Source organism: Mesorhizobium sp. WSM4983 (assembly GCF_029625765.1).
GTDB lineage: Bacteria > Pseudomonadota > Alphaproteobacteria > Rhizobiales > Rhizobiaceae > Mesorhizobium.
The window spans coordinates 1,156,938-1,378,666 of sequence record NZ_JARTVM010000001.1 but is presented as its reverse complement, the minus strand read 5'-3'; the positions used below and the strand labels follow the sequence as shown (position 1 = coordinate 1,378,666).

The window sequence follows — 221,729 nt, the reverse complement described above, 5'->3', positions numbered from 1 at the left end:
CGAATTATCCGCTTTCCTACAAATTGTCGTGGCTGCCGCGTTTTCTGAAGCCGTCGCTAGGCGGCGACAGAAACGGTTTCGCGGCGGCAGCAGCGACGCTGATGGTGCCGGGGCCAACGCAAACTGTGCGGCTTGCCTTCATCGGCGACCTGTCGGCGGTCGCCAATCGCCGGGTGCCGGAATGCGACCCTGCGATCGCGGCGCTGCTCGCTTCGGCCGATCTCGTGGTCGGCAATTGCGAAAGCCCGATCGTCGAGCGGCCGAGCGCGGTGGCGGGCACGCGGCTTGGCACGCATCACGCGATGAGCGAACGCTTCCTGGCGGATGCGCTGGCAGGCGTCGGCATTGCCCGTGACAGGCTCGTGCTGTCGCTCGCCAACAATCATATCCTCGACCAGGGCGTTGCCGGCTTCGACGAGACGGTCGCGGCGCTGAAGCGGCTCGGCATCCGCACCATCGGCACCGCGGCCGGCGGCCCGGTCCAACACCAGGCCGCCGGGCCGCTGACGATCGGCTTCGCCGCGTTCACGCTTTGGCGCAACGCTGACGAGGCCGAATTTCGGGCGCGGATTTCCATGGCGGGCGATCCGGCCGAATGGCCGCTCGGGATCCTCGCGGACGTCGACTTGCTCTGTGCGGTGCCGCATTGGGACTGGGAGTTCCGACATTTTCCGAGACCTGCGACGCGGGCACTGGCGCGACGGCTGGCGGGTCGCGGCGTCCGGCTGATTGCCGGCCACCACGCCCATGTCGTACAGCCGCTCGAGCGCATCGGCGATGCGCTCGTCGCCTACGGTCTTGGCGACTTCCTCGGCACGGCTTTTGCCAGGCAGCCATGGCCCGGCCGCATCGGTTCGATCCTGGTCGTCGACGTCCGCACGGACGCAGCCGCGCGAGGCAAGATTGCCGCTTACAAACTGCATTTCTTCATGCGCCTCGCCAAAGGCAGCCATGAGCGGCTGGTGCCGGTGGAGGCGCTGGAGGAGGGATTGTTGAAGCGGAAGGTTACCGAACGCCTAAGCGCGATCTTTTCCGGCTGACAGCCGACTTCTGACCCGGACCGACTGGCCGCGGCGAGCTTGCCGCAAAGGCAGCTGTAATGCCTTGGATGCAGTTCAGCAGTCGAAGCCGTATTGGGTGCGCATGTAATCCGCTTCTTCCTTGGACATTTTCTTGAACATCACGCAGACGGTGAAGCTGCCGACCTGATGGCCGTCCCTGGTGTATCCCCAGTCGGAGATATCGTCCTTGGAGAATTCGATGTTCTGGCCGAATACCACGTTGCGGACGAGTTTAGGCTCGTTCGCCAATATGCCGACAAAGCCGGTGGCGGTCCGCTTGAAGGGGATGACCCAGAAATGCTCCGTCGCATGTCCGTCGACCACCATGACCTTCAGCTTGAACCTGCTGGTTCCCGGCGGCGGCGCGTCGGACAAAGCCAGGAAGTCGTCCAGGCTGGATCGTGCCTTTGCAATCGCCGCCGCCATTTCGGCATCGTCCGGGGCTACCATCACCGTTTTGTCGTCACCCTGATCGGTGTCCTGCGCTCGAAGAGGCAAGGGCGCGAGTGCCAGTAACAAGCTTAGTGTGGCGCGAACGGCAAAGGTCATGAAGCCCCCCAACTCCAGGTAGGCGCTCATCTTCCCGCATCGTGCCGGCATTATCAATCAGGCACTGCATTGTTCCGACGCGCCAGCGGCGGCCTTCGTCTGCAGCGTTCCGGTACCCCTATGGTTTTTGCCGGGTGGTCAGTCTATCCGTCACGAGCGGATGGTAACGGGAACGGAAGCGCTCTCGGTCGTCAAAGAGTCGAAAGCGCCGAGCGCCGGAGAGGACAGGACATGCGAATGAAACTTGGTGCCACGGCGATGATCCCGGCAAGGATGCAGACGTGACCTTGCCCGGCGGCAAGACGGCCAGGGTGCGGCTCGACCGCAACGACTTCGACACTTTGTCCGGCGGCAGGTTTTCCCTTGTTCATCCGAGCAGCATTTCCGTCACCAAGACGGATCTCGGCGAGAGCATCACCCAATACCTCGCTGCCTCGGCCCTCGGCACCGTCGTCGTGGTGCAGGAATACGGCAAGATGAATCCGGTGTCGCTCAATCAGCTGATGCTGCAGGAGATGACCAAGGAGTCGGTTCAGGCGGGCGGCACGCTGATACAGGAGCCGACGACCCGCAAGCTCGCCGACGGCAAGCAGTTGACCGGCATCAAAGCCACGGTGAAGACGCGTACCGACAAGGCCGATTTCGAGATCGTCGGCTTCGGTCTTGCCGATCAGGGGCTGCTGTTCATCACGCGCATCGGCGATCAGGACACCGCAACCGAGCAACCGATGATCGACAAATTCTGGCAGACGCTGAAGGTCAAACTGTAAGGCGCGCTGATATTCAAGTGCCTGGAATACCGGTTTCGTGCGCTTCCGGTGCTGGATTACAGCCCGCTCGGCACCAGTCCCGCCAGCCAGTTCGCCGATCGCTTTGCCATGTCCACCGTCGCGTTGGCCGCGCGGCCGAGATCGGTCTTGACCACGGCATAACCAGCCTTGGTGCGATAGAGCACGGCGCTGCCGCCGTCGACCGCGGCCTCGAAGGCAACAGGCCGCGCGGCTTCCGTCTCGCTCGCCGTCACCGTCGTGCCGACCGGGACGCTCGGCCGACGGCTGAGCTCGGGCGGCAATGGGGCAATGGGTTCGACGACGCGGTTCGGCGGCCTCAGCTCCGGCCTTGACGCTTTGGCTGCGAGCTCCGAAGTCGATGCCGACCCTTTGGTGCGGCAGATGCCGGAAACCAGCGGATAATTGAAATTGCGCTGATGCAGCATCTGGCTCTTCATCGCCGCTTCGCAGTCGGCAATCGTCGCCCATTTGGCGGGAGTCTCGCCGATATACTCGCAGAGCTTGGCGTCGCAGTCGCAGCCGACAATGGTCATGGCGACAAGGGCGGTCTTGATCACGGTCTTGTCCCTTTGAACTTCGTTCCCAGGCGATCAATCGCCGGGGAACAAGGCGGGATTTGGCCGCGATTGTGAATTGAGAGTGTCGGCGCGTTGCTTGGCTTGCGACTGTGGCGGGGAAGCATCAGTGGCAGATGCTGGGGAGGTGCAGGACGCTGGGAAAAGGGCCGGTGAAAGGGGCAGCCCAAAAAACAGTCGGCGCTGGGATTGCTCCCAGCGCCTCCCTGTCAGATCAGGAACCGGTTACGGCAGCAACTTCCGTAAAGTCGTCGCGCCAGGCCGGCCTTGATTTTGACGGTCCTGCCAGTCGCCACCCGAAGGCAGCGTCCGTTCCAGACCACGCCGATCTCCACCCTTGCGGGCTTTGCCGGCGCACCATCGAAGGTTTCACCCGCCTTCATGGCAGCATCGGTCCGCCGTCGGCGTTCGCACGCTTTCCGCGGCACCCGTAGGTCTCGGCATCCGTCCCTCCAGCAGGCGAACCTGCTCTCGTTCTGGGCCGTACGGGCCTCAGGAAATCCGCCTTGCGCTTCTGCCTTTCGGCCGGGGCGTTCGGTAGCCGCCTGAGATGGGTTCAATGTATGCCGGGTAAGGAATTTGCGGAATAGACGCGGACCTGTGGATAGCGGGATTATCGGGGACCGATGCGACAAGTCTCGGAATTTGCGGGCCGAACGCCTTAGACAGCCTGTCCCCATTTTCCGCGGTCCTTTCGACGATGAGCCTTGCCCCGCCAGTCGGCCCGCGTTTGAATGCCGGCAAAGTGCTGTGGCGCTGCATCAGCCGAGTCGCCTTGCGCTTCCACGCAATATGCCTCGGGGGAGATCAGGTTGAAGGTCGGGGTGGTTCTCAATCCGATAGCGGGAGGGGGCAAGCTCAAGCGGCATTGGTCCGAAGCCGCCGCATCGCTCAAGAGGCATTTCGGCGATTTCGAGCTGCGCGAGACGCAGACCAGCGGCGACGCCGAGCGATTGGCAATCGACCTCGCGGCCAGCGGGTGCGATCTGGTGATCGCGGCCGGCGGCGACGGCACCGCCAGCGAGGTGGCGGACGGGCTGCTGCAGGCAGAGCATGAGACCGGCCGGACCAGCGCGCTCGGCCTTTTGCCCTGCGGCACCGGTATCGATTTCGCCAGAGGGCTCGGCCTGCCCGACGAAATCGAGGAAGCACTGGCGCGTATCGCCGGCGCCGGCGCGCGCAAGGTCGATGCCGGCCGCGTCTGCTACATCGACGACCACGGCGCGCTCGCCAGCCGTCACTTCATCAACATCGCCAGCCTCGGCCTCTCCGGCGCCACCGATCGCGCGGTCAATGCGGACAAGCGCAAGGGCAGGGTCTCGGCCAAAGCGCTTTTCTTCTGGCGCACAGTGCTGGAATTCATCCGCTATCGCTTCCAGGAGGTCAGGATCACCATAGACGACGGCGAGCCGGTCGAGGCGCGCATGGCGCTGGTGGCGGTAGCCAACGGGAAATTCTTCGGTGGCGGCATGATGATTGCGCCGGACGCCGATCTGTCCGACGGCCAGTTCGATGTCGTCATCCTGCGCGCCGCCGGCAAGCTTGGGCTGATCCGCGACATCCGTCTCCTCTATGGCGGGCGCCACCGCAACCATCCGGCGATCACCATCCTGCGCGGTCGCAAGGTGCTGGTCGAACCGCTAGGCGACGTTGAGAAGAACGGAGCGCTAGTCGACATAGACGGCGAGTCGCCAGGTCGGATTCCGGCAACTTTCGAGATATTGCCCGGCGCATTGACGCTCAGGTGTTGAATCGCCTGCCTGAAGGTTTGATTCCGCCGGTGTGATTAGGCGATTGAAATAGCTGGCTAAAGTTTTGGCGGATTACAGTTCGAGCTTGGCCGGGAAGCCTGGCGCGCGAAGCTCCGTGCCGACCGCATCCTCCAGAAGCTTGACGATCTGGGTCGACCAGGCGCCACCGCCATACTTCTGCCTGCCGACCTCGAAAATCTGGTTGACGAGTGGTGCCAGTTGCAGCGGCACGCGAAAATCCCTGGCCATGCCCAACGCGAAACCGAGATCCTTCAAAGCCAGGTCCATGGTGAAGCCGATGTCGTAGGAGCCGTTCAGGATGAGCTGGCTTTCGGTCTCGTGGACGAAGCTGTTGCCGGAAGACGCGACGATGGCGTGATAGGCCTGGGCGAGGTCGAGCCCGCCCTGGTAATGCCTCGCCGGCGGCGATCAGATGGATGAAGGCCAGCATGTTGGTGATGACCTTGATCACCGCCCCCGAGCCGACCGGTCCCATCAGGAACGATTTGGCGCACATTGCCTGAATCGCCGGCCGGTGGCGCTCGTAGAGCGCGGCGTCCCCTCCTACCAGCGCGGTGATCTTTCCTGCCGCCGCCAAGTGCACGCCGCCGGTGACCGGACATTCCAGCGTCTCGACACCTTTCGCCGAAGCAAGTGCGGCCAGCCGCAGGATCTCGTCGCGGCCATTGGTCGACATTTCGATCCAGGTGCCGCCGGCGGCCAGGCCGTCCAGCAATCCGTCAGAACCGGCGAGCACAGCTTCGCTCACTTTCGGCGAGGGCAGGCAGGTGATCGCATTTCCGGCGCGGGTCGCGGCATCCGCCGGGCTCGCCGCCGCCGTAGCGCCGAGCGCGACCAAACGCGCAACCGCCGCTGGGTCACGATCGAAAACGGCAACAGCGAAGCCGTGGCGCAGCAGGCTGGCGGCAAGGTTGCCGCCGAGATGACCAAGGCCGATGAAGGCGTAGGCGAGGCGCGCGGTCACGGCATCAGCGGCGTCTGCATCATCTGCAGATGCAGGTCCTTGCCGCTATAGGGGTGCGCCTCGCAGATTTCCTCGTTGAGCTCGACACCGAGGCCTGGCTCCTTCGACGGGATGACGTGGCCATCCTGCCATTCGATCTTCTTCTTGAGCAGCGTGGCGTGAAAACCGTCCCACTGCTTCAACGATTCCAGGATGAGGAAGTTGGGCAGAGTCACCGCAAGCTGGATGTTGGCGGCGCCGACGATCGGCCCGCAATAGCAATGCGGCGCGACCTGGATGTGGTAGGCCTCGGCCATGGCGGCGATCTTCTTGGTTTCGAGAATGCCGCCGGAGCGGCCGAGATCCGGCTGCAGGATGGTCGCGGCGCGGTTCTCGATGACGCGCGCGAATTCGAATTTTGTCGTCAGCCGCTCGCCGGTGGCGATAGGAATCGAGGTGCCGCGAGCGACCTGCGCCATCACCTCGGGCATGTCCGGCGGCACCGGCTCCTCGAACCACAGCGGATCGTAGGGCTCGATTGCACGGGCCATACGAAGCGCACCGGAGGCGGTGAACTGGCCATGGGTGCCGAACAGGATGTCCGCCCTGGTGCCGACCGCCTCGCGGATCGCCTTGATCATGCGCGCCGAGAGGTCGACGTCGATCAGGCGCGGCTGATGGCCGTCATAGGCCGTGTAGGGCCCGGCCGGGTCGAGCTTGACGGCGTTAAATCCCTGCTCGACATATTCCAGAGCGCAGGCGGCGGCCATGTCGGGATCGTTGTAGACGTTCTGGCCGCGGGCGTCTTCCGAATGGACGCTGCCGGTGTGCGGATAGAGATAGGTGTAGGAGCGCAGCGTCTCGTGCACCTGGCCGCCGAGCAGCTTGTAGACCGGCTTGCCGGCCTCCTTGCCGATGATGTCCCAGCAGGCCATTTCGAGTGCCGAAAAGCAGCCCATCCCGGAAACGTCGGGACGCTGGGTGAAGCCGGAGGAATAGACGCGGCGGAAGAGGTTCTCGACATCGTGCGCATCGCGCCCGATGAGGTAGCGCTCGGCCATATCCTCGATCATCTTGGCAGTGACATGCGCCGAGAAGGTGGCGTTGTAGGCCTCGCCATAGCCGACCACGCCGCCATCGGTGGTGAGCTTGACGAAGATGAAATACTTGCCGCCGATGCCGGGCGGCGGGTTGCCGACAACCCAGGTCTTGACGTCGGTGACTTTCATTTCTGATCCTCCAGAACCCGCTCGGCGCCTTTCCATCCGGTGAGGATTGCGGCGGCGTTGGTGTTGCCCGTGATGTTGTCGGGAAAGATCGATGCGTCGATCACACGCAAGCCCTCGAGCCCATGCACCCGAAGCCGGGGATCGACGACGGCGCGCGAAGCGTCCGGACCCATGCGACAGGTCGAGACGGGATGGTAGACGGTGCCCGAGCGCTTCCTGAAATCCTGAATCAGATCGGCATCGGAAGTAATTGACGGACCAGGCAAAACTTCTTCCTCGATGATCTCGGCCATTGCCGGCATCGAGGCGATCTTGCGCACGAACTTCACCGCCGCCAGCATCTCGTCGACATCGGCGTTGGTCGAATAGGCGTTCGCCGTGATCTTCGGATAGTCGCGCGGATCCTTCGAGCGGATCATGATCTCGCCGCGACTCGACGGCCGGCAATTGGAAAGGCCGATGGAGAAGCCCGGCCACGGATCGGGCGTCAGGATCGGGCGCTCGCCGCTCTTGGGGATGACGGTGGAGAAGGCCTGGAAATAGAGCTGCATGTTCGGCCGCGCCATCGACGGGTCGGTGCGGAAGAAACCGCCGGCATTGTTCATCGACAACGACAGCGGACCGGAACGCAGCAGGATGTACTGCATGCCCACCAGCAGCTTGCCCCACCATGGCCGCAGGATCTGGTTCAGCGTCGGCAGCTTGCCCTTGAAGGTGTAGTTGATGCCGACATGGTCTTGCAGGTTGGCCCCGACATTGTCGTTGGCGTGGACGACCGGGATGCCGAGATCGCCGAGCAGCGCCGACGGGCCCACACCGGAGAGCTGCAGCAGTTGCGGCGAGTTGACCGAGCCGCCGGAGAGGATCACCTCGCGGCCCGCGCGGACCCTCTTGGTTTCGCCGTTTTGCTGGTACTCGACGCCGACGGCGCGCTTGCCCTCGAACAGGATTTTCGTCGCCAGCGCGTTGGTCTCGACGCGCACATTGTTGCGCTTCATCGCCGGGCGCAGGAACGCGCGGGCGGCGGACATGCGGCGGCCGTTCCTGGTGGTGATCTGGTAGACGCCGACGCCCTCCTGGGAGGCGCCGTTAAAATCCGGATTTAACGGCAGTCCGGCCTGCTGGGCGGCCGCCAGATAGCGCTTGGTCAGCGGATGCACCGCATTCGAGCAATCGGTGATGTGCAAGGGGCCGCCGACCCCGCGCCATTGGTCGGCGCCGGCCTCGTTGTCCTCCAACGCTTTGAAAGCGGGGAGCAGGTCGTCAAAGCTCCAGCCCGCATTGCCGGCGGCGGCCCAGGCATCGAAGTCCTCGCGCGCGCCGCGAATGAAGACCATGGCGTTGATCGAGCTCGAGCCGCCGAGCAGCTTGCCGCGCGGCCAGTGGTCGACATTGTTGCCGAGGCCAGGATCGGGATCGGCCTTGTAGTTCCAGTTGACGGCCGGATCGAAGAAGGTCTTCCCGTAGCCGAGCGGCATCTGGACATAGAAACGGCGGTCGGTTCCGCCTGCCTCCAGCACCAGTACCGAAAAGCGGCCGGAAGCCGAGAGCCTTTCCGCGACCACCGAACCGGCCGAGCCGGAGCCGACAATAATGAAATCATAAGTCTGCATGATGCGCGGGCGGGCTCCGAGATCCGGCTTACCCTAGACATTGCCGGCTCACGTCGTCGCCGGGGCTTCCGGCATGGCTTGTGAAAAAAGCGACCGGGCGGCGGCGCCGCTTTCGCCTTCAGCAAAGCTTGCGACATCGTGATGGCGTTGGTACGGCTTCAGGAAGCAGCGGCTGGAGGACCCCTCATGGTGCACTACGCAGACGGAAAGCCGCTCGGCGACCTGACATTGAGGACGCTCGCCATGCCGTCGGATGCCAATGCCGCCGGCGACATTTTTGGCGGCTGGGTGATGGCGCAGATGGACCTAGCCTGCGGCATCCGCGCGGCCGAGCGCGCCAAGGGTCGCGTGGTGACGGCGGCAGTGAAGGAGATGTCCTTCGCCAAGCCGATGAAGATCGGCGACACGCTCTGCATCTACACCCATGTCGAGCGCGTCGGCCGCACCTCGATGACGCTCAAGGTCGAGGCCTGGGCGCAGCGCTATCTCACCGACCTGATGGAGAAGGTCACCCATGCCGATTTCGTCATGGTGGCGCTCGACGGCGACGGCAAGCCGAAACCGATCCCAGCCGAAAGCTGACGGCGAACGCTTTTCCGGCCAGGCAAATTTGTAACAACTCTTGCGCGGGACGTGCGTCCGGCGACATCCGATGGTTGCTTCCGCGCCCGACGGTGCGTGCCGCTGGAGGAAAGACAATGCGTCAACATATGCTGAACGGCTGGCTCGTGGCAGCCCTTCTTGCACTTACCTGCTTGCTCGGCATAACTGCCTATGCAGAAGTGAAAAAAGAGCTCCCGCGCACCGCGTGGGTGCATGGTTTCGGGGCGGACCAGAGTCAGGGAGCGATGTGCGCAGTCTGCTCCTTGGCGCCCCGTGGCAGTACCACGTCAAAAGCCTGAGTGCTCCTCTCAGGCGCGACCAAAGCCGTCAGGGTCGGGCGGGCATCAAGGTTGATGTGCCCTCGAATACGACAAGTCAAAAAGACACAACTGCAGACTCCTTGCTCAGTCAGCGGAGCGATGCTCGCAACACGTTGCGCTTCAAGGCCTTCAGGGATGCTCGCCATCGAATTTCGCGCGCGCCGCGCGTACTCGATTGGTATTCTTTCGTGCCCATTCGCCGAGCGCGCCAACCGGCACCAGCAACTCGTGGCCGAGCTCGGTCAGCTCGTAATCGACGCGCGGCGGAATGGTCGGGAAAACCTTGCGCGTGACAAAGCCGTCGCGCTCCAGACCGCGCAAGGTGATGGTCAGCATCTTTTGTGAGATGCCGCCGACGGCCGTGCGCAATTCATTGAAGCGCATCGGTCCGCCGCCCAGCTTGCCGACCACCAGAACGGTCCATTTGTCGCCGACCCGTTGCAGGATTTCCGATACGGCCCGGCAGTCCTCAGTGTTGTACGGGTGCCTCGGTAACAAAAATGTGCCTCCTTGCGCGCCACTTTGTCAGTATCACATATAGCGCCGGTATCCAAACGATACCGAAATTCCCCGGCAAGGAGAGCCCCCTTATGTCCAAACCCAAAATCGCCATTGTCGTCGGTTCGACGCGCGCCGCCCGCTTCGCCGACGTCCCGACGCAGTGGATCGCCAAGATTGCCAAGACGCATGCCGATATCGACGTCGAAGTCGTTGATTTGCGCGACTGGCCGCTGCCGTTCTTCGATGAGGTCGCATCCTCGGCCTGGGCGCCGTCGCAGAACGAGGTGGCGCAGCGCTGGCAGAAGAAGGTCGCCGAGTTCGACGGCTTCATCTTCACCGCGGCCGAATACAATCACGCGCCGACCGCCGTCTTGAAGAACGCCATCGATTACGCCGCCAATGAATGGAACAAGAAGCCGGCTGGTTTCGTCGGCTATGGCAGCGTCGGCGGCGCGCGCGCCGTCGAGCAGCTTCGCCTGATCGCCGTCGAGCTACAAATGGCGCCGGTCAAGTCGGCAGTGCACATCGCCTGGGGCGATTTCCTTGCGGTCCGCCAGGGCGACAAGAAGCTGGAAGAGATCGAACATCTGAACCAGGCGGCGGCGGCGCTCATCAATGACGTTGCCTGGTGGGCGAAGGTGCTGAAGGCGGCGCGCGCCGCCGACGCGATCGCCAGTGAAGCCCAGGCGGCTTAAGCCGCTTCATCCTCCCAAAATATCATCTAAGGGCGGCGCTTGCGCCGCCCCTTTTATTTGCGGAAGCCTCGGTCGTTCGACAGAGGATCGCTCAAGGATTTCGCTCTGTTGCCGCTTTTATGTCAGACATACTGGAGAAAGTCGGATCTCAATTGGGCATCCTTCGGGCGCAACCTTAGGCGTTCGCGTGAAGTTTGAAACGCCGATCGTCGTAGAAATCCAGATATCCCGAATGGACGGGATCCGCGAGACGGCGGGATTTCATGTAAGCCTGCGCCAGGACATGCGGACCGCCTTCAATGGGCTCAACCTCGATCGGGACGCGCAGGTTGCCGGGCTTGCCAACGGATTCGATCCGGTCAAGCCCGGCCAGGGCGCGGTCGTCGACCGCGTAGAGCTCGCCCCTGACGTGGAAGCCGAGACCCGGTTCATTGAACATCATCGGAGCGAAGCGAGGTCCGGCAATCAGCATCGGGAAACGCTCACGGGTCCTGCAGGCACCGATGCACGCGGCCCCGGACAAACCCGCCTTGTGAAGAGGAAACCCTCTCTTCAAGGTTCCGAACACGAAGAGGTTGACGAGCATTCTCCGGAACGCCGGCCGAAGCTGGAAGTTCATCCGTTTCGCCATGTTCAGGGCAGGTGCAAATCCGCATGACTCAAGAATTCTCAATTATCCTGTCTGCGGACGAAGCCGCGAAAGCGGAGGCCGCCGCGGCGCTCTACCGCTATAACGTCGCCATCACAGGGACGGACGACCGCATTCCCATAGGCGCCGTATTATGTGATGGCTCGGGCAAAGCTTTGGGCGGCCTATGGGGAAGGACCGAACTCGGCCTTCTGTTCTTGGACATGTTTTCGTGCCCGCGCATTTACGCGGTCTGTCTTACGGCGCCCGGTTGCTTGCCGCCGTCGAAGAAGAGGCAAAGGCGCGGGGCTGCAGACGCGCCGTCGTGGAGACAAGCAGCTTTCAGGCGCCTGGATTCTACATCCGCCACGATTATGTGGAATTCGGCCGCGTTCCGTTCGGGTTCGATGGGCAGGCCCGCGTCTTTCTTCGCAAGGAACTGGCCTGAATGGATGTTGGGAAAACCCGGCAGACCCCAGGCTCGCTATCGGCGCGCCATCGGACGGTGGCCGTCGGGCAGGCGGGTGGCGATCAGCTTGTCGATACGCCGGCCGTCGAGGTCGACCACCTCGAAGCGCCAGCCTTGCGCGTCCACGCATTCGCCGGTAGCGGGAAGGTGGTGCAGATGTGACAGCACATAGCCGGCCACCGTCTCGTAGTCGCGGTTCTCCGGCAAGTCGATGCCCAGCACCTCGGCCATCTCGTCGGCCTGCATGTAGCCGGCGAGCAGCCATGAGCCGTCCTCGCGTTTGACCGCGTTCTCTTCCTCGCCCGCATCGAGGTCCGAGCGGAAGACGCCGGTGATCGCTTCCAGGATGTCGGCCGGCGTGACGATGCCTTCGAAATGGCCGTATTCGTCATGGACGAGCGCCATGGGGACGTCCGATTCCCGCAGCCTTTGCAGCACGTCGAGCGCGTCGGCCTGATCATGGACGATTGGCGCGGTGCGCACATGCTGGCGCGGATCCAACACCCTGCCGGCAAGAAGGGCGGCCAGCACGTCGCGCGTCTGGATGACCCCTATCATGGCATCGACATTGCCGTCGCCCGCAGGCAGGCGCGAATGCTGGCTCTCCATCAGAAGCCGCTTGATGGCCGCCTCGTCGGATTGCAGGTTGATCCAGTCGACCTCGGTGCGCGGCGTCATCACGGCGCGCACGGCGCGGTCGCCAAGGCGCATGACGCCGGCGATCATGCGGCGCTCGTCGGATTCGATGGTGCCGTGATGCTCGGCCTCGGCGACCAGCATCTTGATCTCCTCGTCCGTGACCTTCTCTTCCGCCTCGCCGGCCTGGCCGAGCAACCACAAAACCGCGCGGCCGGAAATGTCGAGCAGAAAGACGAGCGGCGCCGATACCTTGGCGAGAATGGTCATCGCCGGCGCGGCGCGGACTGCGACGCGCTCAGGATCCCTGAGCGCGATCTGCTTCGGCACGAGCTCGCCGACGATCAGCGAGGCGTAGGTGATGACCGCGACGACAATGCCGACGCCGATGGGGTCGGCGATGTTCTCGCGGATGCCGGTCGAGGCCAAGTATTGAGCCAGTCGCTCGCCGAGCGTGGCACCGGAAAAGGCGCCGGAAAGGACGCCGACCAGGGTGATTCCGATCTGCACCGAGGACAGAAACTTGCCGGGGTTGGAGCCGAGGGCCAGCGCGCGGCCGGCACCCCTGACATTGCGGTCGATCATCGCCTTGAGGCGGGCCGGGCGCGACGAGACGATAGCCAGCTCCGACATGGCCAAAAGGCCGTTCACCAGGATGAGGGCGGCCACAACGGCGATTTCGAGGTATAGCATGCGGCGTCAATAGCATTGCTGCGGTGCATTCGAAAATAGCGGGTTGGGCGTTTTTCGAATTGCGCCGTTTGCCGCTTCGAGAATGCCGGATGCGCTAGGGCAATTGCTTCAACACGCCAACCACCGCCATACCGTCGGTGAAATAGGGATCGCCGCCGCCGTTCCTGCCGTTTTTCGTCGCGCCGATCCCCGGGATCTCGCTGGTCGATGTCAGCATGCCTGCGGTGCTGAGGTCGCCGATCAGCAAGTTGCGCTCGGCATCGATGTCCGCGCCGATATGGTGAGTGATGGCACCGGTGTCGTGGCTCAAGCCGACGCCGCGGTCGAAGCTGGCGGCACCCAGCCAGAGCGGGCGGCCGTCATCGCCGACGGTATTTGTCTGCCAGAAGCGGACGTGGTGGCGCCGGTCGGCGCTGTCGCCGACGGGCTTTTCGAAAGCGAGGTCCTGGGCGCGGCCTTCAAACAGCAGGCGGCTGATCGGCGCATCGGGATAGGGTCGGGAGAATAAGACGCTCTCGCCGATGTCGACCGCTGTCCTGAGCGTGACGGCGTCGGCCGTGTCCCAGCCGGCCACGGCAAAGGCGTGGACCACCTCCTTCTCGGTGCCGATAAGTCCGGCATTGATCGGGTCGCCGGGAATGCCCTGCGGCGTATGCGTCACCATCTCGAAGCGCTGCGTGCGGAAGCCGCGCTCCCGCCACGTCCAGAATTCCGGCGCAGCAAGGTAGGCAAAGCCAAGATAGAAAGCACAGAAAGCCACCAGCCAGATCGCCGCGCGTCGCCAAAGGCTTCGCTCACCCACGAGAGACCACTCCCAAGCCTGTGCCCGGCCCACTCTATGCGGTGTTGGGCCGGTTGGGCAGTAGGCCGAAGGTCAGCGGCAGGCGCGGTAGCCGTTCCTGCGATTCTTGACGTCGAAGTGAAAGTGGTTGCGGTGGTCGTAATTGTAGCCCGGGCCGAGGACCGTGTTGAAATATTGGCAGCCGTCGGCGCGAACATTGTTGAGGAAGCCGCGGGTGCGGAACGCAAACAGGCCAGGCTTGCGAACGTCGATGTCGTTGCCATTGTTGAGCTCGATGCTCATGACGTCGAGCGCATTGCCCTTGCCGTGCTCCGACAAGACGCCCTCGCCGGCGATCTTGCGGCAGGAATAGCTCGAGCCCTGGTGGATCGCCCTGACGCCGGAGAAATAGCGCCAGCGGGCTGCCGGCACGAGCTCGTTCCTGGTCCAGGCGGCGAAGGTCGCGGCCATGTTGCAGGTCAGTGTCGCTGCCGGTTTCATCTCGACGCTGCCGATGGCTGAAACTTTCACCGGGAAGTCGATGCCGCACTGGCCTTCGTGGATAGGCTGGATGTCCTGGTAAACGACGCCAAGCCGTTTCAATTCATTGCGGCAGTCGATCTCGCCGGCCGGCATCTGCTCGGGCGAAGACAAGGGCTCATCCATGCGCGGATAGGCTGCCTGGGTCAGGTAGGGATCGGACGGAACAAGCCTCTGCATGCCGGAATATTGCGGAGCCTCGGGCATGGCGGAGGTCTGGCTGCCGACGTCGACGGCCGGCTGCAGCGAAAAGACATCGCCGGTGGTGCAGGCCGAGACCGCTGTGATTGCGAGCCCCGTTGTCATTCTGACGGCAACGGAGCGCGCACGAGTGCTTAGTCGCGCCAAGGCGAGGCTGGCGCCAAATATTGCGGCCATCGAAAGGCATCCTGTCCCCGGATGGCACAAGTCTAGTCGGCAAGAGTAAAGGAAAGATCAGCGCCGGCATTCACGCCTGGGGCCGAATTGCGGCATCTGTTCTTCGCACCCACTCATTGGCAGAACGTTCCGCCATTCCGTCTCGGTTCGAGGTCGAAGTGGAAGTGCAGCGCATGGTCCGGATCGCTGCCTGGGCCGAGCACCGTCTTGAACGGCCCGCAGGCGGCCTTGCGGATCGTGTTCAGGAAGTTTGCATCTTTTTCGGGCGGCACCGGGCCGACCTCGATCGTCCTGCCGTCGGAGAGTGTGAAGGACGCAATGTCCAGCGCATTGCCGAAGGCGTGCTCCGAAAGCTTTCCACCACCGTTGCGCGGGCGGCAAACAAAGGCGGAGGCCTGGCCGATCGATTTGAGATCGGCGCCAAATTCGGCCTTCGCGGCGGGTTGGATGACTTCGACGGCAAATCGTGCCGCAGCCTCCGCCATTTGGCAGTTGAGTTCGGCTCCGGCGCCTATACTGATCGATTTTCCTAATGTTTTCATGACGATGGGATAGGGAATGGAGCAGCCGATCTCGGCGTCGTGCTCGGCCTTGTGCTCCTCGAATTCGACGCCGAGCGTCTTGAGGCGCTCACGGCAGGCAACCTCCTCCGCCGGCATCTTGTCGGCTGGCAGCTCAGCGGAGCGCGGATCGGGCAGTATTTTGTTGTCGTGGGTATCAGCCGGCTTTTCAGGTGGCTTCGGTGCGGCAGCGGGCGGCTTCGGTTCCGCGATGTCGGGTCGTTGCGTCGGAATCGGCACCGCAGACGGCGCCTCAGGTTCGCCTTCCGTGTCGGTTGACGGCTCGGTGGCCGAAGGCTCGGGATGCTGCCGCTTTCCCTCACGAGACTTTTCCTGATTGATCGGGTCGGATGCGTCAGCGTCCTTTGGACCGGCAGCCTTCTGCTCTTCCAGCGTTGCGGTGCCGGCCTTTTGCGCTTCCGCGGGCCGTGGTTCTGGCACCGGAGCATCGGCGGGCAAGATCGGCTGGTCCTGCGTTTGCTGTTGCGTCAGCTTTGGCGCGACTTGCTGCTTGCCGCGCGGTCTCACGCGGTGCTTGCTCCTCGGCCGCAGTCGTTGATCCGCCCGCTGCGTCAACGGCTGCTCCATGCGCGGTGTCAGCGGCTGCCTGTGACGATGCTTGGCATCGGCCGGCGTGACCAGCAAAATCCCCGCCGCCAAAGGCAGCGCCAGTCTGCAAAATCCGTAAAAGCTCAGCCTCGCCATCGGCCGGAAACGGGCCCGGCATCGCAAGGTTGCCTTGGACGCTGCGGCGCTGCGATCAAAATCGGTTACCGGTTCGTTACGCGCCGATCGCCTCCAGGCCTTCCTCCAGCCAATCGGCGAGCTGCGGCAGTCCCAGCAGGTACTTTGCGGTGCGCTTGTTGGCGCGCTCGCGCGCGGCCGCCACCGCGTCGACCCATTCGGAAGCTTCGTAGTCGCCGCGGCCCACCCAGGCCAACGCTACGAGCTCGGCCGCTTCATCGACATTGAGGTCGTTGATAAGCTCGCGGAATTCCTCCTCGGTGAGGTCTTCCGATGCCTCCTCGACAAGGCCGTCGTGATGATGATTGTCGTGCCTGTCGCCATCGAACTCGACCTCGTGCTCGGCGCCGTCGTCGTAGTCCTCGTTGACGGCTGCGCTCAGCGCCTTGGCCTTCAGGATGAACAGGCGCACGGTATCCGGGTCGATGGAAAGCTCCCATTCCTTCTCGAGGCGCTGCTGCACTGGCCTTTCTCCTCGTCGTGCGCTGGACTGATGATAGCGGATTTGCGGCCCGCGTCACATCCGTTCGCAGAGGCGATGCGCTCCCCGACCTCCAAATAGTTTGGCTTTTGACAGGTTTTCGGGATGAAACCGCATCGAAGCGGCGTTAATCTGCCGTTGTCACGCTCAAGGAGGCTCCGATGCGCAGACGTTTGCTTGTTCAGGTCTTGGCTGCTGCCGTTAGCCTGCCGCTGTTCGCGGCGCCTGCATTCACCGCCGGCGAGGGCGGCGGTGGCGGTGGCGGTGGCAGCGGCGGCCAGACCACCACCCAATGCAAGAAGGGTCAGGTCTGGGACAAGAAGAAGAAGAAATGCGTCGTGCCGCAGTACGGCATGCTGGATGACGACAGCATCTACGAGGCAGGCCACGATCTGGCAATGGCCGGGCGCTACGACGAGGCGATCTCGGTGCTGACGCTCGCCGCCAACAAGCAGGATCCGCGCATTCTCAACTATCTCGGCTATTCGCATCGCCATTCCGGCCGTGTCACGGTCGGCCTCGGCTATTACGAGGAAGCGCTGCGCATCGACCCCGACTACACGCTGGTGCGCGAATATCTCGGCGAGGCCCATCTGCAAATCGGCGATCTTGCCGGCGCGCAGGAGCAGCTCAAGGAAATCGAGAAGCGGACCGGCAAAGGCTCGCGCGAATACGGCATGTTGTCAGAGCAGATCGAGCGTTTCCTGAGGAGCTGATTCTTCTCAGATGCCTTTCGAGGCCGGCTGCGAGCAATCGCAGCCGGTTTTTTGCTGCCGGCATTGCGGATTTAGCGCCGGATGGCCTTGCGAAAGCGGTGGTGATTTTACTGAACTTCATTTTTGAGCGTGAAAATCGCGCGGAGATCGCTATATTCAGGGAAATTGTGGTGAAACGGTTCCGTTAGCCCGAGGCTGCCGGACCGTTTTCTTTTTGTACCCAACGACAAGGCTATTCCCGAAAAGCGGGGGTAGTGGCAGGAAAGGTCAGGCATCATGATCAAGGTCCCGATGACAGGCGAGGGGTTCGCGTCATTGAAGGAAGAACTGCGCTGGCGCCAGCAGGAAGAGCGTCCACGCATCATCGAGGCGATCTCCGAAGCGCGCTCGCATGGCGACCTGTCCGAAAATGCCGAGTACCACGCGGCTAAAGAGTCGCAGAGCCACAATGAGGGCCGTATCAACGAGCTCGAGGACCTGATCGCGCGCGCCGAGGTGATCGATGTCTCGAAGCTCAGCGGCGACAAGGTGAAGTTCGGCGCCACGGTCGTGCTGGTCGACGAGGACACCGAGGAAAAGAAGACCTATCAAATCGTCGGCGACCAGGAAGCGGACGTGAAGTCCGGCCGTATCTCGATCTCCTCGCCGATCGCGCGCGCGTTGATCGGCAAAGAAGTCGGCGATGCCATCGAGGTCAACGCCCCGGGCGGCGCACGGGGTTACGAGATCGTCCAGGTGCAATTTATTTGAGGGCTAGACTGGCGTTTCCGATCTAAGCACCAGCAGCCGCTCTGCTTCAGCCATAACTTCGGCCGGCGTGACTTTGCCGCCGGCGGGCGCCAGCAGTGTCGATGAAAACGGCCCGCGCGGGCCGGTCAGGCCGGGCTCCGTCGCCAGGAATATGGCGACGGTCGGCAGGCCGAAAGCGCTGGCGAGATGGGTGAGGCCGGTGTCGGCGCCGATGACGAGCGTCGACCGGCCGAGGATCGCAGCGACATCCGCTAGCGGCGATTTCGGAACCAGCACCGTTTCCGGCAAGGCGCCGGCGATCGCCTCGGCAACACGCTTCTCCGCTTCGTTCGACCAGGTGACGATCGGTGTAAATTGCTGCGACATCAGTCGGCGCGCAGTCTCGACCCAGTCTTCGACCGGCCATTTCTTGTCTTCGCGGCTGGTGCCGTGCAGCAGGAAAGCCGTTTTGCCTTCGACGCCGGAAAGTCCGCCTGCCGGCGGCACTATGCCGGAGTTGAGCGTCGAGAGGTCCGCCTGATACCCCAGCGCCAGGCCGAACAGGCGTCTGGTGCGCTCGATGGCGTGCAACTCGCGCCGCACGGCGTATTTGCGCTCGTAGAGCAGCGTCGCCGAGGGCTCGCGGGCGCTGGAGCGGTCGAAGCCGGCGATCGGCGCGCCGGATTGCCTGGCGACCACGGCCGATTTCACCAGCCCCTGTGCATCGATGACCAGGTCATAGCGACCCGAGCGAAGCGCACGTCGCAGGCCCGCCACCTCGCGCCATGTGCCGCGGTCGAACGGCTTCTTGCGCCAGCGCCGGATCGCCACCTTGTGGATGGTTCCGATCGCCGGATGCAAGGCGACGACGGCGGCAAAGGCCTCTTCCACGCACCAGTCGCAGCTTATGTCCGGGCGATTGCGGAGCGCGTCCTCGACGGCCGGGAGGGTGTGGATGACATCGCCCATCGATGATGTCTTGACGATCAGAACCCTCATGCGGTCGCAGGAATTTCAAGCAACCGGTCGGCGGCGGCGGCGACCCGCGCGACATCGAGCGTCTTAAGGCAGTTGAGATGGCCGAGCGGGCAGACCTTCCTGTGGCAGGGCGAGCAGGAGAGGTGCAGCCAGATCAGTTCCGAACGATCGGTCAGCGGCGGCGTGTTTTCGGGCGAGGTCGAGCCATAGACGGCGACGATTGGCGTGTCGACGGCGGCGGCCACATGCATAAGCCCGCTGTCGTTCGAGACGGCTAGCTTCGCCGCGGCGATCAGGTCGATGGCATCCTCCAGCTTCGTCCTGCCGGCAAGGTCGACGGCGCCCGGCGCAAGCCTCGCGATCTCGCCGGTAACCTCAGCGTCGTTCTTCGAGCCGAGCAAGGCGACGCCCAGGCCTTTTGCCATCATCCCGCGGGCTAGCTCGGCATAGTATTCGCTCGGCCAGCGCTTTGCCGGGCCGAACTCGGCGCCCGGCAACAGGGTGACGAATTCTTTTGCGCTGAGCCCGAACCGCGCCAGCAGATCGGCCTGATTGGTGAGATCGACGGTGAGCTTCGGCGGGCGAAAAGTGCCGCCGCGCGCCAGGCCGAAATAGGCCCGTGCCGTGCGCCGCTTCACCGCATCGGGCAGCGGGACGATGTCGGTCAGCAGGCCGTAGCGCATTTCCCTCAGATGGCCGACGCGGCGCGGAATTCGGGCGAAGAACGGGATCAGCGCCGATTTCCAGCTCCCCGGCAGCACATAGGCCATGTCGTAGCGGCCGCGCAGCAGGCGGCCGAAGCGCCTGCGGCTGCGGAATTCGAGCGTGCCGGGCATCAGTGGAAAGTCGATCTGGGAGCGTATTTCGGGCATGCGCTTGACCAGGGGCGCTGCCCAAGCCGGCGCGAGCACGTCGATCGCGGCATTCGGATGCTTTTCCTTCAGCGCCGCGAACAGGCACTGGGCCATGACCATGTCACCCACCCAGCGTGGGCCGATCACGAGGATCGTTGGGCTTTCAGCCATTGGACATAGTCTCTGACGCCGGTTTCGACGGTGCGGAATTGGCCATTGTAGCCGGCCGTGCGTAAGCGGGACATATCCGCCTCGGTAAAACTCTGGTAGCTGCCCTTCAGGTGTTCGGGGAAGGGAATGAACTCGATCTCACCCTTGCCGAGCGTGTCGATTACCGTCTCGGCGATGGCGCGGAACGGCTGGGCGCGGCCGGTGCCGCAGTTGAAGATGCCGCTTGAGCCCCGCTTCCATAGCCACAGATTGACGTCGGCGACGTCGCCGACATGGATGAAGTCGCGGCTCTGCTCGCCGGGGCCGAACCCGCCATAGGCGCCGAACAGCTTCGGGTTCTGGCCCTGCTCGACCTGGTTGAACAAATGGAAGGCGACCGAGGCCATGGCGCCCTTATGCGCCTCGCGCGGCCCGTAGACGTTGAAATAGCGCAGGCCGGCCACCTGCGAGTGATCGGTGTCGAAGACATTGCGGCGGACATAGTCGTCGAACAGCTTCTTCGAATAGGCGTAGACGTTGAGTGGCCGTTCGAATTCGGGCTCTTCGCGAAACTCGCTGCCGCCGCCATAGACCGAAGCCGAGGAGGCATAGAGGAAGGGCACCCGCAGCGCCAGGCAGGCGTGCAGCAGGCGCTTCGAATAAGCGTAGTTCACGTCCATCATGAACTTGCCGTTCCATTCGGTGGTGGTCGAGCAGGCGCCCTGATGGAAGACGGCGTCGATGCGGCCCAGCCCGCCATCCTCGAGCCGGGCCGGAAGCTCGTCCTTGTCGAGATAGTCAGCAATGCGGAGATCGGCCAGATTGGCGATCTTGTGGCCGTCGGTCAGATCGTCGACGACCAAGATATCGTCATGGCCTTCGGCATTCAGCGCGGCGACGATGTTGGAGCCGATCATGCCGGCGCCGCCCGTGACGATGATCATCCTTGTGAGCCTTGTTTCGTTGCCGATTCCGGCCCTTATAGGGGAGGCGCGAGCAGGTGTCGATAAAAGGTCCCCGGCTGTGGAGCATCGGCTACGACGAATGTAGGGATGGATCGGCAGAACGGCTCGCGAGATAAGCTCTGGCGCGCCGAACGGTACGTCTTCGATCGAAGCAAGCTATGGTGCCATTGAGGGCTGTGGCATGAGCCGTCGGTGTGCGTTCTTGCCGTTGGTATCAGCCATGACATCCGATTTAAAGCCAGGCCTTCACCACGTTCAAACCCTGCGGGTCGAGGACTCCCTGACGGTTCCGGCCATGACAACGGCCTTTGCGAGTTTCGCCGACATGCCGCCGGTTTTCGCCACCGCCTTCATGGTGGGCTTCATCGAATGGGCGTGCGTCGAGGCATTGCGTCCGTTCCTGAGCAGCCATGAGAGAACCGTCGGCACCCATGTCGACGTCAGCCATGTCGCCGCGACGCCCGTCGGCATGACCGTCACCGCCGATGTCGAGCTTGTCGCGGTGCAGGGGCGAAAGCTGCGCTTCAAGGTATCGTGCAGCGACGAGAATGGATTGATCGGCGAAGGTTTCCACGAGCGCGCGGTCGTCGACCATGACAAGTTCATGGCGCGTGTTCTTGCCAAATCAGGGCAGACCGGTTCGTCGCCACAGTGAGGCCGCAAAGCTCCCGCTTCAGTCGGCTCCTATCGTGAGGGATCAAGATGCCGTCGACCGAACTGCTTATCGCCTTTTTCGTCACCACGGCTATCTTCGCCTACATTCCCGGACCGGCCATGCTCTATGCCGCCGCGCAGACCATGGCGCGCGGGCGTTGGTCGGGGCTGACGGCGGCGCTCGGCATCCATCTCGGCGGCTATGTCCATGTCCTTGCCGCCGCAACCGGACTGTCGGTGTTGTTCCACGCCGTGCCGCCGCTTTACATGGCGGTCAAACTTGTCGGCGCGCTGTACCTGATCTGGCTCGGTGTTTCGCTGTTCCGCGCCAAGATCCAGGGAAACGGAACGCTTCCTGCCATCGAGCGAAAATCGGCGCGTCGCGCCTTTTTCGAAAGCATCACGGTCGAGGTGCTCAATCCCAAGACAGCAATCTTCTTCATGGCTTTCCTGCCGCAGTTCATCGATGCCTCGGCGACCTTGCCGGTTTGGCTGCAGTTCGTGGTGCTGGGAACCGTCGTCAACCTGATGTTCTCGTCGGCCGACATCGTTTGCGTCTTTCTCGCCGGCGCGATGATTGCGCGCCTGCGGCGCTCCGGTCGCGCGCAGCGCCTTATGCAGCGCGCAGGTGGCGCCGTGCTTGTCGGTCTCGGCGTCCATGTCGCCTTGCAGAAGAGCTGATCCGTCCGGCGCCTTGGCCGTGCGCATACGGCCGCCGTTGCGCTGGCCCCGATTGCGGTATATCGGCATCGCGAAGAATGAAGAGCGCCGGTTTTCCGGCGCTGCAACCCCGATCAAGAACCGTCGTTTTCGGCGCGTGCCAGTGAGATGATCAAGCACCATCTGCCTTCCCCGGAGCCCTTGCATCGCACCATCGCCCACTTCGGCGAGGTCACGGTGCTGGTGGTCGGCGATTTCATCCTCGATCGTTTCGTCAACGGCGTCATCGAGCGGATCTCGCCTGAAGCGCCGATCCCGGTGCTGCATGGGCGGGGCGAGGTGGTGGCCCTGGGCGGCGCCGGCAATGTCGTTTCCAACATCGTTTCACTGGGCGGCGCCGCGATCCCGGTGTCCGTCATCGGCGCCGACCAGGCCGGCGACAATCTCATGCGCATGCTCGGCGATCTTGGCGCCGATACGGACGGCCTTGCACAGCGGCAGGACCGCATGACCTCGTCGAAGAGCCGCTTCAGCGCGCTTAACCAGCAGGTGCTGCGTTTCGACGAGGAGGAAATCAAACCGTTGTCCAGTGGCGAGCGGGCGACGCTTGTCGAGCATTTCCAGGCTGCCCTTGCGCGCGCCGATATCGTCATCCTGTCCGACTACGGCAAGGGCATCCTGCTCGACGGCGTGGCGGCCGAACTGATCGCGATCTGCCGCGATGCCGGAAAACCGGTGCTGATCGACCCGAAGGGCCGCGACTATGCGCGCTATGCCGGGGCGACGGCGGTCACGCCCAACCGCAAGGAACTCGGCGAGGCGGTCGGACGCCCGGTCTTCGGCGATGACGAGATCGTCGCTGCGGCACGCGACCTGATTGCCGCGCATGACTTCGAGTTCATCGTCGCGACGCGCAGCGAAAAGGGCATGAGCGTGGTCACCGCGGAGGATGCCCGCCATATCTCCACGCAGGCGCGCGAAGTGTTCGACGTCTCCGGCGCCGGCGACACGGTCATCGCCACCTTCGCGCTGTCGCTCGCCGCGGGCGCCGACCGGGTGCAGGCTGCTACAATCGCCAATGCCGCCGGCGGCGTGGTCGTTGGCAAGCGCGGCACGGCGCGGCTGACAGTGGAGGAGCTTTCCGGCGCGCTGTTCCGCTCGCATGGACCGGTCGCCCACAAGGACGCCATTCTCGACGCCAATGCGGCGGCCAGGATGGTGGCGGCCTGGAAAGAGGAGGGGCTGTCGGTTGGCTTCACCAATGGCTGCTTCGACATTCTGCATGCCGGCCATGTCAGCCTGCTGCACGCCGCGCGCAGCCGATGCGACCGGCTGGTGCTCGGCTTGAACAGCGACGCCTCGGTGCGCCGGCTGAAAGGGCCCGGACGTCCGGTCAACGACCAGCACGACCGCGCCTGCGTGCTCGCGGCGCTCGCCTCGGTCGATGCCGTTGTCGTCTTCGAGGAAGACACGCCGCTCAAGCTGATCGAGGCGCTTCTGCCCGACATCCTGGTCAAGGGCGCGGATTACACGATCGAGACCGTGGTCGGCGCCGACGTGGTGCAGAACGCGGGCGGGCGTGTGGTGCTGGTCGACCTCGTCGCCGGCAAGAGCACCACCAAAACCATCGGCAAGCTGCGCGCCGGCGGCGCGAATTGAGGGTTTCATGTCCGAGCTGAACGACTATCTGGTCCGCTCCGCGGCGGCGATCTCGGCAATGGTCGAGCGCGATCTCACCGGCGAGATGGAGCGCGCGGTGAGCGCGGTCGTGAAGGCGCTGTCACACGGCAAGGCGCTGCTGATCTGCGGCAATGGCGGCTCGGCGAGCGACGCCATCCACATCGCCGGCGAACTGGTCGGCCGGTTCCTTAAAGAGCGCAAGGCCTACAATGTCATCGCGCTGCCGGCCAATGCGGCGGTGCTGACCGCCTGGGGCAACGACTACGGCTTCGACACCGTCTTCTCACGCCAGGTCGAGGCGCATGGGTCGGAAGGCGCGGTATTGCTCGCCATCTCCACCAGCGGCAATTCGCCGAGCATCCTTGCCGCCGCCGAGCAGGCGCGGGCCATGGGCATGACGGTGATCAGCCTCACCGGCGACACCGGCGGCAAGCTCAAGCCGCTCACGGACATCTTGCTCAATGTGCCGTCGACCTCGACGCCGATCATCCAGCAGGGGCATCTCTGCCTCTATCACCACCTGTGCGAGGCGGTCGAAGCGCGTCTCAGCAATGGCTGACCGCGAAGGGGATTTTCCGCTCGTCGAGCCCGGCCTGTGGATCGAGCGGATTGGCGCCAAGGCGTTTCCGACTGGCCTGCCGGCACTGTTTCTAGACCGTGACGGCACCATCAATATCGATACCGGCTATCCTGACGATCCGGACGCCATGGTGCTGCGCGACGGTATCGCGCCTGCCATAGAAGCCGCGAATCGGCGCGGCATTCCGGTCATCCTCATCACTAATCAGTCCGGTATCGCGCGCGGCTATTTTGGCTGGGATGCCTTCGCCCGGGTCAATCAGCGGGTGCTCGAACTGCTTGCCGAGAAGAACGCAGCCGTCGACATGGTGCTGGCCTGCGCCTACCACGAGGCCGGTTCGGGCCCGCTGGCGATCGCCGATCATCCGATGCGCAAGCCCAATCCGGGCATGCTGCTCGAGGCAGGGCGCCGCCTCGGCCTCGATCTCAAGCGATCGCTGATCGTCGGCGACAAGCCGGCCGACATGGAAGCAGGCCAGCGCGCCGGCCTCGAGCGCGGCTGGCTTGTCGATGGCGAAGCCACACCGATGGGCGGCTTTTCCGTTTTGCCGCTGCTCGATGTGCGAGACCTGGAAGGTCTGCTCACCGCGATACGATCGCAATGATCGCGGATTGATTCAAAATTGAGCGCCAAACCGCTGTTTTTCCAGCGGCTTCATCGGAAGCCGGCGCATTAAGCCGGAAAGGCGACCAGCCCCTCATCCTTGACCCGGCGGATGGTCAGCGCGGTGCGCACCGTGTCGACATTGGGCGCCGAGGCGAGCTCCTCGATGACGAAGGTCTGGAAGGTGCCAAGGTCGCTTGCCACGCAATGCAGCAGGAAATCGGACTCGCCCGACACCATCCAGGCATCGCGAACGATCGGCCAGCCCCTCGTCCGCTCGGCAAAAGCCTTGAGCTCGGCGTCGGCCTGATGGTGCAGGCCGATCAGGCAGAAGGCGACGACATCCATGCCGAGCGCCGGCGCATTGAGGAGCGCACGGTAACCGCGGATGATGCCGGCCTCTTCCAGTCGCCTGACGCGGCGCAGGCAAGGCGGCGCCGAGATGCCGACGCGGCCGGACAACTCGACATTGGTCATACGACCGTCACTCTGCAGCTCTCGCAGGATCTTCCAGTCGATGGCGTCGAGATCGGCTTTGAGCGGCATGATCGGCTTTCGCGCAAGAATCTTTCGCGATTTTGTAATTTGGTTTCGCGCGCGAGGCCATCCCTTTGCGATGATTTTTCTGCAACTGGCTGCGATATGGCCCTGTATACCGCTATGAAGCTTTCCGGGGACGAAGGCCAAGCTGCCTTGCTGGCTTGGCGGGCAGCACTTACATTACCGGCAACAAAACCACGGCCCTCGCGCCGCAGGGGACTTTTTCATGAACACCAAACACGCGCCCGTTCTCATCATCGGCTCCGGGCCGGCCGGCTACACCGCGGCGATCTATGCCGCCCGCGCCATGCTGAAGCCGATGCTTGTCGCCGGCCTGCAGCAGGGCGGTCAGTTGATGATCACCACCGACGTCGAAAACTATCCGGGCTTCGCCGATCCGATCCAGGGCCCCTGGCTGATGGAGCAGATGCTCAAGCAGGCCGAGCATGTCGGCACCGAGATCGTCAACGACATCATCACCGAGGTCGATCTCAATGTGCGGCCGTTTCGCGCCACCGGCGATTCCGGCACCGTCTACACCGCCGACGCTTTGATCATCGCCACCGGCGCGCAAGCCAAGTGGCTGGGTATCCCGTCCGAGCAGACGTTCATGGGCTTCGGCGTCTCGGCCTGCGCCACCTGCGACGGCTTCTTCTATCGCGGCAAGGATGTCGCCGTGGTCGGCGGCGGCAATTCGGCGGTGGAGGAGGCGCTCTACCTCGCCAACCTCGCCAGGAGCGTCACCGTCATTCACCGCCGCAACGATTTCCGCGCCGAGCGTATCCTGCGCGAGCGGCTGTTCAAGAAGGACAATGTCCGCATCATCTGGGATACCGTCGTCGACGAGATCACCGGGCAGCCGGGCAAGGCACCGCTGCCGCCTTCGGTCGACGGCTTGAAGCTGCGCAATGTGGTGACGGGCGAAGTGTCGCGGCTGCAGGTCGATGGCGTCTTTGTCGCGATCGGCCATGCGCCGGCGGTCGAGCTTTTCATCGGCAAGCTGAAGCAGAAGCCGAACGGCTATCTGTGGACGGCGCCCGATTCGACCCGTACCGACGTTCCCGGCGTTTTCGCCGCCGGCGACGTCACCGACGATGTCTACCGGCAAGCGGTTACAGCTGCCGGGCTCGGTTGCATGGCCGCGCTCGAGGCGGAGAAATATCTGGCGGGGATCGAGGTTCACCGCGAAGCGGCGGAATAATCGATCGGCTGAAAAAAGCCGTTTAAAAGCCTGATTTTTCATTCAGACGCCAAAGGCAACACGAGGGGAATCATGGCGCTGGACTGGGACAAGCTACGCGTGTTTCACGCTGCGGCGGAGGCTGGGTCGTTTACCCATGCCGCCGAAACGCTGCATCTGTCGCAGTCGGCGATCTCGCGGCAGGTCAGCGCACTGGAGCACGACGTCGGCGTGGCGCTGTTCCATCGCCACGCGCGTGGCCTCGTGTTGACCGAGCAGGGCGAGATGCTGTTCCGCACGGCACATGACGTGCTGATGAAGCTGGAGACGATCAAGTCGCGGCTGACCGAGACAAAGGATCGCCCGTCCGGCGTGCTGAGGGTCACGACAACGGTGGGGCTCGGGGCCGGCTGGCTGACCGAGCGCGTGCAGGAATTCATCGAGCTCTACCCCGAGATCAGCCTGCAGCTCATCCTCGCCAACGAGGAGCTCGACCTCACCATGCGCCAAGCCGATTGCGCCATCCGCCTGCGCCAGCCGCAGCAGCCGGATCTTATCCAGCGCCGGCTGTTCACGGTGCATTTCCACCTTTATGCGTCGCCTTCCTACGTGGCGAAGTTCGGCAAGCCCGCCTCGATCGCCGAGCTCAGGAACCACCGGATCGTCACCTTCGGCGTGCCGGTGCCTTCGCATCTGTCGGAGCTGAACTGGCTGGAGACGGTCGGCGATTTCGAGGGCGGGCAAAGGGTGCCGACGCTGCAGATCAACGACATCCTGTCGATCAAGCGCGCGGTCCAGGGCGGCGCCGGCATCGCCATGCTGCCCGACTACGTCATCAACAAGGACTCGAACCTCGTCCAGTTGCTGCCCGAAACCGAGGTGCCGTCCTTCGACACCTATTTCGCCTATCCCGACGCGATGAAGAACCAGGCGAAGCTGCACGTGTTCCGCGATTTCATCATCGCCAAGGCGCGCAGTTGGTCCTACTAGCAGGACCTGCCGATATTCGGGTGGTGCCGGCCTGACCTGGCCCACGACAGGGACTTAAGCGCGCCATGGCGTGGGGCAGCCAGCCGGAGACAGCGCGCCCGGGGCGGAGACAAAGAACAAGGCGCTGCCGGCATTTGCCGAAAAAGTTCGCATCGGGCTCTCCTGCCGCAGAAATAAACGCGACCAGCCCAAGTTCGCATCATTGTGAATTTAGCGTATTTCGGCACCGGAATCTGACCCGGTTTGCATATCAGCGATCGCTTTCAGTCCGGAACGGCTCTGGATTCGGCGATTTTTTCTGGTCCTATCGGTTCTCGCGACGGATTAGACCACAGCCTACCTCTTTTTGCATGCGTGTGTTGCAAAATAGATGCTTGTTTCTTGAGCATGATGAGCACATATATAGTTCATCTCCAGGGCGCGTTCTCCTCCCATTAGCGCCCTCGAGTGTTCCCCTCTGGAGGTTAGCCCTAATCGGCACTTCCAATCAAACTCAGCCGGATCTTTATTGATCCGGCTTTTTTGTTGCGCCGAAGTCACGCCGACACCAGAAATGCGTGCGCGCGGCCCGCGTAACAGTGACATGTAACATCGGGTAACATGTCGCAGACGCACTCTATCGATTAGGTAGATCATAGGACGCGGTTGGTCGGTCCGGGAGATGGGGGCATCACTCGGACAGGCCGGGCTCAGGCAGCTACCGCGTCCGATCCATTTCCTGATGCGGCGGGACCTGCCGTTGCCTCCCAAGGAAGACAGTCCGCAATAAGAACGGCGCCCGGACGATCCGGGCGCCGTTTTCGCGTCTTCAACAAGATCCGATCAGGCGGCCTTGCCGTTGGCGTTCATCGCCTCGTCGGCGAGGCGCCCGGTCAGCTCGGCCATATGGTCGAAGACGGCCTTGTAGCTGGCGACGCCTGCCGTCGCCGAGCGCAGCTCGATGATCAGGTCGCCGATCTCGGCCTGGGGCATGGTCGCTTCGACCACGTCCCAGCCCGGCCAGCCGGGCCGCGCGTCATAGCCAAGGATCTGGCCGCGCCGCTGCGGGATCAAAGCGATAATCCTCGAGGTCGCATCTGAAGGCGTGACGATCTCGACCTTCATGATCGGTTCCAGCAGAACCGGCGAACAGGCCGCCATGCCTTCCTTCATCGCCAGCTTGGCCGCCATCTGGAAGGCCATGTCGGACGAGTCGACGGCATGATAGGAGCCGTCCGAAAGGTTGACGGCGACATCGACCACCGGGAAGCCGAGCGGACCGGATTTCAGATAGTCGCGGATGCCGGTCTCCACCGACTGGATGTAGGTTTTTGGCACGACGCCGCCGGTGATGGTGTCGGTGAACTGGAAACCCGTGCCGCGCGGCAGCGGCTTGATCTCGATCACCACGTCGCCGAACTGGCCGTGGCCGCCCGACTGTTTCTTGTGGCGGCCGCGCTGCTGCGCGGATTTGCGGATCGTCTCGCGATAGGGCACCGCCGGCGAATGGCCATCGATCGGGATCTGGTTCTTGCCCTCCAGCCGCTCGCGCACGACGCGCAGGTGCATTTCGCCATGGCCCGACAATACGGTCTCCGCGGAATCCTGGTTGTGGTGCAGGCTGAGCGAGGGGTCTTCCTCGGCTAACCTCTGGATCGCTGCCGACATCTTGACCTCGTCCTTGCGCTCCTTGGGGCGCAGAGCGAATGCGAACACCGGTTGCGGGGGCTCCAGGGCGATCAGCGGCTTGATGCCGCCCTTGGCCGAACTCAGCGTTTGGCCGGTCCTGACATTGTCGAGCTTGCCGAGCGCGACGGTATCGCCAGCCTTGGCCGACGGCAGCTTCAACTGGTCTTTGCCAAGCATCTTGTAGATGCCGGAGACCTTCGTCGTGTCGCCGCTGGAGAGGAAGAGTTCGGCCGCGTCGGCCACCTGGCCGGAAAGCACACGCGAAATAGACAGTTTGCCGCCATGCGCGGTGTGGATGGTCTTCATCACCTGCACGACCGTCTGGCTGCCATCAGGCGCGCCAAGGCGCTTGCGCGTCGCCTCGACGTCAGGCGCGTCGTGGCGGATAGCTTTCAACAGGCGCAGCACACCGTTGCCCTTCTCGGCAGTACCGATCAGCACCGGCGTCACCGAGCCGGCGCGCAGGTCAGCGGCAAGGTCATCGAAGATCGCGTCCTTCGGGGGCTCGATCTCCTCCAGCAACTGCTCCATCAGCTGGTCGTCATGGTCGGCCAGCGTCTCCAGCATCGAGAACCGTGCCTCGAGCTCGCGCGCCTTGTCGTCGTCCGGAATCTCGGCGACCTGGCTTTCGGCATATTCGCGGTAGACATAGGCGCGCTCCAAGGCCAGATCGATCGAGCCGATGACGACACCATCCTTGCGCAATGGAATCTGGCGCAGCAGCAGCGGCGCCGAGCTGGCCGGCTGCAGCATCTTTAGCGTCTCGCGCACGCCGGCGACCGCCTTGTCCACCTTGTTGAGGAACAGGATGCGCGGCACGCCGAGATCGTCGAGCTTGCGCATGATGAGCTGAAGCGCGGGTATCTTCTTTTCGTCCGCTTCGGCCACGACCACGGCGACATCGCAGGCGGCAAGCACCGGCTCCGCCTCGAAGGCGAACTCGATGGAACCGGGGCAATCGACGAAGGTGAACTGCTCGCCCATGAATTCCGTCGTGGCAAAGGTCGCCTCGACGCTCATGGCGTGGGCGCGGGCTTCTGGCGAATGATCGGAAACCGTGTTGCCCGATGAGACGGGATTCTGGCGGGGAATGGCGCCCGTGCGGGCGAGGATAGCTTCGAGAAGTGTCGTCTTACCGCTTGCGAAGGGACCGACTATGGCGATGCATTTCGGTCCCGTGCGTCGTCCTCCGGCGCGATTACCCATGGCTGACCTCCACTCAGGCGTTTCCCTGGGAGCGGCGGCCGGCCTGTTCAGCCGTCGCGGGCGGGGTTGTTGCTCACCACCTGCCAAGGCCATCGTCACACGGGTTAGCGGAGAGGGCAAGGAAAATAGGAAATGCGCCGGCTTTGGTTTTGTGCTCGGTTTCGAACAGCCCGGTGGCTCAAGCGCTCAAAGGCGATTGCGCCGGTCGCCATATAGCAAGAAACTGACCTCCCGCTGCGGCGGACGGTCCCTAACGATTTGAGAGTTTCTACGATGAGGATCATTGCGTGCGGCAGCGTGCCGACGATCATCGCGCCTGAAAAGTATTTCACCGGCAAGGTGCTGCAGACGCCGATCATCGAGAAGGAGGCGCCGGCGCGGCTGAGGGCGACCCTGGTCAGTTTCGAACCGGGCGCCCGCACGCATTGGCACACGCACCCGCTCGGCCAGACGCTCTATGTCACCGCCGGCGCCGGGCTTGCGCAAACGTGGGGCGGGCCGATCGAGGTGATCAGGGCCGGCGACGTCATCTCCTTCGCGCCGGGTGAAAAGCACTGGCACGGCGCCGGGCCGAAGACCACGATGACGCATGTCGCCATGCAGGAAGCGCTGGACGGCGTCCATGCCGAGTGGCTCGAGGCGGTCTCCGACGAGCAGTATGGCGGCTGATTGCCGTCCCAGCAAAAACCCGGCGCGAAGCCACCGGCGCGAAGCCGGGTTTTTGTGGATGGCGGCGTTGCCGATCAGGTCAGCGACGCAGTGAAGCGCTGGATGCGGGTGCAGGCTTCCTCCAGCAGCGCCTCCGATGTTGCGTAGGAGATGCGGAAGTTCGGGCCGAGGCCGAAGGCCGATCCGAACACAACGGCAACGCCTTCGGCTTCGAGCAACTCCGAGCAGAAGGCTTCGTCATTGTCGATGACCTTGCCGGCCTTCGTCTTCTTGCCGATCAGCTCGGCGCAGGATGGATAGACGTAGAAGGCGCCTTCCGGGGACGGGCAAGAGATGCCGCGCGCCTGGTTGAGCATCGACACGACGAGGTCGCGCCGGCCCTGGAAGATCGCCTTGTTCTTGGCGATGAAGTCCTGTGGGCCGTTGAGCGCCTCGACGGACGCCCATTGCGCGATGGTGCAGGCGCCGGAAGTCTGCTGGCCCTGGATCATGTCCATTGCCTTGATCAGCGGCACCGGGCCGGCGGCGTAGCCGATACGCCAGCCGGTCATGGCATAGGCCTTCGACACGCCGTTCATGGTCAGCGTGCGCTCGTAGAGGCTCGGTTCGACCTCGGCGATGGTCTTGAAGACGAAGTCGCCATAGGTCAGGTGCTCATACATGTCGTCGGTCAGCGTCCAGACATGCGGGTGCTTGAGCAGCACGTCGGCCAGGGCCCTGAGTTCACGCTCGGTGTAAGCGGCGCCCGATGGGTTGGACGGCGTGTTCATCAGCAGCCATTTCGTCTTCGGCGTGATCGCCCTTTCCAGCACCTCAGCCGTCAGCTTGAAGCCGTTGTCGATCGAGGTGTCGGCAAAGACGGACGTGCCGCCGCAGATCGCCACCATTTCCGGGTAGCTCACCCAATAGGGGCGCGGGATGATGACCTCGTCGCCGGGGTTCAGCGTCGCCATGAAGGCGTTGAACAGGATCTGCTTGCCGCCGGTGCCGACGATGGTCTGCTCCGGTCGGTAGTCGAGATTGTTCTCGCGCTTGAATTTTTTGGCGATCGCCTCGCGCAGCGGCGCGATGCCGGAGACCGGCGGGTACTTGGTCTCGCCACGGCGGATCGCCTCGATCGCCGCGTTCTTGATGTTATCGGGCGTGTCGAAGTCCGGCTCGCCGGCGCCGAGGCCGATGACGTCACGGCCGGCATTTTTCAGCTCACGCGCTTTCTGCGTCACCGCGATGGTCGCGGAAGGCTTCACGCGGGAAAGGGCGTCGGCAAGAAAGGCCATGACAGAGCGTCTCCAAGAGAAGGGCGCGGCCAGGAGCGGCCGCGGCGCCTCTCATGTCGCATCATCGGGCCAAGCGCAAGCATTGTCGGGTGATCCAGAGGTCAAGGTGGCGTGAGCGGCAACTATAAATTCATCAACGAGCGGTAAACCCTTGGCTGGCAGGATGGCAGATCGAATTCCGCTTTTTCTGCGGAGCGAGGGACCTTTGTCGCGCAGCATCGGGCTTGCCCATATCATCCGTCATGATGACGGCACCTCAAGCGGTGTCTGGGGAATCTACACGCTGCAGAGCGCCTTCCAGCCAATCTTCGCCTTCGATGGAGGCAAGCTTTCGCTCGTCGCCTTCGAGGGGCTTATCCGCCCGTTCCGCGACGGTGAGCCGCAATCGCCGATGAGCTTCTTCGGCACTTGCCCCGCAGGCGACCGGCTGCATATCGAGGCGCTGACCAGGACGCTGCATCTGCTCAACGCCGGCGGCTGTCTGCCGCAAGAGGCGTCGATTTTCGTCAATTTCGATCCGTCGGTGTTCACCGACCGCGCCATCGTCGACAAGGCGCTGCGCGACATGCGGCTGGTGCTGCACGAGGCCGGCATCGACCCGCGCCGTATCGTGTGCGAGGTCACCGAGCAGAAATCGGCTTCGCAGGAAACGCTCTACAGCTTCGTCGAGGCGCTGCGCGCCAACGGGTTCCGCATCGCCGTCGACGATTACGGCGCCGACGAATCCGACATCAACCGCATCAAGGAATTGCGGCCGGACATCGTCAAGTTCGACGCCAACTGGATCACGCAGCTGATGGAGTCCGGAGCCGGATTCGCGCTGCTGACAACGATGGTGACGAGCTTCGAAAGTCAGGGCATCCGCACGGTTTTCGAAGGCATCGAGGAAGGCTGGCAGCTCGAGCTCGCCGAGAAATCCGGGGCGTCGATGGTGCAAGGCTATGTGCTTGCCCGGCCGGAGCTGGCCTCGACCAGTCTTCGCGTCTTCGGCAAGAGCGTGCAGGCGCCCGCGGCCGGGGAGGGCAAAACGATCGCGGCCGCCAGTCCCGCTCCGGTGGCGTCAGCTCGCCCGACCAAGGCGTTTGGGCGCAAGGTGACGCCATGATCGGGCGGCCCGACAGGCAGCGCCCCGAAAGGCGGCGAAGTGTCGCCGAAGCGATCTTCGAAGACGAGATCGGCCTTCAATTCGGCGTCTATGGCGAGTTCCGGCTGTGGAGCGCCTACCAGCCGATCTTCGCGCCGCGTGGCAGATCGCTGCAACCCGTCGCCGTCGAGGCGCTGATCGAGCCGCGGCGCGTCGCGACGCCGGTTGCGCCGCAAGTTTTCTTCGACAGCGTTGCGGCAAAGGACCGTCTGTTCGTCGAGACGATGTGCCGGATGCTGCATCTCGGCAACTACCGCAACATCGGGGTCGATGGCCTTACCCTGTTCTTCAACTACAATCCGATGATCAACGATCATCTCGGACGGGCGCTCGCCGAGATCCGGCTGATGGCCAGGCATCTCGGCGATTTCGGCCTCGAGCCGGCCATGCTGGTCTGCGAGATCACCGAGCAGGCAGCCGACGAGCATGTGCTCGCCCGCCTCGTGCGCGAGATGAGGCGTGGCGGTGTCCGCATCGCCATCGATGACTTCGGCACCGGACATTCGACCGAAGCGCGCATCGGCCTGCTGTCGCCCGACATCGTCAAAATCGACGGCGGCTGGTTCGCCGAGTTCTGCCGCCATGCCGCCGCCGAGCGGTTCTTCCGGCCGCTGGTTTCGACGCTGCACGACCGCGGCGCCAAGGTGCTGGTCGAGGGCATCGAGCATGCCACGCATCTGCGCGTCGCGCTCGATGGCGGCGTCGACCTCCTGCAAGGATATCACCTCGCCCGCCCGGCGCTCGCCGGCACCATCTTCAACGAAGAGCCGCTGGCGATCGATGCGCTGCTCGGCATGGACAACAAGGTAGTGCCTTTGCATCAGCGCCGCTGATGCTTTCACTCAAAAACAAATCACTGGATGAACTCCGCACAGGCGAGTTAGAGGCTGCCGATCGTTCGTCGCGCGCGGAGAGGGGCCATGATCCTTTATGACATGATTGACAGCGGCAATTGCTACAAGCCGCGTCTGTTGATGGCAAAGCTCGGCATTCCCTTCACCCGCATCGAAGTGAGCTCGCACACCGGCGAGACGCGCAAGGCCGACTATGTCGCCAAGAACCCCAACGCGATGGTGCCGCTGCTCGAGCTCGACGACGGCCGACGCATCGCTGAATCCAACGCCATTCTGCTCTATCTCGCCGAAGGCACGCGCTTCCTGCCGGCCGACAGATATGAGCGGGCGCTGGCGTATCAGTGGCTGTTCTTCGAGCAGTACAGCCACGAGCCCTATATCGCGGTGCGCAAGGCGCTGCTCACATTTCCCGAGAGGGCGAAGGATGCGACGCCGGAACGGTTGGCGCTGACCTTGGAGCGCGGCAACAAGGCGCTCGGCGTGATGAACAAGCATCTGGAGCAGAACGCCTTTTTTGCCGGCGCCAGCTACAGCGTCGCCGACATTGCGCTCTATGCCTACACTCACACCGCCGAGATGGGCGGTTTCCAGCTCGACGCCTATCCGGCCGTGGTGGAGTGGCTGAAGCGGGTCGAGACGGACAAGGGGCACGTGCCGATCGAGTGGGTGGGGTAGTCTGTTTCTATGCCGCAGCATTTTGCAGCCGCCGAATGCTGGCTATTTGATGAGACGATCGTATTCGGCATGGGGTGCCGATCCAGATCCAGTCGAAGCATCAGCGCTTTCGAGGGCCAAGGCCCGATAAGTGTCGTCTATCCTCGCCGACCAAAGCTCTCCCACCTTTTGAAATGGAGGGATGGATGTCGCGGATTGGTCTCATCGAAGTGAAGTTCTTGTCGGCCGGTACGGCGAACGGCCTTTGGTCACGCAGTTTGCCGGCAGCAAAGTGGGACCACAAGCGCGGGCGGCGGCTTGCCAATTCAGGCAACAAAAAAGGCGGGACAATGCCCGCCTTCCTATGCCGGTAGCCTGATCGGAAGCGTTGGGGCCGGGCCGGCAGCTATCTGCTGTTCCAGCTTGTCGGGTCCTTTCGCTCCGGCGCGCTTATCGCACGACCGTCAGTACATCCGTGACTTGCCGCCCGCTCCAGGCTCTCGCCCGGTGCGCGTCGCTAACTAGGCGCATTGTGCAATGCCAGGCGATCACGCCCGGCTGCAAAATGCCAGCGCCAAATCAGGCTGCCTTGCTCAGAGACCCAGCAGCGGACTTGCCGGTGCGGCGGTCCTGCTCGATCTCGAAGCTGATCTTCTGGCCTTCAACGAGGGTGGTCATGCCAGCGCGCTCGACGGCGGAGATGTGGACGAAAACGTCCGCGCCGCCATTGTCGGGCTGGATGAAGCCGTAGCCCTTGGTGGCGTTGAACCACTTAACCGTACCAGTTGCCATGTAGAGTCCTTCACATTTGCTTCGTTTGACCGGACCAAAGCCCGGCCGGTGGTATCGAAATTTTGGAGATAGACGTCAGCAAACGCGAAGATCGCGGCCCGATCGATCGGCCAAATTCAATGCGCCGGATATAGTATGGTTCGCGAACGAAAACAAGATGGCGTTACCGGCATGTGCCGCGATAGCGTCCAACGGAGCCCACTGCGCTTGGAAGGTTTGCAGCCGGGGATGCGTTGTGGAGGGAAGATGCGCTTGCTGTTGCGGGAGAAGATCATGAGGACAATTCTGCTTGCCGCCTGCCTGATGTTGGTGGCCGCCGAGGCGCAGGCCGTCTCGCGCTACGACCCGACGCGCATGAGCTGCGACCGCGTGCGGGCGACGATCGCCAGGCAGGGCGCGGTCATCCTGCGCTATCAGTCGACGCGCGTGCCGGGACTGCCGCTTTATGACCGCTATGTGCGGGACGAGCGCTTCTGCAACATGGGCGAGGTGAGGGCGCGGGCCTATGTGCCGAGCGCCGATACTAAATCCTGCCCCGTCTATATCTGCAAACGGCCGGACTTCGACCGGCATTTCCGACGGCGGATCTTTCCGCGCCATTAGAGTCCGGCGTTCGGCAAGCCGTGTCAGAACGCGAATGATGCCTGAGCGGCGGGCGGCGGGCCGACCCGCACGCCTTCCATGGCCAGCATCTTCTCCTTGGTGGCGGAGCCGCCGGTAGCCGAGAAGCCGCCGATCTTGCCGCCGGCGGCAAGGATGCGGTGGCAGGGAATGACCAGCGGCACCGGATTGGCGCCGAGGGCTGCGCCGGTTTCGCGCGCAAGCCCGGCATGGCCGGCCCGCTTGGCCAGTTCGCCATAGGTGGTGGTCTCGCCGAAGCCGAGTTGGCGCGCGGCGTCATAGATGGCGAGGCGGAAATCGTCGACGCCATCGAGATCGACCGGCACGCCGGAGAAATCGACATCCTCCCCGGCTGCATAGGACTTGATCGAAGCGATCAGTTCGACCACCCATTGCGGCTGTTCGCTGGAGGTGGAGACTCCGGCATGGCGAAACAGGCGGCGCTCAACCGCTTCGCGACTGCGCTCGGGCAGGCAGAGCCGGATCAGGCCCTTTTCGCTCCAGGCGACGCCCATGAAGCCGATCACTGTTTCTAACACTGCGTGGCCGGCCGTGATCGGCAATGCGTTTTCCATGGTGCGCTCCTTTCCGCAAACTGCGAAAAACGGGTACATCTCCAGTACAGATGGGGAACAATATCGCAGTTTGCTTCGAGTCTCGCCACCCGAAAGCTGCACACTGGCCCTGATTGCCCGGTTGGAATCGCTGGTGTAAGGACTTTTCAACAACCGACAATCGGACCTGCAGGGCTTGGCAGCGAAAATCATCCTCACCGCGATCGGCGTGCTCGTTGCCGCTGCCGGCCTCAGCGGCTGTACCTCGACCTCACAGATGAAACCCTCGCCGGCGCTTGCGGCGGCATCGACGCCGGCCGCCGAGGACGACACACCGACCATCGCGCTGCCCGAAACCGTTGCTGTGCTGCCGGAGCCTTCCGGCCTCGCTCAGGTGCAAACGGCGGCGCTGACCGACGATGCCGTGGCCCTGGCGACGGCACCTGGGGCGACGGCGCCTGGCGCGACGACGGCTGGCGCGCCGTTGCCGCCGCCCGCGCAGCCCGGCGCCACCCTTCCGCCGCCGGCGCAACCTGCCGCGTTCGCCGGCTCGACACCCGTCGCCGGGCAGTTTCCAACGCCGCCGGTGCTGCTGGCCGGCGCATCGCCGACCGGCCCCGGTGCGCTCAAGCAGGCCGCCGTCTACCGGACTGCCGCTGTTGCCATGCCGGTCACCGGCCAATCTGCGAAGGTGGTTCCCATGCCGGGCGTGCAGCAGGTCGCCTATGTGATGCCGCAGAACCCGGCGCTGCTTGCCCAACCGGGCCAGCCCGAACAGCATGCCACGGGTCCGCGCGCCGAGATCGAGCGGCTGATCGAGAAATATTCGGCGATCTACGAAGTGCCGGTCGATCTGGTGCGCCATGTCGTCAACCGCGAGAGCACCTTCAATCCGAAGGCCTATAATCACGGTCATTGGGGACTGATGCAGATCAAGCACGCGACCGCACGCGGCATGGGCTATGACGGGCCGGCAGCCGGCCTGTTCGACGCCGAGACCAATCTCAAATACGCTGTCAAATACCTGCGCGGCGCCTGGCTGGTCTCGGGCGGTAATGCGAAGCGGGCCGACCAGCTCTATCAGACGGGCTATTATTACGACGCCAAGCGCAAGGGCCTGCTCGATCAAACGGGTCTCGGCGTCGACCGCCGCCGCCTGCAGCCAGGCGCCTGAGCGCCGGCAACGAGGCGCGTCCCATCGGTCTTTGGGGCAGTTGCATGCGTGACACTGACAGCCGCCGGCCGCCGACTCCAGACGATGTCCGCCTTCGCAAGCTTCTCGATGATGCGCTGACCGCGCCGCATTGGCCGGAAGGCTTCGTTATGCGCCCGTTCGAGCACAGGGATGCGCAGGCCCTGCACGCACTGCTGGAAGAGGCATTCGACGACGGCGCCGAAGGTCCGTTCGACGAATGGTGGCCGCGCATCTCTGGCGATGCCGAGTTCGATCCGGACCTCTGTTTCCTGGTCATCGACGGCAAGGGGCTGCTGGCGGGTGCCGCGCTTTGCTGGGCGTCGGGCTTCGTCAAGGATCTGGCGGTTCATCCGGACTCGCGAAGGCACGGCATCGGCGAGGCGCTGATGCGGCACGTGTTCCTGACTTTCCGCGACAGGGGTGCAGCCCATGTCGACCTCAAGACCAACACGGTGAAGAACCTCGCCGCCTTCAGGCTTTACGAGCGGCTCGACATGCTCCCAGTGGCGTGGGAAGGGTAACGCTTCGCGGCATTTGCCTGCGGCGGCACAACCGAATGCGGGGCGCATTGTGAACCGCTTCACACAAGCTGACGTTAGGGCATGCTAATGCGTCGTGGTGCAGGGCGGCCGATCGGCGGATCGACGCTGGCAAGGCGTCGGAGAGGCTGTGCCGGCATGCGTCAGCCACTCCAAGGCGGGCTCCGGGGCGGCGGGTTTCGGAGCCCGCCCGCTTTGGGCGTGCGGCCAATCGCGAGATCTCCCTTAACCGAGTGACTCGGGTCAGTCCCCTCGCGGCCCGTCCCCGATGGCCATGTCTGGAACCCCGAAGCGTCGCTCCGCATTCAATGCGGGCGGAGGGTCATCATCAGCCGACGCGGCAAGGTCCGCGTGGACGGTTCCGAGGCGAGGCCCACCAGCATGAAATTTTACCGCGCGTTCCTCGCACTTGCCGTCGGCGCGATGCTCGCGGTGGCGCCGGCTCGCGCGGTCGAGCTGTCGATCGTCTCGGGCGACACGGGCAACGGCATCAAGGTCTTGCGCGAGATACTCGACCGCTACCAGAAGCAGAGCGGCAACAAGGTCGACATCGTGGTGATACCGCCGTCGGGCACCGACCAGTTCGGTCAGTTCAGATTGTGGCTCGCGGCGGGAAACAGCGACATCGACGTCTACCAGACCGACGTGATCTGGGCGCCGCAGCTTGCCAGCCAACTCGTCGATCTCACCGCGGCGACCAGGGATATCGTGGCCGAGCACTTCCCGTCGATCATCCAGTCGCAGACCGTGAACGGAAAGCTGGTGGCGCTGCCGATCTTCACCGACGCGCCGGCACTCTATTACCGCAAGGATCTGCTCGACAAATACGGCGCCAAGGTGCCGACCACCTGGCAGGAACTGGCCGACACCGCCAAGCTCGTCATGGACAAGGAGCGCACCGCCGGCAACAAGGACCTGTGGGGTTTCGTCTTCCAGGGCAACGCCTATGAGGGGCTGACCTGCGATGCGCTCGAATGGGTGATGTCGAATGGCGGCGGCCAGATCATCGAGCCCAACGGCACGGTCTCCATCAACAACCGACAAGCCGCGGCCGCGCTCGACATGGTCAAGGGCTGGATCGGCACCATTGCGCCGCCGGGCGTGCTCGCCTACCAGGAAGAGGAATCGCGCGGCGTCTGGCAGACCGGCAATGCCGTCTTCATGCGCAACTGGCCCTATGCCTATGCGCTCGGCAACAGCGAGACCTCACCGATCAAGGGCAAGTTCGATGTGGCGCCGCTGCCGGCAGGAACCGGCGAAGACGCCCGGCCGACGGCAACGCTCGGCGGCTGGAATCTCGCGGTTTCCAAATATTCCAAGCACCAGGACGCGGCGATCGATCTGGTGAAGTTCATCGCCTCGCCCGAGATGCAGAAGTATCGGACGCTGAGGACGTCCAACCTGCCCACCATCAAAGCGCTCTATGACGATCCCGATATCGCCAGGGAACAGCCGATCGTCCCGCGCTGGAAGCAGATATTCCTCAACGCGGCGCCGCGCCCTTCGGCGGTCGCCAAAATCAAGTACAACGAAGCCTCGAGCCAGTTCTGGACGGCCGTCCACAACACCATGTCGGGCGACGGCAGCGCCGCCGACAATCTGGCCGATCTCGAAGCCAGGCTGACCAAGCTGAAGGGCAAGGGCTGGTGAGGGCGATGCCTGTGAGCCGCTCGCGCCTGATGCGGCAACGCGTGCGCTCGGCCTGGCTGTTTCTGGCGCCGATGCTTCTGGTCCTTGCCGCCGTCGCCGGCTGGCCGCTCCTGCGCACTTTCTACTACAGCTTCACCGACGCCTCATTGGCCGATCTCGACGCCCGTCAATGGGTCGGCTTCGACAATTATTTCTCGATGCTCAGCATGCCGAGCGGCCGCGTGCTCTATGACGGGCTGCTCGCCGATCCGGTCTGGTGGCGCGCCGTGTGGAACACGCTGCTCTTCGCCGTAGTCTCGGTGGGCTGTGAAACGGTCCTCGGCATGATCGTGGCGCTCGTTCTCAACGCCGACTTCAGAGGCCGCGGCATCGTCAGGGCGGCGATCCTCATTCCATGGGCGATCCCGACCATCGTCTCGGCCAAGATGTGGCAGTGGATGCTCAACGACCAGTTCGGCATCATCAATGCGGTGCTGCTCAATCTCGGCCTGATCGACGCGAAAATCGCCTGGACCGCGAGCGCCGACACGGCGATGATCGCGGTGCTGATCGTCGACATCTGGAAGACGACGCCGTTCATGGCGCTGCTTTTCCTGGCCGCGCTGCAGATGCTGCCGCGCGATGTTATCGAGGTCGCCAGGCTCGACGGCGCCAATCCGTGGCAGATCTTCTGGAAGGTGACCTTGCCGCTCATCCGCCCGGCGGTCATGGTTGCGGTGATCTTCCGCGCGCTCGACGCGCTACGCATCTTCGACCTGATCTACGTGCTGACGCCCAACAACGTGCACACCAAATCGATGTCGGTGTTCGTGCGCGAGAACCTGTTCGAGTTCGACAAGTTCGCCTATGGCTCGGCCGCCTCGACGCTGCTTTTCCTGATCGTCGCCCTGCTCACCATTTGCTACATCCGCATCGGCCGGATAGAGCTGGAAGGAGGCCGCTGAGATGGCGATGTTGAAGCGCCTGGGCTTCTTCCTGCTGGTGGGGGCAATCGTCTTCGTCGCGGTGTTTCCGCTCTATTACGCCATCGTCACCAGCCTGAAATCCGGCACAGAGTTGTTCGAGGCGAGCCTTTGGCCGCAGGCGTTAAGCCTCGCCAACTACAGGAACGTGCTGGTCGAAGGTCCCTTCCTGCGCAATCTCCTGAATTCGCTGGTCGTCTCGGGCGCCGTCGTGCTCATCTCGCTGCTGCTCGGCGTGACCTCCGCCTATGCGCTGGCACGCGTCCAGTTTCGCGGCCGTTCGGCGCTGATGCTTGCCATATTATCGGTGTCGATGTTTCCGCAGGTCGCGGTGCTGGCCGGCCTGTTCGAGATCATCCGCGCCTTTGGCCTCTACAATTCGCTCATCGCACTGATCTTCTCCTACATGATCTTCACTCTGCCGTTCACCGTCTGGGTGCTCACCGCCTTCGTGCGCGACCTGCCGGTCGAAATCGAGGAAGCGGCGATCCTCGACGGCGCGACGCCATGGATCATCGTCACTCGCGTCTTCCTGCCGCTGATGTGGCCCGCATTGGCGACGACAGGGCTGCTCGCCTTCATCGGCGCATGGAACGAGTTCCTGTTTGCGCTGACCTTCACCTCCAACAACGCGCAGCGCACGGTGCCGGTGGCGATCGCGCTGCTTTCCGGCAACTCGCAGTTCGAGATCCCCTGGGGCAACATCATGGCCGCTTCGGTGATCGTCACGGTGCCGCTGGTGGTGCTGGTGCTGATCTTCCAACGCAAGATCGTTTCCGGCCTAACCACCGGCGGCGTGAAGGGATAGGCCGTGCTGATGTTCAGGTGATGCCGGGCTGCGAATGGCGGTGTCCTGCGCTTCGGTGTTCACGTACTTCAAGCACGCTCCGGTTCTCGGTACGACCATCCTCGGCTCGGCCTGACCCTGACTCAACACGGCCTCCTTCACGCCCTCAACGCAACCGGCAGCGCCATTTCGCGTTGGAAGTGCAAGGGGCTGATCGGAGATTCCAGATGAAAACACTTCTGACCGCGGCCGCCATGGCGCTCGTTGCCGGCGCGCCGGCCACCCTTGCTCAGTCGAGCGACAGCAAGGATGTCGCGCCAATGGCGGCAGACAACAAGGTCGACACGCAGACTTTCGTCACCACCGTACCCAATGCCAACGAGTTCGAAATCCAGGCGAGCAGGCTGGCCGAGGAGAAGTCGCAGTCGGACGAAGTCAAGGCTTTTGCCAACGAGATGGTCAGGGACCACACCAAGGCAGGGGAGGATTTCAAGGCGGCGATGAGCCAGGGCCAGACGACGGCTTCTATCAAGTCGGCCGGCCCCGCTCTGGGGCCTAAGGAACAGCAGATGCTAGGCGAGCTGAAGCAGGCGAGCGGCACGGAGTTCGACCGGAAGTATATCAAGATGCAGATGGATGCGCACAGGGACGCGGTCGCGCTGTTCAGCACCTATGCCAATTCCGGCGACGACCCGGCGCTGAAGGAATTCGCCAAGAAGACTCTGCCGGTGCTGAAAATGCACGAGAAGCATGTGAAGGAACTGGCGGTGGCGCATCACGGGTGAGGGCGTGGTTTCTGCCCCCCGCAGCGGGTCCTCAGCTCGCCTTGATCTGCTCGACCGCCGTTGCCAGCAACTCGTCCATGGCCTGGCGAATCTGGGCATCCGACTGGACGACGCCCGCCGCGTCGAAGTCGGCACGGACCTTGCGGAACACGTCGTTGTCGCCCGCTTCCTCGAAATCCGCGCGCACCACCTCTTTCGCATAGCCGTCGGCATCCACGCCGGATTTGCCGAGCTTTTCGGCGGCCCACAGGCCGAGCAGCTTGTTCCGGCGCGCCACGGCCTTGAACTTCGTCTCCTCGTCCATTGCGAATTTCTTTTCGAAGCCTTCCTGACGGTCCCTCATGCTGCTCATGGTTTGCCTCGCTCAGACGTGAGTTCGACCGCCTCCGATGCATGCGAAGAGCGGCCAGGAGAAGCGAAAATGGGGAGCATGAAGGCCTGTAGCAAGGCCTGATCGTGGTGTGGACGCCGCGGACCCGAAATTCGTGCCATGCCGGGCCGAAGCTCCGATGTGATTTGACCTGGCCGGGCCGTAGCCTACTTTCGACCTGGCAGGAGGAGTGGAGGAGACGGGCGATGAAGTCACCGTTGAACCATATGCAGGGCGTCGTGCTGACGGCGGCGTCGATGTTTGCTGCCGGCACTGCCGCCTATGCCCATCACGGCTGGTCGTGGACGCAGGACGACTTCTTCGAGCTCAAGGGCAAGATCGCGGCGATCTATATCGGCAATCCGCATGCGACGCTGGACGTCGATGCGAAGGGGGAGGTGTGGCGGGTGGAGATGGCGCCGCCGGCCCGCACCATCGCCGCCGGCTTCACCGAGGAGGTCGCCAAGGTCGGCGACGCGGTGACCGCGATTGGCCATCGCTCGCGCGAGGAGGCGGAAAAGCGCATGAAGGCGGTGCGCATCATCGTCGGCGGCAAGCGCTACGACGTCTATCCCGACCGACTGCCGCCGGCCTAGATGGCGGAGTTTCTGGCCGGCATCGAGCAGCTTGCCTTGGTGCGCGGGCTGAAAGCCTCCTTCGTCGCCTATCCGATCGTCAATGCGCTGCACATCATGGCGGTCGGCGCGCTGCTCACCAGCGTCGGCCTCATGGATTTCAGCGTCCTTGGCGCCTTCCGCTCGCTGCCCCACGCGCCGTTCGTCGCGCTGCTGCGCCGCGTAGCCCTTGGGGCGTTTGGCGGCGCGATCATCACCGGGGCGCTGCTGTTTTCGGTAAAGGCGGGCACCTATGCGGCGATGCCGATCTTCGTTGCCAAGATAACACTGATCCTGCTGGCGGGGGCCAATTTCCTCGCCTTCACGCGCTTGACCCGCACGAGCGGGGTGGCCGAGTCGGCCGGGGGCATCGCGGCCGTCCTGGCCGTGATTTCGCTCGGCCTGTGGACCTGCGTGCTTTTCGCCGGGCGGTTCATAGGGTTTTTGTGAAGCAGTTCCACGAAGAGCCGGCTGCTGCTCAGATGTCCGGCGCGTTGCCGACTTTCTTCTTCATCTCCAGCGCCCAGGCGCGGCCTTCGTCGCCGCCCCACAGCAGCCAGGCGATGTAGCCGGCAGAGGGATTTTCCTCGTTGCCGTAGTTCTTGCCGCGCTTGTCGACCTCATGGCGGGCGAAATAGCTGACCATGCGGCGGATGGTCGAGGGTGAAAGGTTCTTGCGGTTCTTCAACTCCGTCGCCCTCGCGACGCCGATCTCGGTGCCGCCGCGGCCAAACTGCTTGCGCAGACGCAGCCCCTTGGCGGCGTTGTCGGCGACCACCTGCGGGCAGCACAGGTCGATTTCGTCTTCGGACATGTCATTCATCGCAGATTTTTAGTCTACGAGCAGAATGCGGGGAAGCAGAGTTCCGAAGTTGCTAATCGGTGCCGGTACCAATGCCCTGAGATGAAAGGGCACGAAGGCGCGCTCTACGGCGCAATCCTAAGCAGGCGAAACGGGCGCTCAGTCGATAGGCCAGCGGTTGCGGCAACGGTTCATTAATAGTCAGCCAATCGCTGGAATGGGCCGCCCGAATGAGCGTTGCCTTGTCGCCTGCCGCCGAAGATTGGCAAGACGGTTCATTAGACAGAGATTGCACCGTGGCTGGTGCGCTTCGTAGCGCCAATAGCCTTACCCAAAATATTCCTGCAGCGGCCGGACCTCGAGGTTCCCCGCCCTTAGCGCCGCGATCGCCTCGGCCACGGCCGCAGCACCCGACAGCGTGGTGTAATACGGCACCTTCTGCATCAGCGTCGCGCGGCGGAGCGACTTCGAGTCCGACACGGCTTTCTGGCCGTCGGTGGTGTTGAAGACGATCTGGACCTGGCGATTGCGGATGGCGTCCTCGATGTGGGGGCGGCCTTCGAGTACCTTGTTGATCTTTTCCGCCGTCACGCCGTTCTCGGCGAGGAAGCGGGCGGTGCCGGAAGTGGCAAGCACCTTGAAGCCCTGCTCGGCGAGGCGTTTTACGGCGGGCAGAATTCCCTTCTTGTCTTCGTCGCGCACCGAGACGAACAGCGTGCCCGCGCGGGGGAGATCAACACCCGCCCCTAGCTGGCTCTTGGCGAAGGCCAGCGCAAAGTCGCGGTCGAGGCCCATCACCTCGCCGGTCGAGCGCATTTCCGGCCCGAGCAATATGTCGACGCCGGGGAAGCGGGCGAAGGGGAAGACGGCTTCCTTGACCGCGATATGGCCGGGATTGCGCGCGTCAGGCATGGCGCCGTAATGCGCGAAGGCGTTTTCCAGCGTCTCGCCGGCCATGATGCGGGCGGCGATTTTCGCAATGGGACGGCCGATGGTCTTGGCGACGAAGGGCACGGTGCGCGAGGCGCGGGGATTCACCTCAAGCACATAGACCGTGCCGTCCTTGATGGCGTATTGCACGTTCATCAGGCCGCCGACATTGAGCGCCCGGGCAAGTGCGGCGGTCTGGCGTTCCAGCTCGTCGACGAGTTCCGGCTGCAGCGAATACACCGGCAGCGAGCAGGCGCTGTCGCCCGAATGGATGCCGGCCTCCTCGATGTGCTCCAGGATGCCGGAGACGAAGGTTTCCTTGCCGTCGCAGAGGCAGTCGACATCGACCTCGGTGGCGCCGGTCAGATAAGTGTCGAACAAAAGCGGGTTCTTGCCGAGCAGCGTGTTGATCTGGCCGGTCTTGTCGGCCGGGTATTTCTGCTTAATGTCCTCCGGCACCAGGCCGGGCACGGTGTCGAGCAGATAGGTCTGCAGCATGCCTTCGTTGTAGATGATCTGCATGGCGCGGCCGCCGAGCACATAGGACGGGCGCACCACCAGCGGAAAGCCGAGCTCGGCAGCGACGAGGCGCGCCTGCTCGACCGAATAGGCGATGCCGTTCTTCGGCTGGGTGAGCCCGAGCTTGTGCAACAGCTTCTGGAAACGGTCGCGGTCTTCCGCAAGGTCGATCATGTCGGGCGAAGTGCCGAGGATCGGGATGCCGGCCTTCTCCAGCGCGTCGGCCAATTTCAGCGGCGTCTGGCCGCCGAACTGGACGATGACGCCGACCAGCTCGCCGGAGGCCTGCTCGGCGCGCAGGATCTCCAGCACGTCCTCCGGCGTCAGCGGATCGAAATAGAGCCGGTCGGATGTGTCGTAGTCGGTCGACACGGTCTCCGGGTTGCAGTTGACCATGATCGCCTCGAAGCCGGCGTCGCGCAGCGCAAAGGCGGCATGGCAGCAGCAATAGTCGAACTCGATGCCCTGGCCGATGCGGTTGGGGCCGCCGCCGAGGATGACGACCTTCCTGCGCGACGAGACGCGCGCCTCGTTGGCGAGCTCGCCGGCGAAGGGCGTCTCATAGGTCGAGTACATATAGGCGGTCGGCGAGGCGAACTCGGCGGCGCAGGTGTCGATGCGCTTATAGACCGGATGAACGCCGAGCTTTTGCCTGGTCTTCTGAATGACTTCCGCGTCGGTTCTGGTCAGCGACGCCAGGCGTGCGTCGGAGAAGCCCATCGCCTTCAGCATGCGCAGGTTCGGCGCATCCTGCGGCAGGCCGTGCTCGCGGATGCGCTCTTCCATGGCGATGATGCCGGCGATCTGCTCGAGGAACCACGGGTCGATCTTGCACATGGCGTGCACGTCTTCGAGCGAGGTGCCCATGCGGATCGCCTGCGCCACCATGCGCAGCCGATCGGGGGTCGGCGTGCCGAGCGCGGCGCGGATGGCGTTGCGGTCGTCGACGTGGTCTGCCGAGCCAAGGCCGGGGATCTCGATCTCGTCGAGGCCGGTGAGGCCGGTTTCCAGTCCGCGCAGCGCCTTTTGCAGCGATTCCTGGAAGCTGCGGCCGATGGCCATCACCTCGCCCACCGACTTCATGGCGGTGGTCAGCACCGGCTCGGCGCCCGGGAATTTCTCGAAGGCGAAGCGCGGGATCTTGGTCACCACATAGTCGATCGACGGCTCGAACGAGGCCGGCGTCGCGCCGCCGGTGATGTCGTTCTCCAGCTCGTCCAGCGTGTAGCCGACGGCAAGCTTTGCCGCGACCTTGGCAATCGGGAAGCCGGTCGCCTTCGAGGCGAGCGCGGACGAGCGCGAGACGCGCGGGTTCATCTCGATGACCACGAGGCGGCCGTCGGCCGGGTTGACGGCGAACTGGACGTTGGAGCCGCCCGTCTCGACGCCGATCTCGCGCAGCACCGCGATCGAGGCGTTGCGCATCATCTGATACTCTTTGTCGGTCAAGGTCAGGGCCGGCGCGACGGTGATGCTGTCGCCGGTGTGCACGCCCATCGGGTCGAGGTTCTCGATCGAGCAGATGATGATGCAGTTGTCCGCCTTGTCGCGGACCACTTCCATCTCATACTCCTTCCAGCCGAGCACGCTCTCCTCGATCAGCACCTCCGTGGTGGGCGAGGCGTCGAGGCCGGACTGAACGATGTCGTAGAATTCGGCGCGGTTGTAGGCGATGCCGCCGCCGGTGCCGCCCATGGTGAAGGAGGGGCGGATAATCGCCGGCAGGCCGACATGGTCGAGCGCTTGCGCCGCGATCGCCATGGCGTGGCTGATATAGCGCTGCTTGCGGTCGCCTTCGCCGAGATTCCAGCGCGTCTCCAAAGCATCGAGCGCGGCATCGAGGTTTTCGGGGTTCTCGGCTTTGAGCGCGGCGCGCTCGGCCTCGTGGATCTTGCGGTCGGCGTCCTTGACTTCTGTGGCGTTGGCCAGCATCGAGCGCGGCGTCTCCAGCCCGATCTTGCTCATCGCCTGGCGGAACAGCGCGCGGTCCTCGGCCTTGTCGATGGCATGCGCATCGGCGCCGATCATCTCGACATTGTAGCGGTCGAGCACGCCCATGCGGCGCAGCGACAGCGCGGTGTTGAGCGCCGTCTGGCCGCCCATGGTGGGCAGCAGCGCGTCGGGGCGCTCCTTGGCGATGATCTTCGCCACCACTTCCGGCGTGATCGGTTCGATATAGGTGGCGTCTGCCAGCTCCGGATCGGTCATGATCGTGGCCGGGTTGGAGTTGACCAGGATGACGCGGAAACCCTCTTCCTTCAGCGCCTTGCAGGCCTGGGTGCCGGAATAGTCGAACTCGCATGCCTGGCCGATGACGATGGGGCCGGCCCCGATGATCAGGATCGACTTGATGTCGGTGCGTCTTGGCATGGTCTATGGATTCCGTTCGGCGAGCGGCTTGCACGAAAAACCGGGCGGGGAGGACCCGGCCGGTTGTGCTTGCGATTCTGGTATCAGGCTAGGAGGGCCTTATAGGGAAGAGTTTTGGCGGATGTAACCCCGAAAATGAGGGTTTGGGGGTTGGCGTGACGGAACAAACCAGGCGTCTCATTCCTTCGCGCCCCCCTCTGCCCTGCCGGGCATCTCCCCCACGAGAGGGGAGATTGGACGTCACGACTACTTTCGCCAATTTTCGACGGTGAAGAAAAAGCGAGGCGCCAAAACAGCCGATCTCCCCCCAAGTGGGGGAGATGTCCGGCAGGACAGAGGGGGGCGCTGTCCCGCCGGCGTCTTCAGCCTATCAATTCCCCAGGGCCAGCTGATCCGTGATCTCAAAGCGCTCCGAAACGCCGATGCGGATCATGTTCAAGCTGCCTTCGCGGGTGAAGCGGAATTCGTCGGAGGAGTCCGAGCCGGCCGGCTTGCCGTCATGGAAGTGGATGATGCGCGTGCCGCCGTCCGGCCAGGTCACGGTCACGACGCTGTCGCCGGCCTCATGTGCGACGCTGATCAGGCAGCGGGTCATCGGCTGGCCGATCCGGCGCGCGCAGGGGATGCCGTCGGCGGCGTCTGGGGCAGGGGTGTCGGACTCCGTGATTGCCGAGGCGGCGAAGGCGAGGGCGTAGGCATCCTGCATGGCGACGGCGCTGATATCGGCCGCGGATGGCGGATCGGCCGGCTCGCTGCGACCCAGGCGCGCGGCGATGTCCGGCTGCGGTTCTTCAGAGGGCTCGGGCGCGTTCGCTTCCTGTGGCGGGCCGGCGTCAGTTGCCGGCACGGCTGCATCCTCGGGCGCCGGGGCCGGGTTGTTCGGGCTGAGATAGCGGGCCGGCGCCCATCCGACGATATGCGCGTCCTGCGTGTCCTCGACCTTGCACCAGGGATAGTTGTTGACGGTCTTGCAGCCGTAGTTCTTCACGGCCGCGCCGTTGGGCAGGCGCGCCGCGATCTTTCCATCCGGTGAAGCGGTGTCACGGATGTTGAGGAGGTCGTCCGGCGCGAGGCCGCCGATGATCGAAATGATCAAGCCTGGCGCGTCCTGGGCCAAAGCTGGCACGGCGGCCAGCAGCAAAGGAGCGGCGATCAGCAATGTCGATCGGAGCGTGACTTTGCGCTTCATCCTTGATGCACTGCAATCCTGGCGTTTCCGCTCAATCAGATATGAGCTGCGCTCAATCATGGATCTGAGCTGGGCTAAATCCTGAATATGAGCTTCGCTCAATCTAGATATGAGCTGCGCTCAATCTTTGTAAATCCGGTCCGCGGCGCGTGCGCCCATTCCGGCCGTCCCGCTGCTTCTGCCTGCTTTGCGGCAGCTTCATGGTCGTAGGCGATGGCGATCGCCTCGGAGCGGCCGGAGGCATCCAGCTCGACGATGCCGTAGCGCGCATGCCGGCTGTCCTGCTCAGAGACATGCGCCGGCGGGAATGCGGATGAGCTCGCTGCGATGGCTATTGCCGCACAACGCGATCCGGCAGGCTGGAGGGCCAGCACGTTGCCATGGATATCGGCCAGAACGGCAATGCGCATCAGGCGTCGATCTCCGCATCGGCGGTGCCGACCGCTGGAAGCGCCTTGTCCTCGCCGGCGGCCGCGATCACGCTGTCGAGCAGGCCGGGAAAGCGCCTGTCGAGGTCGTCGCGGCGCAGGGTGATCAGCCGGCTGGTACCGACCGCTTCGGTGCGCGTGACGCCCGCCTCGCGCAGCTTGGCGAGGTGGTAGCTGAGATTGGTCTTGGAGGCGAGGTCGAGGAACTTGCCGCAGTTCATCGGCACGCCTTCCTTGCTGGCGAGAAAGCGCACGATGGCCAGCCGGGTCGGGTCGCCAAGCACGGCAAGCAAGATCGGCAGGCTGATCTGATCGGCGGTCGGATGAGGCAAGGTCATCGCTGAGAATTAAGCGCAAACGGAACCGACTTCAACGCGTCTCCTCTTCTTGCTTGGTTACACAGCTTCCCGGTTTCTACGCCGTCCTGACACAGGGCTGTCAGCAGGGTTCGGCTAATTTGCCCAAGCGCCGTTGACATCATGCACCTTCAGGTCCAATTGTTCAATAACTTTTGAACCAAGGACATATCCCATGGACAAGCGGATCTTCTGGCTTGCGCTCGGATCGTTTGCGATCTCGACCGAAGGCTTCGTCATCTCCAGCCTTCTTCCCGATATCGCCGCGGATGCCGGCATCTCCGTTCCGCTCGCCGGCTCGCTGATCACCGCTTTCGCGCTCGCCTATGCGATCGGCGCGCCGATCCTGGCGACGCTGACCGGCGAGTGGGACCGGCGGCGCGTCATCCTGTGGACGCTGGTGTTCTTCGTCATCGGCAATATTGTCGCGGCGCTAAGCTCGTCATTCGAATTGCTGCTCCTAGCACGCATCGTCATGGCGCTATCGTCCGGCCTGTTCGCGGCAACCGCGCAAGGCACCGCCGTGGCGCTGGTCGACGACCATCACAGGGCCCGCGCCATCGCGGTCGTGGTCGGCGGCACCACGGTGGCGGTCGCGGTCGGCGCGCCGCTCGGCGCGCTGGTGGCGGCGATTGCCGGCTGGCGCGGCACCTTCTTCGCCATTGCCGGCCTCGGCGCGCTTGCCGGGGCGATCCTGTGGTGGCGGCTGCCGCGCGGCATTGTCGGCACCAGGCTGCCGCTCAAGGCGCGGCTCGCGGCGGCCGTCCGTCCCGGCGTGTTGCCGATCCTGGTCACGACCGTGCTGGCGCTGGTCGGCGCCTTCACCGTCTTTGCCTTCATCGCGCCTCTGGCGATCGAGGGCGGCGGCCTCAGTCCGTTGGCGCTTCCCGGCATGCTGCTCGCATTCGGTGTTGGCGCCGTCATCGGCAACATCGCCGGCGGCCAGGCGGCGGACCGTTTCGGCGCGGCGCGCACGGTTTGCTGGTCGCTGGGGCTGAGCGCAGCGATGCTCGTTACCCTCTCGCTGATCCCGACCTTCCTGCCGCATTCGATCGCCGGGCCGGCGCTGATGGGCATGATGGTGCCGTGGGGCATCGTCGGCTGGGCCTTCCCGCCGGCCCAGGCGAGCCGGATCATCAAAATAGCGCCCGATGCCGCCCCGATCGTGCTCTCGCTCAACGCCTCGGCGCTCTATTTCGGCGTCGCCCTTGGCGCGGTGGTCGGGGGCGCGGTGCTGCGCTTCGGCGCGCCGGCCGATCTCGGTCTGGTCGCGGCTGTATTCCCGATCGTCGGGTTGGGTGTGGTGCTCGCGGGTCGCGCGCTCGCCCGCCCGGTCGCCATGCCGGCGGAATAGACTTCGCAAACCTGAAGGACTTGCCGGCCTCAGGCTGGCCGCCACATCTGCAGGATGGAGGCGGCCAGCAGCAGGCCAAGCACGATGTTGAGCGCGCGCCATTGCCGCTCGGTTCGGAGCAAACGTGCCAGCAGCGTGCCGGCTACGCACCAGAGCGACAGCGAGACGGCCGCGGCAAGGCCGAACACGGCGCCGAGCAGCAATGCCAACTGCAAGGGGCCGTCGGCAAGCGCCGCGAAGGAAGCGGCCGCACCCAGGCCCATTGCCCAACCCTTGGGATTCATCCACTGAATCCCGGCGCCGCCGAAGAAGCTGTTCGGCCTAGCCATGCTCACGTGGAGCTTGGGCGGGCCGCTGCGGCCGATCCTGATCGCCAGCCAGATCAGATAGAGCGAGCCGGCGATCTTCATCGCAAGCTGGAGCGAGGGGACGGCGGCGATCAGCCCGGCCAGGCCGGCAGCACCCGCCGCCGCTACTGACGCCAGTCCCGCGGCGCTGCCGGCCATCAGCGGCACCGATCGGCGAAAGCCGAACTGCGCCCCGGATGCCGTCGACAGCGTCGTGGCGATGCCGGGCGTCGAGGTCGAGATCAACGCGAACAGGACAAGGGGGATGATGGTTTCGGACATCCAAAGCCTCCACGGTGGAAGGAGCCTGCATGTTAGGCGCTGGGCGCTATCAGTAAATGCAATGTTGGATATGGTCTGCATTAGTGATTATAATGCAGCGATGTTCCGCGATCTCGACACCACACTTGTCCGCACCTTCGTGACGACGGCCGACAAAGCCAGCATGACGGCCGCGGCCAACGCCCTCAATCTGACCCAGGGCGCCGTCAGCCAGCAGATCAAGCGGCTGGAGGAGATCCTTGGCCAGATGTTGTTCGAGCGCGACCGCCGCGGCTTGAGACTGACGCGTTCGGGCGAACGGCTGCTCGACAAGGGCCGGCGTCTCTTGCGGCTCAATGACGAGATCCTGGCGGAGATAAGCGGCAAGGCGGTCGCCGGCGGGGTGCGGATCGGCGTGCCCTACGATCTTGTCGGCACATTGCTGCAACCTGTTTTGAAAACCTACGCTGAAGCCTATCCGCAGGTGGAGATTTCGCTGGTCTGCGCCTCTTCGCCGGAACTCGCGGCGGCGCTGGCGGCAGGGACGATCGACCTTGCCGTCATCGAGGAGCGGGCCGGTCCGACGGCCGGCGAGTGCCTACTGGTCGACCGGCTGGTCTGGGTCGGTGCCAGAGGCGGCTCGGCGCGCTTGAAGCGGCCTTTGCCGGTCTCCATGGTCGCGGATAGCTGCGCCTTCCGTCCCGCGGTGCTGGCGGCGCTCGGCACGCACGGGCTCGATTGGCGCACCGTGTTCGAGAACGGCAACATCGACGCAACGACCGCAACGGTACGGTCGGACCTTGCGGTGACCACCTGGCTCGCCTCGACGGTTCCGGCCGACCTCGACATCCTGTCCGACGCCGACTTACCGGCGCTGCCGAATTTTTCCGTCAACCTGCACCTGCCGAAGCATGCAGTGACGCGGACGGCAGAGGCATTCGCCACTCATATCCGCGAGGGTCTGGCGCGGCATCGCCGGGCAGCGTGAGCGACACTTTTCGTTCCTCGCCCCCGCTTTGGGGGCGACGAACCTTGGCGCTACTTCCAGTTCTTGCGCCGTTCGAGCTCGGCTTCGGAAGGCTGCTCTGTCGCAAAAGATCCGGTCTTGACGTCGCCGCCACGTTCATAGGTCGCCATGATGACACCCGTGCTGGTGGTTTGCGACTTGATGAGCTTGAAGGCGGCGGGCATCGCGTCATCGCCGAACAGGCGCTTTCCCTTGCCCAGCAACAGCGGGAAGATCATCAACCGGATCTCGTCGATCAGCCCATTGGCGAGCAGCGTCTGGATCAGATTGCCCGAACCCTGGATGAGCAGATCGGGTCCGTCTTCCTGCTTGAGCTGCCTGAGCCTGGCAACGACGTCTGGTCCAAGCGGCTGCGTGTTCTGCCAGGTCAGGCTATCCGGCCGATGCGTCGCGACATATTTGGTCGCCGGGTTGAAGGCATCTGCGATCGGATCTTTCTGATACGGCCAGTACGCGGCGAAGATGTCATAGGTTCTGCGACCGAGCAGCAGGGCGAAGGGCTTGGAGAACAATTCGTCCATTGCCTCGCCCGCCACCTCGTCAAAGTAATGGAAGGTCCAGCCGCCGAATTGAAAGCCGCCGACCGGGTCCTCTTCCGGGCCGCCTGGCGCCTGCATGACGCCGTCGAGGCTGACGAATGTGGCGGCGATGATCTTGCGCATCTGTCTTCTCCCTTTTCGTGATCCGCGCCGTCGCGGCCGGATTTCGTCCTAAGGACGGGCGACAAGCCTGCGTTCCGACACAGGCTTCCGCAGATTTCTATCGTTCGCTGTCCGCGCGCATGGCGCGGGACGAGAACCAGACATCGCCGAACACGGCGGTGGCGGTTCGATCGGGCGCCTTGTCTTCGGTCAGCCAGATCGAGCGCGTGCGGCTGGCGCGTTCGCGGGTTGGCACTCTTGCCTCCGGGCCGGCGAGGGAGGCGCCGACGCAAGGGATGAACCAGGAACCCATGAAGGGCCGGCAGGCGAACCCCGCCTGCATGCGGGTGACCAGCACGGCGAGGCCGATACGCTGCGCCGGCCGCCAGGGGAAGATCAGCCGGCCGCCGGGCCTGAGCGCCCTCAGCCACGCAGGGGGCGGGGCAATGACGGCAGCATTGACATAGATGATGTCGGAGGGCGGCAGCGGGCCGGCGACAGCGTCGCCGGCAACGACCTCGACATTGCCATAGGCCGCGAGGTTCACCTTGGCTTGCGCGGCGAGATCCGCTTCGATCTCGAAGGCGGTGACGCTGCCACCGGGCTCGACCAGCCTTGCCAGCAGCGCGGTATAGTAGCCGGTACCGGCGCCGATATGGGTGACGGCTTCGCCGGGTTTCGGTTCGACCTTGCCGATCCACATGGCGTGCAGAACCGGTTCGCCGTTGTTGATGCCCTTGTCGGCATCGAGCACCACCAGCACGTTCTGGTAGATGTAGCTTGGATCGGCAGTCGGGGTTTTGAACGCTCCGTCGCCGGCAAAGACTGTCCAAGGTCCAGGGCCGAGAAAGGCCTCGCGCGGCACGGAGGCGAACGCCTCCTCGATGCGGGGATCGGCGGAGCGCGCATGCGCGGCCATCAGTTTGGCGTAGAATTTTCGGGCGTCGTCCGAAACGGTCATGCTTTCAGAAGATAGCGCGGCCGGCCGGGATGTCGCGGCCCGAACTCAGCCGGCAAAAGTGTCGAAGAGCAGCTTGAAGTTGAGCACCAGGATGATCGCCGCGACTACCCAGGCGAGTGCGGCGACGCCGCGCGAGATGACGAAACTGCCCATCTTCTTCTTATCCGAGACGAACTGCACCAGCGGCACAACGGCGAAGGGCAACTGCATCGACAGGATGACCTGGCTGAAGACCAGGAGCTGGGCCGTGCCCTTTTCGCCGTAGAGCGCGGTGACGATCACGACGGGGACGATGGCAAGGCCGCGCGTCAGCAGGCGGCGCGCCCATTGCGGAATGCGCAGACGCAGGAAGCCTTCCATCACGATCTGGCCGGCAAGCGTGGCGGTGACCGTCGAGTTGAGCCCGGAGGCGAGCAGCGCGACCGCGAACAGGATCGAGGCAATGCTCAAGCCCAACAGCGGCGACAGCAATTCGAAAGCCTGACCGATCTCGGCGACATCCTGGTGCCCGGTGCCGTGGAAGGCCACTGCCGCGACGATCAGGATGGACGCGTTGACAAACAGCGCCAGGATCAGCGCGATGGTCGAGTCCGTGGTCGCCCATTTGATGGCGTCGCGCTTGCCGGCATCGGTGCGCTCATAGGCGCGGGTCTGCACGATCGAGGAGTGCAGGTAGAGATTGTGCGGCATCACGGTGGCGCCGATGATGCCGATGGCGATGTAGAGCATCGTCGGGTTGGTGACGATCTGGGACGACGGCACGAACATCGAATGCAGGATTGTGCCTGCGGGCGGGGCGGCGACGAAGATCTGGATGGCGAAGCAGCCAAAGATGATGATCAGGAGCGCGACGACGAACGCCTCGAGATAACGGAAGCCCCTGTTCATGAGCAGCAGCACAAGGAAGGCGTCCAGCGCGGTGAGGACGGCGCCGCCGATCAGCGGGATGCCGAACAGGAGCTGCAGCGCAATCGCCGTGCCGATCACCTCGGCGAGGTCGCAGGCGATGATCGCCAGTTCGCAGGCGATCCAGAGCAGGAAATTTACCGGACGCGGATAATAGGCGCGACAGGCCTGCGCGAGGTCGCGGCCGGTGGCGATGCCGAGGCGGGCGGCCAGTGCCTGCAACAGGATCGCCATCAGGTTCGACAGCATGATGATGAAAAGCAGCCTGTAGCCGAACTGGGCGCCGCCGGCGAGGTCTGTCGCCCAGTTGCCCGGGTCCATATAGCCGACCGAGACCATATAGCCGGGACCCATGAAGGCGAACAGGCGGCGGAACCAGAGACCGGTGTCGGGCACCCTGATCGAGGCATTGACCTCGCGCAGACTGGGCTGCTCAGTCTCATCGGAGCGGGCAAATTGCCACGAGGGACGGGACACTGCTTCTGACATCGGGGGGTCCGCTGGAAGGGTATCGAGGATCGCCACTATGTATGCTAAGGCTGAACATTATGCAACAGGCTATACTTCATTGTTCAAGCTCTTGTGATGCACGCCGATAGGGCGCCGCGTGCAGCAGCAAACGCCGGGTTGCGCCGACCCGGGAATGCAAATAAACGGCCAGGGCACCACGGTCCGTGCTATGAGTGCGGAGCCGATTCAGCCATGAAGGAGCGCGTATTGGCGCTGAGGAACAGACCAGTTCGACGCGAAAAGCCGCTTCCTGATGCCGAAATCCATTCGGAAGGGTTCCGTCAGACCCGCGAAGCGCGTCGCAGCGCGCTTGTCGAGGACTATGTCGAGCTGATCGCCGATCTGATCGAGGACGGAAACGAGGCCCGTCAGGTCGATATCGCGGCCAGGCTTGGCGTCGCGCAACCCACCGTGGCAAAAATGCTGACAAGGCTCTGCGCCGACGGGCTGGTGTCCAGGAAACCCTATCGCGGGGTGTTTCTCACGGACGCCGGTCGCAAGGTGGCGCAGGAGAGCCGCATCCGTCACGAGACTGTCGAAGCCTTCCTGCGCTCGCTCGGTGTCAGCGCCGAGACGGCACGGATCGATGCCGAGGGCATCGAGCACCATGTCAGCGCCGAGACGCTGGATGCATTTCGCAGGGCGATGACGACACGCTGAGCCCCGCCAGCGTTAAACTTCTGGACCGACGAGTCGCTGGAACCGCCGAACGGTACGCACGTTGCTCCTGACGTTGCGCGATGATCGCGTGGAACGGAGGAAGCGACGGGCGTTGAACAGGCACCGACCACGAAGGGCAAGCCAGCGGCCAAAGGGTTGAGACACGCGGCGGCTCGTGACGAGCGCAAGACCGAGGCCGAAACCGGCTCGAAGCAAAAGCTCTGATTTCATCCCATCTGGAGCCGGACGCGCGGTCTTTTGGTCAGCAAAAATGCTGTGACTCGGCGTGACCGTTGCGATAATTGTCTGAAGGGGGCGGTCATAGGCCGGACCTTCCAGAACATCTGCATTGCGAGGAAGTTGCCATGCTTTGGAGAGGCCGCCGTCAGAGCGACAATATCGAGGACGAGCGCAGCGACAGCGGCGGGTTCGGCGGTGGCGGTCCGCGGCAGTTCCGCGTTCCGATCGGGGGGCGAGCGGGCGGCGGCGGCAGCATCATCTTCGTCATTCTGGTGGTTCTCGCCGGATGGTATTTCGGCTTCGATCCATCGCAGATCCTGGGTGAAGGTGGTGGCCTTGTGCCGGGCGGCGGCGGCCAGATTACCGAAGACAGCAGTTCGCCGGACAGCGGCGCGCCCGCCTCGGACGAGATGAAACAGTTCGTGGCGACCGTGCTCGCCGAGACCGAGGACACATGGAGCGGTATCTTCAAAGCCAATGGCCTTACCTACGAGGACCCAAAGCTGGTGCTGTTCAGCAGCCAGATCCGGTCGGCTTGCGGCTTTGCCTCTTCGGCGGCGGGACCGTTCTATTGCCCGGGCGATCACAAGGTCTATCTCGACATGACCTTCTTCCAGCAGCTCGACCAGCAGTTCGGCGCCTCGGGTGAATTCGCTCGCGCCTACGTGATCGCGCATGAGGTCGGCCATCACGTGCAGAACCTCACCGGCATCATGTCGAAATTCAACCAGATGCGGCAGGGCATGGGCGAGGCCGAGGCCAATCAGATGTCGGTCCGGGTCGAGCTTCAGGCCGACTGCTTCGCCGGTGTCTGGGCGCACTATACCGCGCAGAAGGGCATTCTGGAGCAGGGCGACATGGAAAGCGCGCTGAATGCCGCCAAGCAGATCGGCGACGACACGCTGCAGAAAAAAATGCAGGGCTATGTGGTTCCGGAAAGCTTCAACCACGGCACGTCGGCGCAGCGGCAGACCTGGCTGGCGCGCGGCTACAAGAGCGGCAAGCTTTCGGACTGCGATACATTCAACAATCCGGTCTGAACAGCGACGCAGGGCTGCGGCACCGCGGCGGGCTGCCGGGAACTGATGTCAGGATGAGGCAGTTGCGGTCGTTCGCTTATTGTTCCGGCCGGCTGGCTCGCCTATAAGAGCCTCCCGTCCAAGGCGGCCGAGGAGCTTGTCACCATGATCGACCCCAAGACCGCCAAGCGGGGCCTTGCGCTCGTTTTCACGACGCTGCTGCTCGACGTCATCGGCTTCGGCATCATCATGCCGGTGCTGCCGGCCTATCTGCAGGAGCTGACCGGCGCCGGCGTAAGCGAGGCGGCTATCGAGGGCGGCTGGCTGTTCTTCGTCTATGCGGCGATGCAATTCTTCTTCGCGCCTGTCATCGGCGGCTTGAGCGACCGTTTCGGGCGGCGGCCGATCCTGCTTGCCTCGGTGCTCACCTTCTCCATCGACAATCTGATCTGCGCCATCGCCTGGTCCTATCCGATGCTGTTCATCGGACGCGTGCTCGCCGGCATTTCCGGCGCCAGCTATTCGACGACGTCGGCCTTCATCGCCGACATCTCGAACGACGAGAACAGGGCCAAGAATTTCGGCCTGCTCGGCATTGCCTTCGGCGTCGGCTTCGTCATCGGCCCGGTGCTCGGCGGACTGCTCGGCACGTTCGGGCCGCGCGTGCCGTTCTACTTCGCCGCCGGGCTCGCCTTCGTGAACTTCCTCATCGCGATGTTCTTGCTGCCGGAGACGCTGGACGAGCAGCATCGTCGCCGCTTCGAATGGAAACGCGCCAATCCGGTCGGCACGCTGATCCAGATGCGCAACTATCCCGGCATTGGCTGGATCGGACTGGTCTTTTTCCTGATGACGCTCGGCCACATGATGTATCCGGCGGTCTGGTCTTTCGTTTCAAGCTACCGTTATGGCTGGAATGAGCAGCAGATCGGCTTCTCGCTCGGCGCCTTCGGCCTTTGCGGCGCGATCGTCATGGCGACGGTGCTGCCGCGCGTCATCCCGAAGCTCGGCGAGTGGAGGACCGCCGCGATCGGCCTGACCTTCACCGCGCTCAGCGCCTTTGGCTACGCGTTTGCGACGCAGGGCTGGATGATCTACGCGGTGATCGTCGCCGGCTGCCTGGAAGCACTCGCCGACCCGCCATTGAGGAGCCTTGCGGCGGCCAAGGTGCCGCCTTCGGCGCAAGGCGAATTGCAGGGCGCGATGACCTCGATCTTCTCGATCACCTCGATCATCACGCCGCTGCTTTATACGGCGATCTTTTCCTGGTTCACCGGCCCGAGCGCGCCGATTGAGTTCGGCGGCGCGCCCTATGTGCTCGGCGCGGTTTTCCTCACATTGGCGGTGATCGTCTTCGTGACGAAGGTCGCCAAGCCGACACCGAAGGAGGTCGAGCGCATGCAGGCGCAGGAAGCGGTGACCGACGCGGCTTAAGGCGTGTTGATATTCAGGTGGTGCTGGCCTGTAAATGACTGTTTCCTGCGCTTCCAGTGCGCACGACCAAAAATACGATCCGCTCCGGTTCTCTGAACCCGGCCAGTTTGGTCGCTTCGCGCCCGTCTTCGACTCCGGCCCGGCCTGGCCCGAATCTCAATACGCCTTGGAGTGGGTTGCGCTTGAGCTAGGCGCGCTCGGCCAGGGCCGGCGCGCCGCGCCGCTCGCGAATGAGATTGACGAAGCGGCGGAAGAGATAGTGCGAATCCTGCGGCCCGGGCGAGGCCTCGGGATGGTGCTGGACCGAGAACACCGGCCGGCCGGTCAGCGCGATGCCGCAATTCGAGCCGTCGAACAGCGAGACGTGGGTTTCCTCGACGCCTTCGGGCAGCGAGTCGGCGTCGACGGCGAAGCCATGGTTCATCGAGACGATCTCGACCTTGCCGGTTGTGTGGTCCTTCACCGGATGGTTGGCGCCGTGATGGCCCTGATGCATCTTCTCGGTCTTGCCGCCGAGCGCCAGCGCCAGCATCTGGTGGCCGAGGCAGATGCCGAACACCGGGAGATCGCTTTTCAGCAGGTCCTGGATGACCGGCACGGCATATTTGCCCGTCGCTTCCGGGTCGCCGGGACCGTTGGACAGGAAGATGCCGTCCGGCTGCATGGCCAGGATCTCTTCCGCGCCGGTTTTTGCCGGCACGACGGTGACCTTGGCGCCGAGGCCCGCAAGCAGGCGCAGTATGTTTCGCTTGACGCCATAATCGATGGCCACGACATGCAGCGACGACTCGTCCTGCTCGCCGAAGCCTTTGTTCCAGGCCCAAGGCGTCTCGCGCCAGACCGAGGATTGGCCCGAGGTGACCTCCTTGGCGAGGTCCAGCCCGATAAGGCCCGACCAGGCGGCGGCGCGCCGCTTCAGGTCGTCGAGGTCGAAAACGCCATCCGGTGCATGGGCGATCACGGCGTTGGGCATGCCTTTCTCGCGGATCAGCACGGTGAGAGCGCGAGTGTCGATTCCCGAAAGCGCGACGATGCCGCGCCTCTTCAACCATTGGTCGAGATGCCCGGCCGCCCGGTAGTTGGAGGGGTCGGTGACATTGGCCCTGAAAATCGCGCCGACAGCACCCGCGCGGGCAGCTGGATGCAAATCCTCGATATCCTCGCTGTTGGTGCCGACATTGCCGATATGCGGGAAGGTGAAGGTGACGATCTGGCCGGCATAGGAGGGGTCGGTAAGGATCTCTTCGTAGCCGGTCAGGGCGGTGTTGAAGCAGACTTCGGCGACCGCCGATCCCGTGGCGCCGAGGCCGCGGCCTTCGATCACCGTGCCGTCGGCGAGCACCAGAAGGGCGGTCGGCTTTTCGGTGGTCCAGGGGGCGGTCGTGGCCATGGCGGCACTCCTAGAGGCTGCTTCCGGACCATTCCGTTGGAGGGACGACCCGCACAGCAAACGACGCGCGGCGGCGAACTAGCGAGCCTGCGCGCAACCAAAGTTTCAGTTCATGCGAGGCTCAGTACATAGGGGATGGCGGCAAAGCGGTCAATGACGCTTCCTCCGAGCGGAATCGTTTTATTTCGCCGAGCAAAATCAACGGTTTGCCTGGATTTGCCTTGAGCGTCCGGCGAAGCTATTGTCCGCCGCGATCGAAGGAGAAGCATCATGCGCGAGAAAATCGCCGAATCCATGAAGAGCGCGATGAAGGCGCAGGACAAGCATCGGCTGCCGACGCTCAGGCTGATCCAGGCCGCCATCCACGACCGCGACATCGCCAATCGCGGCGCGGGCAAGCCGGCGGCGAGCGAGGAAGAGATCCTGCAGATCCTTTCCAAGATGGTGAAGCAGCGCGAGGAATCGGCCAAAGCCTTCGAGGACGGCAAGCGGCCGGAACTGGCGGCGCAGGAGCGCGGCGAGATGGAGATCATCCGCGAGTTCCTGCCGGCACAGCTCGACGATGTGGCGATCACGGCGGCGGCGCGCGAGGCGATCGCGGCGACGGGTGCCGCCAGCCAGAAGGACATGGGCAAGGTGATCGGCGCGCTGAAGCAGAAATATGCCGGCCAGATGGATTTCGCCAAGGCGAGCGCCATCATCAAGGGGCTGCTCCAGTAGAAGACCGGCTCAGTTCTTGCAGATCGGCACCGGCTGCGGCGGCGGCGCCGGATGGTCTTTCTTGTACTGCGCGATGATCGGCTCGAGGGTCTTCTTCGGCCAGAACTTCGGAGAGCCGATTTCCTTCAGGCAGGAAGCGTTCCAATAGACGCCCGCAGCCGACAGCGCTTGGCCGGCGGCCTTTGCGCGCGCCACAGCGGCGATGTCGCGCGATTCAGGATAGATATAGAGCGTCGTCGGGTTGTTCTTCACCAACGGGATGATCTGCTCGGCATCGGCCGGCGACCAGCTGGTGCAGCCATTGCTGCGGCCGCCGGCATAATTCACCAGCTTGCCGAATGGGACGAAGCCGTCATGGTCGGCGTAGGAGCTGTTCGGATCTTTCCGGAGGCACATGCCCCTGAGCAAGGCTGCCGGATGGCCGCCGATCACGCGCTGCCTGGCGTTCGCCGCTTCGCCTTCGCCATCGAACTGGATGAAGGTACGCATGAACACCGCGTTCTGCGCACCGACGCGATAATAGCCCTTGAAGGACGTCTTGGTCTCGGCGGTCATGTAGGCTCCGCCTGCCGTCAGCTCCGAATCCATCGCGTTGCCGAAGTTTTTCGCGCAACGCCTGCCATTGGAGAAATCGGCAACGCCTTTGAGATTGCGGCCGCCGCCATGGCCCGAAGAAACCGCTCGAAAGAGCTGCTTGGCCTCGCAGATGATATAGTAGCGTTGGCCAAGCACACTGTTGCCCAGGTCGCCGGGCCGCGTTGCATCCATGGCGAAGTAGCAGGGGTTGCTGACCGAACCTTCACTGACCTTCTTCTGGTAGAGGGCGCGCGCCCGCTCCAGCACGACCTGCGAGATCTGACCTTCGTTGTCGCCGACATGACGCTGCAGCCAGTCCGGAATGTTCGATGGGCGCAACGCCGCGAACGAGCCGACCGATGCCATCAGAGCGGCGATGACGAAGAGGACGGCGGCACCAAGCGGAACAGATATCAACCGCACCGGATTAATCCCCCCTCGAACTGGTATCGCTTGTGGTGAATCACCTGCGCCAATCATAAGAGCATAGCGCCGATGGGCGAAACACTTCTTGTCTAGTGCGCTCTGCCGAAGCTGGCGCATCTGCGATTTTCGACAGGCAAGAAGTTGGCTACTATCTGATTCCGGCGCGCCCACGCCTCCTCCCTCCGTTGGGAAAGCATTGTTCATGCAGGGCATTCGATCGCTAAACCGACTGTTCGAGCATCGGCATAAGGAGGGATTGCGAAGACTGCTCGCAATAGGAGGTTTTTCGATGCGGCTTTCCGCACCCGTCTATCATCTGAAGCGCCAGGCGAGGTTGCTGTCGCGCAAGGAAAATGTTCCCCTTCATGAGGCGCTTGACCGCATGGCCTTCAAGGAAGGCTTTGGCAGCTGGAGCCTGCTTGCGGCGAAAGCCGCCGAGGCCGCACCCGCCGGGAGGCTGCTGGCGCAACTGATACCCGGCGACATGGTCCTCGTGGCGGCCCGGCCGGGTCAGGGCAAGACGCTGATGAGCCTCGAACTCGCCGTGGCGGCCATGAAGCAGGGCAGTCGCGCCGTATTCTTCACCCTGGAATACATGCATGCCGACATCCTCGACCGGTTCCGCGACATCGGCGTCGACCCTGCCGTTTTCGACCATCTGTTCGAGTTCGACAATTCCGACGCCATCAGCGCCACCTACATCATCGAGGCGTTGGGGTCGGCGCCGCGCGGCACGCTGGCGGTGATCGACTATCTGCAACTGCTCGACCAGAAGCGCGAGGATCCCGAGCTCATGGTCCAGATACGCGCCTTGAGATCGTTTGCCCGGGAACGCGGGCTGGTGCTGGTCTTCATCTCTCAGGTCGACCGGTCATACGATGCGTCCAGGAAGCCGTTTCCCGACCTTGACGATGTCCGGCTGCCGAACCCACTCGATTTATCGCTCTTCGACAAGATGTGCTTCCTCAACAAGGGCGAAATCCGCTTTCAGTCAGCTTGAGGGCGATCCTGACCGGGGCTATGCCTCCGATCTCGCAAAGGACACGGCTTCATGGTCGAAATCGTCAAACCGGCGCTCGAGCATCTGCCATCCTACAAGGCGGCGCTGGAGCGCGGCTGGTCGCCGGACAATGTGCGGCTGCTGGAGGCTACGCGCGAGCAGCTTGAGGCGATCGAACAGGATCCGGCGGCATTCCTTGCCGGCCTTGACGATCCCGAAGCCAAGGGGCCGCCGATCGCGCTGCCGGACGGCACAATGGTGCCACGCCTGCCGGGCTTCCGGCGCTGGATCTGGGACGGCGAGGCCGCCGGCTCGATCGGGCTTCGCTGGCAGAAGGGCACGTCGGCGCTGCCGCCGCACCTGCTCGGCCACATCGGCTATGCCGTGATGCCATGGAAGAAGGGGCGCGGCTATGCCACCGAAGCGCTGCGGCTGATGCTTCACGAGGCAAGGGCGGTCGGTCTCGACTATGTCGAGATCACCACCGATCTCGACAATCTTGCATCCCAGAAGGTGGTGCTCGCCAATGGCGGCATTCTCGTCGGGCGGTTCGCCAAAGTCGCCGCCTATGGTGGCGCGGAGAGCCTCAAGTACCGGATCGACCTTTAGGTCTCAAGGCAAGCGAACTTGAGAACCTTATTCGCCGGGCCTGGCCAGTCTTCCTTCTGCGGCCTTGTAGTAGAACTGGCTCGCGACAAGCCAGCCTTTCAGCGGCCTGAGCGGCGGAATGCAGGTCGCAAGGATGATCGGCACCGAAACGAAGGCGTGGAACCACATGGATGGCTCGAACGTCACCTGCGCCCAGACGGCGAACAGGACGGAGGGCACGCAGGCAAAGCAGATGACGAAGAAGGCGGGTCCGTCGGCCGGATCGGCAAAAGAATAGTCGAGCCCGCAGACTTCGCATTTCGGCGCCAGCTTCAGAAATCCGTCGAACAGCCGGCCCTCTCCGCAACGCGGGCATCGCCCGCGGATGCCGACCCGCCAGGGCTCGAGGTGGGGATAGTGCGCGTCGTGCATGGTCATCACTCCAGGACCTCGCATGCATTCGATCGGCCTTGAGGTCACGCATACATACTAATATGATTATTGTATGCATACAATGCGACAAAATGTATGGATGCCGGTGGCATGAACAGTGAAGGGGACCTCAGCTGGCTTTCTCCCTTGGCGGAAGACTCACGGCCGCTCTATCTCAAGATCGTCGAGGCGCTTGCGGCTGCCCGCTCGATCGGGCGGCTGCAACCGGGGGACAGGCTGCCGCCGCAGCGAGAGCTTGCCCGCTTCCTTGGCGTGGATCTGACCACGGTCACCCGGGCGTTCACCGAAGCCCGCCGCAGGAACCTGATCGATGCAACGGCCGGTCGCGGCACCTTCATCACGCCCGGCGAGCCGGAAGAGCCGATCCTCGATCTGAGCATGAACATTCCGCCGGCGCCTTCGGGCCTGAGCCTGCCGGCATTGATCCGGAGCGGCATCGAGGGACTGCTCAAACGTTTCAGCGCCGAAGCACTGCTTTCCTACCATCCCGGCCCGGGTTCTCCCGCGGAACGCGCCGCCGGCTCGTATTGGCTTGCCGCAGCCGGCGGCAGGTTGCCTGTCGAGCGCGTGGCTCTTGGTTCGGGGGCGCAGGCGCTGCTCGCCGCCGTCCTTCTGTCGCAAACCCGTGAGGGCGATACGATCCTCACCGATACGCTGACCTATCCCGGCCTGATCGCGCTGGCGCAGGCCACGGGGCGAAAGCTGGCTGGGGCGGGACGCGACGATGACGGCATGCGCCCCGACCATCTGGAGGAAGCGGCGCGACGATATGGCGCCCGCGTCCTCTATCTCAACCCGACACTTCACAATCCGACCACGCTCACCATGCCGGAGGGCCGGCGCCGGGATCTGGCTCGGATGGCGGGCAGGCTTGGCCTGGTGATCGTCGAGGACGATCCCTACAGTCCCCTGCAGACCGCTTCACCGCCAGCCTTCCTCAGCCTGGCGCCGGACCGGACATTCCACCTGGCTACATTGGCGAAATGCATCTCGCCATTTCTGCGCACGGCGTTCCTGGCGGCGCCTGACGCGAAATCCGTCGAGCGGATCGCGGCGACAATCCGGGGCACCACCATGATGGCGCCGCCGCTGATGACGGGGCTCGCCTGCGAGTGGGTGCGAAGCGGCCTGGCCGGCGAGATCACCGCCGCGGTGCGTGCCGAAGCAGAGGCCAGGCAGACGATCGCGCGCAAGATCCTGCCGGCCGGTTTCGCCTCGACGGAATCAAGCCTGCATCTTTGGTATCCGCTGGATGCGCGATTGCGTTCATCGGATATCGCCGAGATCGCACGCCGTCGCGGATTGGCCCTCAGCCCGGCGGAAGAGTTCTCCGTCGTGCCCAGTGCCGCTGATGGCTTGCGGCTGGCGTTGGGTGCCGCATCCAGCCACGAAAGGCTGGAGGAGGGGCTTCACGGTTTGAAGTCGATCCTGTCGGGCGGCTCTGGCTCCTTGCGTCCTCAGGTCTGAGGCGGCAGAGCGGCACGCCAAGGCTCTATTCCGCCGCAGCCGGCAACGGCGGCGTCGCCCGGCTGCGCCATTCCCAAGCCTGCGAGGCAAGCGCGACCGCCAGGGCCACCAGCATGGCAAACGCGCCGGCGACCGGCAGGCTGCGATAGCCAAGACCGGCATTGAGCATCGCAGCGCCCAGCGAAGCGGCGAGCGCGATGCCGACATTGAAGCCCGAGGGAATCAGCGACGAGGCAAGGTTCGAGGCGTCTGCCGTCCAGGCCAGGATCCGGGTCTGGATCGGCGCGCCGATGGCGAAGTTGAGGCCGCCCCATATGACTATCGCGACGATCATCGGCACCGGGTAGGGACTGACCGCATAGATGACGCCAAGCATTACCGCCTGCAGGAAAAGCATGGCGATCAGCGACGGCATCAGCTTCCAGTCGGCAAGCTTGCCGCCCAAGAGAACGCCGATCGTCGCGCCGACGCCGTTGAGCAGCAGCACAAACGGGATCAGGCTTTCGTGGAGGCCGGTGACTTCGAGCAGCGTCGGCGTGATGTAGGTGAAGAGGCCGAACTGGCCGATCATCAACATCAGCATCAGGATGAGCGAGGTCCAGACCTGCTGGCGCCCCAACACGCGCACCTCGCGCGCGAGGCCGGCGGGCCGGTTGGCGGCGCCTGCCGTGCGGGGCAGCAGCGCAAGCATGGCAACGATCGCGATGACGCCCAGCGCGCACATCACCCAGAAGGTCGCCCGCCAGCCCCAGAGACCGCCGATCGCGGTGCCGGCCGGAACGCCGATAACATTGGAGACGGTCAATCCAGAGAGGATGACCGCGACCGCCCGGCCACGCTGGTCCTCGCGCACCAGGCCGACCGCGACCACCATGGCGACGCCGAAATAGCAGCCATGCGCCACTGCAGTGGCAATGCGCAGGAGAAGCATCGAGGTGAAATCGGGCGCCAGCGCGCATGTGGTCTGGCCAAGAGTGAAGGCAATGGTCAGGGCGATGAGCAGCGACTTTCGCGAGACCCTGCTGGTTGCGAGCGCCAGGAGCGGACCACCAATGGCGATGCCGCAGGCATAGCCGGAGACGAGATAGCCGGCGGTGGGCACGGAAACACCCAGACCCTGCGCTACCTCCGGCAGCACGCCGGCGATGACGAACTCAGTCGTGCCGAAAGCGAAGGCGGCAATGAACAGGGCAATGAGGGGCAGCATGGCGCGGACAGCGATCCTGAATGAGCTGGCCTCAAACCATGGATGGACGCTGCGGGCAATGCAGAAATTGTCGATGCCGCTTTAGGTTTTCTTGACCGGGTTGGGCAGTGGTCCCGCCTAAATGAGCACAAGGCCCTCTTCGTGCCGTGAGGACGCCCAGTCCGAGCCGTCTGTCAATCTCACCGTCACCTAGCCGACGGCGAGGATCAGCAAAGGCTAATTTTGTGCGGGCCGGTCGGTCGATGCTAGCTCGCCTTCAGCCGCGAGCCGCCGAGCAGCCCGCGCTCCTCCAGCACCGGGTAGGCCATGGAGGCGAGCAGCGAATTGATCTGCTTGAGGTCGCGGATGGTGTCGAGATGGATCGAACTGGTCTCGACGCTTTTCGCGGTCCCGTCGCGCAGCCGCACGAAGTGGCTGGCGCTGGTCTCTTTCTCGCGCTCGCGCAGCAGGTCCTTCTCGAGCACCAACTGGCGGGCGGTTTCCGGGTCGCGCGAGACCAGCACGTTGAAGGCAAGCCGCGCATTGGCCAGAACCGAGGCATGGAAAGCGCAAAGCTCGCGCCAGCCCTCGGGCGTGAATTCCAGCCCGCGCTCCAGCTTCTTCCTGACATGCACAAGCATGTTGCGCACGATGATGTCGCCGACCTGCTCCAGCTTGACGCAGGCGCCGATCAGTTCCTGGCAGCGCAGCGCCTCGTCCTCACTCAGGGGGTTCTTGGTGACCTTGGCCAGATAGAGCTTGATCGCGGCGTGCTTCTGGTCGACCCGGTCGTCGAGCGCGGCCAGCGCCTTGATCTTGCCGGCGTCGGCGCTTTCATAGAGCTCGATGATCCGCTTCAGCATGATCTCGACCGTCTCGCAGACCCGTACCACCTCGCGCGTGGCGTTGGCCAGGGCCTGGCTTGGCGTGTCGAGCGCGCTCTCGTTCAGCGCCGACAGTTCGACCACGTCGAGCGCTGCCGTCGGTTCGGGCTTAGTGCCGAGCGCCACGATCTTCTCCGAAGCGCGATAGACGAGGCCGGCGAGTGGCAGCCCGGCAAGCAGGATGATCACGTTGAACAGGATGTGGGCGTTGACGATCTGGCCGGAGGCCGTCGTGCCGAGGAAGGAGAAGTGCGGCCTGAAAATCATGAACAGGATCAGCATCACGAGCGAGCCAAGCCCGCGCATCAGAAGATTGCCGATCGGCACGATGCGGACTTCCGCCGCTGCCGAGCGGGTGAGCATCGGCGCGATGATCGAGGAACCGAGATTGACGCCCAGGATCAGGACGACGCCGAGCTCCGGAGTGATCAAACCCCGGCCGGCGAGCGTGGCCATGAGCAGGACCGCCGCGATGCTCGACTGGAACAGCCAGGTGATCAGTGCCGCCAGCAGGTAGGAGCTGATCGCATCGCCGGAGAAGTAGTCGATGATGACCGGCATGAGCTGGCTGTCGCGCAACGGCTCGGAAGCTTGGCCGATCATCTCCAGCGACAGGATCAGAAGGCCGATGCCGACAAGGATGCGGCCGGTCTGACGCCAATCGCGGCGCTCGGTGGCCATGAACATGATGGTTCCTGCGACCAGGCACAACGGCACCACGAGCGACAGATCAAAGGTAAGAAGCTTCGCGACCAAGGCCGAGCCGATCTCGGCGCCGCGCACGGCAAGCTGCCCGGCGGCGCCCGACACGATGCCGGCGCCGGCGAAGGAGCCGACCAGCAGCGTGACGGCGGTTGAACTCTGCAGCGCGATCGCGAGGCCACAGCCGGCCAGCACCGCCATCAGCGGCTTGCGCATGGTGGCGCGCAGCCTGTGACGCAGCACATCGCCATAGGCGCGCTCGACACCGGTTTTTACCATGCGGGTGGCGAACAGCATCAGCGCCACTGCGCCGGCAAGGTGCAGAAGGACAACGGATCCGCTCATGCCGAGCCTCGCAACGAGGCGGCCAGGAAGCGGAAAAAGGTGCGAATCGCAAGCATTTCGAAGGTCGAGACTAAAGCAGTTTACATTAGCCGGATAATAAATTTTACCCGATTCGGCCGACATTCGGCACACGACGGCGTGTGTCGGAAATGGATAGAAGGTGCTTTGGTTGCAGATCGCGGTCGGACAGGCGGCAAATGTCGCGTCGACGCGAAGCCTGGGCTTGAACCGGTTTCTGTAAATTGGTGAAGCTGCTTGCGTAACCAACGGAAATCATTACGGAATTGTAACCAAGGTGTTCAGTTTCGGTTCATGCCAGCCGGAATATCTCCTTGCCTATCGACAACCAAGGAGCACCGACCATGAAGCGTCTCATACTTTCCACCGTGACCGCCGCGATGCTGACCGCTTCGGCCTTTTCGGGCCAGGCGGCGCCGCTCGTTCAGCCGAGCGAGACGCAATCGACCTACACACAGGTCGACTGGCAGAAGCCGGGCCGGCATGTCGAGAAGCGCGTCGTGAAGAAGAAGGTCGTGGTGAAGCGCAGCCATTGGCGCAATGGGCAGAAGTATTCCAGCTGGAAGCGCCATCAGGCGGTTCGCGACTGGCACCGTTATGGGCTGCGCCGTCCCGGCCCCGGCCAGGAGTGGATTCGCGTCGGCAACGACTACCTTTTGGTCAGCATCGTCTCCGGTATCATCTTCGGCGCGATCGCCGCGCACTGAGCGGGGAATGGTCCGAAAGACGGGAAGGCGGCCGCGCGGCCGCCTTCTTTTTGTCTGTGAAAAGCGGGTACGATCGGGCTTATCGAGTCGTCGCGCCCAAGCGGCTTGATTATATGGAGGGTAAACGAGCCTTTCCCGATGCGCTTTCCACCCGCCTTCCTCGACGAGATACGCGACCGCGTGCCGATTTCTTCGGTGATCGGTCAACGCGTTTCCTGGGATAGGAAGAAGTCCAACGCATCGCGCGGCGATTATTGGGCGTGCTGCCCGTTTCACGGCGAAAAGAGCCCGTCGTTCCACTGCGAGGACAAGAAGGGGCGCTATCACTGTTTCGGCTGTTCGGTCTCGGGTGATCATTTCAAGTTCCTGACCGAGCTCGACGGCATGAGCTTTCCCGAAGCGGTCGAAAGGATCGCAGAGATGGCCGGCGTGCCGATGCCGGTGCGCGACGCCCAAGAAGAAAAGCGCGAGAAGGAACGCGCCAGCCTGACCGACGTCATGGAGATGGCGACGGTCTTCTTCCAGGAGCGCCTGCAGGGACCGGAAGGCGCCAAGGCCCGCGCCTATCTGCGCGACCGCGGTCTGACGCCGGCGACGCAGCAGTCCTTCCGGCTCGGCTATGCGCCGGACAGCCGCAACGCGCTCAAGGAATACCTCGCCGCCAAGGGGGTGCCGAAGGCCGATATCGAAGCCTGCGGACTGGTCCGGCATGGCGACGACATCCCGGTCTCCTATGACTGGTTCCGCGACCGCATCATGTTCCCGATCCCGGATTCGCGCGGCAGGATCATCGCCTTCGGCGGTCGGGCGCTGGCGCCGGACGCTTTGGCGAAATACATGAACTCGCCGGAGACCGAGCTCTTCCACAAGGGCAACGTGCTCTACAATTTCGCCCGCGCCCGCAAAGCGGTGGCCAAGGGCGGCACGGTGATCGCCGTCGAAGGCTATATGGATGTGATCGCGCTGGCACAGGCCGGCTTCGAGAATGCCGTGGCGCCTCTCGGCACGGCGCTCACCGAAAACCAGCTCGAGCTTTTGTGGCGCATGGCGCCGGAGCCGGTGCTTTGCTTCGACGGCGACCAGGCCGGGCTGAAGGCCGCCTGGCGCGCCGCCGACCTCGCGCTGCCGTCGGTGCAGCCCGGGCGCTCGGCACGCTTCGCGCTGCTGCCCGAAGGCAAGGACCCCGACGATCTGGTCAAAGCGGATGGGCCGGACGCGTTCCGCGCGGTGCTTTCGGAAGCGCGGCCGCTCGCCGATCTTCTGTGGATGCGCGAGACGGCCGGCGGCGTGTTCGATACGCCGGAGCGGCGGGCGGAGCTCGAGAAGACGCTGCGCGAGCTTACCGGCCGCATCCGCGACGAAAGCCTGCGCTACCACTATCAGCAGGAGATGCGCGAGCGCGTCCTAAGCTTCTTCGGCTCGCAGCGCGGCGCGCGGCAAGGCCTACACGGGGGACGCCAGGACGGCCGGCCAGGCGAGCGCGGCAGAGGTTCGGCGCCAGGCGGGGCGTTTGGCCGGAGCGCTGCGGGCGCGCGCACCGCCATCACCGAAAGCCTCGGCCGCTCGGCGCTGGTCAAGCGCACGGGCGAGGCCATGTCGGTACGCGAGGCGACGATCATCGTGGCGCTGGTCAACCATCCGCCGCTGATCGACGAGAATTTCGCGCATGTCGAATTCCTCGATCTTGCCAATTCGGATCTCAGGCGGCTGCATGCAGCCATCCTCGACGCGATGGCGCATGACGCGGCCGACGACCGCGACGCAGTCATCGCCACCATCGAGCGCGCCGGATGCGGCGACATCTGGGAACGCGCGGTGGCGCTGATCAAGCGGGCGCGGCAGTGGCCGGCGCTCGAAACCGCGGGACTTGACGATGCCCGGGACGCCTTCAACCAAGCGCTGCACTTGCAGCGCAGCGCGCGCACCTTACATAGGGAGCTGAAACAGGCGCAGGCGGCGCTCGATGCAGACCCGTCGGACGAAAACTTCCGGCATCTCGTCGAGATTCAAGCGCAATTCAACGATGTACAGGCAACGGAAGCGCTGATCGAAGGGTTCGGCGTTTCGTCGGGCAGGGCTGGGCGTGCTTAGGCCCAGGTCGGCCCGAAATGAAGTGGAAATGCTCAAGGCGCGTCGATTCGACGCCTCTAAGTCGGGCAATTGATTCGCTTTTTTCATGCGAATCATGCCAGAGGCGCTTGACCTTCTGACAGATTGGCGGAATCAGGACGATTCGAAACGTTAACCGTGCCCGGCGTCGGTGGGAAATTTTGAGCGATGTAAGGTTCTGGCGACTGGACAGGCAAAAGGCCTGCCACAGATACCAGGGTTAATCTGGACTTAATGCATGTCGCCCAAAAGTGGAACCGGTTTTGGGGCAACGACAGGCAGCAAACAAAAGAGATGATGCGGTCACTGGCCCGGTAAGAAGCGTTCTGGGGCGAGCGCATCCGGTTTGACCGGTCCGGCAGCTTACGCGGCTTCGATATTCGGCCGCTTGGAGACGACAAAGAATGGCGACAAAGGAAAAGGAAGAGGTCGAGACCGAACGTGAAGGCGCCACCGATGGCCCGCTGCTCGACCTTTCCGATGATGCTGTCAAGAAGATGATCAAGGCCGCCAAGAAGCGCGGCTATGTGACCATGGACGAACTGAACTCGGTGCTGCCCTCGGAGGAAGTGACATCCGAGCAGATCGAGGACACGATGGCCATGCTGTCCGACATGGGCATCAACGTCGTCGAGGACGACGAGCAGGGCGAGGAGGCGGAAGGCGGCGACGCGGGCGCCGACTCCGAGGAAGACGCCAACGAGCTTGCCGAGCAGACCGGCACCGCCGTTGCCACCACGACCACCAAGAAAGAGCCGACCGACCGCACCGACGACCCGGTGCGCATGTATCTGCGCGAGATGGGCTCGGTCGAGCTTCTGTCGCGCGAGGGCGAAATCGCGATCGCCAAGCGCATCGAGGCCGGCCGCGAGACGATGATCGCGGGCCTGTGCGAGAGCCCGCTCACCTTCCAGGCGATCATCATCTGGCGCGACGAGCTCAACGAATCGAAGATCCTGCTGCGCGAGATCATCGACCTCGAGGCGACCTATGCCGGCCCCGAGGCCAAGCAGGCGCCGGTTGTCGAACGCGTCGAGGAAGCGCCCAAGGCCGAAGAGAAGCCGCGCGGCCGCTCGGCGGCGCGCGAGGAAGAAGACGACATCACCAATGTCGGCGGCGACACGCGCGGGCTGGAAGAAGAGGAAGACGACGAGGACGAGGCAAGCCTGTCGCTGGCCGCGATGGAAGCGGAACTACGCCCGCAGGTGATGGAGACGCTCGACGTCATCGCCGACACTTACAAGAAGCTTCGCAAGCTGCAGGACCAGCAGGTCGAGAACCGGCTGGCGGCTGCCGGCACGCTTTCGCCCAGCCAGGATCGCCGGCTGAAGGAGCTCAAGGAGCAACTCATCAAGGCGGTGAAGTCGCTGTCGCTCAACACCGCGCGCATCGAAGCGCTGGTCGAGCAGCTCTACGACATCAACAAGCGCCTGGTGCAGAACGAGGGCAAGCTGCTTCGGCTCGCCGAAAGCTACGGCGTGCGCCGCGAGGAGTTCCTCAAGGAGTATCAGGGCTCGGAGCTCGATCCGAACTGGACCCGCTCGATCGCGAATCTCACCTCGCGCGGCTGGAAGGAATTCACAAAGAACGAGAAGGACGCGATCAAGGAACTGCGCGCCGAGATCCAGAACCTCGCCACCGAGACGGCGATCTCGATTCTGGAATTCCGCAGGATCGTCAACCAGGTGCAGAAGGGCGAGCGCGAGGCCGCGATCGCCAAGAAGGAAATGGTGGAAGCGAACCTTCGGCTCGTCATCTCCATCGCCAAGAAATACACCAATCGCGGCCTACAGTTCCTGGACCTGATCCAGGAAGGCAATATCGGCCTGATGAAGGCGGTCGACAAATTCGAGTATCGCCGCGGCTACAAGTTCTCGACCTACGCGACATGGTGGATCCGGCAGGCGATCACCCGCTCGATCGCCGATCAGGCGCGCACCATCCGCATTCCGGTGCACATGATCGAGACGATCAACAAGATCGTGCGTACCTCGCGCCAGATGCTGCATGAGATCGGCCGCGAGCCGACGCCGGAAGAGCTGGCAGAGAAGCTCGCAATGCCGCTCGAAAAAGTGCGCAAGGTGCTGAAGATCGCCAAGGAGCCGATCTCGCTCGAAACGCCGGTCGGCGACGAGGAGGATTCGCATCTCGGCGACTTCATCGAGGACAAGATGGCGATCCTGCCGATCGACGCGGCGATCCAGGCCAATCTGCGCGAGACAACCACGCGCGTGCTGGCTTCGCTCACCCCGCGCGAGGAGCGTGTTCTGCGCATGCGCTTCGGCATCGGCATGAACACCGACCACACGCTGGAAGAGGTCGGCCAGCAGTTTTCGGTCACCCGCGAGCGTATCCGTCAGATCGAGGCCAAGGCGCTGCGCAAGCTCAAGCACCCGAGCCGCTCGCGGAAGCTGAGAAGCTTCCTGGACAGCTGAGCGGAAACGCAACATACGAAAACGGGCGCCTCGGCGTCCTTTTTCATTTCCACCTATTTGTTATGCCGCCTTGCCGGGCTTGCTCAACAGGAGGATAATTTCAGGGTCGGATGCATTTGTGGGCGACAAGCCGGATGCCCGCCCCGGACGCCGGTCGCAACTGCCAGGCGTCGCGCTCCGTGGCTCCCGGTGGGAGGTGTGCCATGACAACCTACATCGTGCTTATCAACTGGACCGAATTGGGCGCCAAGAACGTGCGGGAGTCGCCGAAGCGGCTCGATGCCGCCAAGAAGCTGCTCGGTGAAATGGGCGGATCGTTCAAGGCATTCTATCTGACGATGGGCGAATGCGACATGGTCGCCATTGTCGAAGCGCCGGACGATGCCGTGCTTGCCCGTTTCGCGCTGATGTTGTCGTCGGGCGGCAATGTCAGGACGCGGACGATGAAGGCGTTTCCGGAATTCGCCTACCGCGAGATCATCAGTTCGCTGGGGTAGAGCGCCGGAAACAGCCCGGCTCGATGCTGATATTGCGGTGCCGCGCTCGGTCGCCGATAGTCGCGCGATGCCTGAGCCGTTGCTGACTGTCTGGTACAACACACGCTGCCCGGTCTGCGATGCCGGCATCAACCGCCAGAAACGGCGGCTGATTGAAGCGGTCAAGTCCGGCCGCGTCGAATTCCGCGACATTAATTTCGAACCGCAAGCGCTTTCAGCCTTCGGCGCCTCGCTCGAGGATGTCCGCCGGCGGCTGCATGCGACCGATGCCGAGGGCAAGCTGCTGGTCGGTGCCGATGTGGCGATCGCCGTCTGGCGGCTCACGCCTGGCGAGGGATGGCTCGCCACCCTGTTCGGCAATTCGGTCGTGCTGCGGCTGACGCGCTTTGTCTATGATCGGTTTGCCGATCTTCTCTACGCCTGGAACCGCCGCAAAGGCCGCTGGTAGGCTGTTTTCGCGGCGATCGCTGCGCATTCGACCGCCTCGCAGTTCGCCTTGCGTCAACCAAGATGCATCGTAAGATATATCTTGACTCCACCCGCCTAGCTAAGATATATCGTAAGATAGAACTCAAGGAGCGATCCATGCACAAGCATAATCCCTTCGGGCACAACCATTTCGGTCAGCGCATATTCATGCACATGGCCGGTCGTTTCGGTGGTCGCGGCGGCGGCTTTGGTCCCTTCGGCCAGGGCATGCGCGGCGGCGGCCGCGGCGGTCCGGGCGACATGTTCCGCGCCGGCCGCATGTTGGCCGACGGCGATCTCAAGCTGATCACGCTGTCGCTTCTGGCCGAGGCGCCGCGGCACGGCTACGACATCATCAAGGCGCTGGAGGAACGCACCAGCGGCATCTACAGCCCGAGCCCGGGCGTGGTCTATCCGACGCTGACCTTTCTCGAAGAGGCCGGCTATGCCGTCTCGTCAAGCGAAGGCAACAAGAAGGTGTTCTCGATCACCGAGGCGGGCAGGGCGCATCTCGAGCAAAATCGCGAGATGATCGATCACGTGCTCGACCATCTCGAGCGGTTCGGCCGCAAGATGGCCAAGGCGCGCGACTGGTTTGGCTGGAACGACGAGGGCGAGGACGTCGGCCGGCGCGGCCGTCACGAAAAGCGCGACCGGTTCCGCGCACTGCGCCACCGCCTACGCGCCGCGCTCAGCGATATCGTCGATGCGCCGGAGGACAAGCAGGCCGAGGCGATCAGCATTCTGGAAGACGCCGCCGCAGCGCTCGAGGCCCTCTCACGTCGCTGAGTCGCCCGGCACTGAACGGGCTATTGCTGGCTCGACCGATGACCGTCAAAGCGGGATGACTTCCAAAAGTCATCCCGTTTATCTTTGTGTGAGCATGATCTTCCCGAAAACCGCTGCACAGTTTTCGGGTTCATGCTGTAGTGAAAATCGTCCTGCGGCACGCTATGTGATGCAGGACGATTTGCCGTTGGAGGATGCGCTATGTCTTTTCTGAAACGTCTTTTCGGCGGCGGCGGTGGTGAGGCGACGGACACCGGAGCCGCGAAGCCGGCAAAGCAGGTCGAGCACAAGGGCTTCCTGATCAGCGCCACGCCCTACAAGGCGGACGGCCAGTACCAGACCTGCGGCGTCGTCTCCAAGGAAGTGGACGGCGTGATGAAGGAGCACCGCTTCATCCGCGCCGACCGTTTCGCCGGGCTGGACGATGCGGTCGACATCTCGATCAAGAAGGGCATCCAGCTCGTCGACGAGCAGGGCGAGCGGATGTTTGGATAGCCGTTGCCGCAGGGTTCTTTTTTTGCCGGGATCAGAACGCGACTTTGTCGCCGCCCTTCAGCTGCAGGATCTGCCGCGCCTCGTCGGGCGTGGCGATCGAGGCGCCGAGGCCCTCGATGATCTGGCGGACCTTCGTTACTTGTTCGGCGCTCGAGCGGGCAAGCTTGCCCTTGCCGATCCATAACGAGTCCTCCAGGCCAACCCGCACATTGCCGCCCAGCGCGATCGCCTGCGTGGCGATCGGCAGTTGGTGGCGGCCGGCGCCCAGCACCGACCAGTGATATTCGTTGCCGAACAGCCGATCGGCCGTGCGCTTCATATGGGCGACGTCCTCCGGATGCGTGCCGATGCCGCCGAGGATGCCGAACACGCTCTGGACGAAGAACGGTGCCTTCACCAGCCCGCGCTCGACGAAATGCGCCAGGGTATAGAGATGGCCGATGTCGTAGCACTCGATCTCGAAGCGCGTGCCGTTGTCGGCGCAGGTGCGCAATATGTGCTCGATATCGCCGAAAGTGTTGCGGAAGATCCGGTCGCGCGACGATTCGAGATAGGGCCGCTCCCACTCATGCTCGAACGTCTTGAAGCGCTCCAGCATCGGAAACAGCGCGAAGTTCATCGAGCCCATGTTGAGCGAGGCGACCTCGGGCGCGAAGACTTTCGCGGGCCTGACGCGTTCCTCCACGCTCATCGTCGCCGCACCACCGGTGGTGATGTTGACGACGCAGTTGGAGCGCTGCTTGATGACCTGCAGGAAAGGGGCGAACGCCTCGGTCGACTGGTCGGGGCGTCCGTCGACCGGATTGCGGGCATGAAGGTGGACGATCGCGGCACCCGCCTCGGCCGCCTCGATAGCGGCGGTCGCGATCTCCTCGGCCGTGACCGGCAAGTGCGGCGACATTGACGGCGTGTGGATCGAGCCTGTGACCGCGCAGGTGATGATGATCTTGTTCTGACTTGCCACTTTTTGATGTCCTGATCTGATCTCTTCGGTGTTCGAGCGCGCCCTGTTCGAGCGCGCCCTGTCGACCGCGCCCTGTCGACCGCTTTGGGTGATGCCGGAAATGAACCGCTTCGACAGCACGATATAGAACAGGGTAATCGGCAGCGCCGCCAGTGTCAGCCCGGTGAACAGCTAGTCGGCGGTGAATTTCGCCGACGAACACCGTCAGCCCCGGCGGCAGTTTCCTCAAATTGCCGGAGGTGATCAGCACCAGCGGGAAGAAACAGTCGTTCCAGATCGGCACGGCTCGACGAACATGCAAAAAAAGCAGGCGCCGATCGGCGCCCGCCTTTTCATTCTCAGGGTTTTTCCGTTCTCAGGGCAATGATTACGCGGCCACGGCGATCCCGTCCGCGTTAGCAGCCGCGGCCGCGATCGCATCCACCTTGGCGGTGGCCTTGGCAAGCGCGGCGGTGACCGCGTCGGCGCCCATGCCGACGCCTTCGACGCGGATCACTTCGACGTCCGTCATGCCCAGGAAGGCAAGCACGCCGCGCAGGTAGGGGATGGCGTGATCCATCTGCACCGCGGCACCCTCGGAATAGATGCCGCCCGAAGCAAGCACGATATAGACCTTCTTGCCGGCGACCAGGCCCTTCGGGCCATTCTCACCATAAGCAAAAGTCCTGCCCGAGCGTGCGACGTGGTCGATCCACGACTTCAACGTCGAGGAAATGTTGAAGTTGATGAAACCGGTGGCGAGGATAATCGTGTCGGCCGCGAACAGCTCGTCCAGCACCGCGTCGGACACGCCGACCACCTCGGCCTGACGCGGGCTGCGCGCCTCGGCGGGGGTATAGATGCCGGTGGCGTAGTCGGCATCGATATGCGGCAGCGGATCGGCGACCAAGTCGCGCACGTCAAGTGTGTTGGACGGATCGGCGGCGGCCAGCTTCTGAGCAAGATCGGTGGCGACGCGGGTCGAGTGCGAGGCGGCGCCGCGCGGGCTGGAGGTAACAAGCAGTATGGACATGGCGGTGTCCCCTTTGGTTGGATTGAACTTGCCCGAGCCATATGGGGTTGCGGCTCTATCCGGAAAACTGGTATAATTTGCATGGTACCCATCGAGAATATGGATTGCTCATGCAGCCAAATCCGACGCTCGACCAATTGCAGATCCTGGTGGCGGTGGCCGACACCGGCAGCTTCTCAGCCGCGGGGCGCAAGCTAAACAGGGCGCAATCGGTGGTGAGCTACGGCATCGCCAATCTCGAAGCGCAACTGGGCCTGAAGCTGTTCGAGCGCGAAGGCCTGCGCGAGCCGCAACTGACCGATGTCGGCAAGGCCATGCTGGAGGACGCGCGGCGCATGATCGGCGTGCTGCAGCGCATCCGCTCGCGCGCCGACGGCTACAGGCAAGGGCTGGAGGCGGAAGTAAACCTGTCGGTCGACGTGGCGCTGCCTTCGCCGGCGCTCGTGCGGGTGCTCAAGGCCTTCGAGGCCCAGTTCCCGGCGGTGATGCTGCGCCTCTATATCGGTTCGCTCGGCCTGATCGTCGATCAGGTCGTCAACGGCCAGTCGGACCTCGGCTTTGGCGGCCTGCAAGGCGATGCGGACGTCAATCTGCTGCGCATCGGCTTCATCTCGCTGGTGCCGGCTGCCGCACCCGACCACCCGCTGGCCAAACTGCCGAAGCCAATTGCGATCGAAGATCTGCGCGACCACATCCAGCTTGTCGTCTCCGACCAGTCGGAGCGGACGCGGGGCCGCGACTATGGCGTGTTTGCCTATCGCACCTGGCGGCTGACGGACGTGCGCACCAAGCACGCCCTGATGCGTGAGGGTCTCGGCTGGGGCGGGCTGCCGCGCTGGCTGATTGCCGACGACATCGCCAGCGGGCGGCTGGTCGAGCTCGATCTCGAGCCTTATCGCGAGGTGCGTGCGCCGATGTACGCGATGCACCGCAACGACCGGAGCCCCAAGCCGGCGGCTTCGTGGCTCATCGACGAGTTCAAGCGGCAGCTCGGCTGCTTCAACGAGCTGGAACCGGGCGTTTGGACGGAGGAGGAGCCGGAGACAAGCCGTCCATGAGCGCCATCAGCACGGCGCGATACTCCTCGGCCGATGCGCCGGCCTCGATGGCCAAAGCTGCGCGATCGAAGGCGGCGGCCAGCACCGCGGTCAGCGCCTCGGCCGGCAGCTTGACCATCGAGCGCGCGCGCATGGCTGCGATCAGGCCTTCGCGCAGCGAGCGGTTGCCGTGGCGGTTGTCGATCTCGTCCATCGCCGCGCGGCCAAGCACGGCCGGCCCATCGAGCAGCAAAAGCCGCGTGCGGCCGGGCGCGCGCATCGCGGCGAGATAGGCGTCGGAGCCGGAGATCAAGGCATCGCGGGCCGAGAGCGAGGCGGGCGAGGCGCGGTCGATCTCCGCTGCGACGGTCGCTGCCTCCTGTTCGACGACCGCGGCGAGCAACGCCTGCTTGTCGGCAAAATGATGATAGAGCGCCCCACGCGTCACGCCGGCGGCGGCCACGATCTCCGGCGTGCCCGTCTCCGCATAGGATTTTTCCGTGAACAATTTTCGCGCCGCGCGGATCAGATCGGCGCGCGTTGCCTCGGTGCGGTCGCGGTTGGAGCGGCGTCCAGACTCTGGTTGCATACATACAGCCTGTATGTTAATTGCACTTACATACAGACTGTATGTTGGATGGCAGGAGAAAGAAAGATGAAGACGACCAGCTATTATCCGGTGCTGATGACCGGCGACGTCGCCGCCACGGCGGCCTTTTATGTCGAGCATTTCCGCTTCAAGGTGCTGTTCGACAGCGACTGGTACGTCCATCTGCAGTCGGCCGAGGATCGCCGCGTCAATCTCGGCATCGTCGACGGGGACCATGAGACGATCCCTGAGGAGGGCCGGGGACGCACGTCCGGCCTGCTGATCAATTTCGAGGTCCGCGATCCCGACGCCGTCTATGAGCGCATCGTCGCCGCAGGCCTGCCGATCCTGCGCAGCTTGCGCGACGAGCCCTTCGGCCAGCGCCATTTCATCACCAAGGATCCCAACGGCGTGCTGATCGACGTGATCAAGCCTATTGCGCCGAGCGAAGAATTCCTGGCGCAATACGCCAAAGGTGCGGCCGGGAGCTAGGCCGGACAGCGGGTCTCAGTTCGTCCGCGCCACCGGCGTCACGGCGACCTGGCTGACGCCGGTGCGGCGCACGACGGTGCAGAGCGTCTCGCGACCGATGCGGTCGGCGTCGAGCATGCGCACGAGATCATCGACGCCGGTGACCGGTCGGCCGTCGAGAGCGGCGATGATGTCGCCTTCCTTCAGGCCAGCCCTCGCGGCGGGGCCGTTCTTCTCGACACTGCGCAGGCGCACGGCCGTCTTAGTCGTGACCTGCGAGAGAAGTGCGGCACGGCGCGGCAGGTTGGTCGTATCGGCAGAGACGCCGATGAAGGCGCGGCGCACACGGCCGAAGCGGATGATCTCGGAAATGACGAAATTGGCGGTGTTGGAGGCGACCGCGAAGGCAATGCCTTGCGCGCCGTGGATCATGGCGGTGTTGACGCCGACGACTTCGCCGGCCGACGACACCAGCGGTCCGCCGGAATTGCCGGGGTTGAGCGCGGCATCGGTCTGAATGACGTCGTCGATCAGCCTGCCGGTCGAGGCGCGCATCGAGCGGCCGAGCGCCGAGATGACGCCGGCGGTGACGGTCCATTCGAAGCCGAGCGGATTGCCGATGGCGATCGCGATCTGGCCGCGCCTGAGGCGCTTGGAATCGCCGAGCGGGGCGATGGCGGCGAAGCTGCCGTCGGCGCGCACCAGCGCGATGTCGGTGTCGGGATCGCGGCCAAGCACGCGCCCCTCGCGCGAAGCGCCATCCGGCATCGTGACGCGAACGTCGCGGGCGTCGCCGACGACGTGGGAATTGGTGACGACCAGCCCGTCCTGAGCAATCACGAAGCCCGAGCCATGGCCGCCGGCACCAATGCGCTCGATGCGGCAGACGGCCGGTCCGATTCGATCGACGGCGTCGGCGACCGTCGCCGAGTAGGCGTCGAGCAAGGCGTCCTCGGATTGGAGTTTTTCGGCGGCGAAGGCCATGTTGGCTCCCGTGTAATCTGGCGCAAACGATGCCTATATGTGCGGAGCGGCAGCAATTGCCGCGACCTGACCACATGGCCAGTCAGGCACTCGACTAGCCGTCAGGCGAGTATCCGCGGCGGCGACATAGAGCGATATCTGGGTCACAGAACCCAGGAGATCATCGATATGAGCAACTTCAATCTCAGTGCCTTTTCCGATGCCGTTGCCGATGTCGCGGCGGCCGCCGCGCCGGCGCTGGCAAGCTTCGTTACGCCTCACCACCGCACAGCGAGCGCCTTCCACTGGCGCGACGGCTTCTTTGTTACCGCGGAGGAAGCGGTCGAAGCCGGAGAGGAGATCGAGCTGACGCTGGCCTCGGGCAAAACTGTGAAGGCCGAGCTTGCCGGCCGCGATCCTTCGACGGGCGTTGCCCTGCTGAAGCCGGCTTCCGCCGCCGCCGGTCTGCCGCAACTGGCTGAGGCCGCTGCCGTGCGCCCCGGCAATGTGGCGATCGCCGTCGGCAATAGCGAAGGGGCAGCACTCGCGGTCTTTGGCACGGTCGGCGAGGTCGGGCCCGCCTGGCGCTCGATGCGCGGCGGCGCGATCGACCGCCGCATCAATCTGGCCATCAACACCGGCGGCCGCTTCGAGGGCGGCCCGGTGCTCGATGCCAAGGGCGGCCTGATCGGCATGCTCTTGTTCGGGCCGCGCCGGCGGGCGCTGGTCATGCCTTACGAGACGATCGAGCGGGCGGTTGCGACGCTGCGCGAGAAGGGACATGTCGCGCGCGGCTATCTCGGTGCCGGGCTGCACCCGATCCGCAACAGCGACACCCACGGCGCCATGGTGATGAGCCTCGACGACAGCGGCCCGGCGAAAGCCGCCGGCCTGCATGTCGGCGACATCATCGTCACCTGGAATGGCGAGGCCGTGCATGGGCCGCGCGAGCTGATCCGCAAGCTCGGGCCGGACAGCGCCGGCACCACCGTGACGCTCGGTATCTTGAGTGGCGGCGCTGAGCGCGATGTTTCGATCACCATCGGCGAAAAGCCGTTGAGCTGAGAGGCCGATGGCAAGCAGCGCGATACAAACGATTGCTCGACCGGAGCCGGCAAGCACCCGGCTGACGGTGCTGATCGCGCTCGGCGACGCGGCCCGCGCCGAGCAACTGGTCGATGCGCTTGCGGCGAGCGAGGACCTGCTGCCGATCCTCGCCGGGAGCGGCATGGGTCAAACGGCGGATGTAGCCTTGGTCGATGTGGCTGCTTCGGAAAGCCGGGCCGTGAGCCCCGCAACGCCATGTGTGCTGCTGTCGCGTCGCGCCGGCCATGAAAGGCCGGGCGGCAATGTGTTTGCGACGCTGCCGGCCTCCGCCGACGGCCTGCTGATTGCCGCCGCCTTGCGCTTGGCGGCGTCCGGCTATCGCATCGGCCGGGCAGGACCGTCCGATCTTGGTGCACATGGCGAGTTCCACGCGGGGGTGTCCGAGGACGAGACGCCCGACAACCAGCCCCGCGCGGCGTTGTCGCCGCGCGAAGCTGAAGTGCTGGCGCTGCTGGCGGAAGGCGCGCCCAACAAGGTAATCGCCCGGCGGCTCAACATCTCCGTCCACACGGCGAAATTCCACGTCGCCGCGATCCTGATCAAGCTCGGCGCCGCCAACCGCACCGATGCGATCGCCATCGCGATGCGGCAAGGGCTGGTGCTGGTCTAGACCCTTTCAGCACGACGCTGCGTAACCTCCGACCGGTGCGTTGGGCCTTGCGCCACGGCTGCCCGCCGCGCAAGTTGCCTCACTGTTGCAGAGGGAGCCGAGACATGTCGCTCAAGGGAAAGACGCTATTCATCTCGGGCGGATCGCGCGGGATTGGGTTGGCGATCGCGCTGCGCGCGGCGCGCGACGGCGCCAATATAACGATTGCAGCCAAAACCGCCGAGCCGCATCCGAAGCTGCCGGGCACGATCTACAGCGCGGCCGAAGAGATCGAGCAGGCCGGCGGCAAGGCGCTGCCGGTGCTTTGCGACATCCGCGACGAGGCTCAGGTCGGCGAGGCGGTGGCAAAGACCGTCGAGCGGTTCGGCGGCATCGACATCTGCGTCAACAATGCCAGCGCCATCCAGCTTACCGGCACGCTGGAGACCGACATGAAGCGCTACGATCTGATGCACCAGATCAACACGCGCGGCACGTTCCTGGTGTCCAAAATGTGCATTCCACACCTGAAGTTGGCAAACAATCCTCACATCCTGAATCTGGCGCCGCCGCTCGACATGAAGGCCAAGTGGTTCAAGAACCACGTCGCCTACACGATGGCCAAGTTCGGTATGTCGATGTGCACGCTCGGCATGAGCGCCGAGTTCGCCAAAGACGGCATCGCCGTGAATTCCTTGTGGCCGATCTCGACCATCGACACGGCCGCCGTGCGCAATCTCCTGGGTGGCGCCACGGTGGCTGCGATGAGCCGCTCGCCCGACATCGTGGCCGATGCCGCGCGCGCGATCTTCCTGCGGCCGGCGCGCGAGGCGACCGGCAATTTCTACATCGACGAAGAGGTGCTGCGGGCCGAGGGCGTCACGGACTTTTCGGCCTATGCGCCAGGCGCGGCAGATCAGCTTGCCGGCGATTTTTTCGTGCCGGACGAGGTGTTCGCCAACTCGCCGACGAAGGTCAGAAGGATCTATTGACAGCCCGCGGCCGCCTCATTCCGCCGCGCCCTTCCTGCCTTTCGCCGGAATTCGACGCGAGTTCGAGACGCTTCCTGAGATGTTCCGGGGCGGTTTCGCTCTGATCTACGCAATTCCGGACGCTGCGCATTTTCCTGGAATTGCTCTCTGGGGTTCGGCCGTATTTCCGGCAGGTGGGCTTATTTTTCAAGGTAAAAGCCCCGCCGGAGAGGGGCGCCGGCGGGGCTCATGTGTCCCGCTGGAGTCGGGACAGGGCAGGGAACGCCCTGACTGGAATCTGGGTGCCGCAATGCGGCGATTCAATGAGCACGGCGGGATGAGCGGGACAATTCTTCTTGAATTTCAAGAGAAAGGGCCCGTCCGGATCCGGACGGGCCCTTTCTTGTCGCGCTGCTTCCGAAAATCGGCTCAGGATCTTGAAGTCATTGCTCGTTGCTCGCCACAGGCGCCACCAGCGAGGTGATGCGGCGGATGGCGACACGACGGTTCTCGCGGTTCGGGCTAGACGTATTCACCTTGAGATATTCCTCGCCATAGCCCTGTGTCGTGAGGTTCTCGGCCGGGACGCCGAAAGCGTTGGTCAACGCTTCGGCGACCGCCTCGGCACGCTGATCCGACAGTGCGAGGTTCGCGTCAGGCGTACCGACGGCGTCGGTGTGGCCCTCGATCAGGAAGGTCTCGGCCGGGTTCTTCTTGAGAAGTTTGTCCATGGCAGTGGCCACGCCTTCGAGCTTCTGCACTTCGGTGTCGGAAAGAGTCGCCGAGCCGAAATCGAAGTTGAGCGTGTCGAGGTCGATACGACGGGCGATGTCGCGCACGCGGGCCGAGCGCTTGACCTCGTCGATCGAGTAGAGACGCTGGACCCTCTCTACCGGCGGCTGCTCGAGGAAGGTGTAATACTCGTCCGGATCCTCGACTTCTTCCGAATCCAGGATGTAGTCCCGACGCGATATGTCGAGACGCATCGGCGGCAGGTCGTCGCCTGGATCGCGCCAGTCGTCGACATCCTGGTAATAGCGCTCGTCGACATAGCTCAGCACATATTCGCGCCCGTCAGGCGTGATGCGCGAACGCTGGACGATGTCGCCATTGCGGTTGCGGATGGTGACGATCTTGACGCCATTCTCGCGCTCCACGGTCTCGCGGGTGCGGCCGCGCGGCAGATCCTCGTAATAGACATCCCTGGCGCCACGGGTGATGCGAGGAGCCTCGTTGCTTTCCACGAAAGTCTGGTTGTTGAACTGGAGGATCACGCGGTCGCCGAACTGCTTCACCACATCCGCGCCCTGGGGCCGGCGGCGCTCGCGGACCACCTGCTCGGGCGTAAGCTCGATCCGCTTGCCCTTTTCCTCGGTGACCGGAACAAGCTTCTCAGGCTTGATCGCCTGCTGGGCCGCCTTGTCGTCGGTGGGCGGCGGCCCCTGATCGACCGCGGCAGGCCGCTGCTCGGCCTGATTGCCGCCCTGCTGTCCAACTTGGTTGCCGCCTTGCTCGACACCGGCCTGGCCATTCTCGTTCTGGCCGGCCGGCTGGCGGCCCTTGCGCTTGCGAACGACATCCTTCTGGCTGTCGAGAATGGGAGCCTCGTTCGCGTTGGCAGGGGCTTCGCCCTGTGCGGCAGCGCCGGCGTTCGCGCCGCCTTCAGCCGGCTGCTCACCGGTAGCGGGCTGGCTCGTTGCCTGGCCTTCGCTGGAGGGCTGCTGGGTCGAAGGTTGCTCTCCCGTCACCGCCTGACCGGTGCCGGGCTGCTCGCCGACCATCTTTCTGCGCTTCTTGGTCTTGTCCGAAGGCTGTTCGCCTTCGGCCGGTGCTGCTTGCTGATTGTCTTGCTGGGGCTCGGCCTGCTGTGCCTCGCCGGCAGGGGCTTCGGTCTTCGGCGCCTGCTCGGCCGGTGCGGTCTCGGTTTGCTGCTGATCCCGCTTCTTCCTGCGCAGCTTGTCCTGCGGCGTGTTGTCGTTGGCGGGCGCCGCCTGTTCGGCAGGCTGCTCGGCCGGTGCGGTTTCGGTTTGCTGCTGCTGGCGCTTCTTCCTGCGCGGCTGCTGTTCGTCGCTCGCCGGCGCCGCCTGTTCGGCGGGCTGCTCTGCCGGCGCCGTTTCGGTTTGCTGCTGCTGGCGCTTCTTCCTGCGCGGCTGCTGTTCGTCGCTCGCCGGCGCGGCCTGTTCGGCCGGCTGCTCGGCCGGTGCGGTTTCGGTCTGCTGCTGGCGCTTCTTCTTGCGCGGTTGCTGCTCGTCAGTCGCAGCCTGTCCGCCCTGATCGGCAGGGGCTGCCTCGATCTGCTGCTGTTGATCGCGTTTCTTGCGCGGTTTGAGCTGCTGCTCCGCCGGGGCCGCCTCTTCCGCCTGGCCGGACTGCTGCTGGTCCTGCCGCTTCCGGCGCGGCTTCTGCTCGGGCTCGGCGGACTGTTCGGCCGGCGCCGATTCCGTCTGCTGCTCGCGCTTCTTTTTCCTCGGCTGCTCGGCTTGCCCCTGCTGGCCTTGCGCACATTCCTCAGCCGATTGGCCTTCGGCGCAGTTCGACTGCGCTAGGATAAACGGCGTCCCCCGCGAAGGGCCGAGATCGGCCTGCAGCGGATACGCGCCCAACGGCGCGGATGCCATTAGCAGGCCGATTGCCGTACCTGCCAGAATCCGTGGTTGGCGTTTCATATCGATTTTCTCCTACTGGGGTCCCATCGCTGCCCAAACTTTCAACAGCATCAATTGGTTCCGCCGGGCATTGTTGTCAGCCAAGGATGCCCGGCCGGCCTTTTGAAGGCAATTTCGTGTTTTTCTAATGTTGATACTGGGTCACTGTGACAGCAGTGCTTGACCGACAGGTCCCGGAGGGCCAAATCCAGCCGCATGAATGCGCCATTTTGGAAAACCAAGACTCTCGAGGCCATGACGCCGGCCGAATGGGAATCACTCTGTGACGGCTGCGGCAAATGCTGCCTGTCCAAGCTCGAGGACGAGGATACCGGCGAAATCTATTGGACGAGCGTCGGCTGCCGGCTGTTCGACGCCGAAAAATGCCTGTGCTCGGATTATGCCAACCGGTTGGCGCGCGTGCCCGATTGCGTCGGCCTCACACCGCAGAATGTGCGCACCATCACCTGGCTGCCCAAGACATGCGCCTACCGGCTCGTCGCCGAGGGAAACGACCTCTATTGGTGGCACAAGCTGGTTTCGGGAAGCGCCGAGACCGTGCATGAGGCCGGGATTTCGATCCGCGGCCGGGTGAAGGCCAAGGAAACGGATCTCGCCGAGCCGGACGACTATTTTGATTATGTGCTTGATGACGAACCCTGACGGGTTCGCATCTTGAAACTTGAGGGAACTGGGGCCGCGGTGACGCGTTCCCCGCGTCAGATTTGGAAGTGCATTCGGGTGAGGGGTTTTGCCTTTCTTCCACATGAACCGGACATGAACGGCCGGTTCGCACAAAGTTCAGACACAAAAAGGCATTTTGTAATCATTGGTTCGCCAATCATCCGTTCAAGGGCGAGAGGCCCACAACAAGGAGAGAGACAATGTTCAACCAGATCAAGACGGCAGCCCTTTCGGCCCTTGTCGGGCTTGGCACGCTCGGCGCCATCCCGGCGGCGCATGCGGACAGCCTCTATCTCGGCTTCGGCAACAATCACGATCCGCGCTTCGGCGTCTACACCGGCGATGATGGCTATTACCGCCGCGATCGCGACTGGCGCCGCCGCGGCTGTTCGCCGGACCGCGCGCTCGACAAGGCCGAGCGTATGGGCCTGCACCGCGTCCGCATCGTCGACATCAGCCGGCGAACGGTGAAGGTGGCCGGCCGTCAGTATGGCGACCGCGTGGTGGTGGTCTTCGCCAACGAGCGTGGCTGCCCGATCATCTATCGCTGAGGCCTTTCTGGAGCCTGCGAGGACAGGTTGGGCATGATCCTCTGCAGGACCAGCTGACCTTCTGCGAGGTCGGGAGCAGGATGACTCTCGCCGACGTCACCTGTGAGTAGTGGAGCCCCTTCGGCCAGTGCTGAAGCGTGGCTCAGATAAACCCCGGAGGATCGGTCCTCCGGGGTTTTGTTTTTGTCGGATTACCAAAGCGGCGGGCAAGCTATTTCAGCTCGAACGTGACGGTCACCTGGACGGTGTAGGAATTCTCGCCGGCCTGCACCGGCACGGCGGCGCGGGCGGCATCGAAAGCCTTGGCGTTCAACGGCATCGGCGCCGGCGCGACGTTCTGGTCGGTGATCTCGATCACCTTGCCAAGGTTGACGCCGGCGGCCGCGGCGAGCGTCTTGGCCTTGGCGAGCGCGTCGGCAACCGCCTTCTTGCGCGCCTCGGTGATGGTGGCCTTCGGATCATCATTGGTGAAGGCGATGCCGCCGCCCTGGTTGACCCCGAGCGACACCGCCTTGTCGAGGATGTCGCCGGTCTTGTCGACGTCGCGCACGCGCACCGACAGTGTGTTCGTCACCTGGTAGGCAACGAGTTCGGCTTCCTGGCTGCCGTCCGCCTTGTTGGTGTAATTGTAGCGCGGATTGATCTGGATGCCGGCTGTCTGCAGGTCGCGATCGGCAATTCCGGCCGATTTCATCGCCGCGATCACGGCCGCCATGGCATCATTGTTGGCATCAAGCGCGGCGCGCGCGGTCTTTGCCTCACGCATGACGCTGAGCGTCAGGATCGCCATGTCCGCAGCGACAGTCGCTTCGCCTTCGCCCGAGACGACAATTCGCGGAGGCGGCTGGGTGTCGGCGGCGCTTGCCAGCGCCGGAAACGCGATCGCGGCAGCGAGCGCGACAGGCAAAAGATATTTGGTCATGAAAACTCCTCGAAATCTGCGATCCGGTATCACCTCTGCCCAGACTCGAAAAAGGCATCGATTCCCGGCGTTGCGGGCAGTCCGGACCAGTTCACGCGCCTGATGGGCGCGCACACCGCTGTACGGAGCGAATATGAGCTGATTTTGGCATTTGCCGCCAGCGCTTTCGAAAGCCTTGTGCCGGGCGGCGAAAAACACTAAGCCAGCCCGCGTGGGGCCTGTAGCTCAATGGTTAGAGCCGGCGGCTCATAACCGCTTGGTTGGGGGTTCGAGTCCCTCCGGGCCCACCATAACCTTTGATTTCGTTGCCGAAAATTGAGCGAAGCCAGAAACTTCCGGGCCCGTTGACGGGCTGGGCAAAAGGCGATCCCCGCGTTTGCTCCCGTCAAGTTGGAGGCGCAGCACCATCGAGTGACTAACCACCATTGCCCGGACGACACAAGCCTACACTGGCGCTGCATGCCCATGCTGGAGGCCAAACTCGGGGCCGCCACTTGTTACCGTTCGCTTCCGGCCGCTTCCAGATTGTTGGGGTAGCATCTTATGAAGCGAGGTGAATAGCAGACGGTAACGAGTTGATGCCCTTGATCTCCAAGGTTTGTTAGATCGCCGGCTCGGACCTGGAGGGCATGCGCCTCTGACCTCCTGGGAATCGGTCAAGATGCGCATTGCGCTCGCCCGTTCAACGTCATCGCGCCCCACGAAGGAGTTCAAGAACATAGGTCTTGGCGCCCCGTACCGCCGCCTCCAACGGCAGACCTTGAGCTAACGATGCTGCGATGGCGCTGGACAGCACGCAGCCGGTGCCACGCATCCCCCGATGGACGCGAGGCGCTTCGACCCGAACTGCGCGACGGTCCGGCTGCATGAGAAAGTCATTCGCTTGATCTCCGTGCGCGTGCCCGCCCTTGACGAGCACGGCGGTCCCCACCCTCGCCAACAGGTCCTCGCCTTGAACGCACGCGCCTTCTTCGTCCTTCGCAGGGCCTGCTCCCACCAACCTTGCGAGCTCGATCAGGTTGGGGGTCACGAGCCGGCAGAGCGGCATCAGATCACGGCGCAACAGGTCGACGGCATCGTCCTCCAGCAACCCGCGTCCCGAGGTCGAGGCAAGCACAGGGTCGAGGACCACCGGCACCTTCGGATGGGCCGCCAGGACAGAGCCGACCGCCTCAATGGCTGCCGCGGTCCCCAGCATGCCGATCTTGACCGCTGCGACCGGATTGGCAGCAAAGGCAGCGCGCATCTGGGCGGCGATAAGCTGCGGCGGCATCTGCTCGATGTGTTCGACGGCCGAGTGCGTCTGGACGGTCACGGCCGTGACGGCGAGGCAACTGCGCAGTCCAAAGGCGGATACGGTCTCGACGTCTCGGGCTGTTCCCGCGCCGCCACTTGAATCGCAGCCGGCGACGATCAGCACATGCGGCGTCAACGCCATTGGGCTGTCGCCGCCAGCCATTCAGCCGTCCGCGCCTCGGGGTGCGTGTTGCGGGTGATGTCGGTGACGACCGCCGCACTTTGGGCGCCGTGCGCGAAGACACCGGCTACGCGCTCGACGGTGAGCCCGCCGATGGCCACAAGCGGAAGTTCGCCTACGCGCTGCTTCCAGGCGGCGATGCGGTCCAGCCCCTGCGGATCCCATTTCATCGCCTTGAGAATGGTCGGGTAGATCGGTCCGAACGCGACATAGTCCGGCTCGGCTTGGAGCGCGGTTTCGAGTTCGGCGCCGTCGTGAGTGCTGAGGCCCAGCCTCACGCCCGCCCTGCGGATCGCCTTCACATCAGCCTCCGCCAGATCTTCCTGGCCGAGGTGAACGAAATCGCAATCTTCCTCGATCGCAAGGCGCCAGTAGTCGTTGACGATGAGCTGGCAGCCGTGGCTGTCACAGACTGCCTTCGAGGCGCGAATTTCTCGGCGCAGCGAAGCTTCGTCCTGGTCCTTAGTGCGCAGCTGCACCAGCTTCACGCCGAGCGGCACCAGACGTTCGATCCAAGCGGCGGAATCGACGATCAGGTAAAACGGATCGAGCTTCATGAGAATGCTGCCATGCCGATGACGGGGGTGGAGGGAACGGCCATGTCGCGCGGCTCGAGCAGGCCGGCGCAATAGGCCTCGCGGCCGGCCTCGACCGCCTTGCCGAAGGCCGCGGCCATGGCGGCGGGATCGCCTGCCCTGGCGACGGCCGTGTTGAGCAACACCGCGTCGTAGCCGAGCTCCATCACGGCCGCGGCATGCGAGGGCCGGCCGATGCCGGCATCGACAATCAGCGGAATGCCGGGGAAATGGCCGCGCAGGTTTCGCAGCGCATCGGGGTTCTGCGGCCCGCGGGCGGAGCCGATCGGCGCGCACCAGGGCATCAAGAGCCTGCAGCCGGCGTCGAGCAGGCGCTCGGCAACGATGAGGTCGTCGGTCGTATAGGGAAACACGTCGAAGCCTTCCGAGGCAAGGATCCTTGCGGCTTCGACCAATCCGAAGACGTCGGGCTGCAGCGTATCGTGGTTGCCGATCACTTCCAGCTTGATCCAGTCGGTGCCGAACACCTCGCGCGCCATCCGCGCCGTGGTGACCGCTTCCACCACCGAGTGGCAGCCGGCGGTGTTGGGCAGCACGCGAACGCCGAGCGACTGGACAAGCGACCAGAACTGGCCGCCGGCTTTGCCGCCGGAGGTTTCGCGACGGAGCGACACGGTGACGATCTCCGTGCCGGACGCTTTCACCGCCTCCGCCATGATGGCAGGCGAGGGGTAAAGCGCGGTGCCCAGCAGAAGGCGGGACGAGAGTTTCTGTCCATAGAACTCGAGCATGGGATCAGCCTCCCTTCATCGGTGAGAGGATTTCGATGCGGTCGCCATCGGTGAGCCGGCAGCGGTCCCGTTCCCTGGCCGGTACGACGTCACCGTTCAGTGCGGTTGCCAGCCAGCCGCCTTGGAAATCGAGTTCGCTGAGCAGCGCGGCAAGTGTTTCTGCTGCGACTTCATGGGCTTGGCCGTTAACGGTGAGCTTCAAGGGCAAACTCCTTTGCTCCAGGATCCCAGGATGAGGTCGGCTGCCCGCCGCGCCATGGCCGGGGCGAGCAGGAAGCCGTGGCGGTAGAGGCCGTTGATGCGAATATTCCCGCCGTCGCGCTCGACGCGAGGCAAGTTGTCGGTGAATGCGGGACGCACGCCAACACCGGTTTCGACCAGCTCGGCTTCGCCGAATGCCGGATGCAGCGCATAGGCGGCGCCGAGCAGCTCCATGGTCGAGCGCGCGGTGATCGGGCCTTTGGCATCGCATTCGATCATCGTCGCGCCGACCATGAACAGGTTTTCCGCGCGGGGCACTACATAGACCGAGATGCGCGGATGAAGCAGCCGCACTGGCCGGGCCAGCGAGATCTCGCCCGTTCGCAGCATAAGCATCTCGCCGCGCACGCCGCGCAGTTCCGGTCGCCTGTCACCGCTGCCGGTGCAATCCACCTCAATATCCTGAGATGCGGGCGCCGAGCTGCGGCCGAACTCGACGCGCGCGCCCATCCCGCGCAGCTTGTCGCGCAGGGAAAGCAGCGCCTTGCGTGGGTCGAGATGCGCTTCCTCAGCAAAATACAACCCACGTCGAAACCGGCCGTCGAGGGCCGGCTCGAGTGCCGCGATTTGGCTGGCGTCCAACTGCCTGAAGCCGGACGTTCGGCGGCCGAACCGGTCGAGTTCGCCGGCATCGCGCGCAGACGCCAGCACCAGCGTGCCGCGGCGCGAGACATGGCCGGGCAAGGCCGCGTCCCACCAATCGGCTGCGTCGCGTCCGAGCGTCAGCACCGTCTCTTCGGCGCTCTCGCGCTCGCACCAGGGCGCGAGCATGCCGCCGGCCTGCCAGGAGGCATTGCCGGCGATCTCGAGGCGTTTCTCGACAAGGGTCACCTCGGCGCCGCGCGTTGCCAGCTCGTGCGCGAGTGTCAATCCGGCGACGCCAGCGCCGCGAACGAGCACCTTCATGGGGTGTCCGTGCGCTCGGAGGTGCTGTCGACCGGTATATAGAGATCGCCGCCGTCGCGGTACTTCGCCGCCATGGCCGCGAGCCCTTCCTTCTGCGCTTCCGCGCGGATGTCATGCGACATCCGCATCGAGCAGAATTTGGGACCGCACATGGAGCAGAAATGCGCCACCTTGTGCGCCTCCTTGGGCAGGGTTTCGTCGTGGAAGGCGCGCGCCGTCTCCGGATCGAGCGACAGGTTGAACTGGTCCTCCCACCGGAACTCGAAGCGCGCCCTCGACAACGCGTCGTCCCTGACCTGGGCGGCCGGATGGCCCTTGGCGAGGTCGGCGGCATGAGCGGCGATCTTGTAGGTGATGACGCCAGTCTTGACGTCGTCGCGGTCGGGCAGGCCGAGATGCTCCTTCGGCGTGACGTAGCAGAGCATCGACGTTCCGAACCAGCCGATCATCGCCGCGCCGATGCCCGATGTGATGTGGTCATAGCCCGGCGCGATGTCGGTGGTGAGCGGCCCGAGCGTGTAGAACGGCGCTTCGCCACAGACCGCGAGCTGCTTGTCCATGTTTTGCTTGATCTTGTGCATCGGCACGTGGCCGGGGCCCTCGATCATCACCTGGCAGTCCTTGGACCAGGCGATCTTGGTGAGCTCTCCGAGCGTTTCCAGCTCGGCGAACTGGGCCGCGTCATTGGCATCGGCGATCGAGCCGGGGCGAAGGCCGTCGCCGAGCGAGAACGCCACGTCATAGGCCCGGGCGATGTCGCAGATCTCCTCGAAATGCTCGTAGAGAAAACTCTCCTGGTGGTGATGCAGGCACCACTTGGCCATGATCGAGCCGCCGCGCGACACGATGCCGGTGACGCGGTCGACGGTCAGCGGGATATAGGGCAGGCGCACGCCGGCATGGATCGTGAAATAGTCCACGCCCTGCTCGGCCTGCTCGATGAGGGTGTCGCGGAACACCTCCCAGGTCAGTTCCTCGGCGACGCCGCCGACTTTCTCCAGCGCCTGGTAGATCGGCACCGTGCCGATCGGCACCGGCGAATTGCGCACGATCCATTCGCGGATGTTGTGGATGTTGCGCCCGGTCGAGAGGTCCATTACCGTATCGGCGCCCCAGCGGATCGCCCACACCATCTTCTCGACCTCTTCGGCCATCGACGAGGTGACGGCGGAGTTGCCGATATTGGCGTTGATCTTGACCAGAAAATTGCGGCCGATGATCATCGGCTCGCTTTCCGGGTGGTTGATGTTGGACGGGATGATGGCGCGGCCGCGCGCCACCTCGTCGCGCACGAATTCCGGGGTGACGAAATCGGGGATCGCGGCGCCGAAGCTCTCGCCATCGCGCTGGAGTTTCGAACGCAACTGCTCCCGGCCGAGGTTCTCGCGGATGGCGACGAACTCCATCTCAGGCGTGATGATGCCGGCGCGCGCATAGGCGAGCTGGGTGACGGCGCGGCCGCCGGCCGCGCGCAACGGTCTGTTGCGAACCGGGAATTCCGGCGTCAGGCGATCGGCTGAGACGAAGCCGTTGTCTTCCGGCTTGATCGTGCGGCCCTCGTAGCGCCCCACGTCTCCGCGCGCCTCGATCCATGCCTCGCGCAGCCGTGGCAAGCCACGCTCGATGTCGGTTTTCACCGTGGCATCCGTGTAGGGGCCGGACGAGTCGTAGACAGTGACCGGCGGCTCGCCGGCGCTCGGGTGGACCGAGATCTCGCGCATCGGCACCCGCAGCTCCGGGTGAAGCTGACCGGGTTTGTGGACCTTCTTCGAAGCTGGGAGTTCGCCGACGGTGACGGTCGGGGTGTGGGCATTCATGAGTGAGCCTCCTTGCTCGAGTGCAACGGAGACCCAGTCCACGCGATGAGGAGGAAGTGACGCTTCGCTTAGAATGCGGGCACTGCCCGAATGCCGAAGCCGGATTGCCGACCCGCGAAGCCTCGCACCGTCCCTACGCCAGTATGAACTGGATCAGGTTCAACGGGTCACTGCGCGCGATAGCAGTATCTCAGCCCCTTGCCGGGACTCCCCTGGTGAGGCGCCTAGGTTGGACGATGCGACGCTATCCTGTCAACTCGACTTCATGACTTCTCCAGCCTCGAACAAGCGACGAGAAGTGGCGCAGCCACGCAGCTTTGGTCGAGCATCTCTTACATCGACGCCCATTGAGCCACGACCTTGCGCGCGTCGAGCTGGCAGTCGGGGCCCACTTGTCATCCGCCAAGGAAACGCTTTTGCGATCCCTTGTGGCGGCGGATTGAAGAACGCATTTTTCGCCTCGAAGAGCATCTGTTCGGCGTCTATGGACGCTGGTTCGATTTGTTCAGGACCGAATTATTGCGCAGCCGTAAGGGTCGAGTTGCAGCGTTCCTTCAACGGCCTTGCCCGTCAGCAGGTCGAGGCCCTTTGGGACGTCGGTTACGATCACGGCGACTTCCGTGGTGTTCAGCACGAACATCAGCCGGCGGTCGTCGGCTTCCCTGACAGAGACCTCCACCCCGGCAGGCAGGTCGGGCAGCAAAGGCGCTATACCGGCTTTGGCCAGCACGACATCGACAAGCTTCTCCGTCAGTTGCGGCGTGAGATACGTGCCGACATAGACAACCCGACCTTGCCCGACCTTGCGGGCGGTGATTGCCGGAGAGCCGGCGGCGAAGCGGTTCGACCAGACGCCGAGCACCTCGGTGTCAGGCGCTACGTCAAGCACCTCGTACAAATGCGCAGCCTGGAATTCTTCATTGCCAAGGGTGAACAGGTATTTGCGTTCCGCGGACGAGGCCGGGAGGGGCGGCGGTGCATAGGTGCCCATCGGAGCCGGACGAAACAGCGGAAACAGGCCGCTGGCGCCTTCGGGAACGACGCGGCCGAACTCCGCCACCCTGACGCCGCTCAGGGCTGCAAGGGCCTTGCCGGGGGCCTGCTCGCGAATGATGTGGTTGTTCTCGTCCCTCGTCCCGCTCAATGCCGACAGGATCAGCGTACCGCCGTGGCGGACGAAGGTTTCGACAGCCTCGTTCCATTCATCCTTCCACATCACCCAATGCGGGACGTAGAGCGCCTTGAGCCGCGAAAGATCGTCTTCGGGATGAATGAACCCGCATGCAATGCCGTTCTGATAGCAGTGGCGATGAAACAGCGTCGCGTCTTCGAGCGGACTGGGGAGGCCGATCGGATAGGTCTTGTGAGCCTCCTGGTTATCGAAGTCCGCGCCGGCGATGCCGAGGTCCATGCGCACTGCGGTGCCAAGAATCTGCTCCTTCGCGGCGGCGATCTCATGGAAGAAGCGGCTCGCCTCGTCATAGCGGCGGCGCGGCACGTCGTCGTGATCGATGACGCCCATCCAGTAGATCTCGGCGCCGAAATGCGCGGGACGCCAACGAAAGAACATGACACCGTCGGCGCCGCGCGCCACCGAAGTCATGGCCATGCGACGCATCTCGCCGGGCTCCGGCGTCATCGTCGAGAAGCCGGGCTGGCTGCCGAAGCCCGAGGCCTGCTCCGGAACGATGAAGTTGCCGGAATAGGCGCGGCATATATCGAGATGGAGGGCCTGGGTCGCCGCATGCCCGCCGGTTCGGCGCATCTCGTCATAGAGCATCGGATAGATGTCGAAGCCGATGAAATCGAGGTCCTGTCCGAACTGACCGCGGAAGTCGATGTCGGCAAGCTGGCCAAGATTGTGGAAGATGAACCAGTCCGGATTGGCGGCGCGCAGGATCTCGACCTGGTCGTGTTGGAAGGCCGCGGTCGCGGCGGCCAGAAAGCGATGGTAGTCCTGCACGTGGCCGGGGCTGGGGTAGGACGGCATGAGCGGTCTCGGCAGGTCGATCTGCGAGAAATCGTCGTAGGCCGTCGCCCAGAAGTGGCCGCCCCAGGCGAAGTTCAACGCCTCAATGGTGCCATAGGCCTTCTGCAGGTATTTCTGGAACTCCAGCCTTGTCGAAGGCGCGAACGATTCCGACACCGTGGTGTTGAGCTCGTTGTCCGTCTGCCAGCCGATCACACGCGGGTTGTGCCGATAATGCTCGGCCATGGCGCGGGTGATGCGGCGGCTGTGGGCGCGGAATACCGGGCTTGTGGTGTCGGCATGCTGGCGCGATCCGTGGCTTGAGGCCCGCCCGTTCATGTCAACGCGCAGCACTTCGGGATAGTTGACGGTGAGCCAGCGGGGAGGGGTGGCTGTCGGCGTGCACATGATCGTGTCGATCCCCGCGCGGCCGAGAAGTTCGATCGCGCGATCGAACAGGCCGAACTCGAACTTGCCTTCGCGGGGCTCGAAAATGTGCCAGGCGAACTCTCCCATACGCACTGTGTTGACGCCGGCGGCAGCCATGCGCTCGGCGTCACGCTGCCAGCAGCCTTCGTCGACATGTTCGGGGTAATGAGGTGCTCCAAGCAGAAAGCGGTCAAGATTGAGGGGCCGCCATACGGATAGCGGAGCGGGCTCTTTGCGGTTCATGCGTATGGGACTTTCGAAATTTCGAGGTTCAGACTGAGGCGAGGGGTTTTCTTGGCGTGAGCGTGCGGCCATCGGGGCCGAAGAGGTAGGCGTCGCCCGCTTCGAAGCCGACCTGCAACGCGGCGCCGACGCCGAGGGTAGAAACCTTGTTGAGCTGAAGCGTGAAATTGCCGGTGCCGCTGTCGGAATTGGTCGTCTGAAGCGGAGAGCCGTCGACGTAGAGGACAGTTTCGCGCCCCAACTGCTCGACCAGACGGACCTGGCTGGAGAAGGCCGGCATTACGTCGTCGCTTGGCTCGACGACACGCAGGGCCTCCGGACGGATGCCGATGGTCACGGCGTCACCAGCCGAAAGGCCGCCGGCGTCGATGCCATCCAAGGTGATGGCAGGGAGGCCGGCGGCGGCTACCGAGACGCTGGATGCCTCGACGCTCACTGCTTTCGCTTCGATGAAATTCATGCGTGGCGCGCCGAGGAAGCCCGCGACGAAAATGTTGGCAGGGTTGGCGTAGAGCTCCAGCGGCGAGCCGACCTGCTCGATCCGGCCCTTGTTGAGGACCACGATTCGGTCGGCCATGGTCATCGCCTCGACCTGGTCGTGGGTGACGTAGATCATCGTCGATCCAAGCTGCGCGTGCAGGCTCGAAAGTTCCACTCGCATCTGAGTGCGCAGCGCGGCATCGAGGTTCGACAGCGGCTCGTCGAACAGGAACACCTCGGGAGAGCGGGTGATCGCGCGGCCGATCGCGACGCGCTGGCGCTGCCCGCCCGACAGTTGCTTCGGGCGCTTGTCGAGCTGCTCCTCCAGACGCAGGATCCGTGCTGCGCGTTTGACGGCGACGTCGATCTCGGTCCTGGGCCGGTGGGCCATCCGCAGGCCGAAGCCCATGTTCTCGGCCACGGTCATGTGTGGGTAGAGTGCATAGGACTGGAAGACCATTGCGATGCCGCGGTCGCCGGGTTCTTCCCTGGTGACGTCTCGCCCGTTGATCACGATGTGGCCGGAGTTGATGGTTTCCAACCCGGCGATCGTCTTCAGCAATGTCGACTTTCCGCAGCCGGAGGGGCCGACCATGACGACGAACTCGCCCTTTTCGATCGTCAGGTCGACCGTCTTCAGGGCATGGTAGCCGGCATAGTGCTTGTCGACTTTTCGCAATTCCACGCTGCTCATATCGAGGCGCCTTTCCGTGCGTGTCGGGTGCGGCAGGGTTCGCGGCGGATCATCCCTTGACGGCTCCCATGGTGAGGCCGGCGACAAAGTGCTTCTGCATCATGAAGAACATCACGACCGGGGGCAGGGCGACGAAGATCGTGGCCGCCGAGACGATGTTCCAGGCCGATGTCCATTCGCCGCGCAGATTGTTCAGGCCTGCGGTAACGGGTTTGACCGCATCACTCTGGGTAAGGACGATCGCCCAGAAATAGTCGTTCCAGACGAAGGTGAAGGTGAGGATCGCGAGTGCCGCCAGTGCAGGCCGGACCAGCGGAATAACCACGTGGCGCAATGTCTGGAACGGCGAGGCGCCTTCGGCGCGCGCCGCCTGGAACAGTTCGCCCGGGAGAGCGGCGATGAAGTTGCGCATGAAAAGCGTGGCGAAGCCGGTCTGGAAGGCAATGTGGAAAACGATCAGCGCATAGACGGTGTCGTAGAGACCCAGCCTCACCATCAGGTCGCGGACCGGGATCATCATGATCTGCGCCGGCAGGAAATTGCCGCCGACGAAGAGGGCGAAGATGAGGTTGGAGCCACGGAACGGGTAGCGCGACAAGACGAAGCCGGTCAGTGTCGACAGGATGAGAACGCCGATGACGGATGGGATGGTGATCAGCAGGCTGTTGAGGAAAAAGCGCAGCATGGCGGTCTGGTCGAAAACCGCCTTGTAGTTGTCGATCAGGCTGAATTTCTGCGGCCAGCCCCAATAGTTGCCGGCCATCAGCTCCTCGTTGGAACGGATCGAGGTCAGCATCACGGCGAGCAGAGGCAGCAGCCACAGGATCACGACCAGGGTTACACCACCTAGATAGAGGGCTCGCTGGATCCTGGCGTTTTCGGGAATGGGGCGCGGGTACATCAGGCGTTGCTCCGCTCGGCCTTGATGAGGCCACTGAGATACCAGGCGATGAAGACGATCATGATCACGAACAGCACGGTGGCGATCGCGGCGCCGTAGCCAAAGCGGTAGGAAAAGATCGACTCCTGATACATCTGGTAGGCGAGCACGGTGGACGAGCCATAGGGGCCGCCACTGGTCATGACCGCGATCATGTCGAAGGAGCGCAGCGCACCGATCACCGTCACCGCGATGGCGATGAAGCCGACCTGCGACAGTTGCGGCAGGACGACATGGCGCAACATGCGCCAGCCGCGCGCACCGTCGACGCGTCCGGCGGCGATCAGATCGTCGTTGAGGCTGTTCAGGCCCGCCAGGAACAGGATCATGCAGAACGCGATCTGTGGCCACAGACCGGCGGCGGCTACCGCGAAGGTGACGAAGGTCTCGTCTGAAAGCAGCGCCGGGGCGGTACCGCCAAAGGCGCCGAAGAGAAGCTGCAGCAACCCGAAGTTTGGATCATAGACCCATCCGAACACGACACCGACGGTGACGGTCGCCAGCACGAGCGGCACGAAGAACAGCGACTTGAGGATGCGCATGCCGCGGATCTGCTGATTCACGATCAGCGCAAGCGCCAGGCCGATCGGCGGCGCCAGCATGAAGATCAGCAGCCAGATTACGTTGTTCTTGAGCGAGACGTAGAACTGCGGATCGTCGGCCAGTTCGACATAGTTGGCGAGCCCGACCCAGGTCTTGGCGCCAATCCCATCCCAGTCGTGCAGCGAAATCCAGACCGTCTCGATGGAGGCGGCAAGGATCACCGAGCCGAACAGGATGAGGCCCGGCAGCAGGAAAAGTACCGGCGTCAACCAATGACGATTTCTGCGCCAGACAGGAGGCATGGCGTTCCATCCGAAAAAAGAGAGCCGGGAGCCGCCGAAAGGCGGCGCCCGTCAGCCAGGGAGGATCAACCGAAGATTCTCTTGCGGGTTTTTTCGAGGCGCTTGAGGATCTGCTCACGTCGCTCAGGCTTGACCATGAATTCCTGCAGCCCCGCCATCCCTTCCTGGGCCATGTCCGGATCGGTGTCGCGATCGTAATATTGCGATGTTCCAACCACTTTCTTCAGTTCCTCGACCGCAGCATTGACCAGCGGGTCCTTGCTTGGCGGGCAGTCGTTGCGAGGCGGGATGGCGCCTTCGGCGGCGAGGAATGCGCCCAGATTTTCCGGCTTGTAGAAATAGGCGAGGAAGTCGCGCGCACCCTGCTTGTTCTTCGCATTCGCCGGAACGTGGATGGAGTTGACCGAAAAATCCTCGTAGCGGGCGACGCCGGGAACGATCTCGGGAAATGGCGCGTAGGCAAGCTGAGGCAAATCCGCTTCCGGAAAGGCGGATCGAACGAAGCCGCCCAGGTCCATCATTGCCGCCTTCTTTTGCGCTAGGGCAGCACCCGCCTGCTCCCATCCGAACGAACTGTGGCTCGGCGAGAAGAAGCCCGCCTTGATCAGATCGTTCCATTTGTCGAAGACTGGCGTCAGCATCGGATCGGTGTAAGGAACTTTGCCGTCCATCAGCGCGATGTGCTTGTCGAGCCCGTTGATGCGCAGGTTCATGTGGTCGAACCAGCCACCCGCCGGCCAAAGCTCCTTCGTGCCCATGCTGATCGGGATCATCTTCGCGGACTTTGCCGCCTCGCCGAAGGCGAGCAAGTCGTTCCAGGTCTTGGGCGGCGACCAATTTTTTTCGGCGAAAACGTCCTTGCGATAGAAGAGGCCCCAGAGAAGACCTCCCATCGGCAGGCCATACTGCTTGCCGTCGACGGTGACCGCGCTTGTGGTGGCGCCGAGTACGCTTTTGTAGTTCTCCTTGGCGAACAGATCGGAGATGTCGTCAAAAAGGCCCTTGTTGACGAAGGCCTTCATGCGGTTGCCGGAAAACCAGAAGCAGATGTCCGGAGCGCCGACGACAAGATAGCTGCGGATTGCCGTCTTATGGGCCTCGTGGTCCATGTTGTTGATGACGATCTTGGCGCCTGATTTTGCCTCATACTCGTTCGCCAGCCGCTGCAGGATCTGGCGTTGCTCGACATTGCTGAGGTTGGAAATGATGGTGATTTCCTGCGCCTGGGCCAAGGCCGGGAGGCAAAGACCAGTCGCCGAAGCGGCGAGTGCCGCGCCAGTGCCCTTGAGGAAACGGCGCCTTGTTGTGGTTAACGCGGAAAAGTCGGTGGTCATGGCTTCTATCTCCTCCCTGAGAACAGCCGGATTCCAATTGAACCATGCGAATTCGTAGCGTATGGATGTCAGCATGGTCAATACTTAATTTACAAAATTAATTATGAGGCAGGAATGAAGCTCAAAGGCGATCAGCAAACGGCCCGCGCGATCAACCGGCGGCTGATCCTGAACCTGCTGCGAAGGCAAGGTGCTATAAGCCGCGCCGAAATCGCCTCTGTTACGGGCCTCAGCCCCGCGGCCGTGACGTTCGTCGTGTCTGAATTGCTCGAGGAAAATATTCTGGTGGAAGGGGAGGCGAGTCTTGGCGCGCCGGGACGTCGACCTATCCCGATCAACATAAACTACGCCGGCAGGCTTGTGGCCGGGCTCAAGCTGAAGGTAGGCGGCATCGATTGTGTGCTGACCGATCTTGCCACGACTCCACTTGTTACGAAGCAGGTCGTTGTCCCCGATCTGTCGCCACAAAGTACGGTGGAGGCCTGCGCCTCGGCAGTCGAGGAGCTGGTTTCCGACCGCAGGGCACCGACAGGCGCCCAGCTCAGCGGGATCGGCATCGCTGTACCAGGCGTCATCGATAACGGTGTCTGCCGGTTGAGCCACCGGTTCAATTGGGCCGATGTGCCGATCGCTGCGATGCTTGCCGAACGCGTGCGCGTACCCGTCTGGGCGGACGACGACACCAACGCATTTGCGCTCGCGCAACAATTGTTCGGACTTGGCCGGCATCATCGCACCGTCGGGGCCCTGGCCATCGGGGCCGGCATCAGCTGCGCGGTGGTCATCGATGGCTCTGTCCATCACGGCGCGAATGGCGCCGCGGGCAAGATGGGTCACTCGACATACGATCCGAACGGGCCGCCATGCGAGTGTGGCAGGCGCGGTTGCCTGCAGACCTTCTTCTCGGAACCGGCCCTGGTGCGGCGATGGAAGGAGGCCAGGCGACTCGCTGGTGAAGTGACGCGCCACGACATGCTGAACGCGGCCAAGACTGGAGACCGGGCAGCCATAGACCTGCTGCAGGAGGCAGGCGAGGGGATTGGACGATACCTGGGCGGTTTCTGCAATATCATCGATCCGGAAGTGATTGTCGGCGGGGGCGAAGCCGTCACCTTTGGCGACTATCTGTTCGGGCCAATGCGCGATGCATTGAAGCGTTATGCCATGTGGAACCCGCCACCGATTACACCCGATTGGGCAGACGATTCCTGGGCGCGCGGCGCCGCGGCGCTTGCGACCCAAAGGCTCTTCGACTTCGAAAGCAGCCCCGGAGAAATCGCCGGCACTGGGCTGCAACGATCAATGGTCAAGTAGCTGCAGGACCAAAGCGGCGTCCTCGTCCCGATTTCGGGCCTTCGTCACTGCGGGCCTATTCCGTAGCCAACTGTTTGGAAAAGCGATGCTTGGCCGATAGTTGCGATTTGTGCAAAGGACGCCGGCCGAATGGAAGAAGACCGGCGCGAGTGTGCCGGTCTTGATGTCGTAACGAGCAGAGGAGGTCGGCGACCTCCGGTCCCGGATTGCCTGAGCAGTCAAGCAGCCTTGAGGTTCTTCAAAGCCTTTTCGAAGGCATCCTTGATCGGCTTGGATACGTCTTCGGTGGCTCTCAACATCACCGCCTGCAGGGTCTTGGCTTGCTCGACGGAAGTGTCGATCTGTTTGTTCACGAAAGCGGCCTGCAGCTCGAAGAACTCGGATGGCGACTTCATGGCGGCCAGTGCTTCGAGGTGAGCGAAGCCGGCTTCGGCATTGGCTCGCAGAGCTGCGATCGTCTTCAGCGACACCTCGTTGCGGATGGTCTTGGCCACCTCAAGGGTCGACTCAAGAGCCTTTTGAGTCGTCTCGGCGTTCGATTCCAATTGGGAAAATGCTTCCTTCGCCTGCTCAACGCCCTGTTCGGCGACAGCGCGGACCTGCTCGGTAACCTTGTACGGCTCGTAAGTAGCGGATTCCGCGTTTTCGATCGTTTCGGTCTTGCCGGGGATCTTGGACATTTTCCATCCTTTTCCAGAGAGTGGCATTACACAAAGCCCCCTGTTTCATCTACGAAATCGACACAACGGATTTATGAAGGGGAGAATTGTCGCTCGAGGGCACCACTGCGGCGGCCGGCGCGCTGCCGGCAGCGATCGGTGCCAACGTGGAAGGGCAAAAGCCTGAACTGCCCGTGCGGGCCGGAGGCAGCCTGGGGTGCCAAACGCGGCCATCAGGCCGAGCGCGATCTTGGCTGTCGTCATTCGGCAGGTCCGCCGGCCGAAATTGAGCATCACCTTCTTAGGAGCGCCTCTTCGGAATCCATCGCTGCCATTCGACCCTGGCGCGACCTTCTCAGTTGTCCTTGTACAGCCAAGACTCCGTCTCATGCCAAAACGGCCAAGGCGTCGGCGAAGAAACGGTCGCCGCCGAAATTGCCTGACTTTAGGGCAAGCAGCAGCTCGCCGTGCGGGCTGCCGAGTGCACGCAGCGCTGGGACACCCGCGGCGATTTCGGGGCCCAACTCGAAGGCGGGAATGGCAAGCTGGTCCACGACGGCGCCGGACGTCTCGCCTCCCGCCACGACCAACCTGCGCACGCCGAGTTCGACCAGACCTTCGGCGATGGTCGCCAACGACTGCTCGATCGCTTGACCGGCAGCGTCACGTCCATGCCGCGCCTGCAGCGCCGAAACCACCTCGGGCGATCCGCTGCTGGCGATCAGGACGGGGCCATCGGCCAAGCGGGCGGCGGCCCAGGCGAGCGCACGGTGCGTCTCCGCCACTCCGCTCATCAGCCTTTCCGGATCGAGCCTCAGCACGGGCATCGTCTCTTCGGCGCGGGCAATCTGCGTCAGTGTCGCCCGCGAACAGCTGCCAGCGAGGCACGCCGCAGGCCCCTCGACCGGCCGGTCCCGCAGCACCGTCCGTTGATGGCGCCGCGCGGTGCCGGCGGCGACCAGGCCGCGGGCGAGACCCAGTCCCAGGCCGGACGCTCCGACCGACAGGCGTTGTGCCAAGGCTGCCGCGCCGATCGCTTCAAGATCGCTCTCGAAGACGGCGTCGGCGATTGCCGCTCCGGCTCCATCTTGGGAAAGCGCCGCGTTGCGCGCGCGGATCGCGTCTGCGCCGCGCGCGACCGTCGCGAGGTCGATCGACCCGACCGCTGCCATGCTCTGCCGGGCGAGTACGCGCACCAGATTGGCATCGCGCATGGGATTGAGCGGGTGATCCTTGAGCGGACTCTCGTTGAGCGGCACCGCGCCGACGAAAAGATTCCCCTGGTAGACGGTTCGGCCGGTTTCCGGAAAGGCCGGCGTCACCAAAACCGATTTCTCATCCACGTCGTGACGCAAGGCGTCCAGCACCGGGCCGATATTGCCGGCATCGGTGGAATCGAAGGTCGAGCAGATCTTGTACATCACATGCGCTGCCCCGCGGGCGCGCAGCCATTGGTCGGCAGCGCGAGCGCGCTCCACCGCCTGCGCTGCCGCAACCGAACGGATCTTGAGCGAGACGACAACCGCGTCGACCTCGGGAAGATCGAGACCTGCGGCCGGAATGCCGATGGTTTGAACCGTGCGAAGACCTTCCTTGGCGAGCGTGTTGGCCAGGTCGGACGCGCCTGTGTAGTCGTCCGCAATTGCGCCGAGGGCGAGGCTCATGGCGAAACTCCGATGCCAGCCTGGGGAAGGGGCTCGCCGGCAAAGGGGGCGAACCAGCCGAGCCCCTCAAGTGTCGTGCCGCTGGGCCGATATTCGCAACCGACGAAACCATCATAGCCCAGCCCGTCCAGTTCCGCGAAGATGAACCGGTCGTTGAGCTCTTCCGAAGTCGGCTCATGGCGGGAGGGCACGCTTGCTATCTGGACATGGCCAATGATCGGCAGCAGCCGGCGCAACGCCATGACGACATCGCCATGCAGGATCTGGCGGTGGTAGACATCGAACTGCAGCTTGAGGTTGGGCAGCGCCAGTTCTCCGATGAGCTGTTCGGCAAAGTCGAAGTCATTGAGGAAATAGCCCGGCATGTCGCGACCATTGATCGGTTCGATCACCAGATCGATGCCGCGATCGGCAAGCTTGCCGGCGGTCCAGAGGATCGCTTTGCGATAGGCATCCATGGCCGCCCTGTCCCCGCGAGCGGCGAGCCCCGACATCAAATGCAGGCGCTTCACGCCCGTGGCCTCCGCGTAGGGAAGGGCAGATGCCACGGCGGCCTGAAGCTCGGCGAACCGATCGGGCAAGGCGGCCAGTCCTCGCTCGCCGGCGGCCCAATCGCCAGGCGGCAAATTGAACAGAGCCTGGGTCAAACCGTATCTGCGAAGGCGCTCGCCGATCACCTCGGGCGTTTGCTCGTAAGGAAACAGGAATTCGACCGCACGGAAGCCGGCATCGGCGGCCGCCTGGAACCGATCCAGGAACGGCCACTCGCTGAACATCATTGTCAGGTTGGCGGCAAAGCGGGGCATGGGCGATCCAGTCTTCCTCAGGCCGATGTCAGGCCGGTTGGCTAGGTTTGCGGGTTGTAGGCAGTTCGGTGCCGGTGATCTTTGCGTAGAGCCGGGCGACGGATGCGTCGTCGTCCCGGCCCATTCCAGCCGCCGAGGTCGCCAGGAACATCTGTAGCGCGGCTGCGGCCACCGGCACCGGGAATTTGGCGCTGCGGGCCATATCCTGAATGATGCCGAGGTCCTTGACGAAGATGTCGACCGCGCTGCGCGGTGTGTAGTCGCCGTCCAGCACGTGCGGCACCCGGTTCTCGAACATCCACGAATTGCCTGCGGAGGCAGTTATCACCTCGTAGACCTTGCGGATGTCCAGCCCTTGCCGGGCGGCAAATGCGATGGCTTCGCTGGCCGCCGCGATATGCACGCCAGCAAGCAACTGGTTGATCATCTTGAAGGCTGCACCAACGCCCGGCTCGTCACCGAGTTCATAGACGTTGGCGGCTATTGCATCCAGTGCCGGCCGCGCTCTGGCGAAGGCGGCAGGGCTGCCGGAGGCCAGAATGGTGAGCGCACCCTCGGCGGCGCGCACCGACCCGCCGCTGATCGGCGCGTCGAGATAGAGCCGTCCCGTCGCTTCGAGCGGCGTGGCAAGGCGGCGCACCGCATCGGGATCGATCGTGGCCGAGGAGACGAAAACCGCGCCCTCGGCCATGGTTTCGGCGACGCCGTTCGTACCGAACAGGATGGCCTCCGTTTGCGCGGCGTTGACGACCACCGACACGACGACGTCGGCACCTTCAGCGGCCTCGGCGGGGCTTGCCGCGCCTCGGCCGCCCGCGTCGACGAGCCGGGCGATGGCCGCGGCGTCCACGTCGAAGCCAGCCACTTCAAACCCGGCCCGCCTGAGCGACATGGCCATGCCAAGTCCCATGGAACCGATGCCGATCAGGGCGGCCCGGTTCGTCCTTGCTCCGGCGGGGTTTTCCTTGCTTCGATCATAAACGGTCATCACGGAGATCCTTATTCGAAACGCAATCCGGTTTAGCGATTGACCAGCTTGGGTGGCGTCGTCAGCACCAGGACCGCGCCGAGCACCAGGATTGCGGCGAGCGCATACATGCCGACCTGCGTTGCGCCGGTCAAATCCTTCAGATAGCCGACGAGATACGGGCTAACAAAGCCGGCCAGGTTGCCGACCGAATTGATGAGCGCAATGCCTGCCGCGGCACCTGTCCCGGCGAGAAATGAGGTCGGCAGCGACCAGAACAGCGGCGCACAGGTGATCGCTCCGGCCGCTGCAACGGACAGGAAGGCGATGGCGATCGTCAGATTCGAGCTGGCGGCCGCGACGACGAAACCGACGGCGCCGAGCAGTGCCGGAACGACCAGGTGCCAACGGCGCTCGCGATGCCTGTCAGCGCTGCGGCCGAACAGATTCATGACCACGACGGCACAGATGAAGGGGATCGCGCTGATCAGTCCGATATTGAAGTTTCCGGTGATGCCGGTCGCCTTGACCAGGGTCGGCATCCAGAAGGTCAGCCCGTACTGGCCCATCACGAAGGTGAAGTAGATCAGGCACATCAGCCAAACTCGGCGATCGCGGAAGATACCGGCTACCGAATGCCCACTCTCCTTGTGACGCTCCTCGCGTGCGATCTCCTCTTCCAGGGCCTGCTTTTCCGTTTCGCTCAGCCACTTGGCCTGACGAATGCCGTTGTCGAGGAAGAACAAGACAGCGATGCCGAGAAGGACGGCTGGAACCGCCTCGATAAGAAACATCCATTGCCATCCGGCGAGGCCGTGGGCGCCATCGAACGAATCCATGATCCAGCCGGAAAGAGGATTGCCCAATATGCCTGAGACCGGGATCGCGGACATGAACACCGCGATGATCTTGGCCCGGCGATGCGAGGGATACCAGTAGGTGAGGAAAAGGATGATCCCCGGGTAGAACCCGGCTTCGGCGACGCCCAGCAGAAAGCGCAACAGGTAGAATGTCGGCGCGGACGTGACGAACATGAAGCCAGCTGAGATCAAACCCCAGGTGATCATGATGCGCGCGATCCACATGCGCGCGCCGACCTTGTGAAGAATGACGTTGCTTGGCACCTCGAACAGGAAATAGCCGATGAAGAAGATGCCGGCGCCGAGGCCGTAGACGGTCTCGCTGAAGCCGAGGTCGGCCGACATTTGCAGCTTGGCGAAGCCGATGTTGACGCGGTCGAGATAGGCAACGACGTAGCACAGCATCAGGAACGGCACGATGCGCCAGAAGACCTTGCTGTAGGCGGTCCTCCTCGTTTCGATTTCAGCTACGGCTTGCGCCGGTAGCGCAGGTGTAAGCACGGTCATTGGTTCCTCCCTTGACTGTGAATGGGGTGTCAGCGCGCCCCGCCGGTGGCGGTTTTGGCAGCGCTTGCGTAACCGGATAACATGGATTGGCAGCGCTGCCAACGAAAAAGTGGCAGCGCTGCCAACAATTGTTTGAAAAGGTTGCCGCGACATGGCAAAAGAGATGGACGGAAGCGAGGACGGTCGAGTGCGACGTCGCGCTCCAGCGGGGAGATCGAAAGTGGCCGACGAGCTGGCCGACGGCACGCCGACGGGGACGACGACCCTTACCGATGTCGCACGCGCGGCCGGCGTCGGCGAGAGCACCGCCTCGCGCGTGTTGCGCGGGCACGGTTCATTTTCGGCCAAGACACGCGAGAGCGTCCTCAATGCCGCGAGAAGCCTCGGCTATGTGCCGAACCGCATCGCCGGCACGCTGGCCTCGACCGGCTCCAAGCTGGTCGGGATCGTGATACCGTCGCTCAGCAACATCGTCTTTCCGGACATGCTGCGCGGCGCCAACACGGTGCTGGTGGGCGCCGGGTTCCAACCTGTCGTCGCGGTGACGGACTACGAACAGGGCCGCGAGGAAACCCTCGTCGAGTCGCTGCTTAGCTGGCGTCCGGCGGGCATGATGGTGGCCGGGCTCGAACACACCGAGCGTACCGTGGCCATGCTCAGGCACGCCCGCATCAGGGTCGCCGAACTGCTCGATTCCGATGGCGATGGCATCGACATCGTCGTCGGTTATTCCAACCGCGAGGCGGGAGGCGCGAGCGCGCGTCATCTGGTCTCGCGCGGCTATCGGCGCATCGGCTATGTGGGCCACGATCTCAGCCGCGATCTGCGCGCCGCCAAACGCTTCGCCGGATTTCGCTCGGCGCTCGCAGAGGCAGGCCTTGAAGTCGCCGCGGAAGAAATCATTCCCTCATCTTCGTCGATCGAGGCCGGGCGCGAGGGTCTCGGCCGGCTGCTCGGGCGCGCCCCCAATCTCGATGCCGTCTATTTCTCTAACGACGACATGGCGATTGGCGGTTATTTCCATTGCCTTGCCCGCGGCATCGCCCTCCCCGGCCGGTTGGCGATTTTCGGCTATAACGGCCTGGACGTCGCCCGCGCGGCGCCGCAACCGCTTTCCACCATCCGGACGCCACGCGTCGCGGTCGGAGAGACCGGCGCCCGGCTGGTCTGCTCCGACGGGCCGCCGACGAAGATCGATCTCGGGTTCGAACTGATCGAGGGAGCCACAACATGAGCGAGGCCAAACTTCGCGAAGAGATATGCCGCTTCGGCCGTTCCCTATTCGAGCGCGGGCTGACACCGGGATCATCGGGCAATATCAGTCTGCGGCTCGATGACGGCGGCTGGCTTGTGACGCCGACCAACGCATCGCTGGGCTTTCTCGATCCGGCTCGCCTTGCCAAGCTCGATGCGCAAGGGCGGCTCGTCGCGGGCGATGCGCCGACCAAGGAAATCCCCCTGCATACCGCCCTCTACGAGACGCGGGCAGCAGCGCGTGCGATTGTGCACCTGCACTCAACCCATGCGGTGGCCGTCACCATGCTTCCCGAGATCGATCCCAAGTCGGTCCTGCCGCCAATGACGCCGTACTATCTCATGCGCGCCGGACAGACGGCTTTGGTGCCATATTTCCGTCCCGGAGACCCTGCGGTAGCCGATGCAATCAAAGGGCTCGCTGGACGCTACTCTTCGGTGCTGCTCGCCAACCATGGTCCCGTTGTCGCGGGCGAGACGCTTGAGGCGGCGGTATTCGCTACCGAAGAGCTGGAGGAAACGGCAAAGCTCTATCTGCTTCTGCGCGGCCTCAACCCCCGCTATCTGTCACCGGAGCAGGTCAGCGACCTGGTGCGGACTTTTGGGCTTTCGCTGCAGGAGCATGGTGCGCACGACCACTGAGACCCGATTTCGACCTTCGTGAGGCGCTCCTGGATTGCATAGGTTGGGGGGTATTACCTGAGCATGTTGCTAAGGGCGTGCGCTTGTTGAAGATGGCCTGACGGCCGGCAGCCTTACGAGATACAGGGCTGGCCGCTATTGAGTTGCGGTCGAGATTGCTTCTCTCTCGCGCCGTTCGGCACTAGAGGTTCCGGCGGCGGGCGGAAACTCGCCCCGGACCGTCGCCGTCTATCGGTCGCGTTGCGGTCAGGCCGGCTTCGATGGATCTGAGAAGCTCAAGCGCGGCATTGAGCTTGCGTGTGTCGCCGCCGGCGGCCTCGGATACGGCAGTTGCCCACTCCTTGCGCACCAAGGCGTAATTGTGGGCGCCCCGCCGGGTGCGGTGGACGCTGACGCCCCGGCGATCTTGCGGGTCGACATGGCGCTCGATCAGCCCCTTGCCTTCCAGGTCGCGCAGCACGGTGGAAACATTGGTGCGCTGCAGCCCGGTCGCCGTCGCGATCTGGCTGGGCGTTGCGGAAGCGTGCGCAACCAGGTGGCGCATCACCATGCCCTCCGATTGCGACAGCGACAGCGCTTTCTCGTCCCTGTAACCGCGAAACTGAATCTCACGGGCAATGATGAGGATGAGGTCGGCCAGGTCCGCCCAGCGAACAGCCGGGGGAGCTTTGCGTGCGGACGATTCCGGGTCGGTTTCCATAGGGCGCAGTTTACAGACTTCGAACGGCTATGTATATGAGCATAATCATTATGACAACATAACTATGATTTCATACACATCTGGAGGTTCGGATGACCAACTCGACAATCGCCGCCGGGCAAGCTTGGCACACACCTCGTTCCATGGCCCGCGCCGGCGGGCTGCACGGGATTGGCGTGTACGTTCTGCTCGCCGGCGCCTTCCTGCCGATCGCCGACTTTTTCATCGTCAACGTGGCGCTGCCGACCATCGCCACCTCGCTGCAGGCTACGCCGGCCGCACTTGAGCTGGTGGTTTCAGTCTATGGTGTGGCTTACGCCGCCATGCTCGTTCTCGGCGGCAGGCTGGGCGATCGTTTTGGACGCCATAGCCTGTTCTTGGTCGGGCTCTCCGGGTTTATCCTCGCCTCTCTCGCCTGCGGTCTGGCACCCACCATCGATCTCCTTATCGCCGCCCGCCTGGTCCAGGGCGCAATGGCGGCGATGCTCGTGCCGCAGGTGCTTGCGACCTTCCAGGCCACGCTGGAAGGCGAACGCAAGACCCGGGCCATCGCGCTTTACGGCGCGACCTCGGGCATCGCCGCGGTTGTCGGTCAACTCGCCGGCGGACTGCTGGTCAGCGCCAATCTGTTCGGCACCTCCTGGCGGCCGATCTTCCTGATCAACATTCCGCTCGGCGTCATCGTGTTCTTCGCCTCGCGGGCGGTCGTGCCAGCCAACCGCTCGCCGCACCCCGCGGGCATCGACGTCGCCGGCACTGTACTTTTCGCCGCCACGCTGACGGCTCTGCTGGTGCCGCTGACCGAAGGCCACTCGCTCGGCTGGCCGGCATGGACGTGGGCAATGCTGGCTGCAGCCGTCTTGCTTGCCGTCGCGACGGTGGTCGTCGAAAGGGCCGCCGAAGCGCGCGGCGAGATGCCATTGCTGCCGCCGTCGCTGCTCAAGCTGCCCTCGATGTCGCGCGGCCTGGCCATGATCACGCTGTTTAGCGTCGGCTTCGGCGCCTTCATGTTCGTCTTCGCGCTCACCGTCCAGAACGGGCTCGGCGCCAACCCGCTCGAAAGCGGCCTCGCCATCCTGCCGATGGCGGCGATGTTCTTCATCGGTTCAGTGGTCAGCCCGCGCATCATCGGCCGCTTCGGCCGTGGAGCGCTCGCGACCGGCGGTCTCCTGCAGGCGCTTGGACTGGTCACGTTGATTGCAATCACCGTGTCCAGTTGGCCAAGGGTGAGCCTCATCGAATTTGCCGTGCCGCTGGTCGTGATCGGGGCCGGACAATCGATGTTGTTTTCGGGCTTGTTCCGGGCCGTGCTTGCCGATGTCCCCAAGCATCTGGCGGGCGTCGGCAGCGGCGTCCTCATCACCCTACAGCAGTCGGGCCTGGCGCTCGGGGTCGCAACCTTGGGCACGCTCTACCTGGCACTGGAGCCGGCGAGCATTTCGCACGCCTTCGGCACAGTCATCGCATGTCAGTTCGTCATTGTCGTCATGCTGGTCCTGTGCACCGGGCTGCTGCCGCGGTTCAACAAGGATCAGGCCGACGCCCAGCCCGTGGAGATGTGATTTCAAATGCCGGAACAGCGCGACCGCTCCGAGCCGCGAGGCTGAAGGAACGGACCGATCGCGAGCTTTAGGTGGATGATGATCATCAGTCGTTATTCAACTGGGTGATGATGCTGACGGCGAACTCTGAATTGGACGGCGTAACCCGTCTCGGGAACGCTATGCGCGCAAACCGGCCTCGGCGCAAACGTTCTCCGCGACGAGAACGAGCGTACGGACGCCGGTCGCGGCCTCGACGAAAAGCACATGGAGCTCTGGGATGACCGCCCCTCGCAAGATTCTCGATTACCTGTTCGACGGCACCGGAGGTGCGGAGCCCCGGCTGACCAGCGGCGACATCGTCAATCCGAGCCGCCGCGCATTTTTGGCCGCCGGCTGCTTTTGTCTGGCCTGCGGCCTGGCGACGCCGTTGTTCGCTGGCGCGCCCATGGCCAAAAGCCAGGCGCCCCGGTTCCATCGTTTGACGCTCGGCGATTTTGAGGTAACGGCGCTGTCCGATGGCAGCAATATGCTCCCCGCGACGAAGTTGCTGCAGGGCGACCCGGCGCGGATCGAGGAAGCACTCAAACGCAACTATCTCACCGATGTCGTCGAGACGTCGCACAATTCCTTTCTCGTCAATACCGGAGCCAGGCTGGTGCTGATCGACGCTGGTGCCGGGTCCCTGTTAGGCCCAGGCACCGGCCACCTGCTAAGCAATCTCAGCGCATCAGGCTATCGGCCGGAGCAGATCGATGAGATCTACCTCACGCACCTGCACACCGACCACGTCGGCGGTCTCATGGTCGACGGCCAGAGAGCCTTCCCCAACGCCGTCGTGCGTGTCGAAAAGCGCGACACCGACTACTGGCTGAGCGAGGCAAGCATGCACGCGGCTCCCGCTGAAGCGAAGCGGTTTTTTCAGGCCGCCATGGCATCGATCGGGCCATATCTGCAAGCCGGCAAGCTCGCCGTATTCGATGGCAACACCGATCTTGTGCCTGGCGTGCGCGCACAAACCGCCTATGGCCACACACCCGGACATACAATGTATGTGGTCGAGAGCAAGGGCGAGAAGATCGTCCTGTGGGGCGACGTCGTGCATGTCGCCGCGGTACAATTCAAGGACCCGTCCGTCACGATCCAGTATGACGCCGACGCATCGGAAGCCGAGCGCGTGCACGAGCGCGCCTTCGCCGATGCGGCTGACAGCGGCTATATCGTTGGCGGCGCCCACATATCGTTTCCTGGGCTTGGCCGTGTCCGGCGCGACGCCGCGAACGTCTACTCATATGTGCCCCTGAACGGTTAGAACTGGTGCCGCGAGGAAGCCGGATCCATCTGCGCCAGTGACATCCTGGATGTCGCTTCCGCCGTAAGATCATGTCGTTCCCACGAGCGGCGCTTCTCCAACCAGCTGGCCATCGAAGGACGAACCGCAGGCGTCCGTCACGAGCGCGCGAAACCATTGGTGGGCGGGGTGCTGCTGCAGTCGTTCGTGCCAGATCAGCTTGTAGAGCAGCTTCTCGGTTTCGAACGGCAACTCGCACACCACCAGGTCACGTCCATCCGCAATCGTTCGCCACGGTCCATTGAAGAAGCCGAGCGGCACGCAGGTGAGGAGGTCGCTACGCGAGGCAATCTTCAGTGCGTCGGCAAAGTGATTGACCACAACGGCGATCGTCCTTGTCCGTCCCGTCAGGCTGAGCCAGCCATCCACCAAGCCGCGTTCCAGACCGGACGGGGTCGCCAAGACGTGTGCCGCGGCGGTGAATCGATCGAGCGTCAGGCAATCGGCCAGGTCATGTCCGCCGCGCATGACGCAGACATAGCGATCCGTCCGCAGGCTCCGTACATGCATTTCTCTTGGCAGCGAGGCAAACATGCCCACGGCGCAGTCAAGGGTGCCGCGATCGATTCCTTCCAGCGAGCCTTCATGGGTATGCACCGCGAAGGAAACGCGGGCGCGCGGCGACGCGGCCTGCAATTTCAGCGTAATTTCGCTGACGCCTTCCATCGCGAGACTGTCGGTGACGGCAATGCGAAAACTGGTCGCATCCGACGCGGGATCGAACTCGTCGGGCGCGAAAGAAGCGCGAATTGCCGTGAGCGAGCGATGAAGGTCGGGCCACATCGCGACCATGCGAGCGGTGGGCTGGACCCCCGTTGCCGTCTTGAGGAAAAGTTGATCTTTAGTGAGGCGGCGGGCTCGACGCAACGCATTGCTCACCGCCGGCTGGCTCATCGCCAGGCTCGAGGCCGCACGTGTCACATTCCTCTCCAGCATGATGGCCTCAAGGACGGCAATCAGGTTCAGATCAAGGCGCACGTTATTCACCCAGCAAATGATGCATTGGTCGATTCTAAATTGGACGCATTGATGGCGGCAAGCCATCCTGATGCCGCTGATCGGAGGATAAGGCATGAATGATATAGCTCTCGCGGATGTGCTGCCGAAGCTCACCGGCAAGATCAGTCGCGACCGCATTCGACTGATGCGGGTACCGCGCCCGCCGAAGGATCTGATCGACGGCTTCAAGCGGATCGGCGACGCCACCAGCGTCATCTCGGACATTATGGATGAGCTCGGTATCACCGGCGCGGTTGGCGCATCGGTTCTGAAGCCGACCCTGCCTTCGGTGTCGATCGTCGGTCCGGCGCTTACGGTGCGCAACATCCTGCAACGCGAGCATGTCTACGAAACGGCGAAAAACCAAGTCAACCGGATGGCGGAGTTCGAGGCCCACAACCTGGCACTGCCGGGCGACGTTGTGGTGATCGAGGGCGTTGCCGGCGTTTCGAACATGGGCGGAATTTCGGCCCAGACCGGAAAACGGCAGGGCGAGGCCGGAGCAATCGTGGACGGAGGCGTTCGCGACCTCGGGCATTCGCGGCGGGTCGGATATCCGCTTTGGGCCACCGAGATAACGCCTGTCACAGGCAAATGGCGCATCGAGACCGTGGAGATCAACGGCGAAATCCAAGTCGCCGGCGTGCGCGTTGCTCCAGGCGATATCGTCGTTGCGGACGAAACCGGCGTCTGCTTCATCCCGATTGCCCGGGCCGCCGAAGTTCTGGCAAAGGCGCTGAGGAAGTCGGCGCTTGAAGAGGCCAAGTGCGAAGCAATCGACGCCGGTACCTCCGTTGCGGATCTGCCGGGCAATGCATGAGGCGATAGGTCACCCCGTGAGAAAGCTTCGCGTCGCCATCATCAACGACTACCAGGACGTGGTCCGCACGCTGGACTGCTTCTCCAGGCTGGACGGCCACGACGTCACGATCTGGACCGATATCGTCGAGGATGTCGACATTCTGGCAGATCGCCTGGCGGAGGCGGACGTCCTGGTGCTGATGCGCGAGCGCACCAAGATCGACGAAGCTTTGCTGAGCCGCCTTCCCAAGCTGAAGCTCATAAGCCAGAACGGCCACATTCCCCACATCGATCTGGCGGCCTGCGACAGGCACGGTGTCGTCGTTTCGTCCGCTCTGACGTCGCGTCCGTCCTATTCGACCGTCGAACTCACCTGGGGGCTGATTCTTGCGGCGATGCGCAACATTCCTTTCGAGAGCGCGTCGCTGCGGCAAGGCCGTTGGCAGACCACCATAGGCCTCGGCCTGCGCGGCCGCGTCCTCGGCATCTATGGTTTCGGCCGGTTGGGCTCGATGGTGGCGCGGATCGGCAAGGCCTTCGGCATGGAGGTGCTGATCTGGGGGCGCCAAGGCTCGTTGGATCGCGCTAAGGCCGAGGGTTTCAGCGTGGCACAAGACAAGCCGTCCCTGTTCAGGCTGTCGGATGTTCTCAGCTTGCATCTGCGGCTGAATGCCGAGACCACCGGCGCGATTGGGCCTGACGACCTAGCCTTGATGAAGCCGACCGCTTTGCTTGTGAACACCAGCCGTGCCGAACTGATCCAGCCGGGCGCTTTGGTGGCGGCGCTGAAGAGCGGTCGCCCCGGCAAGGCGGCGGTCGACGTGTTCGAACGCGAGCCGCTCACCAATCCGGACGACGCCCTGCTCAGGCTTCCAAACGCCCTGTGCACGCCGCATCTCGGCTATGTCGAGCGCGACAACTATGAGTTCGCGTACGGCAATGCGTTCGACCAGATCGTAGCCTTCGCGGGGGGAACCCCGATCAATGTCCACACTGCTGGCGGCCAGAAACAGGATCACTGAAATGAACCTCGAGCTCGACGGGAAAATTGTCCTGATAACCGGGGGCAGCAAGGGTATAGGGCTGGCCTGCGCACGCGCCTTTGCCAGGGAAGGGGCCCGCGTGGTGATTGTGTCACGCAGCCAGGAGAACCTCGACAACGCCAAGAAAAAGCTGGCCGCCGAGGGGCTCTCGGCAACGAGTTTCGCCGCCGATCTGTCGGACGGGCTTGCGGCAAAGGAAATGGTCGCCGCGCTCGAGGAGCAGGTGGGGCCGATCGCGTCCCTGGTCAATTCGGCCGGCGGCGCCAGGAGAGTCGCCCCCGACGAACTGACGCCGGACAAATGGCGTGTCGCGATGGACGCGAAGTTCTTCACCTACATGAACGTCACCGACTACGTCCTGCCGCTGATGGTGGCGCGGGGCGCCGGCACGATCGTCAACATAGTCGGCACCGGCGGCAAGATCGCGTCACCCATGCATTTGCCGGGAGGCGCCGCCAACGCGGCGCTGATGCTCGCCTCGGCGGGGCTGGCAGCGGCGTGGGGGCATGCAGGCGTTAGGGTGAACGTGATCAACCCGGCCGCCACCATGACCGAGCGCTTGCAATTGTCGCTTGAAGTCGAATCCAGGGTGACTGGCAAGACGCCGGAAGAATTGCTGCGGCTGAACGAGCAGCGGATTCCGCTGCGGCGCTACGCAAATCCTGAAGAGGTGGCCGATGCGGCGCTTTTCCTCGCCAGCGCAAGATCCTCCTACGTGACGGGCGCTTCGCTGACCATGGACGGAGGACTTACGCCACTGGTTGTCTAGCCGGTGTCGCATCGACAAAACGGGAGGAAGAGATGTTCACTTGGTACAGGGAGTTGACGTCGCGCGAGCGGAACACCTTCTGGGGCTGTTTCGCCGGCTGGGCCGTCGATGCGATGGATGCGCAGCTCTTCAGCTTCGTGCTGCCGATCCTCATCGCGGCCTGGGGAATGACGACGGCGCAGGCCGGCTATCTGGCCACCGCGACGCTGCTCTCCGCGGCGATCGGAGGATGGCTCTGCGGTTATCTCGCCGACCGTTTCGGCCGGGCCCGCATCATGCAGTTCACGATCCTTTGGTTCTGCGCCTTCACTTTCCTTGCCGGGTTCGCCCAGGACTTCCAGCAGCTTATGGTCTTGCGCATCATGCAGGGGCTGGGCTTCGGCGGCGAGTGGGCGGCCGGTGCGGTCCTGATGGGCGAGATCATCCGCGCCGAACATCGCGGCAAGGCCGTAGGCACCGTCCAGAGCGGATTCGGCATCGGCTGGAGCGCCGCCGCCATATTGGCGGGCGTGGTCCTGGCGCATTTGCCCCAGGATTACGGATGGCGCGTGCTGCTGATGATCGGTGTGCTCCCCGGCGTGCTGGTCCTCTATCTGCGCCGCAAGATCGAGGAGCCGGAGATATTCGTCAAAACGCGCGAGCTGGTCGAGAAGAGCGGCGTTCGGCCCGGGCTGGGTGCGATATTTCAGCCTGACGCCCTGCGCGTGACGATCCTTTCTTCATTGCTGGCATTCGGCGTGATCGGAGTCGGCGGTGCGATCGTCAACTGGCTGCCGACCTTCATGAAGACGGTGCGCGAACTGTCGCCGAGCGCATCTGGATATTACCTGTTCGTGGTGACCGGCGGCTCGTTTTTCGGATTTCTGGCCAGCGCATACCTGGCCGATCGTATCGGACGGCGGCGGACGTTTCAGCTTTTTCTCGTATGTTCCTGGCTGATCACCATCGCCTATATGTTCTTGCCGCTCTCCGGCTGGTCGTTGATTATCCTGGGTGCGCCGTTCGGCTTCTTCACCATCGGAAACTATGCCGCGCTCGGCCCATTCTTCACCGAGCTTTTCCCCTCCGCCATCCGCGCCAGCGGTCAGAGCTTCGCCTACAATTTCGGTAAGGCGGCCGGTGCGGCCGCCGTATCCAGCATCGGAATACTGGCGCAACATATCAGCCTGGCTGAGGCGATCGGCCTTGTCGCGCTGTTGGGCTACAGCATCGCATTCGCCGCGACCCTGATGCTGCCCGAGACGCGGGGAATTCAGCTGACGTCCGGCTATGAACCGCCCGCGCCGCGTCCCGACACCGGCGCTTCCTCGCCACCCGCGCAAGCCTCGGTTTTGCGCGCGAGACGATAGGTCCTTCCAGCCGCACTCGTGCGCTAGGCATTCAGACCAGCCGTTCACGAGTTTCCCGCTACAGATCGCGAAGGATCAGCAGAACCATGCGCAAAAGTATTTCGGTGAAAGGACTGAGCCACAGGCATCCAGTTCCCAATGCCTGCCGGATCGGCAACATGGTGTTCTCGGGGGCAATTCATGGCGTCAGCCCGACCACGCAGGAATTGCCGGCCGGAATGGCGGCTCAGTCGGCCAATGTGTTCGCCAACATGCGTGCCGTCATCGAGGCCGCCGGCGGCAGCGCGGAGGACATCATCAAGGTGGATATCTATCTGAGCGACAGCAGCGACAGGGTCGCCGTCAATGAAGAATGGCTGCGGATGTTTCCAGATTCCGAGTCGCGTCCGGCCAGGCACATTAGGCCGTTGACACCGGACAGCGCTTCCCTGGTGCAATGCGAATTCGTCGCAGTTGTCGAGCTCTAGATTTGCATCTGCTGTACTCAGCGCTCGCAATTTCTGCGTGAGATCAGTTCAGGTCGATGCATGCCGGCGCCTGCCGGTGAAGTGGTCACCTAAGACGCCGATCCACACAGCTTTCAATCGTGCGTGCGCTGCTGCCAGAAGGTGACGGCAAGCTGCTCGAGATGCGTGCGCATGGCCTGCTCGGCGCGATCGGGATCACGGGCCGCGATGCCGTCATAGATCGCCTTGTGCGCCTCGAACGCCGTCTTTTCCTGCCCCTTTGCCGCAAGGGTCACCGTGCGCTGTTCCTTCAGCCACTCCGAGATCTGGTCGTGCAGCGCGATGAAGACTGGATTGCGCGCCATCTTCGCCAGTTCGAAGTGGAAGGCGATGTCGGTTGAGGTGAAGCGCTCGCGGTCGCCGATCGCTTTCCGGTTGGCTTCGAGCGCAGTCGCCAGCGCCTCGAGGTCCGTGGCCGTCGCGTGCCGGGCGGCCTCGCGCGCCAGCCCAACTTCGAAGAACAGGCGCGCGCCCTGGAAGTAGCGATGTCCCTCCTCGGTCGAAAGCATCTGGCGCACGGCCGGCGCCATGCCAGTGAAGATGTGCGAGGCGGTCGGCATCAGCACCTTGGCCCGCGCGCCGTTGGTGAGTTCGACCAGCCCGGCCTTCTGCAGCGAGATCAGCGCCTCGCGGATGGCGGGCCGGCCGACGCCGAAGCGCGTCTGCAGGTCGCGCTCCGGCGGCAGCTGGTCTCCGGGCTTCAGCTTGCCCGACAGGATCTGCGCCTCGAGATGCGAGGCCACGTGCTCGAAGAGCTTCTTGCGTTCTATAACGAGAGGATCGACCATAGACCTTTCATACCATCATACTTGACAACCATGCAACTGCTTGCAAGGATGACCGGAACATAACCAGACAAGGCCGGATCGGCTAGCGGCTTCGCTCGCCGAAAGCGCGTTTCCACAAGATCCCGGAAACGGCGCCCCGACTTTGCCGAAAACAACCCGTCGTGGGACAGGGAGCGAAAGACATGCGGATCGCCATTCTGGGCGGCGGCGGTGCCATGGGCGGCATTTTCGGCGGCTATCTTGCCCGAGCAGGCAATGACGTGACGCTGATCGACGTCTCGAAGCCGGCGGTGCAAGCGATCAACGACAACGGCCTCACGATCGAGGAGAAGGACGGCTCCCGGCCGGTTATCCGCGTTCCGGCAACAACGGAGCCGTCGAAGGTCGGACCGGTCGACCTGATCATCAACTTCGTCAAATGCTATCACACCGATGCTGCGGTCCGCGCGGCGGCCCCGATGATCGCGGGGGAAACGGCGGTGCTCAGCCTGCAGAACGGCTGGGGTAACGCGCCGCGCATCGCCGGCATTGTGGGCGAAGACAAGGTTCTGGTCGGTCTGACTTACCACGGCGGCACGTTGCTCGGCCCCGGCAGGGTGAAGCATCCCGGCGTCGGGATGACCTATATCGGCGAACTGAGCGGCAAGGCGACACCTCGCCTGGACAAGGTGGTCGAGACCTTCCGTGCCGCGCAGATCGAAACCACCAGGTCCGAGCGCATCCTGGACGAGGTATGGAAGAAGCTGGCGCTGAACGCCTGCACGCTGCCGGTCGCCGGCCTATTGCATTTCATGTCGCACGAACTGGTCGCCTTCGACGGCACGAAGTCGCTGATGGCGGCAATCCTGAAGGAAGTCGTGGCGGTTGCCAAAGCGCAGGGCATTTCGCTCGACTACGACGAGCGCTGGGCCGCCATAACGGCGTTGCTGGAGAAGGCCGTGGGCGGCAAGGCCTCGATGCTCCAGGACGTCGAGGCACGGCGCCAGACGGAGATCGAGGTCATCAACGGCGCCATCGTTGACGCCGGCAAGCGCACCGGCGTGGCCACGCCGGTGAATGAAACCATGGTCTGGATGATCCAGGCCAAGCAAGCTCACTACCTTCAGGCGAAGGCATAGCCATGCCGGCCGCACTCGTCAGCGCTTGAGGTCGACATGGCACCGCGCCTGCAGATCTCGCAGCTTTGCAAGACGTTCCCCGGCGTTCGGGCACTCGACGACGTGTCGATATCGGTCGAGCCCGGTGAAATCCGGGCACTGCTTGGCGAGAACGGCGCCGGCAAGTCTACGCTGGGAAAGATCGTTGCCGGCGTCTACAGCCGCACCAGCGGCGAGGTGCGGCTCGATGCCGCCGTACTCGGCGACCTCGACGAGAAGGCCGCGGGCGAACTGGGCATCGGCATCGTCCATCAGGAAGGCTCGCTGGTGCCGCAGCTGTCGGTCGCGGAAAACATCTTTGCCGGCCGTCAGCCGACAAAATGGTTCGGCCAGGTCGATATCCGGCTGATGCGCGAAAGAGCGCACGCTCTCATCGCCCAGCTCGGCGTCGCCATCGATCCGGCAATGAAAGTGGCATTCCTGTCGCCAGCCCAGGCGCAGATCGTCGAGATCGCCAAGGCATTGTCGCGCGAACTGAGGCTGCTGATCCTCGACGAGCCGACGGCGGCGCTGACGCTGACCGAAACCGAAAAGCTCTTCGAGATCGTGCGCCGGCTGGCCAGGGACGGCGTTTCGGTCATCTATGTCTCCCACCGCCTGGCCGAGATCTTCGCGCTCTGCGATTCCGTCGCGGTGCTCAAGGACGGGCGGCTCGCCGGTACGCGCAAGGTCGCCGAGACGACGACGGACGAGTTGATACGGCTGATGGTCGGGCGGGAGGTTCATCTCACCCGCGCGGCTTCGGCGCGGCAAGCGGGTCCGGTCGTTTTTGAAGCCGACGGGGTCTCCGCGCCGCCGCTTGTGCGCTCGGCTTCGATCACCGTGCGCGCCGGTGAGGTTGTCTGTCTTGCCGGATTGATCGGTTCCGGGCGGAGCGAATTCTGCGAGGCCATTTTTGGCGCCAGGCGCCGCACGGCCGGCGACATCCGGATCGGAGGCGCACCGGTCGACCCTCAGGGCCCGTGGGACGCCAAGCACGCCGGCATCGGCATGGTTCCGGAGGATCGCAAGACGTCGGGTCTCTTCCTCGGGATGGACCTCGTCAACAACATCGCCGCCACCGTGCTTTCGAAGGTCTCGTCCGGCGCCAACTTCTCCAACAGCAAGGCCGAACGGCTCGCAGGCGGTTTCGTCAAAGAGCTGCGCATCGCCACCCCCAGCGTGCGCAAGATCGTCGGCGAGCTTTCGGGCGGCAACCAGCAGAAAGTCCTGCTGGCGAAATGGCTGGCCATGGAGCCGCGCCTGCTCATCGTCGACGAGCCGACGCGCGGCGTCGATGTCGGCGCTCGTTCCGAAATTTACCGCCTGCTGCGCGGACTGGCGGAGAAGGGCGTGGCGCTTCTCGTCGTCTCGTCCGAGCTGCCCGAGGTGCTGGCGCTTGCGGACCGGATCGTCGTGATGGCCGAGGGCCGCACGGTCGGGGAATTGCCGGGCGAGGGGGCGACCGAAGAGCAGGTGCTGCGGCTGGCGACCCGGTTCACATCGTCGGTCGCGAACGTACGCGAGCAAGCGGTTGGAGCATGAGCGTGGCACAGATATCCCAGAACGAAGCGCAGGCCCCGGTCGAACAGCGCGAGGCCCTGCCGCTGCGCATTGTGCGCCGCCTGGCCAACTCGCGTGAGCTGACATTGTTCGTGCTCGTCGTGCTGCTCGCGCTGGCGATGACCATCGTCTATCCGCACAACTTCCCGACCGGGCCGAACATGCGCGCCGTGCTGCTCAATCTGGCACCCGTCGGCATTCTCGTCTGCGGCATGATGCTGCTGATGATCGCCGGCACTTTCGACCTGTCCGTCGGATCGACGCTCGCGCTTTCCGGGGTGTGGGCCGGTGTGGTTGCCGGGTGGTGGGGCTGGCCGGCGGAATCGGCTCTTCTCGTCGGCATTCTGGTTGGCGCGGTTGCCGGCTTGATCAACGGGCTGATCGTCACGCGCATCGGCATCAACGCGCTGATCGCGACGCTCGGCACGCTCACCATCTATCGCAGCCTCACCTATGTGACGGCCGGAACGGGCGTCACGCCGATCTCCGACAGCTTCGCCGAATATGGCCGCGCCGCCGATCCGATCCTGCGCATCCAGTCGCCGTTCTGGGCGATGCTGATCCTCGTGCTGGTCGGCGGCTGGCTGGTCGCGCGCACCCGCTTCTTCCGCCAGTTCTATTTCGTCGGCGGCAACCCGCGCGCGGCCCAACTATCCGGGATCCGCGTCGACAGGCTGATCCTCATCGGCTTCATCATAATGGGTGCGCTGGCGGGCATCGCCGGTGTGCTCGGGGCGGCGCGGCTCAACAGCGCTGTTGTCAATGCCGGCGTCGGCATCGAACTCAAGGTCATCACCGCAACGGTCCTTGGCGGCGCCAGCCTCAAGGGCGGCGAGGGCACCATTCTGGGCGGCATTCTCGGCGTGCTTTTCATAGCGCTGATCGAGAACGCCATGATCATCAACGCGGTTGGCGTTTTCTGGCAGGGACTGGTCGTGGGGCTTGTCCTGCTGTTCGCCGTTTCGCTCGACCGCTTCAAGACCGCGGGCCGCGGCTAGGCCGGCGGGAACCGAGGGGAATCCGGCAAGGCCGGTGGACTGCAAAAACTGGGAACAGAACCCAATCAGGAGGAAACGGGAATGCGCTTCATGCTGAAATCGACATTGGTCGCCTTGGGGATAACGGCGCTCGCGGCAGCCGTGACGGCACCGGCGCGCGCGCAGGAATCGTCTTTCGGCCCGGCCGACGCGAAGGAAACCTATTACTGGATTTCCAACAAGGCCAACCTGCCGCTCTTCGTGCAATACGACTATGTCGGCATGAAGAAGATCGCCGAGGAGCTCGGCGTCAAGGTGGTTGTGGCCGGCCCGACTGATTTCGACCTGCCAGGCTTCATCGCCGCGGTCGATCAGGTCTGCGCCCAGAAGCCGAACGGCGTGTCCGTGGTGGGCGGCTGGGATCCGTCGCTGACGGAATCGGTCAAGAAGTGCCTGGAGCAGGGCGTCCCCACCGTCGTCGATGACGGCGACCTGCCGGACTCCGGTCGTCTCGCCTATATCGGCACGAACTGGACGCAGGTCGGTGTCGCTCAGGCCAAGAAGATGATGGAGAAGCTGCCCAATGGCGGCAAGCTCGCTATGATGTCGATCATCAACGCTGGTAACATGCGGGAGGCAGTCGCCGGCTTCAAGGCCTATATCGAGGCCAATGGCGGCGGCAAATACAACATCGTCTCCAACGAGGACGACGGCGGCGATGCGCAGAAGGCGGCGCAGGTGACGGCCGCGATCCTCGCTGCCCATCCTGACATCGCCGGCTTAGCGGGCTTCGATTCGGAGTCGGGCGCCGGCATCGTGACCGCGTTGCGTGAGGCCGGCAAGAATCCGGGCGACATCAAGGTGACGGCGATGGAGCAGACGCCGGACTTCTTCAAGACCGCGAAGGAAGGCTGGGTCGACGGCATAGTGGTGCAGAACCGCGAACTGTTCATCTACTACGCGGTCAAGATCCTGCACGACTACAACCACAACGGACTGAAGTCTGCCGGCCTCGGCGCCAGCGACGGTGGTCGCCCGGTTCCGGACACGCTCGACACCGGCGTGCTGCTCGTCACCAAGGACAATGTCGACAAGGTGACGGCCGCGCTCGGCGTCAAGTAATCGACCACCACCCTGAGGGCTCTGCCCTCTCGCCTCTGGCGGTTCATTCCTTGGCCGCCGGAGGCAACATCGAAGCCAGCCAACCCAGAAGTCGCGCCCATGGCCGCAATGGTGACAACGGACGAACCGAGCATCCCGGACGAGGTGGACATCCACGATCCGGCGTTCGTTGCCGATCCATTCGCGGCTTTCGAGCATTTGCGCCGGAAATGTCCGGTAGCACGCTCGAACAAATACGGGGGCTTTTGGTTGCTGAGCCGATACGACGATGTACGGAGCGCCGCAATCAATTGGCGCGACTACACGTCCAGCGTTCCCGGCGTGACGGCCATTCCCGTGATCACGCCGCGGACCGAACCTCAACTGCCGATCGAAATCGATCCGCCCCGGCATTCGCGTTATCGCGCCCTGGTCAACCCGGTCTTCGCGCCGCAGCGAATTGCCGCGATCACACCTCGCGTAAAAATGCTGGCCCGGTCGCTCTTCGAAAAGATGATCGCTGCGGGAAAGGCCGAGGCCGTTGCCGAATTCTGCGTGCCGGTTGCGATCACGTCGCTCGCGGCCTTCACCGACGTGCCGCTGCAAGACTCGGACAAGTGGGTCGGCTGGATCACCAGCATGTTCAACGTGAAGGACCCGAGCGCTGGAGCGGCGGCAAGCCGCGAACTTAACACCTATATCGAGACCCTCATTGCCGCGCGACGCGCCAAGCCTACGGGCGATTTCGTCAGCATGCTGATAGCGGCCGAGATTGACGGCGAAAGGCTCGACGACATTCAGATCCGCTCGTTCATGAGCGTCATGTTCGGCGCGGGTTTCGAGACCACGGCGGACGCCCTTTCGGTCATGCTGCACTGGCTGGCCGGGCATCCGGAGGCGCTGGATCGGCTTGCAAGCGAACCGGAGCTTGTTCCGACCGCGGTGGAGGAGTTCCTGCGCCATTCCTCGCCGATCGAGATTTTCGGCCGCAATGCCTCGCATGATCTGTGCCTGCACGGTCGCGATATAAGGCGGGGCGACATTGTGGCCCTTGGTTTCGGCGCGGCGAACCGGGACCCGTCGGTATTCGATGCGCCGGACGAGATGCGCCTCGATCGCAGTCCCAACAAGCATCTCACCTTCGGAGCCGGCCCGCATCTGTGCGCCGGCGCGGGCGTGGCGCGCATGGAAATGGCGGTGACGCTCGAAACGCTGATCGAGACCGGCGCGAGGCTCGCACCGGGATCGGAGCAAGAGCTTCGCTGGAAGACACGCGGCGACCGGCGCGGGCTCGCTCGCCTGCCGCTCACAATCGACACGAGAAAGACGAACTGAAGATGACGCTTCAACCCACCACCCGCATCCGCTTCCACGGCGTGGCCGCCTACGAGATCGTGACGAGCAACGGGCCGCGCATCCTTTGCGACCCGTTCCTCGACCAAAATCCTGGAGCCGCGACCAAATCCACCGACTTCGACCATGTCGATCTGGTGATCGTCAGCCATGCGGCGTTCGATCATCTCGGCGACACCGACAAGATCGCCGCGACCTACGGCTGTCCGGTTGTCTGCGGCGGCGAGGTGAAGGCCTGGCTGATGGATCGGGGAATCCCGGCCAGCCAGATCCGCGCGACGACCTGGGGCATCCGGGTCAAGGTGGCCGGCATTGAGATCCAGCCGCTGGAGTGCCATCACTGGTCGCAGATCAGGCTGAAGGACAACTCCTTCATCTCCGGCGTGCCGATGGCCTTCATCGTCTATGCCGACGGGCTGCGCTTCTATCACTATGGCGATACCGCCATTTTCTCCGACCTGAAACTGCAGGGCGAACTCTATAAACCCAATGTCGGCTGCATCGGCATCGCCAATCCGCAGGAGATCCTGCATCTCAATCCGATGCCGGGAGAAATGTTGACGGGCGAGATGAGTCCCTATGAAGGTGTGCTGGCGACCCAGTGGCTCGGACTCGAGACTGTCCTGCCGTGCCACTACATCACGCTCGATGGCGACAAGGACGTCGCCGCTTACATGGAACATCACGGCGCGGCCAGGGCTCGCGGCGAGGCCATTGCCGATCCCTATCTGCTGCGGGCCGGCGACTGGATCGAGTTCGATGCCGATGGCAGGGTCGTGCGCCCCGCGAAGGCGGCATGATGCGGGCCGCCATTTTCGACCAACCGCAGTCGATCCGCATCACCGATGCGCCGAAGCCCGTTCCTGGGCCGGGCGAAGTGCTGGTGCGCGTCAGGGCTGCGGGCCTTTGCGCCGGTGATCTCTATATCTATACCGGCAGGAACCCCTATGTGACTTATCCTCGGATCGGCTGTCACGAAATCGCCGGCAGGGTCGAGGCTTACGGGCCAGGAGCGGCCGGTCCGAAGGTCGGGACGCGTGTCGTCGTCGACCCCTTCATCGGTTGCGGCCATTGCTATCCCTGTCGGATCGGCAAACGCAATTGCTGCGCCAATCTCACCATCATCGGGGTGCATCGCGAAGGCGGCTTCGCTGAATTCGTCACCGCGCCCGCGGGCAATCTGAACGTCGTGCCGGAGGGGCTCTCCGACTTTGAGGCGGCGTTCGCCGAGCCCGTCGCGATCGGCGTGCAGGGCTGCCGGCGCGGCATGGTCACGGGCGAGGACACGGTCCTCGTCCTTGGCGCGGGTCCGATCGGGCTGGCGATCGTCGAGGTCGCGCGGGCCCATGGCGCGAAGGTCTATGCCACGGATCTGTCGGCGGAGCGGCTGTCCACCGCCGCCGATCTGGGCGCAATCCCTGTGCTTGGCGGTGAAGGGCTGCTTGAACGGGTGACGGAAATCACGAACGGCGAAGGCATGCCCGTGGTGCTGGAGGCTACGGGGGCGGCGCCGGCGATGGAGCAGACCATCGATCTGGTTGCCGCGGGCGGCCGCGTCGTCATTCTCGGTCTCGTCAAGAAAGGACAAGGCGTCACGCTGCCCGGGCTGGATTTCACCCGCAAGGAGGTCACCATCCTCGGTTCGCGCGCTTCCGTCGATTGCTTTCCCGAGGCCCTCGACCTGCTTGCGTGGGGCAAGATTCATTACCCCAAAATCGCCAGCAGCTTTGCGCTGTCTGAGGCGCCCACCGTCTTCAAAACACTCGCTGACAATCCGATGGCCCTGCACAAGGCCGTCTTCATCCCGGAGGCCGCATGAAATTCGTCGCTTTCTCTCACAAGCAGGCCGGGCATCGCCAGCACGCCGGCATTCTGGACGGCGAGCAGGTCGCCTGCCTGACCGAAGCAGGACTGGCAGCGTCGGTGCTCGAGGTCGTGCAAGGCGGCGGGGCGGCGCTGGAGAAAGTCCGCGCGGGACTTGCCAAAGCGCCGCGCTATGCGCTTGCCGATATTATCCTCGAAGCGCCTATTCGTCCCGGCAAAGTGCTCTGCTCCGGCATCAACTACAAAGGTCATGCCGAGGAAAACCCGAATGCCAAGATGCCGACCGAGCCGTTCTTCTTCGCCAAGCTGCCGTCATCGGTGGTCGGGCCCGATGCGCGGGTCGAAAAGCCGGTCCGGACGGAGCAGATGGATTATGAGGTCGAATTCACGGCCGTGATCGGCAAACCTCTGCACAAGGCTTCCGAGGCGGACGTGATGCCGGCGATCTTCGGCTATACGCTGCTCAACGACATCTCGGCCCGCGACGTCCAATTCAAGGACAACCAGATCACCATCGGCAAGAATTTCGCGGGCTTCGCACCGATCGGCCCATGCATCGTCACCACTGATGAACTGACCAGGCCGGACGACGTGGCGCTCAAGACAAGGCTGAACGGCAAGCTTTTGCAGAACGGCAGCACCTCGGACTGGCTGTTCTCGCTGCCGCGGCTGATATCCTTCCTTTCGCACTACGTGCCGCTGGAACCAGGCGACCTCGTCTCGACCGGAACGCCGGCGGGCGTCGGCGCCTTCCAGAAGCCGCAGATATTCATGAAGGCTGGCGACGTCGTGGAAATCGAGGCCGCCGGCATCGGTGTGCTTAGAACCCCCATCGTGGCCGGATAGAGGGCATGGACCGGTCCCTGCGCATCGGCGTGATCGGCTGCGGCTTCTTCGCGCAGAACCATTTGCATTCCTGGAGCGACCTCGCCGAAAAGGGCGCCCAGCTTGCCGCCGTCTGCGACGTGGATGCCGCCAAGGCGCGCGCGGCCGGCGAGACATTCCGTGTGCCGTATTATTCGGACGCCGCAAAGATGCTCGAGGCCGAGCGCCTCGACGTGGCCGATATCGTGACACGCCACGACACGCACCGGCCGTTGGCGGAAATGGCGCTCGCGCGCGGCCTGGCCACAATCGTGCAGAAGCCCTTCGCATCGACATGGGAAGATTGCATCGCGATCGTCGAAGCTGCGCAGAAGGCAAATGCGTGGCTTGCCGTGCATGAGAACTTTCGGTTTCAGGCGCCGATGCGCGCCGTCCGCAAGGTAATCGACAGCGGCGCGATCGGAACACCGAGCTGGGCAAGGATACGCTTCAGGACCGGCTTCGACGTCTACAAGACCCAGCCCTATTTCTATGACGAGGAGCAGCTCGCGATTGCCGATGTCGGTATCCACATGCTGGACCTGTCCCGCTTCTTCCTCGGCGAGGTCGAGCACATCTCCTGCGAAACACAGAAGCGCAATCCACGCATCCGCGCCGAGGACACGGCGACCATGCTGCTCAGGCATCAAAGCGGCGCGGTGTCGGTCGTGGAATGCACCTACGAGTCGCGCCGATTGCCGGATCATTTCCCTGAAACGCTGCTCGTCATCGAAGGTCCGAGGGGGGCCATTTCGCTCGAAGCCGGTTGCAGCATGACGGTGACCAGCGATGGCGCGACGTGGACCGAAGACGCAAGCTCGCCGCTCCTGTCCTGGACCGCTTATCCCTGGCATGTCGCCCAGCAAGGCGTGATCGGTGCATGCGGCCATTTCCTCGACAGCCTGCAGCGCGGCGTTCCGCCCGAAACCAGCGGTGAGGACAATCTCACGACATACGCGTTGGTCGATGCCGCCTATCGCGCCGCCGGCGAACGGCGCGCGGTCGAACCTAAGCGTTGGAACCCTGGCTTAGCCAATGGCGGAGAGCGGCCATGAGCATTTCGCCTGCCGAAGCGGCCTTTGCCCTCACCGTCGTCTTCGATCTTGTCGAAGGGACCTTTCCCGAATTCTACCGGCTCGTTTCGGAGAACGCGTCTCTGTCGGTGGAACTCGAGCCGGGATGTCTGCGCTTCGATGTGCTGACCCCGTTAGGCACGCAAAAGCCGTCCCAGATATTCCTGTACGAGATCTATCGCGATCGGGCTGCCTTCGACCTGCACCTCGCTTCGGCTCACTATCTGAGCTTCGATGCCAGCACGCGTGACATGGTGAGCCGCAAGACTGTCGTCACCTACCGGGTGGACGAGAATTCCAAGCAGGCGGTGGCATGACCGCCAATGCCGATCTCCTTGCGCTTTACGGCACCGACGAGCCGCTTCCGCAACGGAGGCTTCTTGCCGCCGGACCGCTGACCGCCGTTCTCGAGGACGGCAATCTGCGGACGATCTGTTTTGCCGGCGTGGAGGTGGTTCGGGCGATCAACTATCTTGCGCGCGATGCGTCCTGGGGGACTTACAAGGCCGAACTGTCCAACATGCGCATTTCCGAGGACGGCACGTCGTTCGAGCTTCGCTATGACGGACTCTGCGCCGGCCCGCAGGGACGTTTCGCCTATCGCATGAAGATTCGTGGCGACGCTTCGGGCGAGCTGACCTTGCAAGCGGATGGCGTGGCGCTCACCGATTTTCCCACCAACCGCACCGGTTTCGTGGTGCTTCATCCTTCAGAGGCGGCGGGCAAAAGGTTGACCATCCGGCATAGCGACGGAAGCATCGAGGAGACGACATTTCCCAAATTGATCAGCCCGGACCAGCCTGCCTTCGACATTTCAGCGCTGACGCACGAGCCAGCACCCGGCCTGGTCTGCGCCGTCGCCATGGAAGGCGATGCCTTCGAGATGGAGGACCAGCGCAACTGGACGGACGCCTCGTTCAAGACTTATGTGCGGCCGCTCTCAAAGCCCCGACCTTATGTCATCGGCAAAGGTGTGAAGGACATACAGCGCGTCACGGTTTCCGTGCGCGCCGAGACATCGGCGCCTGGACCGGCTATCAGCAGTCCAGCAACCCTGACCCTTGGCGGACCTGCCGGGCGGATCCCGTCGATAGCGCTGTTCGTCGATCCCGACCAACTGCCGGCAGCCATCGCCGGCGCGGCTTCGCTTGGCCCGGTGCCGGAGATCATACTGCGCTTCGACAGCGCGCGCGGGCATGATCAACGCGTGCTGGAAAAGGCAGCCGAGCTTGCGAGCGCGCTTGGCGCCCGGCTGGCGGTCGAGGCGATCTTTGATGCGATCCACCCCGGGGCCGAGGCCCAGGCCCTCATGGTTCGCTTGGCGGGCGTCGAACCGAGCGCCATTCTGGTTTCACCACGGCGCGAATTCAAGACACGCCCCTCACACCATTTGCCCAACGGTGAGCGACCGATTGACGAGATCGTGCAGGCATTGCGGGCTGTCGGTCTCGCTTGCCCGATTGGGGCTGGTACGCCCTCCCTATTCACCGAATTCAACCGCAACCCGCCGACCGGCAATGCGGATTTCGTCTTCTTCGGCAACAGCGCCATCGTGCATGCCGCCGATGAGCAGTCGGTCATGGAAACCCTGACCGTTTATCCTGCAGTCATGGAGACAGCACGCCAATTGTGTCCCGGAAAGCCGATCTGGCTTGGGCCTTGCACGATCGGCTTGCGGCACAATCCCTATGGGGAGGCGGTCGCAGCCAATCCCCGAAATAACCGGGTGCCCGCCGCCGGCACCGACCCGCGTCAGCGGGCATTGTTCGGTGCCGCCTTTGCCGTCGGCGTCGCGGCCCGGGCCGCTGAGACAGCCGCTGCGCGGTTGATATTGGCAGCACCGACTGGCCCCTTCGGTCTCTTGAACGAGGACGGCTCCCGACGACCTTTGCAAGCCGTCCATGCCCAAATCGCTGAGGCCGCCGGCGTCGAACGCTATCGGATTTCGAGTGATTGGCCAGGCGTGGCAGCAATTGCCTTTCGTCGCGGCAACACGATCCGCGTGCTGGCGGCCAACCTGACCCCCGTGCCGATCGACATAGCGCTATCCTCGGATGCTAAACTGCTTTGCGTTGCAGGTGAGGACACGAAGCCGGCGAAGTCCCCGCTGACCGCCCATACATTGGGGCCGTACAACTCTGTCGCTCTTCAGTTTGTCCAAACACCAAGTCGACCAGACGGCAGGCCCAGGAAAAGCTGAACGTCAAGATACGCAATCCAAAGCGGGATGTCTCGTCTCCCAGCTATTTGCGTGGGCGGGATGATGGCGCCCGGCAGGAGCATGGAGTGCGCGGACAGGCCTCAAGATCAGCAGCTTCTGCAGGCGAGCGGCGCCTCTGAAGCGCTGAACCTTCGATTGTTGAGTCGGCGTCGAACCGCCAAAGACGTGTGCGGTCAACCGCCTCCGTACATGAGCTTCGGCAGCCAAATGACGATCGAGGGGAACACGATGCACAACCCTACTCCGATTGCCTGCAGGAATAAGAAGGGAACGGCGGATCGGAAGATCGTCGCCATCGATATCTCCGGTGGCGCGACACTCTTCAAATAAAACAGTGAATAGCCGAACGGTGGGCTCAGGAACGCCATCTGCATGTTGACCATGAAAATGACGCCATACCACAGCGGCACGTCTTCAGGAGCCACACCGGCTAAGCCGAACGTACCGCCGAATTCGAGGGACTTAAGGATGGGCAGAAATATCGGTACGGTGAGAAGGAGAATGCCCACCCAGTCCAGAAACATGCCCAGGACGAACAGGATGATCATCATCAGAACAAGAATGCCGTAAGGCGCGAATCCAGTTCCGAGAATGGATTCGGCGACGAAGTTCTGCCCGCCCTTCAGGATGAAGAAGCCGACGAACATGGTGGCTCCGAAGAATATCCACATCACCATCGCAGTCGCCTTGAGGGTCGCCACGCCGGCTTCCCGGATCGTGTCCCAGGTCAGGCGGCGATGGGCGGCGCAGACGATGAAAGCACCGAATGTGCCGATGCCGGCGGCTTCAACAGGCGTTGCTATGCCAAGGAAGATGACCCCGAGCACAAGCAGGATGAGCAGAATGGGCATGAACGTGCGGCGCAGAAGCCTCAGCTTCTGCCCAAAGCCGATGCGCTCGCTCGGCGGCAAAGCCGGGCCGAGCTTGGGGTTGATGTAGCAGCGCGCCGTGACGTAGACGACATACATCCCCGACAGCAGCAGCCCTGGGAATACCGACCCGATCAAAAGCTCGCCTAACGACTGTTGCGCGACGACGGCGTAGACGATCGCCATCACCGAAGGCGGTATGAGGATGCCAAGCGTTCCTCCGGCGAGCAGCGAGCCGCAGGCGAGCTTTGCGTCGTAGTTGCGGCGGAGCATCGCTGGCAGAGCGATCATGCCCATTGTCACTTCCGTCGCACCGACGACCCCAACCATTGCTGCGAGCAGGGTGCACGAGATTATGGTGGCCGAGGCAAGTCCGCCTTTCAGCCCACCCAGCCATTTATAGACGACGTCAAACAGCTCCTCGATGATGCCCGCTTTCTGAAGGATCGCGGCCATGAAGATAAAAAGCGGCACCGCCGAGAGCTGATAATCCGTCATGAAGGGAAAAATCCGCGACGGCAGCATGTTCAGCATGGCCGCATTACCGAATAAGAAGAGGAAGAGAATGGCGAGGCTGCCCGTGCAGAAGGCCATTGGCAGCCCGAGCAATAAAAGAACGCCCAGTCCGCCGAACATGAGGATGCTCAGCCACAGGATTGGAAGCTCGAGACCCATGGCTTAGCGGAGCCTTCTTGTTGCGGTCGCGATGTCACGCATCAGGCGAGACACGCCTTGAAGCAGCAGCAGCGCGGCGCCAACAGGAATCGCCAGCTTCACCGGCCAATATTGAATACCCCACTCGGTGAAAGAACTCTCGCCCACCGCCATCGCGTCGCTGGCAAAACGCCAGCCGGCAACGAGCATTGTACCCACGAACAGGAAAAAGAATGCCGAGGTGATGATATCGCAGATCGCCCGGCCACGTTCGGAGAGGTGGCTGTACACGATGTCGACCCTGACATGGGTCTCATCGCGATAGGCATAGGCCCCAGCCAGCATGTATTGCATACCGAACATCAGAAACATGCTCTCGTGCACCCAGTTGGTCGGGGAGTTGAAAACGAAGCGGGCGACCACCTCGTAATAGTACGCCATGACCGCGAGGACCGACCAATAGGCGACGAACTCGCCTGTCACTCTTACAAGCCAGTCGACCGGCCTAAATGGCGCAAGAGGCTGTTTGACGGGCGTCGCGGGCACATCGACGACGATCTCATGGTGGGTTGCGGCGCGCCCAGTCTCACGGGCGCGGGCGCGCCGCACAAGACCGGGTATGAGAAGGGCGTCGCCGACAATAATGAGACCGAGCAGAAGTCCCGCAATCCGGCTGATGCTGCTGTCCCACTCGAGCCCGTGAACGGCCGCCGTCAGATTGTTGCGCGCCGCCGCGGCCTCAGCCTCAGCTTTTGCAAGTCGATCGGCAGCCCCCTGCTTGTTGGCTGCCGTATCTGCCTTGGCACGCGGCAACAGTCTCTCGGCGTGCTCGCTCTGGGATCGCGCGAGTGAAACTGCCTCGCGTCCATCGCGCACCTGGGTGCTTGTCCAAAGTACCGCGATGAAGAACGGGATAAAAATGAATCCCCACCTGCTCTTCAGATAGAAGCGGTGCATGCCGAGGAACCCGGCTGTGACCAGGAACAGATAGGCAAGAAACAGGTTTGGACGGCCGGGATCACGCTGTGCCCGTTCTCGATGGACAAAGTGAACGGCGGCCAGCGGAAAGACCGCGAGGGTTAACCAGTAGAGCCAGTGCGGCAGCACAAATGTTAGGGAAGGCATCGGCGAACGCCTGCTGCAGGAGCGAGCGCCCGTCCGGCTCAGGACGGGCGAAAAGAGGGTTCACAGGTTGATGGTCAGCCCCTGGTACATGTCCGGAGTGACATAACCGACTGTCGGGTTCTCCATGACCTCGAGCTGCAACTTGAAGATGCGCGCTGCGTCCTTGTCCTTGTTGGCCCACTCGAACCAGATGGGCACCGCGATTTCCTGGAACTTCTGGAGGTCCTCCGGTCCAAGCCGATTGATTTCAATGCCGGCATCCAGGAATTTTTGCCAAGCCTCCATGTCGGCTTTCTGGATCGAGCCGAAATGGGCATTGGAATAGACTTGGATCTCGTCTTCCACGAACTTCTTGAGGTTGTCCGGGAGTTGGTTCCAGACATTCATGTTGACGGCAAAGTCCATCAGGTCGACGGGCTGGTATACGGACATCAGACCGGCTGGACCCATGGAAATGTACTTGGTCACCTGCTGGAAACCGAGGGCCCAGTTTACGGCCGGACCGGTGTAGTCGGCGGCATCGATCGTGCCCTTTTCCAGCGCGGAGAACACCTCGCCGCCCGGCAGCAACGTCGTCTTGGCACCGGCTTTCGCGAAGGTTTCGGCGATCATGCCGCCCGGTACGCGCAGTTTCAGATCCCTAAAATCTTCGATTGAGCGGATCGGTGTCTTTGAGTGGATGATGTTCGGGCCGTGATGAATGCGGTTGACGTAGTAAAGGCCTTGTTTCGCATAAAGGTCGCGCGCGGCCTGCAGACCACCTTTTGAATAGAAAAAGATATCCCATTCGTGCGGATAGCGTAGCCCCAACGTGTAAGAGGACAGGAACGCCGTAGCGGGAAGCTTGCCGGCCCAATAAAGTGAAAACGAGTTCATCGCTTCCAGAACGCCGTTCTTCACCCCGTCGAGGAGTTCGAAGTCACCAACGATATCCTTTGCCTTGAACGGCTGAAATTCGAGTTGGCCTCCGGTTTTTTCCTTGATGGTGCCACACCAGTTTTGGAAGGTTTCAAGTCCGACACCCGCCGGCCACGAGGTTTGGATTTTCCAGGTGATTGCGTCTGCGGCTCCGGCCCTTCGAACCCAGGGCGCGGTGACCGCCGTCGCCGTTAGCCCAGCGACAAGTCCACTCGTCTTCAGAAACTTTCGCCTTGATTGGGAACGCGTTTCTCCGTCCATTGCTTTCCTCCCTGTTCGGCAAGCGGGCAAATGATGGGCCCGTCGCCGGTCTCAAATCGCAAAATCAATGACGCAAAGGATGTCCCGTTCTTGTGGGACCAGAGCTGCCTCCTTTTTCGCAGTCGTTTCCAGCCGGATGCCAACGCCATAAACGATAGCGACAGGGACCGGCGCAGCCTGTAAATAACATAACGCGGCGCAATCATTTTCAACCACTGCGCGCCCGATCCATAGTATGCCTGTGCGGCTGTAATAAATCCATTGGTGAGTCACGCCCAATGACGCGCTCGGGGCGTCGATCTGATGCTTCAGAATTGGGATTGGGGTAAGAGCCATCGGCTCGTACTGAGCGAGTCCTTGCAGGCCCGCGAGGTCAGTCAGATGTAGGACGCGCGAGTTGCTGGTGATGAGCTGTTCGACACGCAATGCTGAATTGCGCGATTGAGATGGGGCACACTCAGTCCGAGCGCGTCCGCCAAGACTTCCCCATGCGGTATAAACCAGCTCTGGCAAATGGCGTTCGGGCGTCTCCCAGCTATTTGCGCAGGCGGGATGATGGCGGCGCCCGGCGGGAGCATGGAGTGCGTGATAGGCCTCAAGATCAGCAGCTTCTGCGGGCGTCCCCTGGATACGGATCGGTCAGTCGACCGTCGCTTGACCCGTTGCCTCCTTAATCTTGTCCAAGACCGCTTCAGGCGCCACGTCGCGCTTCAGCTCCTTCAACTCATTGTCTGCTTCCGTCGGAACATCCAGGCGCTTCGCGATCTCCTCGACCAGTTTGATGAGCTTGGTCGTCTCATGCTCGTTGAGCAGGCTCACCTGCAGATCGAGGTCTGCCCGCGCATCATCCTGGGCGGCCATGCGGTTCTGGTTGATCAGTACGAACGTTGAGAGAAAGATCGCCTCGACCGAGGCGAACATGGCCAGAATAACCAGAGAAGGATCCCAGGGTTTTATAAAGTTCACGATCCCGAAATTTAGGCCGATCCAGGCGCCAAAGAAGACGAGGTGGATGTAGACGAACATCATGCTGCCGGCAAACCTGCTGATTGCCGCCGCCGCGCGCTGCTCCAGCGATGCTGCCTTGGCATCGCGCTTCCGCCTCTCGACCAGTGCCTCGATGTTCCGCGCCAGGGCAGGGGCGAGCCCTTCCGCTGCCGGCGTGGTCGGAGTGGCGTAGCCCTGGTCCTCTGGAGCGGCTTTGGGATTCATTGTTGTCTCTCCCGTCTAGGCAGCCTAACTCGCTATTTGGCAATTCGCTCCATTTCACCGCTGTCCAGAGTGCCGAACGAGCGTCTTGTCCGGCGATCCTGCCCGATGCAACAGCGGTTGCTGCAGACCGGTGCAGGCTCGCTTCGCGTTGAGTTCGCAGGGCAGGACTCCTACTTAAAGGGATGCCCGCGAGCAGAAAAATCGATTCGACTGCACGGCTGGTTGCAGAGTGGCCGCTATCCCCGGCGGCGACGCTTGGATCGTCGGTGCGGGCGAGGGGCATTTTTCTTGAAATGCGCGCTCGCCTTCCGACGGACTTGAGAAGCCTGCTCCATAGCGAGTCCCGGGTGCTTACCTTGCGTCTGCCGGAGGGCTCCCATGCCAATGTTGAGGCCGCATCGGCGATCGTGTCCAAAGCCATGCAGGACATCGAAGACCTGCCCGTCATGCCTCGCGAGGTCGAGGACATTCTGACGATCTCGGCGGGCGAGCGTCACCGCTGGCTCAAGGCCGGCCGCTTGCAGAGCGCCGGGACGCGGACGGTGAAACTGCGTGGCCGCGCGAGGAAGATCACCTTCCACGTTTTTGATCCGCGCCTGATCGAGGATGTGCTCGACCGTGACCTTGTAGCGGTCTGGCGCGAGGAAGACGCTGCGAGAGCCGCCGAGAACCGACGCCGAGCCGCTGCAAAGGCGGCGCTCAAGCGCTCGCAAAAGAGCCGCGGCGCGGCCGCAACCGACGACAGCCAAAGCGAGGCAGTCCACTCCAACCTGCGCGGCTGGGAAGACTTCGAGCGCAACGGGCTCCTCCGCTGAGGTAGGGAGCGCCGTGTCATCTTTTGGGCGGACCGCAGCGCCCTTTGAGGACAGCGATGTCGGCCTCGCGGTCCCCACCGGGCGGCGAGGAGACCGGCGCGCCGACGAGAAACGCGCCAAGCGCGTCACCCGGCGACATATTCACGATACCCTTCGGTGGTGACACTCGGAGCCACGATTCTGTCGGCCTCGCCTCTCGAAGAAGGCTGGCTAAGATAATTGGCGGCAGTGTGGGAAAGAGCGTGACCATAGAGACATGACAAAGCAGAGAATTCTTTTTGATACCGATCCTGGCGTAGATGATGCCCTCGCGCTGCTTTACCTGCACCGTCATCCGAACATCGAACTGCTCGGCATCACAACTGTCTTCGGCAACGCATCGATATCGGTTACAACGCGCAATGCCAGATTCCTCGCCGAGGCTTGGGGGATCAAAGCGCCCGTTCACGCCGGTGCTTCCGTTCCGCTAAACTGGTCCGGGGCGCCGCACCCCTATCCTGTCCATGTTCATGGCGCGAACGGGCTGGGGGATTATCCTATTGCCCAGGAAGCGCGGGAGGAGAAGGACACTGCCGCGCGATTCATCGTCGATACCGTCCGGCAGAATCCGCGTCAGGTGCGGTTGCTTGCTGTCGGAGGCCTGACCAACTTGGCGCGGGCACTGGAGGCCGATCCGGCGATAGCAGATCTGGTGCAGGACGTCGTCGTCATGGGTGGCGCGTTCGAAGTCCCTGGCAATGTGTCGCCCGTTGCCGAGGCCAATATCTATGCAGATCCGAAGGCAGCCGATCGAGTGTTTGCAGCCTCGTGGAAAGTGACCGCGGTTCCGCTCAATCTCACAAATCGAACGGTGATGACGCGACAGGATCTCGCCGCGGCCTCGGAAGGTGCCGATGCCGCCATGCAAATGGTAGCCGCACTGTCCCAAGGCTACATCGACTTCTACCTGCAATGGGGCGAAGCGGGTATGCTTGTGCACGACTGCAGCGCCGCAGTCTACCTGACCGACCCGCACTTATTCGCCACCCGATCCGGTTCGATCGTCGTATTGGAGGACGGCCCGGCGGCAGGTATGACCGTGCAGAGACTGGGCGCCGCCAGTTATTCACCGAACAAATGGGATCAACGTCCAATGCAGTCGGTGTGCGTTGGTGGCGATGCTGCAGGAATCTTGGCGAGGATTTACGCTGTCTGCAGGGGAAGTTTCGCGGAGCCATCCCCAAAAAGCTAAAATGGCTCGCTCCGGCGAGAGAGCCGCGATGGCGCGCCCGAGCCTGTGGCGCGGCTTCTACCCACAGCCATCCAACGGGTCGGGCTCGAATGGTTCACCAGACGTGCCCGACCCGAAATGGTCCTCGAACGCGATTGCAAACCGATCCGGTCTGTTCAGATCAGGACTTGTTCGTTGTCGACGGTTCGGTATCGGACAGCCTCCGGTGCACCGCCTGATCGGCTTTGTCGGCAGCGGACTTGACGACATCGCTGACCTTGTCAGCGAGCGTGCCTTCACTCGACGCCTGCCGTCCTGCTTCCTCGCTGGCCGCCTGGTAGGCTTCGGCTGCAACCTGCTTCACCTGGTCGACGCCCTTCTCGAGCGCGTCCTCGGCCCTTTCGCGAAGCTGTTCGCGATAGCCGCCGAGCCGCTCGTCTTCGAGTTGCGTGTGGGGCAGCATCGCGCCGATCGCCGCTCCGATCGCGAGACCGACAGCAGCAACTGCCAGAGGCTGATCCTCCATCAACTGCTGCGCGGAACGAGTGGCCCTCGTCGCCATGTCGGCGGTGGCTGTCGCCGAGTTCGTCAGCGTCTCCGCCGCGCCGCTTGCCATGCCAGATACGCTGCCGGCTGCGCTGCTGGCCATGTCAGACATGGTGCCGGCCGCACTGCTGGCCATTCCCGAGACAGTGCCGGCCGCACCGCTGGCCATGTCGCCGACAGAGGCATAGGTGTCCGAAGTCATGGCTCCGGTTCCCGCCGTGGGTGTGCCGTCATGCCCGTCGGAACCGCGACGGGTCGCGTAGCCGGGCGCGGCGGTTGCGGCGGAAGCGCCGCTGCCCAGCATCAGCCAGGCCAGACCGGCGCCGATTACAGTCAGTGGCAGAGGATTGTCTCGCACCTGAGCCTTCAGGTTGTGGAGCATGTCGGAGCCTGCGCCGCCGCTGAAAATACCGGTGAACTCATCGAAGAGCTGGCCGGGCGTCATCTTGCCTCGAATGGACTCGGCGGTCGCTACCACCCTTGCTCGCGTGGCCTCGGCTTCGCGTTCGAGTTCGGCTGCGGATTTGTCGCTCATCTCGCTTGTTCCTTGATTACGTTCGCGTCACGCTTCAGTTGCTCCTGCGTACGGTCCGGCGCGAGCTCGGAGGGCGACATGCTCACCATGCCGGTCCGCAGGAGGATGACACCCAGCACGGCAACGACCACTCCGACGAGCAAGGCGGACCAGCCGGCGCCCAGGCCGAGGCGGGTCAGGGCAATGACGAGCGCTTGCAGCAGCACTATCAGCGCGGCGAGAAGACATACCGCGCCGCCCAGAACCCCGACGGCGCCGGCCTCCGCTTTAGTCACGCTCTCGGATAGCTCCGCCCGCAGGAGTCTGGCCTCCGTTTGCACCAGCGTGCTCACCTGCTGTGCCAGATCGGCGACCAGAGTGCCGAGGCTTTGGTTGTCTTGAGTGTTCATTTCTTTAGCTCCGCTGCCTTCCTGGGAGCGCCGCCGTCGACGCCCCAATTGGTCGTCGCGTCATCCCATGGCTCGCTCGCCTGCGCACCAGTCTGCCTGCTCGTTTCCCTACCAGTCTTCCGTGGCGTCGCTGCGCTCTGCCCCGCGCGGCGTGTTTCCGGGGGAGAAGCCTTTATGAACCGTCCGAGCGCCAGTCCTGCCAGCACCGAACCAGCGATCAGAGTGCCGGGATTTTGGCGGCCGAAGTTCTGAATTTCCTCAAGCACCTCGCCGAAGGGCTTCTGCTTCAACGAGGAGGACAGCCTCTCCAGTCCGCCTGCCGCATCCCGCATGAAATTCGACGCCGAGCTCTGGTCGCTGTTTGCCAGATGGTCGCTTGCCGCACGCAGAGCGCCGCCGAATGCCGCCAGGCTCGATCCGATGTCGCGCTGCGTTTCCTCGGCCCTCTCCGACAGGACCTCCTGTGCTTCCGACGCATAGTCGACTGCCCTGCGAGCGACCTCGTCGCGGGCATCGTGGAGCGCTTCGCCGGCGCTTTGGGTTTCTTTCTTAACTCGATCGGAAACTTCGGTCTTCGCCTTGGCGAAGTCGGCCGGCTCGCGGCCCTGATTATTTTCGCGCTGCATGACGCCTCCTAGTGAAAGCCGAGAAAGGAGAGTATCGCGAGCACAACCACGATGAGACCGATAAGATAGATGACACTGTTCATGGCGCAGGCTCCTCCTTGCCTGTTCCAACTTCGCGCTGGCCGCGATGTTCCCTTTCGCGACCAGGATTTTTTGTAAGTAGCTACTTACCCCGATCGGCGCCTCCGAAGCCGGCAAGCTCGTCATCCGAACAGAGCAGCCGCGGCTGCGCCGGATCGGAGATATCGAGCTTGTCCCAAGGTATGCGGTAGAGGCCCTCGCGGCAGCGCAGCGCGAAAAAGTCGAGCAATGCGGTGCCGATGGCCGAGGCCGACAGGCGTTCAAAAGCTGCGAAGATGCCGACATGGAATTCGGTGACGACGAGGTCGTCGCCGTCCTGCTCGGCGATGACCTCCTCGATATGGCCGATGCTCCTGCCGCCCTGCGTGAGAACGCGCCGGCCAGCCAGATGCTCGAGATTCACATTTGCCATCCTCAGGCTCCCGGGATTCGGCCGACGATGCGATCGCGCAGCCAGCTCTGCCAGGCCAAGATCTTGGTCCTGCGCACGTCGATATCGAATTCGATGTCGACGCCGATGTCGCGCACCTTGGTCCAAGCGATGCGATGCGGCCGTGCCTGCTGCTTCCCGCTCAGCCTTGCGGCCAGCCGCGCCGTTAATCGCCCAGGCCGAGCGCCAAGCCGTCGGGCCAGCGCAATCGCGCCAAGCTCGACCGCAACGACCCTCGGCGGCTTGCCCTGCCTCAGCTCGGCGACCAGTCCATCCACCTTGCCGATCTTGACCTGCTCGCGGTCGACGACCTGCTTGTCCAGGATATCGCGCAGCAGCTGCATCAGGTGCCTCCGAATATCTGCAGGGGAATAGTCACCACCGCCAGCACGAAGCCGAGCGCGATGACGAAGATCACGGCGGCATTGGAGATGACGCCGTTGCGGTGTTGGCCGACATAGCGCTCGTCATTCAGCAGGAAGAGGAACGGCACGACCGTCAGCGGCAGACTGGCGGCGGTCAACGCCATTGAGAAGATGGTGAGCCTCAGCGGGTCGAGACCAAGCGCTATCGGAACGGCTGCAAGAAAAAGCGTGAGCGTGTAGACGAGACTGAAGCCGGGATCGTCGCGCGGCTTGAGATCCTCGCCCCAGATCCAGCCGAACCCTTGCGCGACGAGATAAGCCTGCTGCAGCGCCACTTCCAGAGCGGCTCCGAAACAGGCGATGCCGAGCGATGCGACGAAAAGGACGAAGCCCCAGAAGCCGAACACCGAGATCAGCATCAGCGGGAGCTGGTTGTAGTCGTCCACATGGTTCACGCCATGGGCGCCGAGCACAAGCGCGGCCACGATCAGCACGGCCACGGAGATCGTTCCTCCGAAGCTCATGCCGAGACCGGCAATCGCCCGATTGGTGCCGAGATAGCTCTTGTCCCATTGATCCTCGACCGCGCCCGAGGAATAAAACATGAAAAGGTAGGGCGAGATGGAAGCACCGAGGATGCTGACGGCCATGAACCAGTAGTTCGCCGTATCGTGTTGCGGCAGGCTGGGCACGGCACCGGCAGCCACCTGTTTCCATTCAGCCTTTAGCATCACCGCTGCGACGACGAAGCAGAGCGTGATCAGGCCAAGCATCGACACGCCTTTCTCGATGAGGCCGAACGTGCCTTTCCACAGCAGCAGCCATGCGAGGAAAGCCGCTGGCAATGCCCACCATTGAAAGCTGATCCCGGTGGCAAGCTCGGCAGCAATGGCAACCCCGCCTATTTCTGCCGAGAGGACCAGGAAATTGACCAGCAGGACTGCAAGCAGCGGCCAAAGGAAAGCATTGAAGCCGAAGCGTTCGCGGATGCCGTCGGCGATGGTGTGATGGCTCACGGCGGCGAAGCGACCGGCCATCTCGACCAGGAAGATGATGCAGATGGTGCCGAGCACGATCGCCCAGATGAGTTGGAAGCCGAACAGGGCGCCTGCCTGCGCCGCTGTCGCCATCGAACCGACCTCCAGGAAGCCACCAACGCTGGTCACGACGCCAAGCGAAATTTCCAGCAGCTTCTTCATCGTTGTGGCGCGAAATAGCCGCGATAGGCCGTGGCGAGATCCGCCTGCGCGGCGCGAAGCTCGTTGCGTGCCCGGCTGGCCTGCGCCTGCTGTCCGGCCTCGACCGCGCTGTCGGCCCCGCTTGCCGCGGTGGACAGCCGGCTGACCGCCGCCTTCAGCGTGTCTCGCGTCGTAGGATCGGACGGCGAGGCCGATTCGACTTGCCGGCCGGCATCGGCGAGCGTCTCGGCGAAGGATTGTAGGGCAGAGGACGCGTAGTGGGACGGCGCGGCGCCGGAGAGCCAGGCATCGGTGACCAGCACCGCCGCCTGCGCGGTCGAGGCGGCACGCTTCGATTGCTGTTCGACGGTTTCAGACGAGGAGCAGGAAGCAAGTGTCAGCGCAAGCACCTGCAGTAAAGGCAGTTTCCGCCGAGCAATGCTGCGCAATGCTTCCTCTCACTGCTGCCGCTTCGAACATGGAGATAAAGCGGCGCCGATCGGAAGGTTCCCCGTCGAAGGCCGGTTGCACGGCACTGCCGCTCATCGGTCGCTCCGCTGCGCGTCCTCGGTGGTCGAAAGAGCGGCGATCTTGTCGATCATGGCGAGCACCGCCTGCGGGGCTGTCAGGTGCACCATATGCCCGGCATCGGAGACGATATCGACTACCGAGTTTGCGAGATCCGCGTGCAGCCGAAACGCCTCGGCCGGCGCGTCGAAAAGCTGATCGCCGGCGCCGGCGATTATCCCAACAGGAACGGAAATGTCGTTGTGCCGAGGCGTCACAAACGCCGCTGCGATCCACATCAGGAAGGACTCCGCCGCGATCGACCGCAGTTGCGAGGGGCGGCTCGCCAACTCCCTCGTCGTTGCGGTGAATGCCGCCGAGATCGCCGCCGGGCCAAATATCTTTCGCATTGACCAAGCCCAGCCAAGCCTGACCAGCGGCGGCAGCAAGGTGTGGCGGAAGGCCGTTCCGATCAAAGGCAAGATCGGCAACCCCGACAGGGCGAGTTCGAACCTTGGCGATGGATAGTGGTAGCCGGAGACAAGCACGACCCCGGCAACGCGCCCAGGGCGCCGTCGCGCCATCTCGAGCGCAACGGCGGCACCCCAAGAGTGGCCAAGAACAATATAGCGTCCAATTCCGAGTTTGGCGGCCGCGGCATCGATCAGATCGGCCTGCGCGGCGGCCGACCAGATCCTGCCGATCGGGCGCGAGCTCCTGCCGAAGCCTGGTCTGTCGAAAGCCAGAACACGATAGTCTGCGGCCGCTTTGTCGACGATGCCGCTTGTCGTGAAATCCTCGGCCGAAGAGCCGTTGCCATGCAGCAACAACAGCGGCATGCCCTGGCCATCCTCGATCAGGTGCAGCCGCGCTCCGTCGACTTCGACGAAGCGTCCAAAACGTCGGCCGCGTAACGCCCGCCGCGCCCGCAGGCCATTGTAGAGGGCAAGCCCGGCCGCTGCCGCGGCAAGGAGGAGGACCACGTCGTTGAACGTGGCGATGTCAGGCATGATCCCGTGCTGCTACGGAGCCATGGCACAAGCCGCTGTTGAGAGAAGCGGCGGATGTACCCAGGCGCTGGCTTCCAAAGAAGGAGCTTTCAGGCCGAGCCCTTCTGAGGCAGCTTCGTCTCCTCATCGACCTGTTCCTGGAGAGCCCTGCGTTCGCGCTCTCTTCCCTGAGCGTCGACCGGTCGATCTTGCCGTTCAAGCTCGCGTTCCACCGTGTCACGCGCGCCCTCGACAGGATCTTCCTGCGGCAGACGCTTATCTGTTCGCTTTGTGCCTTGCTCGCTCGCCCGGTCACTGTCCGATCCCAGTTTGGACGGATCGTCCTTTGCAGAATGCTTCGTCATTGGCTTACTTACCTATCTGGCCTGCCACGTCGGCGGATCACGTGCCGATCTGTTCACAAGCAGCCCAACAGGCGAGCTGTTTCTTTGTTCCGGCTATCCCGTGCGGCAGTTGGTCAGTCCCGATCCTCATGGTCTTCCGCCTGTGCCGGTTCCGACTCCTCGAGAGCTTCAATGACCGGGGCAAGCGAGGTCTCTTTCCGATGATTTGATTCTGTCGGGTCCTCCTGCTCGGCCGTCATGTCGAGCGCCCGTTCGATTGCATCTTCGATATTGCCGATTTCCTCCTCGCGAACCTCGTGCCCGTAGCCCGCGGCGTCGGCGTCCTGCTCGAACTGTCGCACAAGCACCGGAACGCTGACTTGTGTGTCGGCAGGCAAGTTCCCGACGTTCTCCTCGAGCCAGCTTCGAAAGAACTCCTTGGTTGCACTCATGAGCCGCCTCCTTCGAGCTGAGAACGGCCGCCGTCTGCCAATGTTCCTCTGGCGGGGCTTGCGTTGCCGCGTCTTTCGTCTGAGCGGTTACAACGAGGATCAGACGGGTTGCTCTTGCGCATGTTCGGAACGATCGAGTCCAACTGCCGTTACCGACGAAAGAACAGGAGGAACCGATGAGCGGACGCAGAACCCATGACCAGCAAGTGCGCATCCTGGAAGAACGTGAGAACACGAAGAACGCGCCCAAGGAATTCGACGCCAAGGCGGAGCTGAAGCAGCCGGCCGCGGAGCGCGAAGCGCGGCGGAAAGGTTCGGACCTCAGGAGCGACACGCCCGACCTCGTCGACCCCGATGATCGCAACATCCTTCGCGGCAAGAATCAGGAAAGCGGCCACAACAAGCATCGTGGCGACTAAAGCCTGTCACGCACGTCTTGGTCCCGAAGCCGGTTTCGACTTTCGATGGATATGTTTTAGGCAGGGCGGCTTTCGACGTGAGATGCGATCGTCCCCTTGCTGGCGGTCTTGGTTTGGGCACACCTGGTTATGAATTCTTGGGCCTCCGCTTCCGTGAGATGCTCGATGCCGATGAAGTCGTTTTTTGCGCGGCCTGAGCGAATGAGCTCATCGAGCTTCGCCTGAATGGCCACGCCGTCGCGATTCTGGGTATTTTGAATCAGGAAAACCATCAGGAAAGTAACGATCGTCGTCGCGGTGTTGATGATCAGCTGCCAAGTCTCGGAATAATGAAAGGCCGGGCCGGCAATGGCCCAGAGGACCACCGAAACCACGCACAAGACGAAGGCCCATGCACGACCCGCGGCATGGGCGACATTCTCCGCGAGCCGATTGAATGCTTTTTCCAATGTTGAACTCCGGACTTTCACCCTGACGAAATTTCCCGCCAAGCCAGCCTGAGGATAGTGTGCCGGATGAACTGCACCGAAATGCAGCCGTTTATCCTGTCCTTGGCGCTGGGCACCGGCAAGAAATCAACTGAAGGCGGGCGCGACGCCAAGAAGGCGACCGCTCCGCTGAAAAAACTTGCAGCGTTTCGCGAGGAGGCGGGCCCGTAATCGCGGCCCCGGTCAAAGAGACCGGGGCCGCGTCGCCAAGTCGACTTTTGGCATGCGAATAAGCGTTTATCGGGCGCCTTACGCGGCCGCCTGCATGGCCCGCTTGTTCGCACCGCTTTCGCCGAGCTTGCTAAGTGTCTCGTCGGTAGCGGATTCTTCCTTGAGGGTGTCGCGCAGCAAGGGGAGGGCGTCTTTCAGGCCCAGTTGCTCCGCCCAGGCAATCAGCGTGCCGTAGCGCGCTATTTCATAATGCTCGACCGCCTGGGCGGCAGCCACAAGGCCCGCGTCGAGCGCCGGCTCGTCCTTGTATTCCTCGAGGATCTCCGAACCCTCTTCAATGATGCCATCGATCGCGGGACACGTCTTGCCGCGCGCCGGCTTGCCCAGCATTTCGAAAACCTGCTCGAGCCGGTCGACCTGAGCTTCAGTCTCGGTGCGATGCTTTTCGAAGGCCGCGCCCACTTCCTGTGACTGCGCCGCCTTGGCCATCTTAGGCAGCGTCTTCAGGATCTTTTTCTCTGCATAATAAAGGTCTTTCAGGCCATCCACGAACAGGCTTTCCAAGCCGTTCGCCGCGCCGGACGAACTTTTCTTTGCCATCGACGTCTCCTTCGTTCGACTTTCTTGACCAAACAAAACCGGTGGGATCGACCGATGTTCCCGCGAAATATTTTTTGAAGCCGGGACGACGAGCCGAGGTGCGCGAGCGTTACTTCGGCGTGCCCTTGCCGTTGCGGGACGAAAGTTGGTCGAGCATGCTGAGCGCTGCACTGGGACCCGCATGCTCCAGCAGACCCTGCTCGGCGGCCGCCTTCTTGAAGGCGGCAAAGGCGATTGCCGGCCGGCAAATCCCGTTGGTCGCGTCTTCCACCAGCCGAACCGCCTTGCGATAGGCTGGTGAGTCCTTGCTCTTCCATTTCCGGCCAAGCGCCTTCTTGGCGTCAGCGATCGACGACACCATCATCGTGCCGCCGTTGACGAAGTGGATGGTGAGGGGCAGGAATCTGCTCAAGGCTCTTTCACCGTCCTAGCCATTCGCACACAGGCCGGGCGGGCTCGACGAAGAGGTCCGCGGTCGGCGCCGCCGCCAAGGGATTATCGGTCCGAAAGGATTTCATGGTGCTACCGCCTGTTTGAGATCGCATAAAACGAAGCTGCTGCCGGGTAGTTGCATTCAGCCGGCCCGTGGCGGTCAAAAAACGTGCTCCTTACTGATCGCCGTCCGGGTGAGCAGCGCCGGCGGTGGTGGCGGCCGTGGTTGAGGTCCCGACGGATGTCGCGACTGATGTCCGGATTGAGAGCCGGCAGCTTCGGAGCGAGGCCAACCTTTTCTGTTCGCGTGCGTTGTCCCTCGAAAGCGAAGGAGACACCGATGCCGACGAAATCCGACAGGATGACCGACTCCGCCACACCGATGAAATCGGCCCCGCGTACCAAATCCACCTCCGAGCAGGCGGCCAGCAAGCAGCGGAGCGTGCAACGCAAGGTCGACGCGACCGATCGCGCCAAGTCGAACGGCAAATCCAAATCACAAGGCGCCATGCAGGCCGGCGCGCGGGAATACCCAGTGCCGCCTTTCCCGAAGCAGCATCACCCGAAACCCGGCGAGGAATGGGCGATCGAGCCCGCACCGCTCTACGACGCGCCGTTCTGGCAGGGGTCGAACAAATTGGAAGGCAAGGTGGCGCTGATCACTGGCGGCGATTCCGGCATCGGCCGCGCAGTTGCCGTGTTGTTCGCCCGGGAAGGGGCGGATATCGCCATCGCCTATCTCAGCGAGGATCGCGACGCCAAGGCGACAAAACAGGCAGTCGAGGCCGAAGGTAGGCGCTGCATCATCATGCGCGGAGACGTGGCCAGGCGGACTTTCTGCCACAAAGCGGTGGAGCGGACGCTGAAGGCCTTCGGCAGGCTCGACGTGCTCGTCAACAACGCTGCCTTCCAGGTTCACTCGACCGATTTCGCCGACCTCACCGAGCAGCACTTCGACACCACGCTGAAGACCAATCTCTACGGCTACTTCCACATGGCCCAGGAAGCCGTTCCGCACATGAAGCCGGGTTCGGCCATCATCAACACCGGGTCGGTCACCGGCATTGAAGGCTCGAAGGAACTCATCGATTATTCGATGACCAAGGGCGGCATTCACGCCTTCACCCGGGCGCTCTCTGGTAACCTGATCAGCAAGGGCATTCGCGTCAATGCCGTGGCGCCGGGGCCGGTTTGGACCCCGCTGAACCCGTCGGAAAAGGAAGCGGAGAAGGTCTCGCAGTTTGGCGCAAAGACCCCGATGAAACGGCCAGCCCAGCCGGAAGAGATCGCGCCTGCCTATGTATTTCTCGCTTCGCCGCAATGCTCCAGCTATATCACCGGCGAGATCCTGCCGATCATTGGGGGCTATTGACCGCGGCCGCCTATATGAAGGTCTTGATGAAAAAGGCGGTTCTCCATCCGCCGGCCGTCTTGGTAATCCGGCCTGACGGCCGCCCAGATAATCTGGTTGGCCAAACGGCCGGCAAGGCAGTCGCAGACGCTGGGAAGAGTCCGAAGGAATTCAGATTTTCGGCACAAGCCTGAACCTGTCGGCCTTTCGGCAGTTTTCAAGGCTAGGAGGTTTCGATGAACGAGCACACCGACAAAGGCGACTCGCATGACGGTGCCGTTGAGATCCTGGCCGGCCGATTGGCCAGGGAGGCAGACATTTCCGAAGAGCAAGCCCGCGAACTGATCGAGTTGATCGGGACCGATTGGAATTCCCTGCTTCGAGAGGCTCATTTTCTGAAGGCGCGGCATCGCCTATGAGCGAACGCGGGGCCGAATTCTTTGGCGAATGGATTACCAACAACGTGATGCGCGGCAGCGTCGGCGCTGACATCATTTCCGTCGCGGAATTGACGACCAAGCTCTTTGCAGATGCGAAGGCCGCAGGTGTTTCCGAGCATGAGATTGAAGAGGAGATCGGGAGCGCTTACGATGCCATACTGGCTGCAATCGTCGGACTTGAGGACTCGGGCAAGTCCGATTGAAAGCCAAGCCTGCAATTAACCCGGATAGGGGCGCGTTCAGCCCGCCTTGCGCGGAACGATGTAGCCCGTCCCTTTCGCGCCGCGGGATCGGCCGACGGACCGATGCTGCCTATGGGCTGCAGGCTCGATCGCCGGCGCTGTTTCCATCTGCGATCGCTCAGCGTCATCCGACATGACAAAGGAGAGCGCGATCAGATCGTCGGCGTCGATGCCGCCGCGACCATTGTCCATATGGTCGGCGACCCTTTGAAATGCCTGCATGTCATCCATGCTCACGTTGGCCGCCCGCAGCCTTTCTTGGAGACCCGTCAACTTGGTGGCCAAGGCGTTGGAAATTTCGATCATAATTGCCTCCGTGGTTCCAATCTTAGTGCCAGACCGAGGATAAGAGCCTCGAACAGTGCGGGGGCCGATGAACAGACTGATTTGCCATTACCTGCTATCGCCCAGCCGCTCGGCCTGCCTGGCAACCTTTGCGAACTCTCCGTCTGTTGAGATGACCTCGAGGGTGGCAGGGGCTCATCCTCGCCAGTCGCGACCCAATGAAATTTCTCGCAAGATGTTTCCTGCCCCCGACCTTTGAGTTGGCCCGTACGACATTTGTCCCGCATTCGCTGGGACCGGTGGCCGAGGTCCAGAATTTTAGGGAACGGTCGCTGTCGGATTTTGTTGATTGGATGCCTGCTGCGCACGTTGCCAGGTTTGCGCACTCAGGTACCAACCTCCAGAATACTCAGCCCGCAGGCTCCGGTCTGCGGGCTTTTTCGATGCCATGGAATGCGGCGCTCGCGCTGCCGCTGCCCGTCCGCATCTGGGACGCGGCGTCGGCTGCGAGACTTGGCTCTCACTCACTAGCTTCGGAAACAAAAGGCCGGCCGGATCGTTCGCTCTATGCCAGACCACCGGGTGCCGCGCCATGCCGTCCACCTCGATCAAGAAAACAAAATACGATCCGGCCAAAGGGACTCTTTCCGTATGGTTTGTGACCAGCGGGAAACGCTACGAGTTCGAGGGGGTGCCGCCGGAGACGTTCGCGGCATTCCGATCAGCCTTTGCCAAGGGCCGCTTTTTCAACGCGCACATCCGCAATCGCTTCCGATATCGTCGCGTAACAAGCGATGACGATGATTGACCGGCTATTCAGCGTCCAGTTCAAGCGGCTCGTGCTGCGCTGCTCATGATTTTGGCGTGGATCCCGGCGATCGCCGCTGCGTTGGAGCTCTTGGTCATCCGCGAAGCTTTTCGGCCTCGCGTTCCAAGGTCTTCCGGTCGTTGCCGTGCTGTTTGATGAGATCGCGAACCTGTTGCGCCGTCAGCCCGACCTTGTTGGCGAAATGCCGGACTTCGTAGTCATCGTCCGCTGATACCCGGTTGCGGTCACTGCCACCACGCTTGCTCTTGTCGTCTGCCATCGCTTGTTCCTCCGGCAGGGAATAACAGCGGCCGCGCAGGAATGTTCCAGGCGCGGCAAGCGGCAATTTTAGGCGGGACTAACAAAAGTTATCGAAAACGGACTGCTCGCTCGTGCAGGATTAACGTCACTCCGCCCGCCACGGGCGGAGGATGGGAGGACCGGCCTCAACAAAGCCGAAGGCCGGGTTACTTGGCCCGTTGCGCGGATCCCTTGGGCGCTGCGACGGGCCAAGGTCGCTTGCGTCAGTCTTTCCTCCAGCGGCGCCTTTCTCGCCAAGCCAGCAGTGTACCATTAACATTTGTTACTGCGGACCTGCTAATGAACTGCGTAGATGACTGGGCGGGCGTTGCCCTGGGCTTTGGAGTTGGGTTCGGTTTGCGGCGACAGTGTCACCGACTTGAGAAGCGAACCGATAGCTAGGCCCGTTGTCTAACCTTGGCGGGTCACGGCAACGGGTCTAGCGTTCCTCCGCTTGGGAATGGGATTTCCGGCCGAAGATGAATGTGCCGTCTCTGACGGCGTTCACACTGGCCCCGATACGAGCCCGAAACACCTTCGCGGCATGAGCAGACAGCCCGCCAGCGCTCACAAGGAACTTTAGCGGCATCTAAAAGTTCTCCTCGGGCAATCCCGCACTCCTTGGGTCGAACGATGGCCGAGCTGGCATCAACTTTCGCATATTCATCAGGGCTGACCGGCGATGATATGCTAAGCGCAGTCGTGTCGTTACTGGCCGGCCTGCTGCTCTATAATGTCATGCGCGAACCAAGCCGATAGGGCTCCTGCCGAGACGAAATTCACAGACCGCGCAGTGACGCCGGACAAAAGTTCGGTGGGCGGCCGTTGCTCGGTAGCGCAGCATGGAGGCAATCGGCTATTTGCCCGGGACCTCAGTCCGATCCAATTGACTCGTAGCTGACTTTTTTTGGGTGTATCCTTTCCCCGTTGTGGCGTATCGGGGTGAGGTAAACGATGCGTGGAATCGATCGCAATGCTGTCCCGCCCAAAAGTGCGGGATGCGGTATAGTTGAACCTGCAGAGGTCAACATTCTGGCCAAGGCGGTGAGTGACTACTGCTCCAGTCACAAGATCGAACGCAAGGACGAGCGCGAAAACGTCGCGGTCAAAGTCATGAGCCTTTTTGGACGCGGTGTGACCGATGCTGACCAGCTGTTGGAAGAACTCGAGAAGGTGCGCTAAAGCCTGGTGCCCTCGGCTGGAACAAGTCCACTAAAGCCGAAGTTCGCGTAGACGGGTTCTGAGCAAATGAGCGCGTTCGGAAGAGCTTGTGCGAAATGATCCTCAGGCGATGCAGCACTGGGAGAGCGCTCTAGCCGAAAGACGCAACAGATGCCCGTCATTCCAGGAATGGCGGGCATCTATTTTCACTGCTGCCGACGAAGAGGGTGACGCATTTCCTCGCCGGCCCTACCAAATGATGCATCGGGCAAGTTGTTTCTAGCATAACGACCAATGCGCCGGCCTGTCTAACCTCAGTCGAGCGGAAAAAGGTCGTTCCTCGACGGCACTAGTTGGGATCGCCGGACCTCGAGCCCCCATGGGCTCCGCCGCCATAGCTGTCCCCCCGCGACCCTCCGTTGCCGGATTTAAGAAACTTTGGCTTGGGCCCGACGTGAACGTGGTTCTTGTCACCCCATCCATTGCCCGGACGTGTTCCTCCCGATTTGGCAATCGCCCTGGAGTTCAAGCTTGTGCCGAGCAGCAATGTAATGGCCGGAGGCGTCACCGCAGCAAAGCGTCCAGCCTGCTTGAGAAAATCGCGGCGCGCGTTGGCCTCTGAAACAAGCTTTTCGGAATTCTTTTCAATAAGCCTTTTGCTCTCATTCGGCATTTTAGCACTCCTTTCCTGCAAGATACTTTAATTGCTGTCTGCAAAGAAAGTAGTTCTCCAAAAGGCGTACACCGCGCCGGTGTCCGGAGCGGCCCGGCTCTCTGGCCGACAAAGGCCAGAATTGAGCCGGGCCTGACCAGCGGGGGCTCGGAACCGCAACACGGCGCCGGCTGACCAATGAGCATATACCCCTGATTGTATAGCCGGAACGCATTCATAAGGATAAAGCCGAGCCGGATCAGTGCAGCCAATATTATGGCTTCAAGCTGGCGCTAATATTCGAGCAGGCTGATGGAACCCGAACGGTGCGGTCGGGTTGGTAACATGCGACCGCACTCGTTTTCTCCCATTCAGGGTGCGGCCGCTCTACTCCGTAAGCAACAGAAGCCCGTCGCGCTTGCGCCATTGCGCGACGGGCTTTCTGGTCCACTGAACTTGTAGATCGATACCCTTCATGTGCGAAGCAGCACCGCGAAGGCGGCTTGACGGCTGAAAACCCAAACAGGTACCCGCCACCCGGGGGAGTGTATGGCGGGTACCTGACCTCTCTCCGCCGACGACTGAAGGATTCCGCCGGCTCTACCAAATGTCGGAACGGGCTTAATGTTTCAGTACTGGGACCAATATGTTTGGATGTCCGACTTCCGTCCGGAGCGACAATGCTTTCAAACCCGGTTCAACCAACCCGCACTAGACCTGGGAAGTGCTCGGACTGGTCTATGTTTTCATCAGCGCAATTCGATAGGCGCCTTTGTTCGCCACGCCATCCCAGATGAAGAACGCGGCAAGGGCGGCGACGATCAGCAGGATCGGTCGCATGGCTGGAACTCCCTCAAAGCTCCTCGTACGCGCGTGGCCTGATATCCGCCTGTTCATCTATGTCTACAAGCAGTTGCTAATGTATTGAGAACTCGCCGGGCTCGCCGCCCCATAGCCCAGCCCCAAGCCCGACGAGTGCCGACCCGGGAGGGTACCGGCATCATCCTATTTGCAAGGCTGATGCCAGCATATTCCGTCCTGAAATGAAACAGAGGGTGTGTCAGCGTGCGCAGGCTTGAACGATGGCAAAGCCTATATGCCGATGACAACCGGTACGGAAACACTCCTCCTGCCCGAGACAAACGGACCATCAAAAAAAATGTTCCGTCATCGCGGAACACCTCGCATTCGAAGAGGTTTGGGGCGCGGCGGCGCAATTCCCTCCCGATCATGTGCACAGCCGCCGGGCGGAGCCTCCCATTCTCCGCAGGCCCGCTCCCTGGCTCCCATCAGGGGCGGGCCGTTCTTTCAGATCGCGCTAAGGGAACGCTTACGGGAGTTCCATATTGAATCAAATTCGAGTTTCCCATTGGGGTTCGCATGCGCAAGCCTGCCGGCAGAGCCAGGCACGAATAGGAGTTCACCGCCATGGCGATCCGCCAAAGAGCACTGGAAGCGGAAATTTTCGATCCGGAAGAGCTGGAATTTCTGGCCCGCGTCTTCGACCGGTTGAAATATGATGGCCAAACTACGGAGCAGCGTGAGGCGCTGGCCTCTCGCATCATCGCCAACTTCATGGCGGGTATTGTGGACGAGAATGAACTGGTTTCGCTATCCAGGCTACCTTTAGGTAGGTAACGGTCTGAACGGACTGGACTGCCTGCCGCCCGCCCCTTGTGAATATTCGTCATTGTTGCCGCTGGGCTACAGCCCTTTGGGCGCGACTGTATTAGGAAACGCTTGTGCGGGGTTCCCGGAATCGGGCGGACCATCTGGGAAAGGGGCGCACAGCAGTTTTGAGGGAAGATGGCCCGTCGGCTTTGGTCGGCGGGCTTTTCTTTTGTATGGCCTTGTCTGTAGGGCCTTGTCGTCGATCAGCGCCGCTTCCTCGTGCTTCGGCCATTCGTCGCTACTTCCGGACCTACATCTTTTTTAAATGACGGTCGGGTGCTGCCTCAGCCAGATCGGCGAGCCAACTTCAGCAAGGGGGATTCGCCATGAAGCGCACTTATGAAAAGCCCGTCCTGGTCAAGCGTGACCGCCTGTCCGCCGTTACGGCCGTGATCGTCGTCTCGCTCGTGAACGGCGCGACGTCCCAATAAGGACGATGCCCGTCACTCCAGGCAGGAAATGGCGGGCATCTCTCTAGCTGCTACCGACCAGGAAGGTGACGCACTTCCTCACCGGCTCTATCAAATGATGCAGCGAGGCTTAGGTTTCAGCATGGGGACCAAAGCGTCAGCCTCTCGGACTTCTGTCGCATCGGCGGAAGGGGACATTCTGCCAATCGTCCCGGTTGTGTCGCGCGGCGTGTGCCTCAGCTGAGGTTCACCTCGCCGCGAAAGGCGTTTCCTCAGCGCCCATTCGACCTCCCCAGGCGGGCGGGCTCTTTGTTTGTCTTGGAACAATTCGGTGCCGCTGCAGTTCGCATTCTGGGTGCAGCTCCCGGCAAGAAGAGACGGTCGAGCGCGCCTTGGTCGGGTTGCCCCCGACGCAAAGAGCCCGCCCGCGGAGGAGGTGCGGCGGGCTCTTCTGCTGATCCGGCTAATTCAGCCTGGCCGGCGGCTCGCCGGGATAGCAGTAGTGATTACTATCCGCAGGCCGACCGGGGTATAATCTCCAATGGCCGTTCGGATAGCGGTTGTCCTGGCGCTTCTCGCCGCCTTCGCCTACGGGTTTGCAAAACTCGTAGAGCGGTATGGCGGTGCGGGCAATGATCCCGCATCACCCTGCGGAAAGGTGCCAAGCGTCGATTGCCCGGACCCGAATGCGCCGCCTCCCTTTCCCAAGCCCGACCGGACGGAGCCTCAAAGGCAGTCCGGTGCGTCAAGCCTGAAGGCATATTTGTAAATTGCGCGGTTTCCTTCATCGGTCACCCGCACCCACAAATGTTCATCCCGTCTCGCCAGGACGTCTTTGCCGGTGACTTCCTGAGCAGCCTCCCAAGGGGCACGGGCATTGACAACGTGATAAGCCACCACCTGGTCGCCAGCCATCTTCAACTCGGTATGTCTTCATGATCGCTCCAAGCAGCGACCCGAACTTGGAGCGAGGAGGGTTGTTCCGGGTCTTCCATTTTCGCTCGCCCATAGCGAGCGATTGCAGGGCAGCCTTGGGCGCCTCTAGGCGGGGCAGGTGGCCCGGTAGCCTTGGGTGGCTATGGGGGGGCCACCGGGCCTTGGCCGGCAGGGGCTTAGGGAACACGATGCCGGCGAACGAGTATATGCGCATCTACTAATAAATCAAAATTCAGCCAAAAGGCCGAGCTGGCCCTTGAAACGCAAACATGACGGCTGGACGCTCCAAGAGCTGATCGATGCGGGCATGTCTGCCACGGCCGGCTGCCTCGACTGCCGTCGTCATGCTCGATTACCGGCGGTCCGCGACCGCTTCGGCCCAGAACATCAATCTGGCCCCAATCAGCTCAGTTTGGAGAGCCGGTTGAAATTTGTTCGGACCCGGCGGCCGGCAGGTTTGAGTGCTGCGACCATGGAATCCTTCAGAGCACCGCCGCTTAGAAAAGACGGGCTCCGGCCGGATAGAACTTCAGGCCAAAACCATAAAGCCGATCGTAAGATCACCAATTGTGCAGCCGCCATGCCTTCGGCGAAGGCGAGCGCCTTCTCGTTGACCGCAAGCATCGCCTCAATCCCTTTCGGGGCACGGCTGCTTGCATCCAAAGCAATCAGCGGAAGGCGCATGGCGACGACAGCGGGTGCCAACATCAGGTCTCCACAAAGCGAGAATGCATTTTGGGTGTGGCGCTTCTTGCGAGTTGACATTGTGCCCCCATCTGGACCCGGCTGTTCAGCCAATACGCACCAATCCGGGGTTTGTTCCTGGAGGATGGCGGCCTTCATGAGTCCGTCATAAGGTGCGAATACATTAGCGAGGCCGGATGTCCCATCATCGGCTCCTACAAAGTCTCCTGCCCGGTTTCGGCCGGGCATTCTTTTAGCCTTCAACGAGCGCCAGCTTCGACCTGATCGCGCAGTCGCGTTCACGACGGCATCGGCGGCGTGAAGGCCCAGCGCGATGTCCAAAAGACCCCGCAAGCGAATAGATCGGAACCTCCCGCCCGCGGCGTCATTGACCTCTGCGGGCCGCGTCAGCCGGACCTGGTGGCAAAGAGAACAGGGTGGTTTTTCCGGCTTCACATCCTGGCCAACGAAAAGGCAGTCGAGCTCTTGTCCCACCCGGCCCGCTTCAGTTCGGTGTCGAGCGCATGGCAAAGGACGGGAAATCAAGGACCGGCTGGCTTCAGGAGGCCTGGCTTCTGCTGAAGGAAAGCGTCAGCGGTTATATGGATGACAACGCGCTGAGCCATGGGGCGGCGATTGCCTTCTATGCCACTACCTCTCTCGCGCCGATCCTTCTGATCGTTGTGGCGGTCGCAGGTCTCGTCGTCGGCAACGACGCCGCCCAGCTCGCGCTCTCGGCCCAGATATCGGGCGTGATGGGTCCGCAGAGCGCCGACCTCTTGAAGGCGACGATCGAGACCGCTTCGCGTCCCTGGTCCGGCGCGCTTGCCACCATTATCGGGCTGGTGACGCTCCTGATCACAGCCTCCGGCGTCTTTGGCGAGATGCAGCAGTCGCTGAATGAGATCTGGAAGGTCGAGCCAAGGGCCATGTCGCTCTCGCGTTTGGTGCGGGCGAGGGCGGCGAGCCTTGGTCTCGTAGCCGCGCTCGGTTTCATGCTCCTCGTGTCGCTCGCGGCGAGCACGGCCATCTCGCTGTTGGCCGATGTCATCAACCAACACCTGCCGTTCGGCGAACTGATTGTGAGTTCGATCAACACGATCGTATCGTTCGCGTTGATCGCGCTGCTCTTCGCGGCGATTTACAAGGTCCTGCCGGACCGCAGTCTCAAATGGCGCGATGTCGCTGTCGGTGCGCTGGTCACCGCGCTTCTCTTCACCATCGGCAAGTCGCTGATCGGCTGGTACATCGGCAGCAGTTCGATCGCCACTTCCTATGGCGCCGCCGGCGCGCTGATGGTGGTGCTGCTATGGGTCTATTACTCGGCTCAAATCTTTCTGTTCGGCGCCGAAATCACGCGCGCCTATTCGGTGAGCAGCGGAAGCCGGCCGACCTCAGGCGGGTTATGAAGCCGGAGGTCGGAAAGACGGAGAGGTGACGGTCAAGCAACGCCGGAGAACGCAACACTGCGCGCGACCCTGTGCCTAAAGAGATCAGGCGTTGGGCCAGACAGCGTTGGCTTAGGCTGACAACCTGAGAGGGATCGTCGCCACCTGTCGGTCCATCAGGTCGTGATTAGGTTGCGAAGCCGCGATGAGGCCGCCGCAACCCAGTCACGCCCGGCGGGCGTCAACCGACGATCAAACAGACCCCGATGTCGTCGTTGTCATCAATGGGCGGTCTGCGAATGAACACCGCCCGGCGCCGAAATGCCGCTCAAAGCCTCTCCAGCCTCCCGTGTTTCACCCTTTCTTGCGAGGTCTCCGAGGGAGATGATGCCAACGAGCCGTTTGTCTCGGTTCAGAACCGGGAGCCGGCGCACCTGCAAGTCTCCCATGTTAGCAAGAACATGATCGACGTCTTCGTCATCGAAGCAATATCTTACCTCTTGGCTCATGACATCGCGCACCTTGGTATCGGGACCTTTGCCCAGCGCTATACCGCGGATGACCATGTCCCGGTCGGTGATCATCCCCACCAGCCGGTCATTTTCACCGACAGGCACGACGCCGGCGTCGAGCTTGCCCATCATCAGTGCCACCTCGCGGATCGACTGTTCGGGATTCGCGACGGCAACGTCCTTTGTCATGCAACTGCCGACCTTCATGGCTATCTCCCTTTGTTGCGGAGCCCACCCGCCGAACCTGAACTGAGAAAACAAATGCTCGGCGCTATTGGTTCCTTCAAATCTGGCGGGGGCGACCGGCATGGAAAGTTCCGCTGGGCTCGATTGACAGCCGGGCAGGCGACCGGTCCTTGCGCAGGCCTGAGGGAAGCAAGGCCGGCAGCCCATCGCCCCATGTTCGGCCGAGACCCGTTCGTGCTGTTGCGGTCCCGGTGATCGTTGCTTTGGTTGCGTGCGCCGCTCATGGAACAGAGTCCTGCCTTCGGCCATTGTGTTATGGGCCGGGGGCGACCTGATAGGGGAGCCATGGCCGACTTTCGAAACCGGATCTCACCTGCCCGCGAGGCCGAGACAAGCTCGCGGCAAGCTAAGGCGCGCAACCGCTCCATCATCGTCATCGGGGCGTCCGCTGGCGGGGTTGAGCCCCTGAAAGCGATCGTGAGCGACCTGCCTGCCGATCTACCGGCGGCCGTGTTCGTCGTGGTCCATGTCGGCCAGGTCAGCTATCTGCCGGAAATCCTCGACCGTGCGGGAGCGCTGAAAGCCTCCGGCGCCAAGAACGGCGAGTCCTTCAAGATGGGAAACATCTATGTCGCGCCGCCCGGCTTCCATCTTCTTCTGCATGACGATCACATGATGCTGCGCCGCGGCCCGCGCGAAAACCTCGCGCGGCCGGCGATAGACCCGCTGTTCCGCTCGGCGGCGCTGAGCTTCGGCGCAAGCGTCGTCGGCGTGCTGCTGTCGGGCGCGCTTTCCGACGGCACCGCCGGCCTGCGGGCAATCAAGGCGGTCGGCGGCCTCGCGGTGGTCCAGCATCCCAAGGACGCGCTGGTGCCTTCCATGGTGGAAAGCGCGCTGCGTTATGTCGACATCGATCATTGCGAACCCGCCGCCAAACTCGGCGGCTTGCTGGGCAAGCTGGCGGCCGAGCCGGCCGGAGAAACGTTGCCGGCCCCACCGACGGTCAGGCTGGAGGCCGCAATCGCGGCACAGGAGCATTCGACCATGAAAGAACCAGATCGACTTGGGCAACTGTCGGTGTTTACATGCCCGGAATGCCACGGGCCGCTGTGGGAGATCGAGGACGGTGACATGCTGCGCTATCGGTGCCATACCGGGCACGCTTTCACCGCCGATGCGATCATGGAGGCGCAGGCGATCGAGGCGGACGAGATCCTGTGGAGCCTGCTGCGGTCGCATCAGCAGCGGGCGGAGTTTGCCCGGCGCATGGCGGAGCGGGAGAAGACGCGACATCGCTCCCAACTCGCCAGCGAGTTCGGCAAGCGGGCGAGGGAATACGAAGCGGATGCCTCCGTCATCGAGCGCATCCTGGAAAGCAGGCGGACACAGGTAACAGGCAATGGCGCAGGCGGCGAGGAAGGCAAGCACAAGGAAGGCACGGACTAGCCCGCGCCAGGATGAGAGAGAGCCCGCGCTGTTCCCTGTCATCGGCATCGGCGCATCGGCCGGCGGCATCGCGGCGTTGCAGAAGTTCTTTCCGGAAGTGCCGGCCGACAGCGGCTTTGCCTATGTCGTGATCCAACACCTCGATGCCGAGCATGAGAGTGTGCTCGCGAGCATCATCCAGCGCTCCACCGCGATCGAAACGCAGACCGCGGTCGAAGGCGCGGAAGTCGAGCCGAACAACATCTACGTCATCCCGCCGGGCGTCTCGGTGACCATCCGGGGACAGCGTTTCAACATGGCCAAGATGGCCGCCACGCGCGCGAAGCGGACGCCGATCGACGATTTCTTCACGTCCCTGGCACAGGATCAAGGGGAGGATGCGGCCGGGCTGATCCTCTCCGGAACCGGCAGCGACGGCACGATCGGGCTCAGGGCAATAAAGGAACATGGCGGCCTAACGCTGGCGCAGCAGAGCGCCGAATATGATGGCATGATGCGCAGCGCCGTGCAGAGCGGCCTGGTTGACATGGTGCTGCCGGCCGAGGAGATGGCTGCGAAGCTCGTCGGCTATTTCAGCCACGCCAACCGCGATGAAAGCGAATGCGACCGCCGCAAGCGCGAAGTGGGCGAACAGCTTTCGCGGATCACGGGGCTGTTGCGTACGCGCACGGGCCATGATTTCAGCGGCTACAAGGACAACACCATCCTGCGGCGCATCCAACGCCGCATGCAGGTGCTGCAGATCGACGATCCCACGGCTTTCTACGAGCGGCTGCGCGACGAGCCGCAGCAGGTCGACCTTCTGTTCCAGGACCTGCTCATCGGCGTGACCAGCTTCTTCCGGGACCCGCAGGCCTTCGATGCGCTAGAGAGCTTAGTTATTCCGAAGCTTTTCGGGGGCCGCAAGCCGGACGAGACGATCAGGGCCTGGGTGCCCGGCTGCGCCACCGGAGAGGAAGCCTATTCGATCGCCATGCTTTTGAAGGAGAACGCGCCGCGGGGCGCCGCTTCTCCCAACCTGCAGATCTTCGCCACCGACATCGACGAGCGTGCGCTGGAAGTGGCGCGCGCCGGCCGCTATCCGGCGACCGTCGCAAGCGACATCACGCCGAAGCGCCTGAAGGAATTCTTCTCGCGCGAGGACGGCACATATCGTGTTTCCGCCGAGTTGCGGGAAGCCTGCCTGTTCTCGGCGCACAATCTGTTGCGCGACCCGCCGTTTTCCAAGCTGGACCTCATCGCCTGCCGCAACCTCTTGATCTATATGGGGCCGGAGCTGCAGGAGAAGATCATCCCGATCTTCCATTATGCGTTGCGCAATAACGGCTATCTCTTCCTCGGCTCGTCCGAGAACGTTACGCGCCATGCGCGCCTGTTCTCGACCATCGACAAGGCGACCCGCATCTTCCAGAAGCGCAGTGAGGTCGCCGCGCAACGCCTGCCGGAATTCCCACTTGCCGCCGCCGCCAGGCAGGCTGTTCCCAGCACGCGCCCGCGGGCAACGACAGGAACCCTGCAAGAAGTTGCCGAACGCTTCCTGGTCGAGCGCTATGCTCCGGCCTACGTGGTCGTCAACGCCGCCGGCGAATTGATGCACAGCTCGGGCGGGACAGGCAAATATCTGGAACTTGCCGCCGGCGCGCCCGACCACAACGTCTTCTCCATGGCCCGTCGCGGGCTGCGCATGGACCTGCGCGCTGCCCTTCACAAGGCAGTCAGCACCGGACAGATGGCGGTGCAGAACAAGATCAGCATCGGCACCAATGGCGGACGCCAGACGATCAGCCTCGCCGTGCAGCCGCTGCCGGTCGACGGCAATTCGGATCCGCTCTACATGCTGGTCTTCCGCGATATCGGCGGGATAAAGGCGGAGGCAGAGGACGAGCCCGTCCACACGACCGACGATGTCGAAAGCGCCAATGTCAGTCAGCTCGAAAAGGAGCTGCGGGAAACCAGGGAACGGCTGCAGATCACGACGGAGGAGCTAGAATCCTCCAACGAGGAGTTGAAATCCTCCAACGAGGAACTGTCCTCCATCAACGAGGAGCTGCAGTCCTCGAACGAGGAACTGGAAACCTCGAAGGAAGAACTGCAATCGATCAACGAGGAATTGCAGACCGTCAATGCCGAGCTCAACATCCGCGTCGACGAGCTCAGCCGCGCCAACAACGACATGTCCAACCTGCTCGAGAGCACGCAGATCGCGACCGTGTTCCTCGACCGCGATCTTTGCGTCAAGAACTTCACGCCGACGGCGCGGGACCTGTTCAGGCTGGTCGAAAGCGATGTCGGCCGGCCGCTCGCGCATGTGCGGCCGCGCTTTGCCGCGGACCGGCTGCAGGCAGACATGGAGCAGGTGCTGCAGCGGCTGGGGACGATAGAAAGGCAGGTGGAAGTCATTGAAAGCGCCAAGCGATACATCATGCGCGTGATGCCCTATCGTACCGTCGACAATGTCATCGCCGGCGTCGTCGTCACCTTCGTCGACATTACCCAGATCGCGCAGGCGGAGGAAAAGATCGGCGCGCTGTCGCACGACCTGCGCAACCGCCTCGAAAGCCTGGAGACTGTTCTGGATCTTGTGCCTGTCGGCATCTTGATCGCCGAAGACGACGACGGCGATGCCATCCGCGCCAATCGCCGCGCGGCCGAGCTCGCCGGCCGGCGCGCCGCGGACGGCAAGCTCAGCACTGTGCCGGCGGTCCTGCCGCTGATGGTGAACGGCTCCGTGGTGGAAACGCACGAGCAGCCGCTGCAGAAGGCGATGCGAACGGGCAAGCCCGTCCCCGGCTACGAAGCCCGAATCGCCCAGGGGGACGGCTCAAGCATCGACGTGATGATGTCGGCCAATCCGCTGTTTGACGAGTCCGGCAGGGTTCGGGGCGCTATTGCGGCCCTGGTCGATGTCTCGAACCATAAGGAGGCCGAGCGCGCTCAGGAGAGGCTGCTGCACGAGCTGCAGCATCGTGTGAAGAACATCCTAGCCACGATCACCGCACTGACCTCGCGCATGATCCGCTCGTCAAGCTCAATGGGGGAATTCGCGACATCATTCCATGAGCGACTGCACGCGATGGCGCGCACGCATGAGGTCCTGTCTTCCCACAATTGGGGCGACGCCGACCTCGAGGAACTGCTGAGGGCGACGTTTTCCCCCTACAGCAGCACGGGACGCCAGAATCTAGTCGTTCACGGCCGGCCGTTCCACCTCGATGCGGCAACGGCGGCGGCACTCGGCATGGTGTTCTTCGAGCTTGCCAGCAACGCCGCCAAATATGGGGCGCTTTCCGTCGAGACCGGACGCATCGAGGTCTCCTGGAACGTGGTGAAGCCGGGCATGCTTTCGATCAGCTGGAAGGAACTCGGCGGTCCGGCCGTGGAAGAGCCATCCCGCAGAAATTTTGGAACCACTTTCATCCAGCAGAGTTTGGAGTACGAGCTGAGGGGGAGTGTCGAATTGAACTTCCGGCCCACCGGCCTGGAGTGCCTGCTTGAAATCCCCCTTGCCCGAACCGAAGCCTTCGAGCCGCTGCCCGGCTACGCATGAACAAGAGCGCTCCATTATCGGGCCTGCGGATCCTCGTCGTCGAGGACGCTTTCCTGGTTGCGCTCGACCTCTCCGACGAACTGACCGATGCGGGCTGCCATGTGGTGGGGCCCGCGCCCTCGGTTCAACAGGCGCTCGAGCAGATCGATGGCGTCGAACTCGATGGGGCGGTGCTCGACGTGAACCTGCATGGCGAACGCAGTTTCCCGCTTGCCGAGCACCTCGCAGCGCGCCACGTTCCTTTCCTCTTCCTCACCGGCTATGACAGCGCAACGGTCTTTCCCGATCAGTTCCGGGATTCGCCGAGACTGTCGAAGCCAGTAGACTCCAAAGTGCTGATCGAGGCGGTCGCCCGATTGGCGAGCGCAGGCACCGAGGCCGCGCGGCGCTCTCGCCTGTAGCAATCGGGCTCCTGCAAGGGTTTCGCAACATCCAATGTAGGTATTGGTCTGCAGGTCTTTTCTACTCCTCCGCTAGTCTTTTGCTGACGAATGATCGCAGGATCACGGGCGGCCGGGTCAATAGTCGGACCACGAACAACCTCGGAGCATAACGAGCGTGGTGATCTTTGCGGCCTCGGCGGATTGGTCGCGAGTTGGTTTCTCTAGCTCGAACGGCGACCCCGCTGGTTGGCCGGAGGCGTTCAAGCAAGTTCGTTTACAACAGGAACGATCATCATCGTCACGCATTCTCCCTAATCAATGCCCATCAACTCTCTCTGCTGGGGTGAGAACCGTGTTACCCAAAGGCCATGCCGTGCCTGACTGCGTACCGGGCGAGGTCGCTGTCGTCGACCTCATTCCTGCCTTGCGTGCTTTTGCGCGCACTTTTTGCCGCTTGCCCGATGATGCCGACGATTTGGTGCAGGAGACCCTGACCAAGGGGCTTGCGAACTTGGACAAGTTCGAGCCGGGGACGAGATTGAAGTCCTGGCTTTTCACCATCATGCGCAATACGCATTATACGCGGGTCAAGGCGGCAGCTAGGGAGGCGCCCGGTTTGCTTGACTGCGCCTCCAGCCGGCCGATTTCGGAAGCCTCGCAGGACTGGTCCGTTCGGACCAAGGAAGTCTACCGCGCCATCCAGAAGCTTCCGATACATCAGCGCGAGGTACTGACGCTAATCGGTGTGCTGGGCGTCAGCTACGAAGAAACCGCGGAGATATGCGATTGCGCGGTCGGGACCGTTAAAAGCCGTCTCAACCGCGCGCGTGCAAGCGTCCTGGAATTCCTTGATGAAAGCTCATCGCAAACGCTGGTCGAAAGACACGACCATCTCGCGGAAGATCACTGGGACAGAGGCGCTGACAGGCATCGATGAGGCTTGCCGTCAGTTCTCCTTTTTGCACCGGCGCTTCTCGATCAGCGCATTCTGCAACTCGATCGCGAGCTTGGCCAGGCGATCAGGAACTTTTTCCTGCTCAATGGCGGTCAACAACGACGCGATCTCTTGGTCTATGCCCAGGCTTGCCTGGCTGACGGGATCGCGCTGGCTCGGACGAGACATGGCATTCTCTTAGCAAATGTGGCCCCTTCGAGATTCACTTGAGACCATACACGGCCAGAGTTTGCAAGGCGCTTCCAGCCGCCGATCAGCTTCAGCCCCGCAGCAGATCGTGGCGGAGCGAAAACCCTTTGCCTGAACTGATCCGTTGCGAGCCTGCAAAGTCTTGCGATATTCGCCGCAAGATCAGTCTTCCGGGATCCGGTTTGCCGCGTGGTCCTGATACTGATCGGACTTGATCCGATTGCTGTCGAGGCCGCGTTCTTTTGTATGCTGTTTCTTATCCCGGTTCGACAGGACGTCATTTTCGCCAATCATGTCTTTCGGAACCGTCGTCTTCGCTCCGGTCCCGGCACCTTTGCCCTGACTGCCGCGTCCCATGTGTTTCTTACCGCCGGACGCCATCTTCTTCTCCTGGGTCTTCCAGATTCTGCGCAAGTGGTCTGGGAGCCGAACTTCGGTCCGTCGGTTATGTTCCGCCGGTACGACGAATAAGAAAGGCGGTGCCGTCCCATCGACGGAAAGGCATCTCGCCATCGATGAGGACGTCCATGGCGCATATTCGGGCGAGATGGCGGATGTCGGAGGAATCGGCGGCGGGCGACATCCGGTATGAATAATTCAGGATTGCCGCCATCCCTCCCGGCCGCAACACGCGCGCCACTTCGATAAAGTGCCGCTCGGCGACGCCGGCAAGTACCAAGTAAGGGAAGCTGTCGACCGCCAGCACGCCATCAAAACCCGCGTCGACGAATTCGCCAAGATCGAGGCCCGAGGTCCGGCGGAATTCAACATTGCCAAGACCGGCGCAGCGGCGGCGCGCGACGGCAATCATCCTGGGGGAGATATCGATGCCGACGATATGCTCCGCTCTGGCGTGGAGCGCGCATTCGAAGCGGCCGATGCCGGAGCCGATATCGAGTATTGTCTTATCCGCGCCGGTAAAATCCTGTCGCTCCAGCCAGGAGACGATTTCGGCCGTTGCAGCAGAAAGCTTTTCCTCGTCGCCAAGCGACGAAAGTTGGACGCTGGCCGCCGGAGAGATGGCGACCGCCTCGTCAAAGCCCTCGGCCAGCCGGCGGATCGTCATCTCACCGGTTTCGCCGCGCAGACGGTCATGACAAACCGAAGCTGCCGTTGACCTCAGACTATCGAAGGCATCTGCCTTGCCTGAAAGAAGCACAGCGATGTCCTCGAGCCAGCCCCTTTGCTCGACAGCGCTTGTACGCATGTCCAATGCGACGTCCGCCAATTCTGGCGCGCGCATATCCGTCTCGACTGCCAATCTGGCGACCGCGACTTCGGCGGACAGGTCGGTCGCCATGCAATCCTCGAGGATATGCCTCGCGGTCGACCTCACTCGCTCTGCTGTGGTCATGGCGAGGCGCTCCGGGTCCAGACCCGTTGTATGGTCCATCGGTCCTTTGCTCCCCAGCTGTATTTGTAGCTCTCCCGGCCGCGTAGAAAATCGAACTCTCGCGCGCCGTCCTGAACGGCTTCGGCGATAGCCTTGCCGATCAGAATGGCGCCGGGGCTCTCCGATGCGTAAGCGGGGTCGAAGCCGCCGAGATAGGCATAGGCGCGGTCGTGGTGATGAAAACCGTAATAGGCGCCGACGACGGCGCCGTCGATTTCCATCAGCCAGCACCGCGCCAAATGGCTCGCGGCGAGACGGGGCAAGGCATTGCGATGAAACTCGATCGCGCTTTGCGTCAGCACGCCGCCGCCCTGTCCGGCCCAGCGGGCGTCGTGCAGGCGGATCAGCTGACCGAGAAATATCTCCGGCGCGGCCTCCGCCCGGTTGATCGACACCCGGCCTCTCCATTGCGCGGCTCGCAGCGCGCGACGCAGCTGGCGTCTTCGCCGCGCGGGAACGCACCCTGCAAGCGTCTCGTCGCCAGCCAAGGCAAGCACGGGGCAGGCGGCATGGCCGGTAGATCGGCTCTCTTCGATATCGGGCAGCAAAAGCTCCAGGGATGCGGCTTCACTCGAAAGGTCCGGCAGGATCCATTGCGACCATTCGAGCGAAAGCACAGTCTCGGCAATCAAGGTACCGACGGCTTCTTCGAACTTGGGTGCGCAAAGAATATCGAGATAGTCGCTCAGCGATATTCCGATCGGAAGCAGGCGCAAACCGGAAGCGTGCCGTTCGAGGTAGAGTGGTGCCAGGCCGACGAGATCGTTTCCGTTCCACACGGCGATCGCCGAGAGATCGCCCGGCGCGAATGTCCGCCACCATGGCAGGAGCCAGGCGGGTGACTGGAAAGGCGTAGCAGAGCTGCATTGCGACCAGAGCGGCCACCAATGCTGCTCTAGACCGTCGAGCGCTTCTTGGTCGCGGATGACATCGGCACGCAGGCCGCTCACCCGGCGGCTCCCAGCCGTGCTCGGGAATCGCCGAGCTTTGCCAATGCCCGATAGGCATCCATATAGGCCGAAACCATGCGATCGAGCGAAAACCGATCTCGCGCCTCGGCCCGGCATATTTCGTTGTCGAGGTCGGCCGAAGCGTCGATGGCTATCGCCATCTCGTCGATATCATTGACCAGGAACCCGGTCTTGCCGTGCTCAACGACATTGGGCAGGGCGCCATTCGGGAAGGCCACAACCGGCGTGCCGCAGGCGAGGGCTTCCATGGCAACGAGCGAGCTCGTCTCCGCGGCGAGGCTCGGAATGACCAGGCAGCGGGCGGCGTTGAGAAGCCGCCGCTTGGCGAAAAACCCGAGCGGTCCCAGGAAACGCCGCCGCCTGTCGAGGCGAGGCTCCACCTCGTCGGCGAAATACTGAACATGTGTCCGGTAGGGATATATCTGCCCTCCTATTGCAAGCGGCACTCCAGCGCGCTTCGCGGCGTCGATCGCCAGGTGGATGCCTTTTTCCGGGCATATTCGGCTTAACACGAGCGCGAAATTGCGATGCGACCGGGGGGCGGCAAGCGCATTGACGTCAACTCCGTTTGGGATGGGCGCGATCAGTCTCGATCCGGCCGGCGCGGTTGCTTGCTGCGCCTCCGAGACCGCGTGCAGCCACAGGTCTTCACGGGCCGGGCTCAGCACTCCGGCCGGATACCAGGCAAGCGGCAGGTGCAGTGTCACGAGCGTGGGGCCGTCATCGGGAAGATAGGCATCGAAATCGATGCCATGCAGATGGACGACATCGATCGGCCAGCGCGCACGCGCGGCTGCGATCGCCGCGCGGTGCGCGTCCTGGGCGCGGCTCTTTGCCGTCTCGTCGAGCGCGCCTGTTTCGGCAGGCGTCTCGACCAAGGTCCCGGCCGCGCTGGAGCCCCGGCAGGCGACGACGATGGATTGATGGCCTTGCCTGACCAGTGCGTGATCCAGCATCGACAGCACCTGCTCGGCGCCGCCGACCGCATCGAGGCCGACAGGCGCAAGCGGATAGGCGACGTTGAGCACTGTAAGCGTCATGGCTGATCGAGCCGAAGTGACCTCATGCGGCCGAGACCCGCCGCATGGGAATCGCGGCGTCGCGCACGCCAGGTGCGTAGCGGCGCACCATCTTCGCGCAGAATTCGGCGAACTCTTCGGGCGCCTGTGGCGGGCTGGTGTGATGGGGCTGCAGGCCTCGGTGCTCGGGCGTGAAGCAGAAAGTGATGGTGACGTTGAAGTCTGCCAGGGCTTCCATCTGGCGATCGAACCAATCGAGGGCATTCGGTCTGAAACTGTCGGCCCAAGAGAGGCCGGTGCGCAGACTGGTGACGCCCAGCCGCTTCATCCAGGCGACGGCGTCGTCCAGCCGGTGGTCCTCGAAATGGAACCACTGGACGAGGCCCATTTCCGGAGTGTGCCGCACGAACTCTTCGAGCGCGGGCTTGGGCGAGCCATCCTCGCGCAGAAGACCCATGTAGAAATGACGGTAATAGGAAGAGCCTTCCACCTCGCGATGCCGTGTGGTCGCTCCCCAAGCATGAGGCAAATCATAAAGGCTATACCATTGGACGCGGGGCGCGTTGCCAAGCAGAAGCTCCGCCGTCCGCCGCAGGCCCCAGACCTGGACCTCCTCGGCGCCGAAGCTCGACACGCCGACTTCGCTGATCCAAATCGGCAGATCGGTGACTTCGGCGATCTCGCCGAGCTTTTGCGGCCATTCGTGGATCTGCCAAAGGTTCCAGTCCAGCGGGAAGCCGTGCACGGCGACGGCATCGACATGGTCGAGGACACCATATCCCTTGATCAGCGACATGAAGCCGGCATCGATCGGCGAAATGCCGCCAAGCACTCTGGTGATCGCCGGGTTTTCAAGCCCGATCGCGTCCGCCGCCAGGATACTCATGCCGGCGAAGCGGCTCCAGTCCGGATCGAGCTCTGGGTCCCAATGCGACTTGTTGTTGGGCTCATTCCAGATCATGGCGGCTTCAATCATCATTTCGTCCTTTCGACGGGTAGACCGCACCTTCACCCGCCGGCTCATCGGACGCGCGGCAGAAGTAGACCTCGTCTTCCGGGTGAAGCAGGATCTGGAAGCCGGCGCTGCGCAGCATCGCCTCGATGCAGCCGCGGTTCGGGATCCACCAGTTGGTCGGATCGTCGGCGTAGCGGTGCTCGATGAAGTGCAGCTTCGGGAATTCGGTTCGATCGAACAGGTCGAGCGTCCAAAAATCATAGTTCTGTTCGAGCGCGAGGATTTCGCTGCTCCCGCGTTGCATCGACTGGAAGACCATCAAGTCGCGCGCAACATGCTCGCGGATCAGGTCGAGCGCCAGCAACGGGTGGCGTAGATGGTAAAGCACGCCCATGAAGAGCACGATGTCGAAGGTCTCGCCGAGCGCGCCGACGTCGTAGACCGACAATTGCCGGAATTCGATGTCGCACTCGGCGATTTCGGCGGCGAAACGCGCTTGCGTCAGATAGTCCACGTCGAAATCAATGCCGAGCACGCGATCGGCGCCTCGCTTCTTCATTTCAATGGAATAGAACCCGGCGTTGCAGCCGATATCGAGCACCGACTTGCCCGAGAGATCGGCCGGGATCGCATCCGCGAATTTCTGCCATTTCACCAGAGGATAGTTGCCGAGGAAATGGTCGGGAGCGGTCTCCACGCCCGCCAGTTCCATGTTGTGGAACCACGGTCCAAGCGCATCGATGCGGCGGCGAATTTCCGCGTCGGAATGCAGCACGGTCAGCCTCCTTCGCCTGGCAAGGATGGCACCTGCGAGCGGCTCGGCGGCACGAATATCGCTGTGTCTTCGTCTTCCGAGGCGTCGTTGTTTTCAAGCAGCCGGAGCGCCGTGCGGTAGCCGTTGAAGGTGCCGACATCGACATAGGCCGAGCCTGCCTTGACGCCCCAGGCTTCACCGCCGACGGCAAGGTAAGCATTGACCAGCGTTCCGAAATACTCGTCGCAGCCGTCCCGCTCGCGCCAAAGCGCCGCGAGCCGCTGAAAGGTGAAGCCCGGCATCTTGAACGCGCCCCAGACCCAGTCCGTGGCTGCGTCCTGCTGCTTGACCTGGATCTGCTCGACGCGGCCGTCCTGATCGACAACCACGGCGTCGAAAAGCTCGGGACGGTCTACAGGAAACAGCAGGAATGACAGCCGGTCGTCCGGCAGATGGCAGAAGCCGTCCTCGGGGAACCAGATCGTGTCCGGCAGACCGATCAGGACGGTCTCTTGCGGCGCGACGAGAGGGGCGGCGCGGAAGATCGCGTCGCAAAGACCGACGGGAGAGGGCTGGGCCACGAAAATCGCGGCCGCGCTGTCATAGCCGGCCGCATAGTATTCGAGGATATCGGACTTACCCGAACCGATGATGAAGCAGATCCTGTCGACGCCGTTGCGCACCATTCGGCGCACCAGATACTCGCTGACCGCGCACGGACGCTCGGTTTGCCCGTCCATCCGGCTGCCAACCGGGAGCAGTTCCTTGGAAAAACCCAGCGGTTGAATGCGGCTGCCGCGCCCCGCCGCAGGCACGATACCCAACATCAGACGGTTTCCTTCATCGGTTCGCTTGCTGGCGCGGTGGCGGCTTCGACCAGAATCCGGTCCAGTTCCGCGGCGCGGCGTGCGGATGTGTGTTCGTCGAGGACGCGTTCGCGGGCTCGGCGGCGCAAAGCCTCGAGCTCGCGGTCCGACAAACCGAGCGCGGCGACCACATCGTCGGTGGAATGTGCAAGCAGGATTTCGCTGCCGGGCTCGAAGAAGTCGTCCAGACCCGGCCAGTCGTCGGAAACGATGGCGGCGCCGCAGGCAGCCGCTTCGAACAGCCGGCCGGAGGGGCACCAGCCCTTGCGCGCCATGGCCTCGCGGGTGACATTCAGGGTGAGGCGTGACGAGCAGAAGAAGGCCGGATGATCGGCAGGCGGCAAATGCCTGACGAAGAAGATGTTGTCGCTCCACGGAAATTCCTGCGGATATTGAGCGCCGCCAATGACGAAACGGCGATCCGGCAGCCGGACAGCGGGCGCGACGAGCAGCTTCTCGACGCCGGCCTGGCGATCCGCGGCATAAGTGCCGAGGTAGGACAGATCGCCCGCAAACTCGGCCCTGGGCTTTGCCGGCCGATGACGCTCCGGATCGACATGGCCGTAGAGCGGCACGACGCGGCGCGCCCCCAGCATGGACTTGAGCGCACCGAGTGCCTCGCCGCCGGTGTAGCTCAGCACCAAATCGAAATCGCGAAGGCCTTCCGGACCGAAATAGGGGGGCTGCTCGCCCTGCTCGATGCGCGCGAGCGTCACCGCGGTGTCAAGATCATAGAACACCTTGAGCCCACGGCAATTCTCCTGCGCGAGGCGTGAGGCTTCAACAGCATCCGGGCAATAGGAGGTGACGATGACCGCGTCAGCCTGCCGGACCGCGATTGCCGCAGCCTGGGCAATATCATCCCATCCCGGATAGAGCACCACGTGGCCGCCATCGAGATGGGTGAGATCCCTTGCGCCGGCATAGTAGGGCATGTCGCGCTCAAAGAAGCTGATCGACCAGCCGAGTGGCGCCAGCGCGCGTATCAGCCCGCGCCAAAGCGTGGCATGTCCGTTTCCCCAGGAAGAGGTGACCGCGAGGCCGAAGATCACCATGCGCATCGGGCAGCTCCAGTCAGGCGATTTCGTTCAGGCGAATGAGCTTAGAGCCCCAGTCGCCATGGACGACGGTGGTGATCGAGGCAGGTTCGATGTCGAAGCGAAAACAGTCGCCGAGCTGAAGGCCAAGCACCTTGCACACCGCAGCCTTGATGACGTCCGCGTGACTGATCAGTGCAACGCATCGGTTTGGGGCCTGTTCGCGCAGCACGTCCATGAGGTCGACGATCCGCTGCTGGGTGTCCTGCATGGTCTCGCCGCTCGGTGTTCGGGCGCTCTGTCGCTGGTCGTTCCACATCCGCCAGGCGGCGTCATCGGCCAGCTCTTCGAATGTCTTGCCGGACCATGCGCCGAAATCGATCTCGTCCAATTCCTGGCAGATTCCGATCTGCTCGATATTGCAGGCGACAGCGATCGGTTTCGCGGTTTCCAAGGTGCGCTTGCGCGGGCTGCTGAAAATGGCCGCGAGCGGTTCCCTCGCCAGACGGCGGGCCAGACGCAGCGTCTGTGCCTGGCCGGTTTGGCCAAGATTGATATCCTGGCGGCCTGCCAAATAGCGGTCGACGTTGTCATACGCAGCATGCCGCACGAGGAAAATAGTCGTTGTCATTCCGCGGCGTCGAGCATCGGCTCGCCCCTACCGGCTATGAAGGCGAGGGTGCGCAGGCGGGCTTCGGCATCGGTGAACTGCTCCGGCGGAGACTTCATGAAATAACTGCAAGGCCCGGTGAGCGCCCCAGCGATACCGCGATCGAGCGCCAGCTTGGCGCAGCGCACCGCGTCGATGACCACTCCGGCGGAGTTGGGCGAATCCCAGACTTCCAGCTTGAGTTCGGCATTCAGCGGGACGCCGCCGAAGGTCGTGCCTTCGACCCGGATATAGGCCCATTTGCGGTCGGTGAGCCAAGGCACATGATCGCTGGGTCCGACATGGATGTTGCCGGGCTCGAGCGGTACATCGATCTGGCTGGTGACCGACTGCGTCTTGGAGATCTTTTTCGATTCCAGCCGCTCACGCTCCAGCATGTTGAGGAAGTCCGTGTTGCCGCCGAAGTTGAGCTGGTAGGTGCGGTCGATGCGCACCCCGCGCTCCCGAAACAGATTGGCGAGCAGCCGGTGAACGATGGTAGCGCCGACCTGGCTCTTGATGTCGTCTCCGATCAGGGGCAGGCCGCGCTCTTCGAAGCGGCGGCGCCATTCCGGCCGCGAAGCGATGAAGACCGGTATGCAGTTGACGAAAGCGCACCCGGTCGCCAACGCGCATTCGGCATAATAGCGGGTTGCCGCATCCGAGCCGACCGGCAGATAGGACACCAGCACCTCGGCCCCGCTTTCCCGAAGGCCTGCGGTCACGTCGGCGACCGGCTCATTCGCTTCCTCGATTTCATCGCGCAGATATTTGCCGATGCCGTCGAGTGTAGGTCCGCGTTGCACGCGCACGCCGATCGGCGCCACATCGGCAAAACGGAAGGTGTTGTTCGGGGCGTTGTAGATTGCTTCGGCCACATCGCGCCCGACCTTGCTCTTGGCGACGTCGAAGGCGCAGACGACCTCGATGTCTTCGACATGGTAGCCGCCGAGATCGGCATGCATCAGCCCGGGGATCGGCTCGTTGCTTTTTGCCTGACGATAATAGGTGAGGCCTTGCACTAGGGAGGATGCGCAATTGCCGATACCGACGATGCCGATGCGAACCTTTTTTGATGTCACGAAACCGCCGCCTCTATTGTTGAAGGTAAGTTCCTCGCGCCGAACTGTGACCGGTCAGGAATGTTCCTTGAGAGGTGGAAAATTCGCCGATGCGGTCGACGTTCAAGACTCCCCTTGCCGGGTTGTCTCCGAACGGCCAGCGCAGGACGCGACGTTCGGAGTGCGGCTAATCGAATCTCGCCCGCTCGGCCTCAAATCCGGCCCATGAGCGCCATGATCACCAGGATGACAAGTATGACGCCGAGCACGCCCGAAGGCCCATAGCCCCAGCCCGACGAATACGGCCAGGCCGGGATCGCGCCGATCAGCAACAAGATCAGGATAATAATGAGGATTGTGCCGAGACTCATATCGGGGTCCCCTTCATTGGCGAGGTGGACGTTCGGACCTCAGACTGCGGGGCTCATATGCTATTTGTTCGTCATTCATCTGAGGCGCTGGGGGCTCAGTCCAGCCCGCGCAGCATGTCAGCTTCCCGCTCGAGGATGGTTGCGACTTCTTCGCGTTGAAGATGCGTCATCATCAGGCTGACGCAACATTCGAGGTAGGTGATGGAGGCTCGTCGCAGGAAGGCGGCGGTTTCCGCGGCCGCCATCTGCTCGATGTCCTTGGCTGATCGCTTCGACTGCACGACTGCGTTCTCCGTGCCGGTTATCGGGCCCAACCAGAATCTCGGTCGGATGTTCCGCTTCGGTGAAAAGAACGCGGGACGCATCGGGATCCTGCGGGCTGCCGGTTTCCAATCCGTCTGCTCCGGACCTGTTGGTCGCGGCGGCGGGCGACACGGTCGCGCTGCCTTCGAGTTCGGCGAAGTAAACGACCGTTTGCAGCAGGCCCTGCCGGAGAGGTACCTTGGGGGCCCATCCGAGAAGCTCCTTCGCACGCGCTATGTCGGGGCGTCGCCGGCGGGGATCGTCTTCCGGCAAAGGCAGGAATTTCACGGGCGACCTGGTGCCGGTCAGTTCCCTCACCAGGCTCGCCAGTTCGAGGACGCTGAATTCCCCGGGGTTGCCAAGATTGATCGGCTGGCGCGGATTGGGCTCGATGTCCATGAGCCGCAGCAGGCCTTCGACCAGGTCGGTGACGTAGCAGAAGGATCGCGTCTGCCGGCCATCGCCGAATATCGTCATCGCCCGCTTTTCAAGTGCCTGCATGACCAGATTCGAGACGATGCGACCGTCGGCGGGGTCCATCCTTGGGCCATAAGTGTTGAAGATACGGGCGACACGTACGTCGGCCCGATCGGCCCGAAGATAGTCGAAGCAAAGCGTCTCCGCGGTGCGCTTGCCTTCGTCGTAGCAGGCGCGCGGGCCGGTGCAGTTCACATGGCCGAGATAGTCCTCACGCTGCGGATGCTGCTCGGGATCACCATACACTTCGCTGGTCGATGCCTGCAGGAAGCGTGCACCGTCGCGAACGGCAAGCTCGAGGAGATTGAGCGACCCGACCACGCAGGTGCGCGTGGTATGAACAGGATCGGCCTGGTAGCGGGGCGGTGACGCCGCGCATGCCAGGTTGAAGACACGGTCGACCGGTTCACCCAGTTCCAGCGGGCTGCAGATATCCTGCTCGATCAACCGGAAGCGCGATTGGCCGATAAGCGGCGTAATGTTCTCCATTCGGCCGGTGAGAAAGTTGTCGATGCAGATCACGCGATAGCCGATGCCAAACAGGGCCTCGCATAGGTGCGAACCGAGGAAACCGGCACCGCCGGCGACAAGCGCCGTCCGTGTCTGTTGGGCCTTTCTTGAACGCCGCATCTGTGTGTTCTCCTGTCTGCCTGTCATGCTGCACTTTCGACATCCAGATCGAGCACCGGACGTGTCTGCCTTGCCCGCGCCAGCATCGACGTGAACTCTCGTGCCCGAGCAACTCCGGTGTGTCTTTCCAGGACCAGCGAATGGGCCTGCCTGGCCATGCTGAGCCTGGCGCGGTCGGGCTGTCCCAGAAGAATTCCCGTCACATCATCTGCGCTGCCGGCCGTCTGTATCGCCGTAGCCGGAAAGAAACTGTCGAGGCCTGGCCAGCGATCGCTGATGATCGGCGTCCCGCACGCCGCTGCTTCGAAAAGCCGGACGCTGGGCGACCATCCGGCTTCGACCATCGAAGTGCGTGTCACATTCAGCGTGTAGCGCTGCCGGTTATAGAAGCCGGCATGCTCGGCCGGCGGCAGGTGCTCGATCCGCTCGACATTGTCGGGCCAGTCGATATCGTGCGGGTATTGCGAGCCCGCGACCACGAAGCGTCGATCCGGCAGTCGACGCGCAGGCTCGAGCAGAAGCGTTTCCAGGGTCTGCTGCCGATCCGGACTGTAGGTGCCGAGATAGCCTAGATCCCATTTGATCACATTTCGGTTTCGATGGTGCCGCTCGGGGTCGACGGAGCAATAGAGCGGTTCGGCCCGACGCGCGCCGAATTCGAGCTCCAGGCGATGGAGGGTCGGTCCGCCCGTGAAGGAGAAATAAAGGTTGAAATAGGGAACCTGCCGGCGGGCGAGATAGTCGCAGTCATCCTCGGCAACCCTGGCCAGCGTCACCGGCGTGTCGATGTCGTAGAAGCAGAATAGCCCGGTGCACAGCGACGCGAGGTCGTCGATGACCGCCCTGCCTTCAGGCACGAACGAGCCGATGACCACAACATCGGCTTGCTGAAGGTCTCGTTCATGGCTGCGACGAAGCTCCTGGACGGTGTCGTAATAGCGCAAGTCGCAATAATCGGGGTCGCGCAGGTCGCGGTGGTGCGCGTACCAGGGCACGTCGCGTTCGAAGAAGGTGACGCGATGGCCGAGCTCGTCGAGGCCCCGCAGCAGCCCCCGAAACGTCGTCGCATGGCCATTGCCCCAGGAAGAGGACAGAGAAAGACCCAGGAACACGATATCGAGTGCCTTCGTCATTCTGCGGCCTCCACGGTCTCGCGCTCGAAATGCGCCTTTAAGATTGCGTCAACCCGTTCAGCCCTCAGTGTGTAGGTGTGCTCGGCCAGAACACGCCGAAGCGCTGCCGCCCCGATCGCCTTTGCGCGCCCTGGTGTGAGCGTGCACATGATCTCGACAACGTCGGCGCCGTCTCGCGCCACCAGGATTTCCTCGCCAGGCGTAAGGAACAGCTCGACACCGGCCCAGGCGTCGGTGATGAGGCATGCACCGGCGCCGGCCGCCTCGAACACCCGCGTTGCCGGCGAAAAGCCGTTGCTGGCCATGCTGTCGCGGCTGATGTTCAGCACCGCCTTCGGCGTGACATTGAAGGCGTTATGGTCTCGAGTGCCGACATGGCCGAGCCAGGAGACATTCGCCGGCATCGGCTTGTCGCCCCAGCCTGATCCGCCGAGCAGGAACTTCTGGTCCTCCAGCGCACCGGCCGGCTCGAGGAAGAAGCCTTCCACGCGGGCCTCGCGATCCGGCAGGCGATTGCCGAGAAAGGCGAGATCGCAGGCGAAGCGGGAATCTCGGGCGACGGGGAAATGCGTCTCGGGATCGAGCGCGTTGTAGATCGGCACACATTCGGCGGCGCCAAGCGCCCTATAGTCCCACACGACGGGATCTCCGCCGCCATAGGTCAGCACGAGGGCGATCCTTTTGAGCTCCTCGTGGAGAGGATGGCCGGCATCGTTCCGCAATTCGCTGAGCGTCGCCGGGGCGTCGACGTCCCAGAACACCGTCAGCGCGTCATTGCGGGCGTGGTCGAGCACGGCGCGCAACAGCGCTTCGTCTTCGAAGCCCACACCGCTTGCCTTGACCACGATGTCGGCCTGCGCGGCGCAGCAAGCGACTTGCATCAGCGCATCCGGCGTCGCCTCGTAGACGACGACGTCGCACCAGTCGGGAACCTCGATGTCGCGGTGCTTCTGCCGGTCAAAGGCGTCCGGCTCGTAGAAGACGATGTCGTAACCGCGCCGGGAAAGTGCCTTCAGCAGGCCGCGATAATAGGTGGCGGCGCCGTTCCAATAGGACGACAGCAGGCTGGATCCGTAAAAGGCGATCTTCATGCGGCGGCCTCCCTTGTTGGCACCCCGTCAACCGCATGGCGATTGCCGCATGCGGCGAGTATGTCGAACAATTCGTCGGCGCGGCGCCGGCATGTGTGCCGTGCCAGGATGGTTTCCAGCCCGGCTGCCGCCAGAGCCTTCGCAAGCGCGGCGTCGTGCAGCACGTCGCGCAGGTGCTGGCGCATCTCGGAGCCGTCGCGGGCAAACAGAAAGTCCTTGCCGGGACGGAACAGCTCTTCCACGTCCGACCATGGCGCAGAGACGAGGGGAATGCCGCAGGCCAATGCCTCGAACATGCGGATCGTGGGAATGCCCGGCAGATGGTCCCGATAGGGTCGGCGCGGGATGTGCACCGTCACGCGATGCTGCGCGAACGCTTTCGGGACGTCGGCATTTGCGATCCAACCCTCGTGGCGCAAGCCGGCGTCGGCGAGCGCGGCCCGCGCCTGCGCTGGGTAGCGCACCCCGTGAACGGTTCCCGACAGGCCAAGCTCGCGTGCCGGCGCGACGAGGAACTCGTGGATTTCGGCGCTGCGTTCGTCGTCGCCCCAGTTGCCGACCCAGACCAGATCCGATACGGCGTCGACTTCGGGAGAGGGTTTGAACAACCGTTCGTCCGCTGCTTCATGCCAGGTGAAAGCCCGTCGGCCCCAGCCGGCGCGAAGGTAGCTCTCCCGCAACGCCTCGCCGAAGACCAAGACGCCGTCATAGTGCTCCAGGTTCAGTGCCGAGATCGACTGCGTCGCCGACACGGCGCGGTGATGCGTGTCGTGAAACAGCAGCGTGAACTTGCCGCCGTTGAGCTTGGCCCGCCCGATCCGCGCCACAAGATCTGGATCGGTCCATTCATGGACGATCACCACATCCGCCTTCGCAATCCAGGCCTCGTGATCGAAGGACGCATCGTAGGTCACCGGCATCAGCTCGGGAAAATCCTTCCGGAAGCGCTCGACGGCGAAGGAGCCTTGCTCGGCCAGAAGGTTCGAACGACTCCAACCGTCCGCGGGTTCGAGCGCGAGGGCGTGGTGTCCGTTCGCAACAAGCTCGCGCATGATGCCGCGCTGGAAATGCGCATTGCCATGGTTCCAATCGGAAACGACGGAATGGGTGTAGAATACGAAATGCATGGTCAGCGCCCTGCGACGGCCATCGCCGCACGATCGTAGATTTCACTCATCGCGACCGCCTGCGCCTGCGGCGAAAATTTGCGCGCGCGACGGACGGCGCGCCGGCCAAGCTGGCGCCGCAAATTTTCGTCGCGGGAGAGGTGGGCGATGCATCCGGCAAGCGCATGCGGATCGCGCGTGTCGAAGAACATGGCCGCGCCGTCCCAGAGTTCGCGATAGGTCGCGATGTCGGCGAGGACCAGCGGCGCGCCCGAGAGCGCGGCTTCCAGAGCGGCAAGCCCGAAGGGCTCGTAGATCGATGGCGAAACGAAAATGCCAGCGCGCGCCATCCGCTGACGCACTTGGGCATGGCCGATCGAGCCGAGCGCGACGCAATGATCGAGACGCGCCATCTGCCCGTCCGGCCCGCCGCGCGGGCCGGCGGCATGGACTGGCCATTCGGTTATGGCAGCCGCGGCATCCAGCACCGCCGCGTTCTTTCCTTGATCCCACCAGCGGGCGGCGGCCAGGACGAAAGGCTCGCGGCGCGAGGCGACCGGGCCGGGAAGAGCACTGTTGTGGACGACACTTAGCCGCGCGACCGGCCCGTAGCAGGCCTCAAGCATGTCGGCGTGGCTTCGGCTGGGTGCCACCACAATATCGGCGCGATTGAAACCGGCCCGGTTGCGGTCTTTCTGCCAGGCCCAGGCATCGGTCGGCACCTGACCGCGCACGGCATGCAGCCACGTCACGACGCAGGAATGCGAGACCACGAGGATGGGGCAGGGCAGATCGACCTCGGCCGCCTGGGCCGGAGCGTTAAGATGAACGAGGTCCGCGGCATAGGCCGTCGCAAGCTCCCGAAGCTCGCCGGGCAGGCCGTCGAGATCGCTCTCGTTGCGCGTCATCCAGTCCGGAGGGGTCTCGAGCCATGCGAGCGTCGCGAAGGATTGCGCCTCTTGTGCCTGCTCCCGAGAAGGCCGAGGCCCTAGCCCGGCCAGCACGACGCTGTCCCCTCGGTTGGTGAGCTCGCGCGCCAGGTCGAGCGAATATCGCCAGACGCCACCGACGGAGTCGGTGGTCATCAGGATGCGCCGCGGGCGATGGATCAATGATTGCAGCATGAGGACTCCAATTCGGCCAGCGCGCGCGGGCGCTGGTCCTGGATGTCGCTGAACGTCCGGAACGAAGCCAGATAGTGCTCATGCGCGCGCTCCCAGGCGAAATCGTCGGGTTCGCCCCACAGCTCGCGGTAACTTGGCGAGCTCGGATAGGGATAGAGCGGCACCGGCTCGTTGGCCCAGACGCCGTTGTCGATGAGGTGCTTGCGCCAATACTCCACCAGGGCCGGATCGTCCTCGACCACGCCGATCAGATTGGCTTGGACGAAAGGAACATGGCGGCGGGCATCGACCAGCAGCGCGGCCAATTCCTCGGTGCCCAGCCGACAGCGCTTGGCCAGCATCTCGCGGCCTTCGACGGTCAGGCTTTCCAGGCCAGCTTCGATCGAGACGCAGCCGGCCTCGCCCAACAATTCCAGCAACTCCGGTTTCCAGAGGTCGATGCGCGTCTGAACGCCGAATTGGATATCGCGGTCGACAAGGGCCTCGAGCAGCGCCTTCTGGGGCAGGAAAATCTCGTCGATGAAGTAGATGTAGCCGACGCCCTGGGCCATCAGACCGTCGATCTCGGCGACGACCGCGTCGTGGTTCCTGCGGCGGTAGGCGTCGCGAAAATCGATCTTGGCGCAGAAGCTGCAATTATAGGGGCAACCCCGCGAAGCTTCCACCTCTGCACCGGCGCCCTTCTGGTCCGCGTCGAACCGATGATGGTGGTGCGAATGGGCCGCAATCCAATCGGACGGCCAATGAAGTGCCGGGTGGTCGACGAAGCGGCTGACGCTCACGCCACCGTTGCAGGCCAGCACGCCGCTCTCGAGCCGCGCCGTGTGAGGGACGGCGCTCCATTCGCCGCGCCCGGCAAGCTCCGCCACCACCTCCTCGCATTCGCCGCGCACGACGACATCGACGCCAAGCTTGCGCAGGGTAGGGGCCGGCGTCGCCGAGCCATGCGGCCCGACGGCGGCGGTGCGCCCGCCGCGCCCGGCGAGATGCTTCAGGAATTCTGCCGGCACCCGCAGCTCCGGCGGCGCGCAGCGCCAGAACAGATAGGTCGGCGCGGTGGTCACGACGGTCATGTCCGGCGCGAACGCCGCCACGCGCTCGGCAAGTTCCGCGTTGTCGAGATGCTGCAACTGCCCGTCCAGCATCAGCACGCTGTGGCCGTCGGTCTCCAAGAGCGCTTTGCAGTAGCCAAGCTCCAGGGGCAGATGCGGCTGGCGGCAGCCGAAATAGATGCTGTGTTCATACGTCCAACGTGGATTGACCAGTGCGACTTTCATGCGACGTACCTCGCCACTTCAGCGTGCGGCTGAAGACGGTGCCGCAACAGCCAGCCGGCAAGGTCGCTGATGCCTTCGCGCCACGGGACATGCGCCCGCCAGCCAAGCGCGGCCTCTATCTTGCGGGTATCGGCGATGAAGAAGGGCTGGTCGCCGGTGCGTTCGAGATCCTGCCGCACCACGATGTCGCGGCCGGTCATGATGGCGATCTCCGACAGGAGCGAGCGCAGGCTGACGGCATTCCGCGGTCCGCCGCCAAGATTGAACGCCTGTCCCGTGAGGTCTTCGATCCTGGCCAGCACTCCGCGATAGGCGGCAACCGCGTCGGACACATGCAGGATGTCGCGCACCTGCTTGCCGTCGCCATAGACGGTGATGGGCCGGCCGCTGAGCGCGCTGAGGAGGAAATGGGCGACCCAGCCCTGGTCCTCGGTGCCGAACTGGCGCGGTCCATAGATGCAGCTCATGCGCAGCACCGCCGTCGGCAGGCCATAGGACTTGGCATAATCAAGGACATACTGGTCCGCAGCGCCCTTGGAGCAGCCATAGGGCGTGCAGAAATGGAGCCCGATCGTCTCGTCGACGCCATTGGCGCGGATGGCTTCGTCGCAAGGCTCGTAACGGTCGTCCGTTTCCTGCACCGCGAGCTGGGGCAAGCTGCCGTAGACCTTGTTAGTGCTGGCGAAGATTACCGGGGCGCTCACCTGGCGCGCCGCCTCAAGCACGTTGAAGGTGCCTTTGAGATTGATGTCGAGGTCCTCCGCGGGATCGATCAGGCTCGTGGTCACGGCGGTCTGGGCGGCCAGATGGAAGATCGCTCTTGCTGGCGTCAGCACGGAGGCCAGTCTGGCTTGGTCGCGCACGTCTACGGTTTCAACTCTAAGATCGCTGCCGTGCTTTTGCGCCAGCCATTCGAGGTTCTGCTCGACGCCGGCTCGGCTGAGATTGTCGATGACCAGAACGGGCTCGCCATCCGACAACAGGCTGTCGGCGAGGTTTGAGCCTATGAAGCCGCTGCCGCCGATGACGGCCACCGGCGCTTTGCCAAGGCCGCGATGCCGCTCACTCATGACACCAGCCCCCGCTCTTCAAGTTCGCGCTTCATGTCAGCGCCGCGGTCGATGACGACGGTGTTGCGAACCCAGGCCGCGAATTCACCGAGGGAGTTCTCAAGCCGATGGCTCGGCTCGAAGCCAAGCAGCTCGCGCGCCTTGGCAATGTCGGCAAAGCAGTTGCGGATGTCGCCGGAGCGCGCCTTGCCGAGGATTTCGGGCGGCCGCTTCGGAACGCCCATCGCTTCTGCAAGCAATCGAGCGACCTCGCTGATGGTGTAGGACCGTCCGCTGCCGATATTGATCGCGTGGCCGGCTGCCTGGCGTTGCTCCAGCGCCAGCCGGAAAGCCCGGGCGACATCGCGCACATGGACGAAGTCGCGCTTTTGCTCGCCGTCCTCGAAGATCATCGGCCGCTTGCCGTTGGCGAGCCGCGAAGCGAAGTTGGCAAGCACGCCGGTGTAGGGATTTGCGAGCGCTTGACCGGCGCCGAAGACGTTGAACAGGCGCAATGCCACCGCATCCACGTCATAAGCCTGACCGAAGATCAGCACCGCGCGTTCCTGCGCATATTTGGTCAGCGCGTAGATCGAAGCGAGGTCAGGACGTTTCTCCTCGTCGGTCGGAATCGGCGACAGCGCTTCGCCGGCAGCCGACAGCGGGTCCCATTGGCCGATCCTGATGTCGCTTGGCTTGCGATGGGCATCGTGGATACGCCGCCCGTCTGGTGTCTTGTAGAGGCCTTCGCCGTAGATGCTCATCGACGATGCGACGACAATGCGTTCGACTGGTTTCTTGATCAACGCCTCGAGCAGGGTCGCGGTGCCGAGATCGTTGGTGCCGACATATCGGGCGATCTCGTACATGGATTGGCCGACGCCGACCTCGGCAGCGAGGTGGATGACGGTGTCGACATCCGCTACCGCGTCGGCGACCGCGTCTCGATCACGTACATCTCCCCGTATCAGCTCGGCGCCAGCTGGAATGCTGACGGCTTCATTGCCGTGCACTTGGTCCAAGAGTGCGTCCAGGACACGGACCTCGTAGCCATGCTCGATGAGTTCCTGGGCGACATGCCGGCCAATGAAACCGCAGCCTCCCGTAACCAGGACACGTTTCACGAGAACTCCTTGCCGAGTTAGCGTTGGGGCCGATTTAGCGTTGGGGCCGATTTAGCGTTGGGCTCCCGAACTTCGGGACAAAAGGTTTGTTCCCTGCTTCATCAAAGTTCCCTCGTGGCGAAGCTGTCGGCGGGTCGCCCGCATGCCCGGGAACATTGCCCTTTGCGCGCTGTTAGGGCCGCTCACCGACGTGCGGCGAGAAAGGGAATGCCATGTCTGAAGCGAAGACGACCACCAATCACGACGAAATTCGCAAATGGGTTGAGGAGAGGGACGGCCATCCCGCCGTGGTTCGCACCAAGGGCGAGGGCGGCATCCTGCGCATCGACTTCGGCGAGCCGGAGGAAGCGCTCGAACCGATCGAGTGGGATGAGTTCTTCCGGATCTTCGACGAGAACGACCTTGCCTTCCTCCATCAGGACAAGGCCGGGAGCGGAGGAAAGAGCCGCTTCAACAAATTTGTCGAGCGGAGCGGGAATGGTTGACGCGGGCGGCGGCAGGTAACCAGCAACGAACGCACGCAAGCACCCGACCGGCGGAGGCTGCCGCGCCGCCCCGGTTGCCTCAATCCAATGGCTTGTCGGTTGGGCGCGGGGTGGTTCCGGCCTCGCGCTTGCGACCGGCATTGCGATTGGCAACCTTACTGTCGAGCGGTGATGTCGACTGTTCCTCGGCGGCGCCGGCTGTTTTGGGAACTGCCGGTCTCGCGCCGGCGTCGCTATCCATAGCATCGCGGTTTGGACGCGGAAGGCCTTCAGCGTTCGGTGACCTGGTGGCCGGCCGAGATGTGTTTTTCAGTTGAGCCATTTGATACCTCCTTACCTGATCGCAACGACAGGGCGCCCGGGCGAGTTCCGGGCAAAGCGTGGTCACCCGTGAGGGCGCATCACGACCTTGATGCAGCCGTCCTGCTTATCGCGGAACTTCCTGTAGAGGTCGGGTCCGGCCTCGAGCCCGGCGCGGTGGGTGATCACGAAGGACGGGTCGATGTCGCCGCTTTGGAGGGCTCGAGATAGCGTTGCGTGTGGGTTTGTCCCATGCGGAACGTCAGCCCCTTGTTCATCGCCGCGCCGAACGGGATGTGGTCGACAAGGCCGATATAGACGCCGGGCACCGAAATGGTGCCTCCCTTGCGACAGCAATAGATCGCCTCGCGCAGCACATGCGGCCGGTCGGTGCCAAGATAGACACTCGCCTTGACCTTATCGAGCATGGAATCCGGGGTGGCGCTGGCATCGGCTTCGGTGCCGACACAGTCGATGCAACTGTCCGGGCCGCGACCGTTGGTCATGGCCATCAGGGCATCGTAGATATTCACGTTGCTGAAATCGAGGGTCTCGGCCTTGCCGTGGTCCCGCGCCATAGCAAGCCGCTCCGGCACCTTGTCGACGGCGATCACGCGTCCGGCGCCAAGCATCCAGGCGCTCTGGATCGCGAACTGGCCGACCGGCCCGCAGCCCCAGATGGCGACGGTGTCGCCCTCCCGGATGCCGGCGTTCTCCGCCGCCATATAGCCGGTCGGGAAGATGTCGGAGAGGAACAGGACCTGTTCGTCGTCCATGCCGTCCGGCACCTTGATCGGGCCGACATCGGCAAAAGGCACTCGCAAATACTCGGCTTGCCCGCCCCAATAGCCACCGACCAGATGCGAATAGCCGAACAGGCCCGCGGGCGACTGGCCCATGACCTTGGCGGCCTGGTCGGCGTTGGGGTTCGACCGGTCGCAGAGTGAAAACAGGCCGTTCTGGCAAAACCAGCATTCGCCGCATGAGATATTGAAGGGAACGACGACGCGATCGCCCTTCTTGAACTTGCTGTGTCCACGGCCGACCTCCACCACTTCGCCCATGGTCTCATGGCCCAGCACGTCGCCCGATTTCATCGTCGGCATATAGCCGTCCATCAGATGCAGGTCCGAACCGCAAATGGCGCAGCAGGTAACCCTGATGATGATGTCGCGGTCGTCCTCGATCGCGGGATCGGCGACCGCGTCGCACCGGATATCGCCCTTGCCGTGCCATGTCAGCGCTTTCATCGTGCCATTCCTGTCGATCGGAGGATTGAGTGCATCGAACTTGCGCCCGGCTGGAATGTTCCCCGGGCGGCGCCTCGCATTCATCCGTTGTTCGCGGAACCCGGTTCGGCGGCCTTGCGATGCTGCTCGGCCAGCGTGCCGGCCGGCGTGACATGGGCCGCGGCAGCCTGCATCTTGTTCTTCAAACCGCTAACGACCTGCTCTTTTCCGGCCATCATGGCATCATAGCCGTCCTTGGCCACATCGGCCGGATTGTCTTTCTCCTGAGTCCCGATTTCGGTGTCCATCATGTCGGCCCGCTCGAAGAAGCGGGTCTGCGTCGCGCCGGGCATCAGCACTGTCACGGTCACACCGCTGTCCTTCAACTCATGGCGCAGCGCGATGGCGAAAGAATCGATGAAGGCTTTGGTGCCGTTGTAGACCGCTTGGAAGGTGCCGGGCATGAAGCCGGCGATGGAGCCCGTGAACAGGATCCGGCCGCGGCCACGCCGGACCATCTGCCGGCCGAGCCGATGTGCCAGATAGACCGTGCCGGTGATGTTCTGTCGATGACGCGGCGCGCCTTGGGCCAGTCCTGATCGATGAAGCCCCGGCCCAGGCCTCGTCCCGCGTTGAGGAACAGAAGGTCAATAGCGCGGTCACCAATCCTCGCGATCAGTTGATTGGCCCCTTCCTCGGTCGCGAGGTCGGCTTCTACCGCCTCGACTGCAACGTGGTGAGATTGCAGCGCCTCGGCAGCCTGCTCTATCGCCGGCTCGTCGGCCACGATCACCAGTTCGTAGCCATCTCTCGCGCATAATTTCGCCAGTTCCTTGCCGATGCCGCTGGAAGCGCCGGTCACCACGGCGAGCTTTCCGTTTTCCATTTCGTTCTCCGACCGTGCGAGTGTGGTCCGGCCGAACATGCGCAGAGTGCGATTGTTCCGTTCGAATTCTTGGGATTCGGCAACGCGCGGCAAACGAGGCTCGGCGAGACGGAACCAATTCGGGGCACGGCTGTTCCGCCGTCAATGTGGAGCGACAGTCATGGGCATCTTTTCCGATCTGGATAAGAAACTTACCGACAACCTCTATGAGCATGGCAGCCAGCTGACCGATCCCAGCGCTGATCTGCCCCGTCGGGTCAAGGAGAGGGTCGATCTCCTCATGCCGTTCATCCAGCCGGAGGCGCGTGAGGCGGTGAGGCTGCAAATCCTCGGCATCATTCACGAGCACATATTAGATGAGACCGAGATTGGGCCTGGAGAGCCAGCGGCCAAGGAATGAGAGAAGCTGGCTGGACGCGTCATCGATTTCCGGCCGCCCTAAAGCGGCAGCGCCGAACGGAGCCAGGCGCTAGCTGATATCTATGATTTTTCGCTTCTTGGGCGTCCGGCCCGGCCTGGCCGCGGGAGGAGGCGACTTTGCCGCCGGTGCCGCGGCCAAACGCTGCTCGCGTAGTCGCGCCGTCTTTGCCTGGCGCGCCAGTCGTTCCGTCTCAAGCAGTTCGCGCGCCGCATTCGAGGTGCGCTCACGCCTGTCCTTGTCGATCTTCCGCGTCGCCACGGTCGTTCCAAATCAATTCGCCGTTGGAGCCGTATCCAACTTGCCCGAAGGCCCATTGTTCCGAATGATCCCGCGACGGACGGACGTTTCGAACGAAATGTCTGCAACTCGAATATGTCGGGCCAAGCCCTTGTCGAAAGCTCCCGTTGCTTCTCCCGCCGGGAACTTCAGCGCTGCTTCCCGGTTCAGCCGGCTGAAGCCGACGCGATGCGCCGGCCTGCGACGTCGGAACCGAAGCGGTGCGTTCGCCGTTCCGGCTGCATTCCTGTCGCCAAGGAGATCGCCATGGCGCCGCGTCCCGCCTGGAGCGGTTATCTCAAACTGTCGCTGGTCACCTGTGCCGTCGAATTGACGAACGTCGTGACCCATGCCGAGAAGGTTTCCTTCCACGTGCTCAATCGCAAGACCGGCAACAGGGTCCGGCGCATCTATGTCGATGCCGAGAGCGGCAAGCCGCTGGATAAAGACGACGAGGTCAGGGGCTACGAAGTCGGCAAGGACGAATTCATCTTCATCGAAGAGGAAGACATCGAGGCGGTGCAGATCGAGTCCTCGCACACGCTCAATCTCGACGGCTTCGTCGACAAATCGTCGATCGAGCAGATCTATCTCGACGCACCCTACTACGTGACGCCCGCCGACAAGGTCTCGGAAGAGGCCTTTGCGGTGATCCGCGACGCGCTGGCAGAAAAGAAGATGGCCGGGCTCGCTCGCATCGTGCTCTATCAGAGGGAACGCCCGGTGGTGGTCGAGTCGCGCGGCAAGGGCATGATGCTGACCACCCTGCGTTATGGCGACACCGTGCGCGAGCCCGCCGGCGTCTTCGCCGAGATCAAGTCGGGAAAGCCCGACAGCGAGATGATCGGGTTGGCCGAGCACATCATCGATAAGCAGAAGGGCAAGTTCGATCCCACCGAGTTCCGGGACCGATATCAGGAGGCACTGCTGGAACTGGTTCGCGCCAGAAAGGCCGGCAGGAAGGCGCCGAAAGCCAAGGCGGAACCCAAGCCGTCCAATGTGGTCAATTTGTTCGATGCGCTGAAAAAGAGCCTCGGCGCGGAGGCCGGGGCAAAACCCAAATCCCCGAAGTCCAGGGGAGCGCCGAAACGAAAAAAGACGAAGAATTCTGCACGGGGGCGCAAATCGGCATAGCAGTTGTCTGTGCGGTGAGCGACATCAAGCTGGCTTGCAGACCGAGGCAAACAAGGCTGGAGTCTCGGCGCCTTCGCCGAGGAGGAATTCGGGTAACGCCAGCGCGGGCTAAAACACCGGCCGTGGCAGAAGAGCACGAGCTCGAGGATTTCGCGCGCCGGGGCGCACCGGGCACGATCCAAAAATCTATCCGTTGCGTTCCTCGCTTTCACGCAACAGCCGCACGATCGCATCGACTGGGGATGGATTGGCCGCCGGCTGGATTTTCCGTCGCCAAAGATGGCGAAGAAGCTTTTTCAACATGGGCATGCACATACTCCCTAGCTATCAGACCTTGCATCGGGCGTTCCGGGTTGGAGCGCCACTTCCTCGGCGAGCCGGCATCCATCAACCCAGCCGGGCGGCAAGCAGGAAAGCGGCGCCCGCCAGAACCACGAGCGCCGCAATCACCAGCACCGGCCCGTTCCTGCTCGGCTGAAGGCCGGGCGCGTTCTGGGGGCGCTGCATGGCGTTGGCGAAGCTCGCCTGATTGGTGAATTTCGGTTCATCTTGTGCGACGTGATGGGTGGAACTCGCCGACCCTCCCGCCTCTGCATCCGTTTCCTGCGGGGCGGCAGAAGGGTCGAATCCGGGCGTCTTGTCCCGGGTAATGCCCATCTGCATTTCGCCTCGATCCTCGGCGGGTGTTCGCTTGCTCGGTGAGGTCATCGGACAGCTCCTTTCTACCAAACATCTGTCCGGCGTCGGTGTTCCCACGGGATCATTTGAACGCGAAGTAGAAACGCTGCTGTCCAGGCACTCGTTTCCGGGAAGGGGGAACTATCGCTGCCGCCAATCGCTGAGCGCGGCCGGAACCTTTCCTGTTGGGCAGCTTTTACCTTCGTTATCTAAGATGACGAGGCACCGATGCAGGTTCTCGAGACCCACATACTTTCCAGGTCGGAAGGCGTGGTGACAGTCGAATTTCTCGGTGAGGGCGGCGAAAAGATTGCCGTCACAATGGCTGGATCCGATCCACGGCCGACGAACGGCGACACCGCTCTTATCGATCGCGCCAAAGAGATGATGGTGCAGTGCGCGGTTTTCGAGACCGTGGAAGACCGGTCCGAGCAGCAGAGCAACCGCGACTTCAGCGAGCCCGCCAAGCCGGAGAGCCCCTTCACATTCGAATATCGCGACAATGATGGCGTGCGGCAGCTCAAGGGCGTGGAATTCCCGAACCTGGAGGCCGTGCACGACGAGGCGCTGCGTTCGGCGATTGATTTGCTTGACGACACGGCCGCCGAAGGTGGGCAGCAGGGCTGGGCCGTCCGGGTTCGGGACGCCAACGGAAAGATCGTGCTGGCGATCGACTTCGACGAGGCGAAACGGAAAAAGGCGGCAGCGGAATGAGGAGCGCGGGCTGCGTGGCCTGAGAAAGGACCATGCTCCCGTTCCTATCACTGGATATGAGATATTCGACAAGCGCCTGCATCTTAGTCCAGCCGGGCTCGCAACTGAAACGCCGTGCAGTCCTGCACTGCGGAACCTCATTCCAAATGAATTCCGTGTTCAACCGGAACTTTGGGGACGACTGTCAGTTCGATGATTTGCAGGCGCCGCTTTTTTGGCGCCTGCCGGAGATCGGTGGGAAACACTGATCGGCCCGCACCTCAGACGCGGGCCTGCCGACCCCGCCAGGACAAGCCGGTCAGCCAAGTATGGACGGGAGCCTATCATGAAACACCAAACGCTCGACCAACTGCACGCAGTCGCTGATATCAATCCGCTGGTGCCGCTCACGACAAGGACTGAAAAGATAGAGAGGTGGGCAGAACTGCTCGAGCGGAATCCGTTGCGCTGTCTCGCCGCGCTCACCGGCACCGAGTATCTCTATCCAGGCATGCGGGAAGAGGCGCGGGCGGCTGGATCCCCGCTGACGGTTGCGTTCGAAGACCCGCTGCTGAGGGCCTCGGGCCTGCAGTCCGATACCTATGGGGAAGCCAAACGCTTCTTTGAACTCTCCGATTGGCAGTTGCATGAAGTCGTCTGCAGCTGCCACACCGGCGCAACCATGCAGGCCAGTTGGGCTGCTGGACGCGTCCGGAGAATTGTCACAGGCAATCGCATTTTTGCCTGGCTGAGAAGCCGCTTCATACACTGACTGCGTCTCAACCTGCTCGCTATCGCGGCTGTTGCGACAGCCGCCGGCTTTGCTCGGACGTTGATCGATCCGCGGAGCGATAGGTCCATGCAGGGCGCGCGAGACCGCAATGCGGCGAAGACGGCGATGCGGTGAGAACGGCAAGTCGCCGATCGAAAGGCCCTGCTTCAGCCGTTCTGGTCGATCGCGTGGGGCGCTGGCTGCTGGCTCCCGCCGCTCGGGCGCTCGGGCTCTCGGCCGATCCAGGCCCAAACGGTTATCAACAAAATCACCACGATCGCGATCACTGCAACGATCCGGGGCATCAGAAATCCTTTCGTCCGCTGCTAGCCGCCCGGCTTGTTCGTGTTTGGAGCCGAAGCCGCGCCGACTGTCGGATCGGGCGCAACCGGACCGCGCTTGGCCTCCGAACCTCTGTTTGCCTAATTGGGCGATGGCGTGTTTGTTCCATCGGACTGATGGAGCCGATTGCCCGCGTCCCTTATCGGCCAGGTCGGGGAACGCTCTTCCGACGATCTTGTTATCCTCCAGATCAACCCGGAGAGAGTCATGGGCAAGGAAGAGAACCGCCGCGAGACCGGCGCCAGGAAGTACCCGGCCAATACCGATCCGGATCCCTCAGACCGGTTTTCGCAGGCCGCGGCCGGCAACGAAAAGCCTCACGATCGCTTTGGGCTCACCCGCAGACAGGGCGAGGTGGAAGACAAGACACATCAGTCGGAAGGGCAAAACCCTCCGGGACGGGCGACGCCTGGTCCTGCGACGCAAAAAACTTCCGGAGCCGGCCCATCGGTCGCCGAGCATTCCAAGGATGCGAAAGCACCCAGAGGCGGCCGCCGGTCTGGTGCCTACGTGAAAGAATAGTAGTCTTCGCTCGCCGCACCACGCGCCGAAGGTTCCGTATCAGCGCGATGTCGAATGCATTCGTCATGCCTACACGCCGAAGGGGTAGGTGTCCGGGACCCCGCGCGTCGCATGCTCCGGCCCGAGCGGCGTCACGGCGGTGGTTTCATCGAACCAGACGAAGGCATCGAATTGCCGCGCAAGCGAGGCGTCGGCATAGTGGCTGTGCAGTTCCGTTTCCGGCCGATAGATCACGCCGATGAACCGTTCGAGCCGACGTTCGGTCAGCCGATCATGAAGGGCTGGATCGGCTCCAAGGTCGAGCAGGAAACGAGCGGTGCCGGCGTCGTGGCAAAGCCGCTCATAGCTGTCCTCGCGCGAAGGCCGCACGGACATGATTTCCATTTCGCCGTCCCAATGCTTGGCGGCAGCGACCGTGCCGGCATGCGTGCCGAAGCCGATGACGGCTACGTCGTCGCCGAACCGCTGGCGACAGAGCTGACCGATGTTCACTTCGTCCCTGACGATTCCCATCTCCGTGAAGCGGGCGTCGCCGATATGGGAGTTGTGCGCCCAGACCACGGCCTTGGCATCGGGAGAACGCGCTTCGATAACATGTTGCAGCGTGTCGAACATGTGCGTGTCGCGCAGGTTCCAGGATTGCGCGCCGCCATAGTACATCACGCGATAGTAGTGCTCGGCGGAGGCAATGAGCCGGGCGTTCTGCGCGGCGTCGAACAATTCGTCGCCGTCCTGGCCGGCGTGATCGAGCTGACGCGACAGCATGTCCCGGCACTGCCGCAGCACCGCCTCCTCGCATTCCCGGTAGCCTCGGGTTAGCGCCGCCCGGCCATAGGTGGCGGGTTCGTGCTGCCACGGCGTCAGGCAGCCGTAGCGTTCGCGGGCAATGCTTGCCGCCTCCGGATCGATGCGGTCGAGATATTCCAAAACCGCCGCGATCGAGCCTCTCATATTGTAGATATCGAGGCCGTAGAACCCTGCCTGGCTTGCCGGTGTTTCGATCTGCTCGTTGTGCGCACGCAGCCACTCCACGAATGCCGCGAATTCGGCGTTGCGCCACATCCAGGTGGGAAACCGCTGGAAAGGCATGTCGGCGCGCGGCGAAGGTGGGCGGTGGCGCACATAGCGGTCGATCGCCGCGGCGTCGGGCCAGTCGGCTTCAGCGGCGACGATCGTGAAGCCATGTTTCTCGATCAGTCTTCTGGTGATCCAAGCCCGCGCCCGATAGAATTCGGATGTACCGTGGCTCGCTTCCCCGAGAAGCACGATCCGCCGGTCGGCAAAGCGATCGAAGGCCTCCACAAAGGCGGGATCATCGAACTCCGGAAGCGGTTCGGCCGCTGCGGCAATCATCTGCGGAAGACTGCGCGCTGGCAAGAGCGGGGAGACACGGCTGGATCGGATGCGGTTGTCCTCCTGCCAGCCTTCTTCGCCGATCAAAGGGACAAAGCGCACGGCACCGAAATCTTCCTCGCTGTAGGTGGAAGCGCCCGTGCGGGTGACTTTGAGGAGGCGCTGCTCGTCAGGGTCATCTCCGACCGGAATGACCAGCTTGCCGCCGACATCCAACTGCTGCTGCAGCGCGAGCGGCGCGCCGGGCCCGCTCGCCGCGACGACAATGGCATCGAACGGTGCCGCTTCGGGCCAGCCCTTGGTGCCGTCGCCGGTGCGGACATCGATGTTGCGATAGCCAAGCGTCTCGAAGCGCCGTCTCGCGGTTTCCGCCAGGCCGGCGTGCCGTTCCATCGTGTAGACATGATCGACGATGCGGCTCATCACGGCGGCGGCGTAGCCAGATCCCGTGCCGACCTCGAGGACGTGATCGCCGGGCCCGATCTCAGCCATTTCCAGCATGAACGCGACGATATAGGGCTGCGATATCGTTTGGCCCTCGGCAATCGGCAGCGGTCCATCCTCGTAGGCAAATTCTTCGAAGCCAGGGTCCACGAAAGTCTCGCGTGGGACCTCGCGCATCGCTGCCAGGATCTCACGATCATGAATGCCGCGGCGGCGGAGATGAACATCGACCATTCGGCGACGTTCGCGGGACAGGTCGAGCATGTGCATCCTCAACAGGAAGTTGGAATCGCAAGCGGCTGCGGCAACGTCATCCCTCGGCTTCCATCATCGTCCTGGCCGGCTCCCGCGCGACGTTCTCCTCGATCCGCTCGCGCCCCGGAGTCTCCGGCAGCGCCTTGCGGAAATTCTTGGCATAATCGGGCGGCATCTTCGGCATCAAGGCTTCGTCAATAACGCGCTCGACCTCGTCGGCCCGTTCGATGCTGGCGCAAGCCATCAATGCGGCAGATTCTTCATGGCGCACCTGGACAAAGGAGATTTTGTCCCGGTTTTTCCGCAAAGCCTCCATGATGCCGTTGATGCCATCGCCGGGCAGGCCGAACATGACTTCGACATCCCAAGCAACCCGAGTGTCGACGAAAATTTCGGCTGCATTTGGCATGGCCAGGCTCCAATGAATGCATTCCGAACCAGTAGGGCGGCAGTTGGTTCCCTTGGCCACGCAGCCAGGCCACCGCCTCGCAAGGAGCGAATTCGCGGGAACGAGCGAGCCGGACGCGGATTGAATCCTCATTCGCTGACGAGCAAAGCGCCAGGATTGGCGATTAGCCGGAAGGGTTGATCATGAGCGAGCCACTGAAAACCACAAATCACGAGGTGATCCGGGCTTGGATTGAAGCCCGCCAAGGCAGACCTGCAGTCGCGCGGACTGCAGGCAAGGGGGCGGTGCTGCGCGTCGACTTCGGCGAGCACGAAGAGGATCTGCAGCCCGTCGAATGGGAAGAGTTCTTCGCCATATTGGATGAGAACGAACTTGCCTTCGTGCACCAAGACCTAACGGCGGAAGGTTTGCCCAGCCGTTTCAACAAATTCGTCGAGCGCGGATGAGAGAAGCGCCATGCGATCAGGCGGAAAGCAACTCGCTCGCCTGATGCTCGCTGCTTACGCCTGCCGCTATTGATTGCCCGGCATTTTGTTGCTGCCTTGCGGATCCTTTTTTATGCCGGCGGCGGGAGACGTGTCCTGGGGTGCGTTTCCGCCCTGGTTCTGCTCAGGTGTCCGCTTCAACGGTGCCGTCGGCCAGCTACTCTGGACATAGGCGAAGGCCCAGTAACATGCCAACAGCACAACCACCGTCAGGATCAGCGGCAACAGCACTCGTCTCACGCTGACTCCTATTTGCTCTGCTGACGGTAATCGCCGGCCCGCGGATCGAATCCGGTCCAACCGCCAGCTTCGTAGTCGTTCCGCCGTTCGCCGATGTCCACCGACCTGGAATCATGGAGGATCGCTTGTGCTTGCGGAGCGAGGTCATCTTCGACGCGAGCGGTAAGCAGAGTGCCGCCCCGGCGAATGCCTTCGGCATAGACATGGGCGTCCCCCTCCGACACGCCGCCGTCGGTCAGACTGCCGATGATGCCGCCGGCCGCTCCACCGACAACTGCGCCCGCGGCCGCGCCCGCGGCTGTCGCCGCCAGCCAGCCAGCCGCCACGACCGGACCGACGCCAGGTATTGCTATGGCGCCGAGGCCCGTCGCCAAGCCGCCGGCGCCGCCCACGACCGCCCCGATCCCGGCTCCACTGGCTGCATCTTCGGCGGCCGCGGAAGAATGCCGGCCGTCGGCATTGTTAGCGATGATGCTGAGATCGCTCGGCGGTACGCCCATGGACTCCAGCTCGCCCACGGCATCGGCGGCATCGTCATAATCGTCGAACAGTGCGGTGATCGTCTGCATTTTGATGTCTCCTATCGATTACTATCGGCCGGCAAAGGTTTGCGCGTTATCGGCTGCGACCGCCGGAAAAAACGAGGAGGTCGCAGCGACGGCTAATGGCGCGAGAAGTGTCCGCATGTTCATGGGTTCAAGCTCCTGTGGCCGATGGGCCGGAGCCGAACAAGCGACTCAGGGCTTTGTTCCAGTCGGAGTCCTTCGATTTTCAGATGGCGTCTGCCGGAACTGTGATCCGCAGGCTGCGTTCCGCGACAAGCCGACCTCAGAGGTTCTTGCTCGCCGCAGTCGTTTGAACGGGGGACGGCCTTTCCTGCTGCGGTTTGGTAAAGAGGGTCTGCGATTTCCTTCGGCCGTTTGGCTCAGGGGCCGCAACGGCCGGACATGGTCGCCAAGGCGATCCCGCCGGGCGCGTAGGCGGCTGACCACGCAGCCGCCTACTCCCTTGGACAGGAACATTTGCAGCCCTTATCGGTTAGCTCAAGACCAGCGATAGGTTGCTGGAGAAACCACCTTCGACAGGAAGGAAAACGCCATGTTCGGCTCCGATTTATGGCTATTCGTTGTTGCCGGCGGTCCGCTGATCCTTCTCATTGCGATCATCTACGTGCTTTTCACCCGCCGTCACAGAGGCCCAGTCGAACGGCGCGAGAGCGACCGCGCGACCGAGCGCTTGTACCGCGAGCAAAAGGACTAGCGCACCAGCCAAGCTGTCGCGCCCAAGTCGTTGTTTTCACGCGATTTCGGCAACGCTCCGCGCGCGGCGCGGCTTGCCTGATCTCCGGACGGTGTTGCCGGGCCCATTTCGCAAACTCCGACAGCGGAACAAGCGAGGCCCGCGGCTGTTATCGAAAGGTCCGAAATCGGAGCTGCAGTTGATGACCAACGACGAGTTGCCGGGTCTGCCAGCATCGCTCCCCGTGATCGACGCGAAAGCCGAGCCAACGCTGAAAAGCGCCGCGGCGGAAGCGTTCTACACCCATGCAATCCGCGAGCTCGCCGCTACCGACATTCCTTTCCTCGTCGCCGGGACCTACGCGGTGAGCGCGTATACGGGCGTTGTTCGGCAAACCAAGGATCTGGATATCTTTTGCAAGGCCGGAGACTGCGCGCGCATACTCGAGCACTTCAAGAACATCGGCTATGCGGTCGAGATCCGGGACGACCGCTGGCTCGGGAAGGTCTTCGAGGGCCAGCACTTCTTCGATGTGATCTTTGCCTCGGCCAACGGCACAATGCAGGTCAAAGATCAGTGGCTGGAGCATGCCCGCCAAGTCGAGCTGCTGGGCAGCCGGGTCCGGATCATCGGCCCAACGGAACTCATCTGGTCGAAATGCTTCATCCAGGACAGAGGACGACACGACGGCGCCGACATCGCCCACACCATCCTCAAGGCGCACGACCAGATCGACTGGCAAAGGCTGCTCGCCTATCTCGATGTCCATTGGGAAGTGCTGCTGATGCAGGTCCTCAACTTCCGGTGGATCTATCCCAGCGAGCGGGACCGCATCCCAGACTGGCTGCTCGACGAACTGCTGGGCCGGCTTGCGCGGCAACGGCAGCTGCCGTCGCCCAAAATGAAGATCTGCCGCGGCCGCCTGCTGTCGCAGGTCGACTATGAGATCGACGTCAAGGAATGGGGGTTTGCCGGCGTCGGCGGCGTTGGAGAGATGCGCGATGCCTGAACCAGCCACATCAGCGAAATCAAACGGCAACGGTGTCATCAAGGTCGCCGCCATGGGCGACCTGCATGTTCAGGAAGATGCCCAGACCTCGTACCGCGACCTGTTCGGCGAGATATCGCGCGAGGCCGACGTCCTGGTCCTTACAGGCGATCTCACCAATCTCGGAAAACCGCGTGAGGCGGAACTTCTGGCCGAGGATCTGCGCGCATGCTCGATTCCCGTGGTCGCGGTTCTCGGCAACCATGACTACGAATCCGGTTGCGTCGAGCAGATCGCTGCAACGCTCCGCCAGGCGGGGGTCCATCTCCTCGATGGCCAGGCGATCGAACTGAACGATGTCGGCTTCGTCGGCGTGAAGGGTTTTGTCGGCGGCTTCGGTCGAAGGATGCTGGGCTCCTTCGGCGAGCCGGCCATCAAGGCGATGGTGGCCGAAAGCGTCAACGAGGCAATGCGGCTCGAGAATGCTATGCGGCAGGTGCGCGCCAAGCGCACGCTCGTGGTGCTCCACTATGCGCCGGTCCCGGAGACCGTGGCGGGAGAGCCTCCGGAAATCTTTCCGTTCCTCGGCTCCTCGCGGCTGGCCGAAACCATCGATCGCTTCAAGGTAAGCGCCGTGGTGCATGGCCATGCCCATCGCGGCTCGTATGAAGGCCGGACCCCTGGTGGGGCCAGCGTCTACAACGTCGCCATGCATATCGCGAAGCCGACCGGCCGTCCTTACGCGCTGCTCGAAATCTGAGGCGCAGCGCTGCCTCGCGCTTCGGAACCATGCCGGCAGCGATGAGTTGTGCAGGAGACCAACGGAACCAACTTCGATGCCTGACCCCAGACAACCGGATCCCGATCGCGACACGCCGATGCCGGCGCCCAGCTGGAAACCGGAGCCGGTCAGGAAGCCGGAGCGGCACGGGCTGCCGGACGAGGCGCCGCGTCCAAATCCCGATGAAACCGACGATCCGCCGGCGCCTGCCGGGCGCATCCGGACGGAGTAAGCTCGATGGCTGCGCCTCGCGCGATCTGGAAAGGCTTCATGAAGGTCGGATCGGTTTCATGCGGCGTCAAGATCGTCGGCGCCACCAGCGAAGCGTCGAAAATCCATTTCAGGATATTGAACCGGAGGGACGGCCTGCCGGTGAAAAGCGCCTATGTGGATGAGGAGACCGGCGAACCGGTGGACGCCGAGGACCAAGTCAAGGGCTTCGAGACCGATAAGGAGGATTTCATCCAGATCGAGCCCGAGGAGATCAAGGCGCTGAAACTCGCCTCCGAGCACACGCTGGAAATCGGCGAGTTCGTGCCGGTCGCAGACATCGACACGCGCTATCTCGAGAAGCCCTATTACCTCATTCCGGCGGAGGATGCTTCCGCAGAGGCGTTCAACGTCCTTCGGGAGGCCATGAAGAACAAACGGGTGGCGGCGCGATCCTGCGTCGTCCTCTACCAGCGCGGACGCGAGGTTCTCATCCAGCCCTTCGGCAAGGGAATGCTTCTCACCGAGCTGCGGGACCGCAATGAGATGGTTTCGGAGGCGACGGTGTTCGAAGGGCTGAAGAAGCAGGACTACGAGGCGGACCTGCTCGAGATCGCCGGTCTGCTGATCGACAAGAAGGCGACGAAGTTCGATCCTTCGAAATTCGAGGATACATACGAGAACGCGCTGATCGCCATGATCGAGGCCAAGCGCAAAGGCAAGAAGCTGCCCAAGGCGGCGCCGAAACCGCGTGAGAACGTCATCAATCTGGCCGACGTTCTGCGCAAGAGCCTTGCCAAGGAGGGCATCGCCGCGAAAGGCGCGAAGCAAGGCAAACGCAAGTCAGCTTGACGCCAAGAACGGCCGCTCAGACCTCGTCGAACCGGCTTCCTTCCTTGGAGGGATCGCGCGCGAGGACCCGCTCCTCCTCGTCGTCCGGGAGTGCCTCGTCACTTTCCTGATAGGGATTGTCGTCGTCTTCTTCGGGGAGCGTTCCCTCCGCTTCTTCATCGTCCTGCGGGTCGCCGTTGACGGCGACGCTGTCGGGCAGGATCCGGCCGCCCTCAATCGCGTCCCAGTCCTGCTGCTCGACTGCCGGAGCCTCGGTTTCGTCCTGATTTGCGGTGCGTTGCTTTTTACGCGGGTCCATCTCGTTCTCCAATGCTGCAAGCCTATCCGGCTCGCGGTTCGCTCAGTTGGAAAACCGCTCAGGCGAATGGTGGTTCCGCCCGTTGCAGCAAGTGGCGGCCGTTGTGGCGTCGCCTCTCCCTGGTAGGTGTCCTACGCGATCTGTTCGAACGTGCATTGGCGCGGCGCCTTGTCGGGCCGCCAGCGCACCAGCCTTGTTCCATGCCGGAATCGGTCGCCGGTGACATGGTCGAAGCGGACCTCCACGACCAATTCGGGCCGCACCGGCTCCCATTCTCCGCTGCGCTCGGTGCTCCAGCGGCTCGGGCCGCCGGGTGCCTTGCCGGTGAAGCCGAGCCCGCCGCGCAACGCTTCAAGCCTCTTGGTCAGCGCCGCTCGCTCGTCACTGGCTATGGTCGAGGTGAAGCCGACATGGTCGAGCTGGCCACGGTCGTTGTAGAGGCCAAGCAGCAGCGAGCCGATCTGGCGCTTGCCGCTCAGGTAGCGAAAGCCACCGACCACGCAGTCTGCTGTGCGCAGCCGCTTGACCTTGATCATGGTTCGCTCGCCCGGGCGATAGGGTTCGGCCAGTGCCTTGGCGACCACGCCATCGGTGGCACCTCGGCCGGCGCCGCGCAACCATCGTCTGACGGTCGCGAGGCTCGTTGTGGCCGGCGAGAGCTTCAGCCCGGCGTTCTCTGCCCTGGCAACGAAGTCCTCGATCGCCCGGCGCCGATCGGGCAAGGGCAAATCGAGCAACATCTCGCCTCCCGGGGCAGCCAGTGCATCGAACAGGATCAACCGCGCCGGTGTTTCCGCGCTCAGCTTGCGGATACGGCTCTCGGCCGGATGAAGGCGCATCTGCAGCGCGTCGAAGGAGACGCGCCCGTCGATCTCGATCACGATCTCGCCGTCCACGACGAATTGCCTTGCGGCGAGGTCGCGCAGCATCGTGGTCAGTTCGGGAAAGTAGCGGCCGAGCGGCTTGCCGGATTTGGCGCGAAGCTCGACGGCGTCGCGGCCTTTGAAGGCCAGGCAGCGAAACCCGTCCCATTTGGGTTCGTACTGCCAGGGACCTTCAGGCAAGGCGTCCGCGGTCCGCGCCTCCATCGGCGGCGTATCCAAAGACAGCGGAAACTCGGGACTCGAGATCGCCGGTTGGGACGTAATCCTGGAGGTCTCCATCTCGGTAGAACGTTCGACCACACCTGTAGTTTCCGGTTGAGGGGAACGAGTTGCACGGCGAGGCGTTGCCTCACCAAAGTTCAGAAACCAAATGTCGAGCTTTGACCGCGTCGGGCACTTCTTCACCAGAGCGAACATGAACTTCCGACAGGAAATCCGATGTCGGCTTCCGGCTTGAGCTATGGTCCTCTGGGCGAGCGCTGCGCGCATCTATGCGTCGACATGCAGAAATTGTTCGCGGAACCTTCGGAATGGGCCACGCCGTGGATCACCCGCGTCCTTCCGAGGATCGTCAGCCTCGTCGAATGGAAAGCCGAGCAGACCCTTTTCACGCGCTTCGTGCCGGCTGAAAAGCCTGGCCTGGGTGCCGGCACCTGGAGGCGCTACTATGAGCGCTGGGCCTCGATGACGATCGAAAATGTCGGGCGAGAAATGGTCGGGTTGCTGCCGCCGCTGTCATCCTTCTGTCCGCCGGCGCAGGTGATCGACAAGCATGTTTATTCGCCCTGGCCGGAGGGCAGACTGCAGACGGCACTTGCCGCGCGCAGCATCGACACCCTGGTGGTCACGGGAGGCGAAACCGATGTTTGCGTGCTCGCAACCGTCCTGGGGGCGATCGACATCGGATATCGCGTCGTGCTGGTCACGGATGCGCTTTGCAGTTCATCGGACGCGACGCACGATGCCCTGATGACCGTCTACCATCAGCGCTTCGCGCAACAGGTCGAGACCGTCGAGATGGAGACGGTCCTTTCGGCCTGGACCTGAACGTTATGGGACGATCCGCACCGGCTACAGCCGAAAGCGACCGATCAACTGCTGTTTGACGGGAACCGCAATGTTTCTCCGAAATTGCGCAGGCAGGGAGTGTGTAGATGCCTAAACCAGCGAAACGGGAAAAAGCTCGCAAGCCAAATCCGTCTGACCCCAACCCAAAGCAAAAGCCGCCGAGGGACACGCGCGAAAACCCGACACGGAATCCGGACGGTCCCGGCGAATTGCCGGACACCACCACGCGTGAAGAAGTCGAGACAGTCAGGCCTAACCTGAAACGCTAGTACCGGTAGGCGTACGTATTTCCGAGGCGCGACGCTTTGATGTTGTGGAGATAGGCCGCGCGAAGATTGACTTGTCGGCCCGACAAGACTGCGATTGCCGGCCAAAAAAGGAACCCCGGCTGCAGTGGTTGGGTGGGGGGCACGGCAGCCGAGGTCAATGTTTTTCTCAGAACTGTGGCGCCGTTTGCTTCAAACCGCAAATCTCGCTCTAAGGTCGAGATATGCTCGCGCGCAGCTTTGAGGAGCAGAATTCCTGTGATAGCAACTTAAGGTTGTCATCCTTTCGGTCATATTAGCCACCTAAGATATAATTACCAAATTGTTAACCAGGATTAATGCGCCTTTTCCACAGCATCGTAGTATGCGTTTGAGGCTGGATTACCTCAATGGAGCGGGGATCCCATACGTCCGTGGGTTGGGCCGGCGTATGCACTACTCCTTGAATCTATTCCTCACTTCGCAGCAAGTCGCCCGACACACGGTAAACAGCGTATCAGTTCATGCCGCTGAACAAGCCCTGCGTGGGAGTCAAGATAAAAAGGGGAGCGAGCGAAGTCGGCGGCGGAGAGGAGTAAATAAGGCGATGGGACATCTTCAAATTTCCGAGTCTTGGAAAGACGCGACGGGGTCGTTGCAGAACGGGCATCTGACGGACGTGAACGGGCTCGGCACGTCTGATCTCGAAGAAGGACACCCGACCGAAGGTCTGGTGGTAATTGTGGACAAGCGGGCACTCGAGCGCGAATGTCTTGCTCGAGGCCTTATCGAACATAATCCGGCTTTGCGCGTCAGCGCCGTAGGATCTCTTGATGAGATTCAGCACGTCGCCGGCGGGGCGGAGGCTTCCGCGATCCTCGTTATTCTCGGCGCCCGAAAGGTGACCGACCAGAGCGTTCGGGCGGAACTTGTGCACCTCATCTCCGAGGTCGGCGCCGTACCGGTAATCGTCGTGGTGGATTCCGACGAGCCGGGGGAGATCCTTGCGGCTCTCGAATGCGGCGCCCGCGGCTACATTCCCACGAGCGTCAAGGTGAAGGTCGCTGCCGAGGCCATCGGTCTCGCCCGCGCCGGAGGAATCTTCGTGCCCGCCAGCTGCGTGCTGGCGCTTCGCGAGATCATCCATTCGACGGCAAACGGCGCCCGTCCGCTCGCCGGAATGTTCACCTCGCGCGAGGCCGCGGTCGTGGAAGCGCTCAGGAAAGGCAAGGCCAACAAGATCATTGCCTACGAGCTCAACCTCTGCGAGAGCACGGTCAAGGTCCATATCCGCAACATCATGAAAAAACTGAAAGCCACGAACCGCACTGAGGTGGCCTACAAGCTTAGACAGATGATGCTTTGAAGGCTGCCCAGGCCTGGTGCCTGGCAATAGAACGACGCACGCCGATCCTCGACGTGGAGGCGGACCTATTTCAGGTCCGCCTCCCTTCGAGATTCAGAAATAGGACGGTGCCTGCAGGTCTTGAAACGGATGCGCTCAGGCCGATGCTCAGGCATGTTCCCGGTCGAGCATCTCGAATCCTGCCTTCACGAGAAATCCAACACTGTCGCGGCCCAACTCCGCACCGCGATATGCTGCTTCGGCAGCCTTCAGGCCTCCCGTCAGTCTGCGGATCACCGGAGCCGCTCCGAGTATCTCGAGCGGCAGGCCCAGCTCGCCGCGGTTGGGGCGCTTCGGCGGCCATACCCTGAGGCCGAAATAGCTGGCGGCCGAGCGGTCGATCCCGCCGCTGAACTGCACCAGCAGCGCCTGGCGCGTTCTCCTGGCGATGCGGCCCAGACTGTTGATGTCCATTGGGGGTTTGGCGGAGGGCCGCATAGCGACGATGATCACCTCCCATGCATCATCGGTCAGCAGAACCGGATGCGAAAAAACACCAACTCTTGCTCCACGTTCGGCGAGCATACGTTCGAGGAATGGTGCGCAGGGCGTGTCGCAGACGACGGCGAATCTCGAGGCACGCTGATCGACACCGGCATCCTCGAGTAGGACCCGGCATAAGCGCGCGAATTCCGGCATTAGGTCTATGGCCGGGTGACCGAGATTTGGAGCAGCAACCTTGATGCCGGCCTCGTCACAGGCATCGAAGTCCAACACGCCTTGCCGAAGCTCCCAAGGCTCCGCCATGAGCGCAACGACCGCGTGAGAGGGCAAGAGCTCGATGAGCGATCTCGAAATCGGTCCGACCTGGGGACAATTGGTGATGAGGTCGACCTCCTGCCATTTGCGGCTTTCGATGCGGTTCGTCACTTCCACGCGTTCGGCGACCTTGGCGTACTCGGCAAATGCCAACGTCGCGTCCGCGGCCGCCGCCAGGCTCGGATGTCTGGAGGATACGCGGGTGAGTGCAACGACACGGTCGGCATTGGCGAGCGCCGCGGCTGTCGCAGTCACCGCCTGATAGCCCGTCGCCGCGCCAGCCACGACAGTGAGGCCGGAGAGATCAAGATCGAGCAAAGCTATCTGCTTGCGGACGACGGCAAGTGCTTCCGCATGGTCGACCTCCAGAAACTGACGAGCGCCCGGCCTTGCGGGGAAGTCACCGGACGAAGGCTTCGGAATGGGCGTCACGTTGCGTGCTCCACTGACAGGCTGGCAGGCATTCTTTCGACGCGGAAGATCTGTCTCGTCGAATCTCGTCGCATGCGCGCGCATGCTTTTCAGGCATTGCCAGACGGCTGCCGGCTCGCCCATCCGGCACCAGTGGCTCCAGACATTCTCTCGGCATCCTTGCCATCAGAGCTAGGGCCTGAATTCAGTCGGCGGTCTGGATCGCCCCTAGCCGGACCAGTTGATTTCGTCGATCACGAATACAGTCGAAGGTGCCCACACTGCTACTGCAGAAAATGGGTGCCAGTGTTACGCCGTTTGATCAGAAGGCTTATCGACACCGCGCAGGCAATACGCGTTCAGGCTAAGAGGCTAACCGGCGCCAGATAGGGCGCTACCTCCTTTTCGGTTCTTGCCGGGAATGATCCGCCGCGTGAAGTTGAGCGCTAAAATCAGCCGTTTTCCTTGGCGAAGCTCATGACAATCAGCGCATTCGACACGAACCCCCGCAGACCCGGAATAGGCGTCGGCCAAAACCATCGTCCGCTTGGGGGGCGGCGCAAGAGGATCATGGACGTCACCATCGCATCGATCGCGCTTGTGCTGGCCGCTCCGATCATGCTTGTGGTTGCTCTCTTGATATTGGCGACCGACGGCGGACCGGCGATATTCTCTCACACTCGGGTCGGCTTCAACGGCAGGCGTTTCGCCTGCTACAAATTCAGGACCATGGTTGCCAACTCCCAGCAGGTTCTGGCCGACTATCTTGCGAGCAATCCCGAAGCCGCCAAGGAGTGGGAGCAGAATTTGAAATTCAAGAACGATCCGCGCGTCACCTTCCTGGGGCACATTCTCAGAAAGTCGAGCCTTGATGAGTTGCCTCAGCTCATCAACGTGCTGCGCGGCGACATGAGTTGCGTCGGCCCTCGGCCGGTCGTCCCCGACGAGCTGCAACGTTACGGCGCCTGCGCTATCGATTATCTTCGAACCCGGCCCGGGCTGACCGGCGCGTGGCAAGTGACGGGCAGAGACGCAATAGACTATCCCAGCCGTGTCTCCCTCGACAGCCGCTACGTGCGAAACTGGTCCATATGGGCCGACGTCGTCATTCTCGTTCGGACGGTCTTCGCTGTGATGAGATTCGATCATGCGTCCTGACTGCCGAGGAAGGCAGCGAGCATTGGCGGCATCGCCGCTTTAAAAAAGTCCGGCGCCGGCGACGAAATGGCAGCCGCAATCCGTCAATGCTCATCGGTCACGGCCCGACGCCACACGATGCCGAGGAAGACGCCGAGCAGGTAGGCGCCCTGCAGCGTGACAACGAAAAGCAGGATCGAAAGCAGACGGTCCCAGGCAAACAGGCTGCCGATGCCGCCTGCAATGGCGCTGAACACCACAATCACCGCGGTCATGACGATGAGCGCCGGCGCGCGAACACGAAATCCGAGCAAAATGCCGATCACGCCGACAGCGACAAGACCCCAAAGCACGGCGATCTCCTACGGTGTGAAAGACTCGGTGTGCCGCGCCCAAGTCTCCCACATATGCAAATCCGCACCAACACCGAATCCCCGCCGCGGCTGGACCGGATCTCGACCAGGCAGACTGGAATCGCAGCACCACCAGCCCTTGCACAAAAGGCGTAGGACACCTTGTCCCAATGACGCGTTTTCGCTCATTTCCTTGTCATCCCGCTGCGCCTACGCTGCTTATGAAATAGGTACGCGGAGTATTCACCCGCGGTGCGGCAGCGCGCCTTGAATCACCGTCCTGGAGTGAACGTTGTGTCTCTATTTCTTGGCGTTCCCGTTCAGGACACAGGGGCACCGGACGCAGCCTGGCGAGGCAAGAGCGCGTCGGCCCGCGGTTGTTGCATAGCATTTTCAGCGTGACGTCCATCGATGCTGCAGGCTTCCATCCTTTTGCTGATCGTGTCGATATGGTTCCCTGGCGCCACGCGGATTGCCGGAACCGATGGCTCGATTTCCTTTTTGCTCGCTTTGTTCTGCGGCCTGGTAAGCCTCGTTCCCTACGCCGAAGCGACAAAACGTCTGCATCGCACCGACACGGCCTTGGCGGCTGCCGTGCTGACAACATCTGCCCTCATCATGGTTCTATCGCTGCTGTCGGCGCTACACGCGGACAATCCGGTCAGGACCATGCGCGCTGTCTTCGCCCAGGTGTTTGGTTTCGCCACTATCCCGACCATTGCATTGATCGCCGCGAGGCCTAGGAGTTTTGAGGCAATCGACAGGATTGGGATGACCATGGCCATCATGGTTGCTGTTACATCCTGCCTTGTCGTTATTGGCCTCGGCGATGCTCGATTCGCCGATCGGGCGGAGGGCTATTTCAAGCATGCAAACCAGCTCGGAATTGCCTTGTCGGCCGGTCTGCCGCTTGTCGCCGCGAAGCTGGTCGCTTCTCGAAGGCACCGAATCCTCCTTTCGGTTTGCCTCCTCGCGGGGTTGCTGGGTTTGGTCAAATCGGGATCCAAGACGAATTTCGTTCTTGGGGTCGTCGGTCTCGGCACGTTCTACGGGCTATACTGCATCTATCTGGTGATAAGGAAGCAGCGTCCGGTAACAGTGATCGCGGCGACCGTTACGGCTCCGATATTGTTCCAGGCTAGCTTTATGATGTTGCAGTTCCTGAACCCACGGGCCTACAAGCTGCTGTCGCTTCAGCTCTCCGGCGGGGAGGCACATTCGATCGTTTCGCGGCAGCGACTGTGGTCGATATCAATCGACCTGGGCCTGTCGCATCCGTTCATGGGCGTGGGCGCAGGGCAATGGGTGGGCGACATCGCTCCGCACAGCCACAACCTGTTCATCGATTATTTTAGAACGCTGGGAGTGCCCGGCCTCGCCTTGGTGGTGATCATGGTTCTGCTGGTGGTGGGGTATCTAATCAGCGCCGTTCTTCACACATTGGTCGACAGGGGCAGGAGCGAACAAGCGACCGAAGTGAATGTCATGGTGCTCGGAACATCGGTCGCCGTATGGAACTACTTGGTCGCCAACCAGATGAGCGATTCCTTCGGGCCGTCAACCGCGGCCTTCTTCTGGCTGCCGCTCGCTTTGCTCATAGTCTACCGCGGCATGCAGCGATCGCTGCAGACCGGCCTTGCCAAGACCCCGAGGTTGTATGTCGGGACCGGGTCTCAGCTGCTTGAAGTTGAGTATGCCCCTCGCACATCGCCTTGACTTCATTGGCGCTCCAAGAGTTCATCGTACCACCCGAAATCCAATGACTTCGCACAGTTTTGGTGACCTGGCGGCAAGCCTCCCGCCAAGCGTCGAAGCACGCGCGCTGCGGACAGACATTCGATTTGTCGAGTTCTTTGGTCTGCCCGGGGTCGGAAAGACAACCACCTCCGGCCTGCTGGCGAACAGCCTGCGACGGTGCGGCCCGCCGGTAGGCGACGTGCGAGTGGCGTGGGAAGGAAGAACATTCATCGAGAGGCAGATACACAGAATGGGCGTTGTCGCCCCTCGGCTGCTAGATCGTGAGTTTCGCTCGTTGCTTGCTCGAATTGCCCGCTTCGTCATCGAAAGCAGGCAAGTGTCGCGCCTTGATGCCATCAGGCTTGTCTGGAATCTTATCAGCCTGGTCGCATTTATCCAGCATGAGAGGGCAAGAAGAAATTCAATAATCATAATGGATCAGGGGTTGCTGCAGGGATTCTGGTCCATATTGCTGAAGAGCAGATGCAGAAAAACATCCGAGAATTGGCTGGATATGCTTTCTGCCGTCGGATTGCATGACATGGTTTTTGTCCACCTGCGCAGCGAGACCGGCATCGCCAGAGACCGGCTCCTGACCAGGGGCGATCGCTCCTCGCGGCTGCAACGGACATCTCCGGACAGCGATCCCGACCTTTGGTCGGCGGCGGATCGGGCTTGCCGCGAAATGGCGGCCGCCCTTGAGCGGGGAATGGGAACGGAAGATCGCATGGGCGTGCTGGCGGCTATCGACATCGAAAGGCTTGCTTCGCCCGAAGCCGTGGCCTCGAGAGCTCTCGAGGCGGTCCGTTCGGCCTGTCTCGACCGGCATCGGCAATCCCTTTCTTCAGGTCAATGAGGATGAGGATGAACCGCCGTTCATTCATGGGTCTTGCTGGGCTGTCTCCCGTGTTCGCCCTGTTGCCGGGCGCGTACCAGGCGGAGGGCGGGCAGATGCCGGAGGGCAAGCAGCTCGTTCTGACGGGCGAGCATGGCTACGAACAACAAATGTTTCGGGATCTCGAAGCCGGGGCGACAATCGATGCCCGGAATGCTTCCTTCACAGTCGCCAACAGCAGAAATCCTGAGCCCAGCGCGATGATGGGCTGCGACGAAGGAGACCTGCCGGTCAATCGCTACCCGGTGGTCATCCGCAACTGTCCGGACGTTCATTTCATCGGGGGGCGCTTCGACGGCCAGGTGCCGCTGACCTCCGATTGGCGCGACACCTACTGCAACAGCGCGGCTCTGCTGGTCAGGGACGGAACCGCCAATGCGACAATAGAAGGTGTGCGCGCGCGGCGCTGCTGGGATGGCGTGCGTTTCGCGGCGCGGGCCGACGGCTTTCACCTGAAAGGCTGCTGGCTCAGCGAAATCAGGGATGATGCGGTGGAGAACGACTACCTGCTCAGCGGCATTGTCGAGGATTGCCTGTTCGACGGCTGTTTTTCGGGGATCAGCGTGGATCCTGCCTCAAACGAGCGGGATGGGACAGGGGAGACAGTGCAGATCGATCGAACCCTCATTCGCATGCACCCGTTTCTCTCCAAGGGCGAAATCACACATCAGGCGCCGATCAAGGCCGTCGATCAGTCACCCAGGCTGAGGATAACGGGATCGGTTTTCGCATTGGCTTCGGTGAACATGCGTGGACTCCGTCGCCTGGAAAGAACCTGGGGGCTGGCTATCGAAAGCCGGGACAACGTGTTGCTGTGGCTGCCCGACGAACCAATTCCTTCGGAATTGCCGCTGCCGCCATCCGGTTTCAAGGTGCTGACGGGCGCTGACGCGCGCGAATACTGGAACAAGGCGCATCTGCAATGGGTCGCGGCGCATCAGAACGTGGCCCGGTTCTCCGACGAAGCGCTGTGAGAAGTCGCACTCGGGGGCAAACATTCGGTTGCTTAGCTGTGTTGGGCGAAGTGAACTCCTGCCGAAACGCTTGTCGCTTCGCCCATTGAACGTACCTGTTTCGCAACGATAGGTTGGACCGCCGTCGCGTTCCGGCAGAGGGGGAGAGGACTACTCGATGAATCACGAGGCGGGTAACGGAACGGCGCCGCCAGGCTCCACCGCTCATATCCCGGCCACGTTTGTGACCCAGGGACGGCTGGCACGCGTCAGGGGGCAGAATATCCTGTTCAGTCCTTCCCAGCGGGCCATCTTCGCCGTCAACGATACTGCCGCCGAGATCTGGCGCTCCCTGGAAGAGGGAACATCGCCGCGCGCCATTTCGGCCGAGATGGCGCGCGCCGGCGTCGATGGGATCGAGGCAAACAGGCATGTCGAGGCCGCGCTGAGGGATTGGCAGTGGCTGAGCTTGATACGGCCCGACGCACCGCCGTCTGTGTCGGCTCGAGAGGCTGTGAGCCAGGTCGTCGCGATCGCGGGCCTTTCTGTACGCATCGAGTATCCTGCAGCCTGCGCCTTTCCCGCCGTCGCCGTGTTCCGGCATCTCGAGGTCCGACGAGAGACTGCCGACATTCTGTTCCAACTGGTCGAGCATGAAGGACGGGTCCACCTGTTCCGGGATGGCGACTGGGTTCTTTCCTGCGCGCCCGACGAGCTGCCCGTCATGGTGAAAGGGCAAATGCTGATCGAGGTCCTCGATCGCAGCGCCTACGAACTTGCTCTGCACGCGGCTGCGCTTCTCAAAAATGAGCGCATCGTGCTTCTTTGCGGCAACCCGGGCGCAGGCAAGACTACGTTGACCCTGGCCCTGGTCAATGCAGGGTTCGGTTTCGTATCTGACGATGTGACCCTGTTGGACTCCCGGGGACATGGCATTGGTCTGCCGTTTGCGCCTGCCGTCAAGGCAGGAGCATGGCCGCTTTTGGCCGAACGCTTCCCCGATCTCGACGCTGTTCCGGTTTGTCGCCGGCCAGACCGCAGGCGAGTTCGGTTTGCGGTGCCCAGCGAGGTCGTGCCGTCCTCTCCCATACCAATCGGCTATGCAATCCAGCTTCGTCGAGGTCGCGACGCGAAAGCTTGCCTCGAGCCGATCGACCCGGCCAGCGCATTGCGTGTGCTGCTCAACGGGGCGTTCGCACCCGGCCGAGAGTTGAGTGGCAGCGCCTTCGACACTCTGACCGAAGTCATCGGATCGGCGGGCACCTATTGCCTGAATTATTCGAAGCTCGATGATGCAGTAGAGCTGATCACGAAGGCATGCCGGTGAGACACAGAGGCAACGCGCTCGAGGCTCTGATCGCCGGACTTCGCGGCAGTCCGGCCGACCGGGCCGATTGGCACGCCGTAATCGCTCTGGCCAATCGCACTTTGCTCACGCCGGATTTGTTCTCCTCCCTCGCGCGCGCCGGCCAGATTCACCGGCTACCGCAGGACGTGTACGAGTATCTCCGGTTCGTTCACGACTGCAATCGGGAGCGGAACTTGCGCTTGCGTGCGCAACTGCGCGAAGCCGTTGCGGCGCTCAATCGCCGCGGCATCGTTCCGCTCCTGCTCAAGGGCGCTGTTCCCTTGTTCCTTGCGCCGGCAGGCCAGGCTCCCAGCAGGATGACAAGCGACCTCGATCTGGCCGTGGAGCCGGCCAACGAGGCGGCCGCCCAAATCTGCCTTGAAGAGCTCGGCTATGTCGAGGTGGCAGGTGAGCGAGGCATGGCGCGTGAGCAGGATGCCGGAATGCTGGAACTCCGGGCGCGCCGGGCGATCGACTTTGAACCTCCCAAGCTCGTCCAGCACGACGATTTGTGGGTGAATATTCCTACTGCCCAGTCCCGGGCTCTGCACTGGATCGTGCACGACCTGTTTAAGGAGGGCGACTATTGGCGCGGAAGGATTGATCTCAGGCACCTTCACGACCTGGCGCAATTGGCGGAGACCGAGAACGTGGACTGGAGCGCGCTGCAGGCATCCATGTCGGACCGAAGCGCCCGCAATGCCCTGGATACCCAGCTCCTGGCCTTGCATCACTTCTTCGGAACCAGGATCCCGGCAAGATGCGCGCGGCGCCCGATCGTCCGTTTCCAGCACTGGAGGCGCGTCTTCACGGCAACCCACCCGATCATCGGCGCTCCGTTGCGCCTGGCCGGGAATTTGATTTGGGGAACGCGGCGGTTTCTAAGCGCCAGGGGTTCGGCGAGGGGGGGCTCGTCCGATTTCGCGCGGCGCATCGCTCGTACGCTTTTGCTTCCAAGCGCGAAAATCTAAGCCTTTTGGTGAACTAGTATCCTGGCATCGGGAAACATAAGCTGTTGTGATACTTTGGAACCCGCATGGGAGAATCGTCATGCCAACCGAAAGCACGAAACGCTCGGAAAGGACGCAGGAAGTCCTCGTTTCAGAGGCTCAGGCGCGCCGGGACTTTCTCAAGAAGGCAGGGCGTTTTGCGGCGGTGACTCCACCGGCCATAACGGTTCTGCTCGGCACCAGCCTGAACTCCAGAGCGATCGCCAAATCGGGAGGAACACGCCCGGGCAACGGCTGGGGCGACAACAATCATATTCACATTGGTCCTCCCGGCCAGTCGTAAGGTTGACCGTCAGGGTCGCTGAAGCAGCGTTTTGAGAACCAAAAGCGCGTCGCGGGGAAATGGATCCCGGCGGCGCGCTTTCGCGTCTTTGCTTCAATTTTGATACCCCGATCGCTGGCGGCACGCCGCGGTCGGGGTATTTTGTTTGTTGGCGGCGACCGGGTTGGCGCAAGCGTAAATCGTTCCTGTCAGATCAGGCGAGCAGCCAATCGTTCAAATGGAATTCATAGATCTTGCCGTCGTTCTCGGTCGGATTCGAGTCGTTGTCCACGCCACGATCGACGACATAGAGGCTCATTTGGTGGCTCGGATCGTCGCTGCTCGGCGCCAGCGCAAGTCCCGCCGGCTTTTTCGCGTTGGCGGCGGAGATGTCGAGTGTGCCCAGCAGATCCCCGGTTGGCGTCACCATTGCCACGGAGGTGCGTGACACGATGACATAAAGCAGGTCGTGGACCGGATCATACGCGATGCCCCCGTCAGAAGGGGTTCCGAGCGCCTCTTCAGAAAAACTCGTCACGACATCATCGCCCCCCGTGCTTGGGACGCCGTCGAATCTGCCGTTCTGGCCCGGAGCGATGGTGTAAATCCTATGGGTTGTGCCATCCTCGAGATAGAGCACGCCGCGGTTTGTGTCGTAGGCAATACTCTCCGCATCCGTACTGCCGAACGCGGCGGTCCTGAACGAGGTCACGATATCGTCGGAGGTGTTGTAAAGCCCATCGTTGCCCGGGTTCAACTCGTAGACGCTCTTCGTGCCGGTATCGTCCGAGAAGAAGAGATGGTGGTTCGCCGGATTGTAGGTGACCCCGGCCGGCTCATCCGAGAAATTGATGGTGGTGAGCGTGCCCGTCAGGGTGCCGTTCAGATTCATCTGGAAGAGATTCTTGCCGGTGAAAATCGACATCTCCTCCACCTCACTATCGGTCACCAGCAGCTTGCCGAGGTGGGAGATATAGACGATATCGGTCGGGTCGGGGCTCGGCGGTGACCACTGCGAAGTCAGAATGGTGTGCGCCAAGGTCACGGATGTCGGCAACTGGGTGGCGGTGACGCCGACGGTGAAGGTGTGCGTGGCGATGCTGCCGTCGGACGAGGTGGCTGTCACGTGGAGATCGATCGTCGGTTCGGACTGAGCGTTGAGCGTGCCGCTGCTCGATCGCGTGATGACACCGGTGCTGGAATTGATGGCAAAGCGCGAGTCGTTGATCGTGTAGGTGACCGTCGAGCCGGCATCGGGATCCTTGGCCGAGGCGGTGATGCCGACGGCAGTGCCGGCGGCGGCATTTTGGACGATCTGATTGGCCGCGGTGTTGGCATCGGGCGGCGTGTTGAACGCGATCGGTTCGGGGCTGTTGAGGACGGCGAGGGTGAAGCTCTTGTTGGCGGTGCTGCCGTCGGAGGAGGTCGCCGTCACCGTCAGGTTGATGGACGACTGGGTCTCGAAGTCGAGCGTGCCTGTGCCCGAACGCGTGATGACACCGGTGCTGGAATTGATGGCAAAGCGCGTGTCGTTGATGCTGTAGGTGACCGTCGAGCCAGCATCGGGATCCGAGGCCGAAGCGGTGATCCCTGTCGGTGTCCCCGCCGCGGCGAGCTCGGCGATCTGGTTGGCGCTGGAGTTGGAGTCGGGCGGAGTGTTGAAGGCCACGGGCTGTTGGCCGGCCGTGACGCTGACAGTGAAGGTGCTCGTGGCGCTGCTGCCATCGGACGACGTCGCTGTCACCTGGAGATTGATCGTCGGTTCGGACTGGGCGTTGAGCGTGCCGGTGCCCGAGCGCGTGACGACCCCGGTGCTGGAATTGATGGCAAAGCGCGAGTCGTCGATCGTGTAGGTGACTGTCGAGCCGGCATCGGGATCCGAGGCCGAAGCGGTGATGCCGACGGCAGTGCCGGCGGCAGCGTTCTGGCCGATCTGGTTGGCCCCGGAGTTGGCATCCGGCGGCGTGTTGAACGCGATCGGCTCCGGGCTGTCGAGGACACCGAGGGTGAAGCTCTTGGTGGCGGTGCTGCCGTCGGAAGAGGTTGCCGTCACTGTCAGATTGATGGACGACTGGGTTTCGAAGTCGAGCGTGCCTGTGCCCGAGCGCGTGACGACGCCGGTATTGGAATTAATGGCGAAGCGTGCATCGTTGATGCTGTAGGTGACGGTCGCGCCGGCATCGGGATCGGTGGCCGAAGCTGTGATCCCGGTGGGTGCTCCCGCCGCGGCGAGCTCGGCGATCTGGTTGGCGCCGGGGTTGGAGTCGGGCGGAGTGTTGAAGGCCACCGGACTTCCGGATCCCGGCAAGACATATTCGATGTGCAGCAGCGGCGCGCTGGCGGGATTGTATTCGTAGGAATCGGCGGTGCGCGTGCCGGTGCCGGTGATCAGGAACGCCATGTCGTTGAGCGCCGCCCAGCCCGAGCGGCTGACGATCTCCTGGACGATAGCCGTAAGGTCTGGCGTGCGCTCGGCCAGGGCCTGCTCGCCCACCGTGGTCCACGGGGCCGGCGTCCAAGTCGCCGACGCGTCGGTCGTTGCCCGTGACGATACATTGAAGCTGGTGCTGGTGAAGGCGCTTGCGTCGTCGGTGTCCTGGCCCTTGATCAGCAGCGAGGCCGCGCCTGTCTTCACCTCGTTGGCCTGGAACTGGATGTAGGCGCTGGTGATGATCGCGCCTTGCGGGATATCGATACCGGTGAAGCGGAGACCGACCGTCTGGCGGGTAGAGCCGTCAAAGCCCAGTTCCAGATCACTGACGTTGCTCGAAATCGAGCCGGAACCTTTCTCCTCGACATCGTCGCCCGCGGCCGCCACCCTGGCCTCGAAAGTCCCAGGCGTGCTGCCGCCGGTGACGTCAACATTGAAGGCGTGGGTGTTGGTGCTGCCGTCCGACGAGGTCGCGGTGACCGTGAGCGCTACCGTCGGCTCGGACTGGGCGTTGAGCGTGCCGGTGCTCGAGCGTGTTATGACACCGGTGCTGGGATTGATGGCAAAGCGCGGGTCGGTGAGACTGTAGGTGACCGTCGAGCCGGCATCGGGATCCGAGGCCGAAGCGGTGATGCCGACGGCAGTGCCGGCGGCAGCGTTCTGGCCGATCTGGTTGGCCGCGGAGTTGGCATCCGGCGGCGTGTTGAACGCAACCGGTTCCGGACTGTCGAGGACGGCGAGGGTGAAGACCTTGTTGGCGGTGCTGCCGTCGGAAGAGGTTGCCGTCACCGTCAGGTCGATCGACGACTGGGTCTCGAAGTCGAGCGTGCCTGTGCCCGTGCGCGTGATGACGCCGGTGCTGGAATCAATGGCAAAGCGCGCATCGTTGAGGCTGTAGGTGACCGTCGAGCCGGCATCGGGATCCGTGGCCGAAGCGGTGATGCCCGTGGGTGCTCCCGCCGCGGCGAGCTCGGCGATCTGGTTGGCACCGGGGTTGGAGTCGGGCGGAGTGTTGAAGGCCACAGGCTGTTGGCCGGCCGTGACGGCGACGGTGAAGGGGTGCGTGACGACGCTCCCGTCCGACGAGGTGGCGGTGACGGTGAGGTGGACAGACGGCTCGGACTGGGCGTTGAGCGTGTCGGTACCTGATCGCGTGATGACGCCGGTGCTGGAACTGATGGCAAACCGCGTGTCGTCGATCGTGTAGGTGACCGTCGAGCCGGCATCGGGATCCGAGGCCGAAGCGGTGATGCCGACGGCAGTGCCGGCGGCAGCGTTCTGGCCGATCTGGTTGGCCGCGGTGTTGGCATCCGGCGGCGTGTTGAACGCGATCGGCTCCGGGCTGTCGAGGACATCGAGGGTGAAGCTCGTGGTGGCGGTGCTGCCGTCGGAAGAGATTGCCGTCACCGTCGGATTGATGGACGACTGGGTTTCGAAGTCGAGCGTGCCTGTGCCCGAGCGCGTGATGACGCCGGTATTGGCATTGATGTCGAAACGCGAGTCGTTGAGGCTGTAGGTGACGGTCGCGCCGGCGTCGGGATCCGTGGCCGAAGCGGTGATCCCGGTCGGCGCTCCCGCCGCGGCGAGCTCGGCGATCTGGTTGGCAGTGGGATCGGCATCGGCAGGCGTGTTGAAGGCCACCGGACTTCCGGATCCGGGCAAGACATATTCGATGTGCAGCAGCGGCGCGCTGGTCGGATTGTACTCGTAGGAATCGGCTGTGCGCGTGCCGGTGCCAGTGATCAGGAACGCCATATCGTTGACCGCCGCCCAGCCCGAGCGGCTGACGATCTCCTGGACGATAGCCGTCAGGTCGGGCGTGCGCTCGGCCAGGGCCTGCTCGCCCACCGTGGTCCACGGGGCCGGCGTCCAAGTCGCCGACGCGTCGGTCGTTGCCCGTGACGATACATTGAAGCTGGTGCTGGTGAAGGCGCTTGCGTCGTCGGTGTCCTGGCCCTTGATCACCAGCGAGGTCGCGCCGGTCTTCACCTCATTGGCCTGGAACTGGATGTAGGCGCTGGTGATGATCGCGCCTTGCGGGATATCGACGCCGGTGAAGCGTAGGCCGACCGTCTGGCGGGTCGTGCTGGCAAAGCCCAGTTCCAGATCGTCGACATTGGTCGAAATCGAGCCGGAACCTTTCTCCTCGACATCATCGCCCGCGGCCGCCAGCCGCGCTTCGAATAGTTCAGCCATAGTCGGTCTCCTCTCGTAAATTTCCTCCGCAACGACGGAATCTCCCGGTGCCCGATCGGGCGTCAGGCTGAGCCCATGATCGAGCAAGGCGATGGCGTCGTTGCGCGTGAAGAACGTGATCCTGGGAACTGACCTCGAGTTCCGCCGCTGATCAGTCTGTTGCCTGCCTCAGTCTTGGCCATGCGGGCACGACTGCCGCGAGCAGGCGCAACAGTGACAGGCCTTCCCGCCCAAGGAACAGCGACGGCAGGAGCCAGCACAACAGCAAGCCCCCCACAGAGGCCAGCAATGCCGTATCGATGAGCAGCGGAAGAGGCGATAGATGGAGGGCGCGAAGCCAGTCCACGAACGCCCAGATACCGGTTCCGACAACGCCGGCGAGCGCGACGCCAGGCAGGTGCGCAAGGAAGAAATTTGCCCACGTCATCCCGGTCACGCGGAGACTCAGCTGCGCCATGAGAAAGAAATTGGCCCCGAATGCCAGGCCGACACCGAACGCCACCCCTTCCACGCCCCAGAATTGCCCTATGAAGGCTCCGATGCAGACACCGACGGTGAAAACAGCCTGGCGCCAGGCCCGGGCGTAAACCGTTCCGGTTGCCCGCGAGACGGAATCGCTAAGCTTGTAGCTCGTGCGGAACAGCATGCTGAACGCCAGGATCTGGAGGGGGCCGACCACGCCCTCCCAGCCCCGTCCGAGAATGACCCGAACCAATTCGGGTGCGACGATCGCCACCACCACGCTGGCCGGCAGGACAAGCAGGCTGCAACCGGCGACCGCGCTGCGATAAGCGCGCGCAAGCCTGACGGGCTCTTCCTGGACCAGCGCCATGGTGGGGAACAGCACGCGATCGAGAACCTGGCCGACGATCACCGCCGGAGTGGTCATGAGTTGGGACGACAAACCGTAGACACCGAGCGCATCGGCGCCGAGATAGCGGCCCACGACAAGCCTGTCCACCTGAGTGGCAAGGTAGTTGCAGACCCGCGCAATGGTGAAGCCGCCGCCAAAATAGAGCAGTTCGAAAATCGCGCTCCGCTCGAGCAACGGCCGCATCGGGTGCCGCTGGCCGACGAGCAGCACGATCGTGCGGAACAACTGCTGGACCAGGATCGCTGCGACAAGTGCCCAGATACCGAAGCCGAGCCAAGCCAGCACTGGACCGACGACCACGTAGCCGATGGCGAAAGCGACCGCGTCGACAAGCGCGAGCCAACGGAACCGCAAGGCACGCTGGGCCGAGGCCAGCGCCACCATGGAGGCTCCTTGGAAAAGAAAGATGAAGCAGACCGCACGCACGATCGGAGTGAGCTCGGGCAGGCGAAGAAGACCGGCAATAGCGGGTGCCAACGCCCATACCAGAGCGGTTACGGTAAGCCCAAGGAAGAGCGACAGGGTATATCCGACCCGGAGATGCCGCTCCTCCAGTACAGGTCGCTGCACGATCGCAGGCGTGATGCCGAGGCCCTGGAAGATGGCCGAAAACTTGATGACGATCAGTGCCGCGGAGTAGAGACCGAACTCGTTGGGCGAGAGCAACCGGGCCAGGAGGACGAGGGCGACAAGCTCGGCAACCGCCAAGGCGCCCATGGACAGGCCCGTCCAGAACATGCCTACGACACTGCGTTTTGCCAGCCCGCGCCGGATGTCGCTCATGCCAATCTCCACATGCCGCCTTGCTTACTCGACCGACCAAAGAAGGGCGGCCATGCATCTCCCCGGAACCGCTCAGCGGGGGGAGGGGATATTCGGATGGCCATGCTGAAACGCCAACGGCGCCCGCGTGGGCCGCGAGCCATGCCCGACGAGAAGGGACGGGGGGATCTCGTAGCGGTAGAATCCCATCTCATCCCGCACCTCGGGGATGATCGCCGCCAGTTCGTTCGCATCCAGGCGCAGCCACTTCTGCTGGCGGCCGGGATCGATCATCTCCTTCGCCACGCGAAGGATGTCGTCAGAGCAATGCAGCCCGCAATGTTCATAGATACGGCGCAAGACCAACTCGGGATCCTGTATCAGATCCTCATAGCGAAACGACAGCACGCGGCCTTCGCCCAGCCTGGCGAGATCCTCTCGGGCCATTCGATTGCCGCGCGCCCACTGGCGCGCGATCACTGTCAATTTTTGATGCTCCTGCAAATCCCGATCTATTCCCTTGTAGCGCGGTCCGTAGATCGACGTGTATTTTCTGTGTAATATCCTCTTGGCGACTATCTGCTTTACGACGTCTCCCACGTAGTAATGGACTTGTGTGGCCGGCGTTTCTTTCAATAGTCGCAGAAGACCTTTGAAACTTTTTGCGCGCTGCCACTTAAGTTCCATGGAGCTTATATAGGAAAACGGATTCCTTGTAATATATAGAAATATAGCTTCTGGGAATATCTGGTGGATAAATGGCACGCGCAAGACGTTGGCGGGCGTATTTTCCATGATTTGCCGGTTGCCGTTCCGCAGCTGATAGTCGAGGAACCGGTTGCGAATGTAGCGCACGACCTTCTCGCTGGCGTCGGCTTTGACAAATTCGTCATGCCGCCGCGCCGGATCGGCATAGAGCCACAATGTTTTTGGCTCGTACCAGGTGACGACATCCGGGTGCAGCCCGATCAATTTCTGCGTGATGGTGGTGCCCGACCGGTAGTTGCCAATCAGAAAAATCGGAGGTTTCAACTCTGCTGTCGTCATGACAAGCCCCTATCGCTAAAGGTCAACCAGGATGCACGGATGCGCACGACAACGCGCTGCTACTGGTCTCTGAACGCACGCATCATCTGGTCCGTCAAAGGCTTCATCAGGTATGAGAGCACCTTGCGGTCGCCAGTCCGTACGAACGCTTCCACCGGCATGCCGGGCGCCAGCGAGAGCGCTCCAAGCTTCTTCAGCTCGTGGGGGTCGGGGGTGATGCGTACCGTGTAGTAGATTTCGTTGGTATGCTGATCGCGCGTCACGTCTGCCGCGATCATGGAGACCATACCTTCCATTTCGGGCGTGGTGTGGACGTTGAAAGCCGTGAAGCGAAGAAGCGCGCGCTGACCGATCGAGAGCTGATCGATGTCCTGGGGTGCGGCCTTTACCTCGACCGCGAGAGCATCGGTGTCGGGCACGATCAGCATGATCGGATCCCCCGCGCCGATCACGCCGCCAACGGTATGGACTGCCGATTGATGGACCGTGCCGCTGGCGGGGGCGCGAATATCGATGCGCGACAGCTGGTCCTCGGCGGCGACCTTGCGCTCCTCGAACTCGGCGATTTTGGCCTCGACATCGCGCAGATCGCTCCCGGTCTCGCTGGAAAACTCCTTGTCCAGCTGCAGGATCTGCAGCTCGATTTCGGCGATCGCTCCCTTTGCCTGCGCAATGCTCGACACAAGTTGCGCCCGTTCACCCTCGATGCGCGTCGCCTCACGTTCATATTCGGTCAGCTTCGATTTGAGGGTGAGTTTCATTTCGACAAGACTGCGGATGTCGACGAGCTCGTCGTTGATCAGCTTGATCTCCTTCGTCTTTGCCGATTCCTGCGCCGAATAGCCTTCGATCTGCTTCCCGAACTGCTCGATGCGTTCGCGCAGGCGCGCCTTGTTGCCAGACACCTCGGTTCGACGAAGCTCGAACAGCCGCTGTTCGCTCGCCACCGTGGCAGCTATCTCAGGGTCGTTCATTCTCGCGACAAGCATCGGAGCAAGCGTGATGCGCTCGCTGCCGTCACGCTCGGCCTCGAGCCGGGATTTTCGCGCATAGAGCTCATCCAGGTTCTTCGTCACGTAGGCCAGGCTGGCACGCGGAACGGTGTCGCTGAGCTGGACCAGAACGTCTCCGGCCCTGACGCGGTCGCCGTCGCGCACAAAAATCTTGCCGACCACACCGCCGGTCGGGTGTTGAACCTTCTTTTCGCTGCTGTCGACGACCACCGTGCCGTGCGAAATCACCGCTCCCGAAATATCCACCGTCCCGGCCCAGACTCCCATTCCGCCGACGAGCAATGCGACGATGGTCGTGCCGCCCAGCAGATTGCGACGGATCGACCGTCCGTTCAAAAGCGACACGTTCGAAAGGGCAGCTGTCATTTCCCCATTCCAATCCGGGTCAGCCATCAACGCGGTGTCGGAGTGAGCTTGAAAACCGGCTGCAGGCCTGCGGTCACGGTCTGTGGCGCGGGCAAGAGTGTCGACAGAACGCTTTCCCTGGTGCCGAACATCTGCGTCTGGCCTTCTTTCATCACGAGCAGGAAATCCACTGTGCTGAGAATGTTCGGCCGATGCGCCACAATCGCTAAGATGCCGCCGCGGGCCTTGATTGCGAGGATGGCAGCGGCAAGCGCCATTTCACCTTCGGCATCGAGATTGGAGTTGGGTTCGTCGAGGACCACCAGGAACGGATCGCCATACAGCGCGCGCGCCAGCGCAATGCGCTGACGCTGGCCGGCTGAAAGCGCGGTTCCGCCCTCTCCGATCTGCGTCTCGTAGCCATTGGGGAGACCGATGATGAGCTCGTGGACGCCCGCGGCGCGGGCGGCTGCGACAATGGCCTGCGGGTCCGGCCCGGG

At 63.1% G+C, this 221,729-nt stretch carries 226 protein-coding genes, 1 tRNA gene, 6 pseudogenes and 1 riboswitch (2 of these 234 cut by a window edge); of the genes and pseudogenes, 112 read left to right on the top strand and 121 right to left on the bottom strand.

Annotated features, from left to right (window positions below; translation table 11 throughout):
- Positions 1-1,040: the 3' portion of a CapA family protein gene (locus P9254_RS06785; protein WP_278054512.1), read on the top strand. Its footprint begins 4 nt before the window's first position; only the last 1,040 of its 1,044 coding nucleotides appear in the window; its start codon lies off the left edge, out of view; its stop codon occupies positions 1,038-1,040.
- 75 nt (positions 1,041-1,115) lie between these two features.
- Here the strand turns inward: P9254_RS06785 and P9254_RS06780 are convergent, their stop codons facing one another.
- Positions 1,116-1,640: a YegJ family protein gene (locus P9254_RS06780; protein WP_336619642.1), complete on the bottom strand. Its 525-nt coding sequence runs from the start codon at positions 1,638-1,640 to the stop codon at positions 1,116-1,118.
- Between the two features lie 251 nt (positions 1,641-1,891).
- Between P9254_RS06780 and P9254_RS06775 the strand changes: the two genes are divergently transcribed.
- Entirely contained in the window at positions 1,892-2,380 is a 489-nt protein-coding gene (locus P9254_RS06775) for a hypothetical protein (protein ID WP_278054510.1), read from the top strand.
- 56 nt (positions 2,381-2,436) lie between these two features.
- On the opposite strand, the gene P9254_RS06770 is transcribed toward P9254_RS06775, so the two are convergent.
- A complete protein-coding gene (locus P9254_RS06770; protein ID WP_095826559.1) occupies positions 2,437-2,958 on the bottom strand; it encodes a hypothetical protein in 522 nt (173 codons plus the stop codon).
- Positions 2,959-3,788: 830 nt separating this feature from the next.
- Here P9254_RS06770 and P9254_RS06765 point away from each other — a divergent pair.
- Complete coding sequence (locus P9254_RS06765) at positions 3,789-4,727, top strand: diacylglycerol/lipid kinase family protein (protein WP_066994447.1); 939 nt, start codon at positions 3,789-3,791, stop codon at positions 4,725-4,727.
- Between the two features lie 72 nt (positions 4,728-4,799).
- Here P9254_RS06765 and P9254_RS06760 read toward each other — a convergent pair.
- The 3 genes and pseudogenes from P9254_RS06760 to P9254_RS06750 form a co-directional block, all read right to left on the bottom strand.
- Positions 4,800-5,712, bottom strand: a pseudogene (locus P9254_RS06760) (NAD(P)-dependent oxidoreductase).
- Positions 5,709-6,920 (bottom strand): mandelate racemase/muconate lactonizing enzyme family protein, encoded by a 1,212-nt coding sequence (locus P9254_RS06755; RefSeq protein ID WP_278054509.1) that lies wholly within the window; start codon positions 6,918-6,920, stop codon positions 5,709-5,711. Before P9254_RS06755 ends, P9254_RS06760 begins: the two are co-directional and overlap by 4 nt.
- The gene (locus tag P9254_RS06750; protein WP_127239792.1) at positions 6,917-8,533 is read right to left on the bottom strand and encodes a GMC family oxidoreductase; all 1,617 of its coding nucleotides are present in this window, start codon (positions 8,531-8,533) and stop codon (positions 6,917-6,919) included. Before P9254_RS06750 ends, P9254_RS06755 begins: the two co-directional genes overlap by 4 nt.
- Positions 8,534-8,719: 186 nt before the next feature.
- Between P9254_RS06750 and P9254_RS06745 the strand changes: the two genes are divergently transcribed.
- A complete protein-coding gene (locus P9254_RS06745) occupies positions 8,720-9,115 on the top strand; it encodes an acyl-CoA thioesterase (RefSeq protein ID WP_067326635.1) in 396 nt (131 codons plus the stop codon).
- A 470-nt stretch (positions 9,116-9,585) separates the two neighbouring features.
- Here the strand turns inward: P9254_RS06745 and P9254_RS06740 are convergent, their stop codons facing one another.
- Positions 9,586-9,954 (bottom strand): winged helix-turn-helix transcriptional regulator, encoded by a 369-nt coding sequence (locus tag P9254_RS06740; RefSeq protein ID WP_066994462.1) that lies wholly within the window; start codon positions 9,952-9,954, stop codon positions 9,586-9,588.
- 92 nt (positions 9,955-10,046) lie between these two features.
- Between P9254_RS06740 and P9254_RS06735 the strand changes: the two genes are divergently transcribed.
- Positions 10,047-10,652: an NADPH-dependent FMN reductase gene (locus P9254_RS06735; protein WP_067326641.1), complete on the top strand. Its 606-nt coding sequence runs from the start codon at positions 10,047-10,049 to the stop codon at positions 10,650-10,652.
- A 175-nt stretch (positions 10,653-10,827) separates the two neighbouring features.
- Here the strand turns inward: P9254_RS06735 and P9254_RS06730 are convergent, their stop codons facing one another.
- On the bottom strand, positions 10,828-11,271 hold the full coding sequence (locus P9254_RS06730; RefSeq protein WP_095801644.1) for a gamma-glutamylcyclotransferase family protein: 444 nt from the start codon (positions 11,269-11,271) through the stop codon (positions 10,828-10,830).
- A gap of 280 nt (positions 11,272-11,551) precedes the next feature.
- On the opposite strand from P9254_RS06730, the gene P9254_RS06725 reads away from it, so the two are divergent.
- A complete protein-coding gene (locus tag P9254_RS06725; RefSeq protein WP_278054506.1) occupies positions 11,552-11,728 on the top strand; it encodes a hypothetical protein in 177 nt (58 codons plus the stop codon).
- Between the two features lie 36 nt (positions 11,729-11,764).
- On the opposite strand, the gene P9254_RS06720 is transcribed toward P9254_RS06725, so the two are convergent.
- The 5 genes from P9254_RS06720 to P9254_RS06700 form a co-directional block, all read right to left on the bottom strand.
- Positions 11,765-13,078 (bottom strand): hemolysin family protein, encoded by a 1,314-nt coding sequence (locus tag P9254_RS06720; protein WP_067326646.1) that lies wholly within the window; start codon positions 13,076-13,078, stop codon positions 11,765-11,767.
- 94 nt (positions 13,079-13,172) lie between these two features.
- Positions 13,173-13,880, bottom strand: coding sequence for an LssY C-terminal domain-containing protein (locus tag P9254_RS06715; RefSeq protein ID WP_127403975.1), 708 nt, complete (start codon positions 13,878-13,880; stop codon positions 13,173-13,175).
- A gap of 72 nt (positions 13,881-13,952) precedes the next feature.
- Entirely contained in the window at positions 13,953-14,705 is a 753-nt protein-coding gene (locus tag P9254_RS06710; RefSeq protein ID WP_245299594.1) for an extensin-like domain-containing protein, read from the bottom strand.
- Between the two features lie 185 nt (positions 14,706-14,890).
- Positions 14,891-15,925, bottom strand: coding sequence for an extensin-like domain-containing protein (locus P9254_RS06705; RefSeq protein WP_278054719.1), 1,035 nt, complete (start codon positions 15,923-15,925; stop codon positions 14,891-14,893).
- 193 nt (positions 15,926-16,118) lie between these two features.
- Entirely contained in the window at positions 16,119-16,544 is a 426-nt protein-coding gene (locus tag P9254_RS06700) for a DUF3775 domain-containing protein (RefSeq protein ID WP_067326696.1), read from the bottom strand.
- A gap of 179 nt (positions 16,545-16,723) precedes the next feature.
- On the opposite strand from P9254_RS06700, the gene P9254_RS06695 reads away from it, so the two are divergent.
- On the top strand, positions 16,724-17,278 hold the full coding sequence (locus P9254_RS06695; protein WP_278054502.1) for a tetratricopeptide repeat protein: 555 nt from the start codon (positions 16,724-16,726) through the stop codon (positions 17,276-17,278).
- 276 nt (positions 17,279-17,554) lie between these two features.
- Entirely contained in the window at positions 17,555-18,028 is a 474-nt protein-coding gene (greA, locus tag P9254_RS06690) for a transcription elongation factor GreA (protein WP_027168132.1), read from the top strand.
- Positions 18,029-18,031: 3 nt separating this feature from the next.
- On the opposite strand, the gene waaC is transcribed toward greA, so the two are convergent.
- From waaC to rfaD, 3 genes are read right to left on the bottom strand one after another with little or no spacing between them, the layout of a single operon-like run.
- Complete coding sequence (gene waaC, locus P9254_RS06685) at positions 18,032-19,006, bottom strand: lipopolysaccharide heptosyltransferase I (protein WP_278054500.1); 975 nt, start codon at positions 19,004-19,006, stop codon at positions 18,032-18,034.
- Positions 19,003-20,010, bottom strand: coding sequence for a lipopolysaccharide heptosyltransferase II (gene waaF / locus P9254_RS06680; protein ID WP_278054498.1), 1,008 nt, complete (start codon positions 20,008-20,010; stop codon positions 19,003-19,005). The genes waaC and waaF overlap by 4 nt, the downstream gene beginning before the upstream one ends.
- Positions 19,983-20,933 (bottom strand): ADP-glyceromanno-heptose 6-epimerase, encoded by a 951-nt coding sequence (gene rfaD / locus P9254_RS06675; RefSeq protein WP_095801637.1) that lies wholly within the window; start codon positions 20,931-20,933, stop codon positions 19,983-19,985. The genes waaF and rfaD overlap by 28 nt, the downstream gene beginning before the upstream one ends.
- A 316-nt stretch (positions 20,934-21,249) precedes the next feature.
- On the opposite strand from rfaD, the gene P9254_RS06670 reads away from it, so the two are divergent.
- The 5 genes from P9254_RS06670 (at position 21,250) to P9254_RS06650 (ending at position 25,132) form a co-directional block, all read left to right on the top strand.
- The gene (locus P9254_RS06670) at positions 21,250-21,609 is read left to right on the top strand and encodes a thioesterase family protein (RefSeq protein ID WP_206518456.1); all 360 of its coding nucleotides are present in this window, start codon (positions 21,250-21,252) and stop codon (positions 21,607-21,609) included.
- A 47-nt stretch (positions 21,610-21,656) separates the two neighbouring features.
- Positions 21,657-22,289 (top strand): LysE family translocator, encoded by a 633-nt coding sequence (locus P9254_RS06665; protein WP_095823238.1) that lies wholly within the window; start codon positions 21,657-21,659, stop codon positions 22,287-22,289.
- 147 nt (positions 22,290-22,436) lie between these two features.
- Positions 22,437-23,927, top strand: a complete 1,491-nt coding sequence (gene rfaE1 / locus P9254_RS06660) for a D-glycero-beta-D-manno-heptose-7-phosphate kinase (RefSeq protein ID WP_082980447.1) — start codon at positions 22,437-22,439, stop codon at positions 23,925-23,927.
- Positions 23,928-23,934: 7 nt separating this feature from the next.
- Entirely contained in the window at positions 23,935-24,507 is a 573-nt protein-coding gene (locus tag P9254_RS06655; RefSeq protein WP_066994501.1) for a D-sedoheptulose-7-phosphate isomerase, read from the top strand.
- A complete protein-coding gene (locus P9254_RS06650) occupies positions 24,500-25,132 on the top strand; it encodes a D-glycero-alpha-D-manno-heptose-1,7-bisphosphate 7-phosphatase (RefSeq protein WP_278054495.1) in 633 nt (210 codons plus the stop codon). Before P9254_RS06655 ends, P9254_RS06650 begins: the two co-directional genes overlap by 8 nt.
- 68 nt (positions 25,133-25,200) lie before the next feature.
- Here the strand turns inward: P9254_RS06650 and P9254_RS06645 are convergent, their stop codons facing one another.
- Complete coding sequence (locus P9254_RS06645; RefSeq protein WP_066994506.1) at positions 25,201-25,677, bottom strand: Lrp/AsnC family transcriptional regulator; 477 nt, start codon at positions 25,675-25,677, stop codon at positions 25,201-25,203.
- 220 nt (positions 25,678-25,897) lie between these two features.
- On the opposite strand from P9254_RS06645, the gene trxB reads away from it, so the two are divergent.
- Together trxB and P9254_RS06635 are read left to right on the top strand one after the other, a co-directional pair.
- The gene (gene trxB, locus P9254_RS06640; protein WP_067326669.1) at positions 25,898-26,872 is read left to right on the top strand and encodes a thioredoxin-disulfide reductase; all 975 of its coding nucleotides are present in this window, start codon (positions 25,898-25,900) and stop codon (positions 26,870-26,872) included.
- 72 nt (positions 26,873-26,944) lie between these two features.
- On the top strand, positions 26,945-27,841 hold the full coding sequence (locus P9254_RS06635; RefSeq protein ID WP_095777339.1) for a LysR family transcriptional regulator: 897 nt from the start codon (positions 26,945-26,947) through the stop codon (positions 27,839-27,841).
- A gap of 822 nt (positions 27,842-28,663) precedes the next feature.
- Here the strand turns inward: P9254_RS06635 and P9254_RS06630 are convergent.
- Positions 28,664-30,715: an elongation factor G gene (locus tag P9254_RS06630; RefSeq protein WP_067326663.1), complete on the bottom strand. Its 2,052-nt coding sequence runs from the start codon at positions 30,713-30,715 to the stop codon at positions 28,664-28,666.
- A 273-nt stretch (positions 30,716-30,988) separates the two neighbouring features.
- Here P9254_RS06630 and P9254_RS06625 point away from each other — a divergent pair, with 273 nt between their 5' ends.
- Entirely contained in the window at positions 30,989-31,384 is a 396-nt protein-coding gene (locus P9254_RS06625; protein WP_095801631.1) for a (R)-mandelonitrile lyase, read from the top strand.
- 74 nt (positions 31,385-31,458) lie between these two features.
- Here the strand turns inward: P9254_RS06625 and P9254_RS06620 are convergent, their stop codons facing one another.
- Positions 31,459-32,661, bottom strand: coding sequence for a pyridoxal phosphate-dependent aminotransferase (locus P9254_RS06620; RefSeq protein WP_127325079.1), 1,203 nt, complete (start codon positions 32,659-32,661; stop codon positions 31,459-31,461).
- A 205-nt stretch (positions 32,662-32,866) separates the two neighbouring features.
- Between P9254_RS06620 and P9254_RS06615 the strand changes: the two genes are divergently transcribed.
- The 3 genes from P9254_RS06615 (at position 32,867) to P9254_RS06605 (ending at position 35,334) form a co-directional block, all read left to right on the top strand.
- A complete protein-coding gene (locus P9254_RS06615; RefSeq protein WP_095823235.1) occupies positions 32,867-33,766 on the top strand; it encodes an EAL domain-containing protein in 900 nt (299 codons plus the stop codon).
- Positions 33,763-34,638 (top strand): EAL domain-containing protein, encoded by an 876-nt coding sequence (locus P9254_RS06610; protein ID WP_095823234.1) that lies wholly within the window; start codon positions 33,763-33,765, stop codon positions 34,636-34,638. Before P9254_RS06615 ends, P9254_RS06610 begins: the two co-directional genes overlap by 4 nt.
- Positions 34,639-34,725: 87 nt before the next feature.
- The gene (locus P9254_RS06605; RefSeq protein ID WP_095801628.1) at positions 34,726-35,334 is read left to right on the top strand and encodes a glutathione S-transferase family protein; all 609 of its coding nucleotides are present in this window, start codon (positions 34,726-34,728) and stop codon (positions 35,332-35,334) included.
- 558 nt (positions 35,335-35,892) lie between these two features.
- Here the strand turns inward: P9254_RS06605 and P9254_RS06600 are convergent.
- Complete coding sequence (locus P9254_RS06600; protein ID WP_066994534.1) at positions 35,893-36,105, bottom strand: cold-shock protein; 213 nt, start codon at positions 36,103-36,105, stop codon at positions 35,893-35,895.
- A 273-nt stretch (positions 36,106-36,378) separates the two neighbouring features.
- On the opposite strand from P9254_RS06600, the gene P9254_RS06595 reads away from it, so the two are divergent.
- Positions 36,379-36,708 carry a hypothetical protein gene (locus P9254_RS06595; protein WP_067327152.1) on the top strand — a complete coding sequence of 110 codons (330 nt, stop codon included), beginning with the start codon at positions 36,379-36,381 and terminating at the stop codon, positions 36,706-36,708.
- Positions 36,709-36,731: 23 nt separating this feature from the next.
- On the opposite strand, the gene P9254_RS06590 is transcribed toward P9254_RS06595, so the two are convergent.
- The gene (locus P9254_RS06590) at positions 36,732-37,301 is read right to left on the bottom strand and encodes a methylated-DNA--[protein]-cysteine S-methyltransferase (RefSeq protein ID WP_278054493.1); all 570 of its coding nucleotides are present in this window, start codon (positions 37,299-37,301) and stop codon (positions 36,732-36,734) included.
- Between the two features lie 175 nt (positions 37,302-37,476).
- On the opposite strand from P9254_RS06590, the gene P9254_RS06585 reads away from it, so the two are divergent.
- From P9254_RS06585 to P9254_RS06560, 6 genes are all read left to right on the top strand, one after another.
- Positions 37,477-38,454 (top strand): transglycosylase SLT domain-containing protein, encoded by a 978-nt coding sequence (locus P9254_RS06585; protein WP_278054492.1) that lies wholly within the window; start codon positions 37,477-37,479, stop codon positions 38,452-38,454.
- Positions 38,455-38,498: 44 nt separating this feature from the next.
- Positions 38,499-38,996 carry a GNAT family N-acetyltransferase gene (locus P9254_RS06580; protein ID WP_278054490.1) on the top strand — a complete coding sequence of 166 codons (498 nt, stop codon included), beginning with the start codon at positions 38,499-38,501 and terminating at the stop codon, positions 38,994-38,996.
- Between the two features lie 399 nt (positions 38,997-39,395).
- Positions 39,396-40,664, top strand: a complete 1,269-nt coding sequence (locus P9254_RS06575; RefSeq protein WP_127216253.1) for an ABC transporter substrate-binding protein — start codon at positions 39,396-39,398, stop codon at positions 40,662-40,664.
- 5 nt (positions 40,665-40,669) lie between these two features.
- Positions 40,670-41,608: a carbohydrate ABC transporter permease gene (locus tag P9254_RS06570; protein ID WP_278054487.1), complete on the top strand. Its 939-nt coding sequence runs from the start codon at positions 40,670-40,672 to the stop codon at positions 41,606-41,608.
- Between the two features lies 1 nt (position 41,609).
- On the top strand, positions 41,610-42,434 hold the full coding sequence (locus P9254_RS06565) for a carbohydrate ABC transporter permease (protein ID WP_278053520.1): 825 nt from the start codon (positions 41,610-41,612) through the stop codon (positions 42,432-42,434).
- A gap of 206 nt (positions 42,435-42,640) precedes the next feature.
- The gene (locus P9254_RS06560) at positions 42,641-43,198 is read left to right on the top strand and encodes a DUF4142 domain-containing protein (RefSeq protein ID WP_278054486.1); all 558 of its coding nucleotides are present in this window, start codon (positions 42,641-42,643) and stop codon (positions 43,196-43,198) included.
- A gap of 31 nt (positions 43,199-43,229) precedes the next feature.
- Here P9254_RS06560 and P9254_RS06555 read toward each other — a convergent pair whose 3' ends face one another.
- Positions 43,230-43,550 carry a DUF1476 domain-containing protein gene (locus P9254_RS06555; protein WP_278054484.1) on the bottom strand — a complete coding sequence of 107 codons (321 nt, stop codon included), beginning with the start codon at positions 43,548-43,550 and terminating at the stop codon, positions 43,230-43,232.
- Between the two features lie 224 nt (positions 43,551-43,774).
- Here P9254_RS06555 and P9254_RS06550 point away from each other — a divergent pair, with 224 nt between their 5' ends.
- Both P9254_RS06550 and P9254_RS06545 read left to right on the top strand, forming a co-directional pair.
- Positions 43,775-44,164, top strand: a complete 390-nt coding sequence (locus P9254_RS06550; RefSeq protein ID WP_278054483.1) for a DUF6152 family protein — start codon at positions 43,775-43,777, stop codon at positions 44,162-44,164.
- Positions 44,165-44,632, top strand: a complete 468-nt coding sequence (locus P9254_RS06545; RefSeq protein WP_067326725.1) for a hypothetical protein — start codon at positions 44,165-44,167, stop codon at positions 44,630-44,632. It begins immediately after the preceding gene.
- Positions 44,633-44,660: 28 nt separating this feature from the next.
- On the opposite strand, the gene P9254_RS06540 is transcribed toward P9254_RS06545, so the two are convergent.
- From P9254_RS06540 to P9254_RS06520, 5 genes are all read right to left on the bottom strand, one after another.
- On the bottom strand, positions 44,661-44,996 hold the full coding sequence (locus P9254_RS06540) for a hypothetical protein (RefSeq protein WP_095801825.1): 336 nt from the start codon (positions 44,994-44,996) through the stop codon (positions 44,661-44,663).
- Positions 44,997-45,311: 315 nt separating this feature from the next.
- Positions 45,312-48,803 (bottom strand): carbamoyl-phosphate synthase large subunit, encoded by a 3,492-nt coding sequence (carB, locus tag P9254_RS06535; RefSeq protein ID WP_278054481.1) that lies wholly within the window; start codon positions 48,801-48,803, stop codon positions 45,312-45,314.
- Positions 48,804-49,173: 370 nt separating this feature from the next.
- Entirely contained in the window at positions 49,174-49,962 is a 789-nt protein-coding gene (locus tag P9254_RS06530; RefSeq protein WP_336619641.1) for an SH3 domain-containing protein, read from the bottom strand.
- 128 nt (positions 49,963-50,090) lie between these two features.
- The gene (locus tag P9254_RS06525; RefSeq protein WP_278054478.1) at positions 50,091-50,402 is read right to left on the bottom strand and encodes a hypothetical protein; all 312 of its coding nucleotides are present in this window, start codon (positions 50,400-50,402) and stop codon (positions 50,091-50,093) included.
- Positions 50,402-50,758: an ArsR/SmtB family transcription factor gene (locus P9254_RS06520; RefSeq protein ID WP_278054477.1), complete on the bottom strand. Its 357-nt coding sequence runs from the start codon at positions 50,756-50,758 to the stop codon at positions 50,402-50,404. Before P9254_RS06520 ends, P9254_RS06525 begins: the two co-directional genes overlap by 1 nt.
- A 193-nt stretch (positions 50,759-50,951) precedes the next feature.
- Here P9254_RS06520 and P9254_RS06515 point away from each other — a divergent pair, with 193 nt between their 5' ends.
- Positions 50,952-52,130 (top strand): MFS transporter, encoded by a 1,179-nt coding sequence (locus tag P9254_RS06515; protein WP_127241367.1) that lies wholly within the window; start codon positions 50,952-50,954, stop codon positions 52,128-52,130.
- A 29-nt stretch (positions 52,131-52,159) separates the two neighbouring features.
- Here P9254_RS06515 and P9254_RS06510 read toward each other — a convergent pair whose 3' ends face one another.
- Positions 52,160-52,759 (bottom strand): LysE family translocator, encoded by a 600-nt coding sequence (locus tag P9254_RS06510; RefSeq protein WP_278054476.1) that lies wholly within the window; start codon positions 52,757-52,759, stop codon positions 52,160-52,162.
- 100 nt (positions 52,760-52,859) lie between these two features.
- On the opposite strand from P9254_RS06510, the gene P9254_RS06505 reads away from it, so the two are divergent.
- Complete coding sequence (locus tag P9254_RS06505; protein ID WP_127245936.1) at positions 52,860-53,726, top strand: LysR family transcriptional regulator; 867 nt, start codon at positions 52,860-52,862, stop codon at positions 53,724-53,726.
- Between the two features lie 50 nt (positions 53,727-53,776).
- Here P9254_RS06505 and P9254_RS06500 read toward each other — a convergent pair whose 3' ends face one another.
- The 3 genes from P9254_RS06500 to P9254_RS06490 form a co-directional block, all read right to left on the bottom strand.
- Positions 53,777-54,427 carry a dihydrofolate reductase family protein gene (locus tag P9254_RS06500; RefSeq protein WP_095779708.1) on the bottom strand — a complete coding sequence of 217 codons (651 nt, stop codon included), beginning with the start codon at positions 54,425-54,427 and terminating at the stop codon, positions 53,777-53,779.
- 97 nt (positions 54,428-54,524) lie between these two features.
- Entirely contained in the window at positions 54,525-55,367 is an 843-nt protein-coding gene (locus P9254_RS06495; RefSeq protein WP_278054474.1) for a protein-L-isoaspartate O-methyltransferase family protein, read from the bottom strand.
- A gap of 45 nt (positions 55,368-55,412) precedes the next feature.
- Positions 55,413-56,762 carry an Nramp family divalent metal transporter gene (locus tag P9254_RS06490; protein ID WP_278054473.1) on the bottom strand — a complete coding sequence of 450 codons (1,350 nt, stop codon included), beginning with the start codon at positions 56,760-56,762 and terminating at the stop codon, positions 55,413-55,415.
- Positions 56,763-56,990: 228 nt separating this feature from the next.
- Between P9254_RS06490 and mntR the strand changes: the two genes are divergently transcribed.
- The 3 genes from mntR to P9254_RS06475 all read left to right on the top strand — a co-directional run bounded on the left by mntR (position 56,991) and on the right by P9254_RS06475 (position 60,136).
- Positions 56,991-57,443 (top strand): manganese-binding transcriptional regulator MntR, encoded by a 453-nt coding sequence (gene mntR / locus P9254_RS06485; RefSeq protein WP_066994948.1) that lies wholly within the window; start codon positions 56,991-56,993, stop codon positions 57,441-57,443.
- Between the two features lie 365 nt (positions 57,444-57,808).
- Positions 57,809-58,723: a KPN_02809 family neutral zinc metallopeptidase gene (gene ypfJ, locus P9254_RS06480; protein ID WP_278054471.1), complete on the top strand. Its 915-nt coding sequence runs from the start codon at positions 57,809-57,811 to the stop codon at positions 58,721-58,723.
- Between the two features lie 144 nt (positions 58,724-58,867).
- Positions 58,868-60,136: a TCR/Tet family MFS transporter gene (locus tag P9254_RS06475; RefSeq protein ID WP_278054470.1), complete on the top strand. Its 1,269-nt coding sequence runs from the start codon at positions 58,868-58,870 to the stop codon at positions 60,134-60,136.
- A gap of 187 nt (positions 60,137-60,323) precedes the next feature.
- On the opposite strand, the gene carA is transcribed toward P9254_RS06475, so the two are convergent.
- Positions 60,324-61,526, bottom strand: coding sequence for a glutamine-hydrolyzing carbamoyl-phosphate synthase small subunit (gene carA / locus P9254_RS06470; protein WP_278087267.1), 1,203 nt, complete (start codon positions 61,524-61,526; stop codon positions 60,324-60,326).
- Positions 61,527-61,796: 270 nt separating this feature from the next.
- On the opposite strand from carA, the gene P9254_RS06465 reads away from it, so the two are divergent.
- Positions 61,797-62,246: a GatB/YqeY domain-containing protein gene (locus tag P9254_RS06465; RefSeq protein ID WP_095779703.1), complete on the top strand. Its 450-nt coding sequence runs from the start codon at positions 61,797-61,799 to the stop codon at positions 62,244-62,246.
- Between the two features lie 9 nt (positions 62,247-62,255).
- Here the strand turns inward: P9254_RS06465 and P9254_RS06460 are convergent, their stop codons facing one another.
- Complete coding sequence (locus P9254_RS06460; protein ID WP_442920296.1) at positions 62,256-63,245, bottom strand: hypothetical protein; 990 nt, start codon at positions 63,243-63,245, stop codon at positions 62,256-62,258.
- A 292-nt stretch (positions 63,246-63,537) separates the two neighbouring features.
- Here P9254_RS06460 and P9254_RS06455 point away from each other — a divergent pair, with 292 nt between their 5' ends.
- The gene (locus P9254_RS06455) at positions 63,538-64,248 is read left to right on the top strand and encodes a DNA helicase (protein ID WP_067326775.1); all 711 of its coding nucleotides are present in this window, start codon (positions 63,538-63,540) and stop codon (positions 64,246-64,248) included.
- A 51-nt stretch (positions 64,249-64,299) separates the two neighbouring features.
- Positions 64,300-64,857 carry a GNAT family N-acetyltransferase gene (locus tag P9254_RS06450; RefSeq protein ID WP_278054463.1) on the top strand — a complete coding sequence of 186 codons (558 nt, stop codon included), beginning with the start codon at positions 64,300-64,302 and terminating at the stop codon, positions 64,855-64,857.
- A gap of 27 nt (positions 64,858-64,884) precedes the next feature.
- Here P9254_RS06450 and P9254_RS06445 read toward each other — a convergent pair whose 3' ends face one another.
- On the bottom strand, positions 64,885-65,268 hold the full coding sequence (locus tag P9254_RS06445) for a DUF983 domain-containing protein (protein WP_164746753.1): 384 nt from the start codon (positions 65,266-65,268) through the stop codon (positions 64,885-64,887).
- 111 nt (positions 65,269-65,379) lie between these two features.
- Here P9254_RS06445 and P9254_RS06440 point away from each other — a divergent pair, with 111 nt between their 5' ends.
- Positions 65,380-66,756 carry an aminotransferase-like domain-containing protein gene (locus P9254_RS06440; RefSeq protein WP_278054460.1) on the top strand — a complete coding sequence of 459 codons (1,377 nt, stop codon included), beginning with the start codon at positions 65,380-65,382 and terminating at the stop codon, positions 66,754-66,756.
- 25 nt (positions 66,757-66,781) lie between these two features.
- Here P9254_RS06440 and P9254_RS06435 read toward each other — a convergent pair whose 3' ends face one another.
- Complete coding sequence (locus P9254_RS06435; RefSeq protein ID WP_067326781.1) at positions 66,782-67,963, bottom strand: MFS transporter; 1,182 nt, start codon at positions 67,961-67,963, stop codon at positions 66,782-66,784.
- Positions 67,964-68,208: 245 nt separating this feature from the next.
- Positions 68,209-69,873 (bottom strand): Na/Pi cotransporter family protein, encoded by a 1,665-nt coding sequence (locus P9254_RS06430; protein ID WP_067326785.1) that lies wholly within the window; start codon positions 69,871-69,873, stop codon positions 68,209-68,211.
- 362 nt (positions 69,874-70,235) lie between these two features.
- Between P9254_RS06430 and P9254_RS06425 the strand changes: the two genes are divergently transcribed.
- The 7 genes from P9254_RS06425 to P9254_RS06395 all read left to right on the top strand — a co-directional run bounded on the left by P9254_RS06425 (position 70,236) and on the right by P9254_RS06395 (position 77,391).
- Entirely contained in the window at positions 70,236-70,598 is a 363-nt protein-coding gene (locus tag P9254_RS06425; RefSeq protein WP_066994606.1) for an RcnB family protein, read from the top strand.
- 138 nt (positions 70,599-70,736) lie between these two features.
- Complete coding sequence (gene dnaG / locus P9254_RS06420) at positions 70,737-72,689, top strand: DNA primase (protein ID WP_095801608.1); 1,953 nt, start codon at positions 70,737-70,739, stop codon at positions 72,687-72,689.
- A gap of 422 nt (positions 72,690-73,111) precedes the next feature.
- On the top strand, positions 73,112-75,142 hold the full coding sequence (gene rpoD / locus P9254_RS06415; RefSeq protein ID WP_066994612.1) for an RNA polymerase sigma factor RpoD: 2,031 nt from the start codon (positions 73,112-73,114) through the stop codon (positions 75,140-75,142).
- A 203-nt stretch (positions 75,143-75,345) separates the two neighbouring features.
- A complete protein-coding gene (locus tag P9254_RS06410; RefSeq protein ID WP_066994615.1) occupies positions 75,346-75,639 on the top strand; it encodes a GYD domain-containing protein in 294 nt (97 codons plus the stop codon).
- Positions 75,640-75,706: 67 nt separating this feature from the next.
- Positions 75,707-76,087 (top strand): thiol-disulfide oxidoreductase DCC family protein, encoded by a 381-nt coding sequence (locus P9254_RS06405; protein ID WP_189413658.1) that lies wholly within the window; start codon positions 75,707-75,709, stop codon positions 76,085-76,087.
- A gap of 137 nt (positions 76,088-76,224) precedes the next feature.
- Positions 76,225-76,896 carry a PadR family transcriptional regulator gene (locus P9254_RS06400; RefSeq protein WP_095823214.1) on the top strand — a complete coding sequence of 224 codons (672 nt, stop codon included), beginning with the start codon at positions 76,225-76,227 and terminating at the stop codon, positions 76,894-76,896.
- A 201-nt stretch (positions 76,897-77,097) separates the two neighbouring features.
- Entirely contained in the window at positions 77,098-77,391 is a 294-nt protein-coding gene (locus P9254_RS06395; protein ID WP_067326794.1) for an HlyU family transcriptional regulator, read from the top strand.
- A gap of 31 nt (positions 77,392-77,422) precedes the next feature.
- On the opposite strand, the gene P9254_RS06390 is transcribed toward P9254_RS06395, so the two are convergent.
- Positions 77,423-78,355 carry a 3-keto-5-aminohexanoate cleavage protein gene (locus P9254_RS06390; RefSeq protein ID WP_067326797.1) on the bottom strand — a complete coding sequence of 311 codons (933 nt, stop codon included), beginning with the start codon at positions 78,353-78,355 and terminating at the stop codon, positions 77,423-77,425.
- 367 nt (positions 78,356-78,722) lie between these two features.
- Positions 78,723-79,367: an FMN-dependent NADH-azoreductase gene (locus P9254_RS06385; RefSeq protein WP_278054448.1), complete on the bottom strand. Its 645-nt coding sequence runs from the start codon at positions 79,365-79,367 to the stop codon at positions 78,723-78,725.
- 110 nt (positions 79,368-79,477) lie between these two features.
- On the opposite strand from P9254_RS06385, the gene P9254_RS06380 reads away from it, so the two are divergent.
- Positions 79,478-80,425: a LysR family transcriptional regulator gene (locus P9254_RS06380; RefSeq protein WP_067326806.1), complete on the top strand. Its 948-nt coding sequence runs from the start codon at positions 79,478-79,480 to the stop codon at positions 80,423-80,425.
- Here the strand turns inward: P9254_RS06380 and P9254_RS06375 are convergent.
- Positions 80,367-80,993, bottom strand: a complete 627-nt coding sequence (locus P9254_RS06375) for a TetR/AcrR family transcriptional regulator (RefSeq protein WP_067326810.1) — start codon at positions 80,991-80,993, stop codon at positions 80,367-80,369. The genes P9254_RS06380 and P9254_RS06375 overlap by 59 nt on opposite strands.
- Positions 80,994-81,059: 66 nt before the next feature.
- Here P9254_RS06375 and P9254_RS06370 point away from each other — a divergent pair, with 66 nt between their 5' ends.
- Positions 81,060-81,485 (top strand): VOC family protein, encoded by a 426-nt coding sequence (locus P9254_RS06370; RefSeq protein WP_278054445.1) that lies wholly within the window; start codon positions 81,060-81,062, stop codon positions 81,483-81,485.
- Positions 81,486-81,500: 15 nt separating this feature from the next.
- Here P9254_RS06370 and P9254_RS06365 read toward each other — a convergent pair whose 3' ends face one another.
- Complete coding sequence (locus P9254_RS06365) at positions 81,501-82,448, bottom strand: S1C family serine protease (protein WP_278054443.1); 948 nt, start codon at positions 82,446-82,448, stop codon at positions 81,501-81,503.
- Between the two features lie 168 nt (positions 82,449-82,616).
- Here P9254_RS06365 and P9254_RS06360 point away from each other — a divergent pair, with 168 nt between their 5' ends.
- The 3 genes from P9254_RS06360 (at position 82,617) to P9254_RS06350 (ending at position 85,115) form a co-directional block, all read left to right on the top strand.
- Entirely contained in the window at positions 82,617-83,492 is an 876-nt protein-coding gene (locus tag P9254_RS06360) for a S1C family serine protease (protein ID WP_278054441.1), read from the top strand.
- Between the two features lie 7 nt (positions 83,493-83,499).
- Complete coding sequence (locus P9254_RS06355; protein WP_278054439.1) at positions 83,500-84,144, top strand: helix-turn-helix transcriptional regulator; 645 nt, start codon at positions 83,500-83,502, stop codon at positions 84,142-84,144.
- A 104-nt stretch (positions 84,145-84,248) separates the two neighbouring features.
- Positions 84,249-85,115, top strand: a complete 867-nt coding sequence (locus P9254_RS06350) for an SDR family oxidoreductase (protein ID WP_278054437.1) — start codon at positions 84,249-84,251, stop codon at positions 85,113-85,115.
- A 422-nt stretch (positions 85,116-85,537) separates the two neighbouring features.
- Here P9254_RS06350 and P9254_RS06345 read toward each other — a convergent pair whose 3' ends face one another.
- A complete protein-coding gene (locus P9254_RS06345; RefSeq protein ID WP_278054435.1) occupies positions 85,538-86,875 on the bottom strand; it encodes an OmpA family protein in 1,338 nt (445 codons plus the stop codon).
- Positions 86,876-86,929: 54 nt separating this feature from the next.
- Between P9254_RS06345 and P9254_RS06340 the strand changes: the two genes are divergently transcribed.
- The 3 genes from P9254_RS06340 (at position 86,930) to P9254_RS06330 (ending at position 88,974) form a co-directional block, all read left to right on the top strand.
- On the top strand, positions 86,930-87,640 hold the full coding sequence (locus P9254_RS06340; RefSeq protein WP_278054433.1) for a hypothetical protein: 711 nt from the start codon (positions 86,930-86,932) through the stop codon (positions 87,638-87,640).
- 315 nt (positions 87,641-87,955) lie between these two features.
- Positions 87,956-88,402 carry a YcgN family cysteine cluster protein gene (locus P9254_RS06335; RefSeq protein WP_278054431.1) on the top strand — a complete coding sequence of 149 codons (447 nt, stop codon included), beginning with the start codon at positions 87,956-87,958 and terminating at the stop codon, positions 88,400-88,402.
- A gap of 221 nt (positions 88,403-88,623) precedes the next feature.
- Positions 88,624-88,974, top strand: coding sequence for a hypothetical protein (locus P9254_RS06330; protein ID WP_095779689.1), 351 nt, complete (start codon positions 88,624-88,626; stop codon positions 88,972-88,974).
- A gap of 211 nt (positions 88,975-89,185) precedes the next feature.
- On the opposite strand, the gene P9254_RS06325 is transcribed toward P9254_RS06330, so the two are convergent.
- Positions 89,186-89,896, bottom strand: a complete 711-nt coding sequence (locus P9254_RS06325; RefSeq protein ID WP_278054430.1) for an SIMPL domain-containing protein — start codon at positions 89,894-89,896, stop codon at positions 89,186-89,188.
- 214 nt (positions 89,897-90,110) lie between these two features.
- Here P9254_RS06325 and P9254_RS06320 point away from each other — a divergent pair.
- Positions 90,111-90,186: transfer RNA gene (locus tag P9254_RS06320), tRNA-Ile, on the top strand.
- A gap of 398 nt (positions 90,187-90,584) precedes the next feature.
- Here the strand turns inward: P9254_RS06320 and P9254_RS06315 are convergent.
- The 11 genes from P9254_RS06315 to P9254_RS06265 form a co-directional block, all read right to left on the bottom strand.
- Positions 90,585-91,355, bottom strand: a complete 771-nt coding sequence (locus tag P9254_RS06315; RefSeq protein ID WP_442920295.1) for a hydroxymethylpyrimidine/phosphomethylpyrimidine kinase — start codon at positions 91,353-91,355, stop codon at positions 90,585-90,587.
- Positions 91,325-91,930 carry a thiamine phosphate synthase gene (locus P9254_RS06310; RefSeq protein ID WP_278054428.1) on the bottom strand — a complete coding sequence of 202 codons (606 nt, stop codon included), beginning with the start codon at positions 91,928-91,930 and terminating at the stop codon, positions 91,325-91,327. Before P9254_RS06310 ends, P9254_RS06315 begins: the two co-directional genes overlap by 31 nt.
- Positions 91,927-92,700 carry a thiazole synthase gene (locus P9254_RS06305; RefSeq protein ID WP_278054426.1) on the bottom strand — a complete coding sequence of 258 codons (774 nt, stop codon included), beginning with the start codon at positions 92,698-92,700 and terminating at the stop codon, positions 91,927-91,929. Before P9254_RS06305 ends, P9254_RS06310 begins: the two co-directional genes overlap by 4 nt.
- 4 nt (positions 92,701-92,704) lie before the next feature.
- Entirely contained in the window at positions 92,705-92,902 is a 198-nt protein-coding gene (gene thiS / locus P9254_RS06300; protein ID WP_278054424.1) for a sulfur carrier protein ThiS, read from the bottom strand.
- Positions 92,899-93,867: a glycine oxidase ThiO gene (gene thiO / locus P9254_RS06295; RefSeq protein WP_278054422.1), complete on the bottom strand. Its 969-nt coding sequence runs from the start codon at positions 93,865-93,867 to the stop codon at positions 92,899-92,901. Before thiO ends, thiS begins: the two co-directional genes overlap by 4 nt.
- Positions 93,864-95,684, bottom strand: a complete 1,821-nt coding sequence (thiC, locus tag P9254_RS06290) for a phosphomethylpyrimidine synthase ThiC (RefSeq protein WP_278054420.1) — start codon at positions 95,682-95,684, stop codon at positions 93,864-93,866. Before thiC ends, thiO begins: the two co-directional genes overlap by 4 nt.
- Positions 95,685-95,796: 112 nt before the next feature.
- A riboswitch (TPP riboswitch) is annotated at positions 95,797-95,908 on the bottom strand.
- Between the two features lie 281 nt (positions 95,909-96,189).
- Complete coding sequence (locus P9254_RS06285) at positions 96,190-98,325, bottom strand: beta-galactosidase (RefSeq protein WP_067320463.1); 2,136 nt, start codon at positions 98,323-98,325, stop codon at positions 96,190-96,192.
- Positions 98,326-98,353: 28 nt separating this feature from the next.
- On the bottom strand, positions 98,354-99,499 hold the full coding sequence (locus P9254_RS06280; RefSeq protein WP_067320467.1) for an ABC transporter ATP-binding protein: 1,146 nt from the start codon (positions 99,497-99,499) through the stop codon (positions 98,354-98,356).
- Between the two features lie 49 nt (positions 99,500-99,548).
- Complete coding sequence (locus tag P9254_RS06275) at positions 99,549-100,400, bottom strand: carbohydrate ABC transporter permease (protein ID WP_067320470.1); 852 nt, start codon at positions 100,398-100,400, stop codon at positions 99,549-99,551.
- Complete coding sequence (locus tag P9254_RS06270; RefSeq protein ID WP_067320472.1) at positions 100,400-101,284, bottom strand: carbohydrate ABC transporter permease; 885 nt, start codon at positions 101,282-101,284, stop codon at positions 100,400-100,402. Before P9254_RS06270 ends, P9254_RS06275 begins: the two co-directional genes overlap by 1 nt.
- Before the next feature lie 65 nt (positions 101,285-101,349).
- On the bottom strand, positions 101,350-102,618 hold the full coding sequence (locus P9254_RS06265) for an ABC transporter substrate-binding protein (RefSeq protein ID WP_278054416.1): 1,269 nt from the start codon (positions 102,616-102,618) through the stop codon (positions 101,350-101,352).
- A gap of 114 nt (positions 102,619-102,732) precedes the next feature.
- On the opposite strand from P9254_RS06265, the gene P9254_RS06260 reads away from it, so the two are divergent.
- The gene (locus P9254_RS06260; protein ID WP_067320474.1) at positions 102,733-103,932 is read left to right on the top strand and encodes an ROK family protein; all 1,200 of its coding nucleotides are present in this window, start codon (positions 102,733-102,735) and stop codon (positions 103,930-103,932) included.
- Between the two features lie 218 nt (positions 103,933-104,150).
- Here the strand turns inward: P9254_RS06260 and P9254_RS06255 are convergent, their stop codons facing one another.
- Positions 104,151-104,612: a phasin gene (locus P9254_RS06255; protein WP_278054414.1), complete on the bottom strand. Its 462-nt coding sequence runs from the start codon at positions 104,610-104,612 to the stop codon at positions 104,151-104,153.
- A gap of 80 nt (positions 104,613-104,692) precedes the next feature.
- Here P9254_RS06255 and P9254_RS29055 point away from each other — a divergent pair.
- A pseudogene (locus tag P9254_RS29055) lies at positions 104,693-104,816 on the top strand (ATP-binding protein); the annotation flags it as partial.
- 161 nt (positions 104,817-104,977) lie between these two features.
- Here P9254_RS29055 and otnK read toward each other — a convergent pair.
- The 4 genes from otnK to P9254_RS06235 are packed head-to-tail and all read right to left on the bottom strand — an operon-like array spanning position 104,978 to position 109,395.
- Complete coding sequence (gene otnK / locus P9254_RS06250; protein WP_067320480.1) at positions 104,978-106,255, bottom strand: 3-oxo-tetronate kinase; 1,278 nt, start codon at positions 106,253-106,255, stop codon at positions 104,978-104,980.
- The gene (gene otnI / locus P9254_RS06245; protein WP_067320483.1) at positions 106,252-107,061 is read right to left on the bottom strand and encodes a 2-oxo-tetronate isomerase; all 810 of its coding nucleotides are present in this window, start codon (positions 107,059-107,061) and stop codon (positions 106,252-106,254) included. The genes otnK and otnI overlap by 4 nt, the downstream gene beginning before the upstream one ends.
- A 28-nt stretch (positions 107,062-107,089) precedes the next feature.
- The gene (ltnD, locus tag P9254_RS06240; RefSeq protein ID WP_067320485.1) at positions 107,090-108,049 is read right to left on the bottom strand and encodes an L-threonate dehydrogenase; all 960 of its coding nucleotides are present in this window, start codon (positions 108,047-108,049) and stop codon (positions 107,090-107,092) included.
- A 32-nt stretch (positions 108,050-108,081) separates the two neighbouring features.
- A complete protein-coding gene (locus P9254_RS06235; protein WP_067320488.1) occupies positions 108,082-109,395 on the bottom strand; it encodes an MFS transporter in 1,314 nt (437 codons plus the stop codon).
- A gap of 220 nt (positions 109,396-109,615) precedes the next feature.
- Between P9254_RS06235 and P9254_RS06230 the strand changes: the two genes are divergently transcribed.
- On the top strand, positions 109,616-110,629 hold the full coding sequence (locus P9254_RS06230) for a LacI family DNA-binding transcriptional regulator (protein WP_278054412.1): 1,014 nt from the start codon (positions 109,616-109,618) through the stop codon (positions 110,627-110,629).
- Entirely contained in the window at positions 110,626-111,291 is a 666-nt protein-coding gene (gene otnC, locus P9254_RS06225) for a 3-oxo-tetronate 4-phosphate decarboxylase (protein ID WP_278054411.1), read from the top strand. Before P9254_RS06230 ends, otnC begins: the two co-directional genes overlap by 4 nt.
- A gap of 181 nt (positions 111,292-111,472) precedes the next feature.
- Here otnC and P9254_RS06220 read toward each other — a convergent pair whose 3' ends face one another.
- The gene (locus P9254_RS06220; RefSeq protein ID WP_095779531.1) at positions 111,473-111,991 is read right to left on the bottom strand and encodes a MarR family winged helix-turn-helix transcriptional regulator; all 519 of its coding nucleotides are present in this window, start codon (positions 111,989-111,991) and stop codon (positions 111,473-111,475) included.
- A gap of 92 nt (positions 111,992-112,083) precedes the next feature.
- On the opposite strand from P9254_RS06220, the gene P9254_RS06215 reads away from it, so the two are divergent.
- Together P9254_RS06215 and P9254_RS06210 are read left to right on the top strand one after the other, a co-directional pair.
- Entirely contained in the window at positions 112,084-113,553 is a 1,470-nt protein-coding gene (locus P9254_RS06215) for an MFS transporter (protein ID WP_278054410.1), read from the top strand.
- A 259-nt stretch (positions 113,554-113,812) separates the two neighbouring features.
- Positions 113,813-114,844 (top strand): MBL fold metallo-hydrolase, encoded by a 1,032-nt coding sequence (locus tag P9254_RS06210; protein ID WP_095827631.1) that lies wholly within the window; start codon positions 113,813-113,815, stop codon positions 114,842-114,844.
- Positions 114,845-114,913: 69 nt separating this feature from the next.
- On the opposite strand, the gene P9254_RS06205 is transcribed toward P9254_RS06210, so the two are convergent.
- Entirely contained in the window at positions 114,914-115,861 is a 948-nt protein-coding gene (locus P9254_RS06205; protein ID WP_245418706.1) for a LysR family transcriptional regulator, read from the bottom strand.
- Positions 115,862-115,955: 94 nt separating this feature from the next.
- On the opposite strand from P9254_RS06205, the gene P9254_RS06200 reads away from it, so the two are divergent.
- The 5 genes from P9254_RS06200 (at position 115,956) to P9254_RS06180 (ending at position 120,311) form a co-directional block, all read left to right on the top strand.
- Positions 115,956-116,702, top strand: a complete 747-nt coding sequence (locus P9254_RS06200) for an RraA family protein (RefSeq protein WP_095831560.1) — start codon at positions 115,956-115,958, stop codon at positions 116,700-116,702.
- Between the two features lie 16 nt (positions 116,703-116,718).
- Entirely contained in the window at positions 116,719-117,705 is a 987-nt protein-coding gene (locus P9254_RS06195; protein ID WP_336619640.1) for a D-2-hydroxyacid dehydrogenase family protein, read from the top strand.
- Between the two features lies 1 nt (position 117,706).
- A complete protein-coding gene (locus P9254_RS06190; RefSeq protein WP_066994728.1) occupies positions 117,707-118,495 on the top strand; it encodes an SDR family oxidoreductase in 789 nt (262 codons plus the stop codon).
- Between the two features lie 32 nt (positions 118,496-118,527).
- Positions 118,528-119,844: an MFS transporter gene (locus P9254_RS06185; RefSeq protein WP_278054406.1), complete on the top strand. Its 1,317-nt coding sequence runs from the start codon at positions 118,528-118,530 to the stop codon at positions 119,842-119,844.
- An 86-nt stretch (positions 119,845-119,930) separates the two neighbouring features.
- Entirely contained in the window at positions 119,931-120,311 is a 381-nt protein-coding gene (locus P9254_RS06180) for a RidA family protein (protein WP_278054405.1), read from the top strand.
- Between the two features lie 113 nt (positions 120,312-120,424).
- Here P9254_RS06180 and nanR read toward each other — a convergent pair whose 3' ends face one another.
- Complete coding sequence (gene nanR, locus P9254_RS06175; RefSeq protein WP_095779524.1) at positions 120,425-121,138, bottom strand: transcriptional regulator NanR; 714 nt, start codon at positions 121,136-121,138, stop codon at positions 120,425-120,427.
- Between the two features lie 182 nt (positions 121,139-121,320).
- Between nanR and P9254_RS06170 the strand changes: the two genes are divergently transcribed.
- The 11 genes from P9254_RS06170 to P9254_RS06120 all read left to right on the top strand — a co-directional run bounded on the left by P9254_RS06170 (position 121,321) and on the right by P9254_RS06120 (position 133,229).
- Complete coding sequence (locus P9254_RS06170; protein ID WP_278054403.1) at positions 121,321-122,256, top strand: ketopantoate reductase family protein; 936 nt, start codon at positions 121,321-121,323, stop codon at positions 122,254-122,256.
- Between the two features lie 36 nt (positions 122,257-122,292).
- The gene (locus tag P9254_RS06165) at positions 122,293-123,819 is read left to right on the top strand and encodes a sugar ABC transporter ATP-binding protein (RefSeq protein ID WP_278054401.1); all 1,527 of its coding nucleotides are present in this window, start codon (positions 122,293-122,295) and stop codon (positions 123,817-123,819) included.
- A complete protein-coding gene (locus P9254_RS06160; protein ID WP_442920294.1) occupies positions 123,816-124,835 on the top strand; it encodes an ABC transporter permease in 1,020 nt (339 codons plus the stop codon). The genes P9254_RS06165 and P9254_RS06160 overlap by 4 nt, the downstream gene beginning before the upstream one ends.
- Before the next feature lie 81 nt (positions 124,836-124,916).
- A complete protein-coding gene (locus P9254_RS06155) occupies positions 124,917-125,936 on the top strand; it encodes a substrate-binding domain-containing protein (protein WP_278054398.1) in 1,020 nt (339 codons plus the stop codon).
- 99 nt (positions 125,937-126,035) lie between these two features.
- Positions 126,036-127,250, top strand: coding sequence for a cytochrome P450 (locus tag P9254_RS06150; protein ID WP_278054396.1), 1,215 nt, complete (start codon positions 126,036-126,038; stop codon positions 127,248-127,250).
- A gap of 2 nt (positions 127,251-127,252) precedes the next feature.
- Positions 127,253-128,068 carry an MBL fold metallo-hydrolase gene (locus P9254_RS06145; protein ID WP_278054395.1) on the top strand — a complete coding sequence of 272 codons (816 nt, stop codon included), beginning with the start codon at positions 127,253-127,255 and terminating at the stop codon, positions 128,066-128,068.
- A gap of 77 nt (positions 128,069-128,145) precedes the next feature.
- On the top strand, positions 128,146-129,087 hold the full coding sequence (locus P9254_RS06140) for a zinc-binding dehydrogenase (RefSeq protein ID WP_278103873.1): 942 nt from the start codon (positions 128,146-128,148) through the stop codon (positions 129,085-129,087).
- Positions 129,084-129,938, top strand: a complete 855-nt coding sequence (locus tag P9254_RS06135) for a fumarylacetoacetate hydrolase family protein (protein WP_278054392.1) — start codon at positions 129,084-129,086, stop codon at positions 129,936-129,938. Before P9254_RS06140 ends, P9254_RS06135 begins: the two co-directional genes overlap by 4 nt.
- Before the next feature lie 5 nt (positions 129,939-129,943).
- The gene (locus P9254_RS06130) at positions 129,944-131,011 is read left to right on the top strand and encodes a Gfo/Idh/MocA family protein (protein ID WP_278054391.1); all 1,068 of its coding nucleotides are present in this window, start codon (positions 129,944-129,946) and stop codon (positions 131,009-131,011) included.
- A complete protein-coding gene (locus tag P9254_RS06125; RefSeq protein ID WP_278053405.1) occupies positions 131,008-131,346 on the top strand; it encodes a putative quinol monooxygenase in 339 nt (112 codons plus the stop codon). Before P9254_RS06130 ends, P9254_RS06125 begins: the two co-directional genes overlap by 4 nt.
- A 338-nt stretch (positions 131,347-131,684) precedes the next feature.
- On the top strand, positions 131,685-133,229 hold the full coding sequence (locus P9254_RS06120; protein WP_278054390.1) for a hypothetical protein: 1,545 nt from the start codon (positions 131,685-131,687) through the stop codon (positions 133,227-133,229).
- Positions 133,230-133,423: 194 nt separating this feature from the next.
- Here the strand turns inward: P9254_RS06120 and P9254_RS06115 are convergent, their stop codons facing one another.
- The 5 genes from P9254_RS06115 to P9254_RS06095 all read right to left on the bottom strand — a co-directional run bounded on the left by P9254_RS06115 (position 133,424) and on the right by P9254_RS06095 (position 138,289).
- Positions 133,424-134,794: a TRAP transporter large permease gene (locus tag P9254_RS06115; protein ID WP_278054389.1), complete on the bottom strand. Its 1,371-nt coding sequence runs from the start codon at positions 134,792-134,794 to the stop codon at positions 133,424-133,426.
- Positions 134,795-134,797: 3 nt separating this feature from the next.
- Complete coding sequence (locus P9254_RS06110) at positions 134,798-135,898, bottom strand: TRAP transporter small permease subunit (RefSeq protein ID WP_067320504.1); 1,101 nt, start codon at positions 135,896-135,898, stop codon at positions 134,798-134,800.
- Between the two features lie 60 nt (positions 135,899-135,958).
- Positions 135,959-137,077: a TRAP transporter substrate-binding protein DctP gene (gene dctP / locus P9254_RS06105; protein ID WP_066994776.1), complete on the bottom strand. Its 1,119-nt coding sequence runs from the start codon at positions 137,075-137,077 to the stop codon at positions 135,959-135,961.
- A 51-nt stretch (positions 137,078-137,128) separates the two neighbouring features.
- Positions 137,129-137,503, bottom strand: coding sequence for a hypothetical protein (locus tag P9254_RS06100; RefSeq protein WP_127323781.1), 375 nt, complete (start codon positions 137,501-137,503; stop codon positions 137,129-137,131).
- A 213-nt stretch (positions 137,504-137,716) separates the two neighbouring features.
- Positions 137,717-138,289 (bottom strand): DUF1003 domain-containing protein, encoded by a 573-nt coding sequence (locus tag P9254_RS06095; protein WP_095827618.1) that lies wholly within the window; start codon positions 138,287-138,289, stop codon positions 137,717-137,719.
- Between the two features lie 182 nt (positions 138,290-138,471).
- Between P9254_RS06095 and P9254_RS06090 the strand changes: the two genes are divergently transcribed.
- Complete coding sequence (locus P9254_RS06090; RefSeq protein ID WP_095826171.1) at positions 138,472-139,104, top strand: hypothetical protein; 633 nt, start codon at positions 138,472-138,474, stop codon at positions 139,102-139,104.
- Between the two features lie 256 nt (positions 139,105-139,360).
- On the top strand, positions 139,361-140,335 hold the full coding sequence (locus tag P9254_RS06085) for a nucleoside hydrolase (protein WP_095826172.1): 975 nt from the start codon (positions 139,361-139,363) through the stop codon (positions 140,333-140,335).
- A gap of 160 nt (positions 140,336-140,495) precedes the next feature.
- Here P9254_RS06085 and P9254_RS06080 read toward each other — a convergent pair whose 3' ends face one another.
- The 10 genes from P9254_RS06080 to P9254_RS06035 form a co-directional block, all read right to left on the bottom strand.
- A complete protein-coding gene (locus P9254_RS06080; protein WP_278054386.1) occupies positions 140,496-141,395 on the bottom strand; it encodes a hypothetical protein in 900 nt (299 codons plus the stop codon).
- On the bottom strand, positions 141,392-141,784 hold the full coding sequence (locus tag P9254_RS06075; protein ID WP_278054384.1) for a phage holin family protein: 393 nt from the start codon (positions 141,782-141,784) through the stop codon (positions 141,392-141,394). The genes P9254_RS06080 and P9254_RS06075 overlap by 4 nt, the downstream gene beginning before the upstream one ends.
- Positions 141,781-142,608: a hypothetical protein gene (locus tag P9254_RS06070; protein ID WP_245322510.1), complete on the bottom strand. Its 828-nt coding sequence runs from the start codon at positions 142,606-142,608 to the stop codon at positions 141,781-141,783. Before P9254_RS06070 ends, P9254_RS06075 begins: the two co-directional genes overlap by 4 nt.
- The gene (locus tag P9254_RS06065; protein ID WP_095827615.1) at positions 142,574-142,903 is read right to left on the bottom strand and encodes a hypothetical protein; all 330 of its coding nucleotides are present in this window, start codon (positions 142,901-142,903) and stop codon (positions 142,574-142,576) included. The genes P9254_RS06070 and P9254_RS06065 overlap by 35 nt, the downstream gene beginning before the upstream one ends.
- A gap of 2 nt (positions 142,904-142,905) precedes the next feature.
- Positions 142,906-143,265: a hypothetical protein gene (locus tag P9254_RS06060; protein ID WP_067320534.1), complete on the bottom strand. Its 360-nt coding sequence runs from the start codon at positions 143,263-143,265 to the stop codon at positions 142,906-142,908.
- Positions 143,265-144,485 (bottom strand): NRAMP family divalent metal transporter, encoded by a 1,221-nt coding sequence (locus P9254_RS06055; RefSeq protein WP_278054381.1) that lies wholly within the window; start codon positions 144,483-144,485, stop codon positions 143,265-143,267. Before P9254_RS06055 ends, P9254_RS06060 begins: the two co-directional genes overlap by 1 nt.
- Positions 144,482-144,913: a hypothetical protein gene (locus P9254_RS06050; RefSeq protein WP_278054380.1), complete on the bottom strand. Its 432-nt coding sequence runs from the start codon at positions 144,911-144,913 to the stop codon at positions 144,482-144,484. Before P9254_RS06050 ends, P9254_RS06055 begins: the two co-directional genes overlap by 4 nt.
- Positions 144,914-145,006: 93 nt before the next feature.
- Positions 145,007-145,981, bottom strand: a complete 975-nt coding sequence (locus P9254_RS06045; protein WP_095827612.1) for an alpha/beta fold hydrolase — start codon at positions 145,979-145,981, stop codon at positions 145,007-145,009.
- An 89-nt stretch (positions 145,982-146,070) separates the two neighbouring features.
- Positions 146,071-146,325, bottom strand: a complete 255-nt coding sequence (locus P9254_RS06040) for a hypothetical protein (RefSeq protein WP_095827611.1) — start codon at positions 146,323-146,325, stop codon at positions 146,071-146,073.
- 113 nt (positions 146,326-146,438) lie between these two features.
- Entirely contained in the window at positions 146,439-146,756 is a 318-nt protein-coding gene (locus P9254_RS06035; protein ID WP_095802615.1) for a hypothetical protein, read from the bottom strand.
- A 176-nt stretch (positions 146,757-146,932) separates the two neighbouring features.
- On the opposite strand from P9254_RS06035, the gene P9254_RS06030 reads away from it, so the two are divergent.
- Positions 146,933-147,175 (top strand): hypothetical protein, encoded by a 243-nt coding sequence (locus P9254_RS06030; RefSeq protein ID WP_095802614.1) that lies wholly within the window; start codon positions 146,933-146,935, stop codon positions 147,173-147,175.
- Between the two features lie 56 nt (positions 147,176-147,231).
- On the opposite strand, the gene P9254_RS06025 is transcribed toward P9254_RS06030, so the two are convergent.
- Positions 147,232-147,624 carry a low affinity iron permease family protein gene (locus P9254_RS06025; RefSeq protein WP_095802613.1) on the bottom strand — a complete coding sequence of 131 codons (393 nt, stop codon included), beginning with the start codon at positions 147,622-147,624 and terminating at the stop codon, positions 147,232-147,234.
- Positions 147,625-147,690: 66 nt separating this feature from the next.
- Between P9254_RS06025 and P9254_RS06020 the strand changes: the two genes are divergently transcribed.
- On the top strand, positions 147,691-147,834 hold the full coding sequence (locus P9254_RS06020) for a hypothetical protein (protein ID WP_176477763.1): 144 nt from the start codon (positions 147,691-147,693) through the stop codon (positions 147,832-147,834).
- A gap of 78 nt (positions 147,835-147,912) precedes the next feature.
- On the opposite strand, the gene P9254_RS06015 is transcribed toward P9254_RS06020, so the two are convergent.
- Together P9254_RS06015 and P9254_RS06010 are read right to left on the bottom strand one after the other, a co-directional pair.
- A complete protein-coding gene (locus P9254_RS06015; protein ID WP_066994822.1) occupies positions 147,913-148,434 on the bottom strand; it encodes a YciE/YciF ferroxidase family protein in 522 nt (173 codons plus the stop codon).
- Between the two features lie 109 nt (positions 148,435-148,543).
- Complete coding sequence (locus P9254_RS06010; protein ID WP_066994825.1) at positions 148,544-148,846, bottom strand: DUF982 domain-containing protein; 303 nt, start codon at positions 148,844-148,846, stop codon at positions 148,544-148,546.
- 402 nt (positions 148,847-149,248) lie between these two features.
- On the opposite strand from P9254_RS06010, the gene P9254_RS06005 reads away from it, so the two are divergent.
- The 3 genes from P9254_RS06005 (at position 149,249) to P9254_RS05995 (ending at position 150,860) form a co-directional block, all read left to right on the top strand.
- The gene (locus P9254_RS06005; RefSeq protein ID WP_278054715.1) at positions 149,249-150,238 is read left to right on the top strand and encodes an SDR family oxidoreductase; all 990 of its coding nucleotides are present in this window, start codon (positions 149,249-149,251) and stop codon (positions 150,236-150,238) included.
- A gap of 215 nt (positions 150,239-150,453) precedes the next feature.
- Positions 150,454-150,636, top strand: a complete 183-nt coding sequence (locus P9254_RS06000) for a hypothetical protein (protein ID WP_067320556.1) — start codon at positions 150,454-150,456, stop codon at positions 150,634-150,636.
- A complete protein-coding gene (locus tag P9254_RS05995) occupies positions 150,633-150,860 on the top strand; it encodes a DUF768 domain-containing protein (protein WP_095779498.1) in 228 nt (75 codons plus the stop codon). The genes P9254_RS06000 and P9254_RS05995 overlap by 4 nt, the downstream gene beginning before the upstream one ends.
- Before the next feature lie 36 nt (positions 150,861-150,896).
- Here P9254_RS05995 and P9254_RS05990 read toward each other — a convergent pair whose 3' ends face one another.
- Complete coding sequence (locus P9254_RS05990; RefSeq protein ID WP_127239691.1) at positions 150,897-151,205, bottom strand: hypothetical protein; 309 nt, start codon at positions 151,203-151,205, stop codon at positions 150,897-150,899.
- Positions 151,206-151,776: 571 nt separating this feature from the next.
- Here P9254_RS05990 and P9254_RS05985 point away from each other — a divergent pair.
- Entirely contained in the window at positions 151,777-151,992 is a 216-nt protein-coding gene (locus P9254_RS05985; protein WP_067320748.1) for a KTSC domain-containing protein, read from the top strand.
- A gap of 94 nt (positions 151,993-152,086) precedes the next feature.
- Here P9254_RS05985 and P9254_RS05980 read toward each other — a convergent pair whose 3' ends face one another.
- Positions 152,087-152,272: a DUF3606 domain-containing protein gene (locus P9254_RS05980; RefSeq protein WP_066994850.1), complete on the bottom strand. Its 186-nt coding sequence runs from the start codon at positions 152,270-152,272 to the stop codon at positions 152,087-152,089.
- A 974-nt stretch (positions 152,273-153,246) separates the two neighbouring features.
- Between P9254_RS05980 and P9254_RS05975 the strand changes: the two genes are divergently transcribed.
- Entirely contained in the window at positions 153,247-153,474 is a 228-nt protein-coding gene (locus P9254_RS05975; RefSeq protein WP_127239693.1) for a hypothetical protein, read from the top strand.
- Positions 153,475-153,802: 328 nt separating this feature from the next.
- Here the strand turns inward: P9254_RS05975 and P9254_RS05970 are convergent, their stop codons facing one another.
- Positions 153,803-154,126: a hypothetical protein gene (locus P9254_RS05970; protein WP_245458926.1), complete on the bottom strand. Its 324-nt coding sequence runs from the start codon at positions 154,124-154,126 to the stop codon at positions 153,803-153,805.
- A gap of 1,407 nt (positions 154,127-155,533) precedes the next feature.
- Here P9254_RS05970 and P9254_RS05965 point away from each other — a divergent pair.
- Positions 155,534-155,743 (top strand): hypothetical protein, encoded by a 210-nt coding sequence (locus P9254_RS05965; protein WP_066994857.1) that lies wholly within the window; start codon positions 155,534-155,536, stop codon positions 155,741-155,743.
- 359 nt (positions 155,744-156,102) lie between these two features.
- Positions 156,103-156,207, top strand: coding sequence for a putative RiPP precursor (locus P9254_RS05960; RefSeq protein ID WP_206516957.1), 105 nt, complete (start codon positions 156,103-156,105; stop codon positions 156,205-156,207).
- 705 nt (positions 156,208-156,912) lie between these two features.
- On the opposite strand, the gene P9254_RS05955 is transcribed toward P9254_RS05960, so the two are convergent.
- On the bottom strand, positions 156,913-157,101 hold the full coding sequence (locus P9254_RS05955) for a hypothetical protein (RefSeq protein WP_278054370.1): 189 nt from the start codon (positions 157,099-157,101) through the stop codon (positions 156,913-156,915).
- 423 nt (positions 157,102-157,524) lie between these two features.
- Positions 157,525-157,965 carry a hypothetical protein gene (locus P9254_RS05950; RefSeq protein ID WP_278054368.1) on the bottom strand — a complete coding sequence of 147 codons (441 nt, stop codon included), beginning with the start codon at positions 157,963-157,965 and terminating at the stop codon, positions 157,525-157,527.
- A gap of 365 nt (positions 157,966-158,330) precedes the next feature.
- On the opposite strand from P9254_RS05950, the gene P9254_RS05945 reads away from it, so the two are divergent.
- Positions 158,331-159,215, top strand: a complete 885-nt coding sequence (locus P9254_RS05945) for a YihY/virulence factor BrkB family protein (RefSeq protein WP_278054366.1) — start codon at positions 158,331-158,333, stop codon at positions 159,213-159,215.
- A 260-nt stretch (positions 159,216-159,475) separates the two neighbouring features.
- Here P9254_RS05945 and P9254_RS05940 read toward each other — a convergent pair whose 3' ends face one another.
- Positions 159,476-159,913: a CBS domain-containing protein gene (locus P9254_RS05940; RefSeq protein ID WP_095779493.1), complete on the bottom strand. Its 438-nt coding sequence runs from the start codon at positions 159,911-159,913 to the stop codon at positions 159,476-159,478.
- 294 nt (positions 159,914-160,207) lie between these two features.
- Between P9254_RS05940 and P9254_RS05935 the strand changes: the two genes are divergently transcribed.
- The 4 genes from P9254_RS05935 to P9254_RS05920 all read left to right on the top strand — a co-directional run bounded on the left by P9254_RS05935 (position 160,208) and on the right by P9254_RS05920 (position 166,205).
- Positions 160,208-161,338 (top strand): chemotaxis protein CheB, encoded by a 1,131-nt coding sequence (locus P9254_RS05935; RefSeq protein WP_336619639.1) that lies wholly within the window; start codon positions 160,208-160,210, stop codon positions 161,336-161,338.
- Complete coding sequence (locus P9254_RS05930; RefSeq protein WP_278054363.1) at positions 161,292-164,885, top strand: CheR family methyltransferase; 3,594 nt, start codon at positions 161,292-161,294, stop codon at positions 164,883-164,885. Before P9254_RS05935 ends, P9254_RS05930 begins: the two co-directional genes overlap by 47 nt.
- Positions 164,882-165,286, top strand: a complete 405-nt coding sequence (locus P9254_RS05925; RefSeq protein WP_067320576.1) for a response regulator — start codon at positions 164,882-164,884, stop codon at positions 165,284-165,286. Before P9254_RS05930 ends, P9254_RS05925 begins: the two co-directional genes overlap by 4 nt.
- Before the next feature lie 355 nt (positions 165,287-165,641).
- A complete protein-coding gene (locus P9254_RS05920) occupies positions 165,642-166,205 on the top strand; it encodes a sigma-70 family RNA polymerase sigma factor (RefSeq protein ID WP_278054714.1) in 564 nt (187 codons plus the stop codon).
- Positions 166,206-166,214: 9 nt separating this feature from the next.
- Here P9254_RS05920 and P9254_RS05915 read toward each other — a convergent pair whose 3' ends face one another.
- From P9254_RS05915 to P9254_RS05820, 20 genes and pseudogenes are all read right to left on the bottom strand, one after another.
- The gene (locus P9254_RS05915; RefSeq protein WP_082953720.1) at positions 166,215-166,391 is read right to left on the bottom strand and encodes a hypothetical protein; all 177 of its coding nucleotides are present in this window, start codon (positions 166,389-166,391) and stop codon (positions 166,215-166,217) included.
- A gap of 183 nt (positions 166,392-166,574) precedes the next feature.
- A complete protein-coding gene (locus P9254_RS05910; protein WP_066992288.1) occupies positions 166,575-166,793 on the bottom strand; it encodes a hypothetical protein in 219 nt (72 codons plus the stop codon).
- A gap of 64 nt (positions 166,794-166,857) precedes the next feature.
- Positions 166,858-167,712, bottom strand: coding sequence for a class I SAM-dependent methyltransferase (locus tag P9254_RS05905; protein WP_278054361.1), 855 nt, complete (start codon positions 167,710-167,712; stop codon positions 166,858-166,860).
- 50 nt (positions 167,713-167,762) lie between these two features.
- Positions 167,763-168,755 (bottom strand): GNAT family N-acetyltransferase, encoded by a 993-nt coding sequence (locus tag P9254_RS05900; protein WP_278054358.1) that lies wholly within the window; start codon positions 168,753-168,755, stop codon positions 167,763-167,765.
- Positions 168,752-169,816, bottom strand: coding sequence for a glycosyltransferase (locus tag P9254_RS05895; protein ID WP_127213761.1), 1,065 nt, complete (start codon positions 169,814-169,816; stop codon positions 168,752-168,754). Before P9254_RS05895 ends, P9254_RS05900 begins: the two co-directional genes overlap by 4 nt.
- Positions 169,817-169,838: 22 nt before the next feature.
- Positions 169,839-170,771, bottom strand: a complete 933-nt coding sequence (locus tag P9254_RS05890) for a beta-xylosidase (RefSeq protein ID WP_127245890.1) — start codon at positions 170,769-170,771, stop codon at positions 169,839-169,841.
- Positions 170,764-171,525: a TIGR04290 family methyltransferase gene (locus tag P9254_RS05885; RefSeq protein ID WP_095827600.1), complete on the bottom strand. Its 762-nt coding sequence runs from the start codon at positions 171,523-171,525 to the stop codon at positions 170,764-170,766. Before P9254_RS05885 ends, P9254_RS05890 begins: the two co-directional genes overlap by 8 nt.
- A gap of 2 nt (positions 171,526-171,527) precedes the next feature.
- Positions 171,528-172,331 (bottom strand): sugar phosphate nucleotidyltransferase, encoded by an 804-nt coding sequence (locus P9254_RS05880; protein WP_095827599.1) that lies wholly within the window; start codon positions 172,329-172,331, stop codon positions 171,528-171,530.
- Positions 172,331-173,431 carry a CgeB family protein gene (locus tag P9254_RS05875; protein WP_278054354.1) on the bottom strand — a complete coding sequence of 367 codons (1,101 nt, stop codon included), beginning with the start codon at positions 173,429-173,431 and terminating at the stop codon, positions 172,331-172,333. Before P9254_RS05875 ends, P9254_RS05880 begins: the two co-directional genes overlap by 1 nt.
- A 13-nt stretch (positions 173,432-173,444) precedes the next feature.
- Positions 173,445-174,038, bottom strand: coding sequence for a histidine phosphatase family protein (locus P9254_RS05870; RefSeq protein WP_278054352.1), 594 nt, complete (start codon positions 174,036-174,038; stop codon positions 173,445-173,447).
- Positions 174,035-175,138, bottom strand: a complete 1,104-nt coding sequence (locus P9254_RS05865) for an inositol-3-phosphate synthase (protein WP_278054351.1) — start codon at positions 175,136-175,138, stop codon at positions 174,035-174,037. Before P9254_RS05865 ends, P9254_RS05870 begins: the two co-directional genes overlap by 4 nt.
- A gap of 191 nt (positions 175,139-175,329) precedes the next feature.
- A complete protein-coding gene (locus tag P9254_RS05860) occupies positions 175,330-175,488 on the bottom strand; it encodes a DUF3309 domain-containing protein (protein ID WP_066991972.1) in 159 nt (52 codons plus the stop codon).
- Positions 175,489-175,926: 438 nt separating this feature from the next.
- A pseudogene (locus tag P9254_RS05855) lies at positions 175,927-176,898 on the bottom strand (UDP-glucuronic acid decarboxylase family protein); the annotation flags it as partial.
- Between the two features lie 23 nt (positions 176,899-176,921).
- On the bottom strand, positions 176,922-178,031 hold the full coding sequence (locus tag P9254_RS05850) for a CgeB family protein (protein WP_278054349.1): 1,110 nt from the start codon (positions 178,029-178,031) through the stop codon (positions 176,922-176,924).
- On the bottom strand, positions 178,028-179,122 hold the full coding sequence (locus tag P9254_RS05845; RefSeq protein ID WP_095826277.1) for a CgeB family protein: 1,095 nt from the start codon (positions 179,120-179,122) through the stop codon (positions 178,028-178,030). Before P9254_RS05845 ends, P9254_RS05850 begins: the two co-directional genes overlap by 4 nt.
- Positions 179,119-180,249, bottom strand: a complete 1,131-nt coding sequence (locus tag P9254_RS05840; protein WP_127323618.1) for a CgeB family protein — start codon at positions 180,247-180,249, stop codon at positions 179,119-179,121. Before P9254_RS05840 ends, P9254_RS05845 begins: the two co-directional genes overlap by 4 nt.
- Positions 180,250-180,251: 2 nt before the next feature.
- Entirely contained in the window at positions 180,252-181,352 is a 1,101-nt protein-coding gene (locus tag P9254_RS05835; RefSeq protein ID WP_278103872.1) for a glycosyltransferase family 4 protein, read from the bottom strand.
- Positions 181,337-182,629: a TIGR04295 family B12-binding domain-containing radical SAM protein gene (locus P9254_RS05830; protein ID WP_095802770.1), complete on the bottom strand. Its 1,293-nt coding sequence runs from the start codon at positions 182,627-182,629 to the stop codon at positions 181,337-181,339. Before P9254_RS05830 ends, P9254_RS05835 begins: the two co-directional genes overlap by 16 nt.
- Positions 182,626-183,699, bottom strand: a complete 1,074-nt coding sequence (locus tag P9254_RS05825; protein WP_278054347.1) for an NAD-dependent epimerase/dehydratase family protein — start codon at positions 183,697-183,699, stop codon at positions 182,626-182,628. Before P9254_RS05825 ends, P9254_RS05830 begins: the two co-directional genes overlap by 4 nt.
- A complete protein-coding gene (locus tag P9254_RS05820) occupies positions 183,696-184,802 on the bottom strand; it encodes an NAD-dependent epimerase/dehydratase family protein (RefSeq protein ID WP_095826281.1) in 1,107 nt (368 codons plus the stop codon). The genes P9254_RS05825 and P9254_RS05820 overlap by 4 nt, the downstream gene beginning before the upstream one ends.
- A 212-nt stretch (positions 184,803-185,014) precedes the next feature.
- Between P9254_RS05820 and P9254_RS05815 the strand changes: the two genes are divergently transcribed.
- Complete coding sequence (locus P9254_RS05815) at positions 185,015-185,287, top strand: hypothetical protein (RefSeq protein WP_095779479.1); 273 nt, start codon at positions 185,015-185,017, stop codon at positions 185,285-185,287.
- A gap of 79 nt (positions 185,288-185,366) precedes the next feature.
- On the opposite strand, the gene P9254_RS05810 is transcribed toward P9254_RS05815, so the two are convergent.
- From P9254_RS05810 to P9254_RS05800, 3 genes and pseudogenes are all read right to left on the bottom strand, one after another.
- Complete coding sequence (locus P9254_RS05810) at positions 185,367-185,609, bottom strand: hypothetical protein (protein WP_128292676.1); 243 nt, start codon at positions 185,607-185,609, stop codon at positions 185,367-185,369.
- Between the two features lie 62 nt (positions 185,610-185,671).
- Positions 185,672-186,837, bottom strand: a pseudogene (locus P9254_RS05805) (zinc-dependent alcohol dehydrogenase).
- Positions 186,838-186,917: 80 nt separating this feature from the next.
- Positions 186,918-187,702: pseudogene (locus P9254_RS05800) on the bottom strand (SDR family NAD(P)-dependent oxidoreductase).
- A 160-nt stretch (positions 187,703-187,862) separates the two neighbouring features.
- On the opposite strand from P9254_RS05800, the gene P9254_RS05795 reads away from it, so the two are divergent.
- Together P9254_RS05795 and ku (P9254_RS05790) are read left to right on the top strand one after the other, a co-directional pair.
- A complete protein-coding gene (locus P9254_RS05795) occupies positions 187,863-188,102 on the top strand; it encodes a hypothetical protein (RefSeq protein ID WP_095779478.1) in 240 nt (79 codons plus the stop codon).
- Positions 188,103-188,666: 564 nt separating this feature from the next.
- Positions 188,667-189,533 (top strand): non-homologous end joining protein Ku, encoded by an 867-nt coding sequence (gene ku / locus P9254_RS05790; RefSeq protein WP_095826295.1) that lies wholly within the window; start codon positions 188,667-188,669, stop codon positions 189,531-189,533.
- A gap of 387 nt (positions 189,534-189,920) precedes the next feature.
- Here the strand turns inward: ku (P9254_RS05790) and P9254_RS05785 are convergent, their stop codons facing one another.
- Entirely contained in the window at positions 189,921-190,241 is a 321-nt protein-coding gene (locus P9254_RS05785; protein ID WP_095826282.1) for a hypothetical protein, read from the bottom strand.
- 291 nt (positions 190,242-190,532) lie between these two features.
- On the opposite strand from P9254_RS05785, the gene P9254_RS05780 reads away from it, so the two are divergent.
- From P9254_RS05780 to P9254_RS05770, 3 genes are all read left to right on the top strand, one after another.
- A complete protein-coding gene (locus P9254_RS05780; RefSeq protein ID WP_127213749.1) occupies positions 190,533-190,925 on the top strand; it encodes a DUF6894 family protein in 393 nt (130 codons plus the stop codon).
- A 325-nt stretch (positions 190,926-191,250) separates the two neighbouring features.
- Positions 191,251-191,676, top strand: a complete 426-nt coding sequence (locus P9254_RS05775) for a hypothetical protein (RefSeq protein WP_067320635.1) — start codon at positions 191,251-191,253, stop codon at positions 191,674-191,676.
- 549 nt (positions 191,677-192,225) lie between these two features.
- Positions 192,226-192,540 carry a hypothetical protein gene (locus P9254_RS05770; protein WP_095826296.1) on the top strand — a complete coding sequence of 105 codons (315 nt, stop codon included), beginning with the start codon at positions 192,226-192,228 and terminating at the stop codon, positions 192,538-192,540.
- A 69-nt stretch (positions 192,541-192,609) separates the two neighbouring features.
- Here P9254_RS05770 and P9254_RS05765 read toward each other — a convergent pair whose 3' ends face one another.
- A complete protein-coding gene (locus P9254_RS05765; RefSeq protein WP_127241334.1) occupies positions 192,610-194,601 on the bottom strand; it encodes a protein-L-isoaspartate(D-aspartate) O-methyltransferase in 1,992 nt (663 codons plus the stop codon).
- A gap of 223 nt (positions 194,602-194,824) precedes the next feature.
- Positions 194,825-195,001: pseudogene (locus tag P9254_RS05760) on the bottom strand (thiamine pyrophosphate-binding protein); the annotation flags it as partial.
- 182 nt (positions 195,002-195,183) lie between these two features.
- Here P9254_RS05760 and P9254_RS05755 point away from each other — a divergent pair.
- Positions 195,184-195,447: a hypothetical protein gene (locus P9254_RS05755; RefSeq protein ID WP_095802790.1), complete on the top strand. Its 264-nt coding sequence runs from the start codon at positions 195,184-195,186 to the stop codon at positions 195,445-195,447.
- Positions 195,448-195,513: 66 nt separating this feature from the next.
- On the opposite strand, the gene P9254_RS05750 is transcribed toward P9254_RS05755, so the two are convergent.
- Both P9254_RS05750 and P9254_RS05745 read right to left on the bottom strand, forming a co-directional pair.
- A complete protein-coding gene (locus P9254_RS05750; protein ID WP_082953722.1) occupies positions 195,514-195,726 on the bottom strand; it encodes a hypothetical protein in 213 nt (70 codons plus the stop codon).
- Between the two features lie 8 nt (positions 195,727-195,734).
- On the bottom strand, positions 195,735-196,295 hold the full coding sequence (locus P9254_RS05745) for a hypothetical protein (protein WP_066992020.1): 561 nt from the start codon (positions 196,293-196,295) through the stop codon (positions 195,735-195,737).
- A gap of 529 nt (positions 196,296-196,824) precedes the next feature.
- Here P9254_RS05745 and P9254_RS05740 point away from each other — a divergent pair.
- The 5 genes from P9254_RS05740 (at position 196,825) to ku (P9254_RS05720) (ending at position 199,796) form a co-directional block, all read left to right on the top strand.
- A complete protein-coding gene (locus P9254_RS05740; RefSeq protein WP_082953723.1) occupies positions 196,825-196,986 on the top strand; it encodes a hypothetical protein in 162 nt (53 codons plus the stop codon).
- Between the two features lie 181 nt (positions 196,987-197,167).
- Positions 197,168-197,974: a nucleotidyltransferase gene (locus tag P9254_RS05735; protein ID WP_095831682.1), complete on the top strand. Its 807-nt coding sequence runs from the start codon at positions 197,168-197,170 to the stop codon at positions 197,972-197,974.
- Positions 197,967-198,713, top strand: coding sequence for a metallophosphoesterase family protein (locus P9254_RS05730; RefSeq protein ID WP_067320643.1), 747 nt, complete (start codon positions 197,967-197,969; stop codon positions 198,711-198,713). The genes P9254_RS05735 and P9254_RS05730 overlap by 8 nt, the downstream gene beginning before the upstream one ends.
- A gap of 76 nt (positions 198,714-198,789) precedes the next feature.
- A complete protein-coding gene (locus tag P9254_RS05725; protein ID WP_095783951.1) occupies positions 198,790-198,966 on the top strand; it encodes a hypothetical protein in 177 nt (58 codons plus the stop codon).
- Positions 198,967-198,971: 5 nt separating this feature from the next.
- Positions 198,972-199,796, top strand: coding sequence for a non-homologous end joining protein Ku (ku, locus tag P9254_RS05720; protein WP_127245872.1), 825 nt, complete (start codon positions 198,972-198,974; stop codon positions 199,794-199,796).
- A gap of 16 nt (positions 199,797-199,812) precedes the next feature.
- Here the strand turns inward: ku (P9254_RS05720) and P9254_RS05715 are convergent, their stop codons facing one another.
- Together P9254_RS05715 and P9254_RS05710 are read right to left on the bottom strand one after the other, a co-directional pair.
- A complete protein-coding gene (locus P9254_RS05715; RefSeq protein WP_278053341.1) occupies positions 199,813-200,094 on the bottom strand; it encodes a hypothetical protein in 282 nt (93 codons plus the stop codon).
- 131 nt (positions 200,095-200,225) lie between these two features.
- Positions 200,226-201,257 (bottom strand): ATP-dependent DNA ligase, encoded by a 1,032-nt coding sequence (locus tag P9254_RS05710; protein ID WP_278054713.1) that lies wholly within the window; start codon positions 201,255-201,257, stop codon positions 200,226-200,228.
- 159 nt (positions 201,258-201,416) lie between these two features.
- Between P9254_RS05710 and P9254_RS05705 the strand changes: the two genes are divergently transcribed.
- Together P9254_RS05705 and P9254_RS05700 are read left to right on the top strand one after the other, a co-directional pair.
- Positions 201,417-202,025, top strand: coding sequence for a cysteine hydrolase family protein (locus tag P9254_RS05705; RefSeq protein WP_066992037.1), 609 nt, complete (start codon positions 201,417-201,419; stop codon positions 202,023-202,025).
- 873 nt (positions 202,026-202,898) lie between these two features.
- Entirely contained in the window at positions 202,899-203,657 is a 759-nt protein-coding gene (locus P9254_RS05700; RefSeq protein WP_067320656.1) for a helix-turn-helix transcriptional regulator, read from the top strand.
- 147 nt (positions 203,658-203,804) lie between these two features.
- On the opposite strand, the gene P9254_RS05695 is transcribed toward P9254_RS05700, so the two are convergent.
- The gene (locus P9254_RS05695; protein ID WP_278054341.1) at positions 203,805-205,010 is read right to left on the bottom strand and encodes a hypothetical protein; all 1,206 of its coding nucleotides are present in this window, start codon (positions 205,008-205,010) and stop codon (positions 203,805-203,807) included.
- 426 nt (positions 205,011-205,436) lie between these two features.
- Here P9254_RS05695 and P9254_RS05690 point away from each other — a divergent pair, with 426 nt between their 5' ends.
- A complete protein-coding gene (locus P9254_RS05690; RefSeq protein WP_208720894.1) occupies positions 205,437-206,024 on the top strand; it encodes a sugar transferase in 588 nt (195 codons plus the stop codon).
- Positions 206,025-206,107: 83 nt separating this feature from the next.
- Here P9254_RS05690 and P9254_RS05685 read toward each other — a convergent pair whose 3' ends face one another.
- Entirely contained in the window at positions 206,108-206,356 is a 249-nt protein-coding gene (locus tag P9254_RS05685) for a hypothetical protein (RefSeq protein ID WP_066992046.1), read from the bottom strand.
- Positions 206,357-206,767: 411 nt separating this feature from the next.
- Between P9254_RS05685 and P9254_RS05680 the strand changes: the two genes are divergently transcribed.
- From P9254_RS05680 to P9254_RS05655, 6 genes are all read left to right on the top strand, one after another.
- On the top strand, positions 206,768-208,072 hold the full coding sequence (locus P9254_RS05680) for an O-antigen ligase family protein (protein WP_066992048.1): 1,305 nt from the start codon (positions 206,768-206,770) through the stop codon (positions 208,070-208,072).
- Positions 208,073-208,115: 43 nt separating this feature from the next.
- Positions 208,116-208,949 carry a hypothetical protein gene (locus P9254_RS05675; RefSeq protein WP_278054340.1) on the top strand — a complete coding sequence of 278 codons (834 nt, stop codon included), beginning with the start codon at positions 208,116-208,118 and terminating at the stop codon, positions 208,947-208,949.
- 8 nt (positions 208,950-208,957) lie between these two features.
- Positions 208,958-209,962: a hypothetical protein gene (locus P9254_RS05670; RefSeq protein WP_067320796.1), complete on the top strand. Its 1,005-nt coding sequence runs from the start codon at positions 208,958-208,960 to the stop codon at positions 209,960-209,962.
- 157 nt (positions 209,963-210,119) lie between these two features.
- Positions 210,120-211,268, top strand: coding sequence for a PqqD family peptide modification chaperone (locus P9254_RS05665; RefSeq protein WP_278054338.1), 1,149 nt, complete (start codon positions 210,120-210,122; stop codon positions 211,266-211,268).
- Complete coding sequence (locus P9254_RS05660) at positions 211,259-212,260, top strand: nucleotidyltransferase family protein (protein ID WP_245433363.1); 1,002 nt, start codon at positions 211,259-211,261, stop codon at positions 212,258-212,260. The genes P9254_RS05665 and P9254_RS05660 overlap by 10 nt, the downstream gene beginning before the upstream one ends.
- 79 nt (positions 212,261-212,339) lie before the next feature.
- A complete protein-coding gene (locus P9254_RS05655; RefSeq protein WP_082953725.1) occupies positions 212,340-212,582 on the top strand; it encodes a hypothetical protein in 243 nt (80 codons plus the stop codon).
- Positions 212,583-212,775: 193 nt separating this feature from the next.
- Here the strand turns inward: P9254_RS05655 and P9254_RS05650 are convergent, their stop codons facing one another.
- The 5 genes from P9254_RS05650 to P9254_RS05630 all read right to left on the bottom strand — a co-directional run.
- A complete protein-coding gene (locus P9254_RS05650; protein ID WP_278054337.1) occupies positions 212,776-217,188 on the bottom strand; it encodes a hypothetical protein in 4,413 nt (1,470 codons plus the stop codon).
- A gap of 151 nt (positions 217,189-217,339) precedes the next feature.
- Positions 217,340-218,845 carry a lipopolysaccharide biosynthesis protein gene (locus P9254_RS05645; protein ID WP_245307672.1) on the bottom strand — a complete coding sequence of 502 codons (1,506 nt, stop codon included), beginning with the start codon at positions 218,843-218,845 and terminating at the stop codon, positions 217,340-217,342.
- 72 nt (positions 218,846-218,917) lie between these two features.
- On the bottom strand, positions 218,918-219,871 hold the full coding sequence (locus P9254_RS05640; protein ID WP_082954065.1) for a sulfotransferase family protein: 954 nt from the start codon (positions 219,869-219,871) through the stop codon (positions 218,918-218,920).
- 59 nt (positions 219,872-219,930) lie between these two features.
- Positions 219,931-221,250, bottom strand: coding sequence for an HlyD family type I secretion periplasmic adaptor subunit (locus tag P9254_RS05635; protein ID WP_278054335.1), 1,320 nt, complete (start codon positions 221,248-221,250; stop codon positions 219,931-219,933).
- Between the two features lie 26 nt (positions 221,251-221,276).
- Positions 221,277-221,729: the 3' portion of a type I secretion system permease/ATPase gene (locus P9254_RS05630; protein ID WP_278054712.1), read on the bottom strand. The gene runs 1,371 nt beyond the window's last position; the window shows 453 of its 1,824 coding nt (coding positions 1,372-1,824); the start codon falls outside the window, past its right edge; it ends in the stop codon at positions 221,277-221,279.

Bases quoted from the DNA above. Each gene is read 5' to 3' on its own strand.
- P9254_RS05755 (WP_095802790.1), top strand. From the start codon at position 195,184: ATGAGCGAGCCACTGAAAACCACAAATCACGAGGTGATCCGGGCTTGG.
- P9254_RS05830 (WP_095802770.1), bottom strand. From the start codon at position 182,629: ATGAAAGTCGCACTGGTCAATCCACGTTGGACGTATGAACACAGCATC.
- P9254_RS06215 (WP_278054410.1), top strand. From the start codon at position 112,084: ATGACCAACTCGACAATCGCCGCCGGGCAAGCTTGGCACACACCTCGT.
- waaF (WP_278054498.1), bottom strand. From the start codon at position 20,010: ATGGCTGAAAGCCCAACGATCCTCGTGATCGGCCCACGCTGGGTGGGT.
- P9254_RS06580 (WP_278054490.1), top strand. From the start codon at position 38,499: ATGCGTGACACTGACAGCCGCCGGCCGCCGACTCCAGACGATGTCCGC.
- P9254_RS05835 (WP_278103872.1), bottom strand. From the start codon at position 181,352: ATGCTGCAATCATTGATCCATCGCCCGCGGCGCATCCTGATGACCACC.
- P9254_RS05695 (WP_278054341.1), bottom strand. From the start codon at position 205,010: ATGGGCGAGCCGGCAGCCGTCTGGCAATGCCTGAAAAGCATGCGCGCG.
- P9254_RS05795 (WP_095779478.1), top strand. From the start codon at position 187,863: ATGGGCATCTTTTCCGATCTGGATAAGAAACTTACCGACAACCTCTAT.
- P9254_RS06285 (WP_067320463.1), bottom strand. From the start codon at position 98,325: ATGAACCGCAAAGAGCCCGCTCCGCTATCCGTATGGCGGCCCCTCAAT.
- P9254_RS05970 (WP_245458926.1), bottom strand. From the start codon at position 154,126: ATGCCGAATGAGAGCAAAAGGCTTATTGAAAAGAATTCCGAAAAGCTT.
- P9254_RS06155 (WP_278054398.1), top strand. From the start codon at position 124,917: ATGCGCTTCATGCTGAAATCGACATTGGTCGCCTTGGGGATAACGGCG.
- P9254_RS05775 (WP_067320635.1), top strand. From the start codon at position 191,251: ATGAAACACCAAACGCTCGACCAACTGCACGCAGTCGCTGATATCAAT.
- P9254_RS06020 (WP_176477763.1), top strand. From the start codon at position 147,691: ATGAACTGCACCGAAATGCAGCCGTTTATCCTGTCCTTGGCGCTGGGC.
- P9254_RS06575 (WP_127216253.1), top strand. From the start codon at position 39,396: ATGAAATTTTACCGCGCGTTCCTCGCACTTGCCGTCGGCGCGATGCTC.
- P9254_RS06635 (WP_095777339.1), top strand. From the start codon at position 26,945: ATGGCGCTGGACTGGGACAAGCTACGCGTGTTTCACGCTGCGGCGGAG.
- ku (WP_127245872.1), top strand. From the start codon at position 198,972: ATGGCTGCGCCTCGCGCGATCTGGAAAGGCTTCATGAAGGTCGGATCG.
- P9254_RS05815 (WP_095779479.1), top strand. From the start codon at position 185,015: ATGTCTGAAGCGAAGACGACCACCAATCACGACGAAATTCGCAAATGG.
- P9254_RS05735 (WP_095831682.1), top strand. From the start codon at position 197,168: ATGACCAACGACGAGTTGCCGGGTCTGCCAGCATCGCTCCCCGTGATC.
- P9254_RS05705 (WP_066992037.1), top strand. From the start codon at position 201,417: ATGTCGGCTTCCGGCTTGAGCTATGGTCCTCTGGGCGAGCGCTGCGCG.
- P9254_RS06735 (WP_067326641.1), top strand. From the start codon at position 10,047: ATGTCCAAACCCAAAATCGCCATTGTCGTCGGTTCGACGCGCGCCGCC.
- P9254_RS05785 (WP_095826282.1), bottom strand. From the start codon at position 190,241: ATGACCTCACCGAGCAAGCGAACACCCGCCGAGGATCGAGGCGAAATG.
- P9254_RS06745 (WP_067326635.1), top strand. From the start codon at position 8,720: ATGGTGCACTACGCAGACGGAAAGCCGCTCGGCGACCTGACATTGAGG.
- P9254_RS05860 (WP_066991972.1), bottom strand. From the start codon at position 175,488: ATGAGTCTCGGCACAATCCTCATTATTATCCTGATCTTGTTGCTGATC.
- otnC (WP_278054411.1), top strand. From the start codon at position 110,626: ATGAGCGAGGCCAAACTTCGCGAAGAGATATGCCGCTTCGGCCGTTCC.
- P9254_RS06495 (WP_278054474.1), bottom strand. From the start codon at position 55,367: ATGACCGTTTCGGACGACGCCCGAAAATTCTACGCCAAACTGATGGCC.
- P9254_RS06310 (WP_278054428.1), bottom strand. From the start codon at position 91,930: ATGAAGCTCGATCCGTTTTACCTGATCGTCGATTCCGCCGCTTGGATC.
- P9254_RS06115 (WP_278054389.1), bottom strand. From the start codon at position 134,794: ATGGGTCTCGAGCTTCCAATCCTGTGGCTGAGCATCCTCATGTTCGGC.
- P9254_RS05690 (WP_208720894.1), top strand. From the start codon at position 205,437: ATGGACGTCACCATCGCATCGATCGCGCTTGTGCTGGCCGCTCCGATC.
- P9254_RS06440 (WP_278054460.1), top strand. From the start codon at position 65,380: ATGAACAGTGAAGGGGACCTCAGCTGGCTTTCTCCCTTGGCGGAAGAC.
- P9254_RS06075 (WP_278054384.1), bottom strand. From the start codon at position 141,784: ATGAACACTCAAGACAACCAAAGCCTCGGCACTCTGGTCGCCGATCTG.
- P9254_RS06360 (WP_278054441.1), top strand. From the start codon at position 82,617: ATGAGCAACTTCAATCTCAGTGCCTTTTCCGATGCCGTTGCCGATGTC.
- P9254_RS05925 (WP_067320576.1), top strand. From the start codon at position 164,882: ATGAACAAGAGCGCTCCATTATCGGGCCTGCGGATCCTCGTCGTCGAG.
- P9254_RS06170 (WP_278054403.1), top strand. From the start codon at position 121,321: ATGCGGATCGCCATTCTGGGCGGCGGCGGTGCCATGGGCGGCATTTTC.
- P9254_RS05670 (WP_067320796.1), top strand. From the start codon at position 208,958: ATGAACCGCCGTTCATTCATGGGTCTTGCTGGGCTGTCTCCCGTGTTC.
- P9254_RS05745 (WP_066992020.1), bottom strand. From the start codon at position 196,295: ATGCAGACGATCACCGCACTGTTCGACGATTATGACGATGCCGCCGAT.
- P9254_RS06270 (WP_067320472.1), bottom strand. From the start codon at position 101,284: ATGCCTCCTGTCTGGCGCAGAAATCGTCATTGGTTGACGCCGGTACTT.
- P9254_RS06355 (WP_278054439.1), top strand. From the start codon at position 83,500: ATGGCAAGCAGCGCGATACAAACGATTGCTCGACCGGAGCCGGCAAGC.
- P9254_RS05650 (WP_278054337.1), bottom strand. From the start codon at position 217,188: ATGGCTGAACTATTCGAAGCGCGGCTGGCGGCCGCGGGCGATGATGTC.
- waaC (WP_278054500.1), bottom strand. From the start codon at position 19,006: ATGAGGGTTCTGATCGTCAAGACATCATCGATGGGCGATGTCATCCAC.
- P9254_RS06425 (WP_066994606.1), top strand. From the start codon at position 70,236: ATGAAGCGTCTCATACTTTCCACCGTGACCGCCGCGATGCTGACCGCT.
- greA (WP_027168132.1), top strand. From the start codon at position 17,555: ATGATCAAGGTCCCGATGACAGGCGAGGGGTTCGCGTCATTGAAGGAA.
- P9254_RS06380 (WP_067326806.1), top strand. From the start codon at position 79,478: ATGCAGCCAAATCCGACGCTCGACCAATTGCAGATCCTGGTGGCGGTG.
- P9254_RS06135 (WP_278054392.1), top strand. From the start codon at position 129,084: ATGAAATTCGTCGCTTTCTCTCACAAGCAGGCCGGGCATCGCCAGCAC.
- P9254_RS06595 (WP_067327152.1), top strand. From the start codon at position 36,379: ATGAGGACAATTCTGCTTGCCGCCTGCCTGATGTTGGTGGCCGCCGAG.
- P9254_RS06280 (WP_067320467.1), bottom strand. From the start codon at position 99,499: ATGAGCAGCGTGGAATTGCGAAAAGTCGACAAGCACTATGCCGGCTAC.
- P9254_RS06200 (WP_095831560.1), top strand. From the start codon at position 115,956: ATGAATGATATAGCTCTCGCGGATGTGCTGCCGAAGCTCACCGGCAAG.
- P9254_RS05935 (WP_336619639.1), top strand. From the start codon at position 160,208: ATGGGCCGGGGGCGACCTGATAGGGGAGCCATGGCCGACTTTCGAAAC.
- P9254_RS05640 (WP_082954065.1), bottom strand. From the start codon at position 219,871: ATGACGACAGCAGAGTTGAAACCTCCGATTTTTCTGATTGGCAACTAC.
- rpoD (WP_066994612.1), top strand. From the start codon at position 73,112: ATGGCGACAAAGGAAAAGGAAGAGGTCGAGACCGAACGTGAAGGCGCC.
- dctP (WP_066994776.1), bottom strand. From the start codon at position 137,077: ATGGACGGAGAAACGCGTTCCCAATCAAGGCGAAAGTTTCTGAAGACG.
- P9254_RS06090 (WP_095826171.1), top strand. From the start codon at position 138,472: ATGCCCGCGAGCAGAAAAATCGATTCGACTGCACGGCTGGTTGCAGAG.
- carB (WP_278054481.1), bottom strand. From the start codon at position 48,803: ATGCCAAGACGCACCGACATCAAGTCGATCCTGATCATCGGGGCCGGC.
- P9254_RS05980 (WP_066994850.1), bottom strand. From the start codon at position 152,272: ATGGCAGACGACAAGAGCAAGCGTGGTGGCAGTGACCGCAACCGGGTA.
- P9254_RS06665 (WP_095823238.1), top strand. From the start codon at position 21,657: ATGCCGTCGACCGAACTGCTTATCGCCTTTTTCGTCACCACGGCTATC.
- P9254_RS05645 (WP_245307672.1), bottom strand. From the start codon at position 218,845: ATGAGCGACATCCGGCGCGGGCTGGCAAAACGCAGTGTCGTAGGCATG.
- P9254_RS06550 (WP_278054483.1), top strand. From the start codon at position 43,775: ATGAAGTCACCGTTGAACCATATGCAGGGCGTCGTGCTGACGGCGGCG.
- P9254_RS05880 (WP_095827599.1), bottom strand. From the start codon at position 172,331: ATGTTGGGTATCGTGCCTGCGGCGGGGCGCGGCAGCCGCATTCAACCG.
- P9254_RS06060 (WP_067320534.1), bottom strand. From the start codon at position 143,265: ATGCAGCTGCTGCGCGATATCCTGGACAAGCAGGTCGTCGACCGCGAG.
- P9254_RS05875 (WP_278054354.1), bottom strand. From the start codon at position 173,431: ATGCGCATGGTGATCTTCGGCCTCGCGGTCACCTCTTCCTGGGGAAAC.
- P9254_RS06625 (WP_095801631.1), top strand. From the start codon at position 30,989: ATGAGGATCATTGCGTGCGGCAGCGTGCCGACGATCATCGCGCCTGAA.
- P9254_RS06000 (WP_067320556.1), top strand. From the start codon at position 150,454: ATGAACGAGCACACCGACAAAGGCGACTCGCATGACGGTGCCGTTGAG.
- otnI (WP_067320483.1), bottom strand. From the start codon at position 107,061: ATGCCCCGCTTTGCCGCCAACCTGACAATGATGTTCAGCGAGTGGCCG.
- P9254_RS06005 (WP_278054715.1), top strand. From the start codon at position 149,249: ATGAAATCGGCCCCGCGTACCAAATCCACCTCCGAGCAGGCGGCCAGC.
- P9254_RS06600 (WP_066994534.1), bottom strand. From the start codon at position 36,105: ATGGCAACTGGTACGGTTAAGTGGTTCAACGCCACCAAGGGCTACGGC.
- P9254_RS06375 (WP_067326810.1), bottom strand. From the start codon at position 80,993: ATGCAACCAGAGTCTGGACGCCGCTCCAACCGCGACCGCACCGAGGCA.
- P9254_RS05675 (WP_278054340.1), top strand. From the start codon at position 208,116: ATGACTTCGCACAGTTTTGGTGACCTGGCGGCAAGCCTCCCGCCAAGC.
- P9254_RS05665 (WP_278054338.1), top strand. From the start codon at position 210,120: ATGAATCACGAGGCGGGTAACGGAACGGCGCCGCCAGGCTCCACCGCT.
- P9254_RS06560 (WP_278054486.1), top strand. From the start codon at position 42,641: ATGAAAACACTTCTGACCGCGGCCGCCATGGCGCTCGTTGCCGGCGCG.
- P9254_RS06015 (WP_066994822.1), bottom strand. From the start codon at position 148,434: ATGGCAAAGAAAAGTTCGTCCGGCGCGGCGAACGGCTTGGAAAGCCTG.
- P9254_RS06260 (WP_067320474.1), top strand. From the start codon at position 102,733: ATGAAGCTCAAAGGCGATCAGCAAACGGCCCGCGCGATCAACCGGCGG.
- P9254_RS06450 (WP_278054463.1), top strand. From the start codon at position 64,300: ATGGTCGAAATCGTCAAACCGGCGCTCGAGCATCTGCCATCCTACAAG.
- P9254_RS06045 (WP_095827612.1), bottom strand. From the start codon at position 145,981: ATGCCTGACATCGCCACGTTCAACGACGTGGTCCTCCTCCTTGCCGCG.
- P9254_RS05700 (WP_067320656.1), top strand. From the start codon at position 202,899: ATGGGACATCTTCAAATTTCCGAGTCTTGGAAAGACGCGACGGGGTCG.
- P9254_RS06755 (WP_278054509.1), bottom strand. From the start codon at position 6,920: ATGAAAGTCACCGACGTCAAGACCTGGGTTGTCGGCAACCCGCCGCCC.
- P9254_RS05990 (WP_127239691.1), bottom strand. From the start codon at position 151,205: ATGATCGAAATTTCCAACGCCTTGGCCACCAAGTTGACGGGTCTCCAA.
- P9254_RS06620 (WP_127325079.1), bottom strand. From the start codon at position 32,661: ATGGCCTTTCTTGCCGACGCCCTTTCCCGCGTGAAGCCTTCCGCGACC.
- P9254_RS05870 (WP_278054352.1), bottom strand. From the start codon at position 174,038: ATGACAACGACTATTTTCCTCGTGCGGCATGCTGCGTATGACAACGTC.
- P9254_RS06085 (WP_095826172.1), top strand. From the start codon at position 139,361: ATGACAAAGCAGAGAATTCTTTTTGATACCGATCCTGGCGTAGATGAT.
- P9254_RS05710 (WP_278054713.1), bottom strand. From the start codon at position 201,257: ATGGAGACCTCCAGGATTACGTCCCAACCGGCGATCTCGAGTCCCGAG.
- P9254_RS06335 (WP_278054431.1), top strand. From the start codon at position 87,956: ATGAATGCGCCATTTTGGAAAACCAAGACTCTCGAGGCCATGACGCCG.
- P9254_RS06330 (WP_095779689.1), top strand. From the start codon at position 88,624: ATGTTCAACCAGATCAAGACGGCAGCCCTTTCGGCCCTTGTCGGGCTT.
- P9254_RS06220 (WP_095779531.1), bottom strand. From the start codon at position 111,991: ATGGAAACCGACCCGGAATCGTCCGCACGCAAAGCTCCCCCGGCTGTT.
- P9254_RS06305 (WP_278054426.1), bottom strand. From the start codon at position 92,700: ATGCTCGAGTTCTATGGACAGAAACTCTCGTCCCGCCTTCTGCTGGGC.
- P9254_RS06650 (WP_278054495.1), top strand. From the start codon at position 24,500: ATGGCTGACCGCGAAGGGGATTTTCCGCTCGTCGAGCCCGGCCTGTGG.
- P9254_RS06145 (WP_278054395.1), top strand. From the start codon at position 127,253: ATGACGCTTCAACCCACCACCCGCATCCGCTTCCACGGCGTGGCCGCC.
- P9254_RS05940 (WP_095779493.1), bottom strand. From the start codon at position 159,913: ATGAAGGTCGGCAGTTGCATGACAAAGGACGTTGCCGTCGCGAATCCC.
- P9254_RS06710 (WP_245299594.1), bottom strand. From the start codon at position 14,705: ATGACAACGGGGCTCGCAATCACAGCGGTCTCGGCCTGCACCACCGGC.
- ypfJ (WP_278054471.1), top strand. From the start codon at position 57,809: ATGCTTTGGAGAGGCCGCCGTCAGAGCGACAATATCGAGGACGAGCGC.
- P9254_RS06405 (WP_189413658.1), top strand. From the start codon at position 75,707: ATGCCTGAGCCGTTGCTGACTGTCTGGTACAACACACGCTGCCCGGTC.
- P9254_RS06505 (WP_127245936.1), top strand. From the start codon at position 52,860: ATGTTCCGCGATCTCGACACCACACTTGTCCGCACCTTCGTGACGACG.
- P9254_RS05780 (WP_127213749.1), top strand. From the start codon at position 190,533: ATGGCTGGATCCGATCCACGGCCGACGAACGGCGACACCGCTCTTATC.
- P9254_RS06670 (WP_206518456.1), top strand. From the start codon at position 21,250: ATGACAACGGCCTTTGCGAGTTTCGCCGACATGCCGCCGGTTTTCGCC.
- P9254_RS06235 (WP_067320488.1), bottom strand. From the start codon at position 109,395: ATGACCGTGCTTACACCTGCGCTACCGGCGCAAGCCGTAGCTGAAATC.
- P9254_RS06400 (WP_095823214.1), top strand. From the start codon at position 76,225: ATGCACAAGCATAATCCCTTCGGGCACAACCATTTCGGTCAGCGCATA.
- P9254_RS06605 (WP_095801628.1), top strand. From the start codon at position 34,726: ATGATCCTTTATGACATGATTGACAGCGGCAATTGCTACAAGCCGCGT.
- P9254_RS05985 (WP_067320748.1), top strand. From the start codon at position 151,777: ATGCCGTCCACCTCGATCAAGAAAACAAAATACGATCCGGCCAAAGGG.
- P9254_RS05895 (WP_127213761.1), bottom strand. From the start codon at position 169,816: ATGACGCTTACAGTGCTCAACGTCGCCTATCCGCTTGCGCCTGTCGGC.
- P9254_RS06125 (WP_278053405.1), top strand. From the start codon at position 131,008: ATGAGCATTTCGCCTGCCGAAGCGGCCTTTGCCCTCACCGTCGTCTTC.
- P9254_RS06545 (WP_067326725.1), top strand. From the start codon at position 44,165: ATGGCGGAGTTTCTGGCCGGCATCGAGCAGCTTGCCTTGGTGCGCGGG.
- P9254_RS06190 (WP_066994728.1), top strand. From the start codon at position 117,707: ATGAACCTCGAGCTCGACGGGAAAATTGTCCTGATAACCGGGGGCAGC.
- P9254_RS06325 (WP_278054430.1), bottom strand. From the start codon at position 89,896: ATGACCAAATATCTTTTGCCTGTCGCGCTCGCTGCCGCGATCGCGTTT.
- P9254_RS06655 (WP_066994501.1), top strand. From the start codon at position 23,935: ATGTCCGAGCTGAACGACTATCTGGTCCGCTCCGCGGCGGCGATCTCG.
- thiO (WP_278054422.1), bottom strand. From the start codon at position 93,867: ATGAAGGTGCTCGTTCGCGGCGCTGGCGTCGCCGGATTGACACTCGCG.
- P9254_RS06435 (WP_067326781.1), bottom strand. From the start codon at position 67,963: ATGCTGCCCCTCATTGCCCTGTTCATTGCCGCCTTCGCTTTCGGCACG.
- P9254_RS05915 (WP_082953720.1), bottom strand. From the start codon at position 166,391: ATGTCTCGTCCGAGCCAGCGCGATCCCGTCAGCCAGGCAAGCCTGGGC.
- P9254_RS05655 (WP_082953725.1), top strand. From the start codon at position 212,340: ATGCCAACCGAAAGCACGAAACGCTCGGAAAGGACGCAGGAAGTCCTC.
- P9254_RS06210 (WP_095827631.1), top strand. From the start codon at position 113,813: ATGACCGCCCCTCGCAAGATTCTCGATTACCTGTTCGACGGCACCGGA.
- P9254_RS06750 (WP_127239792.1), bottom strand. From the start codon at position 8,533: ATGCAGACTTATGATTTCATTATTGTCGGCTCCGGCTCGGCCGGTTCG.
- P9254_RS06095 (WP_095827618.1), bottom strand. From the start codon at position 138,289: ATGAATCCCAAAGCCGCTCCAGAGGACCAGGGCTACGCCACTCCGACC.
- P9254_RS06035 (WP_095802615.1), bottom strand. From the start codon at position 146,756: ATGAGTGCAACCAAGGAGTTCTTTCGAAGCTGGCTCGAGGAGAACGTC.
- P9254_RS05635 (WP_278054335.1), bottom strand. From the start codon at position 221,250: ATGACAGCTGCCCTTTCGAACGTGTCGCTTTTGAACGGACGGTCGATC.
- P9254_RS05810 (WP_128292676.1), bottom strand. From the start codon at position 185,609: ATGGCTCAACTGAAAAACACATCTCGGCCGGCCACCAGGTCACCGAAC.
- ltnD (WP_067320485.1), bottom strand. From the start codon at position 108,049: ATGACCGTTTATGATCGAAGCAAGGAAAACCCCGCCGGAGCAAGGACG.
- P9254_RS06455 (WP_067326775.1), top strand. From the start codon at position 63,538: ATGCGGCTTTCCGCACCCGTCTATCATCTGAAGCGCCAGGCGAGGTTG.
- P9254_RS05680 (WP_066992048.1), top strand. From the start codon at position 206,768: ATGCTGCAGGCTTCCATCCTTTTGCTGATCGTGTCGATATGGTTCCCT.
- P9254_RS06645 (WP_066994506.1), bottom strand. From the start codon at position 25,677: ATGCCGCTCAAAGCCGATCTCGACGCCATCGACTGGAAGATCCTGCGA.
- P9254_RS06705 (WP_278054719.1), bottom strand. From the start codon at position 15,925: ATGGAGCAGCCGTTGACGCAGCGGGCGGATCAACGACTGCGGCCGAGG.
- P9254_RS06590 (WP_278054493.1), bottom strand. From the start codon at position 37,301: ATGGAAAACGCATTGCCGATCACGGCCGGCCACGCAGTGTTAGAAACA.
- P9254_RS06475 (WP_278054470.1), top strand. From the start codon at position 58,868: ATGATCGACCCCAAGACCGCCAAGCGGGGCCTTGCGCTCGTTTTCACG.
- P9254_RS05850 (WP_278054349.1), bottom strand. From the start codon at position 178,031: ATGACGAAGGCACTCGATATCGTGTTCCTGGGTCTTTCTCTGTCCTCT.
- P9254_RS06160 (WP_442920294.1), top strand. From the start codon at position 123,816: ATGAGCGTGGCACAGATATCCCAGAACGAAGCGCAGGCCCCGGTCGAA.
- P9254_RS06165 (WP_278054401.1), top strand. From the start codon at position 122,293: ATGGCACCGCGCCTGCAGATCTCGCAGCTTTGCAAGACGTTCCCCGGC.
- P9254_RS06720 (WP_067326646.1), bottom strand. From the start codon at position 13,078: ATGCTATACCTCGAAATCGCCGTTGTGGCCGCCCTCATCCTGGTGAAC.
- P9254_RS05955 (WP_278054370.1), bottom strand. From the start codon at position 157,101: ATGGCTGGCGACCAGGTGGTGGCTTATCACGTTGTCAATGCCCGTGCC.
- trxB (WP_067326669.1), top strand. From the start codon at position 25,898: ATGAACACCAAACACGCGCCCGTTCTCATCATCGGCTCCGGGCCGGCC.
- rfaD (WP_095801637.1), bottom strand. From the start codon at position 20,933: ATGATCATCGTCACGGGCGGCGCCGGCATGATCGGCTCCAACATCGTC.
- P9254_RS06265 (WP_278054416.1), bottom strand. From the start codon at position 102,618: ATGACCACCGACTTTTCCGCGTTAACCACAACAAGGCGCCGTTTCCTC.
- P9254_RS05995 (WP_095779498.1), top strand. From the start codon at position 150,633: ATGAGCGAACGCGGGGCCGAATTCTTTGGCGAATGGATTACCAACAAC.
- P9254_RS06080 (WP_278054386.1), bottom strand. From the start codon at position 141,395: ATGAGCGACAAATCCGCAGCCGAACTCGAACGCGAAGCCGAGGCCACG.
- P9254_RS06490 (WP_278054473.1), bottom strand. From the start codon at position 56,762: ATGTCAGAAGCAGTGTCCCGTCCCTCGTGGCAATTTGCCCGCTCCGAT.
- P9254_RS06275 (WP_067320470.1), bottom strand. From the start codon at position 100,400: ATGTACCCGCGCCCCATTCCCGAAAACGCCAGGATCCAGCGAGCCCTC.
- P9254_RS06395 (WP_067326794.1), top strand. From the start codon at position 77,098: ATGTCTTTTCTGAAACGTCTTTTCGGCGGCGGCGGTGGTGAGGCGACG.
- P9254_RS05765 (WP_127241334.1), bottom strand. From the start codon at position 194,601: ATGCTCGACCTGTCCCGCGAACGTCGCCGAATGGTCGATGTTCATCTC.
- P9254_RS05725 (WP_095783951.1), top strand. From the start codon at position 198,790: ATGCCTGACCCCAGACAACCGGATCCCGATCGCGACACGCCGATGCCG.
- P9254_RS06365 (WP_278054443.1), bottom strand. From the start codon at position 82,448: ATGGCCTTCGCCGCCGAAAAACTCCAATCCGAGGACGCCTTGCTCGAC.
- P9254_RS06130 (WP_278054391.1), top strand. From the start codon at position 129,944: ATGGACCGGTCCCTGCGCATCGGCGTGATCGGCTGCGGCTTCTTCGCG.
- P9254_RS05770 (WP_095826296.1), top strand. From the start codon at position 192,226: ATGGGCAAGGAAGAGAACCGCCGCGAGACCGGCGCCAGGAAGTACCCG.
- nanR (WP_095779524.1), bottom strand. From the start codon at position 121,138: ATGGTCGATCCTCTCGTTATAGAACGCAAGAAGCTCTTCGAGCACGTG.
- P9254_RS05945 (WP_278054366.1), top strand. From the start codon at position 158,331: ATGGCAAAGGACGGGAAATCAAGGACCGGCTGGCTTCAGGAGGCCTGG.
- thiC (WP_278054420.1), bottom strand. From the start codon at position 95,684: ATGAATGCCCACACCCCGACCGTCACCGTCGGCGAACTCCCAGCTTCG.
- P9254_RS06350 (WP_278054437.1), top strand. From the start codon at position 84,249: ATGTCGCTCAAGGGAAAGACGCTATTCATCTCGGGCGGATCGCGCGGG.
- P9254_RS06030 (WP_095802614.1), top strand. From the start codon at position 146,933: ATGAGCGGACGCAGAACCCATGACCAGCAAGTGCGCATCCTGGAAGAA.
- dnaG (WP_095801608.1), top strand. From the start codon at position 70,737: ATGCGCTTTCCACCCGCCTTCCTCGACGAGATACGCGACCGCGTGCCG.
- P9254_RS06695 (WP_278054502.1), top strand. From the start codon at position 16,724: ATGCGCAGACGTTTGCTTGTTCAGGTCTTGGCTGCTGCCGTTAGCCTG.
- P9254_RS06410 (WP_066994615.1), top strand. From the start codon at position 75,346: ATGACAACCTACATCGTGCTTATCAACTGGACCGAATTGGGCGCCAAG.
- P9254_RS06430 (WP_067326785.1), bottom strand. From the start codon at position 69,873: ATGAGCGGATCCGTTGTCCTTCTGCACCTTGCCGGCGCAGTGGCGCTG.
- P9254_RS05910 (WP_066992288.1), bottom strand. From the start codon at position 166,793: ATGGCGTCCGGCGGTAAGAAACACATGGGACGCGGCAGTCAGGGCAAA.
- P9254_RS06515 (WP_127241367.1), top strand. From the start codon at position 50,952: ATGGACAAGCGGATCTTCTGGCTTGCGCTCGGATCGTTTGCGATCTCG.
- P9254_RS06555 (WP_278054484.1), bottom strand. From the start codon at position 43,550: ATGAGCAGCATGAGGGACCGTCAGGAAGGCTTCGAAAAGAAATTCGCA.
- P9254_RS05960 (WP_206516957.1), top strand. From the start codon at position 156,103: ATGAAGCGCACTTATGAAAAGCCCGTCCTGGTCAAGCGTGACCGCCTG.
- P9254_RS06510 (WP_278054476.1), bottom strand. From the start codon at position 52,759: ATGTCCGAAACCATCATCCCCCTTGTCCTGTTCGCGTTGATCTCGACC.
- P9254_RS05845 (WP_095826277.1), bottom strand. From the start codon at position 179,122: ATGAAGATCGCCTTTTACGGATCCAGCCTGCTGTCGTCCTATTGGAAC.
- P9254_RS06150 (WP_278054396.1), top strand. From the start codon at position 126,036: ATGGCCGCAATGGTGACAACGGACGAACCGAGCATCCCGGACGAGGTG.
- P9254_RS05965 (WP_066994857.1), top strand. From the start codon at position 155,534: ATGGCGATCCGCCAAAGAGCACTGGAAGCGGAAATTTTCGATCCGGAA.
- otnK (WP_067320480.1), bottom strand. From the start codon at position 106,255: ATGAGCCTCGCCCTCGGCGCAATTGCGGACGACTACACAGGCGCGTCC.
- P9254_RS06185 (WP_278054406.1), top strand. From the start codon at position 118,528: ATGTTCACTTGGTACAGGGAGTTGACGTCGCGCGAGCGGAACACCTTC.
- P9254_RS05660 (WP_245433363.1), top strand. From the start codon at position 211,259: ATGCCGGTGAGACACAGAGGCAACGCGCTCGAGGCTCTGATCGCCGGA.
- P9254_RS05905 (WP_278054361.1), bottom strand. From the start codon at position 167,712: ATGGCGACCGACCTGTCCGCCGAAGTCGCGGTCGCCAGATTGGCAGTC.
- P9254_RS06500 (WP_095779708.1), bottom strand. From the start codon at position 54,427: ATGCGCAAGATCATCGCCGCCACATTCGTCAGCCTCGACGGCGTCATG.
- P9254_RS05930 (WP_278054363.1), top strand. From the start codon at position 161,292: ATGGCGCAGGCGGCGAGGAAGGCAAGCACAAGGAAGGCACGGACTAGC.
- ku (WP_095826295.1), top strand. From the start codon at position 188,667: ATGGCGCCGCGTCCCGCCTGGAGCGGTTATCTCAAACTGTCGCTGGTC.
- P9254_RS06345 (WP_278054435.1), bottom strand. From the start codon at position 86,875: ATGGTCGGCGAGCAGCCCGGCACCGGTCAGGCGGTGACGGGAGAGCAA.
- P9254_RS06730 (WP_095801644.1), bottom strand. From the start codon at position 11,271: ATGAACTTCCAGCTTCGGCCGGCGTTCCGGAGAATGCTCGTCAACCTC.
- P9254_RS06630 (WP_067326663.1), bottom strand. From the start codon at position 30,715: ATGGGTAATCGCGCCGGAGGACGACGCACGGGACCGAAATGCATCGCC.
- P9254_RS06385 (WP_278054448.1), bottom strand. From the start codon at position 79,367: ATGTCCATACTGCTTGTTACCTCCAGCCCGCGCGGCGCCGCCTCGCAC.
- P9254_RS06445 (WP_164746753.1), bottom strand. From the start codon at position 65,268: ATGCACGACGCGCACTATCCCCACCTCGAGCCCTGGCGGGTCGGCATC.
- P9254_RS05975 (WP_127239693.1), top strand. From the start codon at position 153,247: ATGCGTGGAATCGATCGCAATGCTGTCCCGCCCAAAAGTGCGGGATGC.
- P9254_RS06540 (WP_095801825.1), bottom strand. From the start codon at position 44,996: ATGTCCGAAGACGAAATCGACCTGTGCTGCCCGCAGGTGGTCGCCGAC.
- P9254_RS06570 (WP_278054487.1), top strand. From the start codon at position 40,670: ATGCCTGTGAGCCGCTCGCGCCTGATGCGGCAACGCGTGCGCTCGGCC.
- P9254_RS06520 (WP_278054477.1), bottom strand. From the start codon at position 50,758: ATGACCTTGCCTCATCCGACCGCCGATCAGATCAGCCTGCCGATCTTG.
- P9254_RS06780 (WP_336619642.1), bottom strand. From the start codon at position 1,640: ATGAGCGCCTACCTGGAGTTGGGGGGCTTCATGACCTTTGCCGTTCGC.
- P9254_RS06370 (WP_278054445.1), top strand. From the start codon at position 81,060: ATGAAGACGACCAGCTATTATCCGGTGCTGATGACCGGCGACGTCGCC.
- P9254_RS06180 (WP_278054405.1), top strand. From the start codon at position 119,931: ATGCGCAAAAGTATTTCGGTGAAAGGACTGAGCCACAGGCATCCAGTT.
- P9254_RS06610 (WP_095823234.1), top strand. From the start codon at position 33,763: ATGATCGGGCGGCCCGACAGGCAGCGCCCCGAAAGGCGGCGAAGTGTC.
- P9254_RS06055 (WP_278054381.1), bottom strand. From the start codon at position 144,485: ATGAAGAAGCTGCTGGAAATTTCGCTTGGCGTCGTGACCAGCGTTGGT.
- P9254_RS06525 (WP_278054478.1), bottom strand. From the start codon at position 50,402: ATGCGCATTGCCGTTCTGGCCGATATCCATGGCAACGTGCTGGCCCTC.
- P9254_RS06255 (WP_278054414.1), bottom strand. From the start codon at position 104,612: ATGTCCAAGATCCCCGGCAAGACCGAAACGATCGAAAACGCGGAATCC.
- P9254_RS05715 (WP_278053341.1), bottom strand. From the start codon at position 200,094: ATGGACCCGCGTAAAAAGCAACGCACCGCAAATCAGGACGAAACCGAG.
- carA (WP_278087267.1), bottom strand. From the start codon at position 61,526: ATGGCCACGACCGCCCCCTGGACCACCGAAAAGCCGACCGCCCTTCTG.
- P9254_RS06040 (WP_095827611.1), bottom strand. From the start codon at position 146,325: ATGACGAAGCATTCTGCAAAGGACGATCCGTCCAAACTGGGATCGGAC.
- P9254_RS06110 (WP_067320504.1), bottom strand. From the start codon at position 135,898: ATGCCTTCCCTAACATTTGTGCTGCCGCACTGGCTCTACTGGTTAACC.
- P9254_RS06465 (WP_095779703.1), top strand. From the start codon at position 61,797: ATGCGCGAGAAAATCGCCGAATCCATGAAGAGCGCGATGAAGGCGCAG.
- P9254_RS05740 (WP_082953723.1), top strand. From the start codon at position 196,825: ATGTTCGGCTCCGATTTATGGCTATTCGTTGTTGCCGGCGGTCCGCTG.
- P9254_RS06315 (WP_442920295.1), bottom strand. From the start codon at position 91,355: ATGGCTGGCGGCGACAGCCCAATGGCGTTGACGCCGCATGTGCTGATC.
- P9254_RS06565 (WP_278053520.1), top strand. From the start codon at position 41,610: ATGGCGATGTTGAAGCGCCTGGGCTTCTTCCTGCTGGTGGGGGCAATC.
- P9254_RS05825 (WP_278054347.1), bottom strand. From the start codon at position 183,699: ATGAGTGAGCGGCATCGCGGCCTTGGCAAAGCGCCGGTGGCCGTCATC.
- P9254_RS06065 (WP_095827615.1), bottom strand. From the start codon at position 142,903: ATGGCAAATGTGAATCTCGAGCATCTGGCTGGCCGGCGCGTTCTCACG.
- P9254_RS05840 (WP_127323618.1), bottom strand. From the start codon at position 180,249: ATGCATTTCGTATTCTACACCCATTCCGTCGTTTCCGATTGGAACCAT.
- rfaE1 (WP_082980447.1), top strand. From the start codon at position 22,437: ATGATCAAGCACCATCTGCCTTCCCCGGAGCCCTTGCATCGCACCATC.
- P9254_RS05730 (WP_067320643.1), top strand. From the start codon at position 197,967: ATGCCTGAACCAGCCACATCAGCGAAATCAAACGGCAACGGTGTCATC.
- P9254_RS05950 (WP_278054368.1), bottom strand. From the start codon at position 157,965: ATGAAGGCCGCCATCCTCCAGGAACAAACCCCGGATTGGTGCGTATTG.
- P9254_RS05890 (WP_127245890.1), bottom strand. From the start codon at position 170,771: ATGATTGAAGCCGCCATGATCTGGAATGAGCCCAACAACAAGTCGCAT.